This window comes from Dyadobacter sp. CY326 (assembly GCF_021390515.1).
GTDB lineage: Bacteria > Bacteroidota > Bacteroidia > Cytophagales > Spirosomataceae > Dyadobacter.
Genome location: NZ_JAJUXI010000008.1, coordinates 1 through 230,686 on the forward strand (window position 1 = coordinate 1; position 230,686 = coordinate 230,686).

The 230,686-nt window shown below is 46.8% G+C and carries 173 protein-coding genes (1 of these 173 cut by a window edge); 87 read left to right on the top strand and 86 right to left on the bottom strand.

All coding sequences use genetic code 11. From position 1 onward, the window contains the following. Positions 1-269: 269 nt before the first annotated feature. Positions 270-2,786: a nitrite reductase large subunit NirB gene (gene nirB, locus LZG73_RS16580; RefSeq protein WP_233852464.1), complete on the bottom strand. Its 2,517-nt coding sequence runs from the start codon at positions 2,784-2,786 to the stop codon at positions 270-272. A 277-nt stretch (positions 2,787-3,063) separates the two neighbouring features. Between nirB and cobA the strand changes: the two genes are divergently transcribed. The 5 genes from cobA to LZG73_RS16605 are packed head-to-tail and all read left to right on the top strand — an operon-like array spanning position 3,064 to position 11,612. Further along, entirely contained in the window at positions 3,064-3,822 is a 759-nt protein-coding gene (cobA, locus tag LZG73_RS16585) for a uroporphyrinogen-III C-methyltransferase (RefSeq protein WP_233852466.1), read from the top strand. A gap of 30 nt (positions 3,823-3,852) precedes the next feature. Next, the gene (locus LZG73_RS16590) at positions 3,853-5,211 is read left to right on the top strand and encodes an alginate export family protein (protein WP_233852467.1); all 1,359 of its coding nucleotides are present in this window, start codon (positions 3,853-3,855) and stop codon (positions 5,209-5,211) included. Positions 5,212-5,250: 39 nt separating this feature from the next. After that, positions 5,251-6,558, top strand: a complete 1,308-nt coding sequence (locus tag LZG73_RS16595) for a NarK family nitrate/nitrite MFS transporter (RefSeq protein ID WP_233852469.1) — start codon at positions 5,251-5,253, stop codon at positions 6,556-6,558. 46 nt (positions 6,559-6,604) lie between these two features. Continuing rightward, positions 6,605-10,129, top strand: coding sequence for a nitrate reductase (locus tag LZG73_RS16600; protein WP_233852477.1), 3,525 nt, complete (start codon positions 6,605-6,607; stop codon positions 10,127-10,129). Positions 10,130-10,133: 4 nt separating this feature from the next. After that, positions 10,134-11,612: a rubredoxin gene (locus LZG73_RS16605; protein ID WP_233852479.1), complete on the top strand. Its 1,479-nt coding sequence runs from the start codon at positions 10,134-10,136 to the stop codon at positions 11,610-11,612. Here LZG73_RS16605 and LZG73_RS16610 read toward each other — a convergent pair. Continuing rightward, positions 11,607-12,899 (bottom strand): voltage-gated chloride channel family protein, encoded by a 1,293-nt coding sequence (locus LZG73_RS16610; RefSeq protein WP_233852481.1) that lies wholly within the window; start codon positions 12,897-12,899, stop codon positions 11,607-11,609. The two genes, LZG73_RS16605 and LZG73_RS16610, sit on opposite strands and share 6 nt — an antisense overlap. A gap of 103 nt (positions 12,900-13,002) precedes the next feature. Between LZG73_RS16610 and LZG73_RS16615 the strand changes: the two genes are divergently transcribed. Beyond that, entirely contained in the window at positions 13,003-13,380 is a 378-nt protein-coding gene (locus tag LZG73_RS16615) for a nuclear transport factor 2 family protein (protein WP_233852483.1), read from the top strand. Here LZG73_RS16615 and LZG73_RS16620 read toward each other — a convergent pair. After that, the gene (locus LZG73_RS16620; RefSeq protein WP_233852485.1) at positions 13,363-14,307 is read right to left on the bottom strand and encodes an NADP-dependent oxidoreductase; all 945 of its coding nucleotides are present in this window, start codon (positions 14,305-14,307) and stop codon (positions 13,363-13,365) included. The genes LZG73_RS16615 and LZG73_RS16620 overlap by 18 nt on opposite strands. A gap of 155 nt (positions 14,308-14,462) precedes the next feature. On the opposite strand from LZG73_RS16620, the gene LZG73_RS16625 reads away from it, so the two are divergent. The 4 genes from LZG73_RS16625 (at position 14,463) to LZG73_RS16640 (ending at position 16,522) form a co-directional block, all read left to right on the top strand. Continuing rightward, the gene (locus tag LZG73_RS16625; protein WP_233852487.1) at positions 14,463-15,260 is read left to right on the top strand and encodes an AraC family transcriptional regulator; all 798 of its coding nucleotides are present in this window, start codon (positions 14,463-14,465) and stop codon (positions 15,258-15,260) included. Positions 15,261-15,272: 12 nt separating this feature from the next. Further along, positions 15,273-15,725 carry a hypothetical protein gene (locus LZG73_RS16630; protein WP_233852489.1) on the top strand — a complete coding sequence of 151 codons (453 nt, stop codon included), beginning with the start codon at positions 15,273-15,275 and terminating at the stop codon, positions 15,723-15,725. 110 nt (positions 15,726-15,835) lie between these two features. Beyond that, complete coding sequence (locus tag LZG73_RS16635) at positions 15,836-16,129, top strand: type II toxin-antitoxin system HigB family toxin (RefSeq protein WP_233852491.1); 294 nt, start codon at positions 15,836-15,838, stop codon at positions 16,127-16,129. Positions 16,130-16,150: 21 nt separating this feature from the next. Then, positions 16,151-16,522 (top strand): type II toxin-antitoxin system HigA family antitoxin, encoded by a 372-nt coding sequence (locus LZG73_RS16640; protein WP_233852493.1) that lies wholly within the window; start codon positions 16,151-16,153, stop codon positions 16,520-16,522. Between the two features lies 1 nt (position 16,523). Here LZG73_RS16640 and LZG73_RS16645 read toward each other — a convergent pair whose 3' ends face one another. The 4 genes from LZG73_RS16645 to mnmH all read right to left on the bottom strand — a co-directional run bounded on the left by LZG73_RS16645 (position 16,524) and on the right by mnmH (position 19,642). Next, positions 16,524-17,039, bottom strand: a complete 516-nt coding sequence (locus tag LZG73_RS16645; protein ID WP_233852495.1) for a TlpA disulfide reductase family protein — start codon at positions 17,037-17,039, stop codon at positions 16,524-16,526. Between the two features lie 12 nt (positions 17,040-17,051). Beyond that, positions 17,052-17,489, bottom strand: coding sequence for a rhodanese-like domain-containing protein (locus LZG73_RS16650; RefSeq protein ID WP_233852497.1), 438 nt, complete (start codon positions 17,487-17,489; stop codon positions 17,052-17,054). Positions 17,490-17,551: 62 nt separating this feature from the next. Beyond that, positions 17,552-18,592: a selenide, water dikinase SelD gene (selD, locus tag LZG73_RS16655; RefSeq protein ID WP_233852499.1), complete on the bottom strand. Its 1,041-nt coding sequence runs from the start codon at positions 18,590-18,592 to the stop codon at positions 17,552-17,554. Positions 18,593-18,604: 12 nt separating this feature from the next. Then, positions 18,605-19,642 carry a tRNA 2-selenouridine(34) synthase MnmH gene (mnmH, locus tag LZG73_RS16660; RefSeq protein ID WP_233852501.1) on the bottom strand — a complete coding sequence of 346 codons (1,038 nt, stop codon included), beginning with the start codon at positions 19,640-19,642 and terminating at the stop codon, positions 18,605-18,607. Positions 19,643-19,687: 45 nt separating this feature from the next. On the opposite strand from mnmH, the gene LZG73_RS16665 reads away from it, so the two are divergent. Next, positions 19,688-20,485, top strand: a complete 798-nt coding sequence (locus LZG73_RS16665) for a TspO/MBR family protein (protein WP_233852503.1) — start codon at positions 19,688-19,690, stop codon at positions 20,483-20,485. Here LZG73_RS16665 and LZG73_RS16670 read toward each other — a convergent pair. The 6 genes from LZG73_RS16670 to LZG73_RS16695 all read right to left on the bottom strand — a co-directional run bounded on the left by LZG73_RS16670 (position 20,482) and on the right by LZG73_RS16695 (position 28,904). Further along, positions 20,482-21,630, bottom strand: a complete 1,149-nt coding sequence (locus LZG73_RS16670; protein ID WP_233852505.1) for an acyltransferase — start codon at positions 21,628-21,630, stop codon at positions 20,482-20,484. The genes LZG73_RS16665 and LZG73_RS16670 overlap by 4 nt on opposite strands. A 97-nt stretch (positions 21,631-21,727) precedes the next feature. Continuing rightward, positions 21,728-25,603 carry a hybrid sensor histidine kinase/response regulator gene (locus LZG73_RS16675; RefSeq protein ID WP_233852513.1) on the bottom strand — a complete coding sequence of 1,292 codons (3,876 nt, stop codon included), beginning with the start codon at positions 25,601-25,603 and terminating at the stop codon, positions 21,728-21,730. 209 nt (positions 25,604-25,812) lie between these two features. Continuing rightward, positions 25,813-26,919, bottom strand: coding sequence for an NADH:flavin oxidoreductase (locus LZG73_RS16680; RefSeq protein WP_233852515.1), 1,107 nt, complete (start codon positions 26,917-26,919; stop codon positions 25,813-25,815). An 11-nt stretch (positions 26,920-26,930) separates the two neighbouring features. Beyond that, positions 26,931-27,227 (bottom strand): helix-turn-helix transcriptional regulator, encoded by a 297-nt coding sequence (locus tag LZG73_RS16685; protein WP_233852528.1) that lies wholly within the window; start codon positions 27,225-27,227, stop codon positions 26,931-26,933. Between the two features lie 61 nt (positions 27,228-27,288). Further along, positions 27,289-28,161 carry a M48 family metallopeptidase gene (locus LZG73_RS16690; RefSeq protein WP_233852530.1) on the bottom strand — a complete coding sequence of 291 codons (873 nt, stop codon included), beginning with the start codon at positions 28,159-28,161 and terminating at the stop codon, positions 27,289-27,291. A gap of 176 nt (positions 28,162-28,337) precedes the next feature. Continuing rightward, complete coding sequence (locus tag LZG73_RS16695; RefSeq protein ID WP_233852532.1) at positions 28,338-28,904, bottom strand: hypothetical protein; 567 nt, start codon at positions 28,902-28,904, stop codon at positions 28,338-28,340. A gap of 349 nt (positions 28,905-29,253) precedes the next feature. Between LZG73_RS16695 and LZG73_RS16700 the strand changes: the two genes are divergently transcribed. Further along, on the top strand, positions 29,254-29,982 hold the full coding sequence (locus LZG73_RS16700; RefSeq protein WP_233852534.1) for a YetF domain-containing protein: 729 nt from the start codon (positions 29,254-29,256) through the stop codon (positions 29,980-29,982). After that, positions 29,979-30,665, top strand: a complete 687-nt coding sequence (locus tag LZG73_RS16705; RefSeq protein WP_233852536.1) for a DUF421 domain-containing protein — start codon at positions 29,979-29,981, stop codon at positions 30,663-30,665. The genes LZG73_RS16700 and LZG73_RS16705 overlap by 4 nt, the downstream gene beginning before the upstream one ends. Before the next feature lie 48 nt (positions 30,666-30,713). Here LZG73_RS16705 and LZG73_RS16710 read toward each other — a convergent pair whose 3' ends face one another. Next, positions 30,714-31,310: a hypothetical protein gene (locus LZG73_RS16710; protein ID WP_233852538.1), complete on the bottom strand. Its 597-nt coding sequence runs from the start codon at positions 31,308-31,310 to the stop codon at positions 30,714-30,716. A 280-nt stretch (positions 31,311-31,590) separates the two neighbouring features. Here LZG73_RS16710 and LZG73_RS16715 point away from each other — a divergent pair, with 280 nt between their 5' ends. After that, positions 31,591-32,040, top strand: coding sequence for a response regulator (locus tag LZG73_RS16715; RefSeq protein ID WP_233852540.1), 450 nt, complete (start codon positions 31,591-31,593; stop codon positions 32,038-32,040). A gap of 3 nt (positions 32,041-32,043) precedes the next feature. Here LZG73_RS16715 and LZG73_RS16720 read toward each other — a convergent pair whose 3' ends face one another. From LZG73_RS16720 to LZG73_RS16730, 3 genes are all read right to left on the bottom strand, one after another. After that, positions 32,044-33,729 (bottom strand): hypothetical protein, encoded by a 1,686-nt coding sequence (locus LZG73_RS16720; RefSeq protein WP_233852542.1) that lies wholly within the window; start codon positions 33,727-33,729, stop codon positions 32,044-32,046. A gap of 80 nt (positions 33,730-33,809) precedes the next feature. Beyond that, positions 33,810-34,433 carry a DUF4468 domain-containing protein gene (locus tag LZG73_RS16725; RefSeq protein ID WP_233852549.1) on the bottom strand — a complete coding sequence of 208 codons (624 nt, stop codon included), beginning with the start codon at positions 34,431-34,433 and terminating at the stop codon, positions 33,810-33,812. A gap of 226 nt (positions 34,434-34,659) precedes the next feature. Next, on the bottom strand, positions 34,660-35,748 hold the full coding sequence (locus tag LZG73_RS16730) for a Gfo/Idh/MocA family protein (RefSeq protein WP_233852551.1): 1,089 nt from the start codon (positions 35,746-35,748) through the stop codon (positions 34,660-34,662). A gap of 414 nt (positions 35,749-36,162) precedes the next feature. On the opposite strand from LZG73_RS16730, the gene LZG73_RS16735 reads away from it, so the two are divergent. From LZG73_RS16735 to LZG73_RS16750, 4 genes are all read left to right on the top strand, one after another. Further along, positions 36,163-39,306, top strand: a complete 3,144-nt coding sequence (locus LZG73_RS16735) for a TonB-dependent receptor (RefSeq protein ID WP_233852553.1) — start codon at positions 36,163-36,165, stop codon at positions 39,304-39,306. 19 nt (positions 39,307-39,325) lie between these two features. Next, on the top strand, positions 39,326-40,867 hold the full coding sequence (locus tag LZG73_RS16740) for a RagB/SusD family nutrient uptake outer membrane protein (RefSeq protein WP_233852555.1): 1,542 nt from the start codon (positions 39,326-39,328) through the stop codon (positions 40,865-40,867). A gap of 84 nt (positions 40,868-40,951) precedes the next feature. After that, positions 40,952-44,389: a VCBS repeat-containing protein gene (locus tag LZG73_RS16745; RefSeq protein WP_233852557.1), complete on the top strand. Its 3,438-nt coding sequence runs from the start codon at positions 40,952-40,954 to the stop codon at positions 44,387-44,389. Positions 44,390-44,521: 132 nt separating this feature from the next. Continuing rightward, the gene (locus LZG73_RS16750) at positions 44,522-45,862 is read left to right on the top strand and encodes a hypothetical protein (protein ID WP_233852559.1); all 1,341 of its coding nucleotides are present in this window, start codon (positions 44,522-44,524) and stop codon (positions 45,860-45,862) included. Positions 45,863-45,889: 27 nt separating this feature from the next. Here LZG73_RS16750 and LZG73_RS16755 read toward each other — a convergent pair whose 3' ends face one another. Beyond that, positions 45,890-46,927, bottom strand: coding sequence for an Atu2307/SP_0267 family LLM class monooxygenase (locus LZG73_RS16755; protein WP_233852561.1), 1,038 nt, complete (start codon positions 46,925-46,927; stop codon positions 45,890-45,892). 428 nt (positions 46,928-47,355) lie between these two features. Between LZG73_RS16755 and LZG73_RS16760 the strand changes: the two genes are divergently transcribed. The 3 genes from LZG73_RS16760 to LZG73_RS16770 all read left to right on the top strand — a co-directional run bounded on the left by LZG73_RS16760 (position 47,356) and on the right by LZG73_RS16770 (position 53,841). Further along, positions 47,356-50,514 (top strand): TonB-dependent receptor, encoded by a 3,159-nt coding sequence (locus LZG73_RS16760; RefSeq protein ID WP_233852563.1) that lies wholly within the window; start codon positions 47,356-47,358, stop codon positions 50,512-50,514. A gap of 125 nt (positions 50,515-50,639) precedes the next feature. Further along, entirely contained in the window at positions 50,640-53,492 is a 2,853-nt protein-coding gene (locus LZG73_RS16765) for a PAS domain-containing protein (protein ID WP_233852576.1), read from the top strand. A 52-nt stretch (positions 53,493-53,544) separates the two neighbouring features. Continuing rightward, a complete protein-coding gene (locus LZG73_RS16770; protein ID WP_233852578.1) occupies positions 53,545-53,841 on the top strand; it encodes a hypothetical protein in 297 nt (98 codons plus the stop codon). 4 nt (positions 53,842-53,845) lie between these two features. Here the strand turns inward: LZG73_RS16770 and LZG73_RS16775 are convergent, their stop codons facing one another. Together LZG73_RS16775 and LZG73_RS16780 are read right to left on the bottom strand one after the other, a co-directional pair. Next, positions 53,846-54,850, bottom strand: a complete 1,005-nt coding sequence (locus LZG73_RS16775) for an alpha/beta fold hydrolase (protein ID WP_233852580.1) — start codon at positions 54,848-54,850, stop codon at positions 53,846-53,848. 58 nt (positions 54,851-54,908) lie between these two features. Further along, positions 54,909-56,153: a hypothetical protein gene (locus LZG73_RS16780; RefSeq protein WP_233852582.1), complete on the bottom strand. Its 1,245-nt coding sequence runs from the start codon at positions 56,151-56,153 to the stop codon at positions 54,909-54,911. A 212-nt stretch (positions 56,154-56,365) separates the two neighbouring features. On the opposite strand from LZG73_RS16780, the gene LZG73_RS16785 reads away from it, so the two are divergent. After that, positions 56,366-56,950 carry a Crp/Fnr family transcriptional regulator gene (locus tag LZG73_RS16785; RefSeq protein WP_233852584.1) on the top strand — a complete coding sequence of 195 codons (585 nt, stop codon included), beginning with the start codon at positions 56,366-56,368 and terminating at the stop codon, positions 56,948-56,950. Between the two features lie 74 nt (positions 56,951-57,024). Here LZG73_RS16785 and LZG73_RS16790 read toward each other — a convergent pair whose 3' ends face one another. Together LZG73_RS16790 and LZG73_RS16795 are read right to left on the bottom strand one after the other, a co-directional pair. After that, entirely contained in the window at positions 57,025-57,438 is a 414-nt protein-coding gene (locus tag LZG73_RS16790) for a hypothetical protein (protein ID WP_233852586.1), read from the bottom strand. A 117-nt stretch (positions 57,439-57,555) separates the two neighbouring features. Continuing rightward, a complete protein-coding gene (locus LZG73_RS16795) occupies positions 57,556-59,061 on the bottom strand; it encodes a glycoside hydrolase family 32 protein (RefSeq protein WP_233852588.1) in 1,506 nt (501 codons plus the stop codon). Between the two features lie 251 nt (positions 59,062-59,312). On the opposite strand from LZG73_RS16795, the gene LZG73_RS16800 reads away from it, so the two are divergent. Genes LZG73_RS16800 through LZG73_RS16815 form a run of 4 tightly spaced genes read left to right on the top strand, consistent with a single transcriptional unit; the run spans position 59,313 to position 73,460 of the window. After that, the gene (locus LZG73_RS16800; RefSeq protein ID WP_233852596.1) at positions 59,313-63,266 is read left to right on the top strand and encodes a cache domain-containing protein; all 3,954 of its coding nucleotides are present in this window, start codon (positions 59,313-59,315) and stop codon (positions 63,264-63,266) included. Between the two features lie 36 nt (positions 63,267-63,302). Further along, entirely contained in the window at positions 63,303-69,056 is a 5,754-nt protein-coding gene (locus LZG73_RS16805; RefSeq protein WP_233852603.1) for a S8 family serine peptidase, read from the top strand. Between the two features lie 34 nt (positions 69,057-69,090). Next, entirely contained in the window at positions 69,091-69,855 is a 765-nt protein-coding gene (locus tag LZG73_RS16810; RefSeq protein WP_233852611.1) for a CHAP domain-containing protein, read from the top strand. Positions 69,856-69,902: 47 nt separating this feature from the next. Beyond that, positions 69,903-73,460, top strand: coding sequence for a patatin-like phospholipase family protein (locus LZG73_RS16815; RefSeq protein ID WP_233852619.1), 3,558 nt, complete (start codon positions 69,903-69,905; stop codon positions 73,458-73,460). Positions 73,461-73,486: 26 nt separating this feature from the next. Here LZG73_RS16815 and LZG73_RS16820 read toward each other — a convergent pair whose 3' ends face one another. The 5 genes from LZG73_RS16820 to LZG73_RS16840 form a co-directional block, all read right to left on the bottom strand. Further along, entirely contained in the window at positions 73,487-75,646 is a 2,160-nt protein-coding gene (locus LZG73_RS16820) for an FN3 associated domain-containing protein (protein WP_233852621.1), read from the bottom strand. 92 nt (positions 75,647-75,738) lie between these two features. Next, positions 75,739-77,202, bottom strand: coding sequence for a DUF1501 domain-containing protein (locus tag LZG73_RS16825; RefSeq protein WP_233852623.1), 1,464 nt, complete (start codon positions 77,200-77,202; stop codon positions 75,739-75,741). 11 nt (positions 77,203-77,213) lie between these two features. Next, positions 77,214-79,535 carry a PSD1 and planctomycete cytochrome C domain-containing protein gene (locus tag LZG73_RS16830; protein ID WP_233852625.1) on the bottom strand — a complete coding sequence of 774 codons (2,322 nt, stop codon included), beginning with the start codon at positions 79,533-79,535 and terminating at the stop codon, positions 77,214-77,216. Between the two features lie 67 nt (positions 79,536-79,602). Further along, positions 79,603-79,809, bottom strand: coding sequence for a hypothetical protein (locus LZG73_RS16835; protein ID WP_233852627.1), 207 nt, complete (start codon positions 79,807-79,809; stop codon positions 79,603-79,605). A gap of 23 nt (positions 79,810-79,832) precedes the next feature. Then, on the bottom strand, positions 79,833-81,062 hold the full coding sequence (locus LZG73_RS16840) for a DUF4185 domain-containing protein (RefSeq protein WP_233852629.1): 1,230 nt from the start codon (positions 81,060-81,062) through the stop codon (positions 79,833-79,835). A 275-nt stretch (positions 81,063-81,337) separates the two neighbouring features. On the opposite strand from LZG73_RS16840, the gene LZG73_RS16845 reads away from it, so the two are divergent. Continuing rightward, positions 81,338-83,794 (top strand): outer membrane beta-barrel protein, encoded by a 2,457-nt coding sequence (locus LZG73_RS16845; protein ID WP_233852637.1) that lies wholly within the window; start codon positions 81,338-81,340, stop codon positions 83,792-83,794. A gap of 57 nt (positions 83,795-83,851) precedes the next feature. Continuing rightward, positions 83,852-85,204 (top strand): hypothetical protein, encoded by a 1,353-nt coding sequence (locus tag LZG73_RS16850; protein WP_233852639.1) that lies wholly within the window; start codon positions 83,852-83,854, stop codon positions 85,202-85,204. A gap of 25 nt (positions 85,205-85,229) precedes the next feature. Here the strand turns inward: LZG73_RS16850 and LZG73_RS16855 are convergent, their stop codons facing one another. The 4 genes from LZG73_RS16855 to LZG73_RS16870 form a co-directional block, all read right to left on the bottom strand. Continuing rightward, complete coding sequence (locus LZG73_RS16855; RefSeq protein WP_233852641.1) at positions 85,230-85,655, bottom strand: nuclear transport factor 2 family protein; 426 nt, start codon at positions 85,653-85,655, stop codon at positions 85,230-85,232. Positions 85,656-85,728: 73 nt separating this feature from the next. After that, positions 85,729-86,490, bottom strand: a complete 762-nt coding sequence (locus LZG73_RS16860) for a hypothetical protein (RefSeq protein WP_233852643.1) — start codon at positions 86,488-86,490, stop codon at positions 85,729-85,731. A gap of 47 nt (positions 86,491-86,537) precedes the next feature. Then, entirely contained in the window at positions 86,538-88,949 is a 2,412-nt protein-coding gene (locus LZG73_RS16865) for a T9SS type A sorting domain-containing protein (protein WP_233852645.1), read from the bottom strand. 110 nt (positions 88,950-89,059) lie between these two features. Further along, the gene (locus LZG73_RS16870) at positions 89,060-89,479 is read right to left on the bottom strand and encodes an ester cyclase (RefSeq protein ID WP_233852647.1); all 420 of its coding nucleotides are present in this window, start codon (positions 89,477-89,479) and stop codon (positions 89,060-89,062) included. Positions 89,480-89,796: 317 nt separating this feature from the next. Here LZG73_RS16870 and LZG73_RS16875 point away from each other — a divergent pair, with 317 nt between their 5' ends. Both LZG73_RS16875 and LZG73_RS16880 read left to right on the top strand, forming a co-directional pair. Continuing rightward, positions 89,797-92,886, top strand: coding sequence for a sensor histidine kinase (locus tag LZG73_RS16875; RefSeq protein ID WP_233852659.1), 3,090 nt, complete (start codon positions 89,797-89,799; stop codon positions 92,884-92,886). Next, positions 92,886-93,656: a LytTR family DNA-binding domain-containing protein gene (locus tag LZG73_RS16880; protein ID WP_233852661.1), complete on the top strand. Its 771-nt coding sequence runs from the start codon at positions 92,886-92,888 to the stop codon at positions 93,654-93,656. Before LZG73_RS16875 ends, LZG73_RS16880 begins: the two co-directional genes overlap by 1 nt. 153 nt (positions 93,657-93,809) lie before the next feature. Here the strand turns inward: LZG73_RS16880 and LZG73_RS16885 are convergent, their stop codons facing one another. Together LZG73_RS16885 and LZG73_RS16890 are read right to left on the bottom strand one after the other, a co-directional pair. Further along, a complete protein-coding gene (locus LZG73_RS16885) occupies positions 93,810-94,748 on the bottom strand; it encodes a proline dehydrogenase family protein (protein WP_233852663.1) in 939 nt (312 codons plus the stop codon). 35 nt (positions 94,749-94,783) lie between these two features. Continuing rightward, a complete protein-coding gene (locus tag LZG73_RS16890; protein ID WP_233852665.1) occupies positions 94,784-96,145 on the bottom strand; it encodes a hypothetical protein in 1,362 nt (453 codons plus the stop codon). 300 nt (positions 96,146-96,445) lie between these two features. Here LZG73_RS16890 and LZG73_RS16895 point away from each other — a divergent pair, with 300 nt between their 5' ends. Next, positions 96,446-97,072 carry a sialidase family protein gene (locus LZG73_RS16895; protein ID WP_233852667.1) on the top strand — a complete coding sequence of 209 codons (627 nt, stop codon included), beginning with the start codon at positions 96,446-96,448 and terminating at the stop codon, positions 97,070-97,072. A 260-nt stretch (positions 97,073-97,332) separates the two neighbouring features. On the opposite strand, the gene LZG73_RS16900 is transcribed toward LZG73_RS16895, so the two are convergent. Both LZG73_RS16900 and LZG73_RS16905 read right to left on the bottom strand, forming a co-directional pair. After that, positions 97,333-99,735: an ABC transporter permease gene (locus LZG73_RS16900; RefSeq protein ID WP_233852676.1), complete on the bottom strand. Its 2,403-nt coding sequence runs from the start codon at positions 99,733-99,735 to the stop codon at positions 97,333-97,335. A 161-nt stretch (positions 99,736-99,896) separates the two neighbouring features. Further along, the gene (locus LZG73_RS16905) at positions 99,897-100,505 is read right to left on the bottom strand and encodes a hypothetical protein (RefSeq protein ID WP_233852678.1); all 609 of its coding nucleotides are present in this window, start codon (positions 100,503-100,505) and stop codon (positions 99,897-99,899) included. Between the two features lie 150 nt (positions 100,506-100,655). On the opposite strand from LZG73_RS16905, the gene LZG73_RS16910 reads away from it, so the two are divergent. The 3 genes from LZG73_RS16910 (at position 100,656) to LZG73_RS16920 (ending at position 103,879) form a co-directional block, all read left to right on the top strand. Then, positions 100,656-101,078, top strand: coding sequence for a response regulator (locus tag LZG73_RS16910; protein WP_233852680.1), 423 nt, complete (start codon positions 100,656-100,658; stop codon positions 101,076-101,078). A 61-nt stretch (positions 101,079-101,139) separates the two neighbouring features. After that, entirely contained in the window at positions 101,140-101,697 is a 558-nt protein-coding gene (locus LZG73_RS16915) for a hypothetical protein (RefSeq protein ID WP_233852688.1), read from the top strand. Positions 101,698-101,713: 16 nt separating this feature from the next. Then, on the top strand, positions 101,714-103,879 hold the full coding sequence (locus tag LZG73_RS16920) for a cation:proton antiporter (RefSeq protein ID WP_233852690.1): 2,166 nt from the start codon (positions 101,714-101,716) through the stop codon (positions 103,877-103,879). A 28-nt stretch (positions 103,880-103,907) separates the two neighbouring features. Here the strand turns inward: LZG73_RS16920 and LZG73_RS16925 are convergent, their stop codons facing one another. From LZG73_RS16925 to LZG73_RS16945, 5 genes are all read right to left on the bottom strand, one after another. Next, entirely contained in the window at positions 103,908-104,516 is a 609-nt protein-coding gene (locus LZG73_RS16925) for a Crp/Fnr family transcriptional regulator (RefSeq protein WP_233852692.1), read from the bottom strand. Between the two features lie 120 nt (positions 104,517-104,636). Continuing rightward, positions 104,637-105,074, bottom strand: a complete 438-nt coding sequence (locus LZG73_RS16930; RefSeq protein ID WP_233852695.1) for a DoxX family protein — start codon at positions 105,072-105,074, stop codon at positions 104,637-104,639. A gap of 101 nt (positions 105,075-105,175) precedes the next feature. Continuing rightward, positions 105,176-105,580: a response regulator gene (locus LZG73_RS16935; RefSeq protein WP_233852703.1), complete on the bottom strand. Its 405-nt coding sequence runs from the start codon at positions 105,578-105,580 to the stop codon at positions 105,176-105,178. Next, positions 105,567-107,483, bottom strand: a complete 1,917-nt coding sequence (locus tag LZG73_RS16940; RefSeq protein WP_233852705.1) for a PAS domain S-box protein — start codon at positions 107,481-107,483, stop codon at positions 105,567-105,569. The genes LZG73_RS16935 and LZG73_RS16940 overlap by 14 nt, the downstream gene beginning before the upstream one ends. 99 nt (positions 107,484-107,582) lie before the next feature. Beyond that, complete coding sequence (locus LZG73_RS16945; RefSeq protein ID WP_233852707.1) at positions 107,583-108,869, bottom strand: HAMP domain-containing sensor histidine kinase; 1,287 nt, start codon at positions 108,867-108,869, stop codon at positions 107,583-107,585. 177 nt (positions 108,870-109,046) lie between these two features. Between LZG73_RS16945 and LZG73_RS16950 the strand changes: the two genes are divergently transcribed. Then, positions 109,047-110,129, top strand: a complete 1,083-nt coding sequence (locus LZG73_RS16950) for a fatty acid desaturase (protein WP_233852715.1) — start codon at positions 109,047-109,049, stop codon at positions 110,127-110,129. Positions 110,130-110,133: 4 nt separating this feature from the next. Here the strand turns inward: LZG73_RS16950 and LZG73_RS16955 are convergent, their stop codons facing one another. Next, entirely contained in the window at positions 110,134-110,592 is a 459-nt protein-coding gene (locus LZG73_RS16955; protein WP_233852717.1) for an alpha-glucosidase C-terminal domain-containing protein, read from the bottom strand. Positions 110,593-110,754: 162 nt separating this feature from the next. Between LZG73_RS16955 and LZG73_RS16960 the strand changes: the two genes are divergently transcribed. The 6 genes from LZG73_RS16960 (at position 110,755) to LZG73_RS16985 (ending at position 116,151) form a co-directional block, all read left to right on the top strand. Beyond that, positions 110,755-111,306 carry a 2'-5' RNA ligase family protein gene (locus LZG73_RS16960; RefSeq protein ID WP_233852719.1) on the top strand — a complete coding sequence of 184 codons (552 nt, stop codon included), beginning with the start codon at positions 110,755-110,757 and terminating at the stop codon, positions 111,304-111,306. A gap of 120 nt (positions 111,307-111,426) precedes the next feature. Continuing rightward, complete coding sequence (locus LZG73_RS16965) at positions 111,427-111,873, top strand: hypothetical protein (RefSeq protein WP_233852721.1); 447 nt, start codon at positions 111,427-111,429, stop codon at positions 111,871-111,873. Positions 111,874-112,345: 472 nt separating this feature from the next. Next, entirely contained in the window at positions 112,346-114,079 is a 1,734-nt protein-coding gene (locus tag LZG73_RS16970) for a M6 family metalloprotease domain-containing protein (RefSeq protein ID WP_233852723.1), read from the top strand. Between the two features lie 57 nt (positions 114,080-114,136). Beyond that, complete coding sequence (locus LZG73_RS16975) at positions 114,137-114,367, top strand: hypothetical protein (RefSeq protein WP_233852725.1); 231 nt, start codon at positions 114,137-114,139, stop codon at positions 114,365-114,367. Between the two features lie 29 nt (positions 114,368-114,396). Next, positions 114,397-114,711, top strand: coding sequence for a hypothetical protein (locus tag LZG73_RS16980; RefSeq protein WP_233852726.1), 315 nt, complete (start codon positions 114,397-114,399; stop codon positions 114,709-114,711). A gap of 207 nt (positions 114,712-114,918) precedes the next feature. Beyond that, complete coding sequence (locus LZG73_RS16985; RefSeq protein ID WP_233852728.1) at positions 114,919-116,151, top strand: PQQ-dependent sugar dehydrogenase; 1,233 nt, start codon at positions 114,919-114,921, stop codon at positions 116,149-116,151. An 8-nt stretch (positions 116,152-116,159) separates the two neighbouring features. Here LZG73_RS16985 and LZG73_RS16990 read toward each other — a convergent pair whose 3' ends face one another. Further along, positions 116,160-118,319 (bottom strand): GH92 family glycosyl hydrolase, encoded by a 2,160-nt coding sequence (locus tag LZG73_RS16990; protein ID WP_233852732.1) that lies wholly within the window; start codon positions 118,317-118,319, stop codon positions 116,160-116,162. Positions 118,320-118,508: 189 nt separating this feature from the next. On the opposite strand from LZG73_RS16990, the gene LZG73_RS16995 reads away from it, so the two are divergent. From LZG73_RS16995 to LZG73_RS17005, 3 genes are all read left to right on the top strand, one after another. Next, a complete protein-coding gene (locus LZG73_RS16995; protein ID WP_233852733.1) occupies positions 118,509-119,510 on the top strand; it encodes a type I glyceraldehyde-3-phosphate dehydrogenase in 1,002 nt (333 codons plus the stop codon). Positions 119,511-119,645: 135 nt separating this feature from the next. Beyond that, positions 119,646-120,746, top strand: coding sequence for a transaldolase (tal, locus tag LZG73_RS17000; protein ID WP_233852734.1), 1,101 nt, complete (start codon positions 119,646-119,648; stop codon positions 120,744-120,746). A gap of 156 nt (positions 120,747-120,902) precedes the next feature. Beyond that, positions 120,903-121,868: an endonuclease gene (locus LZG73_RS17005; RefSeq protein WP_233852735.1), complete on the top strand. Its 966-nt coding sequence runs from the start codon at positions 120,903-120,905 to the stop codon at positions 121,866-121,868. Here the strand turns inward: LZG73_RS17005 and LZG73_RS17010 are convergent. Genes LZG73_RS17010 through LZG73_RS17020 form a run of 3 tightly spaced genes read right to left on the bottom strand, consistent with a single transcriptional unit; the run spans position 121,829 to position 125,150 of the window. Beyond that, entirely contained in the window at positions 121,829-122,995 is a 1,167-nt protein-coding gene (locus LZG73_RS17010) for a glycosyltransferase family 4 protein (protein ID WP_233852737.1), read from the bottom strand. The genes LZG73_RS17005 and LZG73_RS17010 overlap by 40 nt on opposite strands. A 2-nt stretch (positions 122,996-122,997) precedes the next feature. After that, positions 122,998-123,981 carry a lysylphosphatidylglycerol synthase transmembrane domain-containing protein gene (locus LZG73_RS17015; RefSeq protein WP_233852738.1) on the bottom strand — a complete coding sequence of 328 codons (984 nt, stop codon included), beginning with the start codon at positions 123,979-123,981 and terminating at the stop codon, positions 122,998-123,000. Next, complete coding sequence (locus tag LZG73_RS17020; RefSeq protein WP_233852739.1) at positions 123,978-125,150, bottom strand: glycosyltransferase family 1 protein; 1,173 nt, start codon at positions 125,148-125,150, stop codon at positions 123,978-123,980. The genes LZG73_RS17015 and LZG73_RS17020 overlap by 4 nt, the downstream gene beginning before the upstream one ends. Positions 125,151-125,311: 161 nt before the next feature. Between LZG73_RS17020 and LZG73_RS17025 the strand changes: the two genes are divergently transcribed. Beyond that, the gene (locus tag LZG73_RS17025; RefSeq protein WP_233852742.1) at positions 125,312-125,725 is read left to right on the top strand and encodes a DUF4345 domain-containing protein; all 414 of its coding nucleotides are present in this window, start codon (positions 125,312-125,314) and stop codon (positions 125,723-125,725) included. Here LZG73_RS17025 and LZG73_RS17030 read toward each other — a convergent pair. Then, entirely contained in the window at positions 125,722-128,223 is a 2,502-nt protein-coding gene (locus LZG73_RS17030) for a bifunctional YncE family protein/alkaline phosphatase family protein (protein WP_233852749.1), read from the bottom strand. The two genes, LZG73_RS17025 and LZG73_RS17030, sit on opposite strands and share 4 nt — an antisense overlap. A gap of 330 nt (positions 128,224-128,553) precedes the next feature. Between LZG73_RS17030 and LZG73_RS17035 the strand changes: the two genes are divergently transcribed. From LZG73_RS17035 to LZG73_RS17055, 5 genes are all read left to right on the top strand, one after another. Beyond that, the gene (locus LZG73_RS17035) at positions 128,554-130,998 is read left to right on the top strand and encodes an ABC transporter permease (RefSeq protein ID WP_233852752.1); all 2,445 of its coding nucleotides are present in this window, start codon (positions 128,554-128,556) and stop codon (positions 130,996-130,998) included. 122 nt (positions 130,999-131,120) lie between these two features. Next, entirely contained in the window at positions 131,121-131,312 is a 192-nt protein-coding gene (locus LZG73_RS17040) for a hypothetical protein (protein ID WP_233852754.1), read from the top strand. A 110-nt stretch (positions 131,313-131,422) separates the two neighbouring features. Next, positions 131,423-131,809 (top strand): SPW repeat protein, encoded by a 387-nt coding sequence (locus LZG73_RS17045; RefSeq protein ID WP_233852757.1) that lies wholly within the window; start codon positions 131,423-131,425, stop codon positions 131,807-131,809. A gap of 35 nt (positions 131,810-131,844) precedes the next feature. Continuing rightward, positions 131,845-133,293 (top strand): hypothetical protein, encoded by a 1,449-nt coding sequence (locus LZG73_RS17050; protein ID WP_233852758.1) that lies wholly within the window; start codon positions 131,845-131,847, stop codon positions 133,291-133,293. Between the two features lie 3 nt (positions 133,294-133,296). Next, positions 133,297-134,181, top strand: a complete 885-nt coding sequence (locus LZG73_RS17055; protein WP_233852760.1) for an alpha/beta fold hydrolase — start codon at positions 133,297-133,299, stop codon at positions 134,179-134,181. Positions 134,182-134,261: 80 nt separating this feature from the next. Here LZG73_RS17055 and LZG73_RS17060 read toward each other — a convergent pair whose 3' ends face one another. Further along, positions 134,262-134,672: a cyanophycinase gene (locus LZG73_RS17060; protein WP_233852762.1), complete on the bottom strand. Its 411-nt coding sequence runs from the start codon at positions 134,670-134,672 to the stop codon at positions 134,262-134,264. Between LZG73_RS17060 and LZG73_RS17065 the strand changes: the two genes are divergently transcribed. Both LZG73_RS17065 and LZG73_RS17070 read left to right on the top strand, forming a co-directional pair. Continuing rightward, entirely contained in the window at positions 134,672-135,145 is a 474-nt protein-coding gene (locus LZG73_RS17065) for an isoaspartyl peptidase/L-asparaginase (protein WP_310588448.1), read from the top strand. The two genes, LZG73_RS17060 and LZG73_RS17065, sit on opposite strands and share 1 nt — an antisense overlap. Before the next feature lie 68 nt (positions 135,146-135,213). After that, a complete protein-coding gene (locus LZG73_RS17070) occupies positions 135,214-135,477 on the top strand; it encodes a SemiSWEET family sugar transporter (RefSeq protein ID WP_233852766.1) in 264 nt (87 codons plus the stop codon). Between the two features lie 56 nt (positions 135,478-135,533). On the opposite strand, the gene LZG73_RS17075 is transcribed toward LZG73_RS17070, so the two are convergent. The 5 genes from LZG73_RS17075 to LZG73_RS17095 form a co-directional block, all read right to left on the bottom strand. Then, on the bottom strand, positions 135,534-136,097 hold the full coding sequence (locus tag LZG73_RS17075) for a DUF4142 domain-containing protein (protein WP_233852768.1): 564 nt from the start codon (positions 136,095-136,097) through the stop codon (positions 135,534-135,536). A gap of 94 nt (positions 136,098-136,191) precedes the next feature. Beyond that, positions 136,192-137,205 carry a chemotaxis protein CheB gene (locus LZG73_RS17080; RefSeq protein ID WP_233852769.1) on the bottom strand — a complete coding sequence of 338 codons (1,014 nt, stop codon included), beginning with the start codon at positions 137,203-137,205 and terminating at the stop codon, positions 136,192-136,194. Next, on the bottom strand, positions 137,202-139,718 hold the full coding sequence (locus tag LZG73_RS17085; protein WP_233852771.1) for a chemotaxis protein CheB: 2,517 nt from the start codon (positions 139,716-139,718) through the stop codon (positions 137,202-137,204). The genes LZG73_RS17080 and LZG73_RS17085 overlap by 4 nt, the downstream gene beginning before the upstream one ends. Before the next feature lie 136 nt (positions 139,719-139,854). After that, positions 139,855-141,477: a porin family protein gene (locus LZG73_RS17090; RefSeq protein WP_233852772.1), complete on the bottom strand. Its 1,623-nt coding sequence runs from the start codon at positions 141,475-141,477 to the stop codon at positions 139,855-139,857. Between the two features lie 235 nt (positions 141,478-141,712). Continuing rightward, complete coding sequence (locus tag LZG73_RS17095; RefSeq protein ID WP_233852773.1) at positions 141,713-144,835, bottom strand: PAS domain S-box protein; 3,123 nt, start codon at positions 144,833-144,835, stop codon at positions 141,713-141,715. A gap of 318 nt (positions 144,836-145,153) precedes the next feature. Between LZG73_RS17095 and LZG73_RS17100 the strand changes: the two genes are divergently transcribed. Then, positions 145,154-146,278, top strand: coding sequence for an AI-2E family transporter (locus LZG73_RS17100; protein ID WP_233852774.1), 1,125 nt, complete (start codon positions 145,154-145,156; stop codon positions 146,276-146,278). 69 nt (positions 146,279-146,347) lie between these two features. Here LZG73_RS17100 and LZG73_RS17105 read toward each other — a convergent pair whose 3' ends face one another. Then, positions 146,348-147,100 carry an SDR family NAD(P)-dependent oxidoreductase gene (locus LZG73_RS17105; protein ID WP_233852775.1) on the bottom strand — a complete coding sequence of 251 codons (753 nt, stop codon included), beginning with the start codon at positions 147,098-147,100 and terminating at the stop codon, positions 146,348-146,350. A gap of 120 nt (positions 147,101-147,220) precedes the next feature. On the opposite strand from LZG73_RS17105, the gene LZG73_RS17110 reads away from it, so the two are divergent. After that, on the top strand, positions 147,221-147,574 hold the full coding sequence (locus LZG73_RS17110; RefSeq protein ID WP_233852777.1) for a helix-turn-helix domain-containing protein: 354 nt from the start codon (positions 147,221-147,223) through the stop codon (positions 147,572-147,574). Between the two features lie 57 nt (positions 147,575-147,631). Here LZG73_RS17110 and LZG73_RS17115 read toward each other — a convergent pair whose 3' ends face one another. Then, the gene (locus LZG73_RS17115) at positions 147,632-149,221 is read right to left on the bottom strand and encodes a DUF4394 domain-containing protein (protein ID WP_233852778.1); all 1,590 of its coding nucleotides are present in this window, start codon (positions 149,219-149,221) and stop codon (positions 147,632-147,634) included. 284 nt (positions 149,222-149,505) lie between these two features. On the opposite strand from LZG73_RS17115, the gene LZG73_RS17120 reads away from it, so the two are divergent. The 5 genes from LZG73_RS17120 (at position 149,506) to LZG73_RS17140 (ending at position 157,838) form a co-directional block, all read left to right on the top strand. After that, positions 149,506-152,796 carry a SusC/RagA family TonB-linked outer membrane protein gene (locus tag LZG73_RS17120; protein ID WP_233852780.1) on the top strand — a complete coding sequence of 1,097 codons (3,291 nt, stop codon included), beginning with the start codon at positions 149,506-149,508 and terminating at the stop codon, positions 152,794-152,796. Positions 152,797-152,849: 53 nt separating this feature from the next. Beyond that, positions 152,850-154,277, top strand: a complete 1,428-nt coding sequence (locus LZG73_RS17125) for a SusD/RagB family nutrient-binding outer membrane lipoprotein (RefSeq protein ID WP_233852781.1) — start codon at positions 152,850-152,852, stop codon at positions 154,275-154,277. 18 nt (positions 154,278-154,295) lie between these two features. Further along, positions 154,296-155,636: an MFS transporter gene (locus LZG73_RS17130; protein WP_233852782.1), complete on the top strand. Its 1,341-nt coding sequence runs from the start codon at positions 154,296-154,298 to the stop codon at positions 155,634-155,636. A gap of 63 nt (positions 155,637-155,699) precedes the next feature. Then, on the top strand, positions 155,700-156,608 hold the full coding sequence (locus tag LZG73_RS17135) for a metallophosphoesterase (protein WP_233852784.1): 909 nt from the start codon (positions 155,700-155,702) through the stop codon (positions 156,606-156,608). Positions 156,609-156,698: 90 nt separating this feature from the next. After that, a complete protein-coding gene (locus LZG73_RS17140) occupies positions 156,699-157,838 on the top strand; it encodes an alpha/beta fold hydrolase (RefSeq protein WP_233852785.1) in 1,140 nt (379 codons plus the stop codon). 104 nt (positions 157,839-157,942) lie between these two features. Here the strand turns inward: LZG73_RS17140 and LZG73_RS17145 are convergent, their stop codons facing one another. Further along, positions 157,943-161,323 (bottom strand): ExeM/NucH family extracellular endonuclease, encoded by a 3,381-nt coding sequence (locus tag LZG73_RS17145; RefSeq protein WP_233852788.1) that lies wholly within the window; start codon positions 161,321-161,323, stop codon positions 157,943-157,945. A gap of 44 nt (positions 161,324-161,367) precedes the next feature. Continuing rightward, on the bottom strand, positions 161,368-163,116 hold the full coding sequence (locus LZG73_RS17150; RefSeq protein ID WP_233852789.1) for an alkaline phosphatase: 1,749 nt from the start codon (positions 163,114-163,116) through the stop codon (positions 161,368-161,370). 224 nt (positions 163,117-163,340) lie between these two features. Between LZG73_RS17150 and LZG73_RS17155 the strand changes: the two genes are divergently transcribed. Continuing rightward, positions 163,341-164,189 (top strand): ThuA domain-containing protein, encoded by an 849-nt coding sequence (locus LZG73_RS17155; RefSeq protein ID WP_233852791.1) that lies wholly within the window; start codon positions 163,341-163,343, stop codon positions 164,187-164,189. A gap of 4 nt (positions 164,190-164,193) precedes the next feature. Here the strand turns inward: LZG73_RS17155 and LZG73_RS17160 are convergent, their stop codons facing one another. Beyond that, a complete protein-coding gene (locus LZG73_RS17160; RefSeq protein ID WP_233852794.1) occupies positions 164,194-164,955 on the bottom strand; it encodes an SDR family NAD(P)-dependent oxidoreductase in 762 nt (253 codons plus the stop codon). A gap of 277 nt (positions 164,956-165,232) precedes the next feature. Next, complete coding sequence (locus tag LZG73_RS17165; RefSeq protein ID WP_233852795.1) at positions 165,233-165,490, bottom strand: hypothetical protein; 258 nt, start codon at positions 165,488-165,490, stop codon at positions 165,233-165,235. Positions 165,491-165,718: 228 nt separating this feature from the next. Here LZG73_RS17165 and LZG73_RS17170 point away from each other — a divergent pair, with 228 nt between their 5' ends. Beyond that, the gene (locus tag LZG73_RS17170; RefSeq protein WP_233852796.1) at positions 165,719-167,011 is read left to right on the top strand and encodes an esterase-like activity of phytase family protein; all 1,293 of its coding nucleotides are present in this window, start codon (positions 165,719-165,721) and stop codon (positions 167,009-167,011) included. Between the two features lie 136 nt (positions 167,012-167,147). Here the strand turns inward: LZG73_RS17170 and LZG73_RS17175 are convergent, their stop codons facing one another. Beyond that, complete coding sequence (locus LZG73_RS17175) at positions 167,148-169,946, bottom strand: alkaline phosphatase family protein (RefSeq protein ID WP_233852798.1); 2,799 nt, start codon at positions 169,944-169,946, stop codon at positions 167,148-167,150. Between the two features lie 213 nt (positions 169,947-170,159). Between LZG73_RS17175 and LZG73_RS17180 the strand changes: the two genes are divergently transcribed. Continuing rightward, positions 170,160-171,020, top strand: coding sequence for a glycerophosphodiester phosphodiesterase family protein (locus LZG73_RS17180; protein ID WP_233852799.1), 861 nt, complete (start codon positions 170,160-170,162; stop codon positions 171,018-171,020). Here the strand turns inward: LZG73_RS17180 and LZG73_RS17185 are convergent. The 6 genes from LZG73_RS17185 to LZG73_RS17210 form a co-directional block, all read right to left on the bottom strand. Further along, positions 171,001-172,773, bottom strand: coding sequence for a family 1 glycosylhydrolase (locus tag LZG73_RS17185; RefSeq protein ID WP_233852800.1), 1,773 nt, complete (start codon positions 172,771-172,773; stop codon positions 171,001-171,003). The genes LZG73_RS17180 and LZG73_RS17185 overlap by 20 nt on opposite strands. Positions 172,774-172,992: 219 nt before the next feature. Next, positions 172,993-175,296, bottom strand: coding sequence for an arylsulfatase (locus LZG73_RS17190; RefSeq protein WP_233852802.1), 2,304 nt, complete (start codon positions 175,294-175,296; stop codon positions 172,993-172,995). Between the two features lie 252 nt (positions 175,297-175,548). Then, positions 175,549-177,282, bottom strand: coding sequence for an ATP-binding protein (locus LZG73_RS17195; protein ID WP_233852806.1), 1,734 nt, complete (start codon positions 177,280-177,282; stop codon positions 175,549-175,551). A gap of 26 nt (positions 177,283-177,308) precedes the next feature. Further along, positions 177,309-178,433 (bottom strand): universal stress protein, encoded by a 1,125-nt coding sequence (locus LZG73_RS17200; RefSeq protein WP_233852810.1) that lies wholly within the window; start codon positions 178,431-178,433, stop codon positions 177,309-177,311. A 224-nt stretch (positions 178,434-178,657) separates the two neighbouring features. After that, complete coding sequence (locus LZG73_RS17205) at positions 178,658-179,746, bottom strand: porin (RefSeq protein WP_233852811.1); 1,089 nt, start codon at positions 179,744-179,746, stop codon at positions 178,658-178,660. 86 nt (positions 179,747-179,832) lie between these two features. Further along, complete coding sequence (locus LZG73_RS17210) at positions 179,833-180,390, bottom strand: K(+)-transporting ATPase subunit C (protein WP_233852813.1); 558 nt, start codon at positions 180,388-180,390, stop codon at positions 179,833-179,835. A 40-nt stretch (positions 180,391-180,430) separates the two neighbouring features. Between LZG73_RS17210 and LZG73_RS17215 the strand changes: the two genes are divergently transcribed. Further along, on the top strand, positions 180,431-180,694 hold the full coding sequence (locus LZG73_RS17215; RefSeq protein WP_233852814.1) for a hypothetical protein: 264 nt from the start codon (positions 180,431-180,433) through the stop codon (positions 180,692-180,694). After that, on the top strand, positions 180,691-180,957 hold the full coding sequence (locus LZG73_RS17220) for a Txe/YoeB family addiction module toxin (protein WP_233852815.1): 267 nt from the start codon (positions 180,691-180,693) through the stop codon (positions 180,955-180,957). Before LZG73_RS17215 ends, LZG73_RS17220 begins: the two co-directional genes overlap by 4 nt. Positions 180,958-180,960: 3 nt before the next feature. On the opposite strand, the gene kdpB is transcribed toward LZG73_RS17220, so the two are convergent. From kdpB to LZG73_RS17240, 5 genes are all read right to left on the bottom strand, one after another. Beyond that, positions 180,961-183,000: a potassium-transporting ATPase subunit KdpB gene (kdpB, locus tag LZG73_RS17225; RefSeq protein ID WP_233852818.1), complete on the bottom strand. Its 2,040-nt coding sequence runs from the start codon at positions 182,998-183,000 to the stop codon at positions 180,961-180,963. A 60-nt stretch (positions 183,001-183,060) separates the two neighbouring features. Further along, on the bottom strand, positions 183,061-184,746 hold the full coding sequence (gene kdpA / locus LZG73_RS17230; protein ID WP_233852822.1) for a potassium-transporting ATPase subunit KdpA: 1,686 nt from the start codon (positions 184,744-184,746) through the stop codon (positions 183,061-183,063). A gap of 24 nt (positions 184,747-184,770) precedes the next feature. Beyond that, positions 184,771-184,848, bottom strand: a complete 78-nt coding sequence (kdpF, locus tag LZG73_RS25690) for a K(+)-transporting ATPase subunit F (protein ID WP_409014344.1) — start codon at positions 184,846-184,848, stop codon at positions 184,771-184,773. A 290-nt stretch (positions 184,849-185,138) separates the two neighbouring features. Further along, positions 185,139-186,044, bottom strand: a complete 906-nt coding sequence (locus LZG73_RS17235; RefSeq protein ID WP_233852823.1) for a prohibitin family protein — start codon at positions 186,042-186,044, stop codon at positions 185,139-185,141. Positions 186,045-186,243: 199 nt separating this feature from the next. Further along, on the bottom strand, positions 186,244-186,507 hold the full coding sequence (locus LZG73_RS17240; RefSeq protein ID WP_233852824.1) for a sulfatase-like hydrolase/transferase: 264 nt from the start codon (positions 186,505-186,507) through the stop codon (positions 186,244-186,246). Between the two features lie 108 nt (positions 186,508-186,615). On the opposite strand from LZG73_RS17240, the gene LZG73_RS17245 reads away from it, so the two are divergent. Together LZG73_RS17245 and LZG73_RS17250 are read left to right on the top strand one after the other, a co-directional pair. Beyond that, entirely contained in the window at positions 186,616-191,880 is a 5,265-nt protein-coding gene (locus tag LZG73_RS17245) for a PAS domain S-box protein (RefSeq protein ID WP_233852825.1), read from the top strand. Positions 191,881-191,928: 48 nt separating this feature from the next. Next, complete coding sequence (locus LZG73_RS17250; protein WP_233852828.1) at positions 191,929-192,354, top strand: two-component system response regulator; 426 nt, start codon at positions 191,929-191,931, stop codon at positions 192,352-192,354. Positions 192,355-192,438: 84 nt separating this feature from the next. Here LZG73_RS17250 and LZG73_RS17255 read toward each other — a convergent pair whose 3' ends face one another. The 3 genes from LZG73_RS17255 to LZG73_RS17265 are packed head-to-tail and all read right to left on the bottom strand — an operon-like array spanning position 192,439 to position 193,969. Then, the gene (locus LZG73_RS17255; RefSeq protein ID WP_233852831.1) at positions 192,439-193,431 is read right to left on the bottom strand and encodes an SDR family NAD(P)-dependent oxidoreductase; all 993 of its coding nucleotides are present in this window, start codon (positions 193,429-193,431) and stop codon (positions 192,439-192,441) included. A gap of 44 nt (positions 193,432-193,475) precedes the next feature. Further along, on the bottom strand, positions 193,476-193,823 hold the full coding sequence (locus tag LZG73_RS17260) for an SDR family NAD(P)-dependent oxidoreductase (protein WP_233852832.1): 348 nt from the start codon (positions 193,821-193,823) through the stop codon (positions 193,476-193,478). Continuing rightward, a complete protein-coding gene (locus LZG73_RS17265) occupies positions 193,820-193,969 on the bottom strand; it encodes an SDR family NAD(P)-dependent oxidoreductase (protein ID WP_233852836.1) in 150 nt (49 codons plus the stop codon). The genes LZG73_RS17260 and LZG73_RS17265 overlap by 4 nt, the downstream gene beginning before the upstream one ends. A 147-nt stretch (positions 193,970-194,116) precedes the next feature. On the opposite strand from LZG73_RS17265, the gene LZG73_RS17270 reads away from it, so the two are divergent. Next, positions 194,117-194,428 (top strand): helix-turn-helix domain-containing protein, encoded by a 312-nt coding sequence (locus LZG73_RS17270; RefSeq protein ID WP_233852837.1) that lies wholly within the window; start codon positions 194,117-194,119, stop codon positions 194,426-194,428. On the opposite strand, the gene LZG73_RS17275 is transcribed toward LZG73_RS17270, so the two are convergent. Both LZG73_RS17275 and LZG73_RS17280 read right to left on the bottom strand, forming a co-directional pair. Further along, on the bottom strand, positions 194,425-195,447 hold the full coding sequence (locus LZG73_RS17275; RefSeq protein ID WP_233852838.1) for an LLM class flavin-dependent oxidoreductase: 1,023 nt from the start codon (positions 195,445-195,447) through the stop codon (positions 194,425-194,427). The two genes, LZG73_RS17270 and LZG73_RS17275, sit on opposite strands and share 4 nt — an antisense overlap. A 69-nt stretch (positions 195,448-195,516) precedes the next feature. Continuing rightward, positions 195,517-197,073: a carbon-nitrogen hydrolase family protein gene (locus LZG73_RS17280; protein ID WP_233852840.1), complete on the bottom strand. Its 1,557-nt coding sequence runs from the start codon at positions 197,071-197,073 to the stop codon at positions 195,517-195,519. A 354-nt stretch (positions 197,074-197,427) separates the two neighbouring features. On the opposite strand from LZG73_RS17280, the gene LZG73_RS17285 reads away from it, so the two are divergent. The 3 genes from LZG73_RS17285 to LZG73_RS17295 all read left to right on the top strand — a co-directional run bounded on the left by LZG73_RS17285 (position 197,428) and on the right by LZG73_RS17295 (position 200,046). Next, positions 197,428-198,126, top strand: coding sequence for a DUF1080 domain-containing protein (locus tag LZG73_RS17285; RefSeq protein WP_233852841.1), 699 nt, complete (start codon positions 197,428-197,430; stop codon positions 198,124-198,126). Between the two features lie 110 nt (positions 198,127-198,236). Next, a complete protein-coding gene (locus LZG73_RS17290) occupies positions 198,237-199,289 on the top strand; it encodes a phosphatidylinositol-specific phospholipase C1-like protein (RefSeq protein ID WP_233852842.1) in 1,053 nt (350 codons plus the stop codon). 205 nt (positions 199,290-199,494) lie between these two features. Then, entirely contained in the window at positions 199,495-200,046 is a 552-nt protein-coding gene (locus LZG73_RS17295) for a dihydrofolate reductase family protein (protein WP_233852843.1), read from the top strand. A gap of 16 nt (positions 200,047-200,062) precedes the next feature. Here the strand turns inward: LZG73_RS17295 and LZG73_RS17300 are convergent, their stop codons facing one another. Then, positions 200,063-200,251 (bottom strand): hypothetical protein, encoded by a 189-nt coding sequence (locus tag LZG73_RS17300; protein WP_233852844.1) that lies wholly within the window; start codon positions 200,249-200,251, stop codon positions 200,063-200,065. 85 nt (positions 200,252-200,336) lie between these two features. Here LZG73_RS17300 and LZG73_RS25595 point away from each other — a divergent pair, with 85 nt between their 5' ends. From LZG73_RS25595 to LZG73_RS17320, 4 genes are all read left to right on the top strand, one after another. Then, entirely contained in the window at positions 200,337-200,531 is a 195-nt protein-coding gene (locus tag LZG73_RS25595; protein WP_310588450.1) for a helix-turn-helix domain-containing protein, read from the top strand. Positions 200,532-200,624: 93 nt separating this feature from the next. After that, positions 200,625-201,527: an NAD(P)H-binding protein gene (locus tag LZG73_RS17310; protein ID WP_233852848.1), complete on the top strand. Its 903-nt coding sequence runs from the start codon at positions 200,625-200,627 to the stop codon at positions 201,525-201,527. Between the two features lie 12 nt (positions 201,528-201,539). Beyond that, positions 201,540-202,277: an SDR family oxidoreductase gene (locus tag LZG73_RS17315; protein ID WP_233852850.1), complete on the top strand. Its 738-nt coding sequence runs from the start codon at positions 201,540-201,542 to the stop codon at positions 202,275-202,277. Between the two features lie 34 nt (positions 202,278-202,311). After that, complete coding sequence (locus LZG73_RS17320; RefSeq protein WP_233852852.1) at positions 202,312-203,226, top strand: AraC family transcriptional regulator; 915 nt, start codon at positions 202,312-202,314, stop codon at positions 203,224-203,226. A 36-nt stretch (positions 203,227-203,262) separates the two neighbouring features. Here the strand turns inward: LZG73_RS17320 and LZG73_RS17325 are convergent, their stop codons facing one another. Then, entirely contained in the window at positions 203,263-205,251 is a 1,989-nt protein-coding gene (locus LZG73_RS17325) for a DUF4038 domain-containing protein (protein WP_233852854.1), read from the bottom strand. A gap of 212 nt (positions 205,252-205,463) precedes the next feature. Between LZG73_RS17325 and LZG73_RS17330 the strand changes: the two genes are divergently transcribed. The 3 genes from LZG73_RS17330 (at position 205,464) to LZG73_RS17340 (ending at position 208,872) form a co-directional block, all read left to right on the top strand. Beyond that, on the top strand, positions 205,464-207,272 hold the full coding sequence (locus LZG73_RS17330) for an alkaline phosphatase (RefSeq protein ID WP_233852856.1): 1,809 nt from the start codon (positions 205,464-205,466) through the stop codon (positions 207,270-207,272). A gap of 130 nt (positions 207,273-207,402) precedes the next feature. Then, positions 207,403-208,107 (top strand): DUF2490 domain-containing protein, encoded by a 705-nt coding sequence (locus LZG73_RS17335; RefSeq protein WP_233852857.1) that lies wholly within the window; start codon positions 207,403-207,405, stop codon positions 208,105-208,107. Positions 208,108-208,197: 90 nt separating this feature from the next. Then, positions 208,198-208,872, top strand: a complete 675-nt coding sequence (locus LZG73_RS17340; RefSeq protein WP_233852858.1) for a DUF429 domain-containing protein — start codon at positions 208,198-208,200, stop codon at positions 208,870-208,872. Positions 208,873-208,905: 33 nt separating this feature from the next. On the opposite strand, the gene LZG73_RS17345 is transcribed toward LZG73_RS17340, so the two are convergent. Continuing rightward, positions 208,906-209,946 carry a nucleoside hydrolase gene (locus LZG73_RS17345; RefSeq protein ID WP_233852859.1) on the bottom strand — a complete coding sequence of 347 codons (1,041 nt, stop codon included), beginning with the start codon at positions 209,944-209,946 and terminating at the stop codon, positions 208,906-208,908. A 115-nt stretch (positions 209,947-210,061) separates the two neighbouring features. Here LZG73_RS17345 and LZG73_RS17350 point away from each other — a divergent pair, with 115 nt between their 5' ends. The 3 genes from LZG73_RS17350 (at position 210,062) to LZG73_RS17360 (ending at position 211,999) form a co-directional block, all read left to right on the top strand. Continuing rightward, on the top strand, positions 210,062-210,619 hold the full coding sequence (locus tag LZG73_RS17350; RefSeq protein ID WP_233852861.1) for an RNA polymerase sigma factor: 558 nt from the start codon (positions 210,062-210,064) through the stop codon (positions 210,617-210,619). Further along, positions 210,594-211,280: a hypothetical protein gene (locus LZG73_RS17355; RefSeq protein WP_233852862.1), complete on the top strand. Its 687-nt coding sequence runs from the start codon at positions 210,594-210,596 to the stop codon at positions 211,278-211,280. Before LZG73_RS17350 ends, LZG73_RS17355 begins: the two co-directional genes overlap by 26 nt. A gap of 86 nt (positions 211,281-211,366) precedes the next feature. After that, positions 211,367-211,999 carry an OmpH family outer membrane protein gene (locus LZG73_RS17360; RefSeq protein WP_233852864.1) on the top strand — a complete coding sequence of 211 codons (633 nt, stop codon included), beginning with the start codon at positions 211,367-211,369 and terminating at the stop codon, positions 211,997-211,999. 81 nt (positions 212,000-212,080) lie between these two features. On the opposite strand, the gene LZG73_RS17365 is transcribed toward LZG73_RS17360, so the two are convergent. Continuing rightward, complete coding sequence (locus LZG73_RS17365; protein ID WP_233852866.1) at positions 212,081-212,620, bottom strand: hypothetical protein; 540 nt, start codon at positions 212,618-212,620, stop codon at positions 212,081-212,083. A gap of 76 nt (positions 212,621-212,696) precedes the next feature. Further along, the gene (locus LZG73_RS17370) at positions 212,697-215,114 is read right to left on the bottom strand and encodes an ABC transporter permease (RefSeq protein WP_233852869.1); all 2,418 of its coding nucleotides are present in this window, start codon (positions 215,112-215,114) and stop codon (positions 212,697-212,699) included. Between the two features lie 316 nt (positions 215,115-215,430). Here LZG73_RS17370 and LZG73_RS17375 point away from each other — a divergent pair, with 316 nt between their 5' ends. Further along, positions 215,431-217,827 carry an ABC transporter permease gene (locus LZG73_RS17375; RefSeq protein ID WP_233852874.1) on the top strand — a complete coding sequence of 799 codons (2,397 nt, stop codon included), beginning with the start codon at positions 215,431-215,433 and terminating at the stop codon, positions 217,825-217,827. 20 nt (positions 217,828-217,847) lie between these two features. Here LZG73_RS17375 and LZG73_RS17380 read toward each other — a convergent pair whose 3' ends face one another. Together LZG73_RS17380 and LZG73_RS17385 are read right to left on the bottom strand one after the other, a co-directional pair. Beyond that, positions 217,848-218,702, bottom strand: a complete 855-nt coding sequence (locus LZG73_RS17380) for a T9SS type A sorting domain-containing protein (protein WP_233852876.1) — start codon at positions 218,700-218,702, stop codon at positions 217,848-217,850. 1 nt (position 218,703) lies between these two features. Beyond that, the gene (locus LZG73_RS17385; RefSeq protein WP_233852877.1) at positions 218,704-219,180 is read right to left on the bottom strand and encodes a type VI secretion system tube protein Hcp; all 477 of its coding nucleotides are present in this window, start codon (positions 219,178-219,180) and stop codon (positions 218,704-218,706) included. Positions 219,181-219,575: 395 nt separating this feature from the next. On the opposite strand from LZG73_RS17385, the gene LZG73_RS17390 reads away from it, so the two are divergent. From LZG73_RS17390 to LZG73_RS17400, 3 genes are all read left to right on the top strand, one after another. Beyond that, positions 219,576-220,349, top strand: coding sequence for a LytTR family DNA-binding domain-containing protein (locus tag LZG73_RS17390; protein WP_233852879.1), 774 nt, complete (start codon positions 219,576-219,578; stop codon positions 220,347-220,349). Next, a complete protein-coding gene (locus LZG73_RS17395; protein WP_233852884.1) occupies positions 220,334-223,399 on the top strand; it encodes a two-component regulator propeller domain-containing protein in 3,066 nt (1,021 codons plus the stop codon). The genes LZG73_RS17390 and LZG73_RS17395 overlap by 16 nt, the downstream gene beginning before the upstream one ends. Positions 223,400-223,632: 233 nt before the next feature. Then, on the top strand, positions 223,633-224,595 hold the full coding sequence (locus LZG73_RS17400) for an endonuclease (protein ID WP_233852886.1): 963 nt from the start codon (positions 223,633-223,635) through the stop codon (positions 224,593-224,595). Between the two features lie 33 nt (positions 224,596-224,628). On the opposite strand, the gene LZG73_RS17405 is transcribed toward LZG73_RS17400, so the two are convergent. Then, positions 224,629-225,084, bottom strand: coding sequence for an SRPBCC domain-containing protein (locus LZG73_RS17405; RefSeq protein WP_233852890.1), 456 nt, complete (start codon positions 225,082-225,084; stop codon positions 224,629-224,631). A 94-nt stretch (positions 225,085-225,178) separates the two neighbouring features. Further along, positions 225,179-225,769: a hypothetical protein gene (locus LZG73_RS17410; protein ID WP_233852891.1), complete on the bottom strand. Its 591-nt coding sequence runs from the start codon at positions 225,767-225,769 to the stop codon at positions 225,179-225,181. 83 nt (positions 225,770-225,852) lie between these two features. Between LZG73_RS17410 and LZG73_RS17415 the strand changes: the two genes are divergently transcribed. Both LZG73_RS17415 and LZG73_RS17420 read left to right on the top strand, forming a co-directional pair. Continuing rightward, positions 225,853-226,659 carry an alpha/beta fold hydrolase gene (locus tag LZG73_RS17415; RefSeq protein WP_233852893.1) on the top strand — a complete coding sequence of 269 codons (807 nt, stop codon included), beginning with the start codon at positions 225,853-225,855 and terminating at the stop codon, positions 226,657-226,659. Continuing rightward, positions 226,650-227,861, top strand: coding sequence for an ATP-binding protein (locus LZG73_RS17420; protein ID WP_233852899.1), 1,212 nt, complete (start codon positions 226,650-226,652; stop codon positions 227,859-227,861). The genes LZG73_RS17415 and LZG73_RS17420 overlap by 10 nt, the downstream gene beginning before the upstream one ends. Before the next feature lie 46 nt (positions 227,862-227,907). Here the strand turns inward: LZG73_RS17420 and LZG73_RS17425 are convergent, their stop codons facing one another. Both LZG73_RS17425 and LZG73_RS17430 read right to left on the bottom strand, forming a co-directional pair. Beyond that, positions 227,908-228,336, bottom strand: a complete 429-nt coding sequence (locus LZG73_RS17425) for a response regulator (protein ID WP_233852901.1) — start codon at positions 228,334-228,336, stop codon at positions 227,908-227,910. A 114-nt stretch (positions 228,337-228,450) separates the two neighbouring features. After that, positions 228,451-230,532: a glycoside hydrolase family 127 protein gene (locus LZG73_RS17430; protein WP_233852902.1), complete on the bottom strand. Its 2,082-nt coding sequence runs from the start codon at positions 230,530-230,532 to the stop codon at positions 228,451-228,453. A 128-nt stretch (positions 230,533-230,660) separates the two neighbouring features. On the opposite strand from LZG73_RS17430, the gene LZG73_RS17435 reads away from it, so the two are divergent. Then, a protein-coding gene (locus LZG73_RS17435) for a GntR family transcriptional regulator (protein WP_233852906.1) crosses the window boundary here: on the top strand, positions 230,661-230,686 show its start. Its footprint extends 952 nt past the window's final position; the window shows 26 of its 978 coding nt (coding positions 1-26); its start codon is at positions 230,661-230,663; the stop codon falls past the right edge of the window.

The window sequence follows — 230,686 nt, forward strand, 5'->3', positions numbered from 1 at the left end:
TTAATGATATCGGTCGCCGCTGACGCGGCTTTTTTAGAAACATCGCCAAGCCGCGTCAGCGGCGATCCATTTATTTGCCCCAGGTTTCAACCTGGGGATAAAAAGTTGGCTAGATTCAAAGCACTGGATCAGAGCTTACTAGCTAGCTTTCTATTTTTTAAAAAAAGCTAGCAAAATTTCAAAATGCTAAATTATAGCCAGTTAGCTTGTTTCCATTTTTGAAAAAGCTGGCAAAATGCAAGGCTTTTGGTCAAAATCGATTTAACTCTCTAAGCCCACTCCTTGGCTCTTTTCTGATCTCTCATAGTTTCAAAAGTGACCGAGGGATCTTTCACCGGCGCATTCACAAAGTGGGAGAAGCGCTTTCTCAGCTCTGGATTTTGCACCACTTCTTTCCATTCGCATTGGTAAACATCGATCAACTGTTGGATATCTTGTTCCAATTCAGCCGCAATGCCCAGGACATCATCCACAATTACGGCTCTCAGGTAAGACATGCCGCCTTCCATTTTATTGAGCCAAGTCGCAGTTCTCGTAAGCGGGTCGGCTGTTTTGATATAAAACATTAAAAATCTGTCAATCAGCTTCAAGCAAGTTTCCTTATCTACATCCGTTGCCAGCAATTGCGCATGTTGCGGCTTTGAGCCTCCATTGCCGCAGACGTATAAATTCCAGCCTTTTTCGGTTGCTATGATGCCAAAATCCTTGCTTTGCGCCTCCGCACATTCTCTAACACAACCCGAAACCGCCGATTTCAGCTTATGCGGCGAGCGCAAGCCTTTATAACGATCTTCCACTTCAATAGCGAATGTTACAGAATCCTGCACGCCAAACCGGCACCAGGTTGATCCTACGCAGCTTTTTACAGTTCTTAATGACTTCCCATAAGCATGGCCGCTTTCAAATCCAGCATTAATTAGCTTTTCCCAAATATCCGGCAGGTCATTTAAATGCGCACCGAACAAATCGATCCTTTGCCCGCCGGTTATTTTCGTATACAAATTATATTGCTGCGCCACTTGCCCGATGATGATCAGTTTTTCCGGCGTAATTTCTCCACCAGGAATCCGGGGCACAACCGAATATGTTCCGCCTTTTTGAATGTTGGCCAGAAAACGGTCATTCGAATCCTGAATCGTTGCGCGGTCTTTTTGTAAAATATTTTCATTCCAAAGACTAGCGAGTAATGATGCGACGAGCGGCTTACAAACTTCACAACCATCCCCTTTTCCAAATTCATTCAGCACGGCGCCATACGTTTTCGCACCATTCATTTTGACCAGATCCAACAATTCCTGTCTCGAATAATCGAAATGCTCGCAAACCACATTGCGGACATAAATGCCATTTTGCTTCATTGCGCCCGAAATGATATCCTTCACCATCGGGACGCAGCCGCCGCAGCCTGTTCCGGCTTTGCAGGATTTTTTCAAAGCATCCATCGTATGATTGCCCTTTTCGCTCACTTCATGGCAGATCATGCCTTTGGTGACCGCCTCGCAGGAGCAAATCAGCGCGTCGTCCGGAAAGCTCATCACGCCCGCGCCTGCCTCTTCTCCCCCACGCGATCCTAATATCAAATCCTCTGAATCGGGTGGCAGGATGGTTTTGCTTTTACAGGTTTGTAAAAGCATATTATATTGTTCCGCGTCACCAACGAGGATTCCGCCAAGCAATGTTTTGCCGTCCTGACTAACATTAATGCGCTTATAAACCCCTTTCGCCTTGTTTTCATAACGAATGGTTTTGCAAGCAGGCTCTTGGATAAACGGATCACCAAAACTTGCTACATCCGTTCCGATGAGCTTCAATTTCGTAGACATATCATAAGGCAAAAACTCCTTGTCACCACCTAAAAGCAATGTTGCAACCACTTCGGCCATTTCATAACCCGGCGCGATGAGCCCGTAAATCATGTGATGCGCCAATGCACATTCTCCTATCGCAAAAATGTTGGGATCGGAAGTTTGCAGCTGATTATTCACCACAATGCCGCCTCTCGGGTGCGTTTCAAGTCCTGCAATTTTGGCCAACTCGTCACGCGGACGAATTCCCGCTGAAATTACGAGCATATCAACGTCCAAAAGGCTGTTATCACTGAATTGCATGCCTTCAATGCAGTCACCGCCTACAATTTCCTGTGTGCTTTTGGCAAGATGTATTTGTAATCCCAATGATTCCAATTGGTTTTGCAAGATGCGGGAACCGGCATCATCAATCTGCCGCGGCATCAATCTCGAAGCAAATTCTACCACGTGCGCTTCTTGCAAACCAAGGTCTAACAATGCTTTCGCCGCTTCCAAACCAAGCAATCCACCGCCGAGCACAGCACCCTTCTTGGCTTTGCGAGCGTATGACTGGATCAGTTCCAGATCTTCTATTGTCCTATATACAAACACCCCATCTTTCTCCACACCAGGAATGCTTGGGACGAACGCGCCGGAGCCTGTCGCCATGATCAGATAGTCATAGTATACTATATGTCCATGGTGAGATCTTACCAGCTTTTCTTCGCGATCAATGTCCACTACAGGATCGGAGAGGAACAGCCTAATCCCATTATCAGCATACCAGTCTGCGCACGCCAATGTCAGCTCATCCGCCGTTTTACCTGCGAAATACTCGCTCAAATGTACACGATCGTACGCCACACGAGGTTCTTCACCAAAAACAGTGAGGGTGATTTGCTGATCACTTTTTTTCTTAGCGAGCAATTTTTCACAGAATTTGTAGCCTACCATACCATTGCCTATCACAACAATATGGGTGTTTGATATAGTATTCATAGTAAATAATAACTATTAATTTGTGAAAACAATATTATTTGTTTGTATAATTTCAATATTAAGGCAGTATTTCTTCATTTTAGACAAGACAAACATAAATCGCATTTTATCAAATTCCTAATTTTATATTCGCAATAATCGCAAAAATGAAACATAAATATTGGTAAAAGCATTGTTTTATAAAATATTGCCCTTAATTTTGAATCAATAAATGGAGTAGTTACAAATTACTATGTTTAGTACATTTCCAACATTCACTCTGTTACCTATATATGAGATGAAAGCAAAACTGACACTTGTGGGCGCCGGACCTGGCGATGGAGAATTAATTACACTGAAAGGAATCAAAGCAATAAAAGAGGCCGATGTGGTTTTGTATGATGAGCTGGCTAATGTGGAGCTCCTGGACTTCGCTCCTGCGCATGCTTTGAAAATGTACGTTGGAAAAAAAGTCGGGAATCCTTCTTTTTCTCAGGAAGAAATCAATGGCCTGATCGTCCGCCTTGCTCGCAAACGTGGCCATGTGGTGAGACTCAAAGGCGGCGACTCATTTGTATTCGGTCGCGGGCATGAGGAAATGGAATATGCACGCGAACATGGCATTGCCTGCAAAGTGGTGCCCGGCGTTTCGAGCTGCATTGCTGTTCCGGCTTCGATGGAAATCCCGGTGACGCGCCGCGGCGTGAGTGAAAGTTTTTGGGTGATAACCGGCACCACGCAGAACGGTGAATTGTCGGAAGACCTGCGACTAGCCGCCCAGTCGAAAGCCACGGTGATCGTTTTGATGGGATTGAGCAAAGTGGTTGAGATTTGTGCGCTTTACAAGCACTTTGGCCGTGGACATTTGCCGATGGCAGTGATCCAGAACGGCACCCGGCCAGATGGAAAGAGTGTGATGGGACAGGTTTGGGAAATTCCCCGCCTTGTGAAAGAGCACAACATCGGCACGCCCGCCATCATGATCCTGGGAGAAGTGGTGGCTTTACATCCGTCCTATGCAATGGAATATTTGCAAAGCATGCAACTGGTTTCCTGAAATCCGGCTTACTCAACCCATCTATACATCATGAAAACAAACTTTTACCTCCTATTGCTGGTCACGGCAGGACTTTGCCTGCTCGGTCCGCGCGAAGCCAATGCGCAGTTTAGCCTCTCCGGCCAGTTGCGGACACGTTCAGAATTGCTACACGGACAAGGGTCGCCATTATCGAAAACCGATAAACCTGCTTTTTTCACATCTCAAAGAACCAGGGTTAACGCAGGTTACAAGGGTTACAGAACGCAGTTCTTTGTTGCTGTTCAGGATGTCAGGGTGTGGGGACAAGATGCTTCAACAAATAACCGCATTACCAACCCGGCGCTGAATGGGCTAATGTTGCATGAGGCCTGGGGTGAAATCAGTTTGCTGGATACAAACCAGACCAACCTGGGAAAAGAATTTGCATTAAAGATCGGGCGGCAGGAATTGCTTTATGATGATAGTCGATTACTTGGAAACCTGGATTGGTTGCAACAAGCACGCCGTCACGATGCAGCATTATTGAAATATAGTTTCAATGGCTTTACTGCACACATTGGACTTGCGTATAACCAAAACCGTGAGCTTCGGACCGGCACATTATACGATGGCGTTCCAAATGGTTATGCAGCCGGAACAAATGGCATTGGTACCATGTACAAGTCCATGCAGTTCGCTTATTTGGGTAAAAAACTAAAACCGGGAAATGTTTCTTTTTTGCTTTTAAAAGATGATTTTCAAAAATACGCAGTGGATACAGCGGGTGTCAGAACTGTCAAAAATGGCACAAACAAGCGCGTTACATTCGGCCCTTATCTGCAAACCAAACTGGGAAAAGCCTGGAATTTGACTGCCAGCGCATATTACCAAACAGGCAAAGACAAGGACGGCAAATCACTAAAAGCTTACATGTATTCGGTGCGCGGAATGTTTGGAGCGAGCCAGGTATTCTCCATTGGGCCGGGGTTTGATTACACTTCCGGGACCGCCAACGGTTCTGGCAAAAACAGCACCTTTGATCCGCTTTACGGCACACCGCACAAGTTTTGGGGTCAAATGGACTACTTCTACGCAGCCAATGGTTTCGGTAAAGGCGGCCTGGCGGATTTTTATATCAATAGTGTGATCAAAGCCTCCGAAAAACTGTCCATAGCCGTTGACTTACACCAGTTTTCAAGTGCAGCCAACATTCGTAATGCGAAAGACGAGAAGCTTTCAGCCAATTTCGGAGAAGAGCTGGACATCATTGCGACTTATAATCTCACCAAAACCATCAGCTTCCAGGGCGGATATTGCACATTCCTGCCAACAAACAGTTTGGCGCAGGTTAAGGCCGTGAAAGACCCGCAGAAAATGGCTAACTGGGCTTATCTGATGATCAATATCAAGCCTGAATTTTTGAAATAAGCATTTCCAAAAACATCATACAAAAAACTCCTATTAACTATGGAAACGACTAACAAGCCGCTTGAAAAGTTGAATATTTTCAGTTTCAAAGGCGTACAAATGCGCACTTTCCACCTGACGTGGATGGCCTTTTTCCTTTGCTTTTTCGGCTGGTTTGGACTAGCGCCGTTAATGACCGTTATTAAGGCGGATTTGGGTTTGACTAAAAGTCAGATTGGCAACATCATCATCGCATCTGTCGCCGCAACGGTTGTAGCACGCATTGCGATTGGCAAATTGTGCGACACCTGGGGGCCTAGAAAAACCTACGCAGCATTGATGGGCATTTGTTCGATTCCAGTAATGAGTGTTGGCTTGGTTCAGTCCTATGAAGGCTTTTTGCTGTTCCGTCTGGCGATTGGCGTGATCGGCGCATCATTTGTGATCACGCAATATCACACTTCGGTGATGTTTGATAAGAAGATCGTGGGAACGGCCAATGCGGTGGCTGGCGGCTGGGGAAACCTGGGCGGCGGCGTTACAAATATGGTTATGCCATTGGTTTTTGCCGGATTTGTGGGCATGGGTTACCTGCCGGAATCTGCGTGGAGAATTGCGATGGTGATCCCGGGCGTGTTGCTGTTCATTTTTGCGTTTGTCTATTATCGCTTTACCAAAGACACCCCTGCCGGCAACTTCGAGGATCTTGAAATTACTAACCCAAAGGCTGTTAAGACAAAAGGAACATTGGCCCTGGCGATGAAAGATCCAAGAACCTGGGGACTTTTCCTGGCATACGGAGCCTGTTTTGGAATAGAAATCACATTTGACAATGTGGCTGCACTTTACTTTTTTGAAAACTTCGAAACGTCGCTGGCAACTGCTGGAATTTTGGCAGGAGCATTTGGTTTCATGAACATTTTCGCAAGAGCCGTCGGCGGAATTGTCGCTGATAAAGTGGGTAACAGATATGGCATGATCGGCAAAGGAAAGCTGCTGGCGCTCTTGCTGGCGTGCGAAGGAATTGGTATCGCATTGTTTGCGCAGAGCGGAAGCATTGTTGCGGCGGTGGTTACGATGCTTTGCTTCGCGATGTTTCTGAAAATGGCCAATGGCGTCACTTATGCGATTGTGCCTTTTATCAATCCTAGGGCGATTGGTTCCGTGAGTGGCATCGTCGGCGCGGGTGGCAATGTCGGGGCGGTTTTAGCCGGTTTTTTATTCAAATCCAGCGAAATCACTTATTCGCAAGCATTCATGTACATAGGCGTGGCGATTGCCTGCATCGCAGCTGTTGTTGCTTTGATCAATTTTGATAAAACAAGAAGCATGGTTACCGAAGGAGCGCTGGAACCGGCCGAAGCGTAAAAGAGCAGCGACACATTTTCCACTCCGTAATCTGCTAATTATCACCATGAAAACATTCAAATCAACTTGCTGTTACTGCGGCGTGGGCTGTGGGGTTGTGGTTACGAAGGAGGGGAACGGGCAATTGAGCTTGGAAGGTGATAAGGAGCATCCTTCGAACAAGGGCATGTTGTGTTCCAAGGGCATGAACCTGCATTACACCGTGATGGACCAGTCGGATCGGCTGCTTTATCCGCAAATGCGTATGAACCGCTCGATGCCCATGCAGCGCGTGAGTTGGGATGAGGCATTGGAACGGACGGCTGCTGTTTTTAAAACATTGATTAAGAAATTCGGCCCTGATTCTGTGGCGTTTTACGTTTCGGGGCAATGCCTGACAGAAGAATATTATCTGGTTAACAAGCTCATTAAAGGCTTTATAGGCTCAAACAACATTGATACCAACTCGCGGCTTTGCATGAGCTCGGCCGTGGTGGGTTACAAGCTGGCACTGGGCGAGGACAGCGTGCCGGTTTGCTACGACGACATCGAGGCGGCCGATGTTATTTTTGTAACCGGCGCAAATCCTGCCTGGTGCCATCCGATCATCTGGCGTCGCGTGGAAGCCCATAAAGCGGCTAACCCTGATGTCAAAATTATATGCGTCGATCCCCGAAAAACGGACACTTCGCGCTCATCAGACTTGCATTTGCAGACCGCGCCGGGCACCGACATTGTGCTGAACAATGCCATTGGAAGAATATTAATCGAGAAAAACTACATTGACCAAAACTTCATCACCAACCATACGGACGGTTATGCAGACTTTCGGGAAAAAGTAATGCAAAGAACCGTCGACGAAGCCGCTGAGCTTTGTGGAATCAATGCTGCTGACATTTACACAGCCGCAGAATGGATCGGTCAGGCAGAAGGATTTTTGTCTTTTTGGACGATGGGGCTTAACCAGTCGGTAATTGGCGTGAATAAAAATCTTTCGCTCATTAACCTGCATTTGATCACCGGAAAAATTGGGAAACCTGGGAATGGACCATTCTCATTGACCGGACAACCGAATGCAATGGGCGGACGCGAAACGGGCGGATTAGCGAACATGCTGCCCGGTCACCGCGAAATTGCAAATCCAGCACATCGTGCCGAGATGGAGGCATTTTGGAATACAACTGTTCAAATCGCAAATAAGCCAGGACTGACCGCCACGGAAATGTTTGAAGCACTCGCTGACGATAAGTTGAAAGCAATCTGGATCATTAACACTAACCCACTGGTGAGCATGCCGGACATGAACAGCGTCGAAAACGCGCTGAAGAAGTCGCGGTTTGTGGTCGTTCAGGACATCTCGAACCGCGCGGATACGGTGAAGTTTGCAGACGTGGTGCTTCCGGCGGCGGCGTGGCTGGAAAAAGAAGGCACGATGACCAATGCAGAGAGACGCATCACGCATTTACCCAAAGCCATTGACGCACCCGGTGAAGCCTTGCCAGACGCCGAAATCATTTGGCGTTTCGCTGCAAAAATGGGCTTCGGCGAATCATTTAATTATAAAAACACCTCCGAAGTCTACGACGAATACACCCAATGCACCGCCAACACAAACATTGACATAACCGGCGTAGATTACACACTGCTAAAAACCACCAGAAGCATCCAATGGCCCCTACCCGCATCAAAACAAAATAACAACACCACACCAAATACAACTGGCACCAAAAGACTCTTCACCAACCACCAATTCCACACCAAAAACAAAAAAGCCCAAATCCACGCCGTCCCCGACGAAAACACCTCCGAACCCACAACGCCAGATTACCCGTTGGTTTTAACCAACGGCAGAATACGCGACCAATGGCATACCATGACTAAAACGGGCCGCGTAGCGAAATTAAACCAACACACACCTCAACCTTTCTTACAACTCCACCCAGAAGACGCAAAAAACCGAAACATCAAAGAAGGCCAATTAGCGATGATTAAAAGCCGCCGAGGCGAAGTTCGGGTAAAGGTGAACATTACAGAAGACGTGCGCCCCGGCCTCTGCTTCTTACCCATGCACTGGGGCAAAATCTTGGGCAGCAATCTCGCCAGGGCCAATAACCTGACCAGCAATCTGGTCGATCCAAAATCAAAAGAACCCGATTTCAAATTCTCAGCGGTTGAAGTGTCTCCATATAAAAAGCCAATTGAAAAGATCATTATTATTGGCGCTGGCTCGGCTGGGCTTGGCTTTATCAATGCATATCGCGCTTTAAATCAGGAAGACGAAATCCACGTTTTTTCGAAAGAAATTTATCCATTTTACAACCGCGTAATGCTTCCCGATTACATCAGCGGGGCGCAGCATTGGGAGCAGCTGGTGAAATTGCGGGAGGATCAGTTTGAGGAGAATAACATTATCGTGCATAAAGGCATTTCCATTGTCCATATTGATAGAAATAACAAAACGGCTGTCGATAGCAACGGCCAGGAACACAGTTATGACAGGCTAATTTTGGGCATGGGCAGCAAGGCTTTTATGCCAAAAGGCGTTCCTAATCTGCCCGGAATTTTCAATATGCGCTCGCGGTTGGATGCGGATTCACTGATGCCTTTTTTGAAACAGTCTGAACCGCATGCCGTAATCGTTGGCGGCGGAATTCTTGGTCTTGAACTTGCTGCATCTTTCCTAGAAATGAATGTAAAAGTGAGCGTGATTCAGCGCAGCGGCCGTTTTATGGAGCGTCAGCTTGATCCGCTGGCTAGTGAATTGCTTTACCAGGAATTGGTGGACCGAGGCATTGAAACATACTTTAATGATGAAGTTGCGACATTCAGCGGTCAGGAAAAAGTGGAAGGCATAAGGCTAAAATCTGGCCGAAAAATAGCTTGCGATGTGGTGGTGATGGCGATTGGGACGGTGCCGGTTATCGAGCTTGCGCGCGAAGCCGGGCTCGATTGCAAGCGGGGCGTGGTGGTAAACGATTATTTGCAAACTTCCGATCCGGACATTTACGCAGCGGGCGAAATAGCCGAATGGAACGGACAAATGTGGGGCATCACATTAGCCGCCGAGCAGCAAGCCGAAGCCATTGCCAAATACATGGCCGGCGATATTTCTCAGCCCTACAAAGGCAGCACGTCCATGAACATCCTGAAAATGGAAGGATTGCACCTTTGCAGCATTGGCTTAACCGACGTTCCAAATAATGATCCGGCTTACGAGCAGATCGTTTTTATTGATAAATCAAAGCGCTATTATAAGAAGTGCATTGTATTTCGCGATAAGCTCGTTGGAGCCATTTTGATTGGAGACAAAAATGAATTTTTGGAATATAAAGATTTAATATCCAATTCCATAGAGCTTTCAGATAAGCGTTTGCAATTGTTGCGGGCGAGCCAGAAAGTGGAGCCTCTGGAAGGGAAATTGGTGTGCTCGTGCAACAATGTCGGCCAGGGAAATTTAGAACGGGCGATTACCAGCGGATGCACTGATTTTCAGACATTATGCCAGCGCACAGGCGCAGGAACGGGCTGCGGCTCATGCCGGCCGGAAGTGAGAAGTATTTTGGAAAAAGCAGCAGAAGCAACATTAGTTTAGCGCCATGAGAGACTATTATAATGTAAAAATAAATCTCCCGGGAGGCATTGCGTCGCCCGGTTATCTCAAAGACATTCTGACTGCTGCGTGGAATGCGAATGTGCGCAAAGTCCGTTTCGGTTCGCGGCAGCAGTTGTTGATGTCCGTGTTTTATGAGGATATGCGTTTTTTGGAAAAAGATCTGAAAAAGAGCGGCATTTTCTACGAAATGAACACGGATCGACAGCCTAACATTGTGAGTTCTTACTGCGGAGAGGAGGTTTTCAGGACGGGACAGTGGCTCGATGCGAACGAATATCATTCCGTGCTGGACACATTTGATTATGATCCGGCATTGAAAATCAATATTTCAGACTCTAACCAAAGTTTTACGCCGTTTTTTACAGGAAATTTAAATTTCGTTTCTTCGCCGGAGCCGCATTTTTGGTATTTATATGTGCGCAACAAACAGACAAATACGGTTTACAAATGGAATGATCTGGTTTACACGAATGAGATCGGGCGCGTTGCAAAAGTGATTGAGGATTGTATGCTTTCGGGTGAATGTTGCGGGGAAGAAAGTTTGTACGAGGCGGTGCAGCGAAAGGTTCGTTATGTGTCGCAACCCGCCACGCACGACCTAGAATTGCCTTCTTTCACACTGCCTTATTATGAAGGTTTTAACCGTTACGAATCCAGAACATGGCTTGGTTTATATCGCCGGGATGAGCAATTTCCGATCGAGTTTTTGCTGGATGCTTGCGCTTTATGTCTCAAAACACGGATTGGAGAGATTTGTATCACACCCTGGAAATCATTGGTTATTAAGGGAATAGAGGATCAATATCGTGCGGATTGGAGCAACATTCTGGGCAAGCATAACATTAATGTGCGGCACGCGGCAAACGAGCTTGCGTGGCAAACGGAGGACCATAATGAGGACGGTGCAGCACTTAAAAATGACCTGATCCATTATTTTGATAAAAATGACATGCGCACTTTTGGTCTTTGTTTTGGTATACAAACCAAGGCGAAATCGGAGGTTTTTGGCAGTGTGTTGATCAAAAAACGACCATTATTGCAGATTGGGCAGTTGGCGATGTTTCACGTTTACGACATTTATTACACTGAAAACTTTAACCCGAACAGTCGTACGCAACTGCTTTTTGAAAAAGGGCTTTTTAAAATACATTTGCCCGCACAGCTCGAAAAACTTTGCAGAAGATTCAATAACCAGCGCTCGCGGGAAAATTTAAGATCATTGGCACTGGAAAATGACGATTTGAAAACAATTGTGAAACCGGTTACGCTGGTCTATCAATGCATGGACTGCTTCACTGTTTATGACCCTGAATTCGGCGACGCCGCACAAGAAATCTTGCCAGGAACGAGCTTTGATGCATTGCCGGAAACTTATTGTTGCAGCACTTGTGACAATGCCAAATCGGCCCTTATGCCGGTTGAATTGAATAAAACAGCATCATTTGAAAGCATAGGCTCATAAATCTGACAACCTTTTGCCTTCGTGGCGTCGATTTACGAAATACTTGGATCGCCCGATGCGCTGCGAACCGTAAATGCCCCGATGCCCTGAAACAAAATAAGCGACGATGCAAGCAATGGCGACATAGCCGCCGCAGGATGTGCCGAAAAGCTCCATCGCCATGACTGTGCAGGCAATGGGTGTGTTGGCGGCTCCGGCAAAAACGGCAACAAAGCCCATTCCGGCGAGCAACCCGGTGGGCAAAGGAATGAAGTAAGAAAGCGCACTTCCCAGCGTTGCGCCTATGAAAAATAGCGGGGTAACCTCTCCGCCCTTAAAGGCCGCTCCCAATGTCACTGCTGTGAAAATGATTTTCAATGCAAAATCGTAAGGCAGAAGCTGTTCTGAAAAAGATGCGACGATGACTGGAATCCCTAATCCAATGTAACGCGTCGTTCCCATTGCAAACACGGCAAGCGCCACAACAGCCCCGCCAATCAGCGGACGCAGCGGAGGGAAAGCGATTTTGGACTTAAAAACACTTCCTATAGAATGCGTGAGCCAGACGAACAAAGCTGAGCACAAGCCGAAAAGGAGGCCTGCGAGGATGGAATAAACGACATTCAAAGTGGAAATATCCGGCACGAGTGCAATGTGATAATGCGTATGCCCGACCTGCCAGGCGCTGGTCGTTATGTCCGCGATGTAAGATGCTAAAAGGGCCGGAATCAACGCATTATAGCGCATTTTACCAATGACTAAAACCTCAATGCCAAATATCGCTCCGGCTAATGGCGTCCCGAAAACAGAGCCAAAGCCGGCTGCAATGCCCGCAATGATGATCAAACTTCTCTCGCGCGGATGCAGCTTGAAAATGTTGGTAAACTGATCCGCGATGGAGCCGCCAATTTGCAGGGCTGTCCCTTCCCTACCCGCAGAACCGCCAAACAAATGCGTCACAAGGGTGCCGATCAGCACAAACGGAGCCATTTTTAACGGGATAATCTTTGCTGGCAGATGAATGTTTTCAAGCAAAAGATTGGTTCCGACTTCCACATCTTTTCCCCAATAATGATACAGGCAGCCGATCAAAAACCCCGCAACAGGCAGTAATGCAATAATCCAAAAGTGACTTTCCCGCCAATTTGTAGCCCAGTCGAGCGAGACAAGAAACAGCGCAGAAGCAGAGCCGACCAGCACGCCGATCAAAATGGAAAGCAGCAGCCATTTAAACGCAAAAAAAATAATCGGATAAACCCTGATGAGGGGAATGAGGCTTTTTAAACGACGGATTCGGTTACTTGACATTTCAGGCAGGAAGACACATTTCCTGTATCGGCCAAAGTTAAAAGTTTTTGGCAGGCTATTTTCTATATTTAAGGGCAAGAATCATCCATATCCAAACAAATCCATGAGTGACCGGGAATTAGTAATCACCAATTATGTGACCGCCTACAACAATTGCGACGTCGACGCGATGGTGGCCGACTTCGACGAAACGATCATTTTCCAAAACATTGTCAATGACGAAGTGACGATGGAATTGTGCGGACTGGAAGAGTTCCGGCAGCAAGCGGAACAAGCCATTCAGGTGTTTTCATCCAGAAAACAAAGCATTAAAACCTTCATTCACAACGAAAACTGGTCAGAAATAGAGCTTGATTATTACGGTGTTATGGCTGTGGACTTGCCCAATGGGATGAAAAATGGAGACGAACTTAACCTCAGCGGCAAGTCCGTCTTCGAATTTTATGACAACAAAATCACGCGCTTAACGGATATCAGTTGACACCACGACTTTGCCTCTGGTGTGTGCTGTTTCCACTTGCAAATGTGCCTGGCCCATTTCTTCAAAAGGAAATACGGACGAGACGTGTGATTTAATAATGCCTTTTTCAAGCAACGCTGCAATTTCTTTCATGTGCGCGCCATTTGATTCGACCAGAAAAAAATATGCATTAACACCAACAGCCTTGCCTTTTTCGGCAACCCCATCGCTTAACCCGGACGGGATCGTAATGAGCGAGCCACCTTTTTTGATGATTTTCAGCGAACGGTCAATGTTGTCACCGCCGATTGTGTCTAGAACAAAATCGATATCCGAAGTCTGTTCCTCAAATGGACTTGCCTTATAATCAATGTGTTCGTCCGCTCCGAGACTTAGGACAAATTCCTTGTTTTCCGCCGATGCCGTTCCCACAACATAAGCGCCCAGATATTTGGCCAGCTGCACGGCATAATGCCCAACGCCACCCGCGGCCGAATGGATGAGCACTTTCTGACCTTCCTGAATTTTCGCATGCACAACCAATGCTTGCCAGGCAGTCAATGCAGCCAGCGTCGCAGCGGCGGCTTCCTCGAAGTTGATGTTAGCCGGTTTTATCGCCAGTTGGTCTGCGGGAACAGCCACAAATTCTGCATATGCTTTGCCGTGTCCGGGAAAATTCACCATTCCGAAAACTTCGTCTTCCACTTTAAAATCAGGTGCGTTGGACGCCGTTACGATTCCCGAAATATCCCAGCCCAAGATCAGCGGATCAAGCTCTTTTAATCTGCCCGCCATGCCTTTCCCAGCACGCGTTTTCACATCGACCGGATTGATACTGATGGACTTAACCTGAACCAAGACTTCGTTAGCGGCTATTTCGGGAATGGGTAGTTCAACGGTTTCCAAGTTTTCAACGCCTCCAAATGTCTTTAATGTAATCGCTTTCATTTTTTTGTTGTTTTAAATTGACATTGCAAAATTGTACAGAAACAGACGATTCCATTTGTACAAAAATTACATTCTTCTGTAACTTTGCGTATATGGCCAGAGCAAGTTTATACCAACCGTTTGAAATAATTTATAAAGAGCTTGATGAATGTCCGATGAGTGAACATCGGCAAAACTTCTTCGAGCTCGTCTACATTGTGAATGGCACGGGCAAGCATTCGATCAATAAAAACCAGTTTACTTACCATCCCGGAAACATGTTCCTGATCACCCCGGACGACCAGCATTCGTTTGCGATTCAGGAAACTACGCAATTTTATTTTATCCGGTTCAGCGATATTTATATCAAAAGCAGGAAGGAACAGGAGGGCCGCGACGCCGAATGGATTCGGCGCATGGAATATATTTTGCGCAATGCGAGTCACCAGCCGGGCTGCATCTTGTGCAATCCGGGCGACAAGGTTTTGGTAAAAGCCTTGATCAATTCAATCACAACCGAGCTCGTGAACCGGTCGCTTTATCACCAGGAGCTGATTTCACAGCTCGTCAACACGATGATCACCATTGTGGCGCGGAACATTGCCATGACGATGCCTGAGAAAGTTTCGGACAGCACAGGCAACACGGTGATGGATATCATTAATTACATTCAAGAAAACATTTACACGCCTGATTTATTGCGAATTGAAAGCATTGGGGCACATTTTGGGATTTCAGAAGGTTACCTGGGCCGTTATTTCAAAAAGCATACGGGAGAATCTTTGCAGCAATATATTACCAATTTTAAGCTCAAATTAGTAGAAATGCGCCTGCAACACAGCGACATGCGAATCAACGAGATCGTCGCAGAACTAGGCTTCACCGACGAAAGCCATTTGAACCGGCTTTTTAAAAAGCATAAGGGCCTGAGTCCTACGGGTTTCAGGAAGCAATTCGTTTTGGAAAATGTTTAATTGGATTAGACTATGAAGCCATTTGTCTTGTTGCTCTTCGTATTTGGGTTGACTGCGGTTTTCTTCAAGCTGTTTAGCGGAAATTGGAATTTGCCGTTAAGCGGTAACCTGGCCATGTGTTTAATGCTGTGTTTCACTGCCTTGGGGCACTTTAAGTTTACCAAAGGAATGTCCATGATGCTGCCGGATTTCGTTCCTTTTAAAAAAGAAGTGGTTTACATTACTGGAATTATGGAAATCTTGATGGGGATTCCGCTCCTTTTTCCTGCTTACAAACAAGCGACTGGAGTCGTCATCATCATTTTTTTCATCCTTGTTCTTCCCTCCAACATCAATGCGGCCCTCAAAAACCTCAATTACGAAAAAGGCACCTACGACGGAGCCGGCCCCACTTACCTCTGGTTCCGAGTTCCATTGCAGCTCTTTTTCATAGCCTGGGTCTGGTATTTCTCGGTTTATAGTTAGCAGTTTGGGAAAAAAATTTAAATCACTAGTTGGTATTTTACCAACTAAAATTTAATTTTGTGTATCAACATGTTCCATCTATCATGGATTAAATCACCTAATTATGGAGCATGGTAATTATTCAGTTACGCAAAATATCGGATTTCGCGCGCAAACATTCTGATTCGGGAAAAAGCTTGTCGGTGTGGAAGACGGTCGTAGAGGAAGCCAACTGGCGGAGGAGCAGTGACGTTCTAAGAGACTTTCCAAGAGCGAAAATAATAGCCAACAAACGAGCTCGCTTTAAGATTGTTGGCAATAAGTACCGCCTTATTGTTGAAGTGGATTACGAAGATCAGATTGTCGAGATACGGTTCGTCGGAACACATTCGGAATATGATCAGATTGATGCTGAAACAGTTTAATATTGATAATCACAACAAATTATGAAAAAACAATGGTTTCTTATCGAGAATGATAGCGACTATTCGCTTGCTTTGACTCGATATCAGGAAGTAAAGAATGCTGCCAAAAATAGCGAGGACCATAAAGAAAAGCTTTTGCTGGCGCACCTGATTTCGGAGTACGAAAAGATCGGAGGGAATTTGCCAAAGGTTGATCCGATTGAGCTCATCAAGATTCGAATGGATGATTTCGGTTTCAAATCGGCTGATTTGGCAAAGGAATATGGTGATAAGGGGACGGTAAGTAAAGTTTTAAATTACAAACAGGCGCTTTCCTTAACGATGATTCGCAAATTCAGCAAGCTGCTGCGCATTCCAGTTGAGGCTTTGATGCAAGCCTATGAGCTCCGCTGACTCACTTTTCAAGCGCTGCTCCAATCATCTCTTCTAGCGCTTTGCCGTGCAGATTGATGCCGATAATGGTGCCGGTTTTGTCCACTAAAACATTGAATGGTAGGGCTTCGATTTCGTAGGTTTTGGCCACTGGCGACCTCCAGAATTTAAGATCGCTGACCTGAATCCAATTGATTCTATATTTCCGGATGATCTTTTCCCAGGCTGGCTTCTTGCTATCAAGCGAAACGCCAAATATTTCGAAGCGCTTTTCCGTGCTTGCGGACTTATTAAACTGGTTATAAATTGTTCGAAGCACCGGTTGCTCCTCCACGCACGGCGCACACCAGCTTGCCCAAAAATCAACTAAAACAACTTTTCCTTTCTGGGACGCAAGCGTAATGGTGTCGCCCGCCACGGAGGCGAGCGCTATTTCCGGCGCCTGATTCCCGACCGCAATTAAAGCCTTCTGAGCGAGTGCATTGACATTGGCCAGCAACACGAAACTAAAACACAATTTCCTCACATTCAATATCATGCACTGCACCATTTAATTAACAGGATAGCCCGGATCGATCCAATCGGTCTTGATGTTTTTAGGCACATTGAGCAATTTTGCTTTCGCAAAACCCTTTTCCTTAATCAGACTAAAAGCCGGACGAATGTTAGGGCATTTGTCGAAAGGACAGCAGCCGCAATACAACACCACTTCCCGGTTTTTATCTTCTTTGGAAAGCATTTTTTCCAACTTCCTAATGTTCTCCTTTTCCTTCCCTGGCCCCACATCCACCGAACCTTTAATCACCGCCTGTGGACCAATGTTGATAATCAGTGGCTTGTCAGCCTTTGGATCGTTGATCAATGCAGCAAGCTGACTCGTTGGCATCAATTGCGCGTCGGTCCACGGCTCCACTTTGGTTTGCGCTTTCACGCTAATTGACAACAAGATGAAGGAAAACAACAACATGCATTGCTTAAAATTTTTCATATCTATCGGATTATTAAATTTTTAAAATTTTCTAAAATAAATCTGATTACGGCAATAATTCCTCACTGAACCGAAATCAATGGCCCATTGTGCGGGGCTTCGAGCCAGCCGAAAGATACCAATTTATGTCCCAAATCGGACATTGTATTCTCAAACTCATCTGCGAAATCGGCTCTGACAGCAACGAGCAGGCCGCCGCTCGTCTGCGGATCGGCGAGAATGTATTTTTGGCTGTCGGTCAGCGGCCCGATCTTGTGACCGTAACTCATTAAGTTGCGTTGCGTGCCGCCAGGATAACATTGCTGGTCCAAATAATATGGCAATGAGTCGATTACAGGCACTTTGTCAAATTCAATCACCGCAGAAAGGCCGCTTCCTTCGCACATTTCGGAAAGGTGACCGAGCAGTCCAAAACCCGTAATATCCGTCATTGCTTCCACGCCTTCCATCTGCGCGAAAGTCTCGCCGAGCTTGTTCAATTTCACCATGCTTTTCAATGCGATAGCCGCGTCTTCTGCAAGTAAAAGCCCTCTTTTTTGCGCGGTGGAAAGAATTCCAACGCCGAGCGCCTTGGTCAGATACAACCGGCAACCAGCCTTTGCGGTGGAGTTTTGTTTGAGCTGCGGAATATTCACCAGGCCATTGACCGACAGCCCAAAAACTGGTTCGGGACAGTCAATGCTGTGCCCGCCTGCGAGCGTTATGCCTGCCTCTGCGCAAATTGCCCGCGAACCTTCGAGGACTTTTTGAGCAACCTCGGGGGCAAGTTTATCAATTGGCCAGCCCAAAATCGCAATGGCCAGCACAGGTTTCCCTCCCATCGCGTACACATCACTGATGGCATTTGCGGAGCCGATCCGCCCGAAATCATACGCATCATCGACAATGGGCATGAAAAAATCAGTCGTGGAAATCAGCGCCGTTCCGTTGCCCAGATCCAGAACAGCCGCATCATCGCGCTTGTCATTGCCTACGAGCAACCGCGGGTCCGCTTGCGCAATGATCGGACTATGGAGAATTTTGTCCAAAATAGCCGGACTGATTTTGCACCCGCAGCCAGCGCCGTGAGAATATTGTGTGAGTTTAATAGCAGTTGTATCCATTCAATTATTTCGCTATGCCTTTGTGGGCACAGCGGATGTAAAATTTAAAATTTGTTTCGCATTTTCCAGCATATCTGCGCTGGTTAGTTCAAGAGAAAAGATCTTATCAGCACTCCTTTTGGTAAGATCTTTCAGGTAAGTTTTATCATAGTAAACAAGCACAATTTTAACAAATTCCTCCATGCGCCCGTCTGCGATGGCCGCAATGGCTTGTTTGGTTTGCAAGGGCCCCAGTCTTTTTTGAATCCGTAACGTGCATTCGGTCAGGAAGTTCTTGTCCAATGGACCGTATTCCAATGTCAGCGATTTGACGCGTTGGTCCAGTTCGACATGGACGTCGACAAGCATTGCGTTTTTCATTTGTATAAAAAACGGTGCAGGAATGTTTAGTTTTCCAATGTTTCTGCTTTCGTCCTCAACCCATATGCGCCGGTTGGCGTCAACGTCCTTTAATTGCAGGGCAAGATTGTTCTCAAACTGTTCTTGTGAAGGTTGCACCATCTTGTTCATCGTTCCGTATGACGAACCCTGATGCTGCGCAAGATCTTCAAGATCAATAACTTGCTCACCTAATGATGCCAGTTCCCGCAGCAGTTTCGTCTTACCTGAACCCGTGCGGCCGCCCAGAACACACAATTCGTAAGCTTGCTCAAAATGCCTGAGCACCCAATTTCTGTAACGCTTGTAACCTCCTTCAATCAAAAAAACCTCGAAACCGTAAAGGTCAAGCGCCCAGGCCATTGCACCGCTGCGCATGCCGCCGCGCCAGCAATGCACGGCAATTCGTTTTTCAGGCGACATTTTCAAAGCATATTTGATAAAACCCGACCATTTGGCTCCGGTAAGGTCGAATCCCAGCAGAATCGCCTCTTCACGTCCAACCTTTTTATAAGTTATCCCAATCAAAACACGCTCCTCATTGCTAAACAGCGGCAGATTGAATGCGCCCGGAATATGGCCATGCGCGAACTCCGCCGGCGTGCGTACGTCGGCAAGCGGCACAGCATTTTGCAGCGTAAAAAATTCGGTGATCGATATCGTCTTGATCATGTGGCACAAGCTTTGTACGTTGCAACTAAAACTAAGCGCATCATCATGACAAAGACTTTGCAGACGGCGAATATACTGGCTTTCGTTGTAACGCTCATTGTGAATTATCTGTCCAACACGGGCGTGTTCAACAACGCTACGATGGCAACCGTGTCGGCCGAATATCAAAACTTTTTCACGCCCTCGGGATACGCGTTCTCCATTTGGGGCGTGATTTATATCGGCCTTGCTGTTTTCATCTTTTACCAAAGCAAAGGACTTTTCAATGACAAGCGGGCACCGGAAATTGTGAGTAAAATCGGTTGGTTGTTTGTGATTTCCTGCATTGCGAACTGTCTTTGGATCATTGCCTGGCTTTACGATTATACAGGCGCGTCTGTGCTGATTATGGTCGTGCTCCTCGCCTCGCTTTTGGGCATTGTGATCCGCACACGCATGGAACTGGACCTGATTTCGCTGAGAAGAATCGCACTCGAATGGTGGCCTTTTGCACTTTATGTTGGCTGGATTACCGTGGCGCTTATCGCTAATGTTGCAGCTTATCTTACCAAAATCAAATGGGACGGATTTGGCCTTTCGGCTGAAACCTGGACGATTATTATGATTTGCGTTGGAGGACTTGTGCAGCTCCTGCTAACCTGGAACCGCAATCTGAGGGAAGCAGCACTGGTCGGAGCATGGGGAATTACGGCAGTTGCGACAGCCAATTGGGATGAAAATCGGGCCATTGCATTCACAGCTGTTGCCGTTGTAGCCGTAATTATTATCAGCACCGGAATCCACGGCTATCTCAATCAGGGCAAACATTTTGCTGGCGAAGGCGGAAGCCTCAGAAGTCGTTAAACAACTTTATTGACAACAGGAATTTTAACAAAAACATAGCCTAAAAGGAAGCTGAAAAAGACAGCCTGCGGCCCCACCACGAGCAGTTTCATAGCGGGATCAACTCCCCAATTTTTGCAAAGCAACGATAAACATACCAAAACGAATGGGTGCAAAATGTAAACCGCGAATGCGCAGCGGGACATTTTATTCATAAACTCAAAGGGTTTGTTCAACCGTTTTTTGCCAAACGCAAGCAACGCAGCCATGATGGCGAAACCCGTAATCTGTTCCCAAAATGCATATAACATTGCTTCTTTATGAAAGCCGCCAACGAAATTTTCCAGCGGGCTGTTGAAGATTGCTTTCACAACAAATATTGCGGGAAGTCCAAAAATAATGAGACATAAAACAATGACAGGCAGACGTTTGTATTGTTCATCGATCTGAGCAACCCACTTGTTTTCGGCGGCGATTATCCCAAAAATAAAAGCAAAAATGTATTGTGGAAAATGGCCTAATTGAAACCCAACCGGATCCAGAACCCAGCCAATCGGAAAAATCAGTCTTACCAAAAAACTTATAGCGCCTACTCCTGCGCCAAACAGCAGGATCTGTTTTGCTGTCGGCAATTTCCACGCTATCGGCTCGCGTTGAACGACTTTTTTCCAAATAACATAACAAAAGGAAAACAGCAGCAGCGCCACCACAAACCATAAAACGCCGACATTGATCCAGCCATCATAACCGGATATGAATTGCAAAAATGTTATATCGTGTTGTCCGGCGTAATAATAGACAAGATAATTCATCACCGTTGCCAGAATGAAAGAATAAAAGAGCAGCGGAATGCCGAGCCTGAAAAGTCGGTCTTTGAGAAAAACAGCGGCGCCTTTCTTCTTGTATGACGCAGGAATGAAGAGTGCGGAAAGAAAAAAGAAAAAGCCCATGAAAAAAGACTGGTTGACCGAGACAAACATGGTCATGGCCAGAACGACGCCCTTAATGGTCGTTTTTTCAAAATAATACCAGCCGCCGGGTGCACCGTAAGTCACAAAAGCATGATGCAAAATCACCAGCGCGGTTAGCAGCACTTTCAGGTAATCAATGTAAACGATTTTGCTTTGCGGCTGTTCGGAAACCTTTGCTGACGGAGAGACGGACATTGTTTTGCGGTTACGGCTGGAAGCTGAATTTACAAAAAGCCGATTATTTTAAATCAAGCATTGATTTGATTTCCCAAAATTGTGTCGGTCAGGCACATTAAGCATTCTCGTGCAGCTGTTGAATTTTGTCAAAAGCCTTTTTCAAAACTTCCTTGATCACTTCCAGTTTCATAGGCTTCGCCATATAATCGTCCATGCCAATGCTCATGCACCGTATGCGATCCTCGTTCATGGCGTTGGCGGTGAGGGCGACAATGTAGGGAAGCGGGCCGTATTGTTTTCGTATGATTTCCGTCGCTTCCAATCCATCCATCTCAGGCATTTGAATGTCCATCAAAATGACGTCATATTGCTCATCAGCAAGGTTTTCAATGACTTGCAAGCCCGTTTGTGCGATCAAAATCTCGTAACCAAGCTTTTTCAAAACATAATCAATGAATTTCTGATTGACAAGATTGTCCTCAGCAACGAGGATGCGGAGCGGATATTGGGTTGAGAAAGCCTTGTCTAACAACCGGTTATCCACCTGCGCTTCCAGTTGCAGATTTCGGTGGCTAGGAATTTTGTCCGAAAATCCGGTTGTGATGAAAAAGTGGAATGATGATCCGGCGCCATATTCGCTTTCAACACGAATATCGCCGCCCATCAACCGCACGAGTCGCTCACAAATAACCAAACCCAGCCCTGTGCCGCCATATTTGCGATTAACAGAGGAATCCACTTGAGAAAATGCCTGGAACAAGTTAGGCATATTGGCCTCCTTGATGCCTATGCCCGTATCTTTCACTGTAAATCCAACGCCAATTTCGCCATCTTCGGCCTCCGAATATTTGTAAGCACGAACGAAAACTTCTCCCTTACTCGTGAATTTCAATGCATTATTGATCAGGTTGGTCAATATTTGCTTCAACCTCGTGCTGTCACCGATCAGATAATGCGGAAGCTCATGATCAATGTGATAGCGAAGCGTAATGCCTTGCTTCGATGCCTGAAATGCAAATAAATTGACCATTTCGTCCAGCGTGAGCTTCAACTCAAATTCGTGCGCTTCAAGATCCACTTTTCCCGACTCAATTTTTGAAAAATCCAGCACATCATTAATTACACTCACCAATGTCTCGCCGCACATGGCAATGGTCCTTGTGTAATCTTGCTGTTCCTCAGTGAGTTCCGTTTCCGAAAGCAATGCCGTCATACCAATGACCCCATTCATAGGCGTCCTGATTTCATGGCTCATTGTAGCCAGGAATATGCTTTTCGCCTGATTCGCCCGCTCGGCCTCCTCACGTGCAGACTTGGCTTGCTCGTGCTGCTCATACAACTCTTCGGTCTGCACGCGAAGCTCCTCCGACTGCGACTGCAACTCTTCATTCAATGCCTGCAAATGATCCGATTGCGCATGCAATTCCTCGGCCTGCCGCTGAACCATAACGGTGCGTTCTTCGACCAGCTGTTCGAGCTTCGCTTTTTGGCGGACAATGGCATTAACACGGTAACTGTAAAACAAATAGGCAATGCCTGCGCCAAGCAGAATAACCGCCAAACGGAACCACCAGGTTGCCCAAAAAGGCGGTTTGACAACAATGGTCAGGCTTTGCTTGCTGGTAATCCATTCCCCTGAAATGTTCTGCGCCCTGACTTTGAAATGATATTCGCCGGGTGGCAGGTTTGTGTAAATGGCTGTGTTTTTATTGCCCGCAAAATTCCATTCCCGGTCAAAACCTTCGAGCATGTACGCATAGTTTTTTTGCGACGACACAAAATCCAGCGCAGCATAATCAATGCTTATAAACGACTGGTCATGCGCTAATGTGATCTCCCTGGCCTCTGTAATGTCAACGGGCAGATTGCGTGCTGCGTCGCCTCTCTCGGCCACGCGTCCGTCCCGGTTGAATATCTTGAAATTGGTGATCAGGATCGGATATGCATTGTGTTCGCGGCGGATATTGCTGGGGTGAACCTTATTGAAGCCATTGACGCCTCCAAAATAAAGATTGCCTTCGCCGTCCTTATACGCAGCTTTTTGTTTAAATTCTTTTGCCTGCAAGCCATATTCAACAGGAAAATTTTGAAACTTTTCAAGCTTCGGATCGAACATGGAAAGTCCGCCGATTGTGGTGATCCAAAGCATGCCCGCATCATCTTCCACAAGGGCTTGGGTCACGTTATTGATCAGACCATTGGCCGTCGTGTATTTCTTAAATTTGCCCGTCACCGGGTCACACCGGATCAGGCCTTTGAGCGTTGAGAGCCACAAGATGCCATTTTTATCTTCGACAATGCAATTGATCGCGGTGTTGAAAACGCGTGCGCTTCCTGAAATTTTGAATCTGGTAAAGCTGTCAGTGGCCGGGTTGTAACGGTTGAGCTGCCCTTCATCTGTCCCCAACCACAGATTTCCTTTGCTATCCGTCAAAAAACAATTTACCGTGTTATCTGACAATGTTTTTAGGTTTTCTGTTTCGCTTAGATAGTGCTTAAAAGTCTTGGTTGCCGGATCATAAGCGTCCACTCCTTCGCCATAAGTGCTGATCCAGATCCTGTTGTCCGGCGTTTTGGCAAGCGCGTATACATTGTTGTTATACAGATTGTTGGCCTGCTCCGCCTGGTGTTTGAAGACAGTTGATTTTCCTGTTTTAGGATCAAATAAATTAAGCCCATCCCCCCATGTCGCGACCCATAACTTATTGTCCGCACCGGGCATGATGGCCAGCACAAAGTCCCCTGAGATGCCCTGCCCCGAAGATTGCTGACGATAGGCCGTAAACTTCTGTGTTTTTTTATCAAACAAATTGAGCCCGCCGCCGTCCGTGCCGATCCAAATGTCGCGGTCTGCGTCTTCATAAAAGCTTAGCACAGCATTATCAGAAAGGCTGTTTTTCGACGAGCTGTGCCGATAATGCTCAAAACTGTTATTGCTGTTGTAAATGCTAAGTCCGCCGCTATAAGTGCCCAGCCAAAAGTTCTGCTGCCCATCTTTGAAAATGCAATCAACCGAATTACCGGCAACGCTGCTCAGGTCAACTTCGTCGTGCAAGTGCGATGTGAACGTCCAGTTGTTGGTGTTCAAAATATTCAAACCGCCGTTTTCTGTTCCGACCCAAATCTCGCTTCCGTTTTCATTAATGCTGGTAATGTTGTTGTTTGACAAACTGGCCACATCACTTGGAGCATTGCGGAAGCGCCTGAATGTGCCTTCAATGGGCTGATAAAGGTTCAAGCCGGCTCCATAAGTGCCCACCCAAATTTGATTTTTGCTGTCTTGGAACAACGTCCGCACATCATTGCCGGACAGCGAAGCCGGATTTCTATCGTCTGTCAAAAATCTTTTGAATGTGTTTGAGTGCCTGTCGAGCAAGTTCAAACCGCATGATGTTCCCACCCAGATATTATTTTGCCGGTCACAAAAAACAGTGTTGACATCGTCGCAGGTCAGGCTGTTGGGATTTTTGAAATCTAATTTAAACTGCTTGGTTACTTCTCCTTTGGCCGGATCAAAGAGGTCGAGGCCGCCGGTTGTTGCAACCCATAGTTTGCCTGCCTTATCAAAAGCAATTTTATTAATAAAATCGTCCGAAATGGTTTTCGGATTGTGCGCCTCGTAATAATAAGTCTTGAAGTTTTTTCGGCTTCTATCCAGCACATTAAGCCCGCCACCGCTGGTCGCAATCCAAATATTTCCCGCGCCATCTTCGGCCAAACAGGTTACAAAATCGTTGCTCAGACTATTTTTACCGTTCTCTTCATTTTTATAAACCAAAAACTGGTGCCCGTCATAACGGGTCAGTCCGCCTTTTGTGCCAATCCACATGAAGCCTTTGCTGTCTTGCAGCGTGCAATTGACATTATTATTAATCAGTCCGTTTTCGGCGGAGATATGTCTGAAATGAATGGGCTTACTTTGTGAAAAGGCGCTTAATGCAACGCAATGCATCAAAAACGCACAGAAAAACCGTAAAGTTTTCAGCTTCATGCTTGAATGGAAGGGACGTAAAATTACTTTGCAAATTTTGTAGTAATATACACCTTAAAAGCAATTAAACGCTCATTATGAGCTTGAACTGTGAAAATAAGATGTTTGCATTGTTTAAATAAATCTTGAAATCAAAACAGATTTATCCATAAACATAAAAAAACGCCCATGAAGGCGTCTTTTTACTCTCTATAATAAGATTTTTGTTTTTAGCTCATCACCAATTCGCGTAATGCTTCTTTGCTAAACCCTTTAAGCTCAGCAGTTCGCGATTCGTGGATTTTATGTGCCCAGGCAGGATCAGCAAGCAATGGACGGCCTACGGCAACAAGATCAAAGTCGCCGCGATCCATGCGTCTTACCAGTTCGTCGAGAGAACTTGGCTCTGAACTTTCACCTGCAAACGCGGCCAGAAATTCGCCTGTTAGACCAATGGAACCGACAGTAATTGTCGCTTGTCCCGTCAGCTTTTTAGCCCAGCCTGCAAAGTTAAGATCTGATCCTTCAAATTCGGGTTCCCAAAAACGGCGCTGCGAGCAATGGAAAATATCGATTCCGGCTTCGGCCAAAGGGTTCAGCCAAGCTTCCATTTCCTGTGGCGTCGCCGCCAGTTTGTTGTCATAAGCCGAAGGTTTGAACTGCGACAAACGAATGATAAGGGCAAAGTCAGGGCCAACCTGCTTACGCACTTCCTTGATCACTTCGATCGCAAAACGGCTGCGTTCGGGCAATGTTTTTCCTCCAAAAATATCAGAACGTTTGTTGGTTTGATCCCAGAAAAACTGATCGATCAGGTAACCGTGCGCGCCGTGAAGTTCCAATGTGTCAAAGCCGAGTCTTTTTGCATCCGCCGCTGAACGCCCGAAAGCTGTGATAACTTCTGCTATATCGTTGTCATTCATCACTTTGCCATTCACAAACCCAGGCCTGCCTATGCCCGACGGACCTTCGAACGGCTCGGCCGGAACCCAGCCGGAATGATGGTTATCCATCACGCCCATATGCCAGATCTGCGGCCCCATTGCGCCGCCTGAACTGTGCACCTGGCTAATCACTTTCTGCCAGCCCGCAAGTGATTGCTCGCCATGGAAATGCGGAATATCAGCGTCATTGGAAGACGAAACGCGGTCGATAACCGTGCCTTCGGAAAGGATTAAGCCCACTTCGTTTTCGGCACGCTTGCTATAATAAGCTGCAACCGCGTCTGTTGGAACGCCATTTGGAGAGAAAGACCGCGTCATTGGCGCCATGACAATGCGATTCTTAATATTTAACGATTTAAGGCTGAATGGCCTAAACAGGGTGTCTGTTTTCATGATTGCTTTTACTAAATTTCTGATTGGATAACTTGGCTCAGGGCTTTGAAAGCTTCCTCGTTACGTTGATAATAGGTCCACTGGCCCACACGGGTGGATGTTACCAGCCCGGCACGCTGCAGAATGGATAAATATTCAGAAATGGTGGATTGTGTAAGTCCGGCCTTTTGCTGAATCTGACCGACGCAAACGCCATGATCAAAAAAATCCTGCTCCGGAAAGCTTGCTTCCGGTTCTTTCAGCCAGTTCAAAATCTCCAGTCTGGTCTTGTTGGAGAGCGCTTTAAATATTTCCAGGTGATCCATCATATCAACATATCGACTTTTCCCGATATGTCTATTAACTATGGCCTGGCAACATTAGTTCACATTATTGCATGTTTAGCGCCCGTTTCATAAAACCGCCAAGGAAGCTGGCAACGAATGTGAGGATCATGGAGCCGTAGAGACTGAAATTTTCGAGCTCGCGTTCGGCTTCATTGGATGGCCGTGAAGTGAAGAGAAAATAGCCCGCCAGAATCAATGCACATTGCATGAGTGCGAGCAGCCAGCCTTTGTAAGGTTCCGCAAAACCAATGATAATGGCGGAAAATACAGCAACCAAATAGGGCAGGTGAATGCTTTCTGCATCTTTCACCACGGCAACGACCAATGCACTGGTAAAAAAAACCATGGATGCGCTGATGATCAGTTTTTTGTCTAGAAATGGCGGCTTAACCACATTAGCGGCCGATTTATTATTCTTGATTTTCTCTAAAAGGCGCGTCTCGGATAAAAAATCTGCCGTCGCCTCTCCTCCCTGTCCTAAAATGGAGTAAACCTTTCCCCGCCAGTGATATGGCTCGGGTGAACTTTCCTGTGCAGCCGTAACCGCCTTATTGAATGCTGAAAGCGCATCTTCCGACTTTCCGTCTTCCAGATATAATTTCCCCAGCTCCATATGCGCACGAAATACGTCATCATCCAGGCTGACCGCCGTCTGAATGTCAGCTAATGCAGCGCCCCTGTCGCCCCTGCCCTTTTCAGCCAAACCTCTGTACAAATGCGCAATGCACGAAGCTGGCCGTTCCTTAACCCGCGCATTGAAATACAGAAACGCATCTTCAAACTGGCCATTTGCACAAAGCGTAATGCCGGGCGCGAACGCAGCCTCCTCCTTTTCCGACTTGGTCCGGAGGTCGGCGTAATTCCTTAAATAATATATGTATCCAAAAAAGGTGATTACAACAAGAAGTTCAAGCATAAGGCCTGTGCGTTGTGGGCGTTTTGATTTTGGCACAAGTTAATGAAAACCGATTTTGAATACGGCGCAGATTCTAAAACCATAATTGTTCCCAACAAAAAAGTCGCCTATCTGCTTTTCCGGAGCAAATAAGCGACTGAATTGCATTAAAAAGGATAACCTGCTTTCTGGACCGGTTATATGCGGAACGGGTGATAAATATTCACTTTCAAAGGATTGTCTGACAGAACTTCCACCAGATAATATTTCCCGTTCGCAGTTTTACACGCAACGATTGTTTTCGCCGGCATATAATTGACCCACGATGCGGAGCCTTCCGGAGCGTTTGCGATTGGTGTTTGATTGAAAGGCAATGTCTTCAAATACAATGGTGTGATAGACGAGACATCGACAATTTTCAAATTGTGAAATGAGACTTTAACAGGTTTCAAAGCTGCATAGCATCCATAAGAACCCCAGCTGATGTCGCCGCCAAACTCCGAAGTAATTGCAAACGGGCTGATCAGGTTAAAGCCCTTTCCCTGTTCCAAAGTCAATGTTTTTGCAACCCGCCAAGCCGTTTGGTTCACAGGGATCAGACCATTTAAGCCAGCTGCTGCTTCTTGTGTTTGACCGTCTGCAGATAACTGCACCTGTTGCGCGGCACCAGAACCACTTCCCGGTTGAATCTCTTCTGTGTTGCTGCAATTAAATAGTGTGCATGAAATGCCAAGTAATGCGATACGCTTGATTAAATTTTTCATTTTAAGCTAAAATAGGTTTTGTTATAATTGTGGTGTAAGAAAATTGTTTAAACTAACTGCAATGTCCGCCATAACGGATGCTTAAATGTGTGGTGCTTATTTATTCAAATGCTTTATTTTTAAATGATTATCAATATTCACCGACTTTCGACACACAAAGCAACGAGGAATATTTGACAATGTTGGTCAGAAAGAATTGATTTTGATTTAACGGTAAAGTACAATTTTTAACCGTTAAATCAATCACATTTAGCGAGCGGTAACGATATACGCGGGCGGCGGGAGGCTTGTTTTGGTACGCAATTATATAGGACGCGGTTTTTTGTCAAATAATCAACAAGCAAGTGAAATGAAGAAGGAAGACATAATACCAGGCGACTGGCATCGGATTCTGTTTGGGCAGGCTCCGCCTGTGTTTTTAGTGGAGGTTTTGGTGCGCACTTTTGTGATTTATTTGGTCCTGCTGATCATTATCAGGTTAATGGGAAAAAGAATGGGTGGACAGCTGACGATTTCTGAACTGGCAGTGATGGTTACGCTCGGAGCGATTGTAGCGCCGGGAATGCAGTTGCCGCAAACGGGGCTGTTGCTGGGCATCATGATCCTGGTTTGTGCGCTGATTTTTCAGCGCGGGCTGAATTTTGCGGAATACAAAAGCAGCAAATTTGAGGAAATAAGTCAGGGAGCGCTAAGTTTGCTTGTTAAGGACGGTGTGATGGATTTGAAGGAGATGGCGAAGACCAAAATTTCCCACCAGCAACTATATTCTGCAATCCGGTCCAAGAACATCTACAACCTCGGTGAGGTGGAAAGGGCTTATCTGGAAGCATGCGGAGTTTTCAGCATTTACAAAAAGAAAGACCCGCTGCCCGGACTCGCAATTTTGCCTCCGGATGACGAATCTATTAAATGGTTTTCGCAGGAAGTTAAGGATGGCGTGCAAGTTTGTCTCGATTGCGGCAAAACGCTCCCGGATAGAGAAGCAAGAGATCAATGCCCGGTTTGCAATTCCAAACACTGGGAACCAGCCACGGTTGCCCTGGATGTTGAACCCACACCCCAAACCGAGAACTCATGAAACCAGACGATATAAAAATTTCAGATTGGCAAAGAATATTTCTTGGCGATGTGCCAGGCGGCTTCTATCCGGAAGTCATTTTCAGGATTGTGGTCATTTACATTATTTTAATGGTCTCCATGCGGCTGATGGGAAAAAGGATGGCATCGCAGCTTAGTCGCAATGAAATGATCGCGATGGTTTCACTCGCAGCAGCAATCGGGGTGCCACTTCAATCTCCTGATCGCGGCGTGCTTCCAGCGGTGATCATTGCCATGGTTGTGGTGCTTGTGCAACAGCTGGTTGCATGGCTTTCGACGCGAAATCAGCATTTGGAATCCATCACGCAGGGCAACATCTCGGTGCTGGTTGCTGACGGTGTGCTCAATTATGACAATATGAAATCGACCGGAATTAGCCGCGAGCGCGTTTTTGCACAGCTTAGGGCTAATGACATCGTGCAATCGGGCGAAGTGAAGCGCCTATACTTTGAAGCAGGGGGCACCTTTACAGTTATACGTCAACTTGACGTCCCGCCGGGGCTTGCCGTCTTGCCAGAGTTCGACCAGGAGTTTTGGCGTCGCATTTATGATCCCTATCCGCAATCAGTTTGCAAAAAATGCGGCAACAATGGTAACAGCGATGCAAATTGCGAAAATTGTGGAGGTGAAGAGTGGATCAATGCAGTAGCCGCGAAGCATTAAGCAATGCCGCATCGCAAAGGAAAAACCTTTTACAATGCGGCATTCATGTCAGCGGATGGATGATAAAACCTGTTGGCGTTCAATCACTTCTTTTTGTTTGGCAAGCACAACAGGTTCAATCACCTTATCGAGATTTGCATTAAATTCCGTCATACCAGCAGAAATATCTTCGAGCATTTGTTGCATCCTCTCGGTCAACGCATTATGCTTATTAACAATTTGCTTTGGCTTGCTTTCGTAATTGTGATATTCTGTAATAATCATTTGATTAGCCGGATCAATGAACCAATCACCTTCAACAGGCTCGAATGCGGCACCAGGCTTGCAACCAAGCAGGTAACTTTCCCCAGTGAACGGATATTGATAAACCAGCACTTTGATCTTTAACTTTTTATTCGGATTGCCTCGCAGCTGGATTTCCGAAGCTGTGTAAATTCTGTCTATGGTGCTGGACTGACCATTACGAAAATCTGCACCTGGGATTTGCAGCTCCTTACGCCTTGTAAGCTCCTGAATGTGACCTGGCAACTGGTCATCCGAAAAATATGTGTCGGGCCAATGATTGACCTCCTCCGCAATGTCCATCCCTATTTTGTAGAAGAGGACATCCATGTCATACTGAGAAAACAACTTTATCTTTTGCATGTTCGTCTAATTGTGTACTATGTGCACCCAAAACCTTTCCTAGCGCTTTTGGCAAACATTAAATTCTACAAACAGTGTCCCTTAAATGTCAACAGCACTGTGGTATCATAAAAATTTGGCACTTTTTATTTTCGAAAAAGCCGTGCCATACGGACGATTCGAGCGCATTATATTTTTTTTGATTTTTAAAACGATTTTGCAAACTATTTCGCAGCTGCATTGCGGTGTCATGGTATGTTTATTATACATGAAATTGTAGTTTGCAAATGCTGCTTTTAGAATGAAAAAAGAAACTTATATCGTTGACGATAACCCTGATCACCACTTCTTACTTTATAGAGCCATCAAAGGATTTTCCGGAGAATGTCCCGTCAGGTTTTTTGAAGATGGCAAAGTCCTTTACCGCCATTTGGAAGCATTGGCACGACAGGGCAGAACCAATGAATTTCCATCCCTGTTGATTGTTGACCTCAATATGCCGGGGATGAATGGAATGCAACTCCTGAGATTGTTACGCCAGCCCAAACCGGAACTACAAGGTTTTTTTGAGGATCTGCCCCTTGTGATCATGAGTTCGGAAACAGGTGAGGACAAAATACAACAATGTTATCAGCTTGGCGCGAATGCTTTCATTACAAAACCTTTTGACTTTGATGAAGTGCGTAACACCATGAAATCCATTATCCGGTTTTGGCTGGATAAGGACTTGGAGTTTACAGAAACGCATTGACAATCAATGCTGCATTGCAAAAGTCTTCACCCGATCATTCCGAACATAGATGCGCTCATCCTGAATGGTCGAAACGAGCTGGTAATTCTTCAAAACAAAATCATTGACGCCCGGAAAGTGCTCATGCGTGTAACGCGCTGTGTCATTGAACCAAAAAGATTGCGTCGTAACCTGATCCACGAGAACGGCCGGCTTTCTCTGCTTTAAATCTTCCAAATATTTAGCGAGATAAAAGGGCTGATGACTATTTTCGGTCAAGATACGATAAGCGATGACATCACCTGTGGCCTGGCTCAATCCCGTTTCCAGATGATAAGACGGATGCCATCCCCAAACCGTAATTGCATCTCCCTGCACAATATAGCGCATAATCTCCTTCGAAACGGGCGAAACAGCCAGCGGCTTGCCCAGGTCTGCACGACTGATATGCGGCCGATTTTTACTCGAATAAGCATAAACCGACGCGGCCTTTCCGGCAAAATGTGGCAGCATTAAAATCGCAGCCCCTGCCATAAAGATGAGCCGCATTTTTTGCGCAGTCCATTGATTTTCAGTAAATGTCATATCCAGCAGCACGCCCGTAAAAATGCCTATGGGAATGATGACGAATTGCTGATAATGCGGAAAAAGATAGCCTGATTTGATTACAGCGTAAAATGCGATCACGATATGCAGCAGACCAAACCAAAAAAGCAAATTCGTCGAAGCCAGCAGCTTGCGGGCACGCACTGCCATGACAAACGCATAGCCAATCAGCAAACCATATCCTGCGATCAGATAAGCAAACTGTCCCGATTTTCTCAAAAAATTCAGGTAATTAAGCGCCTTTTCCCAAATGCTCCCGCCGCTCGAATATTGGAAATTTCCCAAAACATAAAAATTCCAAAGAAACTCAATTGCTTCAAAACGAACAGCCAATAATGTGACGATAACAGGGAAAAGCAACCCGCCGAAGATGAGCGACGCAAGCGGTTTTGCCTTTTGAATGCTGCGCAAGAGCACAAGCAGACCAGCAAAAATGACAATAAGCATTGCCGTAGGAACGCCTTGTAATTTGGCAAAAGGCACCATTCCGGCTATAAATCCGAGCAAAAATAGCGTCCGGCTGGCCGGCTGCTCCTGCTTATATAGGATTGAAAACAACCAAAAACAGATCGACAAAAGACAGAGGCAAACGTATTCATTATATAGCGTTGTGAATGCTCCCTGACTTAGTAAATAAAAAAAAGCAATGGGCAGAAAAGCAAGCAGCGCCGCAGGCCAGGAAAAAAGATTTCTGAATGTGCAGCATGTGGCGGTGAGCGTGATACTTAAAAACACAAATCCGAGCATTCGTGCCGATGTGTAATCGAAGGGGAGCCCGAACCAGGAAGGAAGGATAAGGAAATAACTGGCGAGCGGCCCTTGAGTAAGACCGTCCACATATTTCCAGTAAATCCAGTAATTTTTAAGACTAAGGGCCTGCGCAAGCATCTGACTTTCATCTACATCCAGCTCCTGATTGAATGCAATGAATGGATAGCGCATCATCAGAAGCACAATAAAAAACCCTGCTGCCCACAACCAGCCTATGCGCCCGGGCGGCGACCGGTTACTGAATTTGTTTTGAATAAATAATAAGGAAAAGGCCAAGACCAGCAGAAAACCGGCCACAGTGTAATTGGTAAGCCATTCATCAAAGCTTAGCATCGTGAAAATGTTTGGAAATTCAAGATACAAAAATGTATTTCAAATTTCCGCCATTCGCTTAGTAACAAGTTGACCGGTTTTTATTTTGCGGCAAGTGATCCTGCGCCCGCCACGCTTTGATAAATGCCGTTTTGAATCATGGTAAAATGCAGATCCATGACATAATGTGATTTATGGTAATCGCGCAAAAATGATGTCAATACGCGGCGCTCGTTGAAGAGTTTGGCAAGCTCCTTTTTATCCTTTGTAATCGATATTTCACGGTCAATGTCATCAATGTCCTGACCATACATGCCCATATTCGAGAAATCCTGATCAGCAGTGACATAGCTATCCGCTCCCGGACTTAATGTCTTGACTGTGTTGATGGTACACGTGTAATTGCCGTCCTTTATATCAATGTTGACGCGATAACTGAACGACTTGAATTTGGCCGAGGAAATCGGCTCGGTGTCCTGTAAAACAAGTTGGCCAGAACCGGCATCGTCGATGCGGATAAGCTGCCTGTGGTTGGGATATTTCTTTACAATCCAGGCTTTTATCGCATTGTAACTCTTTTCTCGCGATTGTCCGGTTTGCACAAATTTAGTCTGAGTAATTTCGCCCGTGAATCTGTTGTAAGGAAGCCCGGCTTTTTGTGCATGGCTCTGTTGAGCAAACAAAAGGAAAATTGATAATATCGTTGAGGGTAGGAACTGCTTCATTATGGTCGAGTAAAGATCAGAAGGTTAGGTAATTCTACAACATTCTTTCAAGTAATTCAAATAAATATCCTATAAATTTCCAGTTACATAGCAAGGCAAAACAGCCTTCATATACGCAAATCCAGCTTTTGTCCAATAATCACCCTTGTTAACATAGGCAAAAAATAACCAGCCGAATCTCAATGTTTCGGCTGGTAACATGTCCTATAACAATGTTCCGGTTTTTTTAAATTTTGACGGTTTTTCCAGTCGCAACCGACTTGTAAATCGCCTCAACAACGCGAATATCGCGAAGTCCCTCCTCGCCTGGCGCAATCAGGTCTGCATTGGTCATGATCGCGGTGCAATCTTCGTCCATTTGCTTCGCCTGCTGGCTTTTGATCGGGAAGTTAATAATGGTGCCATCCGACATGCTGCCTTTGTTGCCATTGTAACCGGACTGCGGTTCCAATTTCAACCAGCCTTTTTCATAACTCACCTGCAAGTAATTCATATTAATGCCGAAACTCGTCTGGCACGCAGCACGCGCTCCGCTTGGGAAATCGAGCATGAACATCATTGTTTCTTCCACTTCCTTGTAAATCTCCGGCCGGGTTGTGGAAGCCTGGGCGATGACGCTGATCGGTTCCTCACCTGTTGCAAGCCTGGCTCCCTGCAATGCGTAAACGCCCATATCACCCATGACGCCGCCCCCAAGCGCCTTTTTCTGTTTCCAATGGTCGGTGCGGTTGTCGACATAGCCGGCTGCGCTGTTCACCATTTTCACTTTCCCGAATTTTTGCTCCTTTGCCACCTTCGTATAAGCCTGAATGTTCGGGTCGTGCTGACAGCGGTAACCGATCGCGAGCTTCACTTTATTGCTTTTGCACGCGCTGATCATTGCTTCACAGTCTGCAACGGAAGGCGCCATTGGTTTTTCACAAAAAACATGTTTTCCCGCCTTGGCAGCACGCACAACAAAATCCCGGTGCATGGATGGCGGCAAAACCACATACACAATATCAATGTCGGGATTGTTCGCGATCTGATCGAAATTCTTGTAGTTGTAAATGTTTTTGTCAGGAATGTTGTATTTGGTTTTCCAAGTTGCTGCCTTTTCCGGCGTGCCGGTTACGATCCCTGCCAGGTAACATTTCTCAGTCAGCTGCAAAGCTGGTGCAAGGAGGTCGGTGCTGTAATAACCCAGACCAACGAGGGCAATGCCGAGCTTGTCTTTCTTGGGCGAAGTAGCCGCCAGCAAAGGGTTGCCGGAGAACAGCGTGGCTGCACTGGCCAGTGTTAATGAGGATAGGAAGTCTCGTCTTTCTAATAGCATTGCTGATCGCTTTTAAATTGTTATATTTTTATTGGCTCTACAAATATGAATATTTATTTTAAAATGAAGTGTTAGTTGTACAGTTAATAATTTCTGCTCAAAATGTCCTTTAATTGCATCTTAACGTTCTTTTATAGGCCTTCAAACATTTTCAGTATATTTTTTTCACATTAAAGTGATATTTTTTTAAGTGTGGCCTTGACATTTCATGGAATTTATTTCACCTTTGGTCTTGTAATTGGTTGGCTCTTTTATTTCCATCCGGATAGGCCCCTCCTGCCTCGCAAATCATCAGGCAGACAGCAACTCGCCCATTCAGATGGTTGATGTGTGTTCGCAAGGAATTTTCATTTCCTCAGCGATTTTTTTACAGCTTTTTTATTAAGTGTCTATTTAACGTTTAACTATTATCTCATGAGAAACGGTTTACGACAAAATTACGCTGCAGCGCTTAGCCGATGGCTGTTAATGCTGACAATTACATGCTTTACAGCGCATCAGGCAATGGCCACATTTCGGGCCGAACAGCAAGTGGCAGGAAAGGTCACGGCGGAAAACGGCGAAGTGCTCCCCGGCGTGAATGTTACATTGAAGGGTTCAAGCATTGGAACAACAACGGACACAAAAGGTGAGTTTTCAATCAATGTGCCGTCTGAAAGCAGCGTCCTTGTATTCAGCTTCATCGGCTATGGCAGACAGGAAGTTGTGGTGGGCACCCAAACACGCATTGACATCAAGCTTGCAATGGAAAATCAGGCCTTGGAAGAAATGGTTGTGATTGGTTACGGCTCCCAGAAAAAGTCTTCGCTTACCGGCGCAGTCTCATCGGTTTCACCAAAAGAACTTACTGCGCTCCCTGTGGTCAGTGCGGAGCAGGCTTTACAGGGTCGCGTTCCTGGCGTCCGGGTGGTGAATAACGGAAGTCCGGGCCAAACGCCGATTGTGCGTATAAGGGGGATCGGTTCCATAAATTATGCGTCCGGACCGCTTTACGTGATTGATGGAATTCCAGCTGGGGATTTGAATAACCTCGATCCAAAAGACATTGAATCACTGGAAGTTTTAAAGGATGCCAGTTCTGCCGCGATTTACGGCTCGCGCGCGTCCAACGGCGTAATCATTATCACCACCAAAAAAGGTTCAAGCGACGGAAAGCTGCATGTTAACTTTGACACCTATTTTGGAACACAATCGGCTTGGAACAAGCTGGATTTGCTGAATACAGATCAATACAAACAATATGCGACGGCTTTGCTCGGGGCCGCAAACATTGCTTTACCGGGCAGACTTTCGAACCTGGATCAGCCTGTTTATCAGGGCGCGACGCAGACATTCGCACAGACAAATACAGATTGGCAGGATGTCCTTTTCAGAAAAGCGCCGATCCAGCAACACCAGGTTTCGATCAGTGGGGGAAACAACGTTTCGCGCTTTTTCACATCTGCGGGATATTTCGATCAGGAGGGAATTCTAGTTGGGACCAATTACAAACGCGCCAATTTCCGCGTCAACTCCGATCACCAGGTCACCAAATTCCTTAAAATCGGACAGACATTGACATTCTCTTATGACAAAAGTCGCGGCGAACAAGGTTTTGGCGGTGGTCGGACGCTCGTTATGCAGGCGATTCGCAATCTGCCATACTGGCCTGTGACCGATCCTACAAAGCCAGGCGGTTACAGCTCACCCACAGCCGCCGACGGAAGTGATCCGGACAACCCGCTGCGCATTGCCGAAATGGACATTACAAGAAACCAGAAAATCAAGTTGTTGGGATCCATTTTTGCAGAGGTTAACCTGACCAGCTTCCTTAGATATCGTTTCAGCTTCGGTGCTGATGTGGTTTCTGCTCTGAGCAATGAACAATTCCCGATCTATAATGATGGTTATAAATCCCGGACGCAATTCGAGATCCGCAATGGCCGTACAAACTTCTATTCGCCTGTTGTGACCAATCAGTTGACATTCGACAAAACTTTTGGCAAACACCAATTGAATGTGACCGCCATTGTTGACAAGCAAAGTTTCCGTTCCAACACGCTCAATGGTTCGGGTTACAGGCCTAATAATGACATTGACCAAATGCAAGGCGTGTCTAATCCAACGGCGACGAGCTCACTGGACGAAAGCACACTCATTTCTTATGTCGGTCGTTTGAATTATGAATACAGCGGCAAATATCTGCTAAGCGGCTCCATTCGCCGCGACGGTTCTTCACGGTTTGCGCCAGGAAATAAATGGGGAACATTCCCATCGCTATCCATCGGCTGGCGTATTAGTGAAGAGGAATTCCTGAAAAGCATTCCTGCCATTTCCGAGCTGAAAATCAGGGCCAGTTATGGTCAAACAGGCTTTAATGGAATCGGAAGTTATGCGTGGCAGTCACTGGTTTCGGCCGATAATTCAAATTATGTTTTTGGTGGAAACAAGGCATTGGGATCTTATTTCAGTTCCCTGGGAAACACGCAGTTGAAATGGGAAAGCACGGACATGACCAACCTTGGAATTGACCTGGCTTTGTTCAACAACAGCGTAACATTCACCGCCGAACGTTACAACCGCAACACCGACGGCCTCTTGCTCGAAGTGCCGATCCCAAACTCGCTCGGCTATTCATCGTCCCCATTGTCTAACATTGGCAAGATGAAAAACTGGGGTTATGAGTTTCAATTGGGTTACAATAAAAATGACGGCGATTTTAAATGGAATGCATCTGTTAACCTGGACATTACGCGGAACAGAGTGGTAAGTCTGGCGACGGAAAGTGCAACATTGTTTTCGGGCAAAAACGACGATTTCGGAGGATTTGATATTACAAAAACAGAGGCTGGCCATCCAATTCAATCTTTTTACGGATGGAAAGTCGACGGCATTTTCCAAAGCGAAGCCGAAGTGAATCAATACAATGCACTGGACGGCGACGACAAGACGAAATATCAGCCAGCAGCAGCGCCCGGCGACATTCGGTTCCAGGATTTGAATGGGGATGGCAAGATCGACGCGAGCGACCGCCAGTATCTGGGCAGTTTTATTCCAAAGTTCAGCTACGGAGGCAATTTTGGCGGAAGCTTTAAAGGTTTTGACTTTACTGTCTATTTGCAAGGCGTTCAGGGCAATAAGATTTACAATGGAACCAAAGTAATTGAACAAGGCATGCTGCGGTTGTTCAATGCAGGAACCGATGTGCTCAATGCCTGGACCCCATCCAATACGAACACGGACGTGCCCCGCGCCATCAGCGGCGACCCCAATAACAACAGCCGCACGAGCGATCGCTTCATTGAAAACGGTTCCTATATGCGTGTGAAAAACCTGAGCATCGGCTACAACCTTCCTTCTGCCGGGCTTTCGGCGCTGACCCGGAACACCATTACAAAAGCGAGAATCTATGTGTCAGCGACGAACCTGCTTACGCTCACCAAATATTCCGGACTTGATCCAGAAATTGGAGTAAACGGCTCATCCACAGCAACGGGAACGCAGCTTATCAACGGCATTGATTATGGCATGTATCCACAGCCCCGGACGCTGCAAGTTGGATTAAGTTTTGGATTTTAACTTATCATTCGAAATAGAGATGAAAAGAAACATCATCATTGCCTGCCTCTTAGTCCTCGGCATTGCATTCTCATGTAACGAGGACGTGCTGGATAAGACCAACCCAAACGGCGTCACCGTTGACGGATATTACAAAAACGGCGCTGAACTTTCGAGCGGTGTCACGAGTGTTTACTCCATGCTGAAATCGAATAACCTGGTTGCCCGCGAATGGTTTTTCCTGCACGATCTGCGCAGTGACGACATGTCTGCGGGTGGCGGCCAGCTAGAAACGCCTCGTAATCAATTGCTTCTGGGCACGCATGACACGGGAAACTCTGTTTTAGGAACCGTTTGGCTTGCATATTACAGGCTCATTCACCGTGCCAATGCCGTGGTCGATAACTCCGGAAAAGTGACGGACATTGCCGATGCAGACAAAGCACGCCTGCTTGCGGAAGCGCGTTTTTTGAGAGCATACGCCTATTATGAGCTCGTGAGCATGTGGGGTAGCGTGCCGCTTTACAAAAATTACGTTCAAACGGTCGACGGAAGTTTGCCGAAATCATCCGATGCTGATGTGTATGCCTACATTACGACGGAATTGTCTGAAATCCAGGCTGCACTACCCGCAACATACGATGCCGGAAACCAAGGTCGCGTCACAAAAGGCGCTGCTCAAATGTTGCTGGCGCGCGTTTACATGCAGCAAGGCAATTATCAAAGTGCCAAAACGGAGCTGATGAAAGTTTACGATTCCAAATTGTATGCGCTGGTCGACAACTATAATGATAACTTCCTTGAAGAAACGGAATTCAATAAGGAGTCCATTTTTGAAGTTAATTTCTTCCCTTCCGGCGGCGTGTATAACTGGGACGGCGACGGCAATGGCCCCACGGCCGGGACTGAAACCGTGCGTACGCAGGAATATTCAGCCATCGGCTGGCGGAACGTGATTCCTTCAAACAGCCTTTTGAATGAATTTGAAAAAACAACAAACGGCGGCACCAAGACCGACCCCCGTTATCTTGATTCGTTTTATTTTACAGGTGAAAAGTATAACAATGGCGCTTCCACGCTTACTGACGGTCAGCAAAATGGCAATGCGTCGGTGGTGGATGGCGTAACGCAAAAGATCAGCTGGCAGAAATATTCGCTCATGTACAAAATGAATGAGTCTTTCCTGACAGGCGGGATTAACCAGCGCATCATGCGGTTTGCGGAAACCATTCTTTCATTGGCCGAAGTTGAAAACGAGCTCGGCAACATTCCGCAGGCTGTGAATTACCTGAACATGATCCGTGCCAGAAAAAGTGTGAGTATGCCCACATATCCAACAGCAAAATTCCCGGTTTCAACCAAGGATCAGGTGTTTGCGGCCATTGTGCACGAGCGCCGTGTAGAGCTCAACGGCGAGCAGATCCGCAACCGCGACATTGTGAGATGGCGGAAACTGAACAAGCTCAAAACAGAGCCGCTGGCTTATTTCCAGGCCAACAAACATGAGTTGTTGCCAATTCCACAGCAGGAGGTTGATAACAATGCGAAAATCGAACCGGGCGATCAGAATCCAGGATACTAATTTTTCCATCTTGTTACCCAATCGTATAAATGGCACCGGCTCGTCCCCGGTGTCATTTATAATTTAAAAACTTGAAGCGCCTCCATGAAAAAAACTTTCGTTGTCTCCGCTTTGCTGTTCCTGCTGGCGCAGATCTTCTATGCTTGCAAGACCAAGACAGAAACGCTTTTCATTGCCCACTCTTCGGAAGAAACGAATGTTAAATTTATCAACACACTTACGCCCAATGACTCCATTAATCCCTTCACATTCACAAATTTTTATAATGGCGGCGGTGTAGGAATTGGTGATCTGAACGGTGACGGCAAGCCCGACATTCTCCTCGGCGGCAACCAGGTCAGCAGCAAATTATACATCAGCCGAATTGATACAAGCGTGAACAAATGGGCATTTGAGGATGTAACTGAAAAAGCCGGCCTGACAACAACACGCTGGTGCACAGGCATTTCGATGGTCGATATTAATCAGGATGGCTTGTTAGACATTTACATCAGCGTAGCCAAACACATTAAAATGCCGGATTCCGAAAATTTGCTCTTTGTAAATCAGGGTAATGATGGCAGCGGCGTACCGATTTTTAAAGAACTGGCAAAAGCATATGGCTTGAACGACAATGCATTCACCACGCAAACCGCGTTTTTCGATGCTGATCTTGACGGCGACCTGGATGCATATTTGATGAACACGGCGCCGGATCTGCAAAACCCAAACTTTATTCGAAAAACCTACAACGACGGGTCTTACCCAAGCACGGGCCGACTTTATCTCAATGAAGGAACCGCTGAAAACGGCATTCCAAAATACACCGACATCTCCAAAGAAGCAGGCGTTAACTATGAGGGCTTGGGATTGGGTTTGGCGATAAGCGATTTAAACAAAGACGGTTATCCCGATATTTATTGTTCCAATGACTTCATCAGCAGCGACATTTTATATCTCAACGCGGCGCAAAAGAATGCGCAGCCTCAATTTGAAAACAGCATCAAAACGGCAACTGCACACACGAGCCTGTTTGGAATGGGCGTCGACATTGCGGACATTAATAATGACACTTATCCCGATATTTTTCAGCTGGATATGCTGCCGGAAGACAATTTGAGACAAAAGAAAATGCTGGCCGGCCAGGATTACGACAGAAAGGAAATGAGCATTTCAGATCAATATGGTTACCAATTGCAATACATGCGAAATATGCTGCAATTGAACATGGGGCCGGTTTCGAATAAAAATGATGGCAAGGCTGCTGCACCCATGTTCTCGGAAATCGGGCTGGTGGCCGGCATTTCAAAAACCGATTGGAGCTGGGCGCCATTGATCGCAGATTATGACAATGATGGTTTGAAAGACATTTTTATTACAAACGGTTACCGGCGCGATGTGACGGACCGCGATTTTATTCAGTCCAAAGAAGATTTCTCAGATTTTGGAACAAACAATTTTAAACAGCAAAATGCATTGGAACTGATCCGGAAAGTGCCGGAAGTCAAGATTGCCAATTATGCCTACAAAAACGCAGGAAACTTAACATTTGAAAACGCATCAAAAAGCTGGGGACTGGATCAGCTATCTTATTCAAATGGCGCCGCTTATGCGGATCTGGATGGTGATGGAGATTTGGATTTGGTGGTTAATAACATTGATTCAGAAGCATTTATTTACCAAAACAAGAACACCGAAAAAACGGCCGCGAATTACATTTCCATTTCACTGAAAGGTAAGAAAGGCAATCTCTCCGGCATCGGGAGCAAGGTTACCATTTGGCACGGCAAGCATGTGCAATATGCTGAAATGTTCGTCGCCCGCGGGTTTTTGTCTTCGGTTGAAACCGGCATTCATTTTGGTTTGGGGAAAACAAATGTGATTGACAGCATGCAGGTCGTCTGGCCTGGCGGGAAAACCCAGAAATTGTACAAGCTGAAAGTCAATCAGCGCCTGATCGTAGATCAAACGAAGGCCGAAATTATTCCGAAAAAGGTTGACCCAGTTGTCCAGGAAGCACTTTTTACAGATATAACCCCAGATCTGAAAGTGGATTACGTGCATGAAAAATCAGGATTTATAGATTTTAAACAAACGGCTGCTCTACATAAAATGCTTTCAAAAAGTGGCTTTGCCCTCGCCGTCGCTGACGCAAACCGGGATCATCTGGATGATTTTTTTGTCGGATCAAGTTACCAGAAAGGAAAGCCCTGCATTTACTTGCAAAATGCTTCGGGCGGTTTTTCGAAGCGCATAGTTGGCCAGGATTCTTTGCATGAAAACATTGCAGCAACATTCGTTGACGCTGACGGAGACAAGGATCAGGATCTGATTGTCGTTAACGGCGGCAACGAGCGACCCGAAAGTGATCAGTCTTTTTATGAAGTTCAGTTATTTATCAATGACGGAAAAGGAGATTTCAAATTGGCGCCGACCGGAAGTTTGCCTTCTGTTTTTTTGAGCGGATCGTGTGTAACTGCCAATGATTTTGACAAAGATGGCGATGCTGATCTGTTCATTGGTGGCAGAATGATCCCGGGAAAATATCCGTTGCCAGCTCGGAGTTACTTGTTGAGGAACGATTCCAGGTCCGGAAAAGCGCTGTTTACGGATATTACAAAAGCATATTGTCCCGAGCTGATGTCAGCGGGAATGGTTTGTGCCGCACTTTGGGCAGACACGGATCAGGATGGCTTTGAAGATCTCGTGATCGCGGGGGAATGGATGCCGGTGCGTATATTTGAAAATCAGAAAAGCCGTTTCCAGGAAATGGCATCTTCCAAAACGAGCTTTGCACCTTACGCTGGCTGGTGGAACAATTTAGCGGCCGCAGATTTTGACCATGACGGGGACATTGATTTTGTGGCGGGGAACGAGGGCATGAACACATTTTACCGCGCCTCGGAAAAAGAACCGGTGACGATGATCGCCAAGGATTTCAACAGTGACGGCACATTTGACCCATTAATGGGCTATTTTATCCAGGGTGTCTCCTACCCGAGCGTCCCGCGCGACGCATTGAACCAGCAGGTGATCCAGTTCAGACGAAAATTTCCGCATTACATCGATTACGCGAAAGTTACCTTTGACGACCTGTTGAGCGCTGAGGAGAAGAAAGACGCATATGCCGTGAAAGCGACCTATTTGCAAAGCGCTTACATTGAAAATCAGGGCAATGGCAATTTCAAGGTTTCGGCCTTGCCAATCGAAGCGCAGTTTGCACCCATATCCGGCATTGTGGTTCAGGATATAAATGCGGATAAGAATCCGGATCTGATCTTGACAGGCAATTTTTATCCAAATGAAGTGAATATGGGCCGACAAGATGCATCCGTCGGCCTGCTTTTGCTCGGCAATGGCAAAGGGAATTTTGCGCCGCAAAGTCCTCAACAAAGCGGTCTGCTCATTCAGGGAGATGCTCGAAAAAGTGTCATGCTGCAAGCTGCGAATAATGAAAAATTACTGCTCACCGCAATCCATTCAAAGGGAATCACAGCCAATCGCATTAACCAGCGGAAAGTAAACATTGCCATGAAACCGTAAATGTTTCGCCTCATCAAGAGAAGGTTAAGGCTCCTTCGATGCCAGAATATTTGATTCGAAGACTTGCATTTTGCGTAGAATAAGTTTTACTTAGACGTATAATGTCACCATCCGTCTATTCAGCCGTCTGCTATGAAAAAATTGCTGTGTTACTTTGTGCTTTTGAATGGCTTGTTTTTGGGATGCACCCGAGATTCAAGATATCTGCAAATTCCGCCGCAGGGCGCACAACGGTTGGATGCACCTGATTTATTGAGGGGGTTTGGTGTAGTAGGAGCGGAAAAAGTCACTTATGATTCTGCACATAACGCCTATATGGTGATTTTTCCGCAATCCTTCAATGCGGAGGAAGCAGAGATCAAGCTGTTTTTGAGGCAAAAAGTGAAGTTATTAGACCAAGCTGGCAATACAACAAATAACACCACCATTCGCTACCGATTTCAGGGCAATTCGCCCATGAATCTTTCATTAAAAGATACGTCAAACAGTAATTTTTGTTTCGATGAGATCTATTTCAACTTTTCGGGCACGCCCAAAATTGAGCTTTTGCAGAAAGAAATTGATGTTAATGCATCGGGCATTCAATTGCCATTTCGGCTCGATTTCAAGCAGGGCAGCAATCCCGCGGCGCCTGGTTATGATGGTAATAAAATCAAAATAACCAATAAGAAAACCCGGATTTCGGAGGAAACATTATTTTACAAAGAAGACCCGCGCATTTACCTGGCAAACACAACGGAGTTTATCACCAGCGATCCCTTATCAATCGAATTCAGCGTTTATAACCAAAATTCCGTTGTTTTTGAAGATATCCGTTTCAACAGAGCAACGCCGATTGCGGGAGTCGCTGCAACGATGTTATTTCAATATATCCGCCAAGACACGATTGTCGCACATGGCGGATTTTTCTCACCAGCCGAAAAATATTCAGTTTCCATATCCGGCGTTTCCCTTGCTGCTCCGATAACTGTTCCCGTGCGGATGACCGATGCCAGCACATTGAAACTCGACAAAATTCCCGCCAACTTGCCGGATGGATCTTATTTACTGTCCTATTATGAAAAAGACAAGCCAATCGGAAAGGGCGCAGTTAACATTTCCAAATCAGTAACGAATGTTTTGGAAAGCATCTGGAAAGGCGACCTTAATAAGAGCCTTGACCGGAATGTGGAACAGCTGAAACTGAAAAGAGGTGACTTTTTTTATGCCAAATCAGCACCCTTGATGTTCATTTATCCGCAAGCTGCATTTAACGTAGATCACCTGCCCAAGCTGCGTCTTAAATCTGCCGGAAAGACAGCCGAACTTGCGCCCGAGCTCGCCGAATACAGCTGGGCAATCGCAGGAGCGCGATTTGCTGTGGGGAAATATACCATTCCAGCGGACTTGCCTTCGGGAGCTTACATTGTAACAGGTCTTTATCCGAACAAAACAGAATCAAAACCTTACTGGTCAAGCATCGAAGTGGAGTAGGCGCTGGAATGGTGACATGAACGAAGTTTAAACCAAAATCTGCGTGTTAACGCGTGGGATCACTTCCTCGCCAATCAGTTTGATCGTTTTCAGCAGTTGCGCTTGTGTTAATCCGGCGTTATCCATTTGGAAGGTAAACCGGGAAATGCCTCCCAATGCTTCGCTGTGCCGAACGATTTTGTCCGCAACTTCTTGCGGATTACCGATTACATATGCGCCGTAATGGCTCATTTGCGCATCAAAACTTCTGCGCGTGACAGGCTGCCAGCCCCGCTCCCGCCCAAGCCGGGTAATGATTTCGGCGTGTCCCGGATAATAATCAGCAATTGCCTGCTCCGTTGTGTCAGCCACGTAACCAAACGAATGCAATCCAACCTGCAACTGCTCTGGTGAGAATCCGGCTTCTCTTCCAGCTTCTCTATAAAGATCAACCAATGGTCTGAACCGGTGCGTTTCACCGCCGATCACAGCAACCATTAACGGCAAGCCTAATGAGCCCGCCCGGATAAACGATTCAGGCGTGCCGCCAACACCCAGCCAAACGGGCAATTGCTTTTGCAACGGTCTTGGATAAATCGGCTGGTTGTTGAGCGCAGGACGAAATTTGCCCGACCAGGTCACCGACTCATTGTCCCGAATGTTGAGCAAAAGATGCAGTTTTTCAACGAACAGCTGATCATAATCCTTCAAATTGAAGCCAAAAAGCGGAAATGCGTCAACCGATGAGCCACGTCCCACAACCATCTCAGCACGCCCTTTGGAAATCAGGTCAAGCGTCGCATATTCCTGAAAAACGCGGACAGGATCAGCCGCGCTCAACACCGTAACTGCACTGGTCAACTTTATTTTCTTGGTCATTGCAGCCGCAGCAGCCAGGATAATAGCCGGCGCCGAGTCCAGAAACTGCTTTTTATGGTGCTCTCCAATGCCGAAAACATGCAGGCCGGACGCATCAGCAAAGGCGATTCGTTCCAATAATTCACTCATTGCATCCACGCTGCTCAACGTGTTCCCGCTTTCGTTGTCTACCATTGCAGAAGCAAAACTGTCAATTCCAATTTCCATATATCAATGATGGGTTATACGCTTTTAAAATGTATGTTTATCTTATAGTAAACACAAAACTCACCTGCTTCGGCACCAAAAAAAGGAGCAGTAAACAAAAGTATACCACTATCCTTTGGTATAGTGCCTGTGAACCTGCTGCGTTTCGGTTTCAAATCTGGAACCGCTGCTTGTCGCTCTCTTTTCTCCAAAATTTTATGTTAATCCAAGGTTAATCTGCAATTAACGTAATGGTAATATAGGCTGTCTACATTTGCGCCTGGTTAACGTGTCGGCTGAGATAAGGGGAGCTTCAAGGCTTTTAAAATTCCAAAAAAGTTTACGAACCAATGACAACATTGCGTGCCTAAAAACATGCCCTGTAAGCTTATGCCCAATTTTCAGCCTGGCACCATCACCACTCCTATAATTCACCAAACGAACAGAAAATGATGAGATTAATTACCGGATGCCTGCTTGTGTGGGCCTTGTTATTGTTCGCCGCGCCCGCTTCCATGGGGCAAGGCAACGAAGCCACAATCGTCGGGAAAGTTTCCGAACTTAAAGAAGGCCCGATCGTCGGCGCCACAGTCATTGTCAAAAACGAATCGACTGGTTTTCAGGCCGGCACGGTGACGGACGCCAATGGCGACTACATTATCAAGCAATTGCCATTGGGATCGCCTTATTCCATTACGGTTTCCTACATTGGTTATGGTGAGCAGAAAAAAACGGGTTATGCATTGAATCAAGGTGATCAGCTGCGTTTAAATTTTGGTCTGGAAACAAGCGCAACGGAGCTACAAGCAGTGGAAATCGTTGCTAACTCGCTGAAAAACACAGTCGTAACATTGGGTGCTTCTACGCCGGTTACTGCAAAAGACATTGCACGCCTGCCTGTGAACGGCCGTAACTTTACAACGCTGATTGACCTTTCTCCGTTAAGCAACGGAAGCAGCTTGGGCGGCCAGCTGGCGTCTTCAACCAACTACACCATTGACGGGATGACATCGCGCGGAACGGTTGCGGGAGGAAGCACGCAAAGCGCTTATTCCATCTCCATGGAAGCAATCAGGGAATTCAAAGTCGTTACCAACGAATACGACGTGACAATGGGTCGCGCGGGTGGTGGAACGATCAGCACGGTGACAAAATCGGGAACAAACCAGCTTTCAGGAAGTGCATTCAACTTCATGAGAACGGACTGGCTTTCAAGCCCTTTTGATTTGAGAGGAAACAAAAGAACGCAGGAATTCTCTACATATCAATATGGTTTCTCCCTCGGCGGACCGATTTTGAAAGACAAATTGCACTTCTTCGTGGCATGGGATCACCAGGCTGACTCACGTCCGCTTTACATTGCCAACATTCTTTCTCCTGCGGACGAAGCTGCAAACAAGGTTACAAGAGCAACGCTTGACAAGTTTGTTGACATTGCGCGCACCAAATATGGTGTTTCTGACAATCCGCAGTTTGGTGCTTTTGACAAACAAAAAGGAACAGACGCATTCTTCGCAAAGATCGACTGGCAGCTTAACTCGAAAAACTTGCTTTCAATCCGTGATAACATGGTTCGGGAAGATGATCAGCTTTCGGAAGGAGATAACTCGGGAATCAACTTCTATGAATCTTATATCAACAGAAAGAAGTTTGACAACAGCTTAATGGCTTCTTTGAGAACCATTTTGAGCCCAAAAATTACAAATGAACTGAAAGCGCAGCATTTCTATGAAGATGTGGCTGTTCAGCCAAGCACAGATTTGCCTGCACAAGGCATTCCCCGCGCAATCGTTGAAAACGTGGAATCTGTTTCAGGAACAAGCACTTATCTTAACTCAATCCAGATCGGCGGACAGCGCTTCTCGCCCGAATGGTTCAAAGGAAATGTGTTGCAACTGGTTGATAACGTCTATTATAACACCGGCAAGATCAACTTCACATTCGGAATTGACCTGATGTACAATGTGATGCATTCGCGTTACGGAAGCGAGATGAACGGTCGTTTTTACTTCACTGGAATCGACAATTTCAACAACCTGAAACCTTATCGTTACGCACGTGAAATTTATGTTGCAGAGGAAGAAAGTCAGAAAGTAAAGTCGCTTAGCTCAGCCATTTATGCGCAAATGGAAACGAAGCTTGCTATTGGACTTGAAATGATGGCCGGTCTTCGTCTGGACAACACGCGTTATCTGAACAAGGCGAATTTCAGCCAGGTTGTTTTCGATGAGTTGGGAATTCGCACGAATAACACCATCAACACATTGCAATTGCAGCCACGCGTGCAGTTTACCTGGGATGTAAACGAACAAAGCAAAGACGTGATCCGCTTCGGAGCAGGTGTTTTCGGTTCGGCTTTGAATCCATATTCAATGGTCAACAACATGCTTTTCGACGGTTCGAAAGTGGCTTCGGTCGAAATTCAGGGAGATCTAGTTCCTACACCTGAATTTGTCAAATACAGAAACGACCCTTCCACAGCTCCCGGCGCGGAATTGTTCAACACGCCTGGCATTGAAAGGTTGATCACGATCAACACCAACAGCCCGGACGCGAAGATTCCTGTTTTGTACAAAACTAACTTCTCCTACAATCACTTTTTCAGCGACCGCCTGCGTGTAGGCGTTAGCGGATATGCTTCATGGGCGCGCAATAATTACATGTACATTGACCGCAACATGGTGGAAGATCCTTTCTTCCGCCTCGCTGCCGAAGCTAATCGTGGTGTGTATGTGCCTTCTGCTTCTATCAATGCAGCCAATGGTGCGACGAACTGGCTTAACGGACGTAAAACGAAAAAAGTGGGACGTGTGCTTGAATTGGTGAGCGAAGGAAAGAAAAACCAGTATGCCGTGGTAATCGACGGAACTTACCGTTACTTCAAAGACGGTCAGATCACTGCTTCTTACACTTGGAACGACTCTAAGGATAACACATCTTACAACGGTAACGTGGCGAACACGGCTACATTGGATCAGATGGTGGTCGATGATCCGCGTGATTTGAGCAAAATGAATTATGCAAACAACCAATTCCGTCAAAAAGTGGTGTTCTACGGAACGGCTCCAAGTTTCTGGGGAATATCGGTGGGTGTGCGTTATTCAGGCATCGGCGGAACACGTTACAGTCTGGCAGTTAGCGGTAACATGAATGGTGACTTCGTGTCATCGAACGACTTGCCATATGTGTATGACGTAAACAGCGCTGGAACTCCTGAATACTTGAAAACTGGAATCCAGGCAATTCTGGACAATCCGGAAGCTGAACAAAGCATCAAAAACTACATTCGTGACAACATGGGTAAAGTGGCTGAGCGTAACGGCGGGATCAACGATTTCTACGGCGTTTGGGATTTGCGTTTGACGAAGCGTTTCAAAGTTTATAACAAACACGGCATTGAGCTTTCTGTGGATGCATTCAATGTTGCCAACTTGTTGAACAAAGATTGGGGTGTGGGATATAACCTGGGCAAGCAAAACCTTTATTCGATCAAAAGCTTTGATAAAACGAAGGAGCAGTTTGTTTACAACGTGACCAAAGGAGCTGGTGTATCGAGCTTAACCGGAAGCCCTTACCAGATTCAGCTGGGATTGCGCTACGCGTTCTAACTGAAAAAATAGTAATAAAAGACCGATCGGCTGCTTTGCAAAAGGCAGCCGATTTTTTTGTGGCATAATGTTTTAGCAGACCAGGGACGAAATGTTGGTTACTAAATTGCTTCAAAAATCAGTGCATGGGAGACCCATCTAAACCCTTCAATACCGATAACGCGTCAGAACTACTGCGTCTTGAACTCGCCCTCGAATCAGCCGGAATAGGAACATGGGAACTTGATTTCCAAACCAATCAAGTGCGTTGGTGCCGCAGGGCAAAAAAGCTTTTCCGTTACGCCGGCGAGAACATCATTGATCTGCAAGAGCTCATCGAGCAGATTGACCCAAAAGACAGGAATGCATTCCGGACAGAAATAGAACGCGCTACGCATAGCCGCGCTACGCCTAACCCCGCTCCTGCTTCATTTTCATTGGAATTTCGCACCATTGACGACAGTTGCGGCGATTATTGCTGGCTGCTTTGCAAAGGCCAGCTGCATGTGGATGCCGAAACAAATGATGCGCGACTTTCCGGAACGTTCATTGATGTTACCAAACAAGTTGAGGACCAGCTGCTGCTGAAAGAACAGCAAAAGCACGCACGCAGCTTCCAGACAATTGTAGAGCAGGCGCCCATGGCGATCGGGCTTTTGAAAGGGCCGGAACTTGTCATTGAGCTTGCCAATGAGCCAATGATCAGTTATTGGGGTAAAGATGCATCTGTGATCGGCAAACCGCTTCGTGATGCGATTCCCGAGCTTGAAGGTCAGCCGTTTCTCGATATTCTGGATAACATTCTCATCACGGGCGAAGAATACAGTTCGAAGGGTGCAAAGGTCCTGCTGGAAGTTGGCGGCAAGATGGAAACCTTTTATTTTGATTTTACTTACAAACCCATATTCAATAGCGACGGTGAAATTTATGGCATAATCAACATGTCCATAGATGTTACCGATCAGCTGCTTGCGAAAAAAGCGCTCGAAGAAAGCGAATCGAAGTTGCGGACCGTGATTGCCTCAGCACCTGCCGCCATTGGCTTGTTCGTAGGCCGTGACTTGCGCGTTGAATTGCCCAATCAGGCATTCATTGACATTGTAGGAAAAGGCCCGGACATTATTGGCGTTCCGCTTCGCGGTGTGATGCCGGAACTTGAAAGCCAGCCGTTCCTGCAAATTCTGGACGACGTGTACACAACAGGCGTGACTTACAAAAGCTTCGGAACGCAGGTCAACATTGTTCAGCAAGGCGTCATGACCCAAAATTATTACGATATCACCTATTCTCCCGTTTACGACAACGAAGGAAAAGTGTACGCGATTTTGGACATTGCCATTGATGTAACGGAACGTGTGAGCATTGAAAAGCAGATTGAAGAAAGCCAGATGCAGCTGCTCGCATTGTTTGAGCAATCGCCCATCGGGATTGCCATCATTCAGCAGGAAGACCTGAGGTTTGCAATGGCCAATCCATTTTACGGCAAGCTCGTCGGAAGGAAACCGGAGGACATTGTTGGAAAACCTTTACTGGAAGCGCTTCCCGAAATCAAAGGCCAGGGCTTTGACATTCTGCTGCGCGGCGTTATGGCAACCGGGATTCCGTTTTTGGCAAAAGAGCAACCTGTCGATATCATGCTTGACGGTGTTTTGCAAAAAATTTACGTGGACATGGCTTATCAGCCTCAGCGCGACCGGGAAGGTAACATTGTCGGTGTTCTGGTTGTAGCAACTGATCTGACGGAGCAGGTTGTCAGCCGTAAAAAGATAGAAGAAACCGAAGCTTTCCTGCGCGGGGCAATCGAACTTGCACAATTGGGCACATTCTCTATCGACCTGCAAACGGATGTAATGTATTTCTCCGACCGCATGAGACATTGGTTTGCTTTGGAAAAAGATGAACTGATCAACTTTAAAAAGGCTTATGACGCAATCAGCAAAGCAGATTTGCCAGCTGTGCAGGCCGCTGTGAACCAAGCCATTGCACCAGATTCAGACGGGCTTTATGACATGGAATACGCAATGGATCGTCAAAAAACGGGTTATGCCAGAGTGTTGCACGCTCAAGGTAAGGTGTTTTACGACGAAAATGGAAAACCAACGATAATGATCGGGACGGCGCAAGATGTTACACAGCAACGGAAAGTGAAACTTGCGCTCGAAATGCAGGTGCAGGAACGAACCGAACAACTCGAGTCTATGAACGAAGAGCTGGCAGCGATCAATGAGGAATATCTTGCAACGAATGAAGAACTCTCCGATTCGAACAACAGGCTTCAACAGTCAAATGTTAATTTGCAGCAGTTTGCCTACGTCGCCTCACACGATTTGCAGGAGCCGCTGCGGAAAATCCAAACATTCTCAAATTTGCTCGCCACAAGATACAGTCCTGTCCTTGGAGAAGGGATTGATTATTTGCACCGCATGCAGGCAGCCGCGAAACGCATGTCGGAACTGATTAATGATTTGCTTGAATTTTCGCACATTACTTCTCAAAAAGACGCAGTCGGGACGGTTTCGCTTGACACGGTTATTAAGGAAATTCTGAATGATCTCGAATTGTCTGTTACAGAATCAGGCGCCGTTATTTCAGTCGCAAGCTTGCCAGACGTTCTTGGCGACAAAACCCAGCTCAGCCAGCTTTTCCTGAACCTGCTGAGCAATGCGCTGAAATTCAAAAAGCCGGATGTGCAGCCGATCATTGACATCACCTGCGAACTGATTTTCAGCACAGACCTTCCAGCATCATTGAATGTGGCCCGCCCGGCGTCTTCTTATCACAAGATTGCAGTCTCGGACAACGGAATCGGATTTGACCAGCAATATGCAGACCGGATTTTCCAGTTATTCCAGCGCCTGCATGGCCGAAGTGAATATTCCGGCACCGGCATCGGCCTCGCTATTTGCGAACGCGTTGCCGCCAGTCACGGCGGAGGCATTTCGGTCGTTAGCGAGCCGGGAATCGGAACAACTTTCAGTGTTTTTTTCCCTTTCGGGTAAATGACAAAATTGATTTTTATAAAAAGCAAAACATTACATTCACGATAAGCAAATGGCAGTAATCAAATTAAAATGTGTTGAAATCGGACGCGGAAAGTCTTTCACATCCGAGGCGCAGCAAGCCGAAGACGCCGAATTCGGCGGCACGATTTTTCTCGAAAAAGCCGTTGCCGAAAACGACGCCTCGCTTGAATTAATTGAGCAGCATTTTACTGCGGCCGATCTCTGCACCATTGAAGTAAGACAATCCCAGGAAGTTGTAACGACCATTCAGGGCATCATTCGCTCTTTCGAAAACAACGGCGACGACCAGCAAACGCTTCTGGATCTGGAAATTGAACTTTTGTGAGACATTACTTTCCAGTTTCAGAAAGAAAGCTGATCAGTGGCGCAATGAATTGGTCATAAGCCTCAATGTGCGGCAAATGACCGGTTCCCGGAATTTCGACGAGCTTCGCTTGCGGTATTTTCTTTGCCGTTTCCCGTCCTAGCACCGGATAATTGCCCAATGTCTCCTGCACGTCTTTCGGCGCTTTCGCTTTGCCAAGTGCCGTCCTGTCGCGCTGACCAATGATTAGCAACGTGGGCACTTTAATGTTTTGAAATTCATAGGCGACCGGCTGCGTGAAGATCATATCGTAAGTCAATGCAGAATTCCAGGCAATGCGCGGGTAATCAATGTTATTCGTCCACCCGGCCAGAATATTGACCCACTGATCATATTCCGGTTTCCATTTATTGTCATAATAATTTGTAAGCTGATATTGTTTGATCACCTCATAACTTTGCTTCAATTCACCGGCATACCACTCTTCCACAGTCTGATAAGGAACTTTTACCTTCCAATCTTCCAGCCCTAGCGGGTTTTCCAAAATCAGTTTTTCAGTTGTTTCAGGAAACATCAATGCAAACCGCGTGGCGAGCATGCCGCCCATAGAATGCCCAAGAATGTTCGCTTTGGCAATGCCCAGACTATCCAAAATGCTTTTGGTGTTTTTGGCCAACAATTGAAAACTGTATTGAATGCTTTCTGGCTTGGAAGATTTACCGAAACCAATTTGGTCAGGAATGATCACGCGGAAGCCTTTCGCCCGCAAATCTTTGGCCGTTCGCTCCCAGTAAGCACCCGAAAAATTTTTCCCATGCAAAAGCACGACCGTCTTGCCATTGGGCGTTGCCGGCTTGACATCCATATAGGCCATTTGCAAAGATTCCCCCTGGATCTTCAAATGGATAAACTGAACGGGATATGGATATGCAATGTTTTCAAGGTTGGTGGCCGACAAAACCTTTGGATCATTTTGCGCGAGCAGCGAGGTGCTGACTAACAGGCTTAAAATAAATAGGATGCGTATCATAGGAATGTAATTCAGAAATTTAGATGTTGATGAGTTTACCTAAAAATACGCATAATGTTTATTTGTAATTGAAAATCAACGGAAAAAGGAATGTTACAATCATCGTCCAGATGACATAAACCGGCAGATAAAATGCAATAACCTTCCCAACTGCCGCCACATTGGTTTGCTTCGCGATGACCCGGAACAACTGCCCGGCGACGAGCAACAGATTGATCAAAATCAAAGCGTTGCTCCCCAAAACTGCCGCCCGGTTCGGTGTGATGCCCCATTCCGAAATCCGGAACAAAATGGCCGATATGGCAATGCCGTTGACTGCAATGGTGATGGCAGAGAGCAGAAAAAGCACCCAAACTTCCACATTAGCCTTGCCGGATTTCGCAGTCTCGGCAACAGAAAAGAAAATGATCGCCATTACACCGAGCAATAACAGATTGAAAATCAAAAGAAAATCACGGTCATTGTAAGGATCTTTTCCGGAGTAAACGATTGCCGCAAGATAAATCACCAGCATTACCAGCACCAACGGACTGAAAATCCGGGCAATAACAGGTGAAACTTTGCCCACCAGCTGCGGGTTGGTCTGCGTGAGATAAGTGCCGACAATAGGCGCGGCAGCCAGCCCGAAAATGCCGAAATATTCGAAATAAAATTTCTGGATTTGCAAACCGATGAGCAGGAAAAGATTCACTGTAATGCCTGTCAATATGGCTCCCGCAATCAAAATAAGCGTCGTCATTACGATCAGATCGCCATTGTAACGCAGATAACCCATCCGTCTATCCGCATCGGACCGGTTGTCTCCGACAAACGCAAAACCCAAAATTGCCCACAAAAAGAGAAGCAAATGAATGCAGGATAATGTCAGCGTATCACTGTTCTGATTGTTGGGAAGGAAGTTGATAAACAATAACCCAGCTAGCGTCGTGGCTGTTACGAGGGCGATTTTGCCAATTGACAAGCTATTTTTCCGAGCAAAATAAGCCGTTAACATAGGGAAAACCACAAAGCCAATGTTTCTTGGATAGAAGAATTCCTCATTAATGGAGAAAAATGATGGCAGCTTCGCGATCAAGCCGGCGATGAAGGACGCAACAATGACGAAAAGCAGTTCCTTTGAGCTGCCCCAGGAAATTTCATCATTGGAAAAATTCAGTCGTTCGTGCCAAAAGCGAATGGCGACATTGTCCTTATGCTCCGGAAACAATGTTGAAAATGCCTGCTTAAAAGTCGGCTTGTCGGCCCGGTATAACTTTTCAAGCTGGCCGGGATTGTCGAGATTGGATAGGATTTGCTCTCTCATGATGTTAATTTAAATTGCCCGTTTAAAATTGTTTATTTTGAAGGATTAGGCTGACGGCGTCGTGCACAACGCGCGGTTTGTTGGTATTTTGTGCTGCTATCAGTGATGATTTCAAAAAACTTAAAAGTACTTTGTATTACAAAGTAAATCATTTAAAAACATATTATCCAAAGCATTAAGCTGATTTTTTATAAAAATGTTTTCAGAGACCAATGACAAACCCGCTAATTGATCACATCAGAAAATTTGTAACGCTGGATGAGACAACGTCCGCCGATGTGATCAGTCGTTTCAAGCTTCAAAAAATTCGGAAGAAGACGCGCCTACTGGAAGAAGGCGATCGCTGCCGTCATATGCATTTTGTTACAAAAGGCTGTCTCCGTCTGTTTTTCCTAAAACAAAATGGCACGCAGCAAACGACACAATTTGCATTGGAAAATTGGTGGCTAAGCGATTTCAATGCATTTGCAGCGCACGGCGTGGCCAGCTTTTCCGTTGACGCCGTGGAGCCAAGCGAAGTCCTAAGCATTGACGCGCAAGGTTTGGAAAAGCTGCTGGCCGATGTGCCGCAGCTTGAAAAATATTTCCGGCTTATACATCAAAAAGCGAATGGTGCTGCACAAAGACGGGTTCGGTTTCTGTATGAATTGTCGCGGGAAGAAATGTACACAAACTTCATTACAAGTTATCCTGAATTCTGCCAGCGCATTCCGCAATATTTGCTGGCCTCATTCCTCGGCATCACACCGGAATATTTGAGTGAAATCCGAAGAAAAGCGCTTTTAAAACCAGTTTAAGATTGCCTTGGACACAAAAAAGCCGTTGATCGCATGTCGATCAACGGCTTTTCTCATCAAATAAAAGACCGATTTCAACCAGGCTCGAAACGGAATTTAAGAAGCTCTCCGTAAACCACGGTTCCATCGCTTAGCTTGGCATAAGCGCGATAGTTGGCATCGGCGAATGTCTTGTTTTGCGTTTGCGTCTTCTTATCCAGGTTGTTTGCGGGTTCGCTAAAAATCAAAACTTCATCGGCAACCGTCGGAAGCGCAACCAAATAACCTGCAACCCCGGTGCTCATCACGACGCCATATTCCACAATCGGAATGTTTCCCAAATCTTCAAATTGAACATAGAATGTTGCAATGGGAACGCCGTGTTTAAGCGGCAACGTCTTGATTTTTGCAGGAACCTTTTCCGGCTCCGGCACTTCGTGGTCTGTGCATGAAGCAACAAACAGCATTAAAGCGAGCATTGTAATTACGCGAAATGGAATGATTTTCATAAACGGATCTGTTGAGTTTAAAGATTCAGCCGTAAATAAAGCCCTATGCGGCGCATTCGAACCACGCAATTTATTTTGCGGTAAGTCTTGTTATTTAATGGATTAACAAATTGAAAATCACGGGTTAATGACGCTATATTTCAATGCATCGAGCGTAATGCCGCTGGTTGACTTAATGCGTAAAGACGACATTTCGGACGCGGGGAAAAACACATCCGTCATCACCGTCAAACCGCCGTCCGCAAACAATTCCACCGATGCAACATCCGCAATTATAGACAATGCAATCTGTCCGTCACGTGAAATCCGGGGTGCCATATGTTTTTGCCCAAAACCTTTTTCAAAACCCGTTTCACCGGATTTGGTGCGGTCGATGAAATACTGATTGCTGCTTTTCTCATATCCTACCGTCAGCTCGTTCCCTTCCTTATTGGCCAGCACGATTGTGAAATCTCCCGCATCTTTTGCTGTCAGATCCAGCCGAAAAAGTCCCGTCTTGTTTTTTGCTTTTTCAGTAAGATCCAGCGGTGCGGTTAACTTTACATTCTTCAAAGCAAAACCGCTTTTTGCAAACGCATCAAGCTCTTTCACCGGCAGCGACGTGAGATAAGTTTCGCCATCCACCGTTTTGAGATCAAGGTCCCGCGCCAGTGTCACGGCACCCCGCCACGGATCAGTCGGCACCTGATTGGCATATTGCCAGTTGTTCATCCAGCCCATCAGAATGTTGCGGTCGCCTGTATTGGAGAATGTGACAGCCGCATAATTGTCAACGCCAAAGTCAAGCCATTTTGTTTTCTTGGATTGAGCAGTGAATGTTTTCCCATCAAAATCTCCCAAAAAATATTGTCCTGCCGAGCCTTCATTAGGCCCGCCCGGATTGATATTCACAATGAGCACCCACACTTGCTTGCCGTTGTGCGTGATTGGAAACAGGTCGGGACATTCCCACACGCCGCCATGGGCACCCGCATCGGCTCCAAACTCACTTTCAAGCGACCACGCTTTAAGGTCGGGTGATGAATAGAATGTGATCCGGTCTTTGGTCGCGAGCGTCATGATCCACTTTTTTTGTGGCGCATACCAGCGCACTTTCGGGTCGCGGAAATCGGTGATGCCAGGATTGGGCAGCACGGGATTGCCGCTGTATTTGGTCCAGGTTTTGCCCTCATCCAAACTGAACGCCAGGCTTTGATATTGATGCTTTCCCGTTTTCTGTTCTTCCAGCTTTGGATTATGGTGTGTAAATATTGCGACCACAGGCACTTTCCCATCTTTCCCAAAACCAGATGTGTTATTGACATCAACCACCGCACTTCCCGAAAAAATATAACCCAGACTGTCCGGAAAAAGCGCAATGGGCTGCTCTTCCCAACCGATCAGATCCTTGCTCGTTGCGTGCCCCCAATGCATTGGTCCCCAAACCATTGCGTCCGGATAATATTGGAAAAATAAATGATAAGTGCCATTAAGAAAGAACATTCCATTTGGGTCGTTGATCCAATGCGCTTTGGGCGAAAAGTGAAATTGGGGTCTGTATTTTTCGGGCTTTTGCTGCGCTTTTACATGCAAGGGAACGAGCATAGCAAGCATTAAAAGCAGTTTTAGGATATTTTTCTTCATGTTCAGGATGCGATTAAATGATGTGAACGAATCTGGGTTTTTATGTACAAAGGCATTGAAAATGAGTTCTTACCGTTAAATCAAATTCAGCAGCGCACACTTGACCTTGTCTGATTTTTCTCTAATTTCATAATAAACCTGCCCAAACATACATCACATCTCGCTCCGGCGCACGCACACGCGCCGCTTACACAACCCACTACACGAGAATTGGTCGATTAAGTATTATTCAGTCTCGCCAGATGTCTGTTATGAAGTCGCTATTACCGTCCAAGGAGCAGATTCCACTTTTTATGACACTCGCGGCAGTGCTGACGCTTGGTGCAGGTTACTATTTCGTGTATTTGCCTAATAATGAGCAGCAAATAGAAAAATGGAAGTTCAGGACATTGCAGAATATTGGCAAAAATGTGCACGAAAAGATTCTCAACGGACAGGCACTTTTACAAACTTACCTCGACAACGATTCGCTAAAAAAGCACGGCATAACGCGGCTCAATGCAAATCTGGTCCTGCTTCGAAACAACAGCAACCTGCCCATTGACACCATCACCAACCTCAGCCTGACAAAATCCGACACCATTGCACGCAAGCCGAGGATTTCAATCAATGAAGAAGACAAGCTGATTCTGATGCGCACCGCGCCCGTCCGTTACACGAGCCGGCCCGTGCGGACGGACACCATGCAAATTTCGCTCACCTATGATTTTGAATCATTTATCAAGCCGTTGCTCCCGCAAAAGGTTTTTGATCAATACATTGTCATAGGCGCCAAAAAAGTGCTTTACGAAAGCTTTCTCTCAGGGCTGGAAAATTCGCAGGATTCGCTTTTGCTTGAAAAACGGCACATTACCAGCGCCACGATCATGGATAAGACATTTGGCGGTGAGGACTATAAACTGTTTCTGCAACCGGTCAATTATGAAAACACACGCTTAATCGTGATCGGCCTTTTGTCGGCAGAACATTATGATGACGGCCGCACGAAATTGCCTCCCCAGCTGATTTTGCTCCTCATTCTCATCTTCACCGGAATCCTCATCACTTTTCCGATCATCAAACTTTACCAGCTTACCAATGACGACCGGCTGACCACATCCGACGCGCTCTCCTGCACAGTCGTATGCATGCTCATGATCTCCCTCCTCTTTTTCACTTTGCTCAAATATCGAAGCCTTACCCTGCACGCAGGCGCCAATGATCCCAAAAAAGTGCTCGCCAGCAACATTTCAACCGCCTTTTTACAAGAAATTAAACGAAACACAGCAAAACTCGTGGAGCTGGATTGCTTCATGACGGACGACTCGACCAGGCGCGTTAACCTGTTTAATCTCGGCAACAAAGCTCCTTATGACGTTCAAAGAGTCGCATTATCAAACGAAAATAGCAGAGAAATCAACCGGCTGACCGACAGCGTGTCGCTGGACAGGATTTTCTGGATGGACCAAACCGGGAAGGAGCGATATTTCTGGAAATCAGACTCATTAAGGGTTCATTTTCCCGGAAAGTTTGACAAGAGAACTTATTTCAAAGAAGTAAAACGCCAGCAAGGAAACGACATTGATGTCCCCGGAGCGTCCGTTGTGTATGTGGACCAGGTTGTTTCGTGGGTTTCCAACGCATTCATCACCGCAATCGCAATTGACTCAAAGGTCAACGGCATCAAGGCAGTTGCCATGTCGTTTTACGTCTCGTCCCTGAATCAGGTGAAGGTTCCGCCGGGATATCAGTTTGCAATGATCGATCGCGACGGCAAAGTGCTGTATCATTCCGACAAGTCTAAAAACCTGAATGAAAACCTGTTCCTGGAAGTCTCCGACCCTGAAAATCTCCGGAAATTCATTCGAACCGGTCAGTCTCAACCTTTCACGAGCAATTACTTTGGGCAGCAATTCGATATGCGCATTGAAGCAGTTGGTCAAGAGCTGCCGTATTACATTGTCATCATGGATCGGCGAAGTTTTCAGGACGCACGGGACATTGACGTTTATAGCTTTACGTTCTCAATGCAGGTGCTGCTGCTCGCATTGGTTTTGATGCAAATGCTCATTCTCTTTTTCGCAACAGCCAGGCGTTCAAAGGTTAAAGCGCAGGCATTTGACACGAGCTGGCTCAGCCCGAAAGAGTCCTCTCACCAGGTTTATCTGATCGCCACATTATTCAATGTAATCGTCTTTCTGGCAGCCGCCATTTCTCCCTCCAGTTCGGTAATCGGCCGGTTTTTTATCCTGATGATCTCTGTTTCCACCACACCCGTTTTCCTCAATATCCTGATGGCTGAGAAATATCTAGCTGGTGAACCTGACATTAGCAAAGTCAAACGTCGCGCCGCAAGATTATCGGGAATTGTGCCGCTTTTGGTCAATATCATGGCTTATGTAAAGTTGCAGGAAGCGTATATCAATTTTCTTTTGTTTGAATTTCTCGCCATCGTCCTGCCCGCAGTTCTGCTTTGGGTTTATTACAAAAAACAGCTGAATCGGCAGACATCCAAAAATGCTTTCGCAGGAAAAAACTTCGGTCTAAGCTTCACAGGGCTTGTTTTCTCCTGGATGCTCGTGGCCAATGGCTTGCCGATCATTGTATTTTTCACGGCCGTTTATAATTACGATCAGCATTTGATTGCACGCTACAAACAGCTTGAATTGGCGCATAACACCATTCAGGAATATAATCGTGATAAGGGCGACAGGCAGGAAGCGGCAAAAGCGCCTTTGTCCGATGCGGAGGATGCGCTGATTGTGGATTCACTCGGCAGCGCCTTTTACCGCGATGCGCTTTGGGTAAAAGACGCCAGAGTGCGCCCGGACACGATTCTCAAACATGCAGACACCACTTCCGCGGATGACAAAACGACAGTCGCCATTCTCAAGAGTTTCCACATTTACGATGGCGATGAAGATGTGCATAAAATGGACCTCAACCATGATCACGCATTCGACTTTTCCTATGTTTTCAGCAACCTGATGAAGCAGGTTAATGCGCAAAGCGACCAGACAGACACATATTTGAAATTGCAAAACCGGCCAAATGTGCTGCATATCTGGTCCGCTAACCTCAACTTCACATTGCCTTCGCTTGTTGAATGGCGGGGCGCCTTTATATGGGTCACATTTACGCTTTTCCTGGTTGGATTATTCTTCCTCGTTTACAATTTGATCAACAGAATTTTCGCACTCAAACTTCCGGTTACTGACGACTGGGAAACATTTGATAACGAACTGATTCTAAACGAAAATGCCACCAATCACACATTTATCATCGCCCTTCCCGGCTCCGAGAAAAACACTTCTCTGGAGTCTCTCATTGAGCAACATCGGGTCGGCGGAAAGGAGTTGATTATGCTGGATTTATCAACCATTCCGCCGAAAAACGCTTTGGCTGGGGCAGACAAAAGCTGGAATGATCAGTTGGAAGAGGCTTGCAGCAACAAGTATGCATTGATTTTGCTCAATCATTTTGAATACAATTTCCGCGACCCTTACACCAGCTCGGTTAAACTGGCGGCTATTGAAAAAATCCTTCACAAAACGACTGAAAGCAGAATTATCATTCTTTCAACCATTCGTCCGGCAACGCTTATCGCCGTAATGAGCGAGCCCGAAGCCATGGAAGTTGACAAGCATAGCGTGGAAAAATGGCAATATCTGATGGGCCGGTTCCGGATTGTGATTCACAAACTTTTATACAAAGAAGAATGGCGCAAACCAGCCGCCGTCTATGATGAAGCACAGCAGGACAGCCTGACTTTCAAGTCGCAGACGTCTTCTTACCATTACTATTTTTCGGTCTGGCAATCGCTGTCGCGGGAAGAGAAGTTTCTGCTTTACGACCTGGCAGAGGATGGGCTTGTCAATGCTACGGACAAAAACACACTTTGTCTGCTGATCAACAAAGGCGTGGTTCATCGCGAAGATGGCGCGATAAGGCTGTTCAGCCAGGGTTTTCGAAGTTTTATCCTAAGCGGAATCGGCACTGCCGAAACCGAAAAAATCATGGAAAAAGTGAATGACAACCGCAATTGGAACAAGATCAAAATGCCACTTGCGCTGATTTCACTAGCGATTCTGGCATTCATTCTGTCATCACAGCACGAAACCAGCACCAAGCTCATCACATCGCTGGGCGCGCTGGCAGCAGTAATCCCGACGATCATCAATTTCCTGGCGACAATGGGCGGGACAAATCTGGCAAAAAAGGCTTGACAAGGCACGAAGCATTGGTTATAAAATTCATACGATATGGTCAATTCATGTTACTTCAACGGAGAATCAGGAACGCGCTTTGAGCTCAGCGAAACAGATAATATATTCATTATCAGGACTTGTGCTGGCACTGCTGATGAGATTTTAGACACGCCGGCGCTCCTATCCTATCAAAAAAACATTACGCCTTTTGTCAGCTTTCCGGAGTCATTTGTCTATTTGTTCAAATGCGTGGGAACGCCCGCACCGGCCGCATTAAGGGATGAAATCAAGCGCATTGTAAGAGCTGAAAAACATCCCAGACTCAGATACATTGGTTCCATTCTGAAATTTACAGGATCAGACATTTATCAGATTTACACAGGAAACCTCTTCATTAAATTTTTTGATAAAGTAAGCCAGTCGGCCGTTTCTCATATTTTGTCCAAAAACGGCGTAGTAGTCAAAGCTGCACTCAGTTTCGCAGAAAACGCCTATTTCGCGGAACCGCGACTGGACATTGGACAGGAAGTCTTCGACCTTTCAAAACAATTGCTTAGTCACAAAGATGTCGAGTTTTGCCATCCTGAACTCGTGGTAAACAACCGCTCCTTTTTTTCTGGCTCCAACTCCACAGCCGAGCCGCCGCCCGATGAAGAAACGGATTGGATACTCAACAAAACGAGGGTTAAAAATGCCTGGGAAGTCACGCAGGGAAAGGGAACGCGCATTTGCATCATTGACGACGGATTAGAATTCGGCCACCCTGCTTTTGCTGGCGCCGACAAAATCCTGTTTCCCATTGATATGCAGGACAAAACACGGACCAGATTGCCCTTGCACCAGTCGGGCGACCGGCACGGCACGGCCTGCGCGAGCATTGCTTGTTCCAATGATGCCAATTCGTATGGCGTTGCACCGGGCGCCTCGCTAATCCCTATCCGCGTCACCGGGCTCGGTTCTGTTTTGCAATCGGAAGCTTTTTATTGGGCGGTGGAAAAAGGAGCGGACATCATTTCTTGCAGCTGGGGCCCGCCGGACGGAAGCATTTTCACATTGGCCGACAATGATTTTATTTTCCCCATTCCAGACCACACCAATCTGGCATTTCGCTATGCTGCAAAACATGGGCGAAATGGCAAGGGAGCCGTCGTTGTCTTTGCAGCTGGAAACGGCAAAGAACTGGTCAAAAATGACGGTTATGCGGCGCACGAAGACGTTATTGCCGTGGGATCGATCAATAAAATTGACCAGCCCACTGTTTATTCCGATTACGGTCATCCCCTGTTTTGCTGCTTTCCGAGCGGCGATTACAGCATTATTTCAGACGCCGAAGCATCCAAAATGTATGGCGTAAAAGTGGCGGACCGCATTGGCCCAGAAGGCTATTCACTGGACGATTACTACAACTTCTTTGACGGCACATCGGCGTCCTGCCCAGGCATTGCGGGCATCATCGCATTGATGTTATCCGCCAATCCGGATTTGTCTCGCGGCGATGTGAAAGAGATTATCAAAAACTCCTGCCGGAAGATTGGAAGTCCGGACGATTACTTAAAAGGTTACAGCGAAAAATACGGTTACGGACTCCTCATGGCCGATCTGGCCGTGCAAAATGCATTGAATTTCACACCTCTTTCAAACAATATAACAATGGAAAATGCCCAGCAACTCCCGCCTGCCCTTTCTTTGCACATTGGCATCAATGAAGTTGACCCTGCTTATTACAAAGGTTTCGTGCCACCGCTCGCGGGCTGTGTGAACGATATGCAGAACATGCGAAAGTTTGCGGATTCGCTTGGCTACAAAACGAAGACTTTGTCAAACGGCGAAGCGACGCGTGAAGCGATCATGGACAACATTAAGAGCCTCGGAAAAGCTGTCGCGCCGGGCGGCATCCTGCTTATCACCTACGCGGGACACGGCGCACCGATCCCCGACACGGACAACACCGAGGAAATCGACAGCAATGATGAGTCCTGGGTTACTTATAATGGATTTCTGATCGATGATGAATTGAATCAATGCCTTACAGCGGTTCCGGCTGGCATTCGCGTGCTGATTGTTTCGGATTCCTGCCACAGCGCCACCATGTCGCGGTTTGTTGATCTCAATTCACGAATCCGCTGCATTGATCTTCCAACGGTAAGAAAGATTTTGAAAGCCAACAACCAGAAAGCGAGCAGCTTGAAGAATGCGTCACGCGCAGCAGGCAACGCAGAACCAAAGGCGTTCGTCAAGTTGCTTTCGGCTTGTAAGGATTCGCAATTTGCCAAGGAGACTGCCGGCGCGGGCGTATTTACGACCAAGTTATTGGAACATTTCAGAAAACTGAACAACAGCGGCTCAACCACCAATTACTCAGATTTTGTAACCAACATCAAGCTAATGATCAATGACTTAACGCAGGAACCGGGCGTCAGCAACACAGGTGCAATCAGCGCGGAATTCGATAAGCAGCACCCGTTCAGCACGGCCAGCCTGAACGGACAGCCAGCTGCAACACCCATAATTTCGGCACCGGAGCCTGCCAAAGTTTCGCTTCCGCCAAAACTTGTGGAGTTGGCGCCAGCTTCTTACGGGGACACTGTGTTGATTGTCAAGACGGCAAAAAAGTTTATCAAAAAGCCTAAAAAAGGAAGTTTGAGGGAATTCGGCTCGCCCGTTCCAGACGTGAAAGTGACACTGGGCACCATTGATTCGAACGATATGGAAGGCGAAACAGAATGGGACAAGGCTTATAATTTGATGCTGATCAATGGCGGCAAGGACATTGAATTTGTAGAGCCGGATATGGCGTCCAACATTTATGCAGACACGTCCATGCTCGCGCAGCCGGGCAGTCGGGCGCTTCTCGACTCGGGTTATCTTGACAATTATCCAAACCCCGAAGAACACAACAGCCCAAACCCTTTCATATGGCATCTGGACAATGATCACAGCCAGCTGAAAGAAGCGAATGCCATCGTTTTTCCGGAAATATTATTCGAAGGCGAGCCGGCTGATCCGCGCAATGTTGTAAAGATAGCGCACATTGACACGGGTTTCCTGCCGAGGCATCCGGCCAATCCCGAAAACCTCGATCCTGCCGCGGCCACATTCACGCAACGCGTTCGTTTTGAGGGCGCAACGGACTTTGATGTGCCGCTTTTTCCGGTCGAACAGCAAGGTCACGGCAATGCGACCATGGCAATTCTGGCGGGTGGCAAGCTAAGTTTCGATGATACGATGGGCCAGTTCCAAGGTTACTTTGGTGCCATTCCGTTTGCTCGGGTCCTTGCATTAAAAGTGAGCGAGTCCGTGGCGTTGCTTTCGGGGAAAAATTTTGCGGCTGCGGTTGACTTCGCGATTGAACAGCAATGTGATGTAATTACGATGTCCATGGCCGGACTTCCGAGCAACATTATGGCTGATGCCGTTAACCGAGCTTATGAGGCGGGAATTGTGATTGTTTCCGCGGCAGGCAACAGCTTTGTAAAAGGTGTGCAAAGCATTTTACCCAAAACAACATTGTATCCTGCTCGTTACGAACGCGTTATCTCCGCAGTTGGCGCCGCTTTTGACCACAGACCTTATCTTTTCGACATTCATAATCCGGGTTCGCGCGGGCTTAGCGGCGAATTTATGCAAATGAATTTTGGGCCGGATGCAGCATTGGGGACAACATTGGCAGCCTACACGCCTAACCTTTCGTGGTTTGATTGCAAAGAAGATGAAGGCGCCGCAGGGACCCGTTATTTTGTAAAAAGCGGCGGCGGAACTTCCAGTGCAACCCCGCAAATTGCCGCCGCTGCCGCGCTTTACATTCAACATTACAGACAACAGCTGGATGAGATCGCCGGTGACCAAAAATGGAAAAAAGTGGAGTTGGTAAAAGCAGCACTTTTCAGCTCGGCATTCAAGCCCGACATTTATAAAAATTACTATGGCCAAGGCATCCTGCGCGCGAAAAATGCATTAGCCAAATCCCCTTCAAGCTTTCCGGTGCCCAGTCACAAGGCCGATGCTGCGAAAGGAGGCGGGAATCTTTTCAAGCGTCTGTTCAGGCTGTTTAGCGGAAGAAGTGCCTTCACAGACAGCGGTCAAGAGCTGAATGCAAAGCTGGAAAACATGATGAGCATGGAGTTGATTCAACTGCTGCACCGCGATGAAAAGCTCCACCCCTATCTTGACCAGGTCAATTTTGACAGCAGCACAGACGCGCTCGATGCGATTGCGGACATTGACAATCTTGTGAAAGACATTCAAAACAGCAGCAAGGCATCACTCTTTCTCAAACAGCAACTCGTTACGCCAACCAAAGGCCGCAGCATATTAGGCTTCGACGCTGATTTTAACAATTATGTGCTGAACACAAATCATGGCGACATCGAAATCAGGACGGCGGGCCTGCAATGCGAAGTGAGCAACATTCGCACCAACCAAACTTACGATAATGCATATGGCATTGAATATCATGAGTTTGAAATTGAGATCAGCGGCGTGTCGACCAGCAGAGGCATTGAAACTTCCCTGAATGTGACCGACACTTTTGCGGAAAATGAAATGGAAAGCGTGATGCTGCTTGAACGTCAGATTGGCGACGACACAGTCCTGGAATGGAAACTGAAAGGGCATTCCAACGGCTCCAACGGGTCAAATGGTTCCAACGGATTGAACGGCACCAGAGGCTTAGGCGGCGGGTTAAACGGGAAAGATTATTTCGCCATTGATATCAGCCAATTGAGCAATGGTGCAAACCGCGGCATTTTCAAAAAAGCAGGCAAAGTCGCTGTAAAAATATTCAGCTGGATTAAGCCTGGTCGCAAGCAAACAGCTCAGCCGATTGTCAATTTGCTGGAAGATCTGATTGATTCGAATTACGAAATTCTTGCTTTTGACTTGCAGGCGACACAACCCAGCCAGGCCACCTGGGTCAATGACAGCACCATTGAGAATTTGTACAAAACCATCATGGACGAACCGCGTCCGCTGCTGGTGCTCATGCCCGGATTGTTCAGCACGGTTCAGAAAGGTTTCGACGAATTTCTCAGTAATCCGGTCATGGTGGAGGCGCTTAAAGCCAAATATGGCCGCTATGCCATTGGCCTAAATATGCCGACGCTGACCAAAGGCATTGACGAAAATGGCCGTGAACTGACTGATCTGCTAGCCAAAACAGGCCTCAAACAAAAGCATTGCACAGTCATTGGCCGGAGCCGTGGCGGCATTGTGGCACGACATCTTTTTGAAGAATTGTGGGTGACTGCCGCCGGGCCAAAGCCCAAAGCGCCGCTCGTGCTGGACAAGCTGATTTTCACGGGCACACCGAATCAGGGCACGATGATCGCGTCGCACGAAAACTGGTCGTCGATGATTAACGTCGTGACCAATGTTGCCAACCTCGCGCTGGGCACTTTTGTGCCGGTTTTACCCAAAGTTACCAGTGTGATCAAAGCCATTCTGAACCAGATTGTCCTGTTGCCCGGCATTCAGGATCTGGAAGAGCAAAGTGCTGTCATTCTGCGGCTTAATGCGTTGGACGTCAACAGAAATAACTATTTCAGCCTTACTTCCAATTTTGAACCGAACGGTTTTCTGAAAAAGCTTTTTGACAACAACATTGTGGACAAAGCCATTTTTAAAGGGCAGCTGAATGATGCGATTGCGCCGCTGAACGGGGCCATTTTCAAGAACACCAATCTGCCCTGCAAAGCCAAGCTGGCGCCCGGAAATTTCCATATCTGCGGTGAGCTGGACAGCATCAACCATTTTTCTTATCTCAAACCACAGAACAAAGTGATCATCGAAAAAGTGATCAGCTGGCTGTGAAATCCATCATCTTATCATTCAAAAACTTTCGGCTATGAAATTTCCAAACAGAATTATTAAGGCAGGCGAAACCGATGTAAACATTGTAAAAGCCATTCAAAAACGTCTCACTGAGCTAGGAATCGGCGATTTGAACGGCTCGGGTGTTTTCGGGCCCAAGACGACTTCGGCCGTCAAACAATTTCAGGCGCTGCACCGCGACGCGCACGGACTGCCGCTCGAAGCGGACGGCAAAATTGGCTCCATAACCTGGGCTGTCCTCTTCAACTCGGACCCAATCGCCGAATCGCCGCTGCCAGCAGTTGATAACGAGCCACTTCTCGACCGAGCCGTGTTAAAAGCGGTGACACAAATTGGCATTATGGAAAATCCGCCGCTTTCGAACAAGGGTAAGGAAGTGAGAATGTATATGGAAAGCGCAGGATCGCATGAAGGACTTTTCTGGTGCGCGGGATTTGTCTATTGGTGTTTCAATGAAGCCGCCAGGGAACTGGGTATGGCCAATCCGCTTGTCAGAACCGTGGGCTGTCTGGATCACTGGCGCAGAACAACGGCGGACAGAATTCTCAGGAAAGATGCTGTTGACAATCCAGCATTGGTGAGGCCAGGGAGCATTTTTATCAAAGATCATGGCCAGGGAATGGGGCATACGGGCATTGTTGAAAAGGTTGAAAATGGGTTTATCCGCACCATTGAGGGCAATAGCAACTCCAATGGCAGCAGCAATGGCATAGGCGTTTTCCGCCTCGATTTCCGAAAGATCAATTCCATAGAAAAGGGATTCATCATTTACAGCTAAGTCTCCCGAAACCGCATCATCTTAACCTAAATCCTCAACCCTGCACCATGGACATTGTTACCGACCTTACCTCGCAAGCTGTTTCCTATCTGACCCTTTTGCAAGATGTATGCAAGGATTATGATGCTTTTAACAAAAGCAAAAACAACAACGAAACCAAACCGAATGTCTTTTCCCAGTTGCCAGACATTCAGCAAAAGATCGAAGCGATTTTCATTGCGCAGGCGCAGGAGGCCAACAGCTCCCGAAAGCTCACATTCACAACAAACAAGGCAAAAGTCACGAGACAAAAACTTGATAATGAAACAATTTGGAAAAAGGCGAGTAAGCGCGTTGACCGGATGAAGGAGATCGTTTTCACCAGTCAAACAGGGCACGAGGCCGATCTTGCGATCATTGCGTCATTTTTTGAAACGTCCAAAAACCTGTTTCACTGGCTGAAATTATGGCTGCCGATTATCTCGCCGCAGGAAAAAGAGTCATTCACCGATGAGCGGATCTTGCTCATGACGCCCGATGAATGGCGGAGAATTTTCCGGGTTATTTTGTATGAGCACGCCATTCAACGCATTGAACTGATCATGAAGCTGCGTTACATGCCATTGCAAATTGTGGCCAGTTTGGGCGGCAGCAAGGCGGGTTATTATCAACAGCGGCTTTATCAGGTTTTTATCAAAGAAGACGAAGCCAAAGCGCTTGAAGCGGAAGGTCACACGTTGGATATTTTATCAAAAACGGATCAGGAAAGCGTTATCGGCTGGTGGCGTGCGGAATTTGCACATGGAATATCGGAAGAGGAAACCGAAAACAAGCCGCGTTTCCGCTATGTTGATATGCTGCTCACCAATGATGAAGCGCTCATTGATATGTTGATCAAAAGCGATAATCCGGTGTCGTTTGAAACGATGCTGAACAGCGAACTCAACAGCGTTGACGCTTGCCGGACGAGCCGGAAAAACGATTTGGGAAACGTTCCGGTGGCCGACTTCAATGCATTTGTAAAACAGGAAAGTGTTATTGAGCAGAATGTTTTTCAGCTCAATGATCAGCAGGAAAACAAACTCGAAAGTGGCAAAACGAAAGATCCGTTGGCGCGTGCGCAGGAAATGCGGCTCACGGGACTTTCTTTTTCGGGAGGCGGGATCAGGTCGGCAACATTCAATCTTGGTGTCTTGCAAAAACTGGCCGAAAAAGGTATTTTAGAGCACATAGACTATCTTTCAACCGTTTCTGGCGGCGGTTATATCGGTTCATGGTTCACGTCCTGGATCAAGCGCTCCGGGTCCGTTTCCAAAGTGACGGCCCGGCTGAACAGCAAGAAATCCGCCGACCCGATGGCGGATGAAGTGAGGCCGATTCGCTGGCTCCGCATGTACAGCAACTATCTTTCGCCTGATGCCAGCATTATGTCCACCGATGCCTGGACGATGGGCATCACCTGGCTCCGCAACACATTGATCAACCAGTTTATTTTGCTTTTGTTACTCTGCACAGCACTGTCGATGATTGAGAATATATTTCAGTTTTGGGATTTCATGGCGCAGCAGGATTCGATTTACAGAGACCGATTTTGGCCTTATTTTCTGAGTCTGCTCATATTCCTGGGCGCGGGGCTTGCGGCTGCGGGCATGCGGACCTTCGATAAGGAATATCCCAACGAAGCATTGACAAAATACGGACGCCACTGGACATTTTCGTATGCATTTGCAGGCTGGGCTTTCATTTCCGCCTTTATGGTCAGTGCTTGGTTTGCCAATGTGATTTCCACCCATTACATGTTTTCGGGTGAAGCGGGCCAATTTATGATTCCCGCTTTTTCAATGGCGGTCAGCCTGATATTGATTGCTTTACTGGGAAATTACCGGTCGCATAACCGCATCAGGAGCACGGGTGAATTCTGGTTTGCCATTGTGTTGTCTTCCGTTTTAGCAACTTCTATTGCCGCTCACTTGTTGATCGGCGTTTTTCATATTTTCCAAAATATCCTTGGGACAAATTATCACTATGATTGCAGCAATTGGTCATTTTCCTGCATGATTGGCGCGATTGCGGGATTTGCCGGAACGCGCGTGCTGACATTTATCATTGGCATCCCGCTCGTGCTGGAAGCGATTTGCTGGGCGGTGATTATCCGCATGTACATCATGGGGATCATGTTTCCGGACGAGCGACGCGAATGGTGGGGACGAATGGGCGCCATCATTCACCGTTTCATTTTGTTCTGGATTTTGGTGACTGCCTGCGTTTTTATTTTACCAAAAGCTCCCCAACTCCATGATTCACAAAGCATCATATCCTTGCTTGGCGGCTGGGCAGCCATTGTCGGCGCCGGCGTGCGACTGGCTTTCAGTTCAACATCTTCGCCTGAAAACAAATCCAAAAGCGGGCTCAATGTGAAGGAAGTTTTTATACGCGCTGCTCCGTATTTATTTATCATCGGGTTTTTGTTGCTGGGATCTTACACGCTCAATTTTTTCCATGAATTAAAATGGTTTGGCACCGAGCTGCCGCAAAGTTTAATGCACACATTTCTCATTGGACTTGCGACGGTTCTTTTGAGCTGGCGTGCGGGTGTAAACGAGTTTTCGCTGCACTATTTTTACAGAAACAGGCTGGTAAGGGCTTATCTCGGCGCGACAAGAAGGCGAACGGAACGCACAAAAACGGTAAATCCATTTACAGGTTTTGACAGTGCAGATGACATTAAACTGAGCCAAATGACGCCTCAAAACAATTACTATGGCCCATTTCCGCTCATTAACACCGCCTTAAATGCGACCGTGGTTTCTGAGCTCGACCGCCAGGACCGCAAAGCCGAATCATTCGTTTTTTCTCCCTTGTTTTGCGGCTATGATTTTAGCGCCACACGATCAGCTTCCTTCAATAAAAATGGCGTTTTCAATTATGGTTATCGTCCGTCCGAAAGCTTTGCAGGCGGACAGAGCCTGGGCACGGCGATGGCGATTTCTGGCGCTGCGGTCAATCCAAACATGGGTTACCATTCATCGGCGGCAACGGCGTTTTTGCTGACGATTTTCAATGTCCGGCTTGGCTGGTGGATCGGCAATCCGAGGCTGAGCACCTGGAAAAGGGCTGAACCGCCTTTGGGATTGATGTATACATTGAAAGATCTGGTCGGGAAGTCGACGGCCGACTCAAACTATGTTTGCCTTTCGGACGGAGGGCATTTTGACAACATGGGATTGTATGAGCTTGTGCGCCGCAGGTGCAGCCTGATCATCCTGAGCGACGCCGAGGAAGATGTGGACTCACTTTGCGAAGGCCTTGCCAACGCCATACGCCGCTGCCGCATTGATTTTGGGGTGGAAATTGATATTGATGTAAGCCGGATTACCGATAAAAACCCCGACACAAAACTGAGTGAAACACACGTTGTTGAGGGCAAAATCCATTATCCCGGCATTGGTGCATTCACCGGCAAATTGGTCTACATCAAGACGGCCCTGACCAAAAACGCATCCGTCGACATCAGGGAATACAAGATCAAAAACCCCATTTTCCCGCAACAATCAACAGGTGATCAGTTTTTCAATGAGGAGCAATTTGAAAGTTACAGGAGGCTGGGCTATGACAGCGTGATGTAGATTAATGATTCGATGTTTTGGGAAAATCAATTTACAAACACTTCATCCACGAAAACCCAGGCCTTGCTTCCTTTGCTGGAATGCCACGCGGGCAATTTGGGAAGCGCCTTAGCGACCAGTTTAATACAGCTGACCTGCTGTTTTTCAAATGGCACTTCGAACACAATGCTTTCTACGCCAGGAATGTCTTTTTTCGGCACTTCCGGAGTCAGCACTTTCAAAAGTTTAAGCGATTTTTCATCCGCACCGCCCCAGACTTCAATGCGCGTTGGCGGAAAAATGTGCCCACCAAGATTTTGGAGCATGCTCAAAGTTACCCGACTGACTTCAACGGGTTTTTTGAATAACAGATAACTTTGAAAATCTTCGTTGTAGCCCAGCCACTTGCCGCTGTTTTGCTCGTTTTCACTTTTTATTCCGTCAATCAGCGTGGTTCCGGCTTTGCCTGCATATTTCTGATCGGCGGGTTTTACCAGTTTTACACTGTCGATATGAAGACCGGCTTTGAAGAAACGTCGTTCAATCTGCTTGCTGCCATACCAGCCTTGCCTGAATGCACGCGCTTTTAATGTTACATTCTTTTCGAGCGCAAACGGTTTGGTGTACACGGGCGACTTGATGCTGTCCGGTTCAGAGCCATCGAGTGTGTAGCGAATGATTGTTTGCGGGATCTGATGTTTCATCGAAACCAATCCATTCGTCGGAAGGATCTGGTTTTCGTTTTCAATTGTCGGCGGGGTAAGTGCTAGAACAACTGTATCGCTTCTAAAACCCGTTTCGAATGCAATTTTCTGTCCTTTTTTTAATGCGGCCAATTCATCCGTGCTAAGCCCAGTGCTCCATATGTACACCTTTTTCAATAATGGGAATCCTTCCAATGACTTGATATCCGACATCTTCACAGCCGTTCCGCTCAGTGACAGTTCTTTGAGTTTATCCAGCTTTTTCAACTCAGTTAATGATGCGCCCGTAATGTCGGTGAAGTTCAGGATGAGCTTACGTAATTCCGGAAATTTAGCAAGCGTTTTCAGGTCTGCATCTTTCACAGGCATTTTGCTCAGGTCCATTGAAACGATCTGATCTTTTAGTGGCATTAACCCCTCAATTTCATCGGGTTTGAAATTTGCACTGTTGTAAAAATTCACAAACAATGCGGGCGATTCGGCTGACAATGGTTTGATCAGACGATAAGTTGAATTCAGTTTTTTGACCTCATCAGCGTCGGCAGCGCTGAAATCATATTGTTCTTCGGTGCGGTCGCCGCCCAGGATATTTTGCGCATAAGTGTAAACAGGATCTTGGGTGGATAGTGAACTGACTTTTTGGTCAAAACGCGAGCCGGCTTTTACCCAGGCTGCGAGCAAGACAATTTCTTCTTCGGTAAGCTGCACTTTTCCGCGCGGAGGCATATGTTTTTTGTCGTCCAGCGGTAAATGCACCCGGCTGATCAGCAAACCTAAATCTGCTTTGGTCGTATCCCATAAAACGCCATTCTTGCCGCCTTTTATCAGCAATGCCTGCGTTTGCATTTGCAAGTTACCTTTCGATTTTTCCTCATTATGGCATGAAACGCACTTTTGTTCCAAAACGGGTCTTACCAAATGTTCATAAACCCCGGCTTCTTCCAATGCAACTTGCGGGATTTGACTTTCCGACGGCCTAAGTGGGGAAATGATGAAATCTTCGCCGTGCGTTAAGTTTCCTCCTAAATGCCCGCCTACAAACAGAATCAACAGAAATGCGCCGGCAACCATTTTTGAAACTAACTTCCAAGGAAACAAATAATTACGCAAGCCATACCACGCGAGGCTTAGCAGCGAGATCGCAACGCCAAGCCATTTGTGCCAGAGCAATGTGTCGGATTCGTAACCATCTTCTTTGGATAAAATAAAACCGGAAAATGCAGCCAGCGCAGCGGTTACTGCCCCGATAATGAGCAGACTTTCAGCAACTTCGGCGTTCCATCGGGTTGAGTCAGGTTTTTCGATCAGCACAACCCAAATGCTGTACAGGATCAGGACAACCAACGGAAAATGCAGGACGAGTGGGTGCATCCTGCCCGCCGCCTGCAACCAGAAAGGCACCTCGAAGCGGTTTTCAAAAATCAGCAGAAAAACGAGTAATCCATTCAGGAAGAAGGCCAAATTATAAGCCAGCCCCTTCCAATCTGAAAAATAACGGCGCACGTTGTTTGGGTTTAATGTTTTTTGGTGCCACGAATGCACGAATGCGCACTAATGCATTCGTGTGCATTGGTGCATTCGTGGCAAAACAAGCACTAAGCAATAATTCCTTTCACCAGTTTCCCCGCCACATCCGTCAACCGATAGCGGCGGCCCTGGTGTTTATAAACTAATTTTTCGTGATCAAGACCCAGCTGATTCAGGATCGTTGCGTGAAAGTCATGCACGTGAACCGGATCTTTTACAATGTTGTATCCAAATTCATCCGTTTCCCCGTAAACAATTCCGGGCTTAATGCCGCCGCCCGCCATCCAAACCGTGAATGCCCTCGGATGGTGGTCGCGACCGTAATTGTCTTTGGTAAGCGTGCCCTGACAATAATTGGTACGCCCGAACTCACCGCCCCAGATCACCAGCGTTTCGTCCAGCAAACCACGTTGTTTCAAGTCCGTGATCAAAGCCGCTGACGACTGGTCCACGTCAAGGCACTGGCCTTTGATTTCATTTGGAAGTCCGCCGTGGCTGTCCCAGCCCTGGTGATACAGCTGCACAAACCGGACGCCCTGTTCCGAAAGTTTTCTTGCCAAAAGGCAGTTTGCCGCATACGTGCCTGGCACGAGACATTCCGGCCCGTACATTTTCACGATCGACTCAGGTTCCTTGCTCATATCCGTGATTTGCGGAACGGCAGTTTGCATCCGGAACGCCATTTCGTATTGCTGCACTTTGGCCGTAATTTCCGGATCTCCAAACTCGTTGAATGTTCCCTGATTCAGTTCCGCAACCTTATCAAGCATATTCCGGCGCTGTGTCCGGTCCATTCCATCGGGATCGTTCAGATACAGAACCGGATTTTCACCGCTGCTGAATTGCACACCCTGATGCACCGAATCCAGAAATCCATTGGTCCAGAGTTTGGAATAAACACCCTGACCATTGCCTTTGCCGCGCGAAAGCAGCACACAAAAGCCAGGCAAATTCTGATTTTCACTGCCTAATCCATAACTCAGCCATGAGCCAAAACTCGGGCGGTTTCCCACCTGGGCACCGGTTTGAAAGAATGTCAGTGCCGGATCGTGGTTAATGGCCTCGGTGTTCAATGTTTTTATAATGCAAAGATCATCGGCAATGCTCGCCATATGCGGCAACAGTTCGCTCATCCACGCACCCGATTTTCCATATTGTTTAAAATTAAAAACAGAACCCGCCAAAGGAAATTTTGCCTGATTGGCCGTCATGCCGGTTAGGCGCTGCGTTCCGCGAATGGATTCCGGGAGGTCTTCGCCATGCATTTTGTTCAGCATGGGTTTATAGTCAAACAGATCCAGCTGAGACGGCGCACCGTTTTGGAACAAATAAATCACCCGTTTTGCTTTGGGAGCAAAATGCGGTAAACCCGCCATCAGCGTCTCCACATCAGCTTCACCGCCACTGCCACCTTTGAAAAGATCGGGAATCAAAAGTGATCCCAGGGCTGCACTCCCAAGTCCCAGACTCAACTTCGACAAGAAGTGCCTGCGGGTGGTGTTCATTCCATGCTCAAATATTGGCTTTTCCATTTTGTTAGCGGTTAGCTCTTTGTAATCGTCTCTTCCATGTTATACAGCGCATTAATCACCCGCATAAGTGCGGCGGCCTGCACTTCATTCACTTTCTCATTCCGCGGAAATTCACCCACATTCAAAACCTTGAACGCATGTTTTTTATCCTTGGCAAACATGGAAGCTTCACCGTTGTAATATTCTGTAAGCAATTTCACCTCCTTATCCGTAGGCTGGCGACAAACAATCCGCTGAAACGACTCCTTAATGTTCGTCTCCACATTCGTCGACTTGGCCGTCAGACGTTCGGCTAAAACGCGCGATGCTTCCAGCACAGTTGGGTCGTTCAACATGACCAGTGCCTGCAAAGGCGTGTTCGTTTTCGACCGTTTGATCTCGCAATGATCCCTGTTACTGGCGTCGAAAATGATCATCGACGGCGGCGGGACAGTCAGTTTGATGAATGTGTACATCCCTCGCCGGTATAATGCATCATTTTTATCCTGCTGATATGTTTTCAGCGTTCCTCTCCCCGATGTCGCTGCTTCCCACAAGCCTTTGGGCTGGTAAGGCTTAACGCTTGGCCCTCCTATTTTCGGAACCAATAACCCGCTGGTTGACAGCACCATATCCCGCACCAACTCAGCCGGCAACCGATAACGAGGCCCTCGCGAGAGATAAATGTTCTCGGGATCAACTTTCAATTTTTCATCCGTCACCTTCGCGGATTGACGATAGGTAGCCGAAGTAACGATCTGCTTGACCAATCTTTTGATATCCCAGCCATGGTTCATAAAATCAACTGCAAGCCAGTCCAGCAATGCTGGATTTGTTGGTAAATCGCCCTGCATGCCAAAATCTCCGGTGCTTTTTACAATGCCTCTGCCAAAGAACTCCTGCCAGATCTGATTTACAAAAACCCTTGCCGTGAGCGGGTTGCTTTTGCTTGTCGTCCATTTGGCCAGGCCCATTCGGTTCTGCGGAAGTCCGTTAGTGTCAAATTTCATGACCGATGGCAATGCGGATGCAGTTACAACGCGCCCGGGGGCATCATAAACGCCCCTGTTTAAAATGTGCGTTGGCCGCAGCGTGCCGCGATCTCCCATGACGGACACCATCAGCGAACTCGTGTCTGGCCGGTTAATGAATGTTAGCAGCGTTTTTGCTTCCTGATCCGAGATGCGCAGAATGGGATTTTTTGCAAGTTTTGTTTGGGAAATGTCTCCTTCAAAACCAAGCTCTTTTGAATTGTTGAAGAATGCAAAAAGGCGATAATAATCTTCCTGTGAAATGGGATCATACTTATGATCGTGACATTGTGCACATTCCACAGTAAGCCCTAAAACACCCGTGCTGTATGTTTTTGTTTTGTCAATGTTATACTCAATCCGGTATTCTTCAGGGATCACACCACCTTCTTCCGTGTATTTGTGATTCCGGAAAAATGCGGTTGCCAAAATCTGCTCTTTATTTGCATTAGGCAGCATATCACCCGCAATCTGCCACGTTAAGAACTGATCGTAACGCATGTTTTTGTTGAATGCATTGATCAGCCAGTCGCGCCACGGCCATTGCGTGCGGACCTCGTCATCCTGGTAACCATATGAATCCGCATAACGGGCAACATCCAGCCAGTAAATGGCCATCTTCTCGCCATAAGTTTTCTGGCTGAGCAGTTCGTCTACTATTTTTTCGTACGCTTTCTCACCTTTGTCGGCGGCAAATCTATTTTGCAGATCCAATGTAGGCGGCAGGCCGGTCAGGTCTAATGCAACTCTCTTGAGCAAATGGCTTTTGTCGGCTTCTTCGTTAGGAGCAAGTCCCGCATCTTCCATTTTTTGCAAAACAAAACGGTCGATTTCATTCCTGGGCCAATCCTTGTCCGAAACTTCGGGCGCAGCTGGCAAAACCGGCGCGGTGAAAGCCCAATGCTTTTCATATTTCGCTCCCTGCTCAATCCACTTGCGGACAACATTAATTTCGTTCTCATTCAGAAGTCCTAAATGCGACTCCGGCGTCGGCATTTGATAGTCGGGATTGACAGAAGTGATCCTTTTATAAACTTCCGACTCATCCGGTTTTCCGGGAAGAATTGCGAAGCCTTTTCCATCTTTTAATTTGCTATATGCGCTTTCAGCGACATCCAGGCGTAATCCCGCTTCCCTTTTTTTGGCATCCGGTCCGTGGCAAGCGTAGCATTTGTCGGACAAAATCGGGCGGACATCAAAGTTGTAGCTGACCAGCCCTTTATCGACGCCTTTCTTCGAAGTCCCGTTTTTTTGAAAACAAGACACGACGAAAAGCGCAGCCAGGCAGGTGATTGTCGCCAAGAAGAAAAGCTGCTTTTTCATATATTAATTACTTACAACCACTGTAAATCCCGAAACCTTTGACCAAACAAAGACTTTAATAAAACTACTAAAATCGCACCCGAATTCTGTTTGAATTAAACTTGCCAAACACAAAGCGTTTTATAAAAAGGATCTGGCTTCCGGCTTCTACTTTGAGCTTGCCTGCGACAAACTTGTCTGCCGCAATGGCGCCAATTTCTGCTTTGAAAAGTTCACAATTTTTGCATCCGACGTCACCCAGGTTATGCGCAGAAAATCGGATGAAGATTGGCAAAATTGAACTGATTCTGTCGAATGTTATTGAGGGTTTGTTTGCAAAAATCGTTGCTTGAACTTGACCCTGATGAAACGCGGGCGATAAAGGTCAGGTTTCTTCTGAATGACTTCCATGAACTTGAAACTGTTCACATTATATGAAATCAGCAGCTCGCCCGGCGCCGACAATGCGGGGTGCGCTTTGGCGTTATATGTGAACAAATCCGGATCTTGCATGTCATTTGTCGTCTTGTAAAGCACAATCCGCGGACCAAACGGCCCCACCGGCGTCGGCCCGACTTGCATGCATATTTCCGGAAAAATACTGCCCAACTGATAAATCAATGCATATTTCCCTTTTGAAATCCGACTGACGCTGAGCTCATTAGAAACAGAATCACTCAAAGTGGTGGCAGATTTCACATCCTTCGACCATCCCTTGCCATTCCAGAATTCCCATTTATCGAACGCCTCAATGTTAGCGGGCTTGATTCTGGCAGAAACAAGCTTTTTGTTCTTGCCTCTAATGCCGTAAATGTAGGTGAATCCATCCGCGTCCATCTCGCCGGCCGAGTCGCTGTTGTTAAATACAGCTGCGCCAAAGGAAATCGCTTCTTCATCCGTTTTGTAATCGTTAAAAGGAAGCGGCAACTGCTTTTGATCAGCATAAGGGAAATCACTTTTCGCGGGAACACGAATCAATGCATTGCCCGTTTCTTTGAATGGAAAAGGCGATCCGTCGTGTGTATTTGTGATTTTATAAGCAAAAATAAACAAGTCTTTGTTTGCATCGGGGTTAGCAAAACCATCGCCCAGCCAAAAGTAAGTGTCTTTATCGGGCTTGTCTGTTTTTGGAATAAAAATGGCTTCATACGCACCCTTTTCCCGCGCCATCCTGAATTCAATGCGCGATGAATCAGGCTTTTTACCCTTCAAAACAGCCACAGAATTATTGACCATCATCATTCCCGGCTGCAACGTATCTCCATCGATTTCGCCAATGGTCGTATCACTGAACAAGAAAAGCAAGCTGTCATTTTGCTCAGAATCCTTGCCTGAAAACGGAATAGCGAAAATCCCATCGCCCCCAAACCACCCGGATTTCCGCAAAAAAAGCCTAGTCCAATCCGCCGCCGCCTCCACCGTAAACTCCCTTTCATTAATTTCAAGCCCCCTGCCCCCTTGCTTTTTCCCAATATTCCCCCCGCCACAAGACGACAACGACAAGACAAGCAGCAGAATATTAAATTTTATGTAAAAGCGGATTCTCATTTCTTGCAGATTAAGAGCTCAATTGCGCTGTATGTTCGTATGTATGGACGTTTGAAATTAGGTAGAAAGTTGGGTGGATGAAAGGGGTTGGGTAACGTTGGGAATTTAGTGAGTGAATTTCTGGAAGATGTAGGATTTAAAATGTGAACAACACCCCACCCTTCCGCAACTTTATCCTCCTTCTCGTCAAAAGAATTCTGCATTACAGCCGCGTTTGAGTTGATTTGAAATCACGGTCCGAGGGGATCTGATTTTGGATATTTCAATTTACGGCCATGAAAAGTATCTTGTTTGCTTGCGCTTGCTTTTTGTCTGCGCAAAATGCCAGTGCTCAGCTTTCGGGTAAGCTGACGACGGGTTTGGGAGAGCCTTTGCCTTTTGCTAATGTGCTGGTTATGTATGCCGAGGACAGCTCTTTTGTCAGGGGCGCGGTTACGGATGAATTGGGAGCTTATGTAACTGAAAGTGTTACTTCCGGGACTTATCTGCTCCGGTTTAGTGCCGTGGGTTATCAAACTATGCTTTCCGGGCGCATTGCTGTTTTGGACGGACAAGGGCCTCTAAATCTTGGAACACAAGTCCTGGAAAGTGATGTGCAGCAGCTGGGAGAGTTTGTTGTGAAAGGTGAAAAGCCATTGTTTCAGCAGGAAATTGACCGGACCGTTGTTAATGTCGAAAATAGTGTGCTCATCAAAGGAAGCTCTGCATTGCAGGTGCTCGAACGCTCCCCGGGTGTGATTGTGGATATGCGCAACGGCAGCATTTCCCTCAACGGAAAAAGCAGCATCATGCTGATGATCAATGGGAAAACGGTACGGCTGTCCGTTACGCAGGTTGTTTCCATGCTGAACAATATGACGGCGAATGACATTGAAAAAATCGAACTTATCACCACGCCGCCAGCCAAATATGATGCGGATGGCACGGGCGGAATGATCAATATTGTTTTGAAAAAGAACCTCGAAGCCGGCACAAAAGTATCTGTTGCGGCTAGCGCCGGATATGGTTGGGGACAGAAAGGAAGCGGAAGTCTCAATGTGACGCGCCGCAACGGAAAGTGGAATGTCTTTGGTTCCTATGCTTACCTGCACGACAAAACACGCGACGGATATATAGCGTGGAGCACGCAGGATATGCCCGCATTCGGCGGCAAGCTGGACGTTTTTGGAACGAGCACAAATACAGCGGTTTCAAATAGCCAGAATGCGTTGTTCGGAACGGATTTGTATTTTGGTAAAAACACCGTTGGCACAAGCATCTCGTATAATGGTAACCGAACGGAACGCAATGTATTTAACACCGGAAGCTATCTCCGGATCGCGTCTGACTCACTTTTGTCGCTCGAAACGACGATATCGGGCAAAAACCGGTGGGACAATGTAAATGCCAGTGTGTATCTCGATAGCAAATTCCGGGAAGGCGAAAAGTTGAATGTTGATCTTGATTTCATGCATTATCTGTACGACAATCCGACCGAAGGCGAGACGATATTTTACGATAAAAGAAGGCAGCAGATTTTTCCGGAAGGAAATATTTTTTCAGGTCGGCAAATGGGGAAATCGCGAACGCCCATTGCGGTTGGCGTGCTGAAAATGGATTACATTAAAGAATTAAATGCCAAATGGCGGCTTGAAGCGGGCGCAAAAGCAACATTGACCAACAGCACGAGCAATTCTTATATTTCACAATTCATTGACGGTGAGTGGACAAGAGGTCCGCGCTACATCAATAACATTGCAATGCATGAAAGGATTGGAGCCGCTTACACTTCCTTATTTGCCCAGATCAATCCCTCAATTTCCGTTTCAGCTGGTCTTCGATACGAGTTTTCCAAAATGAAAGCCGAGGCCGATAAAAATGAGCGTGACGTCAACCGAAAACTGGGCAAGCTGTTTCCAGCAATTTTTATCAATAAAAAAATAAACGAACAATCTGCATTGCAACTTTCTTATACAAAGCGCATCAGCAGGCCGTCGTTCAATGACCTCTCGTCTTATTTGCAATATAATGATCCGATGTCGGTTTCGACTGGAAACCCTGCATTACGGCCTACGATCACCAATAATTTAAAATTTGGATACAATTTCAATGGTTACGCATTTTCCATAACAGCCAGTCGTGACAATGATCCGATCATTCTTTATCAGCAACAGGAAAGTCCCGCCCGCGATCTTATGTATTTTGCACCGCAGAATATGCGCTTTCAAAACAACCTCAGTTTCCAGGCAAGCGGCCAGGTTAAAGTTTCGAACTGGTGGAATACGACCTACGCATTAACGAGTGGCTGGCGGCAATTTCAACTTGAACATACCATTGAAAAACTCAAAAAAACCTATTTCGCCTATTCCTTCAACGGCAGCCAGACTTTTTCCATTCCGGGCCAAATTGCACTGGAAATTTCCGGCTGGTATAATTCAAAGCAGTTTGAGGGTTCCAAACGCATTGAGGGATTTGGAATGTTGAATGCGGGTTTGAAAAAAGAGCTGAAACACAACCTCGGCAGCTTCCAATTCACAGTAACTGATGTTTTCAAATCAATGCGCGTGAACGGCCATTTTGGCGAACTGACGAAAGAGGCGTTTGACCTCAAAGCCGATTTTATTTATAAATCCGAGTCGGCGCGCACCCGGATTTTCAAACTGACTTACACACGCTCCTTTGGAAATTCGGGCATTAAATTACAAGCTTCACGGTCAGAAGTTTCAAAAGAAGAAAGGGCAAGGATCAGGTAAGCGAATGCTATTTTAAATCCAGCGGACTCTTTATCTTACAAAAAAATTGCCTCTCCGATGAACCGAACACTCGCTCTGATTGTATGCCTGGCCTGCCTCTGCTGGCAATGTAAGGAAAAGAAAGAACCTGTGCCTCAGCCCGGCAGTGAAAAAGTGATCGATGTTCTCGACTTTTCCATTCCCGGAGCGGATCAAAAAAACATCAGGATTGGAAAGGATGTGATTGTTGTAAACCTGCCCGAAAACTACGCACCGGGCGATTATATCAAACCCGTGATTGTCCCTGGAACAGGTTATTCTACGCAATCACCGATCCTGAACGGGGTTAGCTACGAAGATCAAGAAATCACACTTGACCTCGAAAGCAAAACTCGGCAAAGCAGAAAGTTTAACGTCATTGTTATTCCTTTCAAAGCCATCAATGTGCGGGAGCCTGCCAAAAATCTTGCATTGACAATTGGACCCGATGCGCACTTTGCGGCCTCTTTTGACTTGAAAGGAACAAAAGCGACGGTTAACGAAGGTGAAAAATTGATTTACGAACCACTGATCCGTTTCAAAAGCAAGGCCACGGGTGAGATTGTGGAAGAGCTTTACATCGATCCTCGGGAAACGCAGCGCGGAGACAGCGCGACCTTCACCTTACCCGGCACAATTTTGCCCGGTGAATACACGGCCGAAGTGGTTTGGGGCCAAAAAACGGAGATTTTGACATCGCAGTTTGTTGTCAAATCGGGTCCGGTGTTTTTCAAAAGAGGAAGCTGGCATATGCTTGAAGCGGACCGTTATTTTGAAATCAATGGTTTCAATTTCTCTCCAACGGGCAAATATGAGGCAATCATTGAGAATGATTTCATGCCGGCCGAACGCATCAATTTGAAATACGAAAAAGCAGGAACATTGTCCGGAAACCTGCCACCGAGCGTCGGTTTGGGCAATTACAAGATCACTTACCTCGAAAACGGGAAGAAAAAAGAGCCTTATCTTGAAAAGCAAGGGATTGATAGATATTCCGGCGATGATCATTTTTACATTCAAAAAACGAGGACCCAGCCCATTGCCCGCATCGTGACGCAGCCATCCCGCATCACTTCCTTCAAGACATACATGGGTTTGAGCTTGAATTATTATGCCTCGGCGACAGAGATTAACCGGCAAGAGCCCATCATTGTTTACACAGAATCGTGGGGTCCCGCGACTGACAAGTTTGAGTTGATTTTGATAGATCACAAAAGCCGCAAAGAATACAAGCTCGCCTATTCCGGCACGGTTTATTCCGTTTTTGACGGCTTCCTCTCTTTCCCCGCTTTTCCGGTGACCAAAAGCGTCCCGAATGGACAATATGAGGTTTACATTTTGAGAAACTCGGAAAAAACGGAGCGATACAGCCAGATCATTACATTGAAATAGTTCACTGGAAAATTACGCAAGCCGACTAACAACACTTCAAAAGCTTCCGCTTGATGTATCGAATGAATGGTCCGATAAGCGGTAAATGCTCGTAGAAGAAGGCTCCGGCATCGTAATAATTGCGCTGGGAAATGACTTTCTCGCCGATTAGGAGCACTGTAATGCCTGAAACCGCAATCCTTTTTTGTGGAATTTTATATTCTAGATCGAGTTCCCAGGATAGATATGCCCGGTCGTTGCGAATGCTTTGCTGCGTGAATTTGTAGCCGCCGCGCCTGACATTCGCATTGAATTTTTGCAAGTAAGTGTGTATTTCAACAATGCCTTTCAATGTTCTGATCGGGTCCTGAAAATGCGCATCACTTTCGTAAATTTCCTCTAAAAGTGCGGCGTTTTCGTCCGGGAGACGGTTGAAATGCATTTTGAATTTGTCGATGATATCGGGATTCATTTTTTAAAAACTATAAAAATGCCGACCGGGTTACCAGCAATGGCCGGCAATCCGGTCGGCAAATGGCAGCCCGTTAGTTGAATGTCAACACGGTGAATTTTGCATTCGCATCCGTTCCTTTCACGTCGCCGCGCTTCTCATCTTTTGAGAAAAAATAAAACGGTTTTTTAATGAATGTAGCCTGCGGCTTGGAATCGGCACGCGTGATTTTGTAAAAATCAGTCGTTTTCAGCGGACTTGGAACGACAGGCGGCTCGATAAAGAATGGTGGCCAAACCGCTGCACAACCTCCGTTGCAATTGCTGGTGTCGTCCACATCATTAGCGAAAGTGTAAAGGGTCTTGCCCAACGCATCCACAAGATAACGTCCGGCGCCTTTGTTGCCAAAAAACACGCTATAATCAGGTTTTGCTATGAAAAAGCCGTTTTTGTTGTCACCAAGGACATCGCCCGCTTTTTTATCCTGCGCAAATTTGTAGAGCGGCCAACCCTTGTAAGTTGTTTGTTTTTGTCCGTCAGCGCGGGTGATCGTAGCGAAAAGTCCTGCCTCCACGCCGGGTCCAGCCGTGAAAGTTTCGTCGAAAAAGATCGGCCACACATTCAGACAGCCGCCGCTGCATGCGCTGTTCCCATCTACGTCTTTTTCAAGAAAATAAAGCGTGCGGCCTTTCTCGTCAACGAGCATTTTGCCAAATGTGTTGCTCGTCTTAACCTCAACCGAAAAGGTCGGTTCCTCGGGCAGCACATGATCATCTTCTGAACAGGCAACAAAGAAAATGGAACCAAACGCCAGCGTAGCCGACAGAATCAAACTGGATAATTGGATTGTTTTCATGACTAATGTTTAAGTGAAAGTTTGAAAATTGATTTATAAAAACTGGATTAATTGCTTTTCATCAGGCGGATCGTTCGCTGCTCTTCTTTGGTTTGAATTTTGAGCATATAGAGTCCCGAAGGAAATCTGCGCAAGTCGAGTTTGCCGTTTGCAACAGGTATTTCCAGCTTTTTTCCCGCTATGTCGAACAATGCAGATTCTGTCACCAGCTCGGGCATTTGAACATTGAACAGGCCATCGACAGACGGGTTGGGAAAAGCGTTCAGGTGCGTAATGCTTTCATTTTCAGGGACAACCACAACGATTCTCGACATGGTAAATTTGCCGTCAAAATCGATCTGTTTGAGGCGGTAATAACTCGTTGTGTTGGCGTTCTCATCGGTGAAACTGTAACGCTTCGTCTGTTTGCTGGTGCCCTGCCCATCCATCCAGCCAATCTTATGGAATGTTAACGCGTCTGTTGATTTTTGTATTTCAAAACCTTCGTTCTGCACTTCGTCCGTTGTTTCCCACTCGATCAGGGTTCGACTGGCATCGGTAGGTTTCGCGGAAAATCTTGATAATGTGACTGGAAGAATCAGCGAGACCAAACCTTTCAGCGTCAAAATACTCGCCTGAACATTCCCCATTTGTACATTCATTTTGCCATCAACAACACCGGCGCCGGTTCCTTTAAGCCTGATGAAAAGCGTACGGGATGCGGTGTGGTCGTTTGCTACGGACGCCAGCGTTGAAATAGCGTCTGAAAATGGTCCGGTCGCTGCAAGTGCAAGTTCATAGCCATCCGGTGCAGTCGCCGAAACACCAATGATGGCTGGTGAAGCGATGGGCAGCCCTGTTCCTGAAATGGTAAAATTCTGCACCGGTGAAGGCGTTCCCGGCGGAGTTGAGAGCGTCAGTGTATCGGGGTTTAGCGCTGTGGCAGGCGGCGGGGCAACCTGGGCAGCTACCGGAATAACAAGACTGAATAAAATGCCTATGTTAACTTCAATATTTCCTGTTAACGTTCCGGCCAGCGCATTCGATTTTATACGGATCAGCACGTTTTTGGTAAGGTCGCCTTTGGAATCAAAGTCCGTGAAGTCCAGATCCTGACTAAATGGCCCATTGGCGGATTGGCTGATCTCGAAATTGGCGGGCGCCCTCACATGCATTGAGGCCCCATTTGGCAAACTAATGAACCCTTTCGCACGCAGTAAAAAGTTGTTTGTGCCCGAAGCTGTCCCCTGAATTGTGTTTAAAGCTGTGATGCTTGTAGGATCACTGGTGATTGTTTGCGGAAATTTGTCAAAAGCCTCACCTGAGACCGCAACTTTGTGATTTCCGGTCAATGCATTCACGTTGACAACGTCGCCGGAATAGAGGCCGGGTGTTAGACCCGCTTTTAATCGCACAAAAATTGCTTTTTGGAGATTAGAAAAATCGGTCGTATTATCCTGATCATCAGCGCCACGGTCGACAATTATAAAATCCTGATATGGGCCGTCTTTTTCGGAACTCACCTGAAATCCAACCGGAGCGAGAATCGTGAATTGGCTCGCAGACTGAGCAGGCAGGTCGGTGGCGGATAAAAGATAATTTTGTTCCACAGAAGGCGCATCGGAGCTAGCTTTAAATCCTGTCAAACTAGCAGGTGACACTCCGGCAGTTGCTATTGAGGGCGTAATGGTGCATGTTACTGTTTTAACAACAGCACCAGCTTGTGGTGGTGTATGCAAGATGTCAGTCGTGTAAGTCCCGGGAGGCAGATTTCCTTTTAACCTAACAAATATTTTTTTACTAGCAAATATCTGGCTTTGCAAACCGCCTCCAATGCTGAAACTTAAACTTGATGAGAAAGGACCTGCTTCAAGGAGGCTAATCTCAAAATCATTTGGAGAGATAATGTCAAGTATTCTCGGCTCTTGATTTAATAAAAATATGATATCGAGATTGTAAGATTGCACGGAGGGACCTTCCCCTTCACGAAACGAATTCAGAACAATCGGATCACCCACTGAAATGCGACCAGGGACACTTCTTGGTGCAATTGTGCTGCTGAGTGTTATATCGACTTTCGAATTTCCTCCGCTGCCCGAAGGATTAAAATTACAGGTCAACAAAGAGGTATGATTGCCCGGAAGGTGAGGCAGAAAATCTGCCCGCATTCGGACAGTGACTTCGAGAAATGCAAGAGAAAATGTGCCGGGCACCTCCACATGATTACCAAAATCCTGACCAATGCCCACGTTTCCTTTGATTTCATAACCTGCGGGCGCATCAATTAATATTTGTCCGTCTCCTCCTGGGAAGGTCAGAATAAACGTTTGTCCGTCAGAGACGCTGCCAACTTCACCGGAGAAATTCAGTGTTGATTTCGTGCTGGTTATTACGTCCGGTGCAGCTGCAGTTGTGTTCGTTGCCAGCAAATTTGTCAGCAAGAATATTAAATTAATTTTCAGTAAAATTTGATTTTTCATAGCAACCAGAGATTAGTAAAGTTTAGTGAACAGATATAGCTTTCCCTCTCGTTATCTGATGTCCGGCCGGAGCAAATAACAGCGTGCGTCAGTGCAGAATGGATCAGTTTTTAAGCTTCTGAAGGCACAAGTTTGGCACCCAATTGCAGCACGCGCCCGAGGTCGTCGGCGTTGCGCCAGGTTTCCATCATCATGCCGTCGACAATGTGAAATATAAATGTTGACGTGAAAACTTGCCGCTTGCCAGCGGCAGGAATTCCTAAAAAACTCGATTGCATGCACGAATTGGTGGCACGAACCGTAACATAATCGCCTTCGGCAAAAATCATATTGACCGTCCATTGCTGGTCAATGTGATCGAAGGTGTTGAACAAGTAACGAACGCCGTCCGGGCCTTCGGGCATGTTTGGCGCGCCGCCGTGCATCTTCCAGGTCGGTGCCGTGAGCGCGCAAATCGCTTCGACTTTCCCTTCGCTGACGAGTTGCAGCCACAGTCGGGCAATCTGTTTGTTTTCTGGTGTAAAAGTCATGGCTAATAAATATTTTTGCTGATTGACAGCACGTTGCAGTAATTTTTGATGTGACAAATGTATGCGGACTTATTCCTGCTTGAAAATCAAAAATGAACGAAGCGTAGGAAATTAAGAATCGAAGCGTAGGAAAAATTGCTTGTAACGTTTTGCGGTGATAAAGATAAACGTATTGCTATATACGCAGATGATAGGTCGATTGAAACGCTTCGATTGAAATGTGCCACGCCTCAGTTCAATTTTGCTACGTCTCAATCATTTGGATTATTAAATGCATTCTTTTTTTGCAATTTTTATAAATGCAATCGTCCCAGCACATGCGCCGCCTTTCCTACATCATTTTCAAACTCTTACTAATCATCTTTTTGGTGGCGACCGGAAATGTGATTGCTCAGGAAATCGATTTTAAGGTCACGAAATACGATGAGTCGGACGGTTTGGAAAGCAGGCTCGTTCATTGCATGGTCCAGGACAAAAGTGGCTTTTTATGGTTTGGAACGGTTGAAGGACTCGCGCGATTTGATGGTTACCGTTTTAGAATGTTCCGCAAAAATTCCGACGATCCGCATTCCATTCAGGCAAACAATGTTTCCGCTATCACCACCGACAAAAGCGGATTGATATGGGCCGGTTTTCAGCAGGGCGGCGTAAGCGCTTACGACCCGACAACGGGAAAATTCAAAAATTACGCATTGCGCGATCGGACCAAAAAAGCTTTCCCCGCGCAGCGCGTGCTCTCCATTTTTGCAGATTCGGACAATGATATCTGGGTGAGCATCGAGCGTGCTGGAATGTTGCTCCTGGACCGGAAAACGGGCATTTCAAAGCACATAAGCCTTATTCCTGCTAATATTCCTGCTGATGACCGCAGTCGACTTTATGATCATGTTGGTGCATTCCATGAAGCGGAAAAGGGCAAGTTCTGGTTAGCGACCGCAGATGGACTTTATCATTTTGACAAAAAAACAACTGAACTAAAACGCGTCCCTTTCCCAGTGCCGGTGAAAAACATGGTTAGGAGTGACCTGTTCACAAGCATGGCCGCCGATGGTGAAATGTTGTGGATGGGCTCGTGGTCCGGTGGCATTTCCAGTTATAACACGCGCTCTGGCAAATGGCAAAACTTCCGTTACAACAAGTCCAGTCTTTCCGGAACGACCAATATTATTCGCGGCATTGCCGCAAAAGGAAAGGATACATTGTTTCTTAACACATCCAATGACGGTGGTTTCGGCTATTTTATCAAGTCTACGGGTCAATTTCATTTTTATAAAAACTCGTTTTATGAAAGTTCGCAGCATAATGTGGACGAATATTCGGGACTGTGGCAGGACAATGCTTCCAACCTGTGGGTGAGTCATGAAATGGGCTTGTTCAAGGTCAGAGTTGAAAAGAAAAAGTTTGAATTTCATCCTGTAATAGTCTCGCATTCAGACAATGGTTCTTTGCATGTGATCTCCAAGATTTTCGAAAATGACCGATTTCTGCTTACCGGGACGCGATTTGCGGATGGGTTACATGTGAAGGACAAGCACACAGGAATTGAAAAAGCGCTGCCTTTTGCGCATGACCTTGACGAGCGCGTGATGATGGTTAATGACATTATTCAGGATAGCCAGGGACGGATCTGGGTTATCACGCGCGACTATATTTATCATTTGAATCAGGACAAACTGCTGTTAGCAAAGACATTACAACCCAATCTTGCCAAAAAATCCGATAACAGAACCAACTTTTATCTCAGGGCCTGCGAGGACCGGCACGGCAATGTTTGGGTTACGTCGCAGCGCAATGGCGTTTTTCTTTTCGACAATCATACCAAGGGCATCGTGCATTTTTCGCCGGAGGAAAAGGGCGCGGGCCACATTCCTTCGGGCATTATGCGTGCCGTTTGCATAGACAAAAACGGCATGATCTGGATTGGTGGAAACAATGGTTACCTTGCCTATTTCAGTCAGACTTCCCGAAAATTTGTAACGGTGTCGTCAAAAGTAATGGGCCTGGCGGCTGGAAATGATGTGAACGCAATCATTTGTGACAAAAAAGGCACGATCTGGGTCGGCACAAATGCCGGGTTACTCAGCCTGGAATTCTCAAAAAACCAACCCGTGCGCACTTGCATGCTTACCGCCGAGCACGGCATGCGCGGGGACATTGTTTTTGATCTTTGCGAAGCTCCCGACGGGAAAATCTGGTGCGTAACCAGTTCCGTTTTGTGTGTGCTAAAACCTGAAAATCACACCATTACCAGCTTCGGATCGTCCGATGGCGTTGAATATTCTTACACCGAGCAACGCATTATGCGGGCACCCGGCAACCAAATGCGTTTTACGCTCGCGCGCGGTTACTATGATTTTGACCCGTCATTTCTGAGGACGCGGCGCGCAAAAGTTCCGTTGCAGATCACCTCAATGAAAGTCAATGATCAGGAGCGATATCTGGACAAATTGGCGACGCAGCCGGTAAGACTGGATGTGGAAGAAAACAAATTGTCGTTTGAGTTTGCAGCATTGGACCTGAACCAGCCCGAAAAGCAACATTACGCGTATATGCTGGAAGGTTTGGATCAAAACTGGGTTAATTGCGGCAGCAGACGTTATGCAAGTTACACGAACTTGCCCGGTGGCGATTATGTTTTTAAAGTGCGTGCGAGCAGCATTGATGAAGATTGGAAAGAACCAGGCGTCGTGTTGCCGGTTCATGTTGCAACGGTTTTTTACAAAAACTGGTGGTTCCGGATTCTGGCATTGATTATTGGGGTCGGCATCGTTTACTCAATTTTTCAGCTGCGTATCCGGCAAGAACAGAAAATTTACGCACTGGAAAGCCGGGCGAATTCGCTGGAGAAAGAGAAGGCAATGGTCATGTATGACAGCTTGAAACAGCAATTGAACCCGCATTTTCTTTTTAACTCGCTTACTTCATTGAGCAGTCTTATCCGGATTGACCAGAAAAAAGCGGGCGAATTTTTGAGCGGACTGAGCAACACATATCGATACATTCTCAAAAACCGCGATAGCGAATTGGTGTCGCTGGCGAGCGAGATCCAGTTCACGGAAACTTACATTCAACTACAAAAAACCAGATTTGAGGAAGGTTTGATTGTCAAAGTTTGCATTAACCCCGAATACACGCATTGGAAAATTGCGCCCGTTACGCTGCAAAACCTGATCGAAAATGCGATCAAACACAACATCATTTCAGACAAGAAGCCTTTGACAATCAGCATATTCAATGAAGAAGACAAGCTGGTTGTGCAGAACAATCTGCAACGCAAAAACTTTGTAGAAACAAGCAACCGGAAAGGGCTGACGAACATCAGTTCGCTTTACGAATATTTGACGGAGCGCCGGATTGAGATCATAGAGAACGACCATTATTTTACCGTTAAAATACCCCTGATATAATGAAAGCCGTAATTGTGGAAGACGAAAGCCTGGTGGCGCGGGAGCTGAAGAGCAAGATCAGCGCGGTTGCCGACGACGTAAAAGTGATCGAAGTGCTGTCCAGCGTCGAATCGGCGATTGCGTGGTTTCGGCAACACGAGCAGCCAGACATTCTTTTCATGGACATTCAGCTCGGCGACGGCGTCAGTTTCGACCTCATTGAACAAGTGAAATTAACCTGTCCGGTCATTTTCACAACCGCTTACGACGAATATGCGATCCGTGCATTCAAAGTCAACGGCATTGATTATCTGTTAAAACCTGTGGACGAAGCCGAGCTGAAAAGAGCGGTTGACAAATGCCGGGTTTTGATCGAAAAAACGAGCTATATGCACGCTGATCTGCAACAATTGTTGCAGGCGTTTACCAATCCAATCGCCTCAAAGACAGCTTATAAAAAGAAATTCATCGTCAATTTCCGTAATCAAATGATCCCGATCAACACGGAAGACATTGCCTGTTTTGTCAAAGAAACCATTCTTTTTCTTTACACATTCAAAGGCGACCGGCATGTGATGGATTTTACGACGATGGATGAAATCGAAGAGCTGCTCGACCCTGCAAAATTTTTCAGGGCCAACCGCCAATCGATCGTCAATTGCGATGCAATTCAAGGCATTCGTTCCCACGAAAATCAAAAACTGACCGTTTTTCTTAAAGATCCGCTCAAACCGGAATTGGATATCAGCCGCGAAAAAGCACCATCTTTCAAAAAATGGTTCGATAGTTAAATCTTTTCCCCCGCCATACAACCTTTTCTGCTTCTTGCGGCCTCTTTGATCTGAGTACACCAAAAAACAATGTATGACTTCGGAGGCTGAGCTTCCGGAAGATCTTTGTGCTTACGGAAGTGGAGCATCGTCTGTTAATGTTTCAAATCACTTTTATACAATGACATCCTGCAATGCCAAAAAGACATTTAGCGGAAATTCTGCGATGCGGTTGCAGACATATAAATACCATTCTTTGCCATAAACAAAATACAACTTTGTCGCGTAACCCTCTGCTTTCAGTTGGGCAAGTCGCTCGTTTTGAATGCCATACAAACTTTCAAACTCATACAAGCCGGCTTGTGGCTGGTAATGATCAACCAATTTTTTTGCCTCCTGCTGAATGAATGCATCGTGTGTGGCGATGGAGCACGGATGTTTTCCCGAAAGCAGTTGATCCACAAATCCCAGATAGGCATCATTGAGCTGTGATCCTCTTGGCACAGAAAGTCCTTTCTCCGTTTCAAATGCGCCTTTCACGATCCTGACACGGCCTTTGTTTTTAATAATATGCTGAAAATCATCCTTTGTCCTGTGCAGATAAGCTTGAAGCGTGATCGAAATATTATCGCGCTTTTTGGCGATTCGCTGATAAGTTTCCAAAATGGCATCCGTCCTTTCGGTGCCCTCCGCACTGACGATCACTTCCGTGCCAGATTGAGCAGCTTCTTTACAAATCATATCCAAATGATGCAAACCCAGATCATTTGAAATGGCCAGTCCAATGTGTGACAGATCCAGTGAAACGGTTGAATTTAAGCCTAGTGACCTAATTGTCTGACAAATCCGTAAAAACTCATTCGTTGCTTCAACAGCTTCCGCTTCGGTTTTCGTGCTCTCGCCCATGAATTCCAGCGAACATTTATAACCGTTTCTATTTTGCACAGCGACTTTTTCGACGGCTTCCGCCAGCGTTTCGCCAGCAATGTAACGATCCGCCGCCCGCTTCAAAATGGGAAAAAGCGTTCGATCTTTCAGAATGTATTCCTTCGCAGATTCATTCAAGGCCGCCTTCCTAAGCGCAGCCGCTCCTATTGCAAGTAAATCGTCCAATGCAGTTTGTGGATTTGCGTTTTTAAGTGGTTTTGTTACTGCTTGTTTTTCAATGCGTAAGCCAATCCAAAGCGCGACGACACATTTGATTTCAGATAAGGACTGCCCATTTGCCAACCTTCCGTTTTGCCGGAGAAGGATGCCGAAAGCGACAGGTTTCCGGCAACGAGGAAGCGAAAATCAACCTGCAAAGCGCCGCCGTTAAGCATGTCATTTTCAAAAAATCGCTCCGGCTGATTCCATAAGTTGACAACCAAATCGGTTTCGAGCCGCTTTGACAGTTGGCGATTGTAAAAGCCCAGATCAAGACCGTATCCACCTGATTTGTAATTATTATATTGGTGCAAGCCTAACAAAAAATCCGTGTTACGAACCTGAACCGGCAAGATCAGCGCAATGTCGTTTCCGTAATGCGTCGGCGCGTATTGGAGGAAAAAATTGAATGACGAATGTCGGCCAAGCGGAATGCGGTTGATGAAAAATATCGCCGGATTCACAAAGTTCAGCAGCGCTAATTTTTTTTGTTTAAGCAAATATTCCCTTCCATCTTCCGTGAGTTGAGAAAACCCGATCCTTCGGTTGACGCCTTCTCCATTGGGAAACTTATCTCGCTCATTATAAGACTTTTCCGGGCTAAACATGTCGTAAGCCCAAGCCGTCAAGTCTGCTCCTGCAAAATCACGCTCCCTAGGGTCTGCGTTTTCATGTTTTGCTGCCCACACCGCAACAGAATCACTCTGCGGACTGGTTGAAAATTTGAAATAATCCCACACATACCACGCATTGTAAACCATCCATGCGTTTTTTGGTAAAGTCCGTTTTTTGTAAAAATCCTGAACTGCAACTTTCCTGGTGAGTAACACTTCCGACTGCACGCCGGCGACATAAGCATACAGCAACTGATTGACATCCTTTGCTTTAAGCACGCTTAAATCTTGATCACCAATGCCGTAAACCGTCCCGTCCCAGCGATGCGGAAACCAGTTTCCGTTCTTGGAATCAATGCCATTAACGCCCAGCACCGACCTATGAAATTCTTCATGCGCCCACACGCCCAGCGGAATGGGCAATTCGCTGCCATATTTGACAAAACCGAGGCTTGCCAGATATTTAAAGCCGAAGTTGACTGCTTTTCTTCCATTGCTGTAAGCTTTTGTTTTTGGCTTAAAAAGCGCATTACCAAGCTTGTCAATCCCTAGATAACCAAGATCATACACGTCAGCAGAGAACTCCAACGCCTGGTGCATGGAAGGATAGCGATAAGGAATGTCCTTGTTTTGCGGCAGATCAATAACAGGAACAGAAAGACGAAGCTGGTAACGCGCCGAATCTTGGGCAGATGCAGATCCAAGGGAATGGCAGCATGCCAATAATAGTAATCCAAATGTTTTGTTCATGGCTAATAATGTTTTCACAAAAGTGCCCGCAAACAGGAACAAGGCGATGGACGACTATCCCGAAATGTCAGATTGAGTAGCTGTAATGTAAATGTGGGGAGGTTTGGGTGGGTTTTTGCATAAATGATATTTTACAAATTCTTCACATCAAATCATTGAGAAAATAAAAATGCTATGCTAAATTGTAACCACGCAACAACTTAGAACGTGTCTATAATTATGAGGCAATCACTTTTACTCTTCTTTGTTATTTTATGCTTTGTTTCATGCCGCAGCGGGCAGGATTCACCGGAGCCGGACATGGAAATGCAGCACCCGGATTGGTATATTTTGCGGGGACCGGAAAATACTGAGATATACGCTGTTTATGGAGATATTGACGGCACATTGGTGGTTACAGACCGATACCGCGCGTATTATTCCAAAAACAAGGGGAAAACCTGGACGCAGTCAACATTTGATTCAAAAAATGGTTTATTGGGATTTGCAGTGAGCAATGACACTTTGTTCACACTTGACACGCAAACGATGAGTGGCGACGATCCGGGCAACAGATATGCGATCCGTCCAGCATATTTCAGTCTGGATGGTGGCGTTACCTGGGACAAGCTCACGCAGCGACCAGGCATTCCTGAGATGAAAACGCCGCTGAATTATGGCTTTTCAGCCAACGGCATCCGGTTTAGCATCGATGAGATCATTCAGCCAGTGGGAACGATTGAATATCTCGGCATTGTGACGGAAAACGGCCGCAAGATCGCACTTCCGCAACAGCACGCGCTAAACAATGTTTATTTCGACCAAAAATCCCGCCTCTACATATCCGCCTCCGCGCCACTCTGCAACAAAGACGGATACGTACAACTATGCAACAAACAAGACGTCCGCGGAACACTCTACATCTCCAAAAAACCAATCAATTACTAACCTCCATCCCAAAGCCCCAGCTCATTCAGCGCAGCAGCATTCAACGCAACAGCGCCCGATCATTGAACGCAACGGCGCCCGATCATTCAGCGCAACGGCGCCCGATCATTCAGCGCAACGGCGCCCGATCATTCACTCATTCACTCATTCAATCATTCATTCATTCATTCAGCGCAACAGCGCCCGATCATTCAGCGCAACGGCGCCCGATCATTCAGCGCAGCGGCGCCCGCTCATTCAGCGCAGCGGCGCCCGCTCATTCACTCATTCCTAAGAAACCCAACCGGATTCGCGACCGCCGCCCTCAACGCATGCCCCAAAACCGTCAATGCCGTTATCAGCACGGTGATGGCCAATGTTGCGGCTAGCAGCCAGGGGCTTGACGTGATCCGATGCGTGTATTGCTGTAACCAGCTGCCTGTAAGCCACCAGCCTAGCGGCGCGGCGATGAGAAAACCGAACAGGATGAGTCGGCCAAACTCCTTGCCAAAAAGCCAAAGTAACTGCTGCGTCCGTGCTCCGAGCACGCGCCTTACCCCGATTTCTTTTGCGCGTCCTTCGGCCATGAATGTCACCAAACCGTAGAGTCCGATGCAGCTTGTGGCCATGGCGATGAATGCGAATGCTTGCACAAAACCTGCCAGCAGCCTTTCCATTTGGAAAAATGAAGCCAGCAAATCGTCGAGGCTATCCGCTTTGTAGACGCGGTCGGGCATTGTTTGATCCCAAACGTTTTCAATCGCTTTCAATGTGTTCTTTGGTGATGCGGGCGATAAGGTAAGCACGGCCATGGTCGTATGCCCGAGGTCATGCACGATCGTAACGGGCACAATGGGCTGATGCAGATCGCCACTGCGGAAATCCTTTACGACACCCACAATGATGCGGTCGGCGTCTTTAATTCGCAAAGGTTTGCCAAGGACAGCACTCACGGGCGACACGCCCAATTGACGCACAAGCGCTTCCGTAACCATCACTTCCTGCGCGGTGGTGTCCGTGGAGCGGAAGTTGCGACCAGCCACAAGTGACAGTCCAAATGCGGAGAGATAATGCTCGTCTGCCGCGCGAAGGCGTGTTTCGAAGGGTTCGGGTTTGGATGCAATGTGATAACTGAATGGTGTGGGACGGTTGTAACGCGAAGCAGGCGGATCGCTGCTAAATGTCACTTTTTCAACGCCTGGCAATTGCAGCCAGCTTTGGCGTAACTGGTTGTAGGGAACCGGATTGGGCGGAGAAAGCCAGACGGTCGTCATATGCTCGTGCTTAAAGCCCCAGTCCACCTTTTGCATGTGGCGAAGCTGGGCTGTTATGACCAGCACAATGATCAAGAAGAGTTGTGAAAGAATAAATTGCCCCGTAATCAATGTCCGCCTGATGGTAAATCCGCCGACAGTCTGCGTGGTTAATTGGCCGGTTAAGGCCTTCGTCGGGTTAAACTTCGACAACACCCAGGCCGGATAGAATCCTGCCAAAATTATTACGCTGGCAATCAGGCTGATAAACCATTCCAGGCTTTTCGGTTGGAGCAAATCCGTTATGGAAATGGCAGGGTGCAGCATCTCCACTTGCGTTGCCAGCGTCTGGTTGACCAGCGGCATCATTAATTGCGTAACCATTAAGGCTATAATGACTGAAATAACCGTTAAGAGCGCTGTTTCGAGGACGAACTGTTTGATCAGTTGCCATTGATTGCTGCCGACAACCTTGCGCACGCCCACTTCCTTTGCGCGTTGCAAAGCCTGGGCAGTGGCCAGATTGATATAATTAACGCAAGCAGCCAGAACGAGCAGTAACCCAATGGCAATCAATGCATATAAGACAGGACGCGGAGCCATGCCGCTGCGTTCGTGGTTAAGGTCTGCAAGTGGCAGAACGTGATAGGCAAACTGCGCCGCTTTCTCGACAGACAGATTTTTCTTACGAATGGCTTCCAGCGCGTTTGACAACTGCCTTGGATTTGCGCCTTCACGCAGCTTCACAAAACACATGCTTTGCAGACCTTCCCAATCTTGCATGGCGCCAATGTGTTCCAAACCTGGGATGGTTGCGTACGAAATCAGGGCGTCGTAACGAAGCTGCGTGTTGGCTGGCGGATTTTTGATGACGCCGGTTACGGTTAGGTTTACACGATTATCCAGCCGCAATGTGCGACCGATTGGATCTGCATTTTCAAAATATTTTTGGGCGTAACGCTCGCTGATGACGATTGTGTTTGGCAATGTCAAGGCTGTCTGCGGATTGCCCATAACCCAATTTACCAAAAAATGATTGAAATATTGCGGTTCCGCGAAGCAGACATTCCGCGCTTCATTGAATTTTTTCACCCAACCTTTTCTGCCATCCGGGACACCAATTGTGCGGCCAAAAACGGTTTCGAGCCGCGTTGCGCTCTCTACAAACGGATAATCGCGGCGCAGCACTTCCACTAGCGGCCGGGGCGCGGCATCGGTCTGCATAACATGTTCGCGCTTGATATCGGTCACAATCCAATAAGACCGGTCCATATGCGGATGATGGCGGTCGAAGCTGAACATGTAATTGACCACTAAAAAAATCACGAGACCGCTCGCCAGCCCGAGGGCGAGGCTCAATATACGGATGAAGTTGACTTGGCGCTGCCGCCACATGCGGCGCAGGGAAAGGGTTAAGTAATGTGTAAGCATGATCGAAAGCCTTTTGATGAACATCCTTTATAAATGCAATTATATATAATTATTTTATATATAAAACAAAATATAAAAAATTTTCAAACAAACATGGACCTTCGTAAATACAGCGTGGCAAAAAAATAGGCACCGTTCTGGGTGCCTATTAATCTTGAAGTTTAGAAATTCGTCTCGGGTGCTTGCCGATCCTCGGGGAATCTGGTGCTGTGAACCTTTCCCTGACGAAGCCGGATGTGTTCCTCAACGGGACGCTCTACAATGCGGCTTTTGGAGCGGACGCCGCTTGCTCCGATTGCGCCTCTGTCAAGGTGAAGTCCTTCCTCAACGCTCGGCAGCGAAGTGGTTAATTCCTCCGCAACCAATGCGCTTTCCGCACCGACCGATGATGGGCTTGTTCCGAACGAACCTGCGCCTGCATTTACATCCACCGCGCCATATTCATCCAAGATCGCCGCAGCCGCATGCGCCTCTTCAATGGTCGCTGCGTGAACGGTTACAATTGTCCCGCGTCTGCCTGCTTCCGAATAGCGGTTCGACTCTTCCTCATCACCGTCAAAAAGATCTTTGAAGAAGTGACCAATGCGGTCAAATATGCCCTCGTTCTCTTCATCAACCACCGACTTGTCCTCGGAAGCGTCCGGTTCTGACTTGTATGAGGCTGTCTTAATATCTACGTTACCATCAGCAAAACCGTTTGCCAACAGATAATTTTGAGCATTTTGCCCGTCGCTTTCATATTCGAATATTCCTACAACTGTCTTTGACATGATAATTCTTTTAAAGGTTTTGCACACTGTTATTGACTGACCCGCTAAATTTTCGTGCCTGCAGCCCACCAATTTTTACTTAACTTACCGCTCGACACATTGTCCTGAGGTGGCATTATTTTTGTAACCGATTTTCAAAATCTATCAGCTATGGACAAAAACGGCACAATAATCGTAATCGAAGATGACTTGGATGACCAGTTTGTATTGGAAGAAGTGTTCAGAGAACTTGGTTATCCCAACGAACGCATGTATTTCTCAGATGGATTAAAAGCATTGGATTATCTCTACACAACAGACCAAAGGCCGTTCATCATCATTTCAGATATCAACTTACCGCAGCTCAACGGGCTGGAACTGAGGAGGAAAGTCCAGACGGACGCGGAGCTTAGCCTTCGATGCATTCCATACGTATACTTTACAACGGCAATTAATCAGCAGGCGGTTATCGATGCTTACAGCACATCTGCACAGGGCTTTTTTGTAAAACCTGGCGCATACGACGAAATCAAACAAACGATTAAAGTAATGCTTGACTATTGGAGAAAATGCGCTGCTCCCAATAACTTTTGAGCAGGCAAGCATTTAATCCTTGTTGAATTTCACTTGCGACTGGCGCGAAAAAGAACAATTTATGAAGAGGTGGACATTGGCTTTTCTGGTTTTCGTGGCAACTTTTCAGAGTTGCGGTTTCAAAGAAAAGGAGGCGCAACTGGCAAAAAGAGAGCAGAAGGTCGCTGAAAAAGAGCAGACATTGATGCAATGGGAACAGCGTTTGGCGCTGTTGGACAAAGACTTGCAGGAAAAAAAGAAGAGGCAACTTCAAGACTCAAGCGCGGTTAATGACTCGCTGCAAGCACAACCTTTCACCGGAAAATGGATCGTGAAGATGCAATGCACAGAAACGAATTGCAGCGGATCAGCCATTGGTGATTCTAAAACCGAAACGTGGGAAATTGCTTACCGTAATAAAGGAATTGTTGCCAGTGCCTACGCAGGAAATGAACTCTCGAGAGTCTATCACGGCTCTTTTTCTCAAAACCGCCTGGAAGTTACCAATGGACAACCTGGCTCGGCTTCGGTGATGCGTGTGATAATGGAACTGACCGATGGCAAGATGGAAGGGATGCGGGAAGTGCAGCGAGCGGATTGCAAAATTCGCTATGCCCTGACCGCCGAACGGCCAAAATAATGCTAACCCCGTGCGTATGACTTCGTTGCTGTTATTAGATCTCTCATTGCCCCTTAAAAATCCCGTCTTAATATTTTCGGTGGTGCTTTTTATTATCCTGTTTGCGCCCATTTTGTTCAACCGGATAAAAGTCCCGCATATTATCGGCCTTATCATTTCGGGAATGATCGTCGGGCCTTATGGCTTAAATTTGCTGAGTCGTGATAGCAGCATTGTACTTTTTGGAACGGTCGGTCTGCTTTACATTATGTTCCTCGCAGGGCTGGAAATTGACCTTGCGGAATTTAGAAAAAACCGAAATAAGATCATTGTTTTTGGCTTAACCACATTTTTATTGCCGCTGATTTCGGGCACATTGGCCAGTTATTATGTGCTGGGTTACGGCTTTTTGTCATCGTTACTGCTCGCCAGCATGTTTTCCACGCATACGCTGGTGTCCTATCCCATCGCAAGCAAATACGGCGTGACGCGTAACCGGGCGATTAACATGACTGTGGGCGGAACAATGATCACAGACATTCTCGCGCTGCTGATTCTGGCGGGCGTTGCAGGCATGTCCAAAGGAGACGTAACCTCCGCCTTTTGGTTTCGTCTGGGATTCTCGTTCATTGTTTTTGTTGCAATTGTCTTGTTTGTTTTTCCCATCATCTGCCGCTGGTTTTTCAAGCGTTTCGACGACAGCGTTTCGCAATACATTTTCGTGCTCGCCATGGTTTTTCTGGCTTCGTTTTTAGCCGAAATTGCGGGCGTTGAAGCCATTATCGGTGCGTTTTTTTCAGGTTTGGTTTTAAACAGATTTGTGCCCCACTCCTCTCCGCTCATGAACCGCATTGATTTTGTCGGCAATGCGCTTTTCATTCCTTTTTTCCTGATCAGCGTGGGCATGTTGGTGGATATGAGTGTTTTGGTCAATGGCTGGGGAGCTTTGAAAGTGGCTGGTGTGATCCTGGTCGTTGCGCTAGTGAGTAAATTTCTGGCTGCCTGGATTACGCAGAAAGTGTTCCGGTTATCGGCCGATGAAGGATTAATGATCTTTGGGCTGAGCGCCTCGCATGCTGCCGCAACATTGGCGATTATTCTGGTCGGTTATAACATTATCATTGGTGAAACCGCTTTGGGCGAGCCTATCAGGTTGTTGGATGAAGATGTGTTGAACGGCACAATTGTGCTGATTCTGGTAAGCTGCGCTGTTAGTTCTTTTGTGGTGGAACGTGCATCAAAAAGGCTTGCACTGTTAGCGGAAGCGGAAACGCCAGAGGACATTGATGCTGCCAGCGATGAAAAAATCCTTGTTTCACTGTCCTATCCAGACATGATCGCCGATCTGGTTGATTTCGCGATTATGCTTAAAGGAAAACGCAGTTCCACACCACTTTACGGCCTGCACATTGTCACCGACAATGATCAGAAAAACGATACAGCATCACACGGTAAAAAGATCCTGAATAAGGCAGTCGATCACGCAAGCTCGTCCGAAAATGTTCTCATTCCGCTTACGCGTTACGATGCCAATATTAGTAACGGGATCACTTATTCTATTAAGGAACAGAACATTACGGATGTGGTCATTGGCCTTCATCAGGAAACGGATCACAAAACATTCCTCGGCCCGAAAGTCGAGAACATTGTCAAACGGATCTTCGAAACCATCTACATTTACAAACCTGCACAGCCTTTTAACACCCTTACCAGGATCGTAGCCGTCGTGCCCCCCGCAGCCAGCAATGAGCCCGGTTTTCTGCATTGGCTGGATAAACTGGTGATGCTTGCGAAGATCAATGCAATGCCCATTCACTTTTTTACATCTGCGAAAACCATTAAAGCAACGGAAAGCATTCTGGCGCGCAAGAAAACCAATGTTGATGTCGAATTCACCGTTTTCAGTTCTTGGGATGATTTTCTGATTTTGTCCAATGAGCTGCAAAGTGATGATCTATTTGTGATCGTGTCAGCGAGAAAAGGGTCTGCATCTTACATTTCCCAATTGCAAAGACTGCCTGGTTATCTTGCCAATCACTCTCAGGATCAAAGCCTGCTGATGATTTATCCAAAACAACTGGAATCCGGCATTAATATGAACGACATTGAGCAAACCGACGGCGCCTTGATCGGCACATTGTCAGAAAGGATCAGGTCATTGGGCAAGGCAGCAAAATATCTGCGGGGAATCCTTAGCAAATGAGATTTTTTTTAAAAATGCTATCCCTGAATCAGTTGCTAAGTTTAGCAAAATAATCCTGCATTTCTTTCCGCTTCATATAACTGAAATGCTCAGGTGTTACTCCCAAATATGACGCAATGTATTTCTGAGGGATTCTTTGCTGCAAGCTGGGATATTTCTCTAAAAACCTGGCGTATCGAGCTTCGGCTTTCATAGAAAGATTTTGCGTCATCCTCCGTGACAATGCGATGAATGAACTTTGGAACATGATCCGGTAAAACCTTTCAAATTGCGGCAATTTTTCCAGTAATACATCGTAGCTTCGTTTGCTAAGCATCAGGAGTTTCGTGTCTTCCATTGCCTGAATCGTGTAAAAAGCGGGATTTTGCAGTTCAAAACTTTCCAGATCCAATGTCCACCAGTTTTCCGGAGCAAATTTGATAACATGCTCCAAACCAGCCTGATCCCAATAAGAAACTTTTAGGCAACCCGACACAACAAAGCATTGATGCTGGCAAACCTGACCCGCCTGCAACACATAATCCCGCCGCTTCACAGCGCGCACTTCAAGCAATGATGTGAAGAAAACCGCTTCGCTGGCACTCAGCGAGATCTTTTCCCTTAAATGCCCAATAATCTGCTCCATATGCTTCTCCATTGCTCGTAATTTATGATTAGGCTGGCACGCACTGCCTTCGTCAACACATGCTTTTTAAGCCAATTAACAGATGCAATTTATAAAAAGACAATGCGTGCAAGGACAAGTGTGCGTGTTGGATTAGTGAGTGGCATGGAACAAATTATCGATGGCATACCGCCCGGCTCCGGCCACCAGCAATGCTAGGCAAAGGCCTATTACGAGCAAATGATATTCGTAACCCTCCCCTTTTTGGCTGCCATACCAATTCATGAAGAAACCGTTTTGATAACAGGTTGTGGCGATCGCGCCCACCATAACAATCGCCAAGGCAAATGCGCAAATACGTGTCCCTAGGCCCAGTATAAGCCCGATGGGCGCAAAGAATTCGATCAAAATTACGGCTAGCGCAAAGACCCACGGCAGGCCGACAGACTGGGTGAAAAATTGCATGGTTGGTTTGAAACCGTAGCCTCCGAAAGTCCCCAGCATTTTCTGCGCGCCGTGGGGAAACATAATGATGCCGACTGTTAAACGTAGCACCAACACAGCCCAATCACTTTTTGTTTGTAATAACATTTTCTATCAGTTTGATTTTGATGCAAAACAATCTGACAGCACGCACAAAAAAATTAAGATATGTTAAGAAAAGCGGTTGGAGCCCCGCCGGCAAACAGATTCTATTTGTGTTGGCTGACAAGCTGATAAAGATTTTTCACATAATCGCTGTAATCGATGAAGATTTCCGGTTTTACGAGATAGTCTTTTGCGCCCAGGGACAAGCACTTTTCTCTGATGGAAACTACGGTTGAAGTGGACGTGATGATCACTGTAATGTGCGCATATTCCGGGTGAGCCTGGACGTGTGTGAGGATATCATAACCATTTTTTCCAGGCATATTAAGATCAGATAAAATAATTTCAGGCTGGTCCGATGCATTGGTTTGATCCAGCCATTCAATGAGGGTGTCACCGTTTTCAAATGCGCCCAGGATCTGAAATTCCTCGGACTCCTGAAACGCCTCATTCATGAAAAAACGCTCGTCTTCGTCGTTTTCTACGATTACAAGTTTAAATTGATTCATTGGATGTCAGTAATTGTTGCCCTGTTTCCCAGAGTGTAAAATGAAACGTGCTGCCATTTCCAGGCTGCGATTCTACCCAAATCCGGCCGTTATGCCGCTCGACAACCTTTTTACAGATTGCCAGACCCATCCCTGCTCCGGGATAATTTCGTGCCTCGTGCAACCTTCGGAATGGGTCAAAAATCTTTGCCGTGCTTGCTGAATCCATGCCAATTCCATTGTCAGAAATCGAGTAATGATTTACTCCATTCTGATCCGAATGCGTTATTTTAATGATCGGCTGCCTGCCATTGGTAAATTTAATGGCGTTGCTGATCAGGTTTTGAAACAATTGCATCAACTGCACCTTATCACCTTTAATCACCTTTCCCTCCTGTCTCTCAAAAGAAATCACCGTGTCCGTGGCGTCCAGAGAGCCTTTCAGATTTAACAGAATGTGTTCAAAAAATTCATCGACCGGCAACTCGTCTGCATTAAGCTTGCCCTTGTTCACCTGAGAATAATTCAGCACGTTCGCGATGAGCTCCTTCATTCTGTTGGCCGCCAATGTGGATTTGCTCACATATTGGCCAATTTCATCCAATTTCCCCTTTGCAATTCTATCATTGATCAAATGCAGAAAACTCTTCACAGTCCGCAGCGGCTCCTGCAAATCGTGGGAAACAATCGATGTGAATTGTTCCAGGTCGTTGTTTGTGCGCGACAGTTCAGCATTAATGACCTCCATTTCACGCGCAATTTGCCTATATTTTTCCGAGTTGTCCTGCGCGATCTGTTCTGCTTTTTTACGTTCCGTCAGATCCCTAGTGACCTTGGAAAACCCAACCAAATTCCGGTCCTGATTGTAAACGGCTGTAATGACAACATTGGCCCAAAACCTGCTTCCGTCCTTTCTGATGCGCCAGCCTTCTTCCTCATATTTTCCCACCTGCCGCGCAACTTTCAGTTCATACGCGGGCTTACCATTGAAAATTTCATCCTCGGGATAAAAAATTGAAAAATATTTCCCGATAACCTCATGCGGCATGTAACCTTTGATTCTTTTGGCGCCTTCGTTCCAGCTCACGATCCGGCCTTTTTCATCCAGCATAAAAATTGCGTAATCCGTAACCTGCTCAACAAGAAGCCGATAGCGCTCCTCACTTTGGCGAATTGCTGCTTTTTCTCTGTTTTGCTCCGTTAAATCTTTGGTTACTTTGGAAAAACCAATGAGCTTGTTTTCATCATTATAAAGGGCAGTAAGCACAATGCTGGCCCAAAATACCGACCCATTTTTCTTAACCCGCCAACCTTCTTCTTCATACTTTCCCACATTGCGGGCAGTTTCCAGTTCGATGGCAGGTTTGTTGCTGAGTAAATCGTGGGCATTGTAAAAAATAGAGAAGTGTTTACCAATAATTTCACTGGAAAAATATCCCGTAAGCTGTTGACCTCCCTCATTCCAGGTGACAATATTTCCCTCGGCATCGAGCATGTAAATCGAATAATCCTGCACGCCCTCAACGAGCAAACGGAAGCGCTCTTCACTTTCGCGAAGCGCAACTTCTTCATGCTTCCGCTCCGTGATGTCGCGGATCATACACGCAAATCCCTTGTGACGTCCATCGGCTTCGTATAACGGAGCCAATGTCGTTTCAGCCCAATATTTAGCCCCGTCGACGCGGCGGTTCCAGGCTTGATATGTCACTTTTCCTTTCGAAACCGCAGCGCTTAACTCGTAACTGGTTTTAAGGTTATCGGTGTGGTCAAATGTCAGATAATGCAGCGGCTTTTCCAGCAGGACCGCATGATCGAAGCCCGTCAAAGTCAACGTTGCCGGATTGCAGTAAAGAATATTGCCAAAAGTATCCAGCTTCAAAACTGCTTCCGCCAGACCTTCCAGTAATGACTTCGCTGAATCCATAGTGGTTTTGGGTTAAAATGAGGCGCAAAGTTATCATAACATTGCACTAAGCAAATGTCAATTTTACGATTCTGTTTGCGAAAAGTCGTCAAATTATTGCTACGCGTTTTCCTGATGCGCAAGGAACCTGATCCGGACCAATGTTCCCTGCCCGGGTTCATTTTCAATGTCCATACTTGCTTTTAGGAGCTCACAAAGCTTTTTGACAATGAATAAACCCAACCCTTCGGTCTCTCCGTTGCGTTTTGGATTCTGTTTGATCGCCTCGGTTGAGGGCGCATGATCGAGGGGATATTCTGATGTCCCGCCCGCCTGATGGCTGCTGCTCAGCTGGCTCAGCGGCTTCAATTGCTCCGCAAGGAGCGCCGCAGGACTGCTGGCAGAAAATCCGGGTCCGGTGTCTTGAATGCTTAGGATCCAGCGGGTGTCGTTTTCCTGGGCCCACGAAATATAAATGCCGCCTTTCGTGGTGTATTTGAGGGCGTTAAGAAGCAGATTTTGCACAATGCGCTGAATTTTTACGGGATCGCTCGTTACAATAAGATGTTCCGGACCTTCGCCTTTTAAAACAAGGTTACGGTCTTTAATAAGCGGCTGGACGGTTGCGATGACCTTGTTAAGCAACTCGGCGGCGTCAAACTCTTTCAATTCCAAAGTTTCCTGTCCAGCCTCAATGCGCGAGAAGTCGCTGAGTTGCAGTAACATTTCCTTGACCGAGCTCAGGTTTCTATTCAGCATTTCAAACAAATGAATGCGATCCTCTTCGTTATCGGGCATTTCAAGCAACTGGGAAGCGCCCAGCAGCACACCAAAGCTGGATCGGAGATCGTGCGTGCTTTCTCGCAATCTTTTGGTCCGGTTCTCACCTAATTCTTCAAGCTGACGAAGGGCCTGCATGGTGGCGCTGGCTTTTTCTGCAGCATTCGTTTGCCGCAGCTCATCATAATACAGCACACTGCCCCGGCTGGCTCCCTGTGAAATATGCAACACTTGCGCGTGCACTTCCAGCACCACATCGGCCGACAAGCTTTGTATTTCCTGATGATATGCAGTGATCGATTCCAGCACAATGCGAAAGAGATGCTCCAGTTCCACAAGCAGTTCGGGCAGCGAATAGCCGCGTTGCCAGCGATGCAGCCCATGCGCCTGACCGATCATCACGACGTCCGACTCTTCGGGTAATTTGGCCAAACGCTGATTGAGGATATTCAGCATCACAGGCGCCTGATCATTGAATTCTTCGCGGGAGAAGCTCGTCTTACTGAACATGATCAGGTCCTGAGCGCAAATCGTGCGCCATTTATTGAGAATACTTTCACGTTGAATCGTCAAATGATGCAGAAGCTCTTCTAACTGCTTTTCTATCTTTTGGGGCGCTTTTGCCATAATTAAGGGGTTTACATAAATCTGCTGCCTTGGAATACTTTTTATGTATGAGCGTGGAACTTTCGCATTCGCCAGGCTTCAATTTGTATCCGACGAGTGCCTTGAGTGTAACTTAAATAAAAGTTGAATAGTTTTTTCAAGCGCAAAAAGCCTAACCTTTAAATCAAAAAACATACTATGGCCTTTATTGACATTGTCCTCAGACCGCCTTCTTACGGATGGCAAGATGCTAACGGAAACCTTGTGAAGCCGAGCCCAGGACAGATCTTCCGGGAATTCTTTTCAAGACTCAACATCTTCAAAAGCCGCAAAGCGTGGCTTCCTTTAATGAGCTGGACAAAGGTGGTTTTAATGTTGCCATTTCTCGCCTTGTTTATATTCAAATATTTTAGTCTGGGAATGTTCATGGCCGCATTTGTGTACAGCATGATCATCATGGGAACACACGGGACGATTTGGCATCATCGCTATTGCACGCATGGCGCATATAAGTTTCGAAATAAGTTCTGGCGGTTTTTTACCCAAAATCTGACCATCAGCATGATTCCTGAGGAGATTTACGTCGTGTCCCATCACGTTCATCATGCCAAGTCCGATCAGCCGGGTGATCCGTACAACGCGAGTGCAGGTTTTCTTTATTGTTTTCTGGCCGATGTAAATCATCAGCCTATCGCGCAAAACCTGAGCGAAGCGGATTACAATCGGGTGAAATTATTAATGAAGCACACCGGTGTGAAAGGAAACACATATGCGCAATATCTCAAATGGGGATCGTATGTCAATCCCAAAAGTGCCGTCATTTCCTGGATTCTGAACTGGTCGTTTTGGTATATGGCTTTTTACTTAATGGGCGGGCACGCACTGGCTTGCACCCTATTTGGTGCAGCAGGATTTTGGGCAGTTGGTGTGCGGACATTCAATTATGAAGGGCACGGAAAAGGACAAAAAGTTCAGCGGGAAGGCGTTGACTTTCAGACGAAAGACAACTCGATTAATCAGCTATGGCCGGGAATCGTCGCCGGAGAATGGCATAATAACCATCACCTTTTCCCCAAAAGCGCACGTAGCGGTTTTAAACCACACCAGATTGATATGGCCTGGTATTACATTAAATTCATGAATGTAATTGGTGCCGTAAGCAGTTACAGAGATTCCAAACAACAGTTTTTAAGGCAATATCACTTGCCATATCTGGAAAGAAAACAAGGCATTCAGCATTTTTCCGAGGGTCAAGTCGTAACTAACGACTCACAATTGTGAGCCGTTAGTTATAAATGACTAATCCTCGAGGCGGAATTGTCATCCGGATGCATTTCCCGTTTCTAACTTCAACATTCAGCTCAGCCGGGCTTTGATCAGATGAAAACATACGCAGCGCCTTGCCGCCAATCGGATGAATGTCATCATCGATGGTCACATAAACAGCCGCTTGGTTCTGCGCATCCAGGTTGATTGCGCAAACGAGTTCTTGGTCATCTAGGATGCGCGACCACGCAATAACCCTCGCACCGCGCACATTATCCAGATCTATAAAACCGAAATCAGTTCCGTCTGTGGAGATGGGCCGCCAGTGATGATCGCCGTCCCGCAAAGCTGGCTGCGATTGGATCAGTGACTGAAGGCTATCCATAAGCTCCGGCCTGCTTTTGAAATCCTCGAAAAAGTTAAGCATCGCCGTTTGGTAACTGTCAGTTGCCCATAATGTTTTGTCAATCGTTTCCATTTGTCCTTCCCATTATTACCTCGACACATCGCCAGGTTAGCTGACGCCTGTCAAAGTCATGCCAGAGCGGTTTGTTGCGCATGAATGGAAGGCGACATTAATAAATTTTAGGACTAATTTTAATGCATCTCAATCACAAATCGATTTGTAGAAAATCCCTTTATGGAAAGAACACACGCCTCAACCGAAGAACCGACCAAAAAGCCGCTCGTTGCGACATTTGTGATTTCGGAATCTGCGCAAAACTATTTCAATGCATTGCGGAAACAACATTTCCCTCCAGAGCGAAATTATCTGGATGCACATTTGACCATTTTCCATGCGCTGCCGGACGAACCCTGGATCGTGGAAGACATGCAGGCACTTGTAGAAACCCAGCAGCCGTTTGAAGCCAATGTGCAGTCCATTCAATCGTTGGGTGGCGGCACTGCATTCAAAATCGTCTCACCCGAACTGCCTATATTACATCAGAAGCTTCAAAAAAAATGGTTCGATTTCTTGACGAAACAGGATCAGCAGAAAAGGAATTTCCATATAACCGTTCAAAACAAAGTGGAATCGCCAGTTGCCAAGCAGTTGCAGGCCGAGCTGGCAAAAGACTTCGAGCCTTTCAGCTTCACAGTCTATGGCATTAAGTTGTGGCGCTATCACAACGGCCCCTGGGAATTTCTAATGAAATTGGACTTTGCGGGTCAATCGGCTGCTAACAAGTAACCACTTAATAATTTAGCGACACGTGCAACGGATTTTGCTGCATACGTGTCTCTCTTGGCGTAAAGCTGTTTCAGTTATTCCTAACTGCAACGCTTTGATCACTTACCCTTTACAATCGCCATGAGAAAAAAAATCAGTTTTTTTTCCAGTCTAATCCTATTGCCTTTTTTGGAAATTTCCTGCAATCAGCCGGGTGATCAAAACGGCTGTTACAGTGGCAAGTTTCTGGGCGTGCATTGCGACAGGGTCATTATTCAAATTGATGAGTCAAACGGCGAAGGCATTCGCTGGACAAGCAATGGGAAAGTTTATGAAAATTGCGTTGCAACCACGGCATTGCTGGATCTTCCGCTTCCGCAGGATTCCATTATTTTTTTAATGTTTGAAAAAAATGCGGCTTCAAAAGTGCTTTCGAATGCATCCCAATGTGAGTCCCTGCCTGTGGTCGATATCACTTATGTGGCCGATCACCCATGTTATCAAATCCGCAATGTTGACGTGCCCTTGAATGAAATGCCCGTCAGCAACAATCAAAGTGCCACTAACTTCCCTTTGGTGAGATTGTGATCCCGTTTTAAGTGCCTAATCGGACCATTTTCACTTCTTAAAATTGAATTTATATTTGGATAAATTCCCGCTTCACCGTTTACTCAATATCAAGCTTAATATTTGGATCCAAGTATTAAGTGAATTACCTTTTCATTAAGTTTTCAAGTCAAGAAAACACAACCTGCCTTTTAAAAACGCCCATCCAATTTTCCTGAAAATGCAAGTAAGATTTATTTCTTACTGTAAATTATTGTTGCCGGTTAAATCAATTTTACAATCTATTTAAATGATAAATTGACTATTCATTTTATTGAAAAGTCAATGCTATTATTTAAAAAAAGTCCTCCAATTTAATTCACATTAATTTATTCATTCATTCATTCATTCATTCATTCATTCAGTCATTCAGTCATTCAGTCATTCATAAAGTATTAAAAATTACCCCAAGAACTTACTTCTATTTATCATCTACACTTTAAACAACAAACAAATGGCAGCACCATTTCTCAATGAGCGATTTACATTTACCAATCCTGACGAAAGCACAGTGGAGGTAATTGGAACCGGTAATCAATTCTTTGCGCACTTTGAAACAGATGATGGATATACTGTCATTCAAGATCCGCAATCGGGTTACTTTACCTATGCGCAAACTTCCGATGACAAGAGTCAATTATTGCCTGTCAACAATGGCATTGTTGGTAAGGCAGATCCCGGTTTGCTCAATCTTGAAAAGCATGCGCGGGTCATTAAAAGTGCAGCCCGAAGCATTGTGAGTTCTTCTGATCTGCTTCAAAGCACAGAGCCGAGATGGAAAAAACGCAGGGAAGAAAAGAAGGCCGCAAAAATCAATAATATGAATGCCGGCTTGCGGTCCGGCCCCACTTCTGCGCCGACGGTTGGTAATTATGTCGGGCTTTGCATTCTTATTGAATTCCCTGATGTTCCGCAAACCATTGCCAGGCAAAACGTGGTCGATTTTTGTAATCAAACAGGTTACTCCGGCTATGGAAATAACGGTTCGGTGAAGGACTATTTTTTCGATAATTCGAGAGGGCGGCTGACTTACACGAATGTGGTAACGGAATATTACACGGCGGCACACAATCGCTCACATTACACGGACCCGGCGATTCCATTCGGCACGCGGGCGAGAGAGCTGATTGTGGAAGCACTGAATCACCTGAAATCAAACAGTTTCGATTTCAGTCAATTGACATCTGACGGAAGCGGTTTCATTTTCGCTTTGAATGTCTTCTATGCGGGCGACCGGGTCAATAGTTGGAGCCAGGGACTGTGGCCACACCAATGGGCGCTTGGATCAGCATTTGACGCGGGTGGCGGGAAAAAATTCTCTGATTATCAGATTACTAACATGGGTAGCGGCCTTTCGCTCCGCACTTTTTGTCATGAGAACGGCCACATGATTTGCGATTTTCCCGACCTCTACGATTATGGGAGTGAATCCACCGCAATCGGCCATTATTGCCTCATGTGTTATGGCGGAAATGATTTGAATCCGGTGCAGGTTGGCGCTTATTTAAAAAACGAGGCCGGCTGGACGACAAATCTGAACACCATTACGCCGGGCATTACGGCCAGTCTGAACGCAGCCAACAATGATTTTTATATTCATTCCAAGAGTGCCACCGAATATTTTATCATTGAAAACAGGCAAAACACCGGGCGCGACGCCTCACTTCCGGATGCCGGACTCGCGATATGGCACGTGGATGAAACAGGAAATAACAGCAATGAGCAAATGACCGCGGCCGAGCATTATCAATGTTCATTGGAGCAGGCCGACAACAGCTTCGACCTCGAACACGGCGCGAACACCGGCGATGCAAATGACCTGTTTGGTGCCCCCGGAACCACGCAATTCAATGATGCCACCGGGCCCAACAGCAAATGGTGGGACGGCAGCAATTCCGGTCTCAAAATATCGGAAATCTCTGCACCGGGCGCGATCATGACCTTCAAAGCATTGGGTGTAGCGGGTTGGGTTTTTGGTAAAAATGTCAGCTATGTGAGTGGCGATCACAACACAAAATGGGCGCACACCATTATCCAGGGTTATGATGGCTGGCGAAGAATTAAACCTTCTTCCGCAGATGGCATTACCAATATGCTAATCATCCTGAAAACCGCTGTAAACTACAACAAAAAGGTCAATATTCTTTTTGAAGAAAACGGCGAAGTAAGCGGTATTTACATGTCTTAATTAGCCAGTTCTATTTCTCTTTTATTCATCAATTTTCAACTTTTAATCTATACGATCATGTGGTATTTTGGTAAAACTGTAAGATACGTTTCTTCATATGCAACGTCTAAAACCTGCCATGCAATTATCAATGGCATTCCTGAAATGACTGGCTGGTTAGGGATTGTTCCCGCATCAACGGACGGCGTAACAAATGTTATTTCTATTTTAACCGCCGCTGTTGCAAGTGGACATCAGGTTAATGTTGAAATTACGTCAAACACAATAACAGGCGTTTACATGTCTTAATGTTGAATTTATTTATAAACGCATCATTTATGTCATATTATAAAATAACTTACGAATCAAACACCATTGAAGGGCTCAAAGCAATTCAAGGTGATGTTGGCCAAGGGGGAAATTCTTTTAATTCAACTGGTTCAGAATCGTCTGTTCCGCCGCCATTACAAGCCGGACAAAATTCGGATATATTTTCAAGTGGTTTGCAAGCGCCTCCGGCGTTAAATGACGGAAGCGGCAACTTGGATATTTCGAATGGAAATACAGACAATCCTTTGCCGCCTCCAATTGCGGATTCTGTATCGAACAGCGTTAATTCGGAAGGAGCAATTCCACCGCCTCCCAAAGAATAAGTGTTAAATTAAAATTCATTTTTAATGCAATTGTAAGGGTCGATATTTGAATAAAGTCAGCAATAACTTTATTCAAATATTAACCCTTATTTTTATCAAAATTTATAACTTCTTGCCTGTTAAATCGCTATAAAATATAATTTACCAAACCATCCGGCGTTCATTAAGTCACTGCAATGAATATCATCAACCCACTGATCAATCCAGATGAAAAATCTCACTTATATACTGCTTGCAAGTGCTTGCTTTGCATTCGCAAGCTGCCAGGACGATGCTTCGGAAAATGCGGACCTGGCACCAGGAGCAGACAGCCTGACTTCGGTAGAAACCAATGCGCCTAACTCCAATTATCGTCCTGCATTTGCCGGCCAAACGCGGATTGCAGCTGTGAAGTCTGCAACCAACTGGGAAGGAAAGATCCTCACACAATCGCTGCAAAGTCCGTGGGGCATTACGAGCTTGCCGGACGGACGTTTGCTGATCACCGAGAAAGCGGGAACCATGCGCATTGTCACAACAGCGGGTCAGGTGGGACAGCCGATCACGGGCATTCCCGCGGTCAATGCAAGCGGTCAGGGCGGGTTGCTTGGGCTAAGGGTTGATCCTGATTTTGCGACTAATCGCATGATTTATTGGGTGTTTTCCGAATCGACGGCAGATGGAAACCTGACTGCCGTGGCCAAGGGAAGGCTAGCCGTCAATGAAAACGCCATTGAAAACGCAACGATCATCTACCGCGCCACCCCGGCATATCGCGGCACATTGCATTATGGAGGCAGAATTGTATTCGATGCAGCCGGTAATTTACTGGTCAGCACGGGAGAACGGTCCGATCTCGCGACCCGGCCGCTGGCACAATCGCTGAATGCCGCATTGGGGAAAGTGGTGCGGATTACCAAAGACGGAAAGCCCGCCGCTAGCAATCCATTTGCAGGACAAACCGACGCCCGACCTGAACTGTTTGCTTACGGTTTTCGGAATCCGCAAGGACTGGCGCTTCATCCGAAAACGGGCGATTTGTGGGAAAGTGAGCACGGACCAAGAGGCGGCGATGAGATCAATCGCATCAAAGCAGGCGCAAATTACGGTTGGCCAACCATTACATACGGCCTCGAATACAGCGGTTCAAAAGTGGGCAGCGGCATCCAGCAGCAAGACGGCCTCGAACAACCGGCTTACTACTGGGACCCGGTGGTGTCTCCAAGCGGCATGACCTTTTACAGCAGCGACCGCATTCCCGAGTGGAAAAACAACCTTTTCATCGGCTCGCTAAGCGGCATGCACATTGTCCGCCTTGTTATAAAGGACAACAAGATAATCGGTGAAGAACGCTTGCTGGCCAGCGAGTCACAACGTTTTCGCGATATTACCGAGGGCACAGACGGCGCACTTTACGCCATCACAGACCAGGGACGGCTTTATCGGATTGATAAGCTTTAAGTCAACATTTACTTTGTATCAATCTCAATTACAGCTCCTTGCTTGAATATTTCATGCGGAACGAAATAGCCTTTGTTTGCTTTGCCATTCACTTTTATAGAGGTTAAGGCGCGGCCGGTTCCGGGCTTTTTGATCGTGATAATCATTCCGTTGCTTGTCCGCCATTTCACTTCATCAAACAGCGGAACGGTCACAAGATATTCCGGGTCGGTTGCCGAAAATGGATACAAACCAAGCGCCGTAAAAACATACCAAGCCGACATTTCCCCCGCATCATCCATCCCGCAAAGCGCCAGCCCGTCGTCCCCGATTCCGTAAAGATTATTGAGAATGTTGTCGAGCTGCTTTTGCGACTTTTCAGGTTTTCCTATGAAGTGATAAGCAAATGGCGCTTCATGGTCGGGCTGGTTGCCGTGGCAATATTGGCCCACCATCGTTTCTATATTTCGAGCAATGTAATCCGGATTCCAGGGAACGGTAAAAAGTGAATCCAGCTTTGATTCAAAACCATTTGCACCGCCATACAATGCAATCAAACCCGGCATGTCATGCGGCGCGAAAAACGAAACCTGCCAGGCATTTGCTTCTCGATACATGTATTCGTAGTAAGGGAATTGCGGATTAAAAGGTTTGATCCAGTCGCCGTTGGCAAGCCTGCCACGCATAAAGCGTGTGGCCGGATCAAACATATTTTTGTAGTTTTTCGACCGTGCCATCAGCATCTTGTAATTTGCAGAATCGCCCAGACTTTTCGCGATTTGTGCTACGGAATAATCGTCATAGGCATATTCAAGCGTTTTGGAAACTCCCGCGGCGGCTTTGGTTTCAACCTCCGGATGGGCAATGTCAGGATCGGGGATGAAACCGAGTTCTTTGTATTCCTTAATGTAAGGACGCGCTCCGCCCTCGACATTGGCGTTTTGCAAAAGGATCTCATAAGTGCCTTTAATGTCAAAATCAGTGATCCCGCGCAGATACGCTCCGGCAATGGAAGATGCGCCATGATCGCCATGAAAGAACGTTGGAATAAAACCCTTTTTATCACCCACATCCTTCATCGATTTGATCACATTTAAAGTCACATGAGGAGAAATGAGCCCGAGCAGCACGTCTTTATTACGGTAAGTGTCCCACAATGAGGGCTCTGTATGATAATCGAAACCCGTTTTTACAACTTGGTTTTTGGCATCCGTGAACTCACCGTTGACATCGCTGCGCAGCGCGGGCCAGAGAAAAGAGCGATACAAACATGAATAAAGCATTTGTTTTTGCTTATCCGTCCCGCCTTTCACCTGGATGGAAGAAAGCAGTGTTTCCCATTTACCGGTTGCCTCGCTCCTCACCTGATCGAAAGACTTTGCACCGATTTCCTTTTCGAGATTCTCTTTCGCATTCTCCACGCTTACGAACGAAATCCCGATTTTCAGCTCCACAGGCCCTTTTTTGCTTTCCGCCAGGTGAATGATTGCATAACCGGTTTGCGCGCCTTCTTCTTTTTCTTCCAGTCGTTCAATGTTCGTATTCAGGCTTGCATAGAAGAAAATTTTCTCACCCGTTTGCTGAAAGCCTTGCACCGCATTGCTGCCGATTTTCTCAATGCTCCATTTGGAAATCTTGTTATTGGCTTTGGCTAAATCAAAAAGGATTTGTCTTCCCTTATTGTTTTTGTATTCATACTGATGAAAACCCGCCCGAAGCGTCGATGTCAGTTTTACATTCACCTCATAATCATCCAGATAAACCTCGTAAAACCCGGGAGCCGCATTTTCCTTTTTGTGGCTGAACCGCGAACCGAACTTTGCTCCCGGATTGGACAGCGGCAAAACGGGAATGTTGCATAGGTTCCAATGTCCCTTATTGGTGTGTGTAAAAGCCAGAATCAGCGAATCCTCATACTCATAACCTGCTCCTGAGCCATATTCCGTCATCGGACTCAGCTGCACCATTGCATTCGGCAATGAGCTCCCGGGAAATGTGAGTCCTGCCCACGAACGCCAGCCTTTGGGCAACTCATAACCCAATATTTTCGGGTCGGTCAGCGGCGCAGTGCCTATAAAAGTGTTGACGTATTTTGTGTAAACCGGCTTCGTCTGCGCCAGCAAGTTCGAAGTTGAAATCAGGAAAATGAGGGCAAAGCGAAGGAATGTTCTTAAAAAGTCAATGGTCATTTTGAATGGTTTTGAGATTTAGGTTCCGGCTAATGGTTTTTCAAATGTAACTCATTGTGGCCTTAATTCTGGTGCATTCGCTGGCAAGCGATTTTTATTAACACTGTTTTAACACGATTCTTTCTCTTGCAGAAATTTTTTAATTTAACTTCCCGGAAGCAGTTCATATTTGAATCAAAAGCAAATTTTATGGCAAACATTGCTCTTTATGGTTTTGGTCGCATCGGCCGCCAATTCCTCCGCGTCGCGCTCGAAAACAATCTTTTTGTGCCCGTATCCATTTCCGACATTCACGATGTAAAAATCCTTTCTTCACTGTTTAGCGTGGACACCAATTACGGCCGCTTTGGCGAGAAAGTCTCAACCGAAGGAGACGAGTTCATTATAGGCGACAAAAGGATCAAATATGTAAATTCCAAAGCCGAAGTGCCTGACTGGAATGCCCTTGGCGTTGACATTGTGGTGGATTGCACCGGCCGTGCGACCACACGTGCGGGGGCCCAGGCGCACATTGACCGGGGTGCAAAATATGTGCTGATCAGCGCTGCCAGCAAGTCGCTTCAAGACTGCGACGCTGTGTTGCTCAAAGGCATCAATCTCGAAACCTTCGATCCTTCCGCACACAAAATCGTTAGCATGGGAAGCTGCACCACCAATGCGCTCGCTGCCGCAGTGAAGGTTATTCTGGACAATTTCGGAATCAAATATGGCTTGTTCTCAACAGTGCATTCCTACACCAACACGCAGTCACTCACGGATCAGCCAATGAAAGACCGCCGCGATTCGTGGGCTGCGGCCGAGAACATTATTCCGTCTGCATCGGGCGCTGCGCGTGCGCTTCAATTTATCTGGAAGGATTTGCAAATCACCGGCAAAGCTTACCGTGTGCCAACCCGCACAGGCAGCATCGCAGAGCTCAATCTTGTTACGGAAAAGGAATGCAGCGTGGAAGAAGTCAATGCAGCTTTCCGGAAAGCTGCCTCGGAAGGGCCGTTACAGGGTGTTTTGGATGTTTTGGAAGAAGAATGGACCTCCGCCCGAATCGTGGGTGACCCGCATACATCGATCATTGATTTGCCGCTGACCGTAAAGCAAGGCGACTTGCTTTCCATAGCAACGTGGTATGATAATGAGTGGGGATTCACTTGCAGGCTGGCCGAAGTTGCACACTTCATTTCGCAAAAAATCTAGACAAGTGAACCGGCTCCCGGACCTGGCAATAGTCATTTCCGTATTTGAAATTTATAAATAGAAAGCATTGTTAGCTAAATAAGTCAAATTAAAGCATTTTGTGCTTTTAGCTAACCATTTAAAATAGACAGTGATATGGCAACAAGTAAAGTAAAACAGATACACGATTTTGGACAAAGCATCTGGCTGGATTTCATCGATCGGAAAATCATTTTTTCCGGTGAATTGAAAAAATTGGTTGAAGAGGACGGCGTGAGAGGCGTAACTTCCAATCCCGCTATTTTTGAAAAAGCAATCAGCAGCAGTTCTGATTATGATGCGGATATTGCTGAATTGTCAAAAGGTGATAAAACCAATGAGGAAATATTTTTCGGCCTTGCCATTTCGGACATTAAACTGGCTTGCGACTTGCTCAGACCGGTTTATGACGAAGAAGATGTGGAAGGCGCGGACGGATATGTGAGTCTGGAAGTTTCTCCATTCCTCGCACTTGATACGGAAGGCACGATCAAGCAAGCGCTTGAACTTTGGAAAGCGGTTGATAAGGAGAATGTGATGATCAAAATCCCGGGAACCGAGCCCGGACTTCCTGCCATCCAAAAGGCCATTGCCGAAGGTTTGAACATCAATGTAACCTTGCTTTTCGGACTTGACCGTTATGAAGCCGTAACAGAAGCCTACATTTCCGGTTTGGAAGAAAGAGCTGCAAAAGGGTTGCCTATCAACAAAATCTCATCTGTTGCCAGCTTCTTTTTAAGTCGCATCGATGTTTTGGTTGATCCGCTTTTGGATGAAAAAGGCCTTGGCGATCTGAAAGGTGAAGTTGCCATTGCTTCTGCTAAAAAGGCTTACGAAATTTATAAAAGGGTTTTCAGCACAGAACGCTGGAAAAAACTGGCTGATCTGGGAGCTGTTCCGCAACGATTGCTTTGGGCAAGCACCAGCAGCAAAAATCCTGCATTCAAAGACACGAAATATGTTGAAGCTTTGATCGGCCCGGAGACCGTAGACACGATTCCATTGGACACTTTAGAAGCTTACCGCGACCACGGCGATCCTGCAAACCGTCTTGAAGATGACCTTGAAGGCGCGACGCAGATTTTGGAAAAAATAAAAGAAGTTGGCATTGACATTGACGCCATCACCAAACAACTGGAAGAAGAAGGAATTGATAAATTCAATAAGCCTTTCCAGAAATTGCTTGACGCGATTGAAGCGCAAAAAAGCAAACAATAACCTTCATAAAACATTGCATAACCCTGTTCTGCCCGCGCGGAACAGGGTAATTTTTTACAAAGCGGTCCTGACATTCAGATTTAATAATTCAATAACAACTGCCCCTTATTGAGTTCATACTGTGATTGTAACTTGGCACAACCAATTACCACACGGATGCCTGACAACTACAAAAACAAGAAGAAATTGAGCATACTAGGACTTCTGGTCCTGCTTTTAATGTGCAACAGCACAGAACGCTCAGACGGTTCAAGTGTAATAGACCTCCGGCCAACATCCAACTTCCTCAAAGCTGCCACCGAAGGAGAATTTTCTGCAATCAGTTACAACATTGCCGGTTTGCCATCGATCATTTGTAGTGCCAAAACGCCCAGGGCTGCCAGCATTGCGGCCATTGGCCAAAGATTGGAATCCTTCGACATTGTTCACGTGCAGGAAGATTTCAACTATCATTCTCAGCTGTATGATAACGACGATGTTCACAACTTCCGGACCGAGACAAAAGGCGCGATCCCGTTCGGCGACGGCCTTAATACATTATCCAAATTTCCGATAAGCGAGGTTGTGCGCGTCAAATGGAACGACTGCACAGGAGCAGACTGCATGACGCCTAAGGGATTCACTTACAGCAGAATACAAGTCGCATTGAATGTGTTTATTGATTTTTATAATGTTCATTCCAATGCTTATAACACATTGCATGCAGCCTCTGCCCGTCGTCAGAATATCAGGCAATTGTCAGAATATATCAAGAAAAATTCTGCTGGAAATGCGGTGATCCTGATGGGAGATTTGAATGGACGTTATGGTTTTTTCTTCGACAACATTCACATCCTGAGTTCGGAAAATGAATTGGAAGACGCCTGGATCACCCATAAAAATGATGGAAAAAGACCGGAGGCTTTAAAAATAATTCCGGCATCAAACATCCTTAACCTGACGGACAGCAGCGAAACGATTGACAAGATCTTCTTCCGCAGCAGCCCGACAATCGAGATTAAAGCGACCAGTTATTCGTTTGTAAACCAGCTCTTTAACAACAATGAAGGCTTGCCTTTATCTGATCACCATCCGGTAAGCGCTCAATTTTCGTGGCGCATCAAATCCATGAAAGCGTTATAATAAGCTTTCACCATTTTATCCCAGCCATAATGGGAAATTGTAAATTCTAAAAAGTCGCGCTTGCGTTCGTGAAGATTCTGATTCGGGAGCAGCAGTTTGTTCAGTTCCTTCGCCCAGATTTCAGCATTTTGACTTGGCAGTAAAAAGCCATTTTTGCCATCCTGAATTGCGTCGGGAATGCCGTCAATGTTTGCTGCGTAAACAAGTGCTCCCGCCGTGACTGCTTCGAGACACACCAAGCCGAAACCTTCCATATCTCCGTCAACATGAATGTTGGGCATGATGAATGCGTCCGAACCTTCGAGTAATGCCTGTTTATCCGCGGCGGGGAGTCGGCCGAGGTGTTTGGCAGAGCGGCCGAAAATCGGATTGTTTAATAAAGATCGAATTGCAGCTGCGTCTGAGCCGAAACCCAAGAATAACATAACTTGCCCGCGCAACTTGTTGGGAACCAATGCGAGCAAGCGTTCAAAAAACCCCGGTTTATCATCAAAAGGCCCGATTAATAACACAAAAAAGCGGGGATCGAGCTTGGGAACCACTTCGCGGATGAACCAGGAAAATCCCTTGCGCCGGACTGGCCTGCCCACTGCAACGAGCAATCGACGATCCGCTGGAATGCCATATTTTGCCAGCACTTTGGGAATTTCGGTCGAAACGGAATTCGCATGTTCGTAATCCACACCATTTTTGATCACAGTCACTTTTGCCGAATCAATGCCTAGCGCAACTGCCTGATCAGCCGTTGCGCGGCTCACGGCAATGAAAAGATCGAGTTTGTTGAACTTTGGAAAAATGCGCTTTCTGTAAATTTCACTGGGGAAAACGACGTCCAGCCCGTGCAATGTGACCGTGCGTTTTAAATGCTCATAACCGGTGTGCCATAAGCACATTGTTGCCAAAAGGGCGTCATTGAAATGGATAACCGTGATGCCAGGATGGTCTTTGCAGGTTTGCAAGATCCTTTTTCTTAAACCAAGGAAGAAGCTTAGAATGCTGCCCTTTCCGTCGTAAACAATGCGGTGGACTTTGCAGAAATGCTCCATTCCGGTGATGAGCTCGAAACTCTGCTTTTCCATTCCCCCTACAGCAGGCGGAAATTTATGACTCACAAACAGGATTTCCATGGTCAGGAGTAAAGCCTCTTTTTGTAAATAAAGAAAGAGTAAAATGCTGCTCCCACCACAATCCAGAACAATTGCCGGGTGCGCCGAAGCGCCGAAACGGACAGCCAGAGCGGAATGCTGCTGATCCCGATGAGTGACAACATGATTTTATTCCCCAATTCTTCGACCCCAATCTGACCAGGCACAAATGCACCGGCAGACTTCACGGCAATTACGCCCATATCCAGCAAGAGACCGTCGATAATGGTCACATCAAATCCGAAAAGCTTTAAAACAATGTAAAATTCCATCGAACCCACGATCCAGTGCAGCGTGAAGAACAACATTGCAAATGCGAGTTCTTTGGGATGTGTGTGATAAAAACGATTCACCTCGGAGCGTAAACTTCCTAGTTTTTTCTGAATGCGCGCCAACTTGGGATTTTTCGCAGCATCAAAATTGAGACCTGATATTTTATAAATGATCAAAAACAAGGACAAACAAATGACTACGACGAGAAAGATGGACTTCCCTGGTAACCAGGCGCTTATTTGTAACTTTCCACTTAGTGCAAACCATAGGATCGTGAAGACGAGCAAGAGAATCTGACTGACGATCATGAGCAGCCGGGAAACGACAACGGAAGTCAAAACTGCGGGCTGACTGACGGCATATGGCCTTAACAACACGATTTTGAGCATATCGCCGCCCGCAATGCTGGCGGGATTAAACAGACTGACGGTTTCGCAAACGTGCCGGATCATGAAGAGATCGCTTTTGGGAATGCCCTTTTTGGCATCGCCCAGGCAAAACCACCAGCCCAATGTTCCCAATGCATAGGCGACGAATGTGCTGAGGATTACCCAGCCAAAACCTGTCCCCACTTTCATCAACACGGCCTGCACCTGATGTGGATCAATGGCTTTCACATATTGCCACAGCAGCACCAGCATACTCACCAAGAGCACTGCTTTGATGGCTTTTATGTAACGCGCACCTATTTTCAAACTTTCAGATTTTCAGTAACAGGGAAAGCCAGTTCTCTAAGATCATCGAAATAAATCTTTGCCAGCTGCTCCCAATCAAACGATTTGCTATGACTTACGGCATCAGCGGAGAGTCGCTCCTGTAATGGCGCGTCGCCGAGGACCATCCGGATTTTGTCGGCATAATCATTTGCATTGTTGGGCTCGCATCTGAAACCGTTCACTCCGTCAACGACCATATCCTTGCTCCCGCCTCCATCGGCAATAACCGGAACCAGTCCCGAAGCCATCGCTTCCAGCACCACATTCCCGAATGTTTCGGACATGGACGGAAAGATGAAAACGGACGCAGATGCGTAAAGCACAGCCAAAGCGTCGTGATCCAGCTGGCCTACAAAAATAGCGTCAGGCATTTGTCTCATGCAATCTTTTTTGGCCGAACCGTCACCAGCGATGACCCAGTTGCATGGAAATTGGTCTGATTTGAGCTTGTTATACACGGCGATCAGCGTTTCCAGATTCTTTTCCCAAACCAAACGGCTGGCGAAAAGAATGGTAGGAAGTGCATTGCCTGTCAATTGGCGGAGATAATCGGAATCTTTTTTCGAAGGTGAAAACAAACTTGCATCAATCCCGCGCTGCCAGATCCTGAAATTTTCAGTGGGCATTCCGGTTGCAGCTAGTTCGTCGGCAAGGCTTACAGAGGGAACATAAACCTTTTTGCAGGAAGCATAAAATTGATTCTGGATTGAAACAAGGCGCTTTTCCAGCGGTTTGATCAAAAACGGAAGATATTTAAAATAGTAACTGATGTAACTCAGGAAATGCGTGTGATAAATGCTAATGACCGGCAGCGCGCGGTTATGGGCATATTCCATTCCGAAATGTCCTAAAAGCGATGGCGTGGCGATGTGAACGACATCGGCTTTGAAGCGATCCAGTTGCGTTCTGATCTCGTCAGCGGTAAATGACGGGATGGCCAGTTTGTATTTTGGATTCAGCGGAATGCTGAGCGAGCGCGTCTTAATGCATTGAAAATGATTGATTTTGTCAGGCCCGCTGCCGCATACAAACAAAAACTCAAACCGATCGGCGTCAATCCTGTCCAGCAGCTGATACATAGTCCTGGACGCGCCATCAAAGTCGGGAATCAGGATTTCGGCAAAAAATACGACCTTGATTTTTCTCATTAAATGCTTTAAATGAATCTAAGTTAGCAAATCCAGCACGCCTGGACATCAATAATGCATTAATTCTGGACCTGGGTAATACAAATTTGCATTGGCATCAACTTAGTAGGGTTAACGAGCTTTTGAAATATTTATTCCAAAACAACTGAAAAACCTCAATAATGATGAAACAACACACCAGCAGAAGGGCACTTCAATGCGTTATGGCTGTATCGGCATGTGCCCCGCTGCTGTCCGGAATCCTTGGGTTATCTGGAATTTACAACCCAATATTGTTAGAAAAACCACCAGAAAATCTGATTCTGGACAGCAATCTGCGCTTCCTGAATGCGATGTGCGTTGCCGTTGGGCTAGCGTTTTACTTCGTCATTCCCGTCATTGAAAAAGAAACGCTTGCGTGCAGGATTATCTGCTTCGCCGTATTTTTCGGCGGCCTCGGGCGTGTCATTTCAATTGTTGACCTGGGCACGCCTCCCGTTATTTTCATTTACTTTCTGATCCTGGAACTGTCACTCCCTATATTGATTATTGTCTGGCAAATGCGGGTCGCCAGGGCAGCGCAAATCAATGATTAATCTTCGTCAAAACCTTCCTCTTCTTCGTCATCATCATCCTTTGCACCAAGCCGGACAAAAGCGCCGCGGCGTGGGGCGGGCATAATGCTCTTTTCTCCTCGTACGGTTTGCCACACAATCTCGCTGAAAACGAGGTCGTCAATGGCATCGGGCACCGAAAGATCGAACTGGTCGGAGCGGCGGGAGTTTGTATTTACTGCCACGTTTTTTTCGGCAAGATCAATGTTGGCCGGTTTGGATGTAAATGTTGCCGGATTGGCTGTTTTATTAAAGCATCTCCACATGGGCGTCGCGGCTGCGTCATATTGGCTCATCGGTTTTATTCCGAGAATCAGCTCCATTGTCCGCAACATTCCCGAAGTTGAATACATGGTGTGGTCCACAAAGCCCCGCTTCACAAATCCTCCTGCAACAAAAGCAATCGAACGGTGCGCATCTACGTGATCAGGACCATTTTGCGCGTCATCTTCAAGAATAAAAACAACCGACTCATTCCACACCTTGCTTTTGGAAAGATGCTCTACAAAACGTCCTACTGCCAGGTCGTTATCGGCCACAGCAGCAAACGGAGTAGGTTTTCCCACGCTCGCTCCTGACGTGTGATCATTGCCCATCCGCAGCGTGTTCAGTCTCGGAAGCTTGTTCGCAGCAACCAGCTCATCAAAATCTTTCTCCCAGGAAGCTTCCCGATCCACATCCTGATAACCCAGGTTATAACCTTTGTAAGTCGGGCAATAATTGCCTTCCAGCGTTTTAATGTTCGCTTTTCCCTCGTCAGCAAACCAGCCGTAACTCCGGAATGTCAAGCCCGCGCGCAACGCATGGTCCCAGATAAAACCGTCCCTCGGATGCGCAATTTCCTTTTGTCCTTCGTAATCATATGTTCCTCCACGACCGCCGTAACTCGTCACCCAGTTTTTTTCCACATAATCATTGGCATAGGCAGCGGACGACCAGTTATGCCCGTCGGCGCTCACTTCTGCATCCACATAAAAATTGTCCAGCAATACAAACTCACGAGCCAGCGCGTGTTGATTTGGCGTTACTTTTTCAGGAAACAGGCAAAGCGAAGCATCGCCATTTCCTTCCTTCATATCGCCCAGAATCTGATCGTAAGTCCGGTTTTCTTTGATGATGTAAAAAACGTATTTAATGGGCGACTTGTCTCCTACTTTCATCGGAATCGGGTTTCCCGCCTCGCCTTCTGCATTCAACTCCTTGTTTTTTGTGTAGGGCGTGTTTGCGTAAACCACGCGTGAGTAAGCCGCAAGAATCTCGGATGAAGGCGCATCAATGATTGACAACGTGCCTTTAAACAATCCGCCAATGTATTGCTCCCGGCCCGTGTAAGCCTGTGGGTTAGGCCCAACCTGCTGCGGGACTTTGGATAAATTCGGATTGGGACCTTTCGGGTTTGCTTTGGATGAAAATCCTTTTCCGTTTGTGACAAAAATCTTCGAACCGATCGTTTTCACCGCCGTTGGATACCAGCCGGTTGGAATAAATCCAATAGAATGGCTGCGTCCTTTCGTTGCCACGTCGAACACCGCGAGGCAGTTGTTGTCCGCATTTGCAATGTATAGCGTTTTTTCGTCGTCGCTCAGCGCCAGTCCGTTAGGCGTTGTTCCCACCGGCGCATTCGGGAAAAGTGATGTGGTCAATGTCTCTGAAATCTGCCGTTTGGTGAGGTCAATGAGTCCAACCGTGTTGTCATTGCCATTGGCCACGTACAAAAACTTGCCGTCTTTGGTCAAAAGCAGATCGTTCGGGTTTTTATTAGTGGCAATCTCGGCTGTGATTTTTTGCGTTTCCGTGTTGACGATCACCACGCGCGAACCGCCCCAAAGTGAAACGTAAAGTTCTTTTTTATCATTAGAAAGCAAACAAGTATAAGCCGCCGCACCCAGATTCAGTTTGCCAATGGTCTTTTTGGTTTTGGAATCACAAACATAAAGCGCGCTATCCTCCTTGGTAACCACGTAAATCTTGTTCTGCGCATCGTCAACTGCTATTCCTGTCGGAGAAATCTTGACAGGCCACGGCTTGCCCAGCACAATCGGTTCAGCAGGGACAAGCTGCTGATTATCAATGTTGAAAACAAGAATTTTATTGTCATTTCCACCCGAAGCATAGATCGTTTTCTCATCCTGACTGAAAGCCAGACCCAGATATGATTTGGCCACTTTCGCCGAATCCAAAAGTTTCTCCGAAGCAGCGTCAATCAATGTAATGCTTTGCGTGCTCTGGCCATTGTTGGTCACAGCAAGATATTTTTTTGAGGGAGAAACAACGAGGTTTAGGGGCAAATCGTCCAGATCTAGGCTTCTGCCGACCGGCGTTAGCGACCAGCCATTGGGTAAGTTAATGCGTTTTGCAGAAAGCTCTTTATAGGTAGCCATCTCCTCGCGCTGCGCCGAAGAGCCGGCATTCTGCTTGCAGCCGTTAGCAACGACGCCGGCGAAAAGCAGATAAACCGCAAGTTTTAAATTTTTTGTCATGATGAGTAGCTGATATGATCTTGTAAATTGGTCCTTAAACACCAATGTAGTTTAGTTACAAGCCGACAAATCTATGGGTTCTACTTAGCGAAAAAACCATTCCCCAAGTTATCAATTTGTTAAGATATGCTTGCTATCGGTGCCAGTGCGTGACCGCTTTCGATTCAGACTGTCCGAAATCGCACGGTTTAATTTCACCAAACGCAGGCAAGAACGTCGTAGGGCATCTTTGAAAGATGGTACAATAGTTGGAGTAAAAAATTACAACGTTCCTGACACAATTGACGCATCAAACGCCACTGCATCAAAACTTTATAACCTAACTAAAATATGCTGCACTCCTACTTCAAAATTGCCTTGCGCAACCTGCGCAAAAACAGATTGTTCTCCATTATCAATGTTGCCGGACTCGGCCTCGGCATCGCTGCGTTCATCCTCATTTTTGAATATGTGGCTTTTGAAAAAAGCGTGAACATGTTCCATAAAAACCTGACCACATTATATCGCATGCTGGAAAGCAGGCCCACAGGTGAAGTTTTTGTGCAAATGGCACCCGCCATTGCGCCTTTGGTCAAAAAAGAATTCAGTGAAGTGAAAGATTATTGCCGCGTTGCCGAAGGGTCTGCGAATGGCATCATCACCATTGAAGGCGACAAAAGCGGGTCCGTTCCGTCATTTAGAGAGGACCGGCTGGCCTATGCCGACGGCAGCTTTTTCACACTTTTCACTTTTCCACTTCTTTACGGGAATGTACAATCGGCTGTTTCACAACCCAATACAATCGCACTGGCTGCTTCGAGAGCAAAAAAATATTTTGGAACCGAAAAGGCGCTTGGCAAGACATTGACGGTTAATAACCAGTTTGGCAAAACATTATACACGGTCACCGCCGTCTATGCCGACATGCCCGAAAATTCGGATCTCGAATTCGATGCCATACTTTCTCTGCAAACCCTCGCTAACCCTGCCAACCTCAACGGCAACGGCTGGGCGCGACTGGATGGTTTTGACGGCTCCTATGTGACCAACTTTTTCCAGCTAACCGAGAACAGCAGTTACAGCAGCCTCGAAAAGAAAATCAACACGCTCAAACAAAAGCTGGATTCGGAAGACAAAGGAAAACTTGTGCTGCAACCCATGTCCGCATTGCATTTGGGCTCATCCATGGACGATGCCAACGAAACGAGCGGAAGCCTGTCATTTGTTTATCTCCTCACCGGCATTGCGATCCTGATTTTGGTGATCGCTTGGTTTAATTACATTAACCTGTCTACGGCCGCTTCGCTGAAAAGAGCCAAGGAAGTCGGGGTGAGAAAAGTCGTTGGGGCTGGCAAATTCCAGCTGATCACGCAATTTTTGGGCGAATCTTTCTTGCTTAATATCATTGGTTTTGGGGTGGCATTACTGCTCGTTTCTGCGGTTCAAAAGAACTTCAATGATTTTACTCAAAAGAACTTTTCGCTGGCAGGTTTGCTGGCTAATCCGTCCTGGATCGCTGCGGCGGTGCTGCTTGTCTCAGGCGCTTTTTTGTCGGGGAGTTACGTCGCTTTTTCGGTGACTTCTTTGCAGCCTATCCAAATATTAAAAGGCGCGTCTGGCATTAAGTTGGGTTCTGGCAAAGACAACTGGCTGCGGAAAGTGCTGGTTGTAATGCAGTTCAGTGTGTCCGTCATACTCATTATCGCGACGCTCGTCCTTTACAAGCAGCTCCAATTTATGCAAAACAAAGATCTTGGTTTCAAAGCCGAGCAGCGGCTCGTGATCAATGGGCCGCAATTGGGCGATGAAAAAATGCTCGCGACCAGCTCCACAATGCTCGACGATCAGGTTAGTGCCTTGCCTTATGTCAAAAATTTGAGCCACACGGGCATTGTTCCGGGCAATTATTATTCATTCAACGCCTCGGGCATAGTCAAACTGGGTGACAAACCGGACAATGCTAAAAAAAGTTACGCAATGGGGATCATCGACGACCGTTATCTGTCGGTTTTCCAGATTGGGCTGGTTGCAGGACGCAATTTCACGGTGCGCGAGGCGGAGCAGGCCTGGGAAAAAAGTGGCAAACTAATGATCAATGAATCTGCGGCTCGTCAGCTTGGGTTCGAATCGCCGCAAAAGGCAGCGGGAGCAATGATCAGTTGGGGACAGACTTTCGAGGTTGTGGGCGTTGTAAAGGACTACAATCATCAGGGATTGCAAAAAGCTGTCGACCCCATCATTTTTATGCCTCGGCGTTCGGGCGGAAGGCTGGTTTTGCAACTTTCAACTGCCAATATGCAAAAGCAGTTGAGAGAACTTGAAGAACTGTACAAAGCCGCTTACCCGGGCAATCCTTTCGAATATTATTTTGTAGATCAAAAATACAATGAACAATACAAAACCGAGCAGCAATATAGCCAGGTTTTCGCACTGGCATCTATGCTCGCCATTTTCATCGCCTGCCTGGGTTTGTTTGGACTAGCCACATTCATGACCGAGCAGCGCACCAAAGAGATCGGCATTCGAAAAGTGCTTGGTGCCAGCATTGCCGGCATCCTTGCATTGGTTTCAAAAGATTTCTTGCGACTCGTCATTATTTCCATTCTCATTGCCTGTCCGATCGCGGGTTACCTGATGAAAAACTGGCTGCAAGACTTTGCTTACCAGACGGAAATAAGCTGGTGGATGTTTGTGGGATCGGGTGTTTTGGTCATGCTCATCGCCTTGCTGACTGTCGGCTTTCAGGGCCTCAAAGCTGCACTGACGAATCCCGTCAAGTCGCTTAGGAATGAATGATTAGTCTCCGCTCAATGACATAAGGGTTTTCCCAAAAAGTCTTTGCAAGTGCGCTTGTGGATTGGTACGATAATTTACCGCCGCGGTTTTTTTCAAAAAAACACCATCCACATTGCAGCACAATGGAAGAAAACACATCTCCGCACCGTCCTGAGCCGGACAAAACCACACCCGGCAAACTGGACGATCTATTCACGCCCGGACTATTCAGAAAGTCTGAAGGCACTGCTTACAGCCGCCCTTTGAATAAAGGAAAAAAATCGAGGGTCAAACCGTCAGATAAAGATTCAACCGTCACGACCGGGCGTAATTGAGGATCTTACTGATGCGTTTTGCGAGCCCGTGAACCGCCATGTTTGGCACAATTTTTATTAAGACCGAAATCTTTTTTAAAACCATCAACAAACAATTAAATCTTCATCACATGAAAATTATCAGCACAAAAATGCACAGCGTGTTGGATTACGCAACTGGCATTTTATTCATTGCAATGCCGTGGATCCTTGGCTTTAACGAAAACGTGCCTGCAACCTGGACACTCGTTGCCGTTGGCGCCACTGCACTCTTGATGTCAATGTTCACCAATTACGAAGGCGGCATGGTGCGCAGCATTCCCATGGCAACGCACCTGAACGTGGACATCGTAACGGGCTTGTTCCTGGCGGCATCGCCTTGGATTCTGGGTTTTGCGGACGAGGTTTATTTGCCTCACCTTATTCTCGGATTGTTTGAAGTTGTTGCTGGCCTCATGACAACGCGCGTTGCCCAAGTAACAGAGGAAAATGCATTCGAGCGCACCCAACAGCCTTAATCTATTTAGTCAGTAAAAAACAATCAGTTTCGATTATGGGAAAAGATGAGTCAGGCGGATTTCACCCGCTCAAAGGGAAGCCATCTGTGGTGAATAAAGTAGAGGGGTTAGGGATTCCAAATACGCCATCTGACAAGTTGGAGGAATTTTTGGAACGGGATGATGAATATGTTGCAGATGACCTGACCCTCGATCCATCGGTGCCGGTCAGACACCCGAACAGGAACACATCAAAAGGTGAAAACTCATTTAAGGGCAAGGAAAATAAGCCTGAAAGTGACAAAACTTCGGAATTCGTTATCGATGAGGAAACCAAGACCGAACCGGAAGAATTGCCGCAAGTGCTTAATAAGGAGCTTTTTATCGAACTGGCCACTTACCGCGCAGCTTGTTGCGTGACCATTTACATTCCTACGCACAAGTCCGGCGTGGCAGTGAATGAGAAAAAGGATCTGATTGTCTTCAAAAACGCGTTGCAGGACATTGCCAAAAGGCTTGCCGAGAAAGAAATCCCTGTTGCGGTGATTGAGCAAATGCTGACGCCGGGTCATGAATTACTTAAAGACGATGCTTTTTGGGGCAGCATGAATGAAGGCCTGGCTGTGTTCATTTCGGAAGGATATTTCCGTTACATTAAAATGCCTGTTGCGCCAGAAAGTGAGGTTATGTGCGAAAAGACATTTTACGTTTCTCCGTTGATCCCGATCATGGCTTGCAAGGAATATTTTTATCTGCTGGTGATCAGCAAGCAGAAATGCAAGTTGTTCAGGGCCGATGCATTCGGGATGGAATATGTTGATGTGCCCGACCTGCCGAGTGAAATGATGGATGTCAAACGCATTTCTGAAAAAGATGCCAGCACGGTGCGCGTGGACAACAGCTCGGGAGGCGGCGCCAATTTCCACGGAATGGGCGGCGGCAACCCGGACGAGAAGGACAACATTGCCGTTTACTTCGAGCATGTTGACGATATTTTGTACAAACAAATATTGCATACGGAGAATGTGCCGCTTCTTTTGGCTGGCGTGGAATATCTCATCCCGATCTATAAGTCGGTTTGCGACTATCACAATGTTTGCAGCGATTCCATTACGGGGAGCCACGAGCATGATGATAAAAATGAGCTTTATAAAATAGCCAAGGAGGTCATGACGTCCTATTTTGAGCAGCCGCTCGATAAAGCATTGACAATTTATGCAAATCAATCGGCAACGGAATTGACTTCTTCTTCGGCTGAGGAAATCATTCCCGCAGCTTACTACGGCAGGATTTCACATATTTTTGTAAGAAAGGCAGATCACATCTGGGGCACGTTCGACGAAAATTTGAATGAGCTTAACCTCGGCAATACAGAAAGTCCCGACACCGAAGATTTACTGGACGAAGCATTGATCAAAACCATCCAAACGGGCGGAGAAGTTTATGTCCTGGACCAGGAAAAAATGCCAGCTGAAACTGCGGTGGCGGCGGTGTTCCGGTATTAATATATGCAAGCAACAACGTCTGCAAAATTCAGCTATGAATACCATTATGTCAACGGATTAATGTTGCATGTGGGGCACCTGGGGCCTGTGGGGGGCGAGATGATCGTTTTCCTGCACGGTTTCCCGGAATTCAGTCATAGCTGGTTAGAGCAGGCCGCATTTTTTGCAAATAAAGGTTACCACGTTGTTGTCCCGGATCAGCGTGGCTATAATTTGAGTAAAAAGCCGGTCTTGATTAAGGATTACGCATTGAATCATCTGGTCGGGGACATTGCAGGTTTAATAACGTCGCTCACCACGTGCCCGGTCACTGTCACCGGGCACGACTGGGGCGGCGGGGTGGCCTGGGCGCTCGCACAGTTTCGTCCCGAGCTGGTTAAGAATCTTGTGATCCTTAATATGCCGCATTTGCAGGTTATGCGGGACAATTTGAAGAAAAACCCCATTCAAATGCTCAAAAGCTGGTATGCTGGTTTTTTTCAGCTCCCGTTTATTCCTGAAAAAGTGTGCAGCGCATTCAATTACAAATGGCTCGCTATGAGCATGGTGAAGACAGCTCGTCCGGGCATTTTCTCACGTGGTTATTTGTCTGCGTGCAAGCAGGCCTGGCGCCAGCCTAACGCATTGTCCGCAATGATCAACTGGTATCGCGCATTTTTTCAGATCCTGATCGATAATGATGTGGACATTGAAGTTCCGGTGCTGCTCCTCTGGGGCGCAAAAGACAAATTTTTGACGACTAAAATGGCACAGCAAAGTATCAAACGTTGCAAAAATGGACAGTTGATTATCCTTGAAAATGCGTCGCACTGGCTGCATCATGAGGAACCTGCATTGGTGAACGCCTATATCCACACATTTTTGAATAGCCAGGTGACAAGAAGTTAAAGATCATCCACGAATTCCCTGCAAAAAAGGGGCCGGCGGTGTAATTTATCCGCCGGCCCCTTCATTTTTGCCTTTAATTTTTAAGACTTTTCAACGATCATCTTCCGCTCTTCCAGCGAAAAACCCGCCCCTTCTGCCAGAATGTGCATTTGCATTCCCTCAACATAAATGGGCTGCATATTTTTCGCTTCTCCAAAATTGGTTGTTTTGACCCCATCCGCTTGCAGGATCATTGCCACACCCGAGCCGATGGTCCGCATGTGCTGCCCTCCTGTAATAACCAGTCCGGTGTCCTCGCAGATCCCTATCGCAAGAAAACCAGGGTTCATCAGCAACGCTTCCGAAAGTCTTGCAAAACGGCCACGGCTCATAAAGTGCGTGTCAATGATGGCTTTGGGAAGCAATGTAAAACCCCTGCTCATCTCCACAATGCCATTGACCAGCGACTCCGTGCTCGACCCTTCCTTAATCATCGCCGCCGACATGGCCATTGCGCCTGCGCTGGTGCCGGCAAACACAAGAAGAGGAAGAAAGCAAAAACACGGGAAAAGGAACGGTGGGCGCAGTCGCGCTGGACGCATCCGGGAACATTGCCGTGGCAACTTCTACCGGCGGCATTACCAACAAAAAATTTGGCCGCGTTGGCGACACGCCTATCATTGGTGGTGGAACATATGCGAACAATCAAACTTGCGCTGTGTCGTGCACGGGCGACGGGGAGTTTTTTATCCGACTGGTGACGGCCTATGATGTGGCTTCGCTGGTTCAATATAAGCTTGTTGCATTGGGAGAGGCTTGTCAGGCAGCCGTTGACAAGCTGACGCAGCTGGGCGGCGAAGGCGGATTGATCGCGGTGGATACAAAAGGCAATGTGGAGCTGAAATTCAACTGTGAAAGCATGCTCCGGGGCTGGAAAAATGATCGCGGGGAAGGAAGCATTAACATCTGGCCGGACGGCGAATAGCGGCTTGCATTGCCCAAATAATGGTATGCTTTTTATAAGGCGAGCCCGGTCATTAACAACTTGAACCTATGGATTTTATTGATGGACTTGGCCTTGTGGCTGGCATATTTACATCTGCGGCGGTGGCACCGCAGCTCATCACGACGATTAAAAAGAAGAAAGCGAGTGAGGTTTCAACTGCGATGTTTGTTGTGATGCTTACAGGAAATGCCCTTTGGGTTTATTATGGTGTTGACAAAAAGGATATCCCAATCATTGCGACGAACATCTTCACCATCTGCCTGAATGTGGCAATGCTTTTTCTCAAATACAAATATAAAGACAACGATTGAGTGGGTTGCACGAATGATAAGTTTGCAACCGGGCAAAACGCCCGGTTGCATTTTTTTTATTTCACTTCGTCATTAAGCATCTGCGCCATTTCAAGGTGTTGATTCAAATTTGGAAGTTTTTGGGTGGCCCAGGTTTTCAGCTCATTGTCTTGTCCGCCTGTCGATTCGCTCTGGAACAATGCAATGGTTTCCTGGTGTGAGGCAACCATCATTTTAGCATACAATCTATTAAATGCCACGCCTGAGGCTGCATTCAAGCTGTCAAGTTTCAGTTGTTTCGCATTGCTTACTGTTGTAGGCAAATCCACTTTTTTTGGGTCTGAAATGCTTTTCAGTTCATTGTTTGCCATGGTATGATCCGTGATCATCATTTGTCCGAATGATTTAATGCTCATTGAATCGGCACCCATCATCACGCCCATTGCAGAACTGTCGCCTTTGGCAACGGCCATCTCGCCTGCTCTCACTTCAAACATTCCGCCGTCTGCCGCATTTACTGCAAACGTCCTATCCGTTTCAGAAACGCTTGTCACATTGTCCTGGTCATCATCATCATCATCACATGAAACGGCAACGAACATTCCTGCGGCAAGCATCAAAATCATTTTTAACTTTTTCATAAATTGTACTTTTGTTTGTTGATACTGGCCGCGCCTATAAAATGTATGCCAGCCACTTTTTGAAAGCAGCTGGCATGTGCGTTGATCATCGGATTCAGTAAGGGCCTGCCGTGTCATGATTTTGCAGGTCTGTCAGGATTAATTTAAGGGTTTCAATATGCCGCTGCATTTCATCCTTTCTTTCCAAATGATCTTGTGACATGGAATTATATCCTTTCTGCGCATATTCCAGTTCGAGTTTGCGGAGCAGGTGTTTTCGTTCTTCCATCATGCGCAGGGCCGCCCACAATGTTGCGCTTGCAGTTTCGGCCTGCTTCACCACCAGATCGCGCTCGGTATAAGCGTGGCCAATGTGACACCGATAGCGATTGATCACATCTCCTTTTACTGCCCATAAGTTTCCACCACAGTCCGGGCAGGCAAAAACACTTTTATCGGCAATTTTTTCAACGGCTTCTATGCCCACTGCTGTTTTTTCGGCAATCAATGATTCAAGCACCACATCTTCCGGAGCAGACATTTCTATGCCTTCTTCGTGACTAATTGTTTCTGTCAGAATTGCACCGATGGAGCCGAGTTCGCTAACGTAATCCACGTCCATATTGTTGATCACCGAAAGCGGCATATCCGGATATTCGGCTTGATTGGGATCTTGCACAATGCAAGTTCCGCCGCTTCTTTTGATGGCCCACATGCCCGAAGTCCCGTCATCAAGCATTCCGCTTAAAATGACCCCTACCGCACGTGAAGCATAAGCCACTGCGGCAGATCGAAAAAGCACGTCGATGGACGGCCTGAAACGGTTTTCATGTGGACCAGATCCCAGTATTATTTTGCCAGCTTTGACAAGCAAATGGTGATTGGGTGGAGCTACGTAAATGTGCCCGGCAGCAATGGTGTCGCCATCGGCGGCCATCTTGCATTCCATGGAAGTTACTTTTGCAAGCCGATGCACTACGAAATCACCAATGCCTCTACGCGACAAGTGCAGGACAATGCAGTAGGCTGCGTCCAGCGACACAGGCAAAGTCTTAACGAGCTCGGCCAGGGCATTCAAGCCGCCGGCGGACGCTCCTATTACTACAATATACCTGGGTTGGGCGGTCATATGCGTGATTCATTTTTTAACTTCAATTGTTGCTGAATCGTTTTAAGCTCGGTGATATCATTAAAAGTGATGATGGCGCCGGAAGTTTTATTGTCGATCTGCTTAATGTAGGGCATGGTCATCACCTGGAACCATCTGCTGTCCTTCGTTTCGATTTCCCTGGTTATTACCGAATCATTTGCCAATACAGTGTTGATATCTTCTATGATCGTCTCGACCTTAAAATTCGTGGAAATGTTGCCCAGCGGTCGTCCGACGTCACTATCGACCAGGTTAATGAGTTTGGCCGCTCCGGGTGAAAATTTGATCAATTGCAGCTGATTATTGATAAATAGCTGACCATTGACATTGCTCCGGAAATAATTGTTAAGGTCGTCGTTGAGCTCTAAAAGCTCTTTGTTTTTCAGCTGATAGTCCGAGTTAATGGTGTGCAACTCTTCATTGATCGACTGCATTTCTTCACTCGTGCTCTGCATTTCTTCGTTCGCAGAAAGCAATTCTTCGTTAAAGGATTGCATATTTTCATCAAGTGAATACAATTTCTCGTTGGAGGCGATGAGCTTTTCTTTGAGATCTTTCACTTCCTGTTCGAGGCTTTTTGTGTATTGATCCAAATAAGTTGCTTCATCGAACACAAGCCCGTCACTCGCTCCCGCCGCTTCCGAAGTTTCCTCACGAATTCGCACAACCAAAAAACCATTGCTCCGCCCTTTGTAAATCATGGGGCTTATCGACAATGTCACACTGCTGATTTCGCCACCCTGCCTGATCTTAATGCCACTGACCGTTGACGCTTCTTCACTTTGGACCACATTGCTCACGATCGCATTATAAGCAACCGCAAGCGGGCCCGGAAGCAGCTCCGAAAAATCCGTAGTCATGATTTTTTGAAGCAAAAACCGGGTCGTATCCCCATAGAATTTTAAAATCCGCTCATTCTGATCAATGCAAACGACCAGTTGCCCAAGGTCTTTCACGATTGTCTCTGTGACTGCATCGCCAAGGGTTCGGTCCGGGATTTTGTAAGCCTGCTCTTTTACATTTGGCGCATCGGCGCGTTTCTTATAAGAGACTTCTGGGAGTGAAAACGATTCAAACCTAACCGGTCTATCTTCTCCCTGATTTTTATAAACCTTAAATTTTTTGCTGATCACCTTCAAGCTTTGCAAGATAGGCAGCGGGTTTTCGCTCGATCCCAGAAAAAGATAACCCTGGGAGCGAAGTCCGAAGAGCAGCATCATGTAGATTTTCTTTTGCAGCGCTGGCGTCATGTAAATCAGCACATTGCGGCAGCTGATGAAATGCATGTTACAATAAGGCGGATTTTTCACCAAATCATGCTGAGCGAAAATCACCATTTTACGCAATGACGGTTTCACTCGGTAATCATCGCCATCCGGCTGAAAAAACCGGCTCAGCCGCTCTTCCGAAACTTTTCCGAGAACATTGGTCTTGTACACGCCCTTTCCGGCCTGTAACAATGCTGCGCTGTCAATGTCCGTCGCAAAAATCTTCACCACGTGCTCATTAATCCGGTCGCCAAGATGCTCATTGACAAGCATGGCCATGGAATACGCTTCTTCGCCCGTAGCGCACCCGGTAACCCACATTCTGATTTCCTGCTGCGGCGCCAAGTCGGCAATGATGGCGGGAATGACCTGGCTTTCGATGAACTTGAAGGCTTCCGTATCACGGAAAAATCCGGTAACACTGATCAAAAAGTCTTTCGCCAATATTTCCAGCTCACCCGGATTTGCCTTGATAAACTCAATGTAACTTGCCAGCTCACCAAAATTATTAGCGGCAACGCGTCTTTTTATCCTTCTTAAAATGGTGGAATGTTTGTAATCAGAAAAGTCGAGCGGCAATTCCTTGTTAATGAGTGCGATAATCTCACCCACATGCTCCTCATCATTGATGCCGCTCGCCAGCAGGTCGAGCTCGCGTTTGACGTATTCTTCAATAACCAACGGCATTGCTTCGGGTTCTAGGATAAAATCCACCATTCCGGTTGATATGGCGTTGGCTGGCATGCTGTGAAATTCCGTTCCATCGGGCTCCCGCGCAATCACCAGTCCGCCCGCTTTTTTAATGGCCTTGATGCCATCGGCGCCATCAGATCCAAGCCCTGAAAGCACAATCCCAATTGCCTTTGGTCCATACTCAACCGCCAGCGAGGCGAAGAGTGCATTAATGGTCATGTTGGGTGTGCGGTCTTCTTTTTTATCGGTTAAATACAAACTTCGCCCGCGCACGGTCATGAATTTGTCATTTGGAATTGTATAAACCTGATTGCCCTGAATGGCCATTCCATCCTCTGCCTGCTGCACGATGAGCTTGCTATGCCTGGAAAGTAGCGTCACCATGTGGCTTTTAAACTCAGCAGATAAATGCTGCACGATGACATAAGAAACGCCATCAGACGGCGTATGGTCGAAAAAAGCGTTGAGGTCGTCAAGGCCGCCAGCGGATGCGCCAATTGCAATGATATGATGCGGTTCTGCTGTAAACATAATAGTCGTGAATGGGTGAATATCGGAAAGGGCTTGCATTTACATTAAAAGCGTGCCATCGTCGTGAAAACGTACCACCGTAAACGCAAAATGCCGCCTCTCGAATTAGAGACGGCATTCCGTGACAATCTGTCACTTAAAGCTTAAAGCCGACAGTCGCTCTCAGGATATTATTCTTTTGATTGCTTTCTTTAAAAAACCTGCTCATTCCCCATTCGTGAGAAAAATCGAAGGTTATGAAACCCAGTTCCAGGCCAAAACCTGCGTTTAATCCGTAAGAGAATTCTTCAATGTTGTCTTTGTCAAAACGCTGAGAATCATTTTGATCCACATTCAAAACATAACTCCCGACGACACCGCCTTTGATATTAAACCTTAAAAAACCGCCTTTGGCTTTTGTCAGGTAAATTCCTAACATCAATGGTGCTTTCAACGAATGAATTCTTGGGCCGGTCAGCAATGGCGCCGTGGAAATGCTGTCTTCGCTGGTAACGTCCATAGAAGAACTGAAATAATGCACACCGGGCTGAATGAAGAATTTGCGTATTCTAAACCTGAAATCCAGACCCGCGTTCCATCCCGCACGCCCCGCATACTGATCGTCCTGGAAGTCAGCATTGAAGCTGGATGCGTGAATGCCTGCCATTGGGATTACCCACATTCCCGAATTCCGAGCCTTTTTCTCTCCAAACCGTTCTTTGAAACCCAGTCTCGACTCTTTGTCCTCGGATTCATCGTCACGAGTTTCGTCCTGCTCGGAGGCTCGGTCCTGGTCCTTGTCAAAGTCACGGTCTTTGTCCTTATCAGCGTCCCGGTCTTCATTTCTGTTTAAATCACGGTCTCCTTTCTTGTCAAAACTTCTTCGGTTACGTGCTCCATCAGATCTGCCCGCCTGTTCTCCTCGCCTGTATTTCAACCAGTTTTTATAATCCTCATAATCAGACCGATCCTCCGCCGCAATGCCATCTCCTGCCGGTTTTGCTCCCTGCGGCTGACGCGCATTGTAGTCTGACGGAACAATAATGTTGTTAATGATAATCGCAGGCTGCCCCTGTTGTTGCGGATAACTCCGGTAGGTTGCTTCCAGAACACGCTGTGCGATGGCCGCGGCATCGGCGCCATTTGCATCCGGTGTAATGTTGCGCTGCACCACATAAGGAGCGTTTGGATTGGTTTGCGCGGCCGAATTGCCCTGCATCATGCTGCTGTCGCTTCGATAAGCAGGCTGCTGATTGCTCGGATATGCGGACTGCTGGGTGCTGCCTTGTGAAGCTGATGAACCCGATAAGGCAGGCCTGACCATTCCTGACGCACTCGACCCACCCGTCGAAGCGAGCTCCTGCTCTTTTTCCTGGATATCTTTTTGAAGCTCTGCAATGTCTTTATTGAGCTTTTCGATGTCATCTGAGGCTTTTCGGGCATTTTTCGCATCACGCTGGGCATCCTTTGCAGCATTGGAAGCCTTTTTAGATAGTTTTTTGTCCTGTGGATTTGTCGCCAAGTCACGCGCTGCGGCAGTGTTAGCGTCTGCTGAGGCCTGCGCTTTTTGCGTGTTTTCCTGCAAATCCGCGCGCTTTTTCTCAAGATTCTTCTGCTTGTCCACAAGCTTGATCTTTTTCTCATTGACCTCTTTGCTCAGGTCAATTGCCTTCTTCTGGTCATTTAACGCCTGCAAGGAATCCTTGGAGGTAACTTGTGCGAATGCCGGGACCGAAAATAGCAGCGCGGCCAGCACATAGGATGCTAGTTGTAGTTTCATTTTGTTTTTAATTTGATGATGAATATTAATTACTGCGGGTTATTCAAGCTGGAAAATACAGGGCTGCAATGCGCCCACCGTGGGAAATGTGATAATGCTTCTGGCGAGGACGCCTTATAATTATTATGCCCACACATTTATGGCTGACGCAAATAGCGCTGGTCATAAAAGCGTGGGCATTGAAGTTAATTTCTGATGACCAGGCAAGCTTCGTTACGGCAATTGCAAATGGTGTTTAACTTTTGCTAACAAGGTCGTCCATTAACTGGATCAATTCGCGCAGGTCTACGGGCTTGACGAGGTGGCCGTCGAATCCGGCATCCGTGGCCAGCTGCTTGTCTTCCTGCTGACCATAGCCGGTTAAGGCAATGAGTGGGATTCCTTTGCCCCAGCTATGCTGACGGATCAATCTGGCGGTTTCATAACCGTCTATTCCGGGCATGCCAATGTCGCATAAAATTACATCTGGTCGGGATTCGTCTGCGGCCTGAATGCCTTCCAGGCCACTTTTGCGACTGTCTACTTGAAAACCTTTGAGCTTTAAAAGCAGTGTAACCATCAAAGTCGCATCCGTATTGTCATCAATGACCAAAATGCGCTGGCCACGCGGCCGGTTGCCTGTGTCATTACCTGTGGGCGCGTGTTTGTTAACTGACTCGTCCAGCAGCGGCAAATAGACGCGGAATTCACTTCCCTGTCCCAATCCGGGGCTGCGCGCTTCCACATATCCGCCGTGCATTTTGACCAGGCGCTGCACCAATGTCAGGCCAATGCCCAGCCCGCCCTGCGACCGCGCCAGCGAATTATCGGCTTGAACAAACAGATCGAAAATGGAGGTTAGCTGGTCTTCGGTAAGTCCGATTCCATTATCGGTCACTTGTATCAGCACTTGCTCGCCCTCTTTGGACACACTGATGCGAACCTGACCATGGTCGCCCGTGTAGCGAAGTCCATTGGTTAACAGGTTTATTATGATCTGCGTTAAGCGTGTGGCGTCACCTTCAACATAGAATTTGGAAGTCAGAGGTGCCAAGAGGAGGTTTTTGCCCGCTGCCGCAAATTGGCCGCTTATAGCCTTGAATGCATCCGACACCAATGTGCCAAGCTCTGTGCGCTCTTTCCGGAGCTCAATTTTATTTTGCGTAATGCGGCTTACATCGAGCAGATCGTCTATCAGGCGCACAAGATGATCTACCTGCCGATTCATTAAGCTCACGGTCTGCTGCATAACAGGGTCCTTTTCAGGATTTGTTAGAGACAGCACCGACAGTCCGTTGCGAACAGTGGACATTGGATTTCTGAGCTCGTGGGCAAGCATCGCAAGGAATTCGTTTTTGCGCTTGTCGTCCTGCTGCAATTCCCTTTCTGCAATTTTCAGATCATTTATATCGGTAATCACAACAATAAGCCCTCTTACCTGCCCGCGGCTATCGAGCAGGGGCAATGCGGTCACGTGTGTCCAGATTGTAGTTCCGTCCTGATCTGTAAAACGCATTTCAATTGGAGGAATGACCCGTTCGCCGCGCAAGGCACGCGCGCCGGGATAATTGCTTTCTTCCAATCGGCTCCCGTCCGGATTATAAGCGAGCCAGCGGTGATGACTGGCCGTATCCAAAGAAGGCATAAGGCCGTTGGGCATAAACCGCTCCATTGCTTTATTGGCTATAACGATCCTCCCTTGTAGATCCAGCTCGCCAACGCCTACGGGCAAACTCTCAAAAATCGCTGCCAAACGCGCTTCGCTTGTACGCAAAGCTTCCTCTACATTTTTACGGCCAGAAATATCTTTAAATAAAACAGCAACACAATGCTGCTCCGGAGGCCCGATCCTGAAAGCAAAAACATCATAAAAATAGCCTAATGCCGCTGCTTCGTGCTCAAAGCGGGCCGACTCACCGGTTTTAGCAATGCGCCCGTATGTTTCAAACCAAAACTCTTCATGTGCGGGCGCGAGCGTACGCATGGTTTTTCCAATAGCGTCGGTCAGACCAGTCTGCCGGATGAACGCCGGGTTAGCTTGCAAAACGCGATAGTCAACAGCCTTTCCTTGTTCGTCAAAAATGAGTTGGATTGTGCAGAATCCTTCATCTATTGACTCAAATAACAAGCGATATTGCAGCTCAGATTCAATTTGAGCTTCCTGCGCTTTTTTGTATTCGGTCATATCGCTAGCCGTGCCAAACCAACCAATGATGTCGCCCTTATTGTCGAATTTGGGAATTGCGCGGGAGAATGTCCAGCCCAGTTCGCCATCGGCCAGTATGACGCGATGTTCGAGTTCAAAAGTTGTTTTAGCGGCAATCGCTTTGCTGATCGCATCCTGCACAAAATCCTGATCCTCAGGCGGAATGTAACTTTGGAGCCAGCTAGTGTTTTCTGTCGCCGTATCCAGCAGAAAGGATTTCCCCACCAGCTGATGCATTTGTTGCCAGTCGGCGCTCATTTGGTAAACGGCGTCGGAGGTGGAGGTTACAAAAGCTCGAAAGCGCTCTTCTGATTCCACAAGCGCATCTTCGGCTTCCCGGCGCGTTGTAATGTCGTACATAACCCCGTTCATGACCGTCGGCTGTCCATCTGCCTTTTCCATCACACGTCCATAACCACTCATCCATTTTACGGTGCCGTCTTCGAGCATAACACGAAACTCTGTGTTAAATAGCTCATCACTGGTCAATGCTTGCTGCAACTCGCTACTCACCCGATCGCGATCTTCCGGATGTATGTGGTTAAAAAACAGTTCGGGAGCAACCGGATTGCGGCGGGGTTTTAAACCTAATATTTTGAAATGCTGCTCGTTCCAGTAAACTTTATTGTGGATCAGATCCCATTCCCAGGTTGCCATACTCGCTGCTTCTGTGGCCAACCTAAGGTGCTTTTCTGCTTGTCGCAGCGCATCTTCGGCCCCAACGAGATCTATCCTACTATGGACTCGCCCGGTCAATTCGCGCATGACGGTTAACTGAACACCGCCAACATGGCCTGAATCCTGAAACACCGGACTGTAAGCAAGCGTAAAACGCGCTTCCTGTGAGTCATCCAAATGGTAAATTGGATAAAATGCATCTTCAAAATATAGCGATTCCCCCTTCCACACACGTTTATAGACAGACTGATTCAGGTCCCATATTTCTGGCCAGCTTTGCTCGATCGGTTGACCGAAACCGGACGGATGCCGGTGGCCCATCAGTTCGCGGTAGCCGTCATTGTAAATTTGTATAAGCGCTTCTCCCCATAATACGACGGTCGGAAATGGAGAAGCCATGATCAGTTGAACAGTTGTGCGGAGGGATTGTGGCCAGTAGGCGCTCGCTCCTAGTGGCGTTTGTGACCAGTCGAATGATTGGCAAATGGTATGCATTTCACCTGGTCCCTGAAAAAAAGGGTCTTGACTATTGTTGGCTGAATCACCCATAAAGCAAATATTACACAGGTTAAAAAAAGGAAGCAGACTGGCTAAAAAAATCCCATGCGCGATCCGCTGCATGACAATGATGTGGTAATCATCACTTTACCGAAGTCATTTTTGCTACCTGATTGTTAAAGGTTGCTGGTAGGTAACAATTACTATGCCATATGAGTAAACGGAAACAGAAGATCGGTGATTTACGTTAAATTGAACGCAACGATCAGGCACGATTATAAAAGTAAAATTAATATAACGAAAGTATAACCTAAAATGAATCGCTCTACCCCTTTTTACACAAGGCTTGCCCAGGTTTTGATCAGCATTATTTGCCTGGTTTACATTGCTATCATTGGCCAGACGCTGCTGGCGCCGCTCATCTTTGCACTTTTATTCTCTCTTTTGCTTTTGCCTTTTGCCGGAACGCTGGAATATCGCTTTCGATTTCCCAGGGCATTGTCGTCGTTGATTTCCCTGCTTGCATTAATCGGCGCGATTGCGGGAATATTTATCCTTCTGGGTTCGCAGCTGACTGCGCTGGCTCAGGATTGGCCTGCATTCAAAAAGCAGGTGCTCGACACAACCATTGATCTTCAAAAATGGATTGAAGTAACGTTCCATATGGATAGCGAGGAACAGATGAGCTACATCAATGACTCAGCTTCAAAGGCCGTTACAACGGGTTCAAGCATTTTAGGACGCACGATTCTTTCGGTTTCCTCGGTTTTGCTTTTCCTATTATTTACTTTTCTGTATACTTTTTTTATCCTGTTGCACCGGCGACTGCTGCTGCGTTTCATCGTTTCTGTGTTTGATCAGGAGCACAGCGTCATTGTATACGACATCGTTAGTCAGATCCAATATATTGTCAAAAAGTACATTTTCGGGCTTTTCCTGCAAATGCTTTTGGTCACGGGCTTATCCTGCATTGCCTTCTGGCTGCTTGGCGTAAAGTACGGATTTTTGCTCGGACTTATCACCGGGATTTTGAATCTGATCCCATACATTGGCATTCTGACCGCCTTGCTGCTGGCCAGCCTGATCTCGTTTGCAACGGCAGGAACGAGTCAGCTGATATTCGTTTCCATTGCAATTGTGGCCATCCATTTGGTTGACAGCAATTACATTATGCCAAAAATTGTGGGTTCGAAAGTGAAGATTAACACGCTCGTTGCCCTGATCGGGCTGGTGCTTGGGGAAATGATTTGGGGAATTACCGGCATGTTCCTGTCTATTCCGGTCATTGCTATTTTCAAAGTGATTTTTGACCGCGTAAGTGGCCTGAATCCCTGGGGAATTTTACTGGGGGAAGACGACAGCCAGCCTGGGACGAAACCTGCAATCCGCGAAGTGATCGAAGATGAAACCAATAAGGGACAGGTCGCGGCAATAGATTGAGTTGATCTACGGATTTTTATAGTATAAAGGTGCTGCCCGCGACAGGCAGCACCTTTTATGTTTTAAGACTTACAAAAGGCCGCCCGAAACGGTTATCCGCTCGCCAGTGACCCAGCCTGCTTCATCTGAGGCCAGGAAGACTGCAACTTTCGCAATGTCTGCGGGCTGGCCAAGACGCCCCAATGGTGTTAATGGAAGCATTTGTTTTTCAATATCGCCGCCAATGATTCCCATTTCGTGATTTCCCTCCGTGTCTGTAACACCCGGCGCAATGGTGTTGATCCGAATGTTTTTAGGGCCAAGTTCTTTGGCCAATGTTTTGGTTACATTGTCGATGCCCGCTTTTGCCGCAGAATAAACCATGACGCCCGGGATTGGGTTTTGGCTCACCGTTGAACTAATGTTGATGATGCTTCCGCCATTTTCACCAAACAAATTGACAGCTTGCTGAATACTCAAAATCGGTCCCATTAAATGTGTGTTGACCTGCAAATGGAAACTTTCCTCTGTAATACCATCCAGCATTTCAATTTTAAACACACCTGCATTGTTTACCAAAATATCCAGCTGACCGAACGATTTTATCGTTTCATCAAATAGTCTCTTGATGTCGGCAAACTTTGAAATATCCGCCTGCACGGCAATTGCAGTGCCACCATTTTCGGTGATTTCATTGACGACTTTATCCGCCAGCTCCTTACTCGACGAATAATTAACCACAACCTTGGCACCCGCTTTTGCAAAGGATTTTGCAATTCCGGCACCGATCCCTTTGGATGCGCCGGTAACCACGGCAACTTTATTTTCTAATTTTAAGCTCATTTCTAATCTATAATTTGATTGAGCTACAAAGCTAGAATATACAGATGCTTGCGTCAAGTATGTACTTTTTTGTATCTTACGGACTGAAAAGATTGTGTTATTGATTATCAATGATTTAAAATGAAAAAAAATAATCAAGAATGCCCTGATATGCCAACTTGCTCGGTGGACTACGCATTTAGGCGGATAGGAGGAAAATATAAGGGCCGGATTTTGTGGTATCTGCACGAGCATTCGATTTTGCGATATGGAGAACTTGGCAGAACAATGCCGGATGTCACAACCAAAATGCTCACACAAACGCTGCGGGAGCTGGAAGCTGATAATCTCATCAGTCGGAAAGTGTATCTGGAAGTGCCGCCAAAAGTAGAATATACATTGACAGATGTTGGAAAGGAGCTCATTCCATTCATCGAATATTTGAAGGGATGGGGAGAAAAGCAGATTGAAAAAGAACTGGTGCACCATTCATAAAAAAGCAGGCAGCCCAAATCTCTGGCTGCCTGCTCACTTTAATTCACTCCAAAAATCTTACAAACCAAAACCTGTTGCAAGCCCTTTGACTGGCGTGCTGAATGCATATTTCAGTTGCGTCGCGCCGGTTGCTACATCCACGGTGTAGAAGCCTGTTGAGCCGCCTACTGTGAAAATCGCGTAACCCGTGCCTGTGAAATTTCCAATGTCAAAACCAATCGCTGCATCAACATCTACACCAAGCGGCTTGCCTGGTTGAAGCGTTCCTGCATTCGGAGGCGTTTGAACGTGAATCGTGTTCGATTGGCTGTCAATGTCATAAAGCGTTGTGCCTGTCGCAGCCGTAACGCCTGGGTAACTGTTGGTATAAGCTACTGCCGTGATTGAAGGAGTCGCAGCACCTAGAAGCAATGCGCCATCAACAATTGTAACGCCATTTTCAACGTTGATACGCAGGTTTTGACCGTTATCGCTCACCACACGCAGCCTGTCAGCAACAGGGTTGAAATCCACTCCGAAACGTGTTCCGCTAAGGGTTATCGCATTGCCCATCGCATCAGCAAGACCTGCGATTTCCGTTGCAACTCCACTTCCCAGGTCAATTCCGTATATTTTGCTGTTGCCACCTAATGCATATAGTTTGCCATTTACAGGGCGAATGTCAATGCCTTCTAATGTTACACCTGGAATCGAAATTGCTTTCGTACCATATTCGGCACCATTGGTTGGGTTAAATATTTTCAGGTTATTCGATCCGTCCAATGCATAAGCAACAGGCATTGAAGGAATTGCAATTCCCGTAATGTTTACGCCCGCAGGAAGGTCACCCAATTTTTGAAGCTCGCCCGTAGCAAGATTTACAAAGTCCAGCTCCCATTTTCCGTCAAATTTCACAGAAGCAATCGGGTAAACGTCAGCTGCATTTACGTCAGGCGAAATGTCAAAGCCACCCACTTCCGTAATATCCAATCCCAAAGGACCAACTGGCACAAGTGTGCCCGCATTTGGCGGATTTTGTGTGTACAACACATTCGCTTCCGCATCAATGTCATATAGTGTAGTGCCCGCACCGGCAGGAGCCGCAGTAACGCCTGCACGGCTGTTCGTATATGCAACAGCTCCCACTTTCGGACTAGCCGGGCCATTTAACGGACCATCATTTGCAACGACTGCACCAGTTTCAGGATGCACGCGGAGATTTTGTCCGGTGGTAGTTACAACGCGGATCTTATCCACAGTCGGGTTAAAGTCAAAACCAATGCTTCCGCCATTCAATGCGGTTGCGATTGGCGATGCGCCTACACGTGTCGCCTTGCCAGATTGATCGCCAGATTTAATGTTGATATGGTAAAGGTTGCTTGATGTGCTGATCGCATACAGCTGACCGGTAGCAGGACGAAAATCGATTCCTGCCAGTACATCGCCGCCTACAAGTCCCTCAACGGTGATCGTACGGATGGGTGTAGACGTATTACGTACATTAATTTCGTGGATTTGGTTGTTGTCCGACAATGCGTAAAAAATTCTGTCGGGAAGTGTTTGTTGCGTTGGCGGAACGCGGTGGTCTTCGCAGGCGGTGATGAATAAGGCCAATGCAAATGAGGCAGCAATTGCAAGGTGCCTGAGTGAATTGTTGAGAATTTTCATAAGCTCTTTGATTAATGTGAACAATGGTTTGAACCCATCTACGACAGCGCGGTCACAATGGATTATTTTATAAGCAATTTAATTTTGGCTTAATCTCATTTTAATAACACACCCTATGAAGTCAAACACAAAAGTTGTAATTGCTTGAATTTGTAATCTTTGGCATTCTTATTTAGTAGAAAGTTACATGCGCTATTCCCCCATTCCAAGATGCCCCAAAATCAGGTCCTCACCGGCATCACAAGATTTTTTCTTCAACTAATCCTCATATTCTTCATCGCAACATGGTTAAAACATTACTGTTATCTTTCTTATTTGTTTGTATCAGCGTCTCAGCGCTTCATGCACAGCAGACCGGCCAAATTACCGGGTCAGTGCGCACGGGTGAGACTGGTGAAGCTTTTCCGGGAGCCTCGGTTCAGGTAAAAGGCACAACAAACGGCACTGTTACGGATGCAAACGGAACATTCAAACTCAGCATTCCGTCATCAGCAACCACACTGATTTTTTCAGCCATTGGCATGCAAACCATCGAAGAGCCGATTTCCGGCAGAACCATCATTGACATCTCGCTCATTCCCAATCCGGAAGAACTTAATGAAGTTGTCATTACAGCGCTTGGCCAAAAGGGAGAGCGCGACAAATTCGCCTCATCCGTATCCACATTGGAAGGAAAAACAATTGCGCGGTCCGGCGAGACGAGCTTGCTCACGGGACTTAGCGGAAAGACATCCGGAGTGCTTATCACGCGCAACGGCGGCGATCCGGGTTCAGGCGCTTACATCCAGATCAGAGGCCAAAACACGATCAATGGCAATGCGCAGCCATTGTTTATCATTGACGGAGTGCCCGTAAGCAACGCCAGCGACAATGCGGGGACAGCGGCAAACAATGGCATCATCCAACAATCGCGGATTAATGACATCAATCCCGAAGACATTGAGCGGATGGAGGTTTTGAAAGGCGCTTCCGCGGCAGCTTTATGGGGAACGCGGGCTGCAAACGGCGTTATCGTGATCACGACCAAAAAAGGACAAGATTCAAACGGCAAGGTCAACATTACATTCAAATCCGCTGTTTCTTTCGACCGGGTTAACAAGATGCCGGCTTTGCAACGTACATATGGACAAGGGACTGCCGGGCTTTACCAGCAAGGAAATCGGAACAGTTTTGGCGATCTGATCGCGAGCCGATCCGGCGGGGCCGACACTTACATTAGTGACCCGGCTGCTCCTGGTTACCAGGGCGTGGTCGTTTTTCCGGACGGCACAAGCCGTTATGCCATTGCGCCCGGCACAGCTGCCAATCCGCATGGCGGAAAGAATGACGCAAGCACTTACGATCATACCAAAGACGTATTTCAAACCGGGCACTTCACGGATAACAGCCTGAACATCAGCGGCGGTGATAGCAGATCAAATTTTATGGTCAGTTATTCCAATCTCAATCAGGATGGCGTTATCAAGGCTTTCAGTAATTACAAGCGAAACACTGCCCGGGTCAATGTGGGGAGTCAACTTACAAACTGGCTCAGGGCTTCGGCCAATGTGGGTTATACCAAAATGCAGTCTTCCCGCGTCCAGGAAGGCGATAACGTGGAAGGAATCATGCTGGGCGGCTTGCGGACGCCTCCGGATTTTGATAACACGCATTCCACCGGAACATTCACCGATCCAGCCGGACAAGTTTTTAACAATGCGCATGTTTCCTATCGCAATCCTTTGGGGAAAGATTTGAGCACCATTTACTCAAACCCGCTTTGGAATATCAATAACAACACCAATACGAGTGACGTGGACAGGCTTATCGGAACATTACAGCTCGACATTACACCCGTTTCGTGGCTCAACATTACAGGACGCTCCGGCGTGGATAACTTTACGGATAATCGTTTAGAACGGTTTGCGAGAAACTCCGCCTTGTATACAAATGGTTTTTTGTCTAAAAACTGGATTTCGGAAAAGCAGTTCAACACCGATGTGTTTGCAACCGCCAGTAAAACATTCAACAATCAATTTGGCGGTTCATTTTTGCTAGGCGTCAATTACAACAGCCGCAGACGCGCCACACTTTCGGGCGCAATCAGCAATCTCATTGTTCCGACGGCACCGGATATCCTGACCAATGCGCTGAATTCCAATCTGACGGCGAACAACTATAATTCGCTCATCCGAACTTACGCATATTATGCTCAGGCCGAATTGCAGGCATATAATATGCTATTTCTAACGCTTACCGGCCGGAACGAGAGCGCATCAACATTTGGCTCTAAAACCAAAAACAGTTTCTTCTTCCCGTCGGCTGCGTTGGCGTGGCAATTTACCAAGCTGAGTGCATTGGATCACAGCACGTTCCTGAGTTTCGGTAAACTGCGAGTGACCTGGGGGCAAGTAGGAATTCAGCCGCAACCTTATCAAAACTTCACGACTTTCGGGCCGGCATCCTATGGAGATACATTCACCCGTGGAATTGCATCGGCCAGCGCATTGTATGGCGGCGGATATGTTCGCAGCACCACGGCCGGCAATGATTTGCTGCGGCCTGAACGCAAGTCCGAGTCCGAAATTGGCGTGGATCTGCGTTTTTTGAATAATAAAATTACGTTTTCAGCCACAGGTTACAGCAACCGGACCAAGGACGTAATTCTGGCATTGAATGTTCCGAGCGGCACGGGCTACACCATTCGCAATGTCAATGCAGCTGCACTTTCTAACAAAGGTTTGGAACTGGACGCGAGTGCTAATCTGCTCTCAAAAGGTGATTTCAACTGGAATTTATCGGCGAACTTTTCGCTTAATCGCAGCAATGTAATTTCGCTGGCAGGCGCCTCGGTTTACACTTTGCCCGACAGTTACATGCAAAATTCTTCCCTGATTCCCGGGCAGCCTTTTGGCATTTTCTATTCGACCGATTTTCTTAAAAATGAATCAGGCGCTTATGCCCTGGACGCAAACGGATTCCCGCAGGCCGGCACGCAAAATGAGATCATCGGAGATCCAAACCCGAAATGGCGCGGCGGATTAGGAAGCACATTCGCATATAAAAACCTGTCTCTTTTCGTGCTGTTCGACCGCATTGCGGGCAACGATTTCTTTAACGGAACGCGTGGTTCGCTCTATAATTTTGGAACGCATGACGATCAGGGGCACACGGTGATCGCACCGGCGGGTGGCCTGAAAGATGTGAATGGCAACACCATTGCAGAAGGAACAGCTTTTCAGGGACAGATCAAGGATTTTGGCGCAGGGCCGGTTGCCATTAATCAAGCCTGGTGGCAAGGACGCGGAACGGCTTCGACCTCAGCTTCTTACAAACAGTTTGTAGAGGACGCCAGCGCATCGCGTTTGCGTGAGATCACGCTTACTTATAGTTTGAAAAGCGCAGCATTCCGCCGCTTCACCCATTTGTCCAATGTAGATTTCAGTCTCACGGGTCGCAATCTGGTTTTGTGGACCAAATACACAGGCACTGATCCGGAAGTGAACATTTCCGGCGCCGGACTTTCGCGCGGCCAGGACTGGTTTACCAACCCAAATACGAAGTCGGTTCTGTTCAGCGTGCGCATTATGTATTAATCCAGTCCCAAAAACGGGAAAGCGAAACTTTTGAGATCCACAACATTTAGAAAATGAAAAAAATATTTGCAATTAAAATAATGCTGGCGCTGATATTGGCCCAGGTTCTGGGAAGCTGCGAGCAAAGTTTCGATCAGCCCGACATTCAAAATAACCCCAATGCAGTAACTGATGTGGACGTGGCAACATTGCTTGCCGGCACCGAGCTGGGCGTGTCGATGTTGCACGAAGACACCGATGTGCGCATCGCCTCCATGTGGGCGGGCGAACTCGCTGGCTTGTCGCGGGCGCATCAGGGTTTTGGGCAATACATTGTTTCGTCCCAAAGTTTCAGCTGGAATGTGCTGTATCCTGTGGCCAGCCAGGCACGCCTGATCCAGGTTAAGGCGGATGCAGTTGGTGACAAATGGACCAAAGGCGTCGGTCAGGTTTTGGAAGCGCTCGTCATTGCCAAAGCGACTTCGCTTTATGGCGATGTGCCTTACAGCCAGGCATTTGATGAAACAAATTATCCTACACCGGCTTTTGACAAACAAGCGGACATTTACAAAGCGCTTCAAACCACGCTGGATGATGCAATAACGAACCTTTCCGCTCCGGCCGGACTGGCTTTTGCACCAAAGGATTTTTTGTACAAAGGAGATGTAAGCAAATGGAAAGCTGCCGCTAACACACTCAAAGCCAGGCTTTATCTGCACACTGCAGAATATGATAATGCAATTGCCAGTGCTGCCAAAGGCATTAAAAGGCAGGCAGCGGACATGCTCATTCCGCATGGCACCAGTCTGGGCGTTGATATGAACCAGAATTATGATTTCTTCCGCGTTAATCGTGCGGGAGACACCGGTTTTGACGGAGCCTACTTGCCCAAATTAATGCAATCCCGCATTGCATCGGCTAATTTGAAAACGGATGAAACTGCGCTTTACAACCATTATTTCAAAACGGGAATCATCGCGCCAGGCAGTCTCGATGCCAACACAACCGACGGCGCTTTTACGGCAAGTTCGTCACACCCGATTTTAACTTTCTATGAAAACGAACTAATCATTGCGGAGGCGCAAGCACGGAAAAACGCAACTTCGGAAGCGCTTGTTGCATTGAATGCAGTCCGCGACGGATTGGCCAAAGGTTATCTCAACGGCGCAACATTGCCATCCGCAGGGCGAAAATATGAGCCTTACTCATTGACTGATTTTTCGGGAACTGGTCTTGCGAATGCAACAAAGGCAGCGACGGTTCAGCAAGCACTGCTTTTTGAGATCATTGCACAGCGTTACATGATCTTTTTGATGCAATATGAGGCTTTCAACGATTATCGGCGGCTGGCGAAAGCCACTCCCGTTGTGCAGTTACCCATTCCGTTATACGTTGGCAGCCGCAAACCGCAGCGGTTCATTTATCCGCAAAGTGAAATAGCCACCAACCCGAATGTGCCCGCTCCCCTGCCCGACCAATTTACCAATGTTCCTATTTTCTGAAATCGCAGTTACTAATTTATGAGGAGCAAAAAAATACCCGCCTTATCGGAAAATACGAATTTGCGTTATGCCAATTTCATCGCATTGTATTTTGCCGAAGGGCTGCATATGGGAATGCTCTTTGTGGGCATTCCCGCATGGCTGGCCATGCAGGGCAAAACGCCAACCGAGATCGGCGGCTTTGCGGTGGCTTGTTCCCTTCCCTGGACATTCAAATTCGTCGCCGCACCATTGATGGACCGCTATGCGTATTTACCCATGGGCAGAAAACGGCCGTGGGTCATCGGTGCACAACTCGGGTTAACAGCCAGCTTCATTGCATTGGCTTTTGTGCCCGAACCGCTGCAAAACCTTGATTTACTGATGGTTGCAGCATTCATAGCCTCATTCTGTGGCGCATTGCAGGATGCAGCCACAGACGGAATGGCCGTGGATGTGCTGGCAGACCACCAACAGGCGCGGGCAAACGGATTCATGGGAGGCGCGAGAATGATCGGCAGTTCGCTGGCCTTAGCTGTCGGCAGCTGGATCTTGAACGTGTATGGCTTCACCGCTGCGATTCTGACCATTTCTGCCATGATCGGGTTAATGACTATCGTTCCGATTTTGCTTCGCGAGCAGCCGGAAGAAAAACTCCTGCCATGGGGACCAGGCGTTGCTTCTTCGCAAAATCAGACCTTGCAGGTCACAAAATGGTCGACGATTTTAACGTCCTTGTACAGTCTTTTCAGATTAAAGGATTCGCTGCTTGTGGCTGCATTAATGTTCGTTTCCATGGGTTCTTATAATTATTTTGAAACATTGCTTCCCATTTTTGCCGTCAAAATTACGGGTTGGACAAACACATTGTATTCGCAGGCTTTTGCAACCGCTGACCTGATCGGCGGCATTGCAGGATTGCTCATCGGCGGTTATCTGATCGAACGTTTTGGAAAAAAGCGCATGATCGGCATTTACTTTTTCCTGATCATGTCCATCACGAGCGCGCTCATTTTATCAAAATCTCTTTGGGAAAACAGCACGTTCCTTTACGGCTTCATCATCGTTTACAGATGGCTCAACGCATTTGCCAAGATCGGGGTTTATGCTATCGCCATGCAATGTTGTTCCAAAAAAGTTTCCGCCAGCCAGTTTACCTTTTACATGACGCTTGGCTCGCTCGGCTCAATGGTCGGCGCAACATTGATAGGGCCAATGAAGGAAAATTTCAGCTGGGACGTGACTTTTTTCCTGTTCGTTGTTTTGCTGGCATTCGCCTGGCTGATCATGTACATATTGAACATTCCAAAACTGACGAACCAGATCGAGCATTTTGAGGATACGGATGTGCAGCGTCAGGTCGATACGATCACAATTTGATAATGCACACATAACACCCAACTCGGCGCATAGCGACACCTTTGTAAAACATGACTTTGTCATATGCAAAGAAGGAAACTTTTGCAAACCCTTGGGATAGCCGCAGGTGGGTTTTCCCTGTCAAACATCACGGAAGCAAAACCCTTGCAGCCGAAGCGCGCACTCCGCATCGCCCACCTCACCGACATTCACATTCAGCCCCACTTGTGGGCCGGGCGAAGTTTTGAAAAATGCCTGCACCATGTTCAGAATCTGCCCGTTAAGCCTGATCTTATTCTCAATACGGGTGACTCGGTAATGGGCTCTCACAGCGTTTCAAAGGAGAAATCTTTGAAAGAATGGCAGCTTTATCACCACATTACATCTTCTGAAAACAGCATTCCGACGATTTCATGCATCGGAAATCACGACATTTGGCATCCCGAGCCGGGCACATTCGGCGATGGGAAAAAGCGGGCAATGGACGAAATAAAAGTCGCCCGTCCTTATTTTAGTTTTGACAAAAACGGCTGGCATATCATTGTTCTGGACAGCGTGCAGTCTCGCCCCGAGGGAACGGGTTATCTGGCTAATCTCGATGAGGAGCAGTTTGAATGGTTGAAAGATGACCTGCGCGACACGCCCGCGCACGTTCCGGTGCTTGTTGCGTCACACATTCCCATACTTTCAGCCTGCGTTTTCTTTGATGGCGATAATCTGAAAGACGGCAAATGGGTGGTGCCCGGCAGCTGGATGCACATGGACGCCGCGCGGCTTGTGAAACTTTTCGACAAGCACGACAATGTAAAACTTGCAGTAAGCGGCCACATTCACCTGCTCGACCGCGTGAATTACAACAAGGTTACCTACTGCTGCAATGGCGCTGTTTCGGGAAATTATTGGATGGGAAAATACAAGGAAACCAGCCCGGGTTATGCCATTATTGACCTTTTCGACGACGGCTCATTTTCGAATGAGTATGTGAAATATTAATAAACATTACGAGTCGTAAAGCTCATTTCAGCACTTCTGGAATGATATTCGCTATGCGTGGAAAAATTTAGTTTAATCCACCACAGCTGTATGCCGGTTTTACTTCTTGCGTTAATTTTAACGAACTTCTTCACGATCGCCTTTTTGGGCCTTGAAATTTATCTGGTCCGCGAATGGTATTTACATAACGATATCATCGGCGATTACGACTACGCCCAGCGCTGCCTCATCGGCGCGATTGCTTTGCTTGTTTTCCTGATTTTTGGAAAAACCCTGATACGCATGCTTTTAAGCAAAAGCGCCAAAGGCGTCGAAGAACCAACGGCTGAGCGCTTTGACGACCAGGTCCAACTGGAAAGACCCGACGGAAGTGTGATCAACATTGAGCAGGGAGGAGTGAAAGGCAAGCAGACCATTGTCTTCATCCACGGCTGGAATTCCAACAGCATGCAATGGTATTATCAGAAAAAATACTTCGCAAGCACTTACCATCTTGTTCTCATGGATCACCCGGGTTTGGGCAAATCGAAACGGGCTAAAAACAAAGATTTCAGTTTGGAAAAGCTTGCTGCCGATCTCGATGCGGTCATTGAAAAGTCGGGTGCGAAAGATCCGATTTTGTGGGGACACAGCATGGGCGGAATGACGATCCTGACTTTTTGCAAGGTTTACAAGCACAAACTGTCCAACATCAAAGGCATCATTCTGGAACACACGACATTCACAAACCCAACGAAAACAGCCATTCTGAGCAGCATTCTGCCGAAGATTCAAAACTCCGTATTAAAGCCGATTTGCTGGTTAATGGTCATATTATCACCATTATTGTGGCTAAGCAGATGGATGAGCTATTTCAATGGCAACATGTTGATCATGACGAGATTTCTGACTTTTGCGGGAACACAAACTGGCAAGCAGCTGGATTTTGCCAGTTATCTCGCCGCCATGGCTCCGCCTGCGGTGACGGGCAGGGGTGTTTTGGCAATGTTCGAGTATGATGCCACGAGCACGCTTCCTGAAATCGAAATTCCTACATTGATCATTGGTGCAAATAAAGACCGCCTGACCAAGCTCGACGCAAGCGTCATCATGAACCAGAAAATCCCAGGCTCAAAGCTTGTGACATTGCAGCCCGCAGGGCATATGGGATTTGTAGAGCGAAACCAGGAAGTTAATCAGGCCGTAAGCCAGTTTATTTCTACGGGGACATTGAAACATAGTAATTATTAGAAATTTACTTTGTCAAAAAAAGTTTATACCCTGGTTCTAACCGAAAAAAATGGGCCGCACAAAAACAATTGTGCAGCCCATTTTGATTCATTGCTATTCGCTACCTATCTCACGATCAACTTTACATTGTGATTATCCAGTCCGTTTGCTGTAAATTGAATGTAATACAAGCCAGGCGTTAAGGCGCCCTTCGCTTTTATTGTTAACGTATGTGCTCCCTCTGTATTCGACACAGATGCGCTAACCAGCTGGCCTGTTATTGAATACATTTTGACTGACTTAATATCCACGTTCTGAGCCGACAGTGTAAAAATTCCCTGGTTAGGATTTGGGTAAACTGCATAATTTGATGCGTTTGAAGGAGTTTTGACAGTGATGATTCTTGAAAGCTCAGAAGTGCCTTTGAAGTCATTTTGTTTCAATTGATAATAATAAATTTGTCCCGGCTGCACTTCAATGTCCTTGAACTTGTAATCGCTGACCTGGCTTGTCGTCGCCTGACCGGCTACAAAGCCGATCTTTTCAAAGTGTTTGCCATCGACACTTTTCAACACATCAAAACCCATGTTATCTTGTTCATTTGCCGTTTTCCAGATCAATTCAACTGCTTGTTCGTAAGCAGTTCCATTGAACGAAATGTAGGTTACCGGCAAGGCTTTGTCCAAACTCAAACCGATGAGCACAGGATCGTGGTCAGCAGATCTGAACTGGTCTGCATTGTAGAGGCTGGTAACCTGGCCTGGTGATTTGAACTCGGTGTTGTAGTCCATCACACTTGGCTCGTCTGCATTTATGTGCCATTTGGCCGCACCGGTCACCTGCCTGCTCAAAGAAACGCTGGCCAATGCGTGATCCAATGAACCGATCTGACCGTCAAAAACATAGGAATAGGAAGTTGCGGGGAGCAGGTTTTGATATCCTTTTGTTTGCAAAATTGTTAGCGGTTCTTCCTTTGCATATGCGTTCAAATCTCCTAAGATCAAATAATCGGGATCAATGCTGCCGGTTGGTTTCAATGCAAGCCAGTTTGCCAGGTCTGTTGCTTGTCGGCTGCGCGTTCCATTTGAAAAACCTTGCCCGTCACCTGCATCCGCGTCTCCTTCTCCTCCCGAGCTCGATCCTTTTGATTTGAAATGGTTGACAACCACCGTAAACTCCTCACCGTTTGTATTTTGTGTAAATGTCTGCGCCAGCGGTCTGCGACCAACCAGATCAAATGCAGCGCTTGTCGTCAGTATGGCCGCATTGCCTTTGGGCGTTACTTTTCCGATTTTGTAAACGATTCCGACTGTAATGGCGTCCGTTGAAATGGGACCATTGGCCGTTGAGGGATTTATGAACGCATAATCAGCACTGGATTCAGGATCGGCATTTAGTCCGTTTACCAGATCTTCAAGCGCGGTTGTCGTCGTGTTGCCATTGTACTGGATTTCCATCAACCCGATCAAATCCGCACCCGACCGGATCAATGCTTTGATGATTTTCGCTTTTTGTCTGGTAAATTCTTCGGCCGTGTTGGCTCCCCGATAAAGATCACCGCTCGCATCCAGATTTACAAAGTAATTGAGCACGTTTGCACTCGCCACGGTAAGTGTAGGAGATCCCGAAACGGGGCCGCCTGTTAATGCGGGCGGGGTTACAGGACGGGGATTTGATGGAAGGAAATTCACGCCGGTTGCGGTCTGGATTCGGTAACCTTCCAGACGCTCGTCCAAAATCCCGAGAATGCTGGTAACCTGGTCGCCACCACGCAATGTGTTGGAAGCGCTCAGCGGATTACCGCCGCGTCCGAAGATGATCGGGTCCGGGTTTTGACGCGTGCTGCCATCGTCAAGCAATATTTGCCGTTTTGCGTTTTCAGCCAGATAAGCACTGTATGCACTGGCATCAGGCGCATTGAACTGTGTGAACTGGTCGAGGCGAGCATCCGTCCCGGCCTGGTCACCTGAACCCGTCGCAGAAAGCAAAACTTGTCCATAACGGCCCAGCTCAAAAAATTCTGTAACTGTCAGGTTTCCCGTTGCGGCGCTTAGTTCAGTCAGCATTCCTTCATATCTTTCCAAATCGGCAACATTTGCAACCGGCAATTGGATGGCAACCGGCGTAGGCAATGTCGCAGGTCCCAGATTTGTGAAGTTGGTCAATGTTTTCAACTCAGTCAAGCGCGTTGTTACACCGCTCGTCGTGCTCACGAAATCGACGACCGTGCCCGTTATGTTCACTTTGTCGCCTTGATTTGGCGTCACGACGCCCACTGGATCGGCGGCAACATTGAAAACAAATATGCCTTCTGATGTGGCAGGATCTGCGTCTGCATCCGCATCTTCTTCTTGCACATAAAAACCATTGAGACCGGTGGCCCCGATGAACGTGCGCGTAACCACGCCTTCAATTGTGTAATCTCCGGTAAGTGCAGCCAGCTGTCCGCTTCCCTGGATTGCACTAATTTTTGTTGTCGCTCCTGGTGCTGCAATGGTTGTAAAGTTCCAGGTTGCAGGATCGGTAATTCCGGCGAAATCATTGTCAGCTGCGTCACTGAAAGCGCCCGCCGATAAAGTCACCGAGTATGACTTGCTATTTGCCAAAGTAACACCCGAAATGGTCACAACCTGATTACTCAACACAACATTAGCCGATTGTATATCAATCACTTGCGTAGTGTTATCGGTTGTGTTGGTAATGGTGAATGCGCCTGTCTTTTTAACAACATTTTCAGAAAAGGTAAGCACCAGATCCGTTGTTAACTGGACATTTGCAGCATCATCCTGCGGTGAAAGCGAACTGATTACGGGCGCTATAACATCTGGTCCAGAAACGCTTTCTCCAATCGTAACATCATCCAATGCAATGCGGTCGCGACTGCCTGTCGTGCCAACCGATGATTCCCAGTAAACCCATCTCAACTGCACCAGATTCTGGTTTTCAAGGGCCGCTGGAAGCGTCAGGGAAAACGTGGCGGAAGTGCCTGCCGTTGTTCCTGCAGTGGAATAAACATCAGCAGCTGTGCCCAAATCCGAAAAATCGCCAGTGTCCCCGATCCTGTATTGTAAGGCCAGACTGTTGTCCCTGCTGGCTTGTTGCTGGATCGTTCGGGCGGTCCATTCCACCAGGACATTCGTTTTTCCCAATGTGTTGATCGAGATGACCACCGCACCGGCAGCATTGGAGCCGGAGGCCAGAATCGCTATTCCGTTTTCTCCATTAGTTCCTGCGTTTTGCCATCCGCCAGCCGTTGCGCCGGTCAGGTAAGGCAGGTCGCCGTTTGCCGGACTGGTTGTTCTGGTCGTTGGAATGGCGGCGCTCGTCGTGCCAAAACGGTGCACACCAACGCCATCGGGAAGCGTCGATCCTGTTATTTGAGTAAATGAAAACGGTAACGGTTGCGCGGGTGGCTGAGTTTGAGCAAATACGTGCGCACTTATGCCGAATATCCATGCGGCAATAAGGGCAACCCTCCATTTCTTGGTAGAAAAAAATCGCTTCATATTTATGTAATTAGTTGTTAATGATTCTCAGAAAAGCAATCAAACTATGCTGTAATGGTTTCGGAATGTCCAACGGTTGTTGCGATGGTTGGTGATGTAATTGTGGAAACGTAGCGCCATTCGCTCACGATTTGGCTCACGCTAAACTTGGCCATCACATATCCTCTTCTGGACGCATCCAGATATTGCAGGTCGTCAACCAGCAATGCAAGCGCTTGCTCGAAGCCGCCCAGGGAAGCCGGATCGGCACCAAGATATTCTTCAAAACCGGGTGAAGTCACTGAGGATGTAGCCAGTTCGCGGCCTGCTTCGCTCTTATCATTTGCTTTTAATTGCGAATACCAGCCATTGTGTGAATCGCCCGACAGCGCGATCAGCTTCTTGCCTTTGGCCAATGCATACACGATTTCACGCTCAACCGGATAACCGTCCCAGGCATCCAGATTGTAAGGAAGCACTGTTTGAACGCGTGCAATTTCCTGCGGTGTCAATGTTGGATCATTGGCCAAAAGACGACCTTTGATTTGCGTCAATTGAAGTAGAAGCGTCTGGAACATTTTGAATGTGGCAGGACTTGCAGAACCCGCTGCGTCCACCTCACCTACAATTTGCACGATTGCGAGCAGCAGTTCAGCAGGAACATACATTTTTCCCATCAAAACCTGTTGTCCCAAAACCTGCCATGCGCCTTTGCCCGCACCTATGGCTGATCCAAGCCAGCTAAGCTGCTCTTTTCCGAGAATTGTCCGGTTTGGATTCAGCCAGTCTTTTTGAAAGGCGACAGCATCCAGACCTGACTGGGTAAAATAATTGGCATAAGCAAGCTGCTTGTCGCGTCCGATAATGCGGGTGTCGAGCATATGCAAATCCAGGATATTGCCGAACGAAAAGCTTCTGTAAATTTTCGCGTCAACGAGCGTTCGCACGCCAATGTATTCGTGATAGGCTTTGATCGCACGTTCTTTTCTGGCCTGGAAATCGCCTTCGTTCTGGTTATGATTTTGCGCGCCATCTTTGAAAGCATCATTGGCAACTTCATGGTCGTCCCACACACAAATGAAAGGTTTCTTCTGGTGCGCGAGCTGCAATTGCGGGTCGCTGCGATATTGCTTGAAACGCGTGCGATAATCGTCCAGCGACAAGATTTCGTTGGCCGGCAAGTGAAGGCGTTTCAGCGCGATCGTGTCCGGATTGGAGCCATACTGACCAGCGCCATACTCGTAAATGTAATCACCCAAATGCAAAACCACATCTGCGTCGGAAGCCGCGATTGCGCCGTAAACATTGAACAGACCGGCAGGATAATTGGAACACGAACACACGGCAAGCTTCACCTCATCCGTCTCCCCGGCCTTTGCCAGCGTTTTGGTTTCACCCGTTGGCGAAATGATGTTCGCATTGGTGATCGCAAACCGATAATAATATTTGGTGTTCGACTTCAAGCCGCTGATATCCACACTCACCGTATAATCATCATTAACCGAAGCATCCAGCATTTCCGTTTTGATGATTTTGGTAAAACCGGCATCTGTCGCCAGATCATAGGTCAATGTCACTTTTTGTGAAGATCCATTTGCGGGGGATACTCTTGTCCAAAGGATCATTTGACTGTCTGTCGGGTCAAAACTGGCTACGTTGTAGTCGAAGCTACCGTTTTGATTGGGATCATTGGGATCGGGAATGTTGTGATCGGTGCAGCTCCCCACCAGCACGGTTGAAAGAATGACTCCTCCCGCTCCCATTACAGAGCGTTCCAAAAATTTGCGGCGATTGATCGTAGCATTGCCTTTCATACAGTCACGGATTAGTTGAGATTAATCCATAAATCTACCATCCGCATATTTCCATGATGTAACCAGAACTTTAAATTGCTGTTAAGCCCGCACTTAAATGACACATTCTTTACATCCGCGGGCAGAACTTAACCTGGCGGTAACACGCGTCCGATTAATTTCGTGTTAAGTGAAAAGATTGTGTTGGGCAAGAAGATTGAACTGATCCGCGCAAATGCTTTAATATGAAAATATCTCACACAAATATTCAGCTTCGTCCGTCTGAATGGCCGGTTTATATCCTGATTGCTGTCTTTCTTACTGCGGCCTTGGTTTTGATATTTACCATTAAAAACCTGGCATTATTTTCGGGGAACCCTGTTTCTTCTGCCAATGCGGAGTCTGCATTTGCAGCAAATCATGGAGGCGTGCTTATTTTCAGTAAAACGGACGGGTTCAGGCATCACTCCATTGAACCCGGCATTGCGGCGTTAACGAAAGAATGTGCCAATAAAGGCTGGGAAGTGCATGTAACTGAGAATGCTGCATTCATTAATCCAAAATATCTCGTTCCTTTTAAAGTGGTGATTTTTCTGTCCACAACGGGAGAAATCTTTGATGATAAGCAAAAAGCGGCCTTTCAAAACTATATGGAAAATGGCGGCGGCTATGTGGGCATTCACTCTGCGTCTGACACCGAGCACGGCTGGGAATGGTATGGAAACTTGCTGGGGACATTTTTTCGCGATCACACTTTTTTGCCGCATATGCCCGAGGCTGAGCTGGTTACCGAAACCGCATTGCACCCGGCAACCCACGGTCTGCCCAAAAACTGGCATAAGGAAGACGAATGGTATAATTTTCAGCAAAATGTCCGAGGCAAGCCGGGTTTTGAAGTTCTTCTCAGCTTAAATGAGCAATCATACAGTTCTGTTTGGCGCAAAATGAATGGCGATCATCCCATATCATGGACGCACGAGCTGCCACGCGGCAGAATGTTTTACACTGCGTTGGGCCATAATGCGCAAACATTCAGCGATCCCAATGCGATGCGTCATATCATGGGCGGAATACAATGGGCGGGGCGGCTCTGAAAGATCAGCTCTCGCTGGGAAACTTGACGCCACTCACGTCTTCGCAAAAAGAGAAAAACTTTTCCTGAACACGCACATCGTCAGCCTGACGTAAATATCGGTCTTGCTTTTTGTGGTGCAAATATTGCCCGCTGACCTTCGATTGACTATCGCTGCCCACCAGCCAAACCTGGGTTTCAATGCCTTTGGCCAAATTATCGGGTGCGCCGGGGCCGCCCATCTTTGTTGGCACCCAGCCCGGATCTACGGCATTAGCGTAAGTTTTCGGCCATTGCCGGGCAACGGCCATCGCCATAACCAGATTATGAAATTTTGAATCCGAATAACTTGCGCTTGGCTTAGTCAACTTTAAACCATTCAGATCAGCGTCAGCCTGCTTGTGCATTCCCGAACTGAGATAAATCAGTCGCTTTGGCTTATCGATCAGACAGGTAAGCACATAAGGCGCAATGCTGTTGACGGCGAGCAAAAGCGGCAGCCCGTCCTGACTAAGCTCGTTTTCAGGAACCTGAAAAACGCCTGCATTGTGGATTACGGCATCAAAAGCGCCCAGTTTATTGACTTTTGAAGCTAAGTCTTTTGTTTCCTCAATGCTCGACAAATCCCCGGTCAGTATCGATTCTGCACCCGGCACTTTTGCCAATCCGTATTTTGCACGCTGTGCGTTGCGTGCGTGCAGCACCACGCTATGGCCCTTGTGCACGAGCGCATTTGCCGCCAACTGCCCAAGCCCATCGACTGAGCCCGTTATGAATATCCTTGCCATAAGTGGTGTTTATTTTCCCTGTGTCATCCCAAAAAGGATAGGTTACAATTTTAGTGCCTCCCGATAAAATATTGGCGGCCCTGGTCCTGTCACCTCGCAATCTGTAACAAAATGTTAATTTTAGCCGACAATAACACCAATTGCCTGGCTCCAATGGCAACAAGCGCGTCTGGATTTATCAGGGCAAACCGTATGTGGGGCTGGCTGTGGGGCTTAATCTCAATTGATATGAAAATTGAAAGTCTGGCAAGTTGCGACTTGCCAGACTTTATTATATTCAGGCACTTACCGCACCGCTTTCAACTTTCTCTTTTTTTGCGTCTTTGTGGTTTGCTTTTCCGGCATCCTGCTTACCCTTTGCTTTTTCCTCCTTCTTCTGCTGCTTAACAGAAACCTTAACCACTTTTTCTGCAAGACTTTTTGCCGTCTTCTTAATGGCTTTTGTTAATTTTTTACCCTCGCTTTCAGGGTTTTTCAACTTTTCTTGAAGCGTTTCGGCGATGCTTTTTGCCAGTTCCTTTTTTTGACCTTTCATCTGATGTCAGTAGTTTTTGCGTTATTTCTAAACAAAAGTACTATTAGTTTGCGGCTTGCAATGTTAAGTTTTTGGCACGCTAACTGATATACGCAGACGAATTCTACCTGGCTTCACCATACTACGCAGGGTTTTGAGAATAACATAAAGTTCATAAAGACCGCCTGTATCTTAACATTTTGATAAAATACGCGGGTGTAGTTTTACTGAAAACTAAAATTCGCTACAATGAAAAAATTTTTATCTTCTTGCCTCAGCTTTGCTGCCGCAACTGCGCTTTTAAGCAGCTGTACGGATCATGAATTACCAACGGAAAACTATCCTGAAAAAGCGGAAGCGTCCAGCTCGAAAATCCTAACAGAAGTAAATGGTGTGAAGGTTTACAATGGCGGCTTTGGCTCAGCAATCGTTCAAGATCCAAACGACCACATGGCGTTTTATCTGCTGACGGATCGCGGACCAAACATTGACGGTAATGTTGCCAACTCAAAAGTATTTGCATCGCCCAGCTTCGTGCCGCAAATTGGCAAGTTCCGCCTCGTCGGTGATCAGCTTGTTTTGGAAAAAACCATTGAATTGAAAAACGATAAGGGCGCTTTTTTAAATGGCTTGCCAAATCCTGCGGGCTTTGGGTTCAGCGGCGAAACAGCATTCGATGTCATGGGAAATACATTGCCAAACAGCGTGGACGGTCTTGACTCTGAGGGCCTTGCAATGGCTGCTGATGGAACATTTTGGGTAAGCGACGAATACGGCCCGCACCTGGTGCATTTCGACGCGAACGGCAACACGCTCGAACGCATTAATCCTTTCGGAAATGGAAAAGGTGGCAGAAAAATCCCTTCCGTATTTGCCAAGCGCAGACCCAACCGCGGCATGGAAGGCCTTGCAATCACTCCTGACGGCAAAACATTGGTGGGCATTATGCAATTTCCTCTCTACAATCCTTCCTCGGCAGCCATTTCCGGCTCTGTCGTAACGCGCATTCTGGCTTACGACATTGCAAGCGGAACGAGCAAGCAATACGCGTATTTGATTGACAAGGCCAATCTCCAAGCCAACAGCGAAATTGCAGCAATCAGCAACACGAGCTTTCTGGTGCTGGAACGTGACGGCGAATATGCAACCAATGCGAACAAGGCTTCGGTTATCAAGAAAGTGTACAAAATAGACATCTCGCAAGCGACTGACATTTCAGATCCAGCTGATTCTGAGAACGGCAAATTGTATGGAGGTCTTACCGTCGAGCAATTGAAAGATGCAGCTACATTGGCTACAAACGGCATTGTGCCTGTAACAAAAACACTTGTTGCCGATTTGATGACGGACATTCCAACCTTATATCCGCACGATAAAGCCGAAGGCATTGCAATCATCAACGCAACCACGATTGCGATTGCAAATGATGATGACTTTGGAGTCGTTGGCGCAGGATCATACACATCTAAAATCCTCCCTGCAACGGGTGCAGTTGACCGCAACACAATCTACTTTGTGAAGTTGAAACAACCGCTTTGGTAACATTGAAATAAATCATTTTTTAAATTGCGAAAAGGCTGCACAAATCCACTTTGTGCAGCCTTTTCTATTTCTAAGAGATAATAACTTCGTTTTTTGTGAATTCCCCTCAATCAAAAACCAACCGAACCGATAAGTGTTAAGGCCGCTTTTTGACCGGCTTGCTCTTTGGTGTTTTGGGCGCACTTTTGCTTTTTCGCAAGTCGTCGTCATCCTCTGTCCGCCGCTTCTGCATGGTTTCTGTCCTGTCGATTTCTTCTGATTCGGAGAATGCTTTCCAGTCAAATTTCTCGTCAAACGGGTCAAGCGCTTTTTGCGGATCAAACAAACGCGGGTCAATGGCGACTGCATTGTAAGGCGTGAAATCGGGGTTATCCGTAAACAAATCGTTCATATCCGAAGCCGTCGCGTCATATTGGTTCAAATACGGAATGCCCAGGATATGCCAGAAAGTTTTGAAAATGCTGCCAAAACTGTAATGCTGTTTTCCAATATAATTCCTTTTAATGTAAGGCGAAATGGCCATCAGAATGCTCCTATGCGCGTCCACATGGTCGACGCCTCCTTGTGGATCATCTTCGGTGATCACGATCAGCATATTTTTCCAATATGGCGTATGCGACAAAAATTCAATGGTGCGCCCGACGGCCAGGTCATTATCGGCCATGTAACTTTCACCGAACGGAAATCCCGCACCCGGCCGCTCATTCGTTCCATGGTCATTTGGCAGCATCAATGTCAACATGGAGGGAAGTGTTTTGCCGTCACCCATCCACTTTTCGTTGAATTCTTTCATGAAAACATCCGTCCGGAACTGGTCGGGGATCGCCATGTTGAAGCTGGGAAATGTCTTCGACGATTTGTCAAAAATTGGCTCGGGAACGGGATAGTTGACCATATACAATTCGCCAATGTGCTTCATGGTGCTGTCCGAATAATTAGCTGCCATTTCTAACCCAAAACCGAAGTTGAAAAAATCCTTCTTGTTCCGCTGCAAATGATCCCACAGCGAGCCGGCTTCATTGTAATCTTCGGGATAAATGCTGCCGGCAGAGCCATAAAATGCCAGATTTCCGGGAGCCGAAGATGTGTCGAGCATGTTACGGCCGCCGCCATACGCAGCCGCGGTTCCGGTTTCCACCCACTCGTTCGGATAGGTGTTCACGAGCCAGCGGTGCCCGTCGGCGGAGACGTCCGAGTCACAATAATAGTTATCCGAAATTGCGAATTGTTTCGCCAGCGCCACGTGGTTGGGCATTACATCCACGCCTTTGAGCGCCACTGTTTTCTTTCTGTTTGCAAAATTTCTTTTTAGTCCAAATCTGGCAATGGTGGAATCGCCGTTCCCGGACGCGAGCTGACCAAAAACCTCGTCATATGTCCTGTTTTCCTTTGAAATAAAAACAATATGCTTGATCGGTGACTCTGATGCACCCGGGAAAACCGGGACCGGATTTTTGGGATTGGCAGCAACCTGTGTGAATATGTAATTGTTGTCCAGCACTTTTTTGGTCAAAGCGGGCAGCTCGCTATCAACCGGGATGTCAATCACAGAAACCGTTCCTTTCATCAGGCTGCCAATGTAACTTCCCTCGCTTCCCAGCTTGAAGTCCTTCCCGCCGTTCGGTCCGCTGCCCAGACCTTTTGCATTGCTCACAATGAGCTTTTTCCCATCCGGACTTACCTTCAATTTGCTTGGAAACCAGCCAGTTGGAATATGCCCGATCACTTTCATCGTTGGAATGTCAATAACAGCAACTGCATTGATTCCTGCTTCGGCAACGAATAATCTTTGCTGATCGGGCGAGACGGTTACACCAAAAGGAATGAGGCCGCGAAGGTTCCCAAGCCGTGGTTCGGGATTCAAACGCAGGGTGTTGACGACAGTGTCTTTTGCAATATCAATGACCGAAACGCAGTCATTATTCCCGTTGCTGACAAACACAAATTTGTCCGTCGCAGCCAGTGAATTAGGACTGCTCCCACCTACGGCCGGAAAATCTTCCACCATTTGACCCACCAGAATCCCGGTTTTGATCTTCGCTTTTACAACAGGTTTTGCATTTGTCAGATCGTAGCTCCAAACAGAGAATGCTTCGAGCACATTCGGGTCACCCAATGCAGGAACGCCCTTTTCAGGGATTCCTTCCTTCATTTCTTTGGAGCCATACTTGCTCGAAGGCCATTCGTGGGCGGTTTCTTTCAGGTTATTTTTATCAAGATCAGTGAAAGGTTTATATTCAAAAACACCAACATTGGCCACGTAAATGCGTTTTTCATCCGGCGAAAGGCAGATCCCGAACGGATAGCGGCCGGTGGGAATGTTGCTGATAATCCTGTTCGTTTTTGTATCAATCACCATCATCCTGAACCCGATCTGATCCACCGCGTAAAGCGTCGATCCGTCCTTGGTCAGCACCATATCACCAATGTATCCGTGATTGTATTTGTTGCCGTTTTCAGTCGCGTGGCAGTTGATTGTCAGCTTCTTTTTGCCCGTGTCAAGGTCAAAAAGGAAGATTTTGTTGGTTTGACCGCCTGCGACATAAACCGTTTTGTTATCCGGCGTGATGGCCAATCCCATAAAGCAGGCTTCCAGAATGCCCGCATCTGTTTTAGGGCCGTCAGGAATTTGCCTAACCGATGGGTTTGCGCTCAAAATATTCTTTAACACACTGATTGAAAAGGGGTTAATGCCCGAGTTTGCTGTAATAGCAATGCTCCCGTCAGCGCTCAATGCGAGGCCATATGGATGCGGTGCCACGGTCAGTTGCTTGCCCGTGGGCGTGACATATCGCCCGTTGGGAATGATCGTTTTCCCGTTTTCGTTTTTCTTTAAATACTCCTTGCCCGACGGCGCATTGGCGACCCATTTTTGAGCCTGAACAAAAGGTGTTTGAACAAGAAATAAAACAAAGAGGAGTTGATAGCCTTTCATGATATGGGTTGTAAAATGCTAATGTACATAACAGCAAATCTATATGATCTCCCTGCTGAAAAACGATTAACTAATTACCAATTTGTTATGTTAAATATTCGGCAGATTAAATAATGGCAACATGAAATGTTCTGGTCCTACTAATAAAAGTGCAGCTTTATTTTACATGAGCCGTTTTCTTAAATTTGTTAAATCAAAAGAGAAATTCCCCGTATGCTTGCATCAATAAATCCTGCCTTAGTCCGCGTTCAAAGTCTTCGATACACGCTTTTATTGCTCATTTCAATTACAATTTCGTCTGCCCATGCGCAGGTGAAAATTGCTGCGCATCGAGGCGGCTTGTATGATCAATTTCCGGAAAGCGCCATGTCGCTTTTTGATTTTACAGCTGATGCCTTTAAGAACGACACTGTATTTCTTGAAATTGATTTGAGAAAAAGTAAAGACGGAACATTTTATCTGATGCATGACGCAACGGTTGACCGCACTACGACCGGCAAGGGTTTGGTGGAAAATCTAAGCGACGAATATTTGAACGCGCTTTATCTCAAAACGAAAGACGGAAAAACCACGACAGAGCACATTCCGACATTCACGGAAATGCTGAAATTCATCCGCCACCGCAACGTCAATCTGATGCTGGACATTAAGGCGCCGGTTCACAGGGAAGTCCTTGAACAGGTGAAAAAATCCAGGTTAGAAAATCGGATGTTGGTCTTAACATTCAAAGATGAAATCACCGCGGAGGTAGCCAGTGCGAGTCAAGATGTATTCATGTCGGCTTTGATAGAGACGCCGCAGGCTTGGGAAAACTTTAAGCAAATTCCGGTGCAATCCGGGAAACGAATCGCCTACATCACCAATAGAACTCCCGCATCATTCATTTCAACGCTTCGCAAGGAACGCGTGCTGATCATGGCCGATGTAAGTGAGGATTTGCGCAACGGGGGAAAACCTTTGCAAACAGAGGGTTATCGTGAAAAAGTCAAAAATCAGGATTTAGACATCCTGATTTCTGACTTTCCCATTGAAGCGCGTGAAGCACTTGGATCTGCTAAGAAGCGTGTTCCATAAGCGTTTCAACTTCCAGGTCATGCAGTCCTGCAACGCCGTCCAGCAGCATATTAAACGCTTCTTCCAACATTTGAGACGTGTGCTGCGGTGAGGCGGACAGCACCAAAGTTTCCGGATTAACGGCGAGCGCATTGGCGCACATGCTCCAATCCACCTGCGACTTCCATATCATGTAACGCGCACCCAGTTTACCGCACCATTCTGCCAAATTTCTAAGCTCCTGCTCTTGTAATGCTTGATTTGTATCCTCGGAAGGGCAATGTAAGACAGCCCAGGGATCAAGACGTTTTATCTGCATTTCCGAAAATTGCTGCCCGCCTGCCTTGCCGATTGTGACGAATCGGATGTTCCTGTTCTGGCAAATTTCGCGCGCTGCATTGGCGAAATCGCCGCATTCGTCCAGGATCAGCACGGGCTGGCAATCACTTTCTGTTTCCGGCGTCGGCTCCAAGGAATCGTCTCTCCACGAAGACAGCAGCCGGCCGTCGCGCTGCCACCAGCCTTTGCGTCCGAGCACAGGATGCGCGAAAGTAAGCCCGGCATTGTGTGCTTCAATCATCTTTGCCAGCGCCGTCGGCCTGAGCTGATTATTACTGACATCAAAAACCCCGGCTTCATACACGCCCCAGGGTTGGGTTACGAGCTCATTCCAGCCATAAAGTCCCAGCAAAGCCCACACCGTGACAGCTCTTATATCCACGCCTTCGGACCGCAAAAGCGCCGTTGTTTCCAGCATTTGCTTCAACCAACGCATTTGCTCTTCCCGCGTGCTGTATAAGTGACATTCGGTGATGGTCATTGGTAAGCCAAGACGCTCCCAAGCCTCCCGGATCAGCACGCCTGGCCCCGTTGGCTCATCAAGCCGGACCCTCGCAACCTCCACATCGCTGTATTCGTGAATGCCGTTTCCACCATGCGTTTTTGGATCATACTTGTGCAGATTTTCGTCTAGATGGCGCTCAGAGGTCATGTAATAATTGAACCCGGCGATGGCAGGTTTGCAGTTATTTTCCTGGAAATAACGCAGTTGCTCCGGATCAACGCCGGCTTCAACCATGCGTTTCCACATGTTATGTTCCGGTGTCAGCGTTCCGCATATTAATTCATAAGAAAGCCACCTGCGCTCATTTTCGTGCTCGGTCTGATAACGCAGCACCGGTGTGCCGTAACTTTTGCCCAGGTCGTCTGTCTGGATCAGTTCTGCTTTCGGATTAATCTTGCGGATTGCGCGCATAGCCAGCACCGTGGCCTTGCATTCACTCATCAGAATTTTGTAAAAACTCAATTCATCTTGAAAGTGTGGATACCAATGCCCATATAAGCCACAAAATCGGGCTGTCGTAAGTGGTTCATTTACTGGCGTATAGTGAGAAATCCACGGAAATTTCCGGGCAACCTGTGCGGCGTAATCTGCGAGGCCTTCTTCAAAACTGCCGTCGAAAAAGTTCACGTGCCTGGGTCCGCTTCCGTGATGCACAAGGCCCGCAATGATCGTCATTCCCGATTCGCGGATCTGCTGCAATTTTGTTTCGGTGCAACGCCAGTCAATTTCTGCACCTGGCTCCGGCTGATGCCTTTCCCATATAACAGGATAACGCAAGGTCTTAATTCCGAGCGAGGCAATCAGGCCAATGTCGCCATCGCGATCATAATGTCCCGCATATTCCAGCTGGTCGAAGTAACTGTCGTTCACCCGATTTATCGTACATTCGAGTCCTCCCCAAATTTCAATAGTATTGTTAGATGTTTCCATAATGGCTCCATTAGGTCAAAAGCGCTTTTCACGAGTCCTGTGAAAGTTGCGGCGCTTGTAATAAATCCCATACCAAACCCAGCGACAATCCGCTAAATTTTGAATTTTGTCCCTAATGTGGTGCTAATGGCGCCAGTTTACAGAAAACTGATAGACAATAGTGCGCAGCGTTACAATATCAGGTTTTCTGATCTGTAACGCTGCTTATTCGCAGCTTCCTTATTTCAAGCTTTGTTGAGCCGGTCTGAAATCGATGGTTACCTGATTAATTTTACCTGAAAATGCAAACGGGACTTTATAACTGTCGGCAACCGGCGTCAAATCGTCGTAGCCAACATTCACACCTTCGTGCAGACAGACATAACCCGTCGTCTTTTCCAGTTTTGACTCCCCTACTTTGTCATTGTTGGCAAAAAGCGTGATTTGTCCTGCGCCTTGCTCGTCGTAAACCACATCGGCGCGGAGCTGCACGCGGCCGCTTGGCAATGTTGCACTTTCAGAAGTCACTGCATATTTGGTCCCGTCGCCGACTGCGTAAACAAAGTTCAGTTTCCGGTTTTGTACAAAAAAGCTGAGCCCACCTTCAAAGCCACCGCGGGATAGCAAAACGCCTTCCGTTTCCACTCCGGGCAAATCCACGTCCGCAACCAGACTAAACGATCTTTTATTCGCAAACGGGCCAGCCACGTCGACAATGGTCGATTGTCCCGGACGAAGCACAATGCGGTCCAGGTCCTTGTATGCGGTTTGCAAAGTGTAACCCTGCGTGCCGTCTTTTAGCGGATAGACATTGTATTTATTGGCTTCGCTGTCGAACAATGCACGCAATTCTTTTAGCTTGGCGGGTTGCTGCTCAGTAAGGTCGGTTATTTCGTTGAAATCCTCTTTCAGGTTGTACAACTGCCATTTGTCATCTTCAAAAGGCTGACCTTTTACGTGCAGTGCGCCCGCTTTCCAGCCGTCTTTATAAATCGCCCGCGAGCCGTGGATTTCGTAATATTGCTGCGTGTGACGGTCTTTCGCGGCCGCATCATTCAAGCTGTAAGCCAGACTCGTTCCCTCGATTGCATCCTGTTTGTAGCCATTGACGCTTTCGGGCGCTTTTGCACCAATAAGTTCGAGCGTCGTGGGGAGAATGTCGATCACATGGCCATATTGGTTGCGGATGCCGCCTTTTTCCTTAATGCCTTTTGGATAAAAAACAATTAGCGGATTATGCGTGCCGCCTTCGGAATTTGCATCTTGCTTCCACTGACGGAAAGGCACATTGGTCGCTGCTGCCCACCCGAGCGGATAATTGACTTTGGAATATTCCGACCCAATCAAATCAATGTTTTCCAAATTCTTCTTCAATCGCTGCTCCTCGGAAATGCCCGCGCCGTAATTGTTTACAGTCCCAACAAATGTCCCTTCTTTGCTGGCACCATTATCCCCCACGGAAACAAATATCAGCGTATTTTCCAGCTGACCGGATTCCTTCAAATGCCTGATGACGCGGCCAATTTCATAGTCCGTGTATTCCAGAAAACCCGCATAAGTTTCCATAAAACGCGCATACAGCTTTTTCTCATCTGCGGGCAGCGACGCCCATTCTTTCACGCCGACATTGCGCGGCGGGAGTTTTGCATTTTTGGGAATCACGCCCAGCTTAATCTGGTTGGCGATCACTTTCTCACGATATTCATCCCAGCCGCCGTCAAATTTTCCTTTGTATTTGTCCGACCATTCTTTTGCGACCTGATGCGGCGCATGGCCCGCGCCGGTGGCAATGTAAAGGAAAAATGGTTTGTCAGGATTCCCAGCTTTTTGTCCTGAAACATAATCAATGGCGCGGTTGGCGATCAGCTCGTTAAAATGCTTTCCGCTTTGGTCATCCTTCTGACGGTGAATGCCTTCCCAAAGCTCGGGATGCCACTGGTCAATGCTGCCTCGGGATGGAAATCCGTAAAACTGCTCGAACCCGCGACCGGTCGGCCAGCGGTTGAATGGCCCGGCTGGTGTCAAATCTGCCAAAGGCGTAATGTGCCACTTGCCCAATGCAAATGTGTTATAGCCATTTTCTTTCAAAATCTCCGCTGCTGTTGCTTTTTCGAAGGGCATCTGTGCATCATATCCCGGCGTGCCAATGGCAGTTTCGGGAAACAACCCCATGTGCGCCGAATGCGCGTTCCGTCCGGTCAGCAACGCGGCGCGGGTCGGGGCGCAGATGGCGGTGGTGTGAAAGTTGGTGTAACGCAGGCCATTGTTTGCAAGACTATCGAGTGTAGGCGTGTTGATGAGGCCGCCAAATGTGCTGATGGCACCGTAACCAACATCGTCCAGCAATATCCAGACTACATTTGGTGCGCCAGCGGGCGCCTTTTTCTTTTCGGCCCAGGACTGGTTTGTTTCGCTCAATGTCTTGCCAATTTTGCCTTTATAAGGCTGCACGGGCGTGTATTGTGCAAAAGCAAGCTGCCCCGAGGTTAATAGTGCGATGGCACCAAACGCAAGCTTTCCGACAGGAAGAAAATGTCTTTTCATAAATTGAATGTTAACGCGATGAAATAAAAAAATACCTCAGATCTCGCTGCGAAATCCAGGCATTTTACGCAATTAACGTCCGTGGGAATTTTCACAATCACCGACCGGCATGCATTAAAATGCCTTTCATACTCCATTCACATGAAGCATTGAGATCTGGTGGTTGTAGCGCAAATTTATGCAAACTATTTATTCTACCAACTTAATAGATTAAATATTTAATCGTCCCAAAGGCTTTATCAAAGTGATAACTTACACTTTGGCAAGCTCAAAATAGAAAGTGCTGCCCATGCCAATCTCGCTTTCAACGCCTATGCCCCCACCCTGCGCTTCAATGAACTCTTTACTGATCGCCAGCCCAAGGCCCGTGCCGGTTTTGGAGCTGCCGGGCACTTGAAAATATCGGTCAAATATCTTGTTCCGGTAACGGCTGTCAATGCCTTTTCCTTCATCGCGAACTGAAAACTTGACGCCAGTTGGCGCGCCCCGGAGTTCGAGCAGCAACCTGCCCTCCTGTTGTGAGTAACGGATCGCATTGGTCAAAAAATTGATGAGCACCCAGGCCGTTTTTTCCATATCAGCCTTCACATCGGGCAAGTCCGGATCCGTTTCAACCACCAGTTCAATTTCCTTTTGCTCCATCGGGAGCTTCACCGCATCAAGTGCATATTGCATGATCGCATAAGGACTGCTCGACTGGATATTGAGCTGAATGTTGCCCGTTTCCACCTGCGACATATTTAACAGTTCGCCTGTGATTTTCAGAAGTCGGTCACTGTCCTCTTTAATGCTTTCCGTCAGCTGTTTTTGCTCGTCATTCAAAGCGCCCGTTTGCTGACTTTCCAGCAATTGGAGGCTCATTTTAATGGAGGAAATGGGCGTTTTGAGCTTGTGGGAAACGGTTGCAATGAAATTGGTTTTTGCAAAATCCAGCTCTTTGAACGGTGTAATGTTCTTCAAAAGGATCACTTGCCCTATAAATTTTTTCTGCCGCTCCCCGGTCGGAATGATTGTTATATCGACGACTTCTTTTTCGAAATAACTCTCTTTATCATCTGCGTAGATTTTGAGCGAAGGTGCCGCGGCATGTTGCGCAAGGCCATTGAGCCCTTGCTTTTCCTGGATTAAAACGCGGATCAAATCGTTTTGAACAGCCAGATCCACGGCCGATTTTCCCAGCATATCGCCGAGTGACATGCCCGTGATTTTGACAGCCTCGTCATTTGCAAAAAGAATGTTTTTATTTTCATCCAATCCAATGACGGGTTCGTGCATGTTATTGATTAAAGCCTCCGTCCTTTTTTTCTCAATCAGGATTTGTGATAGGTTACTGCTGTCATATTCTTCCAATTTTTCTGCCATTGTATTAAATGAAGCCGCTAACCGACTGAATTCATCCTTTCCTGAAAAGTGAAGGCGCTTCGAGTAATTCTTCGCGGCTATTTCCCCGATGCTGTCCGTAAGCTCACGAATGGGATTACCAACATTGGAAGGCAGGTTGATCAGCAGCGTTAAGGCAACCAGAAAACACAATGTTGCAGTCAGTACGATCCCGACAATCGCGGACTCAACCGAATCCACTGCGATATCACTTTTTTTCAGGATCGCCTGCATGTTGATTTGGGATAATTCGGCCAAATCTTTGCGTATCAGGCCCGGCAATGTGCTGCTCAGCGGATCTGCTTTGAGCAATTCGTAATGATCCTGCACCTTTTGCGTCGCCTCCGCCTCCCCTGTTTCAGTAATGTTGTTTTGCTGTTGGCCCAGGTTGTCATCGAATATTTGCCAAGCCTTGGGATTGGATTTGATTTCGTCAATGGCGAGCAGCATTTGCTGTGTGTAATCGAGGGTTTTATAATTATCGGCCAGAATGTTTTCTGTGTCCTGTTTGAGGATATAAACATGCCTCGCGGCAATTAGACCCAGGGCCAGGATCAAACAAAAAAGGGCTCCGAGCCCTAATCTGAGTTTGGTTTTTATTTTCATTTTAAATCAAAATAGCGATTGTGTGCTCAGGAAAGGATTACTAAATCGATGTCGGAAGACGACAACTTTTTAAGCAGATTGTTAAAAAGATTAGTCGCTAAAATCACTTTTATAAGCGTGATATGCGGCTTGCCGACGCATATTGTTGTGATTTGACGCTGCTCGGCCACTTCAATAATGGCTTCGGAAATGTTGGCGCTTTGCACGCGCACAATCTCCCCACCCATTTCAGTGGCGAGTTTGAAGTTATTGATCAAATGTCTTTGCTTGTCCAATGCAATGCGATCCTGGCTTTCCTTGGGCGTTTGCACGTAAAGGACAAACCATTTGCTGTTGTAATAACTGGCCAGCCGGGCCGTTTTCCGTATCACATGCCGGGCCGTATTTTCATTGCTGCTGATGCAAGCCAGAAATTTTTCCCGCCGCGAACCGACCATTTTGGGAACTTCCGATTCCACCTTTCGCTCCACCTGACTGGCAACTTCTTTCAAGGCGAGCTCGCGCAGCTGCAAAATATGATCGGCTTTAAAAAAGTTGGTAAGGGCAGTTTGGATCTTTTCAGGCTTATAAATTTTCCCTTCTTTCAACCTCGTAATCAGCTCATCGGCAGTGAGGTCAATGTTGACCACTTCATCCGCAGCGCCCAGCACGCTGTCCGGAATGCGTTCCTTGACTTCAATCCCGGTGATCTGTTTTACTTCCTCATTAAGTGATTCAATGTGCTGAATGTTGACCGCGCTGATCACATTGATCCCGGCTTCAAGGATCTCGAACACATCCTGCCAGCGCTTGTTGTTTTTGCTTCCTTCAATGTTCGTATGGGCGAGCTCGTCCACAATCACCACCTCAGGACGAAGGCTTATCACCGCCTGAACATCCAGTTCATCCAGCTCTTTGCCCTTGTAAAACAGTTGTCTGCGCGGGATAACGGGCAGGCCTTCTAGCAAATCGTGTGTCTCTTTTCGGAAATGCGTTTCAATGTAACCGATCTTGACGTCAATGCCGTTTCGGAGTAAGGCATGCGCTTCTTGGAGCATCCGGAATGTTTTACCAACCCCGGCGCTCATGCCGATGTAAATTTTGAATTTGCCACGCCGCGACTTTTTGATCAGGTCCAGGAAATGCTGCGCGCTGGGGTTGGTTTCTGCCATTTTTAAGGTCGAGTTAAAATCGCTTAGCAGCCGGGATTGATCTGCTGTTTTGAATATATTTTGTTAAGCTGAGGCGGCATCAATGCCAGCCACTGCTGCATCTGCTTTTGCTCACGTGGCAGGAAAATTGAAAAAGAATATACATACAAATTTTCAATCAGCATCCGCACAACAACGTCGCCGTTCGCCGAACGCCCGACCAATTGCCAGGCGCCCGGCTTTATTCAGAATGCAACTGATATGGAAGAGGTCAGAAAAAAGTTGTCTTTTTTAGTCGCAACATCTGTCCTTTCCAAAAATATCGCGTCCTTACTGCTCAGGTTTCGGGCTTCCACGCGACATAACACGCCCGGGAAAATGGCATAGTCAATGTTCGCCGAAACACCGAAAGTTTTGAATCCATGCGCTGTTCCTGTGGCAATGATCACGCCATTTTTATCTTGAAAATATTCACCCCGGGCTGCAATGTTAACCCTTGACGAGGGCGAAAAGCGGGCGATGACCACGGGCACAAACCAGTTGTTGTAATCGCTGCTCCTCTTGGCTTTCTGCTCTGTCCCGTAGTCGAAACCCGTGGTGAGGCCAAACTTTTCAGTCAACTGGAAAATGCCGTAAAAGTTATGATAATAACGCATAAGCCTCAGACTGTCAGGCTTATCGTTTCCTATGAATGTGCTGTAATTAAGCGTGACATTAGCAGCAGGTTTGTAAGTGATCTGCGTCCCGAAAGCCGGCGTTGTGTTGCCGTCAACCCGCTGGATTCTTTGCCAGCCGTTTAAATACATGCCCGACAAATAAAGCTTTTCATCTTTTGTGGTAAACCCCAGCTTTACACCCGATTCGAAATAAGGCGTGTTTTCTGCAACGAGGCTTCTTGTCAATGCCCAGTTATCTTTTCCAATTGCGCTTTCAAACCCGATGTGCGAAGGCATAATCCCTGCATCAACCCACAGGTTGGCATTTTTTGCAATTTTTAAACCGACATTGGCTTCATAAATGTTTTTAAGCACGCCCGGCTCAGCTGCATAATTCGCATTCATGTAAGTGCCAGTGGCCAGTGCCAGGTTGCCCCTGACGCGGTCAGTCGCGTAATTCGCTTTGATGAAGCCCAGGTTCAGATTAACCTCTCCCGCCCGGTTGAAATTGTAGAGAAAGCCCGGCGTTGTGTTGTTAAGCGGCCTGTTGAAATCATAATTGTAATAAGCTTCGGCATAACCGCTGATCGTCAACGGGTTTTTGGTTTCCGTCGAATCCTGAGCCAAAGCGGGTTGTAAAATCACCAATCCTAATGCACTGAATAATAAACTTTTCATTGAAAATTGTACTGTAAATGAATGTAGCGGCGCTTTGAAAAATTTGCTGGCCCCCGCGTCGCTGCTTGTGGGAACCGGCAAATTCCTTATAATTTCTCCAATGCCAAGTTGAGGCTCAGCACATTAACCGTCTGCGGGCCGAACATGCCGATCAATGGCTTTTCCGTGTTGGAGTCAATGATCTGTTTGATTTTATCTTCGGACACTTTGCGCACGGATGCGATTCTTTTCACTTGCACCAATGCTGCCTTCGGCGAGATGTCCGGATCAAGTCCGCTGCCGCTGGCTGTCACAAGCTCAACCGGAATGTCTTTTTTGCTAACCGACGGATTATGGACCAGGAATGTATCAATGCGTGCCTGCACGATGCCCAGATATTCGGGGTTTGAAGGGCCTTTGTTGCTGCCGCCTGAGCCAGCCGCATTGTATTCCACAGCCGAAGGACGTGACCAGAAAAACCGATCTTCATTAAATTTTTGGCCAACATTGGCGTAATACTTTTTACCATTCGCAGTTACAACTTCACCCTGACCATTGTTGGGTGCCAACTGCGCAATTGCCCAGACGATAGCTGGATAAACCACACAAAAAAAGATCAGCGTAACGATTGTCAGTTTGATCGCAGGAAATATGTTCGTTTTCATTTACTTAAATTTTTAACTTTAAAAAAATATTTTGGAATCTATGGAAGCATTGTTGCGCGTTCGTTCTTCTGAGTTCACGGACGAATTGATTAACAAAATCAGAACTTTACTCAGTGGTTCGCAAGATTCAGAGATCACCATCAGCATTACTGAAAAGCCTTCATCCGGCATACTGCGTCTCGAAACCCGGGACGAGTACTTTTCACGGCTGGATAAGTCACTCGAAAATCTTGAAAAGGGCAATGTCATCACTTTCAACGGAGATGCGTTTGACCAATTTGCACGACACCTAGGTAATGAATGAGCAGGATTGTTTTTGATACGCTCGCAATCGAAGACCTGACCCAGTGGTCCAAAAGCGAAGCCCGGCTGGTTAAGAAAGTCTTCGAACTTATCACTGATATTCAGAAACATCCCTTTGACGGAATTGGCAAGCCAGAAGGTCTGAAACATCAGTATAAGGGATGCTGGAGCAGGCGCATTACCGACGAGCACCGGCTGATTTACAAAGTGCTTTCCGATGGCGATATTTTCGTTTTGAGCGTTCATGGTCATTACGATCAGTGATTTCTAAATCCAGATACTCACCAATAGGTCGATGACTTTGATGCCGATGAAGGGCACTAGAATTCCTCCCAGACCGTAGATGAAGAGGTTTCTTCTTAGTAGCGCGCTGGCGCCGATGGGCTTGTAAGCGACGCCTTTCAAAGCGAGCGGGATCAGGAACGGGATGATGATCGCGTTGAAGATCACTGCTGACAGGATTGCACTTTCGGGGCTGTTCAGACGCATGATGTTCAATCCTTGCAGCGCCGGAATACTTGCAATGAACAAGGCCGGAATGATCGCAAAATATTTGGCTACGTCATTGGCTATTGAGAAAGTGGTGAGCGTTCCGCGCGTCATCAGCAACTGCTTTCCGATTTCCACGATCTCGATCAATTTGGTCGGGTCGTTGTCCAGATCGACCATGTTACCGGCTTCTTTTGCAGCCTGCGTTCCGCTATTCATTGCCACGCCTACGTCAGCTTGTGCCAAGGCAGGCGCGTCATTGGTGCCGTCACCCATCATGGCCACGAGCTTGCCGCCTTCCTGCTCTTTTTTAATGTAATTCATTTTATCCTCCGGCTTGGCTTCGGCGATGAAATCGTCCACACCTGCTTTTTCGGCGATGAATTTGGCGGTCAGCGGGTTATCACCGGTTACCATCACTGTTTTCACACCCATTTTACGAAGGCGCTCGAAACGCTCGCTAATGCCGGGTTTGATGATATCCTGCAATTCAATGACTCCCAGAACCCGCTCATTTTCAGAAACAACCAGTGGCGTTCCGCCATTATTTGAAATTGCTTTGACCTGCTCTTCAATTTCTGTCGGGAATTGATTTCGCGCATTGGTAACCAGTGTCCTGATGGAATCAAAAGCGCCTTTGCGAATCCGCGTATCTTCAAAGTCCACGCCTGAACTGCGCGTTTCGGCGGTAAACTTGATGAATTTCGGATCAGCTATCTGATAAGTCGAAGGAGTCGCATTCGCAAGTTCGAGGATCGATTTTCCTTCGGGCGTTTCATCGGCGATGGAGCTGAGCACGGCGGATTTTATAAAATGATTTTCAGTAATGCCTTTGGCCGTGTGAAAATGGGTTGCCTTTCTGTTTCCAATGGTGATTGTGCCCGTTTTGTCAAGCAACAGCACATCAATGTCTCCTGCTGTTTCCACTGCTTTACCCGATTTGGTAATCACATTGGCACGCAATGCACGGTCCATACCAGCGATCCCGATCGCCGAAAGCAGCCCGCCAATCGTTGTCGGAATCAGACACACGAAGAGCGAAATGAATGCGGCAATGGTAATAGGCGTATTGGAGTAATCGGCGAATGGTTTCAAGGTGATGCAGACTATCACAAACACCAGTGTAAATCCTGCCAAAAGAATTGTGAGGGCGATTTCGTTAGGCGTTTTCTGACGGCTTGCTCCTTCCACCAAAGCGATCATTTTGTCCAGAAAGCTCTCGCCGGGAGCGGTTGTCACCATCACTTTGATCCTGTCAGACAAAACTTTTGTTCCGCCGGTTACGCTGCTTTTATCGCCGCCCGCTTCACGGATCACCGGCGCAGATTCACCGGTTATGGCGCTTTCGTCAATCGTTGCCAGACCTTCAATGATCTCACCATCAGTTGGAATGTTATCACCGGCTTCGCAGATGAAGACATCGCCTTTTTTCATTTGTGCTGACATCACATTTTGCGTCGAAACTGAGAAGCCTTGTTTGTTGTCAATGACCAGTTTGGCCGGCGTTTCTTCGCGTGTTTTCCGCAAACTGTCGGCCTGTGCCTTTCCGCGTGCTTCTGCAATGGCTTCTGCAAAGTTTGCAAACAGCAATGTGAGCAGCAGGATCAGGAATATGACAAAATTGTAGCCGAAACTGCCTTGCGTCGTATTGCCGGACAAGATCCAGATACAAACCGCGAACATGACAAACGTTCCTACTTCAACGGTGAACATCACCGGGTTTCGGAAGAGAATTTTGGGGTTCAATTTGATGAACGACTGCTTCAAAGCTTCGTTCACCAGATCCTTTTGGAACAAGGATGCGTTTTGATTTTTCATTATGATTTTGAATGACTGAATGAGTCCGCGGTGGAACCGGAATGATTGAATGTTCTTGATTTACATGCTGAAATATTCGGCAATCGGGCCCAGTGTCAGCGATGGGAAGAATGATAGGGCAGTAATGATCACGATCACGGCCATCACCATCATGCCAAATGTGGCCGAATCGGTGCGAAGCGTTCCTGCGCTTTCTGGGATGTATTTTTTATTTGCCAAAAGTCCTGCGATAGCGATCGGCCCGATGATAGGGATGAAACGCGAAAGGATCAGGACAAAGCCTGTGGTAATGTTCCACCATGGATTATTGTCGCCCAAGCCTTCGAAACCGCTGCCGTTGTTGGCCGCTGATGATGTATACTCATAAAGCATTTCACTGAATCCGTGGAAACCAGGGTTGTTCAAATTGGCCGAGGTAATTTCAGGAAAGGCAGCTGCGAGCGCTGTGCCTGCCAGGATCAAAAGCGGGTGCAGAAGCGCAACGATCATCGCAATTTTCATCTCGCGGCCTTCGATTTTCTTACCCAAAAACTCCGGCGTACGACCTACCATCAGCCCGCTGATAAAGACTGCAAGAATGATAAAGATGAAGAAGTTCAGTATCCCGACGCCGCAACCGCCATAAAAGGCATTGGTCATCATGGCCAGCAATTGCGTCATTCCGGATAGCGGCATAGTGCTGTCGTGCATTGCATTGACCGAGCCGGTTGAGATGACGGTGGTGGCTATACTCCAAAAGCCGGAAGCCGCGCTCCCAAACCTTGCCTCTTTGCCTTCCATCGCACCTGCACCCATATCAACGCCCATTTGCGCGATCGCCGGATTGCCTTGCATTTCCCAAATGATCGTCGGCACGCAGAGCAAAAGGAAACCGATGGTCATCACGCCAAAGATCATCCAGGCCATTTTCTTTCTTTTCAAAAAGAAGCCCAATGCGAAAATCATGGCTAATGGAATGATCATTTGGGAAAACATTTCAACCATATTGGTCAGGTAACTAGGGTTTTCCAGCGGGTGAGCCGAGTTGGTGCCATAAAAACCACCACCATTTGTTCCCAAATGTTTGATGGCGACGAATGCCGCAACCGGGCCGGTCGAAACGCCCACCGTGTCACCCTGCATGCTGATAATGCTGTCTTTTCCTTCAAAGGTCATCGGCGTGCCGTTGAATGCTAACACGCTGGAAACCACGATAGAAGCTGGCAACAAAATACGCGTGCAGGAGATAATAAGCAGGTTGTAAAAGTTACCCAGCTTTTCGGCAGTCCGTTCTTTCAAGGCGATAAACAATATTACGGCTGCTGCCATGCCCGTTCCGGCGCTAACAAATTGCAGGAACATTAAAAACAACTGTGACAAATAACTGACGCCACTTTCACCCGAGTAATGTTGCAAATTACAGTTGACAACGAAAGATATGCTGGTGTTGAATGCGAGGTCGGCGGTTTGTCCCGGGTTGCCATCGGGATTCAATGGCAGCCAGCCCTGATTCATCAGCACAAACATGCCCAGTAAAAACCAGACAAAATTAATGGTCAGCAACGCCACCATATGCTGCTTCCAGTTCATTTCAGCTTTCCGATCTATTCCGCTAATCCGGAAAAATAAGGTTTCAAGAGGATTGAATACGGAGTCCAGCAGCGTTTTTTCGCCCGCGTAGACTTTCGCAATGTACTTTCCAAATGGAATGGCCATCAGGATTGTAATTGCATACATGGCAATGACGCCTAAAATTTCTGTGTTCATTTTACTAAGAATTGTCCTGTAGAGTTAAAATTTTTCGGGTTTGATCAGCACATAACACATGTAGATGAATACGCCGATTGATACAATGAATAAGGCTGCCATGATTTTAGATTTTTTCAAAAAATTTGACGGATTGATAAAACAGTGCGAAACAGGCGCAGCCCGCAGCGACTAAGAGGATTGTTAACATCTTGTTTAATATTTGAGTGAATATTTAATCTGAATGTGTTGATACCAAACACGTTCCGCTTGCTCCACAGTATATCTAACAATCTGATTTACAATAACTTAAAATATTAAATCAAGCATTGACACAAAAAAAGACCCTATCAAAATGATAGAGTCTTATCAAAATGGTTTTCGTTAGATGAAGCCCTCAGGCTTGCATTGTCTTACTTCTCATTCAGAATCAGTGGCACATTTCCTTTTCCTCCAAGCACGACAATCTTGGCATTGGGAGAAGCGGCCAGTTCTTTTTGCGCTTTAATGCTCTCATATTGCAGCTGCCGGTCCGTCAGGCTCAATGCAATGATCGTTTGGTAATCGGCAATCCCGCGTGCTTCGACGCGCTTGCGCTCTGCTTCCTGCTTTTCTTTTTGGAGTACAAATTCCATTTTCTGCGCTTCCTGCTCGGCATTGATCTTGGACTCAATGGTCTTCTTGACCGATTCGGGAAGGTTAATGTTGCGGATCAAAAGTTGTTCGAGGATCAGGCCGCGGCCTTTGAAATCTTTGTCAATGGTCTGGTAAATCCGGTTTTGAAACTCGTCCCGCCTTTTGGAATAAAGCGCAACGGCATCGTAATAAACCGCATTATCGCGGATACGCGTTCGGGTGACGGGCCTTACAATCTTGTCCTTATAATCTGAGCCAATTCCTTTGTAGATCGCGGGCGCCTTTTCGGGCATGATCTTGTACAAAACAGTCAGGTCAATCACCACTTCCAGCCCGTCTGCCGAAAGAACGCGGATCGCATCGTCCCCTTGCAGTTCGCCTTCGCTATGCTGTGCGGACATGGTGTAATTCTGCGTCTTGGTGTCGAAAATCGTAACCTCAGCCAGTGGATTTACAAAATGGAGCCCGTTTTCAAGCACATTCGGACTGACTTTCCCGAACAATGACTGGACGCCGATCGTCCCAGCATCGATTTGCCGCACACCCGAGGAAATTATTCCGAGCAAAATGATAGCAGCACCCACAATTTTCAGAACAGGCGCATATCGCGATATATTTAATGGAGATTTAGAAAAAGCAAAACCAGCAAAAGCCACCAGAATTCCGATTGTCAGAATAAACATGATAAATCAATTTATATCTTAGCTAAGTCACCGAAGATTATTTTTTGGCAACAAACGCGTGCCGTTGCATGCCAGGTGAAAGCCACCCGACATAATGCTATCATTATCAAAATGTTAGTAAGTAAAAATACGATCATTCATGACTAAATATGCAAAAATCGGCCTATCATTTTGATTCGGTTTTATCAATATGATAGGATTACAAAGAAAACCGGTCGGGCTTACCATCGAATGCCGGATTTTTGAAATAACCATTTCCCGGCCAAAGTGGCTTGATAAGGCCGCTTTCCCACAATGAATCAATGTTCGGGGTCCGGTGACATGGATTTCCGTAACAGGAAAGATTGGTGTAACCCAGATCGTCCGCCATAATGAAGACAATGTTGGGTTTTGTATTTTGTCCAAAACCTGTAAGCGAAACCAGAAAAGTCAGCGCGGCGATCAGGTAAAATCTGATGTTCATGGCATCAATGTTGTCCACCATAATAGAAGTGTAGTCAGGGTTTTTACCTACCTTGGATCATCTTACATTGAACATATTACCAACCACAACGCCGTAAAAGGATAGCATGTGAGCAAGAACGAAATGCATAAGGAAGAAAAATCCGACCAATTTCCAGCTGCCTCAGAGCAAAAGGCGCAGCCACTTGTTGTTGGCATCGGGGCATCAGCCGGGGGCGTGGAAGCATTGGTCGAGTTTTTTGAGCAAGTGACCCCGGATTCCGGCATCGCCTATGTGGTGATCTTGCATTTGTCGCCCGACTACGACAGCCAATTAACCGAAGTGCTTGCCCAAGTGACGTCCATTCCGGTCACCAGGGTGACAGAAAAAGTTTTCATCCAGCCTAATAACGTGTATGTTGTCCCACCGGACCGGCACTTGCAAATGCAGGACGACCACGTCACGGTTTCGCCCAACATTCGTGTTGAGGAACGCCGTGCGCCTGTGGATATTTTCTTTCGCTCACTGGCCGAATCACACGGGCCAATGGCAGTCGGGGTGATTTTGTCAGGAACCGGAGCAAATGGTTCGATGGGCCTGAAAAGGATTAAGGAGAATGGCGGGGCTGTTTTTGTACAACATCCGCGGGAAGCGGAGTTCAATGAAATGCCGCGCCAAGCCATCGCCACCAACCTGGTCGACGACATATTATCTGTGTCCGAAATTCCTGCAAAGCTTGTTTCATATCGCGATAGCCTGGGAAGAGTGTCGATTCGTGCCGAGGCTGAAATGCGGCCCGAGGATCAGCAGCAGGCATTGCGCGAGATATTTACCCACCTGCGCCTACGCACGGGCCATGACTTTTCCAATTATAAGAGGCCTACGCTGATGCGCAGGTTTGAGCGCCGGATCAATGTCCGTAACCTGCCAGACCTCCCGACTTACGCAGCATTCCTGCGTGACAACCCGGAGGAAATCCAGGCTCTGCTTAAAGATTTATTGATTTCAGTCACCAACTTTTTCCGTGATAACAAGCCCTTTTTGGCACTGGAAAAAGACATACTTCCGATTATTGCCCGGCAGCAAGGCGCTGAGGGTGTTGTGCGCATATGGGTCGCTGGCTGCGCTACGGGCGAGGAAGCATACACGCTCGCAATGCTCATGGCCGAGCTTACAATGGATATGATTGATGCACCCAAAGTGCAGATCTTTGCCACTGATATTGACGAAGCAGCCATCACCATTGCCAGGGAAGGCCGTTATACGCTTAATGATGCCGCTGACATTTCTCCCGAGCGGTTGCGCCGGTTTTTGGTGCCAGACGGAGACGAATTCAAGATCCGTCAGGAAATTCGCGAGTTGGTGCTGTTTGCCCACCATAATGTTTTAAAAGATCCGCCTTTTTCCAGAATTGACCTCATCACCTGCCGCAACCTTTTGATCTATTTCAATAGTGTGGCACAGGAACGGGTCATGGAAACTTTTCATTTTGCATTAAAGCCAGGGGGTTACTTGTTGCTTGGGCTTTCAGAAACTACCGACGGCGCGGGTGATTTGTTTGCCAATGTCAGCCGTGAAAACCACATTTACCAAAGCCGCCCCGTTTCGGTCCGTGCCTATCCGGTGCCGGAAAACACATTGTTAATTCCTTCGGGAAGAAAACCGACGCAGGACACCGCAATGCCAAAAGATAGCCGCTCTTTGCCGAGCCGGCTCAACTTTGGGGATCTGCATCAGCAGCTTTTGGAACAATATGCGCCGCCTTCGATCATTGTCAATGAGGAATATGACATTCTGCATTTGTCTGAACGGGCGGGGCTTTATCTGCATGTGGCGGGTGGTGAGCCTTCCAAAAACCTGCTCAAACTGATCCGACCTGAGCTTCGTCTTGAACTTCGAACTGCATTTTATCAGGCTGTTCAACAAAAATCCAATGTGCAGGCTCCCAATCTTCGGGTGCGGATTGATGAGAAAACACAAACATTGACGTTGCATGTGCGCCCGGTCCTGGACGAAGATGACAGTTCGAGAAGCAATCCTGCAAGGGGTTTTTTATTGGTAATTTTTGAGCCAACTGGGCTGCATACCGGCCCCACAACCAGTGTCCTGGCTTCCGAAGAGCCCATGGCACGACAGCTGGAAGAAGAACTGGTTCATATCAAAGCGCAGCTGCGGACTTCCAGTGAGCAGCACGAAACCCAGGCAGAAGAGCTGAAAGCCTCTAACGAAGAGCTGCAAGCGATGAATGAGGAACTGCGTTCTGCGGCGGAAGAGCTGGAAACCAGCAAAGAAGAATTGCAATCGATCAATGAGGAATTGTCTACGGTCAACCAGGAATTGAAGGTTAAGGTTGACGAAATTTCGATGACCCGGAGCAACCTGCAAAACCTGATCAACTCAACGGATCTTGCAACCCTATTTTTAGACCGCAGCCTTCGGGTAAATCTCTTTACGCCGGCTGCGCGCAACATCTTCAATTTGATCCCATCGGACAGCGGCCGCCCTCTAACCGACATTACTAACCGGTTGGTTTATGATGAACTGGTAAGGGATGCGGAAGCCGTTCTTGATAAGCTGCAACCCGTTGAACGCGAAGTCGAAACGGGTGATGGCCGGCTGTTTTTAATGCGTGTGTTACCCTATCGCACGGCGGAAGACCGCATTAATGGTGTGGTGCTGACATTCGTTGACATTTCGAGACGCAAGGCGGCAGAAGAAGCCGTCCGCCAGTCCGAAGAGCGCATGCGCCTGGTGTTCGAAAGCGCCAGAGATTACGCCATTCTTACACTCGACCTCCAAGGCCGGGTGTCAAGCTGGAGCCTTGGCGCGCAAATGATGATGGGTTATTCCGAAGAATCAATCTTGGGCAAGCACGGCGATATTTTCTTTACATCCGAAGACAGGCAAAACGGCGTTCCTGAATATGAGCAGCAAACTGCGCGTGAGCTGGGTTATGCGGTAAACGAGCGCTGGCATGTGCGCAAGGACACAACGCGCTTCTGGGCATCTGGTTCTATGTCTCCATTGAAGGATGCGCATGGAAAACTCCTGGGCTATGTCAAGATCATGCGTGATCTAACAGAGCGGCGCGCTGCCGAAGAGGCGCGTTCCTTCCTGGCTGCCATCGTCGAATCCTCTCAGGATGCGATCATGACTGTCAATTTTGAAGGCGTCATCACCAGCTGGAACCATGCTGCCCAGGACCTTTATGGCTATTCGCCCGCACAGGCCATTGGTCAGCCACTGACGATGCTAACCTTGCCCGAAGACCTGAGCCAGATTTTAATGGATACGGAGAAGATCAAGGTTTCTGACAGAGTTGAAATTTTTGATGCAGTGCGCGTCAACAAAGATGGGCGCGAGATGCAGCTGGAAGTAATCATGTCGCCCGTGAAGAATGCGGGTGGCCAGGTTATCGGGGTTTCGACCATTGCGCGAGACATTACATCGCGCAAGCAAGCTGAGCATGCGCAAGCGCTCAAAAACTTTACTTTGCAGCAGCAAACCGAGTCGCTGGCTAGCACGGGAAGCTGGGAATACGATCGCGCAACTTCGGAATTCATCTGGTCAGAGGGAATGTATCAGTTGTTTGGCCTCCCGCTGGGCCAGCCGGTTCACACCAATATTTATCTCGACTACACCATCAATGCTGACAAGGAAGCTGCCCAGCAGTTTACCAATTGGCTTCTGGCAGGCACCGAACCTATTGAGCAGGTCCTTCGCATTCACGCGGAAAACACGGTAAAATATCTGAAAATTAAAGGATTGGCTCTACCGAACGGGGACGAGTCGCCAGTCAAGGCGCTGGGAACGGACTGGGACATTACCGAACAGATCCTGGCTCAGGAGCAGATCAGGCAGAGTGAAGCACAGCTCAGGACTCTTGTTGAGAATACGCCAGATGTCATAACGCGCTGGGATACAAACCTCCGTTTGCTTTTTGCCAACAATGCATTTATCGGTAAATCGGGGCAAACGCTGGACGACTTGATCGGCAAGACCAATACGCAAATGGGACAACCGGAAGAGATTGCGGTGCCCTATATGGACAAACTCCAGCAAACCTTTGACACCGGCAAACCCCAGGAACATTACAACTCATTTCCAACCCCGAAGGGACGCTTTGACTATTATTCGCGCATGGTGCCTGAGCGCGGGCCAGACGGTTCCGTTGTGAGTGTGCTGGCTATCGCCCGCGACATTACTGAACTGCAAAGTGCCCAGCAGCAAACACGCCAGATGGCCGAAAACCTGCAAGCAGTGCTCGACGCTTCGCCTGCCAGCATTGGCCTGTTAAAAGCCGTCAGAGATCAACAAGATGCCAACAAGGTGACTGGATTTGAGCTTGCTGTGGGCAACCAGAAGCTGGCTGAATTCTTTGACGAGCCACTTCACGAGCTGTTGGGAAAACCCGCTGAACACTTTGAAACATTGTTATGGGGACAACAGACGCTTGAATTTCTGACGCAGGTTTATCGTGACAATAACCCACGTTATGACGAAAAACACCTCAATTCTGACGGTCAGGATCGCTGGTTTGCCGTGGCTGTCAGCCGCCAGGACGACGGCGTGGTGCTCACCGGACTTGATATCACAGGACTGAAAAAGGCGCAGGCGCAACAGCAATACTGGCTCGAAGAGCTTCAAAATGCCAATCAAAGTGCCCAAACCGTTGCCCAGCTTCGCGAAGCGCTTAAAGAACGCGGGGAGCTGCTTCGGTCTGCGTCACACGATTTGCGAGGACAGGTCGGCGTGATAGCTTCGGCTGCACAGCTGCTTGGCATGTCCGGCGGTGACGTGGATAATAATGTTTTGGTTCAAATGATCCAGCGCAACACGCAGCAGATGACGCAGCTTATGAGTGGCCTGCTGGATTTTGCCCGTTTGGAAGCGGCTCAGGAAGTGGCCCACATCAGCAAATTCGACGTGGCAGGGCTTTTGTATGAGCTCGTACAAAATACAGAGCCTTTTGCAAAAGAGCGAGGATTGTGGCTGAGAGCAGAAGGACTCCCGAGCCTGGTTGTAGAAAGCGATCCGGTTCAAATACGCAGGATTGCGCAAAACCTTTTGCTTAATGCATTAAAATATACCGAAGAAGGTGGCGTTACAATCACCTGTGACAGGCTGACGGAATTACCCGGCTGGCATTTCACAGTTACGGACACAGGGCCAGGGTTGCCATCGGGGCTGCTTGCCCGACTAAAAGGAGAGCCGGAGCAGCAAGTCGAGGGCGAGTTTACGACAGCATCGGGAAGGTCTGGTGGAGAGGGCATTGGCATTGCAATTGTTACCCGCCTGTGTGTTCTCCTTGGCGGCAAGTTTATTGTAGACAGTCATCCCGGGGCGGGCACTCGGTTTGAGATCCGCTTTATCGACCATCAAGTAAATGAATGATAGCATGACAGAGATGGGAATTGCCCATAACACTATAATTAATTACGAATGCCACAGTCACGCCTCATTTATTTAGTAGACGACAGCAAAGATTACCGTTTTTTAGTTGAGCAGGTTTTTAAGATGTTTTTGCCGCAGCATCAGGTGCGGTTTTTTGCAGACGGTTCTGAGCTTGCCGACGACCTGGACTTGCTTGCAGCGCAGCATTCCGTTTTGCCCCGGGTAATTATCTTGGACATTGATATGCCCGTTTTAAATGGTTTTCAGACGCTTATGAGATTGAAAAATCATGATTACTGGAAGGCTGTGCCGGTAATCATGATGACCAACCGCGAACAGGCCGCCTTTCGTCATGAAAGCTTTCGGTTAAAGGCAAGCGCATTTTCGTTGAAGCCAATGGATATTATGGAAATCAAAACTGTTATGACTGCCATTTGCGAACACGAAGGTGATTTTACAGCATTGTATGATTGATGATTTAACCAACAAGCTTTAAGATTCAATTAAACGAAGCGCGGTAGTCAGAAGGGATTTGCTGGTTCGCTGGCACAATTCAACCTACATTTCAAAAGAAACTCCTGTCATATCTTCGGTAAATTGCCACAAACGTTTTGCGGAAGTTTCGTCTAACGAATATGGCTTGACACCGGTTGAAAATCCCTGCCCCTCAGCCAATTCGGCAATGTTCACGTCTTCACAATACACGCCGCCAATGTCGGCAAGGGACGGACTTGTTGCACACCAGATGGTTGTTGCTGCGCCTTGCGGAATGGTTTTAAGCGATTCGATAACCTCCGGAATTATATTCCCTTTGTCATCATAAAAGCCGAATTGCTGCAAAATTTCCAGAGGCGCTTCCCTGACCAGTTCGGTTCCCCAAATGTTGCCTGGGTGCACGGCATAAGCCCTTATGCCAAACGCTTTGGCGCGATTGTCCAGTTCGAGCGAAAAGAGGTTTACAGCTGTTTTGGATTGCCCGTAAGCCTGCAATGTTTGATATTCCTGCGTTTCAAAATTCGGGTCTTCGAAATTGAAAGGTGCAAACTGGTGTCCCTGAGAAGAAATGTTGATCACTCTGGCTCCGTTTGCTTTTTTTAATGCGCCCCATAACCTGGCAGTCAGCTGAAAAGTTGCCAGATAGTTCGTGGCTAACTGCGATTCAATCCCGCGACTGTTTCTGCGCAACGGCACGAACATGATTCCTGCATTGTTGATGAGCAGATGCAATGGTCTGTCAGATGCTAAAAATTTAGTCGCGAAAGCGTTAATGGAATCCGGCTCCATCAGGTCCATTTCTTCGATCTCCACTCGGGCAATGTCCTTCAAATTTTCCTTGGCCTTATCAATGCTTCTGGCAGGCACGATCACCGTCGCTCCTGCATTTGCAAGCGTTTTGGTCGTCTCCAAACCAATGCCTGTGTAGCCGCCCGTTACGATGGCAATTTTTCCTGTCAAATCAATTCCCTTAATGACGTCATTAGCAGTGGATGTGGCCGAAAACCCCGATTGAATCGGCTTTTGGGCTGCTCCGTCGTAATTATTTTGTTGCATGATTTTAAAAATGTGTTGTTAATAGAAGGGGCCGTAATTCGTTATTACAAACCATAAATCCCGCCCGAAACGGATATTTTTTCTCCTGAAATCCAGCCTGCATCGTCCGATGCAAGAAACACCGCAACCTTTGCAATGTCATCCGGCTGACCCGTGCGACCGAGTGGCGTGTTGGCAACGAATTTGGTTTCGGCCTCGCTTCCGATAAAGCCGGCACTCGTTGAACCTTCCGTTTCCACAACGCCCGGCAAAATGGAATTGATCCGGATATTTCTGCCGCTGAACTCTTTTGATAAAGAAACGGTGATGGCGTCCAGCGCAGCTTTGGTCGCGGAATAGACCGATCCCGTGGGAAGCGGGGATTTGCCTGCTTCGGAACTGATGTTGATCATGTTACAACTTTGTCCGCTCCTTCTTTACTCGATGCGTAATTCACGACTACATTTGCGCCTTCTGCCGCAAAATACTTCGCTATCGCAGCGCCTATGCCTTTTGAGGCACCGGTTACCACTGCTACTTTGTTCTCTAATTTGCCCACTTTTTGATTCGTTTTACTTTTGAATTGCAAAGCTAGGTCGAATTGGTTTATCTTAGTAACTTTGTATCTAAAAGTAACAGTAACCTTCAAGTAACAAAGTAACTTATGCAGTGCGTGCCCCGTCAAAGCGACAAACACAAAAAGGAGATGAGGGCAGTCCAGGACTCCATGGACGTGCTGAGTGGCAAATGGAAGATTTCAATTATCTCTTCCATTTGCTATTATAACAAAAGGAGGTTTTCGGACATTCTCAACGACGTTGTCGGCATTTCCAACAAAATGCTGAGTAAAGAGTTGAAAGAACTGGAAATGAATCAGTTGATAAAGCGCACAGTGTTAGACACGCAGCCCATCACCGTGCAGTACGAGCTCACGGATCATGGCCTGACATTGAAAACAATCATCGACAACCTGACCGCCTGGGGCACAGAACATCGCAAGAAGATTATTGGAAACTAGGAGCTTAAAACGCCTTCGTGCTGCACTCTTTTGAGGACTTCGTAACTGTGGATTCGCGCCTCCGGGTCATAAATGTGGCTGGTAACCATCAATTCATCGAGCTGCGTATGTTTCTGAAAATAGGCAAGATCGGTTCCGACTCTTTTTCTGTCGCCGATAAAAGTGTATTTCATCATTTGCCGCACCGCAGCCTCTTCATATTCTCCCCACAGCCCATCCATGCTTTCCACGGGCGGTTGCAATGGTCGGCGTTTGCCGGTTATGATTCCGGTTGCGAGCTGAAAAAACGAGGTGGCCAGCCGCTCGGCTTCCTGGCTGGTGTCCGCAGCGATCACATTGACGCAAGCCATGACATAAGGCTGCGCAAGATATTGTGACGGTCTGAAATTCCTGCGGTAAAGTTCTATGGCGGTCAAAAAATGATTGGGTGCGAAATGGCTCGCAAAAGCATAAGGCAATCCAAAATGTGCAGCCAGGCGCGCGCTGTCTGTGCTCGAACCCAGAATCCAGATCGGAATGTCCAGCCCTTCGCCTGGAATTGCGCGAACTTTGGAATTGCTGTTTTCTGATGAAAAATAGGTTTGCAATGCAATCACATCCTCCGGAAAATCCTGGGCTGTTTCCATGTTATTGCGCCTCAGCGCACGAGCTGTAATCTGGTCCGTTCCGGGTGCGCGACCGAGTCCCAAGTCTATGCGGCCGGGGTAAAGTGACGCAAGTGTCCCAAATTGTTCGGCAATGACAAGCGGCGCGTGGTTAGGCAACATAATGCCGCCGCTGCCCACACGGATCGTTTTTGTGCCGCCGGCAATGTAGCCGATCAGCACAGAAGTGGCTGAACTTGCGACACTTTCCATGTTATGGTGCTCGGCAAGCCAATAACGGTTGTAGCCAAGCGCTTCGACCCGCTGTGCGAGTCGAAGGCTGTTCCCGAATGTTGTGGCTGCATTATTTCCCTCCGTGATCGGTGCGAGATCGAGAATGGAAAATGGAATATCCTGAATGAGTTTATCTGCCATTTTATTTTATTATTTGCAAAATGTTTTTTGTCAAAACATCAAAAAAGATGTCGCTAACATTAAAACACTTTATTTAACTGCGCTCTCATTTTTACGAACAATTGAGAAAATATCAGTTCTTCTATCCTTCAAATTTCGGACACTTCCAAACTGATTTAATTCCCTTAACATGTCAATGTCCACGTCGGCGATTAAAATCATTTCTGTATTTGGCGTTGCTTCCGCTTTGATTCCGTTGGTAGGAAACGAGAAGTCGCAAGGTGTGAAAACCATCGACTGCGCATATTGAATGTCCATATTGTGAACTTTCGGCAAGTTGCCGACGCTGCCTGCAATGGCCACATAACATTCATTTTCGATCGCTCTTGCCTGCGCACAGTTTCTTACGCGGGAATATCCGTTTTGCGTGTCGGTAAGGAAAGGGACAAACAATATATTCATTCCCTCATCGGCCAGAATGCGGCTAACCTCTGGAAATTCAACGTCATAGCAAATCAAAATGCCTATTTTTCCACAGTCGGTGTCGAATGTTTTTAATGCGTTCCCGCCCTGCATACCCCAAACTTTCGCTTCGTCGGGCGTAACATGCAACTTTTCAAAACGTTCGATCCCACCATCCCTTTTGCATAAATAACCCACATTATAAAGGCTGTTGTCTACAACCTCGGGCATACTTCCGGTAATAATGTTAATGTTATAGGAAATGGCCAGCTCTGAAAAGCGATTGACAATTTCTTCTGTGTATTCTGCGAGTTTTCTGATGGCGTCGGGCTCAGCAAGATGGTTATAATCCGACATCAAAGGCGCATTGAAAAACTCTGGGAACAGCGCAAAATCAGACCGATATCCGGAAACCGCATCCACGAAATATTCAGCCTGCTGCATCAGTTCATCCAGGTCATTGTACAATCGCATTTGCCATTGAATCAAACCCAGTCTAATGATTGACTTTTTAAACGCCGCCTGATCCGAGCTTTTTTCATAATAAACATTGTCCCATTCAAGCAAAACTGCGTATTCGTTCGAGTCTTTATCGCCTTCCAGATAACCTTGCAATATGCGCGCAGGGTGAAAATCGTTAGACAGCTGAAAGTTTAAAACAGGATCGTGAATGTCCTTGTTCCGCACTTTTTCAATGTATTCTTTTGGGGAAATGGCATCGGCATATTGGTGGTAATTCGGAATGCGGCCGCCGAAGACAATTCCTTTTAAATTTAATTTTTCACAAAGCTCTTTTCTGTAATCATACAAACGCCTTCCTAATCGCAGGCCGCGAAATTTAGGCCGTATAAACACATCGATCCCGTATAACACATCGCCTTTGCTGGTGTGCGTCTTGAATGTATAGTTTCCGGTTATTTCTCTGTAAGTGTGTTTTGACTCGACTTTGTCATAGTCTACAATGATGGATAACGCGCATCCTGCCAGTTCGTTATCTACTTTTATACCCACTTGGCCTTCGTGGAAAATGTTGATCAATGTTTTGATATGATGTTCTTTCCAATAGGAATTCGCCATACTGGAATACGTCTCGATCATCATCTCCTTAATCTCCTGGTAATCTTCTGGTTTAAGAAAAACCAACTCAATATTCTCAATTGCCTTAATGTCTTTGTTTGTTTCCATGATGCATTACTCCGCTTAACCCGTTTTTGAGAGGGTGAATGCCGGAGAACTTTTTGATTGTAACCGGTTGATTTATAATGATTTATCGTTTGAATGCAATGTGTGAGCGACCAGTGAATCCTCTTCTTCGGTGTCACAAAAATAAAAAGTGCGGCTGAAATTGCGAACCTTAAAGAGAAGTAACAAAGAAACAACACGGAAGATTTCGTAAATATTAAAAGTCATGGACTTTCATAACAGCACCGCAATTGGCTCGGGGCGTCATTGCGTTACATTCAATGCCCGGCAATGCAGAGTATAAAGAGCCCGAAATCGCTTTCTTAATGAGAAAATGACTAACAATTACGCTATCCTATGAAGTCCTATTTTATTTCCCTGATTGTATTAATTGCCGCTTTTGGTGCAAACACATTACTCGCCCAAAAGGCCTCTCAATGGACTTACCTGTTCGACGGTAAATCCACGGACGCTTTACGCGGATACAAAATGGCTGGTTTTCCAGATCAGGCCTGGGTTGTTGAAGATGGCGCCCTCGTTGCCCAGACAGGCGTGCCCAACATTGACCTGGTGACCAAGCAGCCTTACAAGAATTTCGAACTTACACTTGACTGGAAAGTGTCCAAGGCAGGAAATAGCGGCATATTTTTCTATATGGACGAGGCCGCGGATAAAGAAGCTGGCAATGGAAACAGTCCGAATTGGCTGGATAATTTCGAAATGCAGCTTTTGGATGACATCAATTTCAATGACACTGCCGCCATCCGTTCCGCCGGCTCGTTGTATGACCTCATTGCGCCAAAACATAAGACACTGAAACCTGTGGGAGAATACAATCAGGCGAGGCTTGTGGTGAATAACAATCATGTAGAACATTGGATCAATGGCACCAAAGTGGTTGAATATCAGATCGGATCACCTGAGTTGAATCAATTGATCAGTAACAGCAAGTTCAAAAACAATCCCAAATTCGCAAAATCAACCAATGGACTGATCATGCTCCAGCATCACGGACAGAAGGTTTGGTTGAAGAATATCAAGGTCAGGAAGTTGTAATCGACGGAGCTCGCAGTTCGCTGACAACACCATATTATCTTATCGTTAACCACAATCAGCGGACTTCGCCAGCATTAACTTTGCAAATGGAACAAAGAAATGTTGTATTTATGAAATTATTGCTGGGCCTGTGCCTGATCCTGAGCCTCCGTGCCGTTGGTCAAATTGATGACGAAACTCCGATTAACAAGATCCAGGTTATCGGTTCCCACAATAGTTACAAACAGGCGATTGAACCGGCTTTGTTTCAGGTGTTTGAAAAGAGAGACTCCGTTTCAGCCAGTAAAATTGATTACGAGCATATCGCTATAACTGCGCAGCTGGATTTGGGCCTGCGCAACCTCGAAATTGATGTATATCCCGACGAGGCGGGTGGGAAATATGCTCATCCGAAAGGGCTGGATTTGGCGCCGGCACAAAAAGCATTTGATCCGGAAGGCAAGATGAAAGAGCCCGGATTCAAGATCCTGCACATTCCAGACCTGGATTTCCGCAGCCATTATCTGACATTGAACGAGTGCCTCCAAGACCTGAAAAATTGGTCAGACGCACATCCCAACCACACGCCTGTTTTCATCACATTGGAAGTGAAAGGCGCACTGGCGAAGGGCGGTGACGGCGCCACAGCACAAGGTTTGTCTGCAAAACACTTTGATGATCTGGATAAAATCCTGCTCGAAAAACTTGGACAGGATCACATCATTACGCCTGATATTGTGAGGGGCAACAATGAAACGTTGGAAGGCGCTGTCCTTCAAAACAGCTGGCCGAGCCTGAAAAAATCGAAAGGAAAATATCTGTTTATTTTAGACGATTCGGGTGCAAAGCGAGACTTGTACATCGCCGGGCATCCCTCATTGAAAGGGCGGACAATGTTTGCAAATGCTGTTCCGGGCACACCCGAGGCGGGCATGCTGATCAGGAACAATCCCAAAGCTCCCGAAATTAAAGACCTTGTCAAGAAGGGATACATCATCCGCACCCGCGCCGATGCGGACACGCGCGAAGCCCGAATGAATGACAGAAGCTCATTCGAAGCCGCCTGTGCCTCCGGCGCGCAGATCATCACGACGGATTATTATCAAAAGAGCACACATTTCAAATCGGATTATTCCGTCAGCTTCGACGGCGGCATTTATTTTCGCGCAAATCCGCTGTTTTGAAGCAAGTTAACCTTTAAAAACGGACGCCGTAAGTTCGACCATCTTTCCACCGCCTCGTTATATTTTTAACATTAGATTCTTGTTGTTTTATGCTTGCGAATGTCGCAAATCCCCCCTGCATTTGTTCAAAATGACTTCACGGGATGGTCTCATGCTGACTTATTTTTGTGACGGTTTAAAGCGCATTCAAATAACTCAAAATCGGATGAGAAAAATAATAGCAGCAATCAATATGACGCTCGACGGGTTTTGCGATCACACGGCAGTCGTTCCCGATGAAACAATGCACCAGCATTACGCCGACCTGTTAAGAAGCGCGGATATTACGCTGTATGGCAGGAAAACCTACCAGCTGATGGAATATTGGAAAAGCGTCGTGGAAAATCCAACCGGCGACAGGCAAACGGATGAATTTGCGATAGCAATGGACCGCATTCCAAAAGTTGTGTTTTCTCACACGCTGGAAACAGTTGATTGGGACAGCGCAAGGATCGCAGAACGAGGGCTTCAAGACGAAGTGCTATCGCTGAAAGAACAAGCGGGAAGGGATATTTTGGTTGGCAGCCGAAGCGTAATCATTGAATTAATAAACCTTCGACTCGTTGATGAATTGCAGATTATGGTCCATCCCGTGATCGCAGGAAGCGGCCTGCCGTTATTTGAGATGATTCATGACAGGAAGGATTTGACGCTTGTTAAAACGAAAACCTTCGATTTTGGAGCGGTGATACTGTATTACAAGCTTAAAGAGAAATAAATGCTGCTTTCCTGCATTACCCGTTACTTCTCCTATTCCTCAAAATAACGACAATCAGCGCCACAAAAGTGATCAGATAAACTATTCCAATGCCTACTTTTTTAAATCTAAATGTTTCAAAATCAAACTCCTTATACAACGCAGCGCCTATTACAACCGCTAAAATCCCCAAAATCACCGGAAATCCATTCTGTTCATTCTTCATATTCAAGTTGGGTTTAAAGTTTCGTTTCTTAGCGATTATGAGGGTCGTTGATTATGTCCTATTGTGCAATATCATGCTTTTATAGATTTGCAGCTCAAAACAGGAAGCAAAAACTTCTAAATGTGAATTAGCTCAGGCAGGTAAAACTAAAAAATGCGGCACAACAAAAACCTACATCTCACGCATTGAAAACAATGCAAGCGACATCCGACTTTCGACTCTAATGCGAATCGTCAGACAGGGCTTGGGTGGGAATTTGAAACTGAGCGTGACGGATTAAGGGAATCCCCAATTTTGTTAAAAACTTCCTCATTTTGGTTAAATCTGTTTTTTGTTGGTTGCGCAACTTTGCATCAACAAAAAACAGAACAAAATGAATATTGTAATCACAGGCTCGCTAGGGAATATTAGCAAGCCACTTGCGCAGGAATTAATCCAGAAAGGACATTCGGTTACCATTATTAGCAGCAAAGCGGAGAGACGGGACGCGATTGAGACATTTGGTGCAACAGCGGCCATTGGCACGATACAGGATCCCGAATTTTTAACCCAAACCTTCCTGGGAGCCGACGTCGTTTACCTGATGGAGGCCTGGGAAGGCATCGGCAGCGTCTTCGATAAAAATGTGGATTTTGTAGCTGCATTTACCAAAATCGGCAATAACTATAAGCAGGCAGTCGTGGCGTCTGGCGTAACCCGGGTCGTCCATTTAAGCAGCATCGGCGCCCATACCGACAAGGGAACGGGCAGCCTATATATTCACAACACGGTCGAGACAATCCTCAATGACCTGCCCGAATCTGTTTCCATCAAATTCATGCGCCCCGTCGGATTTTACACGAATCTTTACAGGTTTGTCGGCACAATCAAAACACAAGGTGCAATCATTCAAAGTTACGGAGGAGATCAGAAGGAGCCGTGGGTTTCACCACTGGACATTGCCACTACGATCGCGGAAGAAATGGAAAAACCTTTCAATGGAAGGTCGGTTCATTATCTGGCAAGTGATGAAGTTTCGCCCAACGAAATAGCCAGGACAATCGGTGAGGCCATTGGAATGCCTGATTTGAAATGGCAGGCGGTCCCGCGTGAACAAATGCTGCGGCAAATGCTGGATGCTGGCATGAACGAGTGGATTGCGAATGGTTTGGTCGAAATGTATGCGGCGCAGGAAAGCGGGACATTGTACGAAGATTTTTACCGCAACAAACCTGCATTCGGCAAAGTGAAGCTGGCTGATTTCGCAAAAGAATTTGCATTACAATATCACAAATAACCTGAATGCATCATGAAAAAAGTTTTGATCACCGGAGCGAACAAAGGTGTTGGCTTCGAAACAGCCAGGCAGCTTCTTCAACAAGGATATTACGTTTATCTCGGCAGCAGGAAATTAGAAAATGGCCTGGAAGCAATTGAAAAGCTGAAAAGCGAAGGCTTGGAGCATGTTGAAGCAATTCAGCTGGACGTGAGCGATGCGGCATCCGTGCTGGCGGCCCGTGCGGCAATCGGCGAGAAAACCGAAGTCCTGGATGTGTTGATTAACAACGCCGGAATCAATGGCGGATGGCCGCAAACAGCGCTGGAAGCAACGATTGACCAGTTTAAAGACGTTTTTGAAACCAATGTGTATGGGGTCGTAAGAGTAACGCAGGCATTTTTTGATTTACTTCAAAAATCACCCCAGCCCCGCATTGTGAATGTATCGTCGAGCGGATGCTCTTTGACTTTGCACAGCGACCCCACCTGGAAATACTACACCCATAAGGCGGCAGTGTACCCGTCGTCCAAGGCTGCCATGAACATGTACACCATTGATCTGGCCTATGATTTACGGGATACGGCGTTTAAAGTCAATGCGGTTTGTCCGGGTTTTGTAGCGACCGATTTCAATGGTCACCGGGGCACCGGCACAGTTCATGAAGGCGGCGCGCGGATTGCCAAATACGCAATGATCGGAAACGATGGTCCTAGCGGGCAGTTTTTTAGCGAAGAGTATAATCCTGAAACGGGTGTAACGCCTTGGTAGGCCAAATCCAGGTTAAGTTCGATATCTTTACTCTATGAAAACAGAAGCACCTGCTTTGTACAGATTTGAATCTTTGACAGACTTCCACCGGGTGTTTGGGCTTTCAAAGCCTGTGCACCCGATGGTAAGTTTTATCAAAATCGAAGATATGACGATTACGCCGGATGCATTGCCGCCGTCGATTGTCATGCCATTTTATAAAATTGCTTATAAGGCAAATGTTTGTGGCAGAGTTAAATACGGGCAAAACTATTATGACTTCGGTGAAGGCGGATTGGTGTTTACAGCGCCCGGTCAAATTTTTGAAAGTCCCACCGGCAATGCAAGCTCAGGCTACATTCTGCTTTTTCACCCGGACTTTCTCCTCTCCTATCCGCTCGCAAGCACCATCAAACAGTTCGGCTTTTTCACCTACGCTGCCAATGAGGCATTGCATCTTTCGGAAACAGAGCTTAATGCGATTTTCTCTGTTTTCAAAATCATTGAAGAAGAGCTTAACAGCAGGATCGACAAGTTCAGTCAGGACGTGTTGATTTCCCAAATTGAGCTGCTGCTCAATTACAGCAACCGGTTTTACGGCCGCCAGTTTATCACCCGAAAAGCGGCCAGCAATGACCTGCTGCAAAGGATAGAGGGCATTTTGGACGATTATTTCAAGAGCGGAAAACCTTCTGAAACAGGCGTCCCCACGGTGCAATTACTGGCAGAAAAGCTTGGGATGTCAGCCAGTTATTTGAGTGATATGCTGCGATCATTAACCGGAGAAAACGCCCAGCATCACATTCACGAAAAGCTCGTTGAAAAGGCAAAGGAAAGGCTGTCTACTTCAAACTTGTCCGTTTCTGAAATTGCTTACGAACTGGGCTTTGACTATCCGCAGTCATTCAGCCGCTTGTTCAAAACAAAAACAAACCTTTCCCCGCTGGCTTTCAGGCAATCGTTTAACTAGATGGTTTTCTTGCGAATGCGAGCGAGAAGGTTTTGGTTAAATGCGTTTTTTCCTTCGTCTGATAAACCAGCCAACAATAACCAATGCCAAAAGGCCGCCCGCGACGGGTAAAGACCAGAGTCTTTTGAAAATTCTCGTTGTCAATGGCTCACGCTTGAAACCGTATTCGGTGTAAGTTACGTTGGCGTCGCGCTCGCCTTTGTAGATCAGATTTAAACCCCAATCCGTTGCCGTCGGCAGCTCGGGAAGTTTTATAATGCCGGTTTTGCCGGAAACCAGTTGACCGTCCCCTACATTAACCCAAGTGCCGTTGCGCGGGTTGAACCACTGTGCACTATATACGCTGCTCAGTTTGCAACCCCGAATTTCTGACTGCGGACAACCTTTTTCAAAATAAACCAAAAAGATGTTCTTATCCGGTGTACGGGCGCAGTAAGCCCAGCCTTCATAACTCAATATGTCATGCGTTTTGTTTGGCGACACCAGGTCCGCCAATGGCACAAGTTCCTGATATCGGCGTCCGATAGAAAAAGCGAAAGTTTTCAAATATTGCATCTGGGCGGCTGATCCCCATTTGAATGCATCCCACATGTGAATGGGCGCCGCTGGCTCAATGTCCCCACCCCAAATTCCTTCCGCTCCATAAACGTGGCCCGCCAGTCCGCCGGACAAAAAGCTTCCATAAATCCCCGAACGCACGATCTCATTGTCATGCTCCGTGCCGCCGTCAGCGCCACGCGTGTAATTCACACCGTCCTTCCCCCGGTTGTCTTTATATCCCGAATAATAAGGCTCGCCATTCAATGCAGGTTTTGGGTTTTTAAGATTATAAATTTCTGTCAAATACCAGTAATTGTTGTGCTCCCGCTGATTACCGGTCTGGTGTAATGTCACCCACGAATCCTCGCCCCAGTTTTCGAGCGTAGAAGGGTTGGCGTTAGCAGACAACAGGTTCTCAAACGGAAGCGTCCCGAACCGTTCTTCAACATCTTTTATTGAATTGACAAAATCTTGCGGACTAACCGTTTTGGCAATAATATCCAAATGCACCGGACTTAGCACCGTGTTGTAAGCCTGGTAACGTGAATAAAAATATTGCAGAAAACGCGAATAAGACTCGGGCCAGCGGTGATATTTAAACCAAAGCAAGCTGGCATCCCGCCTGGTCGCTTCCATGAACGGAATGATCCCGTTTGCATTGAGATAAGCGATCTTCCGGTCAATGTATTTGAAATATTCGGGGTTGAGCTGATCCATATCGGGGAAATAATTTTCATAGCCGGGCACTTTTCCAGGGAACAAAAACGGCCTTCCGCCTTCGTTATCCATGTTTTTAGCGCTTCCCGTGCCAAACTCTTCCCAGGCTGATCGCAACGTTGTTTTTGCAGAATCGGCTAAAACCATCGTATAAGTGCTGTCATCGGTTTTCCAGTTAGGATATGCGGCGATCATACTCACCCAGTTGTAACCTTGTGCTTTGCGGAGGCGGACGTAATCTTTAAATCCTGCCTTAGGACCAATAGGTCTTTTCACTTCATCGTCATACCATTTGAAGCGGTCTGCTCCGAGAGAAAACCAGGTGTCGCCGATGGCCAGATAGGGTGTGCTGTCCGCGAAATTCAATGCATGTTGGTTGGGTGATGCTCTCAGAAAGCCACGCCTCAGCGGATTCTCCAATTTTTCTTTCTCGCTCCAAGCAACAGCCGTAAATGAACCGGCCTTTCCGGAAAGTCCCGGATCATGTGGGTTAGATCCGCTTTTCCAGGTCCAGTTGCCTGCTTTCATGGCAACCAGCCGCACACGGAATGTATTGCCCCCATCCCAAAATCCATAAATGCGCTTTTTAAATCCCGGACCCGTCAGCTCAACCCACACGGTCATATCTGTGTATGGATTTTTGTAGGTGTTGGTGGCAGTGAATGTAAGCTCCTGCATTTCCCAAATGTGAACGGGCAGCGCAGCAGTTGTCTGTAAGCAAACAAATAGGAGGAGCCAGGAAAAAAGTAAGCGCGGTAGAGATTTCATCTAAATTTTTTAAAGCTTAGGTCTGATAGAGTCGGTGTTTTTAGCAAAAAACTGAATTTAGTTTGAAGTTCTTTTAATGCAATAAGTTTTTTCGACTTAACTCCGCTAAGAGCGTTTTTTCGAGCGATCGGTCGCGCTTGCATCATTTGTTAATTTAACCGTAACATCAAAGTCCTGGCAGATCATTTAGTTTTGCGGCCTATCGGATTATTATGAAAAGACTATTATTATCGATCTGCTGCCTGGCCGCATGGCCTGTTTTGGGCCAACCAGTTAATGATCAATTTCCGCAGGGACACTCGCACAACGATTATCTTCAACCTGCACCATTCACACTGGCTTATCACCAAAAATTCGGGTCGATTGAAGCTGATGTTTTTTTCATTAACGACACACTTTTCGTGGCGCATGAAAGAAGTCACGTTGATCGGGAGCGGACTTTTGATAAACTTTATCTTCAACCCATTCTCAAAATCGCTGCCGAAAACAAGGGAAAGGTTTACGAAAATAGAAAGCTGCAATTACTCGTCGATCTGAAAACGCAGGGCAGACCGGCATTGGAAGCGCTTTCTAAATTACTTGCGCCATATGAGGCGATCTTTGGTGAAAAAGGCAGTGTGCAGGTTGTGGCAAGTGGCAATGTTCCCGCTCCTGACACATTTGATCAATATCCTGTTTTTATTTCCTTCGACGGTCGCCCGAATGTCAAATATTCTCCTGAACAGCTCAAACGCATCGGTTTGATCAGCCAGGATTTTGCCCGTTATTCCAAATGGAATGGAAAAGGAATTCCGGTTGAAGAAGATCGTAAAAAGTTGCTCGAAGCGGTCAAAACGGCACACGACGCGCAAAAGCCGTTCCGTTTTTGGGCAAGTCCTGATAATATCAACAGCTGGAAACAGTTGATCAACCTCGGCGTGGACTACATTAACACCGACAAAGTGACAGCATTCGGAACTTTTCTGGACGGTCGAAAAAATGCAGAATTTCAGGCGCAAAGCTTTCAAGAAGTTTACCAGCCAACGTATCGCAATAACGATTCGAAGGGAACTGTCAAAAACATCATCCTCCTGATAGGCGACGGAATGGGGCTCGCGCAGATCCACGCAGGACTGACTGGCAATGCGGGGAAACTGAACCTTGCGCAGTTCCTGAACATTGGTTTTTCCAAAACGGCTTCTTCCGATAATTACATTACCGACTCTGCCGCAGGAGCTACGGCTTTTGCCACAGGAAAGAAAACGCGCAACCGGGCCATCGGCGTAGATTCCAATCTGGTGCCGGCCAAGTCGATTGTTAAAGACTTTCAGGCAGCAGGGAAAAAAATTGCATTGATCTCGTCGGGTGACATTACTGACGCAACACCTGCATCTTTTTACGCGCACCGGCCCGAACGAAGTCTGATGGACAGCATTGCGAAAGACTATTTTTCCAATCAGGTCGATATCCTGATCGGCGGAGGAATGGAACATTTCGAGCGCACGGGCGTGGCTGAACAGTTGACAAAAAAGGGTGTAACGGTCTCGGGCAAATGGGAAGCACTTTCAACCGTCAAAGCCCCTTTTCTGCTCCTCGATCCACACAATGCCAAATCCATTCAAAACGGCCGCGGCAACTTCCTGACCGATTCTTTTAAAAAGGCAATTCAGGAGTTCAAAACCAACAAATCAGGATTTTTCATGATGGCGGAAGGCGCGCAGATCGACTATGGCGGGCATGCCAACATTGTCAGTTATGCGGTGAACGAAATGCTGGATTTTGACAAACTGGTTGGCGAGGCGCTTCGTTTTGCAGACAGCAACGGTGAGACATTAATCATAGTAACCGCAGACCACGAAACGGGCGGGCTCACTTTGCTTGACGGCAATTTGAAAACGGGTTATGTGGACGGACATTTCAGCACCGACGATCACACGGGCATCATGGTTCCCGTTTTCGCCTACGGCCCGCATTCGCTCGATTTTCGCGGGGTTTACGAGAATACTGAAATCTACAAGAAAATGCTTGCACTGATCAAGTAATCGAAGATGCGCCCCGAGATCTCAGCAAATTGTGAGCGCAAATGACGAAGTAAGAAGCAGTTATAACATTCGCCGGGAACAGTTTTATTAAAGGCCCGGCGAAAGGTTGCTTATTTATTTTCGTCAAAGAATGTTCAAATACAATGTTGCAATTCTTATCGCTGCTTTGATCCTGTGCTGCAACCCGTTTCGGGTCTTTGCACAAAATCCGGCCAGCGGGTGGGTTTTCGTTTCTCATACCCAAAAGCTTAATTCCCGGTGGGATTTGCTTTTTGATGCGCAAGTGCGGACTGGTAACAAGCTTGAACGGGTCAACACCTTGTTGTTGCGTTCGGGGCTCAATTATAATTTGAATAAAAAGAGTGCTGTTGCGCTGGGTTATGCTTCGAAAAACGACTGGGAGCAAGGTGATACAGGAAGTCACTTTCAGCCCGAGCACCGGATTTATCAGCAGTTTATTTTCAAAACTACACTTGGAAAAGCCGAATTGACAGGACGCGCCCGTTACGAGCAGCGTTTTATCCGATCGGAAGATGAATTTTTATTTTCTCAACGATCCCGCGCGTTTGTTGCCTGTCAGATCCCTTTGTTCGCTGCGAAAGATTTTCAAAAGGGAATGTATGTCAATGTTCAGGATGAAATTTTCCTGAACGTCTCCCACAAGCAACATTTGAACAATTCATTTTTTGATCAAAACAGAATCCTGGGATCGCTTGGTTATCGATGGAGTGATAAAATCGACACGGAAGTCGGTTATATGTGGTGGTTTCAGCGGGAAGTTGAAGGTGATGTGTCCAGCAATGTGATTCAATTGATGATCACGTCAAGTTTTTAATCTTTGGCGGCAAAAGTTCGGGGACGCATTGAAACTTTACTTTGCGCAAAAAGAAAATTTCTATATTGAATTGAAACTGAAAATTGCGCAATGTATCTGGGACTAGATGGATGCCGGAGCGGCTGGCTCGTGGCGACGATCGATGGGGAGAAAAGGCTAAGTCACTCGTTAATCCCGTCGTTGAATGAGCTGCCACGCGTTCCCGTGCAATTGGCGTTGATCGATATTCCGCTCGAATGTGCTGATCACATTTACCGCCCTTGTGAAATATCCGCGCGAGCAATTTTAGGTCCCAAAAAAAGCGCATCAGTTTTCCTGACGCCACACCGCAGCGCCGTTTATGCGAACGACTATGCAGAGGCAAACCGTCTTAACAAACTGCATCTTGGCAAAGGATTATCCATACAGACCTGGAATATTTGCAATAAGATTAAAGAGGCAATCAACTTTGTCGCTGTCCATCCCAGTTATCCATTGTTTGAAGCACACCCGGAACTTTGCTTTCACTTTCTTAATCAAGGTCAACCCTTACTTTCAAAAAAAGCAAGTCCGGAAGGCGCTGCCGACAGGTTAAAAATCATTGCAGCTCATGATAAAGATTACCCCAATGTGATTGCTGAAACCATGCGCATTACAAAACGAAAAGACCTGAAACTGGACGACATTCTCGACGCGACGATCCTTGCGATCAGAGCCAGCGCTGAGGATCTTCGAGCCACGCCCGCACACAAGCGTGTCGGGGACCGGGCAGCTATTTTATATTGATTTGATCAGATTTGACACATTGACTTCGCGACTTTATCGATACAATAGTTCCAGCTTGGCAAAAAAATCGTTGAACATAAGCTGAACATCCAGGCTGTCGTAAACCCGAATATTTCTTCCCTTAGGATTGTATTGATATAAACCCTGTTCAGTAATATTTGGCGCATTGATCAACGCGTAATGGCTTGAAGAAGGGTCCGCCTCAAACGAAGACTGCAATGCGGTTAGCAGCACGAGCGGGCTATCTCCCAAAATATACGTTTCCCCAACATTGACATATTTGCTGATTCTGCCCATCAATGCTTCGAGCGCCGTTGTCAGATATTCACCCAGACGGCCCTTAGTTTTGACTTTCACTAACAGTTCGGAATATGGCAAAAGTGCTTGTCTGTAAGCATTTCTGGGGATTTGCCAAAGTGCGATTGACGACTTATTGAACACAACTCTCCCAGCATTGATATCAATCCCCAGGTTGTATTCCAGCGGCGTGAAATTCGGTGGCGGAACAGCGAGCGTAGGATGTTCGGGACCGCCAATCCATATCAGCGTAATGCGCGATGCGATTGCTGGCTCGGTGAGTAAAGCACTTGCAATTTCTGTCAATCCGGCGCCGCAAACAACGTAAAGCGGCAGCTTTGTATCGGTGCGCATTGCTTCGCTAATAATAAAATCAACTGCCTTGCTCTTGACAGGCGTGCTGTCATTAGTCATGCCAACATTGGAACCGGCAATCACCGGAATGCTCCCATCCATATTTAGAATTTTCAGCAACTCCCTCGCTTTGCCGGCAGCATTATCGGCCTGCGTTTTGGAGTTATCAAATCCATCGCCCGGTTTCAGATGAGACCCGATAATCGCTCTAATCTCCGCGGACGGCGAAAGCAACTGGTGCGCAAGCTGAAATAAGCCATCCGGATCCCCGCTAAAATCGTTATCAACGATCACACGCATCCTCGGCTGGACCAGGTTGTTCTTAAACACATTTACTCGCTGCGCCCGGAGCGGAAAGGCAGCAAGGAAGAGAACAATTATAAAAAGAGTGCTGGTAAGGGAGGTCGTGGGATGTTTGGGCATGGTGGATTAAAGTTCTTATTGAGGAATATCAAAAATAATGTACAAATTAATATTTCCTCAGGCAACCTTTCGTTGCTCTTGATTATTCTTACCAACAGAACATTCGCAAGCGACATTGATTACGCTCTCAATTATTCATCAAGCTCAGCAAAAAGACGTCTGTTCTCAGCGAAAGCTTTTTGATGCTTATGGGAAAATATTGCACCGCACGGCCAGAAGATATCTTTCTGATAAGGGAAAAGTAGAAGATAGCGTGTCGAATTCAATCTTTATAGTGCTTGAAAAGATGGGCCGGTGCAAGTTTGAATCGGTGGGAGCTTTTGAAAGCTGGATAAAAAGAATTGTTGTTAACGAGTGCCTCGCAATCATTAAAAAGGGAAAGCCTTTTAAAACATTAGAAGAATATGAAGCAGCAACGTTTCATGTCGATGAAATTATCATTGAAAACCTGACTGCCGATACAATATTGGAAGTTATAGCTGGCTTGCCCATTGGTTACAGAACAGTATTTAACCTGTATGAGATTGAGGGTTATTCCCACGCTGAAATATCCGACATGTTGGGAATTAGCCTAGGGACATCCAAGTCACAGCTTAGCAAAGCCAAAGTAATGTTGCAAAAAAGGATTATTGATTTAGATCCGAGTTATGAAAAACGAAGACTTGTCTTATAAAATCAGAGAACTGCTCGGCACGTCAGATCAAACTGACCCGGATTGGGATCCCGACAAGTTCTGGAATCTATTTGAGGCGCGAAAACGCAGGCGAAAAAGATGGGTTGTGCTTTCTTATTCCATGGCAGCAGTGGTCATTTTTGCAATCTTGCATATCATTGTGACAGGTGAAAGCATTAAAAAATACACTGATATTAATTCCAAAGTAAGCGCCATTCCCCAAAGAAAAACGCCCTCTTTGCCCAACAAACAAATTGGTGAAATTGCAATTGCCAGGACAGAGAATAAGTCTCAGCCTGATGGTTTTAAAATAAGTGGCAAAAAAGACGAATCTCGATTCTCAGGTTCTAATATAAAGTCCAAGAGAGCATTGGCGGACGAGGTTCAGAATTACGTCAATAACACCAAAGACGCATTACGTCAAAGGACTTATGTATCTGACCAGTTGATGAAAGAATTTAACCCTATTTCTAAACTGGAAAATGAAGAAATGCCGTCTCTGCTGCAAATGTTTGAACAGGCCCAGCGGGAGCGAGAGCAGCGAAATCTAAGTGTTCACCTTGACAATCAGGCAAACTACAATAGTTTCTGGCTTACCGTCAATCAGCATTTGTTAGCCAACAAACTTAATAGTGATCAGCTGCATTACGAGCGTTATTAAATTGGCTTCAAATGTGAGCAATCCAAGCATTCACAAATTTGCTTCTTTTCTTTCAAATAAATTCAAATTGTATGAAATGCATGACAATGCTGCGCCTTATTTTCGCGCTGATTTTTATCAATTTCCAAGCTTTCGGCCAGGTAACTGAATCAGTGAAACTACCGAAAATAGGATATACAAATGTCGATATTGTCATAGCACGATTGCCGGAAAGCAAAGCGATGCAAAGTCAACTTGAAATTACTAAGTCTCAGCTTGAAAAAGCGATTGACGAATCAATCAAGGAGTTTCAGGGCAAAGCCGATAATTATCAGAAAACGGCCGGTCAAATGACGGACATTATCCGGGCAGATAAAGAAAAAGAATTGGAAAATTTGCAAACACGCATTCAGGAAATGCGGAGCAAAGCCCAGTATTCCTTGCAAAATAAACAGCAGCAATTAATGGCCCCCATTCAAACAAAAGTCAATGCTGCTATTCAACAAGTTGGTAAAGAGCATGCCTACGTTTATATCATCAACATGGATGGCGGCGAAGGAACCGTTCCTTTCATATTGTTTGCATCTTCGGAAGAAAACAATGTCACAAATCTAATTTTGCAAAAACTAGGTGTCGATCCAAATCAACAAGAAGAGTCTATTAAATCCGAAAAGTCAATTAGCACGCCCACCCCAACAAATCCTCCCAAGCAACCCGCAAATAAAAACAGCAAGCAGTAATCATTCGGTTCAGAAAAATGTGTGGGATTTTGAATATATGGAACACCCATTATAAAATCAGAAAGACATTTCACGCACCAATTAACGCCAACCCAAACCAACTCCTACACCGACGTTTGACGCAAGGTTATTAGGCATTAGCGACGGAGTGTAGCGTATTTTTAGAATATAAATCCATCTTTTAGTCAGCATATTAAAGCGAAAGCCAACCAGACCGGATGGCGTAAGCAGGCGATGATTGTCGTTTCCAGAATATATACCGTTATCGTAGCGATCCACCGCTAAACCTCCTATTCCGGTTTCGAGGTAACTTTCAATTAAATAATTGCCAGGCTGGGGAAAGCAGGAATTACGCTTGTACGCATTTAAAATAAAACAATGCGTTAATGCTGCCGACAGAGTCGGGCTACGAAAATCCTTTTTATTGACAGCCCCGAGTCCGGCCTGAACGACCCAGAACGACTTTTTCAAATAGCCAAATGCTGCTTCTGCAGTAACAGCGCCCTTTGGAGTAATGCCATATAACTCAACACCCAATGCACCCCGCAAACGCGTGTAATACGGTTGCGCGACGGCATGTTGGGAACAGAAAAAGACGATTAGAAAATATCTTAAGAGCACGCATTTGGGTTTGCTTTTAAACGGTTGAAGTGAATGGTCATTATGTCAAAAGCAGCATTAAATGAATTATTCCCCTTCACTCTACCTTCAAAGCCTCGATTGGATTGGCATTTGCGGCTCTGATGGTTTGAATGCTTACGGTAATGGTGCCGGTAAGCAACGCGACGGCGGCTGCCAGGGCGAAAACGGTCCATTGAATGTCTATCCGGTTCGCAAAATCTTGCAGCCATTGATTCATTCCATACCAGGCCAATGGTGAAGCGATCAGCGCGCCGATAAGGATCAAAATGACAAATTCTCGGGAGAGCAGCAGCGCAATTCCTGAAACCGATGCACCTAAAACTTTCCTAATGCCAATCTCCTTCGTGCGCTGTTTGACAATCAATGCGGCCAGACTAAACAGACCCAATGTAGATATAGCAATGGCCAATAATGCAAATAAGCTGAAAGTAGAAGCCAGGCGATTTTCCGAGTCATATAGCTTTTGCAAATTGTCATCTGCAAATGAATAACGGAAAATATGTTCGGGGAAAAACTCTTTCCACGTTTTTTCAATGTAGGCAATACTTTGAGGAATGTTCTGGTTATTCACCCGAATGTAGGTCGTCGTGCTATACCAGGACTGCCTTGGCTTATAAACAAGCAGCGGACTGGCTTCTTTCAATGTTGTAACCTGAAAATCCCTGACCACCCCGACCACCGTCCCTTGTAATGCTCCGAGTTTTATCACCTCATTTACCGGTTTTTTTAAATGCAAAGCCTTCGCAAGACTTTGTGTTATAATGATCGGTTTTTGATAAAGCAGTTCGTCCGAATGTTTGTCAGTTGAAGCCGAATAAAGGGAATCATAATTCGCAAGATCACTTGGAAATTTGTTTGAAAAATTTCTGCCGCTTTCAACCTTAATCCCCATTGTTTCCAAAAAATCCATGTCTGCATAAATAAACCCGAATTCCAAACGGCGCGTGCTGTCGTCAGGATCTGACATACTGGATTTGTTTCCTATCGCATCGCCCAAATCGAGCTCTGCGAGACTCGCAGCTGTAATATTCGGATGATTGAGCAATTTTGTTTTGAATGCCTCGGGCTTGTAATCAAGATAAATGGATGGGAGAATAATTAAATGATCTTTATCAAACCCCAACGGTCGGTTATGAAACAAGTGAAGCTGTTGCCAGACAATGATCGTGGCAACAATCAGCGTAATTGAAATACTGAATTGGAATACAATTAAAACCTTCCTGAAACTGAAATTGATTTTCAAACCGCCGTTCTTGTCTTTCAAAATACCGGCAGGCTGCATTCGGCTCAAAAACAGCGCAGGATAAGCGCCCGACAGTAATCCGGCCCCGAATGCAATGCTGAGAAACAATGAGATATTTTGAAATTCAAAAAGGCTGCTGATGGGCAAGTTAACCTGCAACATTTCGTTAAAAACGGGCAGCACGAGAATTGAAATTGCAACGGCTAAGACGTTGGCGAAAACGAAAAATAGGAACGATTCGCCAATAAACTGAAACGCAAGCTGCATTCGTCCACTTCCCAAAGTTTTCCTAATGCCAACCTCCTTGACACGCTGCAATGCCTGTGCAGTGGTCAAATTGACGTAGTTGATACAGCCAATAAGCAAGATTAGCAGCGCTGCGGTGCCCAGGATGTAGATATAGCGAATGTCGCTCAGATTCAGGTTGGAGCCGGAAATTTTGCCCGCGCGTAAATGAATGTCAGTCACCGGCAATAGCTGGATGTGGGTGTTTTTTCCAAGTTTGTACTTTGCGAGAGCAACCTGCATTCTCGCTTCAACCTTGGCAACATCCGCATTGGGCTTGAAGCGAACATATTGTGGTATAGCTGAATAGCCCTTAAAATCAAGCGATTTTTCGGTAACCGGATGTGAAGAAATGATGTCAGCAGTGAAATGCGTGTTTGCAGGAATGTTTTGAACAACTGCTGTCACCGTGTAATAAGTGATGGCGCCCTGGGGAGATTTTCTGCTCAATATTTTGCCGATTGCATCTGCATTCGGAAACAGTTTTTCCGCCGTCTGTTCGCTCAGCACAACGCTGGACTCATCTTTCAATGCCAAAGCCTTATTTCCCTTAATGAAGGGCAAATCAAAAACGTCAAAGAAATTGGGATTTACAACAATGTAATTCAGCTCCACCGGCTTGTTATTGACCAGATATGTCGATTTGTAGGGATACAAAACGGTTGATGATTCAACTTCGAAAAACTCCACAGCCAATGTCTTTCCGAGCGGCTCCGGCGTTTGCATAGTCCTTTCAATCGGATCAGTCGCCCGCGACTCCATCACAAGCTGATATATCCGGTCCGAATGCGGAAAATGTTTGTCAAAAGAAAGCTCATAGCCAATGTAGGCAATGATCAGCATCACACTCGATAAGCCAACGGCCAGCCCCGAAAGATTAATAAAAGAATAAAGACGCCCCTTCCTGAAATTGCGGTAACCGATGAGGAAATAATTTTTGATCATAGCGCAAACATTTTGATTCTCTTAAAAACGCGACCGTGCAAGCAACTTACTAATGTAATTAAACAATTCGCATGAATAGTCAGCAATCCAATTTCAATTATCCTCATCGAAAACTGTCCATAACCGAACGCCGACATGTGCGCTATCGAACGGCTATTGATCGCGGATTGCCTTCGATTCCTTGCCAGGGCACTTTGCAATTATGGTAAGGTATTTATTAAACATTTACATATTCAATGCATGAGATGAAACGAACTTGATTCGGGTGCATTTGAAGAAATTCTTCCAGAAATATCCACGAAAAAGCCTAACTGATATGCTCCAAAACTACATGAAGATTGCCTTTCGCAACCTCTCGAAAAACAGCACTTATTCAGCAATTAACATTGTAGGCTTGTCTGTCGGAATGACGACGGCGATACTAATCAGTTTGTGGATGTGGGATGAGCTTTCCTATAACAAATATCACCGGCATTACGACCGCATTGGGCGGGTTATGCAGCACCAAACCTATAACGGAATCACCAGCACGACCGTCGCGACTCCCCTCCCCATGCGGGCGGCTTTACAAAATGAACATGCAAGCGAATTCACACATATTGCATCTTCCTCATGGACAGAAGACCATATTTTATCATTCGGCGAGACACAAATTTCCAGGAAAGGCAATTGTGTCGAGCCGGCTTTTCCCTCCATGATGTCACTGCGGATCGTGAAGGGCGTGGCAACCGGGCTCGATAATCCTACTGCTGCCCTACTCTCGGAATCGGTTGCCAACGCATTATTTGGTGATCAAGATCCAATCAATAAGACCATTAAAGTGGATAATAAAAACTACTTTAAAGTGACGGGCGTTTACGAAGATATTCCATATAGCGCAGAATTTCGGGAAGTGACTTTTCTGCTGCCGTGGAGCTATTTTTTGAAGGAAGAACCCTGGGTAAAGCGCTCAGAGACGAACTGGGGGAACAATTCCTTTTTATTACTGGTTCAAATTGCGCCTAACACCAGTTTTGAAAAGGTGAGCGCCAAGATCGAAAACATAAAGTCGCGCCATGCCAAAGAGGAAGCAAGGTTCAATCCCAAGGCATTTCTTCACCCCATGAGCCGCTGGCATTTATATTCCGAATGGGATAACGGCGTGCCAGTCCGGGGACGGATCCAGTTCGTTTGGTTATTTGGCATTATTGGCGCATTTGTGCTGCTGCTAGCCTGCATTAATTTTATGAACTTGTCTACGGCGCGGTCGCAAAAACGAGCCAAAGAAGTCGGCATTCGTAAAGCGGTTGGCTCGCTGCGCAGTCAGCTGATCACGCAGTTTTTTGGTGAATCGATCATGGTTTCAATGTTTGCTTTTGTAACTGCATTGCTACTTGTACAATTGTTACTTCCATGGTTTAACCAGCTGGCTGACAAGCAAATCAGCTTCCCTTGGGACAATGAAATAAGCTGGCTTGCAGGCTTGGGCTTTACGTTGGTCACTGGCCTGCTGGCTGGCAGTTATCCGGCTATTTATTTATCACGCTTCCGGCCGGTGACAGTGCTTAAAGCCGCCGGGTCTTCGCTTCAAATACATGCCGGGCGGTTCGCTGCCCTGCCACGACAAACGCTGGTCATCATTCAGTTTACCGTGTCGATCACCCTGGTCATCGGCACATTGGTTGTGCTTCGACAAATCCAGCATGCCAAAAACCGGCCCGTGGGCTTTGACCGTGCAGGACTAATGACTGTTGCAATGAACACGGCTGATCTGCGCGCACATGCGAAGGCGCTTCGTCAGGATTTGCTTGAAACGGGCGCCGCATTAAATATGGCCCAGTCTTCAAGTCCGACTTCCGAAGTGTGGAGCAGCGACGCCAGTTTCAGCTGGCCTGGAAAAGACCCCGACCAGCTCGGCGACCTCGGGACCGTAGGCGTCACTCATGAATATGGAAAGACCGTCAGCTGGCAAATCAAACAGGGCCGTGATTTTTCGCGCAAGTTTTCCAGCGATCGCCTGGGAATGGTGATTAATGAAAGTGCCGCCAATTTTATGGGACTTAAAGACGCCATCGGCACGCCCGTTCAATGGAATGGCGATCAATATACGATCATTGGAATGATCAACGATGTGGTTACGGGATCGCCCTTTATGCCCATTCAGCCTACCGTTTTTATGTTGAAAGAAGACTGGGCTTCATTTATCCATATTCGATTGAATCCGAATTTGAGCGCGAAACAAGCTCTTGCAAAGCTTGAACCCGTTTTTAAGAAATACAATCCCGGAAGTCCATTTGAATACAAGTTTGCCAGCGAAGAATATGACCGAAAGTTTCAAGCTGAGGAACGGATCGGTCAGCTTTCGGCCACATTTGCTTCGCTGGCAATTTTTATCAGTTGCCTAGGTCTGTTTGGCTTAGCGACTTTTTTTGCCGAACAGCGTCAGAAGGAGATCGGCATTCGCAAAGTCCTCGGCGCTTCAATCACACAACTGTGGCAAATGCTTGCAAAAGATTTTGTAATCCTCGTTTTGATCGCCTGCGTCGCAGCCACCCCTATCGCTTATTATCTGATGCATGATTGGCTGCAACATTACACATACCGAACTGCGCTTTCGTGGTGGATTTTCGCTGCGGCAATCTTCACTGCACTCATGATCACTTTAATCACTGTCAGTTTTCAGGCCATTAAAGCTGCATTGCTGAATCCTGTGAAAAGCTTGCAAAACGAATAGTGTTTTTAGAACCGCACTCATTATGGCGCAATCACAAATGTTACTGTCGCCTGCTGGTCGCCCGCGATGACTTTGGCCAGATACAATCCTGCTTCAAGCGTGGACATTTGTGCGAGCGGGATCTGATTATCAGAAGTCAGTTTCAGCGATTGACCCTGGTGCATCAGTAATCCCGACTGGTTATAAATCGCGACATTAACCTCATTGCTTTTTGCACCATTAACCTTCAAAAACATACTTTGCTGACTTCCCGGATTTGGAACGGCAACCACCGAAAATTGCTCTTTAAAACCCTGGACAGCGATAATGCGCGAATATTCGTAAGTGCCGTCGAAATCGAGTTGTTTCAGCCGGTAATAAGTAACATTGGTTTCGGCATTGATATCTGTGAGTTTGTAGTCCCTGGATTTATTGGAATCGCCCGCGCCATCCACAAATGCGATCTTCTCAAAATTCCGAATCGATTCTGATGACCTTTCTACATCAAATCCCTGATTATTCGTCTCGGAAGATGTTTCCCAAGCCAGGTTCACGTGGCCCGCGTCGATCCGGCTGCCATGGAAAGAAATGAGCGTAACAGGCATGGGATTGCCATTGCACAGATAGCCATTTCCACAATCCGCAACAGTGCGCTGGGCAGCTTGTGACCGGGAAGGGCCGCTTTTGGCACCATACTTTTGATCCATATAACCGGCGGTGCCGCTCGCCCGCAACGCTTCAACTTTGAGCTGAACGGGCGACTTATATCGGACGACCTTGCTCTGATATGACGCGGAATCACCAGCAGGTAACTGTGCGCCATACACGCAGGCGACGGAATAACAGAGCGCCACCAGCAATGCCGCGTAAAACTTAATTAACGGAGATCCAGCCATATCACAATGTGCTTGAATTGGTTGCGGCATTCCAGGAAAAGGAACCGACTTTTAATCCTTGGTAGTTAATTTGAATGGTTTCGACAACCGTCGGACAGCTGGGGCATCCCTCTGCACTTGCCTGTTCGTAAGAGTTGATCTTCACTGCCCTCAGGAGATAGCTTAGCACCAGCGATGAACCATTGTAAAACCGGATTTCAGCCTCCATGACCACTTTCCCCGAAGCCACGAATTGCATAATCTCCGTGCTGGATGCATCGAAATTTTTTGTAATAGTAAATGGAAGAAAATGCGTTTTGCCGCCTGCATCGTTATACATGCCGCCTGCCTCGCTGGTCAGCTTTACTTCGTCAACGTGAGCGCCGGTGCCTTTTCCTTGCGTTATGGAAGAAGAATAGAAGTAAATCTCCTGTGCCTGGCTCGTTACTGAAATCAATGATAAAAAGAATAAAAGCAGGTAAACGTGATTTGTTTTCATAAAATTTAGAGATTGTTTTGTGAGTAAAAATCTTTGTATTAAATGTGAGAGATTGAAGCAATCCTGCACAACTGTGGTAAAATTGATCGACAAAAAGGCCCTCATCAAAAAAATCAAATTCAGTTGCTGAATTTGAATGATTAATCCCGCTGATTTTGGCATGAACCGTTTTGAATCAGTTGGCGTATGCTGCTGAGCGTCAACGAGCCGCATGTTTGTAAAAGCAATGATCCGGTGAGGCTCTTTTACGATTGAATGCCGATTTCCTACCCTTCGATCCTTGAATTGCTCAATTGAAATCACTTTTTTTGATAATCTGCTTTAATGACGCCACATTACGATCAAATCAGAAGATCAAAAACTTACGACAACATTAGATTTGACACCGCACATTGATGAACGCGCTCATTATTGAAGACGAAAAATTGGTTGCCCTTGAACTGGCCGCCAGCATTGCCGAAGTAAATTCCGATATCAAGATCATTGGAACTGTGGGCAGTGTAAAAACAGCATTGCGCTGGTTTGAAGAGAATGCTGAGCCGGACCTGATCTTCGCGGATGTCCAACTGGCGGATGGCGTCAGTTTCAGGATCTTTGAGCAATTCAACCTTTCCTGTCCCGTCATTTTTACGACTGCTTACAACGAATACGCCATTCAGGCCTTTAAGGTGAATGGGATCGATTATTTGCTTAAACCTGTCGATTGGGACGAGCTCAGGAAAGCCATAACCAAGGCTCAATCCCTCATTAAATCGAAAGTGAACCTACCCTTTGACGTTACCAAGTTACTCGGTTTACTGAATGTGCAAGGCGTGACAAAACCGACTTTTAAAGAGCATTTTTTGGGAAAAGCCCGCAACAGTTTGATCCCGGTCCAGGTTACCGACATCGCTTGCTTCATACGGGATCAGGTGAATTTTTTGGTCAATAATGCCGGAGAGCGTTTTGTGGTGGACTATGAAACAATGGATGAAATTGAGCTGCTGCTTGACCCCGATCAATTTTACCGCGCCAATCGGCAATGCATCATCAGCATTGGTGCCGTTAAACAAGTCAAAGGCATGGCCAATTTGAAATTAAGCGTGGGGTTGAAAGAGCCTAACCACCGGTTCAATGTAGAAATCAGCCGGGACAAGGCGCCAGCATTTAAGAAATGGCTGGAAAAATAAAGCATTCATTTACAGGTCTTTTGACAATTTACCTGCTTTGCCTGGCACATTGGATCTGCGCGCAGTCACGCGACGCACAATTTGAATTTCGCCACATTCAGCAAAAAGACGGCTTGTCTTTCAACCAGGTCAGCTGTTTTTTACAGGATCGCGACGGATTTTTGTGGGTCGGCACATTTGATGGACTCAATCGTTACGATGGCAGCCATTTCGTGCGTTTCAAAAACCGGCGAAGCAATACAAACTCATTGTTACACAATACTATACACGCACTTTGTGAAGACCAGGCGGGCAACATATGGATGGCGGTTGAAAGGGGGATCGGCTTTTATGAAAAGAAAACCGGTCGTTTCAGGAGTTTTACTTCCGTGAATGGCAGAGAACTGGGTTTATGTACAAACATCCTTTCCGATCGCAACGGCGACATCTGGTTCACCAGCTATTATGCAGGTTTATATTGCTATCGCATTAAAACAGGCATTTTTGAATGGTTCTCATTCTCAGCCCAGGACACGCCTCAGACGGTTTCCACAAGGATTGCCGTTCAGGGACTGGTTCAAGATCCGCAACGCAATGGACTCTGGCTTGCCGATAAAAAAGAAGGTTTGCGCTATTTTGATATGGCGCTCCGAACATTCACCGACTATCCGAACGATAACCAGCTCAGGAATTATCAAGGCCATTTCATCACTTCCCTCGCCCGAGACGGCAACCGGCTCGTTTTTGCTGATGCAACTGAAAAGCACATTGTTATCTATGATTTGATCAATCGAACGGCGATTAAAAAGATAACACCGGTCAGCAACATCAAAGCCGATCCTTTTGACATTGCCACAATCTTTGTAGACCGGCAGCATAACCTTTGGATCAGCTCCTGGAACAACACAAACTTTTTCGCCAATGCTGCCGCCGGATATCGGATATCGGAGCTGGAACATAAAGAAGCCAACCACTTATCCATTGCCGGAAGCTTCTTTCGAGCAGGTTGGCAACATCCCGATGGTTCGGTCTGGCTGGCGACCGTCAATGGCATTTCGTTGACGAATCCGAAACAGGCTTTTTACACCGTTTACAATCTGGGAGAACTGCTTCCCTCGCTGAATGACCGACTGGGCATCGTCGCATTTCATGAAGATCGGGACGGTTCATGGTGGCTCGGGACGTCGAACCGTCAACTCGCACATTATGACCCTAAATCAAATCGGCTGGACATTTACGATTTACCCAAAACCAGCCGGCTTGACACTTATGTGAGGGTGATCGAAAAAATACTGCCTTACGACAATGACCTGTTTATCGGCACATTAAATGCCATTTATCGTTTTGATAAAAAAAATAAAACCTTCAAGACCATCTCGGCTCCCTATCCCCAGGTGAAGGCGAACCATATGCTTGGCTTTGTTATGAAAGGCGACGAGCTGTGGGTTTCGGGAAAGAGCCGGGCGGTGCATTGCTATCAGGTCCGGACGGGCAAATGGCGCAGTTACCCGATCCAGCAGGCCAATGATGACCCAAAATTTGTGGTGCGCTACGTGCTCGCTGATCGCAACGGAGACATCTGGATCCACATGTTTCCGTTCGGATTTGCGCGGTTGTCCAAAGAAACGGGTGAATTTATAAGCGCGCAGTCGGCTGCGGATTTGAATTATAACCCGACCATTGCCAATACAATTGCATCCTGCATGCTTGACAGTTCGGGCACATTCTGGATGGCCTCCAATGGGCATGGCCTGCTTCGTTTTGACCCTAGCGCAAAACGTTTTGAGCGCTTTACAGAAAGTGATGGTTTGGCCTATGATCACAATCAGGATGCCCTTCCTGATCATTCGGGCAACATTTGGGTGGGCGCATTCAATCAGTTTTCCGTTTATTCACCGCGAAAAAAGCAGTTTATTCAATTTGCCTTGCCATTTAATGAATCCGACATTCTTTATGAAAACCGACTTTATCTTTTAAATAGCGGGCATGTTTTAAGCGCTTTACGGGGTTATCTGGTCGAATTTTCCCCGGAAAAGGTGTTTTCAAAACCCTCAAAAGTCAGTGAGAAGATCTTGATTAGTCAGGTCAGTATCGGTGACACTTCCTATTTACTGCATGGCCAAAAACCGGCTTTGAACCTCAATTCAGATGATAACAGCTTTGCAATCCAATTTGCCGCGCTAGCACCAGCATCCGGACCATCGCTTCAATATCATTATCGATTAAATGGTTATGATGACTGGAAACTGGCCGGAACAGAGACGAGCGTGGTTTACAACAAAATAAGCGGCGGCAATTACAAATTTCAGGTTAAAGCAATCACTGCCAGCGGTTATCAGACCCCCATTAGCGAGTTGGTCATTCACATTGACGCACCTTTTTATGAAACCACATGGTTCTGGACCGTTATTCTGATCCTCATATTTGTGCTTGCGTGGGTATTTTTCAAATACAAAGCCCGCCAGACTGCCCGGGTGCACCGCCTGCAAGTCCAGACGACAAGATTGGAGCGGGATATGAAGGAAATTCAGTATCAAAATTTGATTAATCACCTCAATCCACACTTCCTATTTAATAGTCTGACTTCGCTAAACAGCCTCATCACCATCAATCCCAGGGAAGCGTCCAAGTTTTTACGAAAGCTGTCGATCATTTACCGCTATATCCTGCAAAACAAGGACAAGGAACTGGTGACACTGGCAGATGAATTGCAGTTTGCCCAGCATTACATCGACCTGCAAACCTCTCGCTTTGAAGATGCATTGAAAATCAGCATCCAGGTGTCGCCCGAATATTTGTCGTTCCGCATTGTGCCGGTTACGATTCAGAACCTGCTTGAAAACGCGATCAAGCACAATACGCTCGACGAAGAAAGTCCGCTTAACATCCGGATTTACACCGAGCAGGAAAGGCTTTGCGTTGCAAACGATTTGCAGAAAAAAAGCTTCGTTGAAACCTCTAACAAGCAGGGCCTGGACAGCCTCAAATCGCTGTATAAATTTCTCAGCAAACACGACATTGAAGTGGTTGAGACGGCGACGCAATTCTGCGTAAAAGTCCCGCTTCTTTAACAGCGCGACCATCCTCCATTGAGCCTATTACGCTATCCCTGATGAATGTCAGCGGTCTGATAATGCACTTCCAATGAATGTGAATTATACAAATCGGGCGATGGCCGAAAACGTCTGATCAGCCGTCGATAGCCATTGGTTTTGGAATTTGTGCGACTCGTAGGCTTTTATTTTAAAGCTGTGAGCATGGGCTTCAAATTGCGCCAGATTTAATCAGCAAAACATTTAGCTTAATGCATATCACAGTCGCAATGCTCGGACTTGTCTTCATGATGTCCTGCTCGAATTCCGAACACATAAGCCAGGCTTTGCCGGCTGGCGTGGAAAGGATCAACTTCACAAATTCAACTTATCCCAGGCAAGAAGGGCAGTTCACGATGGTCACTTACAACATCGCGGGTTTGCCTGCCATTATTTCGAGTGCGCAAACGGAGAGACCTTCGAGTATTTCAGAGATTGGACAAAGATTGAACCGTTTTGAAATTGTCCATGTGCAGGAAGATTTCAACTATCACAATCAGCTTGTCAGTGATGGAAACAACCATTTATTCAAAAGCAGCCCAAAAGGAAGAATTCCGTTTGGCGATGGCCTGAACACGCTTTCCAACTATCCAATTCACGATTTGACCCGGATTCCATGGGACGATTGTGCGGGTGCCGATTGCCTGACTCCAAAAGGCTTTACATACAGCAAGATTGAAGTGGCTCCTCACGTGTTTGTTGACTTTTATAATGTGCACGCAAATGCTTACAACAACCTACGCGCTGCCGCTGCAAGACGGCGCAACATGGAACAGCTTTCCAATTACATTGCCGCGCACTCCGGCAAAAATGCAGTGATCGTCATGGGCGATCTGAACGGGCATTATAGTTATGCATATGACAACATTCAGCTGCTCAATACAAGAAATGGATTGCAAGATGTCTGGGTGGACAAGGTTTGCAAAAGCAATTACCCGGTCCAGTCAGACCAGGAGCCTATGAGTAACATTCTCTCCCTGGGTGAAATGAACGAAACGATTGATAAAATACTTTACCGAAGCAGCGAAACCATAGAACTGACGCCACTCTCCTATCATTTTGAAAATCAAATTTTTAATGATGCGCAAGGGCGACCGTTATCCGATCACCATCCAGTGAGCGCACGCTTTGAATGGCGCATGGCTCCTGATTGTTGCCAGGATGGACGGGAATGAATGTCAGGCAAGTGCGCGCTGCCTTTTTTGACATTAACCGACAAATCGATATGCAAAAGCGCCTTCGCGCAGCCTCACATTGTGATCCAAAAAAGCTTTTAATCCGGCCAGGAAATAGGACCAGCCTTCTGTTTGCCCGATCGCCCAGGATATGCCTGCCTCATTCCTGGCGGGCTCATGCTCCACTATTTTAACGACTGTATCCTTTTTAAATGCTTCGAGCGCGATTTCAACAAGTGCTTTTTGATCTCCCTGTCCCCAGATGAAATGTATTTGTTTAAACTTTTCTGTCTTGACAATTTCGACCGGAAATTCCATATCGAACTCTGGAAAGCGCCATATAACCGTTTGCCCTTCCTCCATGATCCCACTTCCTTTTGAGATAAAATAGTTGGACATCAACGCAGGATCAACAATTGCTTCGTAAACCGCCTGAGGACTTTTTTGTATCTGGATTGATGCTCTTGCAGTCAGTTTTGCGGTTTCCATATCAGCATTTTTTCAAAAGTTAGTAAAATACCCCAATCTGACACCCTATTTCCCAGAAAGACATTGATTTTGGACAAAAGCACATCATCGCCGCTTAATCCACGGCTTTGCTTAAATGGCTCGGCAACTTGTTGGTTAACCACAACACAAACATTGCATTGAAAACCAATGTCAGCGGGATCACAGAAATGTTTTTAAGAAACAAGATGATGGTCCATTCAGATGCATTGACATTGATAATCCCACGCTTTTGCAAACTGACATACATGCAAGTCTCATAGGCAATGTGGTCAATAAATAAGTTGATCAAAAATGACATCGCAAGAAGCGCTGCCATATTCCAAAGCAGTTTTTTCCAATGTGTTTTTAGCTTATGCCATGCGATTTGTCGTTTGCTGAGGCCACCCGATTTCTGCAAAAGCGCTGCACTGATTCGTTTCACGCCACTTTTAAAATTGTTCAGCCCAAGTGCAAAAACGAAAGTCAGTAACCGCGCCGACTGGATGATAACTTCAAGGGAAACGTCCAGCCAGGCTGGAATTTCGCCAAAAGCCCTTAATTGCGCGGCCCTCCCAAGTCCGGCTACCAGTCCAAGCAGCAGGATGGTGAGAAAGTTGCGTTTCAAAAACAGCAGTGAATCCTTTGTCCAGTCAAAAGTGGAATTTATATGTAAGATGTTCCTCATAGCAGAATGCGGTTAAAGCTGAATTATAAGGTCAGAAGAAATTTACAAAAAATCAATAGCTATATTTGGGTTTTACCCTAGGAATGGACGTAATAAGCAGGAATAATGTAAAAGTGTTTGGCCATGGATCACAGCCTATGGTTTTTGCGCACGGCTTCGGTTGCGGCCAACATATGTGGCGCTACATTTGGCCCGCATTCGAAAACGACTATAAAATTGTCTTGTTTGATTACGTCGGGAGCGGCGGCTCGGATGCGCTTGCGTATAACACCGAACGTTACGATAGCCTGCACGGTTATGTTCAAGATCTTTTGGATGTTTGCCATGAACTTGGGTTGTCCAAATGCATTTTTGTTGGCCATTCGGTAAGCTGCATGGTTGGCGTGCTTGCATCTGTCAAAGCGCCGGAACTGTTTGATAGTCTGATCCTTATTGGACCATCTGCCCGTTATATCGACGATGAAAAATATACGGGAGGATTCAAGCAAACCGACATCGAGGAGCTTTTGGAAATGATGGAAAAAAATTACATCGGCTGGTCAAACTTTCTTGGGCCTGCCATCATGCAAAATCAGGAACGGCCAGAACTGGGCGCAGAGTTGACTGAAAGCTTCTGCTCAACCGACCCCAAAATCGCAAAACAATTTGCCCGGGTCACGTTTCTTTCCGATAATAGAAAAGACCTGGTTAATGTGAGGCATCCGGTTCTGATCCTGCAATGCTCGGAAGATATCATTGCGCCGGTTCAGGTTGGCGAATTTTTACACCGCCAGATAAGCAATAGCGAATATAAACTAATGCAGGCCACCGGACATTGCCCCCATTTAAGCGCACCCGGTGAGACAATAGAGCTTATGAGCGAATTTCTTACCAACAATCCTTGGAAATAGCGGAACACATATTACAGGAATTGCCCTGCGGCTGCGTTGTTTTTGATGAGGCAGGCACAGTTACATTCGCCAATCGCACATTAGGCTTACTGCTTAATAATCCAGCAGAAAACATTGTAGGACAACGCCTGGAAATGCTTCTTACCATATCAAGCCGCATTTTTTATCAGACACATTTTTTCCCATTACTCAGATTAAAAGGGCAGGCAAACGAAATATTTCTGACACTCAAGTCCGAAAGTGGCAGTCCGGTTCCTGTGATGGTCAATGCGAATGCAACGACTAATAATGGACAGCTTAGTTACATTTGCGTGTTTGCACCGGTTTGGGAAAGGCAAAAATATGAGGAGCAGCTCCTTGAAACCAATCGACGTCACCAGCAGGCCCAACAGGAAAATGCCATGCTGAACGAGCTTCGCGATGAGCTCGAATTAAATCAATTTGAGCTGGACCGGAAAATATCGATCCTGCGGGAGCACAGCCAGGAATATCTTCAAATGGGAAAAGTCTTCATGCACGACATGCAGGAGCCGATCCGCAAAATCAGTCTTTTCTTTGATAAGTTGAAAAGCAAGGGCAAGTTTGCAAATGCAGATGATGAAATGCATCTGGCGGTGATAAACAAATCCATTCTGCGTTTAAGATTCCTCACAGGCTCATTGCTTGATTTCGTGCAAATAAGCAAGGCCGCCGATCCGGTAACAATGCTCAATGCAAACGAGCTTTTGGTGCAGGCGCGGAACCAGGTGATAAGGGACGGGTACTCACCCGAAATCAATTTGGTCACGGGCAACCTGCCGGAATTTGAAGGCAGAGCATCACAATTCCGGCGACTTTTTGTTGAATTGTTTAAAAATGCAATTGAAAATAAACATCCGGATCGTGAATTGACCATTCAGGTCACAGGGGTTGCCATTGAAGAGAACGCGTATCAGAACCACTTGTCCAAATACAAATATATCGATCACATCAAAATCGAGTTTGCGGACAACGGCATTGGATTTGATGACCAGTTCAATGAATATATCTTCGGCCTGTTGAATAAATTAAACGCCGACACAAACGGTTCTGGCCTTGGGCTTGCATTGTGCAAGCAGATTTTGTCGCTGCATTATGGAAAGATCAAAGCGAAGTCCGTCATTGGGCAAGGCACGACCATCGTAATCGTTGTGCCCCTTCACCAGACTGCATTACAGGGGTAAGTTTCAGGCCGCGCGTTCTCACGCTATCAATATTCCAATCAGAGATTCAGCGATTGAAATTGTTAGGTGCGGCGCACTTCTTCCAATATTCAATCATGATCTTAATTGTTTCCTTGATCTCATCGAAGTTACTCGGTTTCACAAAAAATCCCTGCGCAGAAGTGCTGTAAGCATCAATGACTGCCTGTTGATTGATTGCTGTTGTGAAATAAACATATGGAATACATTTAAGGCTCAGCTCAGCGTCGGTCTGAACTTTTTTCCTTAGTTCCAGGCCATCGAGCTTAGGCAGGTTCACGTCAGAAATAATGATGAATGGCCGATCCGGGGTCGAATAAAGGTAATCAAGCGCCTTGAGTCCATCGGCGAAATACATCCTTTGGTTGGGGTAATCCAATTCGCGAAAAACTTCCTCAAAGACGAATTGGTCATCCGGATCGTCCTCTATGATAATGATTGTGCCGCTTTTGTTCATAATGATCAAATATTAAAAAATCAGTCCATAAAAAATAATGCCCCTCCACTATGTAAGGGGCATTGGAAACGAATTCTTGACTGAGAAACGGAATTGTAAAGCAATATAAGCTGTCTATTTTTTAGGCACCCAAACTTTATAACCCGCCCCTTCCCTGTTTCCCGACGCATAATAAGGCACCGCCTGAAAACTGGATTTCTTTCCATCCTTCGCAACCGCACTGCCGCTTACAATGTTAACGCCATTTAACAGGTCTTTCCGAAATTCCAGCTTCATCGGCGCAGCAGCAATTCCGAGTGAATCCAAACCAGCGTTATCAACAGCTTCAAGACAATAGATAACCGGCCCGGATGCGAGCGCAACCATGCCCTTTAAATCTTTTACCTGCTCGTTGGCCGTGATCATACGCGGTTTCATGGGCAGTTCAAGCATTACCTGATCCGCCTTTTTCCATTTCCGGTTAATCACCGCATAACCATCTTCAAGCGTCGCCTTTACCGGTTTTCCGTTGACCCGGATTGTAAATGGTGCGGCCAGATCGGAGCGATATAAGTCCATCGGATTTTCCTTCCCCCTCGCCCAGCCCGGAATCCGCAGCATCAGGCTGAACTCCGTTTCATTGTCAGGGTTTAAAACCAAATTAATGTTTCCTTTCCAGGGATATTCCGTTTTTTGTTCGATCTTAATCTGTTTATTATCTGCGAGTTGTACCATAGCATTGCTTCCTATAAACAGGTTTACATACACACGGTCTTTGGCCGAAGAATAGATAAAGTCAGGCAGTGACGACACCATTTTCAGGAACATCGGCGGGCAGCACGGACATGAATGCCATTCCCACCGCGAATGTTTGTGCGCATTCAGCGGATTTTGGTAAGTGTACTGTTTGCCCGAAAGCGAAACGCCGGTGAGCACATTATTATAAAGTACGCGTTCAAATTCGTCCATATACTTGGCATTTCCGGTCAGCTCATTCATCCGCTGACTGAAAAAGCCTGCTCCTACTGCGGCGCAGGTCTCCAAATATGCGTCCGTTGGCAGGAAATAATCTGCCCCGAATTTTTCATCATCATGAATTGCGCCCACGCCGCCGGTGACAAACATTCGCTGCCCCGTCATATTATCCCAAAGCAGGTCGGCCGTAAGCATATATGGTGCTTCGTGGGTTTCCAATGCTGCCGCGGTGATCCCGGATGCGAGCAGAGTAGCCCTTACCGCGTGGCCTTCAATGGTTTTTTGTTTAAAAACAGAGATCGAATCCTGTGCATAGTCGCCCCAGGTTGGCCGCGCTGTTGCTCCTGCGTTACCCTCTTTATATTTCTGCGCCTTGATCCAGGCTTCCGATTTATCATTGCCCCAGCTGAGCCAAAGCGGGTAACCCACATGATTTCCCCGGTTCTCAATCCAGAACCTGGCCAGGTCAAAATAGGCCTGCTCATTCACCGGAACATTCATTTTCTGCTTCAATGCGGGCTCTTCCTTATAAAGCCAGTAAAGCTTGATCAGCGCCTCTTCGGGTCCGGCGTGTGCGGGAACAATGTTGCGTTTCGGCGGTGCGCCCATCAAACCTGACATATAATTCGCATATCGCGTCGCGACGCCCAAAAGCTTCGTTTTCCCGGTCGCTTTGTAGTAATGCACCCCCGCTTCCACCAGCATTCCGGCATTGTACACATCATGCTGATACCGCAAAAATCCACCATTGTCGCCCCAGCGGTGGCCGGGTTCCATCAGGTCGGTGTAGGTATTTAGATATGCATTTGGGTCAGCCTGCTGGGCCGCGTCGATTCGATCAATGATGTTGTCCAATCTGGCTTGCAATGCAGGATTTGGATACTGTCCCACCAGGTCACCTATGCCGCGGATCGACTCGTAAATAAGCCCGTCAAACCAGGGCAGGCCTGCGTGCTGACCTTTTTTGCCAGCTGCAACCTTATCGAAATTTTCAAGAACATTGTTTTTCTTTTGTTCCTCGGGAGATTTGAGGTGTTTTCCTTCAAATTTATCCAGTACGTCCGTTGCCGTGGTTGTGCTCCACAATGCGAACTTCCGGTTCCAGAACGGATCATTGATGACTGTGTTTTGCACTTGTTTCAGCTGTGTCAAATGCTTTGGAACCGTCCCGTTCGTTTGTCCCAACACCACGTTTGAAAACAAGCCGAGACCCAGCGCCAGGAGTATTAAATGCTTTTTCATATCCATTTTTTAGTCTTCAAATGTATAGAAAATGTTTCAAACTGGTACGAACTGGTACGGTTTAATTTAATGTGTCAAAAACATCCGTTCGCTAAAAAAATTTACTTTTGCTGCACAAGTGACACCGCATGATCGAGAATAAATCAAAATACAA

Coding starts and splice junctions, on each gene's coding strand:
- nirB (WP_233852464.1), bottom strand. CDS start 2,786: ATGAATACTATATCAAACACCCATATTGTTGTGATAGGCAATGGTATG.
- cobA (WP_233852466.1), top strand. CDS start 3,064: ATGAAAGCAAAACTGACACTTGTGGGCGCCGGACCTGGCGATGGAGAA.
- LZG73_RS16590 (WP_233852467.1), top strand. CDS start 3,853: ATGAAAACAAACTTTTACCTCCTATTGCTGGTCACGGCAGGACTTTGC.
- LZG73_RS16595 (WP_233852469.1), top strand. CDS start 5,251: ATGGAAACGACTAACAAGCCGCTTGAAAAGTTGAATATTTTCAGTTTC.
- LZG73_RS16600 (WP_233852477.1), top strand. CDS start 6,605: ATGAAAACATTCAAATCAACTTGCTGTTACTGCGGCGTGGGCTGTGGG.
- LZG73_RS16605 (WP_233852479.1), top strand. CDS start 10,134: ATGAGAGACTATTATAATGTAAAAATAAATCTCCCGGGAGGCATTGCG.
- LZG73_RS16610 (WP_233852481.1), bottom strand. CDS start 12,899: ATGTCAAGTAACCGAATCCGTCGTTTAAAAAGCCTCATTCCCCTCATC.
- LZG73_RS16615 (WP_233852483.1), top strand. CDS start 13,003: ATGAGTGACCGGGAATTAGTAATCACCAATTATGTGACCGCCTACAAC.
- LZG73_RS16620 (WP_233852485.1), bottom strand. CDS start 14,307: ATGAAAGCGATTACATTAAAGACATTTGGAGGCGTTGAAAACTTGGAA.
- LZG73_RS16625 (WP_233852487.1), top strand. CDS start 14,463: ATGAGTGAACATCGGCAAAACTTCTTCGAGCTCGTCTACATTGTGAAT.
- LZG73_RS16630 (WP_233852489.1), top strand. CDS start 15,273: ATGAAGCCATTTGTCTTGTTGCTCTTCGTATTTGGGTTGACTGCGGTT.
- LZG73_RS16635 (WP_233852491.1), top strand. CDS start 15,836: ATGGTAATTATTCAGTTACGCAAAATATCGGATTTCGCGCGCAAACAT.
- LZG73_RS16640 (WP_233852493.1), top strand. CDS start 16,151: ATGAAAAAACAATGGTTTCTTATCGAGAATGATAGCGACTATTCGCTT.
- LZG73_RS16645 (WP_233852495.1), bottom strand. CDS start 17,039: ATGATATTGAATGTGAGGAAATTGTGTTTTAGTTTCGTGTTGCTGGCC.
- LZG73_RS16650 (WP_233852497.1), bottom strand. CDS start 17,489: ATGAAAAATTTTAAGCAATGCATGTTGTTGTTTTCCTTCATCTTGTTG.
- selD (WP_233852499.1), bottom strand. CDS start 18,592: ATGGATACAACTGCTATTAAACTCACACAATATTCTCACGGCGCTGGC.
- mnmH (WP_233852501.1), bottom strand. CDS start 19,642: ATGATCAAGACGATATCGATCACCGAATTTTTTACGCTGCAAAATGCT.
- LZG73_RS16665 (WP_233852503.1), top strand. CDS start 19,688: ATGACAAAGACTTTGCAGACGGCGAATATACTGGCTTTCGTTGTAACG.
- LZG73_RS16670 (WP_233852505.1), bottom strand. CDS start 21,630: ATGTCCGTCTCTCCGTCAGCAAAGGTTTCCGAACAGCCGCAAAGCAAA.
- LZG73_RS16675 (WP_233852513.1), bottom strand. CDS start 25,603: ATGAAGCTGAAAACTTTACGGTTTTTCTGTGCGTTTTTGATGCATTGC.
- LZG73_RS16680 (WP_233852515.1), bottom strand. CDS start 26,919: ATGAAAACAGACACCCTGTTTAGGCCATTCAGCCTTAAATCGTTAAAT.
- LZG73_RS16685 (WP_233852528.1), bottom strand. CDS start 27,227: ATGATGGATCACCTGGAAATATTTAAAGCGCTCTCCAACAAGACCAGA.
- LZG73_RS16690 (WP_233852530.1), bottom strand. CDS start 28,161: ATGCTTGAACTTCTTGTTGTAATCACCTTTTTTGGATACATATATTAT.
- LZG73_RS16695 (WP_233852532.1), bottom strand. CDS start 28,904: ATGAAAAATTTAATCAAGCGTATCGCATTACTTGGCATTTCATGCACA.
- LZG73_RS16700 (WP_233852534.1), top strand. CDS start 29,254: ATGAAGAAGGAAGACATAATACCAGGCGACTGGCATCGGATTCTGTTT.
- LZG73_RS16705 (WP_233852536.1), top strand. CDS start 29,979: ATGAAACCAGACGATATAAAAATTTCAGATTGGCAAAGAATATTTCTT.
- LZG73_RS16710 (WP_233852538.1), bottom strand. CDS start 31,310: ATGCAAAAGATAAAGTTGTTTTCTCAGTATGACATGGATGTCCTCTTC.
- LZG73_RS16715 (WP_233852540.1), top strand. CDS start 31,591: ATGAAAAAAGAAACTTATATCGTTGACGATAACCCTGATCACCACTTC.
- LZG73_RS16720 (WP_233852542.1), bottom strand. CDS start 33,729: ATGCTAAGCTTTGATGAATGGCTTACCAATTACACTGTGGCCGGTTTT.
- LZG73_RS16725 (WP_233852549.1), bottom strand. CDS start 34,433: ATGAAGCAGTTCCTACCCTCAACGATATTATCAATTTTCCTTTTGTTT.
- LZG73_RS16730 (WP_233852551.1), bottom strand. CDS start 35,748: ATGCTATTAGAAAGACGAGACTTCCTATCCTCATTAACACTGGCCAGT.
- LZG73_RS16735 (WP_233852553.1), top strand. CDS start 36,163: ATGAGAAACGGTTTACGACAAAATTACGCTGCAGCGCTTAGCCGATGG.
- LZG73_RS16740 (WP_233852555.1), top strand. CDS start 39,326: ATGAAAAGAAACATCATCATTGCCTGCCTCTTAGTCCTCGGCATTGCA.
- LZG73_RS16745 (WP_233852557.1), top strand. CDS start 40,952: ATGAAAAAAACTTTCGTTGTCTCCGCTTTGCTGTTCCTGCTGGCGCAG.
- LZG73_RS16750 (WP_233852559.1), top strand. CDS start 44,522: ATGAAAAAATTGCTGTGTTACTTTGTGCTTTTGAATGGCTTGTTTTTG.
- LZG73_RS16755 (WP_233852561.1), bottom strand. CDS start 46,927: ATGGAAATTGGAATTGACAGTTTTGCTTCTGCAATGGTAGACAACGAA.
- LZG73_RS16760 (WP_233852563.1), top strand. CDS start 47,356: ATGATGAGATTAATTACCGGATGCCTGCTTGTGTGGGCCTTGTTATTG.
- LZG73_RS16765 (WP_233852576.1), top strand. CDS start 50,640: ATGGGAGACCCATCTAAACCCTTCAATACCGATAACGCGTCAGAACTA.
- LZG73_RS16770 (WP_233852578.1), top strand. CDS start 53,545: ATGGCAGTAATCAAATTAAAATGTGTTGAAATCGGACGCGGAAAGTCT.
- LZG73_RS16775 (WP_233852580.1), bottom strand. CDS start 54,850: ATGATACGCATCCTATTTATTTTAAGCCTGTTAGTCAGCACCTCGCTG.
- LZG73_RS16780 (WP_233852582.1), bottom strand. CDS start 56,153: ATGAGAGAGCAAATCCTATCCAATCTCGACAATCCCGGCCAGCTTGAA.
- LZG73_RS16785 (WP_233852584.1), top strand. CDS start 56,366: ATGACAAACCCGCTAATTGATCACATCAGAAAATTTGTAACGCTGGAT.
- LZG73_RS16790 (WP_233852586.1), bottom strand. CDS start 57,438: ATGAAAATCATTCCATTTCGCGTAATTACAATGCTCGCTTTAATGCTG.
- LZG73_RS16795 (WP_233852588.1), bottom strand. CDS start 59,061: ATGAAGAAAAATATCCTAAAACTGCTTTTAATGCTTGCTATGCTCGTT.
- LZG73_RS16800 (WP_233852596.1), top strand. CDS start 59,313: ATGAAGTCGCTATTACCGTCCAAGGAGCAGATTCCACTTTTTATGACA.
- LZG73_RS16805 (WP_233852603.1), top strand. CDS start 63,303: ATGGTCAATTCATGTTACTTCAACGGAGAATCAGGAACGCGCTTTGAG.
- LZG73_RS16810 (WP_233852611.1), top strand. CDS start 69,091: ATGAAATTTCCAAACAGAATTATTAAGGCAGGCGAAACCGATGTAAAC.
- LZG73_RS16815 (WP_233852619.1), top strand. CDS start 69,903: ATGGACATTGTTACCGACCTTACCTCGCAAGCTGTTTCCTATCTGACC.
- LZG73_RS16825 (WP_233852623.1), bottom strand. CDS start 77,202: ATGGAAAAGCCAATATTTGAGCATGGAATGAACACCACCCGCAGGCAC.
- LZG73_RS16830 (WP_233852625.1), bottom strand. CDS start 79,535: ATGAAAAAGCAGCTTTTCTTCTTGGCGACAATCACCTGCCTGGCTGCG.
- LZG73_RS16840 (WP_233852629.1), bottom strand. CDS start 81,062: ATGAGAATCCGCTTTTACATAAAATTTAATATTCTGCTGCTTGTCTTG.
- LZG73_RS16845 (WP_233852637.1), top strand. CDS start 81,338: ATGAAAAGTATCTTGTTTGCTTGCGCTTGCTTTTTGTCTGCGCAAAAT.
- LZG73_RS16850 (WP_233852639.1), top strand. CDS start 83,852: ATGAACCGAACACTCGCTCTGATTGTATGCCTGGCCTGCCTCTGCTGG.
- LZG73_RS16855 (WP_233852641.1), bottom strand. CDS start 85,655: ATGAATCCCGATATCATCGACAAATTCAAAATGCATTTCAACCGTCTC.
- LZG73_RS16860 (WP_233852643.1), bottom strand. CDS start 86,490: ATGAAAACAATCCAATTATCCAGTTTGATTCTGTCGGCTACGCTGGCG.
- LZG73_RS16865 (WP_233852645.1), bottom strand. CDS start 88,949: ATGAAAAATCAAATTTTACTGAAAATTAATTTAATATTCTTGCTGACA.
- LZG73_RS16870 (WP_233852647.1), bottom strand. CDS start 89,479: ATGACTTTTACACCAGAAAACAAACAGATTGCCCGACTGTGGCTGCAA.
- LZG73_RS16875 (WP_233852659.1), top strand. CDS start 89,797: ATGCGCCGCCTTTCCTACATCATTTTCAAACTCTTACTAATCATCTTT.
- LZG73_RS16880 (WP_233852661.1), top strand. CDS start 92,886: ATGAAAGCCGTAATTGTGGAAGACGAAAGCCTGGTGGCGCGGGAGCTG.
- LZG73_RS16890 (WP_233852665.1), bottom strand. CDS start 96,145: ATGAACAAAACATTTGGATTACTATTATTGGCATGCTGCCATTCCCTT.
- LZG73_RS16895 (WP_233852667.1), top strand. CDS start 96,446: ATGGAAATGCAGCACCCGGATTGGTATATTTTGCGGGGACCGGAAAAT.
- LZG73_RS16900 (WP_233852676.1), bottom strand. CDS start 99,735: ATGCTTACACATTACTTAACCCTTTCCCTGCGCCGCATGTGGCGGCAG.
- LZG73_RS16905 (WP_233852678.1), bottom strand. CDS start 100,505: ATGTCAAAGACAGTTGTAGGAATATTCGAATATGAAAGCGACGGGCAA.
- LZG73_RS16910 (WP_233852680.1), top strand. CDS start 100,656: ATGGACAAAAACGGCACAATAATCGTAATCGAAGATGACTTGGATGAC.
- LZG73_RS16915 (WP_233852688.1), top strand. CDS start 101,140: ATGAAGAGGTGGACATTGGCTTTTCTGGTTTTCGTGGCAACTTTTCAG.
- LZG73_RS16920 (WP_233852690.1), top strand. CDS start 101,714: ATGACTTCGTTGCTGTTATTAGATCTCTCATTGCCCCTTAAAAATCCC.
- LZG73_RS16925 (WP_233852692.1), bottom strand. CDS start 104,516: ATGGAGAAGCATATGGAGCAGATTATTGGGCATTTAAGGGAAAAGATC.
- LZG73_RS16930 (WP_233852695.1), bottom strand. CDS start 105,074: ATGTTATTACAAACAAAAAGTGATTGGGCTGTGTTGGTGCTACGTTTA.
- LZG73_RS16935 (WP_233852703.1), bottom strand. CDS start 105,580: ATGAATCAATTTAAACTTGTAATCGTAGAAAACGACGAAGACGAGCGT.
- LZG73_RS16940 (WP_233852705.1), bottom strand. CDS start 107,483: ATGGATTCAGCGAAGTCATTACTGGAAGGTCTGGCGGAAGCAGTTTTG.
- LZG73_RS16945 (WP_233852707.1), bottom strand. CDS start 108,869: ATGGCAAAAGCGCCCCAAAAGATAGAAAAGCAGTTAGAAGAGCTTCTG.
- LZG73_RS16950 (WP_233852715.1), top strand. CDS start 109,047: ATGGCCTTTATTGACATTGTCCTCAGACCGCCTTCTTACGGATGGCAA.
- LZG73_RS16955 (WP_233852717.1), bottom strand. CDS start 110,592: ATGGAAACGATTGACAAAACATTATGGGCAACTGACAGTTACCAAACG.
- LZG73_RS16960 (WP_233852719.1), top strand. CDS start 110,755: ATGGAAAGAACACACGCCTCAACCGAAGAACCGACCAAAAAGCCGCTC.
- LZG73_RS16965 (WP_233852721.1), top strand. CDS start 111,427: ATGAGAAAAAAAATCAGTTTTTTTTCCAGTCTAATCCTATTGCCTTTT.
- LZG73_RS16970 (WP_233852723.1), top strand. CDS start 112,346: ATGGCAGCACCATTTCTCAATGAGCGATTTACATTTACCAATCCTGAC.
- LZG73_RS16975 (WP_233852725.1), top strand. CDS start 114,137: ATGTGGTATTTTGGTAAAACTGTAAGATACGTTTCTTCATATGCAACG.
- LZG73_RS16980 (WP_233852726.1), top strand. CDS start 114,397: ATGTCATATTATAAAATAACTTACGAATCAAACACCATTGAAGGGCTC.
- LZG73_RS16985 (WP_233852728.1), top strand. CDS start 114,919: ATGAAAAATCTCACTTATATACTGCTTGCAAGTGCTTGCTTTGCATTC.
- LZG73_RS16990 (WP_233852732.1), bottom strand. CDS start 118,319: ATGACCATTGACTTTTTAAGAACATTCCTTCGCTTTGCCCTCATTTTC.
- LZG73_RS16995 (WP_233852733.1), top strand. CDS start 118,509: ATGGCAAACATTGCTCTTTATGGTTTTGGTCGCATCGGCCGCCAATTC.
- tal (WP_233852734.1), top strand. CDS start 119,646: ATGGCAACAAGTAAAGTAAAACAGATACACGATTTTGGACAAAGCATC.
- LZG73_RS17005 (WP_233852735.1), top strand. CDS start 120,903: ATGCCTGACAACTACAAAAACAAGAAGAAATTGAGCATACTAGGACTT.
- LZG73_RS17010 (WP_233852737.1), bottom strand. CDS start 122,995: ATGGAAATCCTGTTTGTGAGTCATAAATTTCCGCCTGCTGTAGGGGGA.
- LZG73_RS17020 (WP_233852739.1), bottom strand. CDS start 125,150: ATGAGAAAAATCAAGGTCGTATTTTTTGCCGAAATCCTGATTCCCGAC.
- LZG73_RS17025 (WP_233852742.1), top strand. CDS start 125,312: ATGATGAAACAACACACCAGCAGAAGGGCACTTCAATGCGTTATGGCT.
- LZG73_RS17030 (WP_233852749.1), bottom strand. CDS start 128,223: ATGACAAAAAATTTAAAACTTGCGGTTTATCTGCTTTTCGCCGGCGTC.
- LZG73_RS17035 (WP_233852752.1), top strand. CDS start 128,554: ATGCTGCACTCCTACTTCAAAATTGCCTTGCGCAACCTGCGCAAAAAC.
- LZG73_RS17040 (WP_233852754.1), top strand. CDS start 131,121: ATGGAAGAAAACACATCTCCGCACCGTCCTGAGCCGGACAAAACCACA.
- LZG73_RS17045 (WP_233852757.1), top strand. CDS start 131,423: ATGAAAATTATCAGCACAAAAATGCACAGCGTGTTGGATTACGCAACT.
- LZG73_RS17050 (WP_233852758.1), top strand. CDS start 131,845: ATGGGAAAAGATGAGTCAGGCGGATTTCACCCGCTCAAAGGGAAGCCA.
- LZG73_RS17055 (WP_233852760.1), top strand. CDS start 133,297: ATGCAAGCAACAACGTCTGCAAAATTCAGCTATGAATACCATTATGTC.
- LZG73_RS17060 (WP_233852762.1), bottom strand. CDS start 134,672: ATGGCCATGTCGGCGGCGATGATTAAGGAAGGGTCGAGCACGGAGTCG.
- LZG73_RS17070 (WP_233852766.1), top strand. CDS start 135,214: ATGGATTTTATTGATGGACTTGGCCTTGTGGCTGGCATATTTACATCT.
- LZG73_RS17075 (WP_233852768.1), bottom strand. CDS start 136,097: ATGAAAAAGTTAAAAATGATTTTGATGCTTGCCGCAGGAATGTTCGTT.
- LZG73_RS17080 (WP_233852769.1), bottom strand. CDS start 137,205: ATGACCGCCCAACCCAGGTATATTGTAGTAATAGGAGCGTCCGCCGGC.
- LZG73_RS17085 (WP_233852771.1), bottom strand. CDS start 139,718: ATGTTTACAGCAGAACCGCATCATATCATTGCAATTGGCGCATCCGCT.
- LZG73_RS17090 (WP_233852772.1), bottom strand. CDS start 141,477: ATGAAACTACAACTAGCATCCTATGTGCTGGCCGCGCTGCTATTTTCG.
- LZG73_RS17095 (WP_233852773.1), bottom strand. CDS start 144,835: ATGCATACCATTTGCCAATCATTCGACTGGTCACAAACGCCACTAGGA.
- LZG73_RS17100 (WP_233852774.1), top strand. CDS start 145,154: ATGAATCGCTCTACCCCTTTTTACACAAGGCTTGCCCAGGTTTTGATC.
- LZG73_RS17105 (WP_233852775.1), bottom strand. CDS start 147,100: ATGAGCTTAAAATTAGAAAATAAAGTTGCCGTGGTTACCGGCGCATCC.
- LZG73_RS17110 (WP_233852777.1), top strand. CDS start 147,221: ATGAAAAAAAATAATCAAGAATGCCCTGATATGCCAACTTGCTCGGTG.
- LZG73_RS17115 (WP_233852778.1), bottom strand. CDS start 149,221: ATGAAAATTCTCAACAATTCACTCAGGCACCTTGCAATTGCTGCCTCA.
- LZG73_RS17120 (WP_233852780.1), top strand. CDS start 149,506: ATGGTTAAAACATTACTGTTATCTTTCTTATTTGTTTGTATCAGCGTC.
- LZG73_RS17125 (WP_233852781.1), top strand. CDS start 152,850: ATGAAAAAAATATTTGCAATTAAAATAATGCTGGCGCTGATATTGGCC.
- LZG73_RS17130 (WP_233852782.1), top strand. CDS start 154,296: ATGAGGAGCAAAAAAATACCCGCCTTATCGGAAAATACGAATTTGCGT.
- LZG73_RS17135 (WP_233852784.1), top strand. CDS start 155,700: ATGCAAAGAAGGAAACTTTTGCAAACCCTTGGGATAGCCGCAGGTGGG.
- LZG73_RS17140 (WP_233852785.1), top strand. CDS start 156,699: ATGCCGGTTTTACTTCTTGCGTTAATTTTAACGAACTTCTTCACGATC.
- LZG73_RS17145 (WP_233852788.1), bottom strand. CDS start 161,323: ATGAAGCGATTTTTTTCTACCAAGAAATGGAGGGTTGCCCTTATTGCC.
- LZG73_RS17150 (WP_233852789.1), bottom strand. CDS start 163,116: ATGAAAGGCAATGCTACGATCAATCGCCGCAAATTTTTGGAACGCTCT.
- LZG73_RS17155 (WP_233852791.1), top strand. CDS start 163,341: ATGAAAATATCTCACACAAATATTCAGCTTCGTCCGTCTGAATGGCCG.
- LZG73_RS17160 (WP_233852794.1), bottom strand. CDS start 164,955: ATGGCAAGGATATTCATAACGGGCTCAGTCGATGGGCTTGGGCAGTTG.
- LZG73_RS17165 (WP_233852795.1), bottom strand. CDS start 165,490: ATGAAAGGTCAAAAAAAGGAACTGGCAAAAAGCATCGCCGAAACGCTT.
- LZG73_RS17170 (WP_233852796.1), top strand. CDS start 165,719: ATGAAAAAATTTTTATCTTCTTGCCTCAGCTTTGCTGCCGCAACTGCG.
- LZG73_RS17175 (WP_233852798.1), bottom strand. CDS start 169,946: ATGAAAGGCTATCAACTCCTCTTTGTTTTATTTCTTGTTCAAACACCT.
- LZG73_RS17180 (WP_233852799.1), top strand. CDS start 170,160: ATGCTTGCATCAATAAATCCTGCCTTAGTCCGCGTTCAAAGTCTTCGA.
- LZG73_RS17185 (WP_233852800.1), bottom strand. CDS start 172,773: ATGGAAACATCTAACAATACTATTGAAATTTGGGGAGGACTCGAATGT.
- LZG73_RS17190 (WP_233852802.1), bottom strand. CDS start 175,296: ATGAAAAGACATTTTCTTCCTGTCGGAAAGCTTGCGTTTGGTGCCATC.
- LZG73_RS17195 (WP_233852806.1), bottom strand. CDS start 177,282: ATGAAAATAAAAACCAAACTCAGATTAGGGCTCGGAGCCCTTTTTTGT.
- LZG73_RS17200 (WP_233852810.1), bottom strand. CDS start 178,433: ATGGCAGAAACCAACCCCAGCGCGCAGCATTTCCTGGACCTGATCAAA.
- LZG73_RS17205 (WP_233852811.1), bottom strand. CDS start 179,746: ATGAAAAGTTTATTATTCAGTGCATTAGGATTGGTGATTTTACAACCC.
- LZG73_RS17210 (WP_233852813.1), bottom strand. CDS start 180,390: ATGAAAACGAACATATTTCCTGCGATCAAACTGACAATCGTTACGCTG.
- LZG73_RS17215 (WP_233852814.1), top strand. CDS start 180,431: ATGGAAGCATTGTTGCGCGTTCGTTCTTCTGAGTTCACGGACGAATTG.
- LZG73_RS17220 (WP_233852815.1), top strand. CDS start 180,691: ATGAGCAGGATTGTTTTTGATACGCTCGCAATCGAAGACCTGACCCAG.
- kdpB (WP_233852818.1), bottom strand. CDS start 183,000: ATGAAAAATCAAAACGCATCCTTGTTCCAAAAGGATCTGGTGAACGAA.
- kdpA (WP_233852822.1), bottom strand. CDS start 184,746: ATGAACACAGAAATTTTAGGCGTCATTGCCATGTATGCAATTACAATC.
- kdpF (WP_409014344.1), bottom strand. CDS start 184,848: ATGGCAGCCTTATTCATTGTATCAATCGGCGTATTCATCTACATGTGT.
- LZG73_RS17235 (WP_233852823.1), bottom strand. CDS start 186,044: ATGTTTATTCTGACAATCGGAATTCTGGTGGCTTTTGCTGGTTTTGCT.
- LZG73_RS17240 (WP_233852824.1), bottom strand. CDS start 186,507: ATGAACATCAGATTTTACCTGATCGCCGCGCTGACTTTTCTGGTTTCG.
- LZG73_RS17250 (WP_233852828.1), top strand. CDS start 191,929: ATGCCACAGTCACGCCTCATTTATTTAGTAGACGACAGCAAAGATTAC.
- LZG73_RS17255 (WP_233852831.1), bottom strand. CDS start 193,431: ATGCAACAAAATAATTACGACGGAGCAGCCCAAAAGCCGATTCAATCG.
- LZG73_RS17260 (WP_233852832.1), bottom strand. CDS start 193,823: ATGATCAACATCAGTTCCGAAGCAGGCAAATCCCCGCTTCCCACGGGA.
- LZG73_RS17270 (WP_233852837.1), top strand. CDS start 194,117: ATGAGGGCAGTCCAGGACTCCATGGACGTGCTGAGTGGCAAATGGAAG.
- LZG73_RS17275 (WP_233852838.1), bottom strand. CDS start 195,447: ATGGCAGATAAACTCATTCAGGATATTCCATTTTCCATTCTCGATCTC.
- LZG73_RS17280 (WP_233852840.1), bottom strand. CDS start 197,073: ATGGAAACAAACAAAGACATTAAGGCAATTGAGAATATTGAGTTGGTT.
- LZG73_RS17285 (WP_233852841.1), top strand. CDS start 197,428: ATGAAGTCCTATTTTATTTCCCTGATTGTATTAATTGCCGCTTTTGGT.
- LZG73_RS17290 (WP_233852842.1), top strand. CDS start 198,237: ATGAAATTATTGCTGGGCCTGTGCCTGATCCTGAGCCTCCGTGCCGTT.
- LZG73_RS17295 (WP_233852843.1), top strand. CDS start 199,495: ATGAGAAAAATAATAGCAGCAATCAATATGACGCTCGACGGGTTTTGC.
- LZG73_RS17300 (WP_233852844.1), bottom strand. CDS start 200,251: ATGAAGAATGAACAGAATGGATTTCCGGTGATTTTGGGGATTTTAGCG.
- LZG73_RS17310 (WP_233852848.1), top strand. CDS start 200,625: ATGAATATTGTAATCACAGGCTCGCTAGGGAATATTAGCAAGCCACTT.
- LZG73_RS17315 (WP_233852850.1), top strand. CDS start 201,540: ATGAAAAAAGTTTTGATCACCGGAGCGAACAAAGGTGTTGGCTTCGAA.
- LZG73_RS17320 (WP_233852852.1), top strand. CDS start 202,312: ATGAAAACAGAAGCACCTGCTTTGTACAGATTTGAATCTTTGACAGAC.
- LZG73_RS17325 (WP_233852854.1), bottom strand. CDS start 205,251: ATGAAATCTCTACCGCGCTTACTTTTTTCCTGGCTCCTCCTATTTGTT.
- LZG73_RS17330 (WP_233852856.1), top strand. CDS start 205,464: ATGAAAAGACTATTATTATCGATCTGCTGCCTGGCCGCATGGCCTGTT.
- LZG73_RS17335 (WP_233852857.1), top strand. CDS start 207,403: ATGTTCAAATACAATGTTGCAATTCTTATCGCTGCTTTGATCCTGTGC.
- LZG73_RS17340 (WP_233852858.1), top strand. CDS start 208,198: ATGTATCTGGGACTAGATGGATGCCGGAGCGGCTGGCTCGTGGCGACG.
- LZG73_RS17345 (WP_233852859.1), bottom strand. CDS start 209,946: ATGCCCAAACATCCCACGACCTCCCTTACCAGCACTCTTTTTATAATT.
- LZG73_RS17355 (WP_233852862.1), top strand. CDS start 210,594: ATGAAAAACGAAGACTTGTCTTATAAAATCAGAGAACTGCTCGGCACG.
- LZG73_RS17360 (WP_233852864.1), top strand. CDS start 211,367: ATGCTGCGCCTTATTTTCGCGCTGATTTTTATCAATTTCCAAGCTTTC.
- LZG73_RS17370 (WP_233852869.1), bottom strand. CDS start 215,114: ATGATCAAAAATTATTTCCTCATCGGTTACCGCAATTTCAGGAAGGGG.
- LZG73_RS17375 (WP_233852874.1), top strand. CDS start 215,431: ATGCTCCAAAACTACATGAAGATTGCCTTTCGCAACCTCTCGAAAAAC.
- LZG73_RS17380 (WP_233852876.1), bottom strand. CDS start 218,702: ATGGCTGGATCTCCGTTAATTAAGTTTTACGCGGCATTGCTGGTGGCG.
- LZG73_RS17385 (WP_233852877.1), bottom strand. CDS start 219,180: ATGAAAACAAATCACGTTTACCTGCTTTTATTCTTTTTATCATTGATT.
- LZG73_RS17390 (WP_233852879.1), top strand. CDS start 219,576: ATGAACGCGCTCATTATTGAAGACGAAAAATTGGTTGCCCTTGAACTG.
- LZG73_RS17395 (WP_233852884.1), top strand. CDS start 220,334: ATGGCTGGAAAAATAAAGCATTCATTTACAGGTCTTTTGACAATTTAC.
- LZG73_RS17400 (WP_233852886.1), top strand. CDS start 223,633: ATGCATATCACAGTCGCAATGCTCGGACTTGTCTTCATGATGTCCTGC.
- LZG73_RS17405 (WP_233852890.1), bottom strand. CDS start 225,084: ATGGAAACCGCAAAACTGACTGCAAGAGCATCAATCCAGATACAAAAA.
- LZG73_RS17410 (WP_233852891.1), bottom strand. CDS start 225,769: ATGAGGAACATCTTACATATAAATTCCACTTTTGACTGGACAAAGGAT.
- LZG73_RS17415 (WP_233852893.1), top strand. CDS start 225,853: ATGGACGTAATAAGCAGGAATAATGTAAAAGTGTTTGGCCATGGATCA.
- LZG73_RS17425 (WP_233852901.1), bottom strand. CDS start 228,336: ATGAACAAAAGCGGCACAATCATTATCATAGAGGACGATCCGGATGAC.
- LZG73_RS17430 (WP_233852902.1), bottom strand. CDS start 230,532: ATGAAAAAGCATTTAATACTCCTGGCGCTGGGTCTCGGCTTGTTTTCA.